The sequence below is a fragment of the Paraburkholderia sp. WS6 genome (assembly GCF_030464835.1).
Lineage (GTDB): Bacteria > Pseudomonadota > Gammaproteobacteria > Burkholderiales > Burkholderiaceae > Paraburkholderia > Paraburkholderia madseniana.
In genome coordinates this window covers 1-215926 of the sequence record NZ_JALQCK010000011.1, presented here as the reverse complement: position 1 = coordinate 215926, position 215926 = coordinate 1, and the positions used below count along the sequence as shown (strand labels likewise).

Genomic DNA, 215926 nt, shown 5'->3' with positions numbered 1-215926 from the left:
CCTGACCTCCAGCGTCAGACCGTAGCCCCTACCGCGCGAGCGGTTTAGTCCTTCGGCCATCAACAGCCGTTCGGCCAGCGACAGTGCCCGACATTCGAGCGTCCGCTTGACTCAGTTAAGAGACGCGCTGCCCACGATCTTGTTCGTCGCATCATCGGCCATTGCTGACGTTCAGGTGGCGATGTCGATGAGGCAGCTGTAGGTCAGTCTCCTGCCGTTCACACATTATCAGCAAACGCGTGCTGCTGACCCGCTTCGACCTTTGGATCGAGCTCGAACTCAACGGCAGTTAATGAAGGCAATGCAGCCACTCTATAGGCGCTTGGGATGCCGAGTAATCGGCCAAAGCCGCAGGTCGAACGCCGGAATTGGCAGGGGCTGCTATCCGCCTTCGGGTCTAATGTGGAGCTATCTCAGGGGTGAGATGCTGGTTGTGACGGATTAGCTGCTGCGGCGTGCGGCTCGCTCTCCGGCGTGACAATGTCAATGCGGTACACGTCATGTAAGAACAAGATAAGAAAGCCGCCGGAAATTACCAGAATGGCGATGCCAACAACGCTCGTTTGCAATCTAACGCTCTTCCTTGAAACCTCCAAGTTGACCGTTGTGGCATCTGTATGTGCGAGTTTTGCCGCAGTCCATAGTTGAAAACCGGCGAACACGACACCAGAAATCGATAAGAGCATTACCAATGCGAGGACGCAATTCGCGGCAAAAATTTGCCAAGCAGAAATGCGCAAATATGAATCGCGAAACCGACTTTCCTGATCGTAAAATGAGGCGAGATACTTCTCATAGGCAACGCTACCCGCGGTGGCTTGTGCCGACGACGCTGCCTGCTCAGCCTTGAGTCGAGATATTTCATCTGTCAGTTGAGCGACGCGCGCTTTGGCCAATTGCAGCTCCGCGTGATCCCTCTCCGCTGTTTGGGCGTCAACCGCAGCTAGTGCAGCCGACACGCTGAGTAGCGTGGCCAAAAGCATGGCAGTGAGTTTCTGCGCTATTTGCATAAAGATGATTTTACTTTGAATTTAGCATAGAAAGCTGCGCAACTTGCTTGGTACTCTTGTGCCTGCGTGCCCTGCGAAACCGCATCAGAGTCATTTGTATTATTGGAGCCGGGCGGCGGAAGGGGATTTCTTGGCAAAATGATTGCATCTATTCCCGAAACCTCTTGATGAGGTAGTTCGTGATCCTGACTGGGCACCGGAAATTCTTGGCCATATGCAGCTAGCGCCCAAAGCAGGATACCGATCAGCAGCGACTTGACAGTTTTTCGATGAATCATTGCGCCGCACCTAAGTCGACAATCGTAATAGCAAGCTGGATGGTGTAAGTCGTAGGGTGCCGGTCGTTTGCAAGTCGGTGCATCAATTGGAGCGTGACGCCTTCGTCGTCCGGTTTCAGCTCATATCGTATCGTTTGTGTCACCGAATGCTGTTTCTTAAGTGCATCACCCTCGCAATCTTCCAATTGTGCGGCGAGTTGTTTCAATTTCTCGGTTGCAGCGACATTGTCGTCTGGCAAATTTTGAATATCGCATTTGTACTCCATTACCTGTTCGTCGCCAGATGTTGTGCATTTATCAAAAGGCGAAATTGTAACTGCGCCATTGTACTCATCCACATAAAAGTCAAATGAGCCTCTAAGATTTTTAAATAAATGAGGCGCATCAGAAACAACTTTTTTGAAATCGGAGCATAGTGAATCGGCCGCACACAACGTCGGGCATGAGGAAAATAGTAGAAGCACGAGTGCCCCAGGGCGCAAGAAATCAATTGGAGTCGCCATCATCAATAGCATATTCAAGAGTTATAACCCATCTGCCGTCTGTGTACTCATATCTAACTTTGGCAGCGCGATAAGCTTTGGTTGGCATGTTCGGGTAAGGGTCGTCTATAGAAGCTGATTCGCCAGTTTCTCTATTTTGTTTTCTCTGTATCTGGGCGTCAGTCTTTGAGAGGCATGACGCGAGAGAAGTCACCAGTTTGGTGTAAGCGTCTTTTGCGCGATTCTCATTGTTCAGTCCTTTGTCCATATACCAGGTGCATTGAAGGCTCCCAGTAGTATTATGCTCATCGCCTTTAATTTCGCATTCGTTAGCCGCAGGCAATAGGAAAGTACTAGCCCAACGATCAGCATCAGGTTTATCTGACTTTGAACGGATATTCTTGAAGTAAGAGGCAGACTCGAGCTGAACCCGTTGTGTAGGCTTGCAATCATAAGCGAAAGTCGCCTTCGTGCCGCCAGCGATCATCAAGAAAATCACCAGAATCCACTTGTGATGGACGTGAGAAGAAGACATTTCATCACCTCACGATTGCGGATACCGCTCTATACCCTTCGTTAGCAGCATCCCAAATCAAAGGTTTGGTCGTGCCGCTTGCCGCAGTCTTGCCTGCCTTAAAGCCTGCCATCATGAAGGCAACCCGTTGTTCAGGGGAGCCATAGTTATTTGGATCAAAAAAACCAGTTCGATTGTCCCCGGGCTTTTGGTATAAAGACCGCGCAAAGCCATCTGGATTAACAATCCTATACTTCAAGCCCAAGTACCACCCAGCCATGTAGTCGGCGTGACATTCTTGAATAAATTTCAATTCCTCTAGCCCGCTATTGTATTGAAAGGCGTGCGCCCATTCGTGGGCCATTATGCCAATGACTGCGGTCTCCCAAAATTCGGGGTTCATTTGCCTTTCGTTTTGTGCGAGAGTTTCTCCAAAAAATATGCGTGCTCCATCATTCGTTTTTTCCGTAAACGCCTGTGGTGTTTGCTTGTCATCAATAAAAGCAAAGTCGGGGCTTACCTTGAAAACATTGTTCAGGACTTGGCGCTCAATTTGAACACCTTGGTCCAGTTCTGAAATGCCAGACGAGTCAACCACAGAGTATGAACCGCCGATAAAATCAGATATTCCACATCCAGTGATTTTTTTCTTAACTGTTAACTGGTCAGTATTTGGAAATATTTGGGCGACAGCTACACTGCTGGACGCGGCTAAGCATGTCGCAGCAATTTGGAGGAAAGATCGCCTGTCACACATAGTTATCCTCATCAATAGAACGCGAACGACGCCGGCGAGGCGACTATCGGAGCGAATTCCCCTAAGTCAAGGATGGTACGTTTTGAGCTCGAATTCAAGTTTGTTAGCAATCTAGGAGCAATGCTTACATTTTAATGACGGATAAAGCAGCCCGTGCAGCTGACCAGCGGTAAAACCATTGTGCTATTGTCTGATGAAAAATCTTTGCCGGAGTTAAACCGTAAGAATGTAATTGACATGAATTCCGTATGCGAATGCAGGTTCCACAACAATGCAGATCTTCGTTGAAGGTTTACTTTCCATAAAGCTCGCAGGCATATCGAGGCGCAAACGACCGATTGCTGGGGTGCGGGCGACTTTGAACATGTTGCGCACGAGCGGTGGCGCACGCGCGGTGCGGGCTGGTTCCTGTACTAGGCGATCCAGTAACTCGATTTCCGTTTGCCTGAATGCCCGTCCTCGTCGCTACGGTCGGTGACCGCCGGTATCCGGTTCCTCGAGTTTTCCCGTCAGCGATCCGCAATCCATACACACGTGGCGCTTATGCGCGCGGATGGCGACTTCATCGCTTGGTGCCGCGGCACCGGCATGCTGTCACTCACATCTGTCTAGCGTCGCGTCGCGTCGCTTTTTTTCCCGGGGACGCCAAACTGACATCTATTTGCACGGGTTGGGACGGGATGTGTCCTGGGTCGGGGCGGATTTGGCCAGCACCTGGGCAATGTTCACGACTGTCTGGAATACCTGGTCTGTCCGATTCGAGATGAGTCTGACGCCATACGTTTCTTCCTGGTTCGAATGAATCGCGGCCCAGTGCGCCGAATAGACGATGACAGGGATGCCGGGTTGAATGCCGTGGACCGCCTTGATCGTGCTGAGGCCGGCGTCTTCCACCTTGTCCCGGTTCATGTTGGTAATCACCACATTGAAGCCCTGTGCCAGGTTGAATGCATCCTGTATGGCGTCGTCTTTCTGGATCGTGACAACGACAAACCCGAGCTTCTGGAAAGCGACCTGCAGGTTGATGTTGTTTCCCGGATTCGGATCGACCCAGAGTATGCGCAAGGCCGTCGAGGCGGCTGCAATGCCGGAACTGTCCAAGGCCTTCACGGCTTCTGTGGCGAGGTTCTGGGCAGCCTCCGGGGTCACCGGGGCGAAGGTGCCTTCCGGCGATGAAGCGCCAGGCGCAGCGGGGCCATGCGTCTGCGGAGCGCCGGCCAGGGCATTGGCGATACTCTGCGTCGTCTGAAAAGACAACGAGAACGGGCCGGCATGAAACTCGCCAGTCTGGATGTACGGACTCACGCGTGCGATGTCACAGACGAGGCCCGTGTGATGCTGCGCCACGAACACTATGACCCATACGGCGAATACAGGCCATACTAGGGTCGAGATAAGCGAGTTGACAGCCGGCAGCACAGTTGCAAGCTGCAGGATCGACGACGGCTTTGGCGTTGCGGGCGGGTTTTGTGTTGGGGGCGGGTTTGGTGATGCGTCTGGCATCTCGTGCTCCGACCTGTGAGGGCAAAGTTAGACAGAGGGACCGCTCATCAGGCGGGTCGATCCGGAGGCGGAAATCGCCTGCCATGCACTCCCGCGAGAAACCCGGTAAGTCCGGTTTGCAGGCGGAAATCCGCACACGTGCTCCATGTACCGCTTTGCAGTGTCAGGAAAAGGGTCCGGCCTTTGGGCGGCCTTAGCACCAACAGAAGGATCTGCAGCGACAGCGACGTGATGAAAGCCATCTGGTAAACGCGCCGGTGACGTCCGACCTGCTTCTCCGCGAACGTCAGGCTGTCATGCACCAGCGTCGCGAGTGCTCCATCGCTCACTCCACCGAATGCGTAGCTATCCTGATCGACAGCGATGCGCACAAGTGCCGGCTTTGGTGGTTCGCCTTCTAATAGCACCGGAAACCACAGAGCGCTGAACTCAAGATGCTGCAGCGGCCTTGCCCGGATAGCAGCAGCGCTGGGCAGGATGAACAGGGGCACGGCGTGTTTCGCGCTGTCGGCCTCCGCAGCTGTCGTGAGCTGGTACCCGATGCCGCTCATGGAGGCAGTTAGGGCAACATTGGCACCGGGTGGATGTTTTGACCAGTTAGTCATAGAAGTTACTGTATGGTGATCATCTGGTCCCAGGTGCCGTCGGAATATCCAGCGCAGAACTGTCCAAATGACAGATCCAGCGCATTGCCGTCGTGCCCCAACGGATCCGCAACGCGGACCACCTGCGCGTCGATCGCGACGCCAATGATCACGATGTAGTGGTAGCCCGAGCCATCGTTGAGGTGGATGCGGCACGCCACTGGCTGTTGCCTTGTGCAGATCTCGTTGACGATGGTGGGAAAATCGCCGACCGCGGCCTGGGGGTTGGAGCAGTGCGGACCGAGCGCGGTCACCAGATCATATGGATTGTTACAGGCCTCGTTTCCAGGGTAGCCGGGATAGGGGCAAGGACAACAGCCATCAAAGAAGTCGCTCGCAATCTGGCATTGGGTACGCGGAGCCGAATCGAGGTAGGCACTGACCAGTTCGGTGACGGAGGCCCAGCACCAGTAATTCATGCATTGCTGCTTGATCACTACGGGTCTGGGCAATGTCTGCACTGGCGTGCCAGCGCCTGAAAACGCCAGGGGTGCCTGATAGGAGAGCATCGCAGCCTACTGGCACGTAGCGGGCGTGGCGATACACTTCGCCAGGCGGTTCTGCTGGGCAATCACATCAGCCTGCCCCTTCAGCGCGGCTGCACGATCGGCCGCACTTTCCGGCTTCGCGGCGTTCAGCGCCGACGTCCCAACCTCTATGGCGCTGGCCGTGCCGCTGGTGGTCTTGTAATCGATCGACTTGACTGCGCCGGAACTGGAGAGAGACAGGGAGAATGTGGATCCCCCAAACAGGGCCGGCTTCGGCAACAGGACCGTATAGTAGTCATTCGGCCCGCCCGGGCGCGGAATCGCGAGGGCGCTATCGTAGACCGGCTTGCCGGAATGGCTGTCCATGATCTTTAATTCGCCGTTGTAGACCTCGCGCAACTTCAACGGGATGTAGGCGCCGCTCTGAATGCTGGCATCGCCGAATTTGACCCGCGTGTCACCGGTTGTGGTTACTGAGGCCCGGAAGACCGGCATGCGCTCGAGCCCGGGCTGGTTGCGCAGTTCGGCGTCGAGCGGCCCGAAGTACGACCGGGCTTCCAGCGTGACGGGAGTCGGATCCGCCGGAATCGTGCTCGAAAAGTCGAGGTTGGCATCGTAGATGACCGCCATGGGCTGCTTGAGAAGCGTGTCGCAGACTGCAAGCGGTTTGAGGGTGCCCTTGCCGCCTCCCACCGCGGCGATATCGACGCCGAGCGAAACGAGATCCTTCAGGATCGTGCCACCCTCGCCCGTCGAGGTGCTGTTGATCGCGGTCAGCTGCCCGTCGTCGGTGAACTGCGGGCTGAAGTCAACGTCGGCCAACGCACTGTGCGGGAGGTCGACCGTCCACGTCACCCGCCTGTCGGCCGTATAGGTCGGCGTCACCACCGGGGCAATCTGGTAGACGGCGTCGGTCTTCCCTGCGTTGCATGACACGGTCACCGTGACAGAGATGGCAACTTGCAGGACCGGCGGGTGATAGCTGAATGTGGCATCAGGGGCCGAGGCACACCCGCTCAAGGCCATGAGGCCTGCCAGAATCGGTAGTATGGCTCTTTTCATTATTCCCTCCGTCCATCGCCCGGGGATGCAGCCGAAATCTCGATAACGGCTTGTCCAAATTTGGCAGGCCCTATTGTTATAGATGTCTTTTCGGGCTTTACAAACCGGATGATGTCGGGAGTGATACTAGTCGGACGGTCTGACGCTTGGGGGCATTAGACCGTGTGGAAGGACGGCGTCCTCCCGCCATGGCGCTCGTGCATCTAGTTCCTGAGCAATGACGCTTGTTTTCGACGTCGGCAAACCAGATCTGCTCAGTAAAATTCCTGGCGATTCGGTCGGGATTAGCTTGCTAACTCGGTCATGAACGGCCACTCGGCGTAACCGCTCACATCGTCGACCACTCATGCAGAGTCATCGCGAGGTCAACCACATCCGACAGTACATCATGAAGAATCTATACGCATTTTGCGCTGTCGTCTTTGCATCAACGTTATCGTGCGCGCAGCCGCACCACTCGTCTTTGCGGTATTTTCCGGGACCACGTCTTCTGTACCGTTGGAATGTGCCACATACCGATGACCCGAGCTTCTCGAAGCCATTTCCATAAATGAACCTTTCACTAGCATTTCAACGCTCGCCTCTAGGGCATTGACGACAGAAGACCAGTTATCGCCTATACACCCAACAGCCTTGACGTAGATCGGTTGGCATTAAAATTTGTATCTGCTCGTTTTTTACGGTCCGCCGACGTTCTCGCGAGTTCGTTTCACAGTTGGTCAGTCTGGGTCATATTGTACAGCCCCGGTCTTAACAGACCGTGCACCTCAACCGATTGCAATTGACCAATCGTTAAAGTCCCATTCGGCGCCTCTGGGCGTGAAGATAGTTGATCGTGTCAGAGTAGCTAAGCAGGGTTGCTCCGTCGCACGCAACCGAGTAAAACTTGTCCTCGATCGGGCAGTACAGAATGACCGTTCCACTCCGATACCTGCCCTTGGAAATGCACAGGCTCGACCGGCAGCAACGGGTCGATCGGCGACGCACGATGCGCGGAGGTTCACGGACGGGAGCCCAACAACCGGATCAATTCTTCGCGAACCGCGGAGACATCGAGCACGTGTTGCGCGCGGGTGGTGGCCACGTACAGAAGGCGCAATTCGTCGTCGTCCAGAACGAGTCGACCGTTTTCCAGCTTGAAGAGGAAATCGTTTGTGACCTTCACACGTTTCCATTGAAGGCCTTTCGCCCGGCGAACGGTCGAGATCACATAGTCCGCTTCAGTCTCTGCTGTGATTCGCTGGGCGAGCGAGCGCAGATAGTCGCTTCCGAGTTCATCCACGATTCGTACGACCGGTAGAAGATCGACGCCAGCGGCGCTGCGCGCAAAGGATTGTGCCTCCTTCCAGTTTTCGAACAGCGAAAATGCCGCTGGTCGGAATGCGCGACGTCCGGAGATTAGCGCATCAGCGCCGTCGGCGTACGCCACAATCTCAGCGGGACTCATGCGGATCGAGGGGCGATGCCCTGCCTCGATTCCGGCCGCGAGATGCCAGATCGCGGAGACGTTCTTTCGGCACAAGATGGCATCGACAGGCGGTGCAATGGCCGGGTCGTCAGAGATGATGGAGCCGATGCCGGGTTGCCCGCGCAATGGCGTGCGTTCGCCCAGTAGCTGGAGCAGCCTGCTGGCCAGTGTAGCGAACAGCGCGCCGAACCGGAACGACTCCGTCAGTGCAAGCTCCGGGGCGTCGATTTGCGACATCGCGTTGAGTGCACCGCGCCACTCGTAAATCTGCTGATAGGGGTCGCCCACATAGATGATCTGCGCGTGAGTTTGACGCGCCAGTATTTGCAGCATGACGCCGTCGCTGTCCTGCGCCTCGTCAAACAGTACGAAGTCCGAGTCAATGCGCGGATCCATCTGTGACCAGACCTTCAGGTATACGTCCGGCATGATCGCGCTGCGCCCGTTTCGTTCAGTGCTCTCCCTCCACATGCGAGAAACGGAGGGGAGCAGTCCGTCGCGAAGCCACTCTGCGGCGCCGGTGTCGATTTTTTCGTCGACGGGAATGTGAGCCGGCTCCGGTACAGGACTCGCGGAACGACAGAAGCGTCCAAGTCCGTCGGCGACCATACGCCCCAGGTCGAAGGGGGTCAACTCGAGAGCCTTGCCAGTGGCAGATGGCACCTCCACGGAGCTCAGGCCGTACCGCGCCGCAAGCTCATGCGGTGGCTCGGCGGGCAGGCTCACCCGCGAGGTCAAGGCGTGCGGTGTGGAGGCATACGCGAGCGAGTGGACAGTCCGCGCAACGACGTTATCCGGAAAGCCCCGCCGCGCATGCTCAGCGATTTCCCTGTTGAACGCGAGGTAGGTACCGCGCTGTGGAGCAAGCCGATGCGCGACGAGACGGAGCGTCGATGTTTTTCCCGCACCCGCGTAAGCCTTGATCTTGAGGTTGTCGCAGCTGCCGGCCGCATCTACGATGGCCTGTTGCTCTGGCGTGGGTCTGAACTGGGCAGGCATAGACTCGATTTGGGCCGAAAGACCATCAGTTTGCCCCGGTGCCCAGGAAATCGGTCGCCGGAAAGAAAAAAGCCTGCTGGCGTTGGTTGGCCGTGCGGCTCAGTGCGGCCAGAAGCTGTCATTGCGGCGTTCTTAGATAGGGACATTCGGACGTCGGCTCGATCAACGACACGGGACGCTCGCCGGACGGCCTGTGGCAATTTTCGCCTCATCGTCGAACAGGCGGGACCACTGAACCGCTCTCTGAGTGCCGACATCGCCAAGCGACACGGTGAGCGAATATCCCTTACCCAAAAGCGCCGACAACAATAACACTGACATCGTCCGTAACCGGTGCGGGCTGGTATCTTTGCGTCGCTACGCCGCCGCCAGACTATCGCGCTTCGCCCGTCGCGGAGAAGCGAGGCGTTGAATCCGGCGGAAAGGTTTGCGACAAGGAGTATGAGCTAGGCCGCAGGCTTTTTGCAGGTTACGACCATGGAGCGCTCATGGGTGTGTGCCCCAGAGAACCCCCCCGAACCTCCAGAGAATCCACCGCTGACCATTGACGCGTTTTCATCGCTTCGGTCGAGGACATCATAGCCGGTCGACTTGCAGAGATCGCCGGCCGCCTGAAGGCATTTGTCCCAGCCTCGTGCGAGCCCGCTGCAGTTGAGCGTGTAGGCCTTCCGGCCGTCAGAGGAATAACTCTCGTGCACGGTAGCGCACCCCGATATTGCGGCTACAACCATTAGGAATATAAAGGTACGTTTCATAGATGCGCCGTTCTTTGCATTCGTAGAGCAATTTCGCTGGACTCGCGGGATAACACAGCGGTGATTTTTCCGTTCGAGGTCTTTTTTCAGCTTCCCACATCCGCACGATATTTAATTCATGGAAAAGAGGCGTCTCTTCTGCCCAGTTCGCTTGAAGGCGTTCCGTCGCCGTAGTCGTGGCTTGCCTGCCGTAAGGCCGTCGGTCATTAGGTGACTCTGGGGTGTCCACTTAACCGGAGTTGAGCGGTTTCAACCGCCACCACTCACGTAGCCGAGTGAGGCTGTTCTACCGGATCGTGGAGCTTGCTGTCGCCCATGAACCGGTCCGTTACCAGGACCTTGTTATGCACCAGCGCCCAATGGCTGGTCCTCCAAAGCCGCCGCGGCAACGCGGACATCCACCCAGCTTGGAGCGACCTTCGCCGAGCCGCCCGTGGAGGCAAATCGCCAACTCCGGTTAAATGGACACCCCAGAGGCGACTTTACCAGTACCCCGAGCGGAGGCCGTTTGAGCGGCGGCTCCGCCTCTGCGAGCAGCCTCTGAGGCCACGACGCCCGAAAGGCAGTTCGGGGTCGGCTTGAGCCAGTCAGATCCGGGCGGCGGCGAACGACCTCGTCGCCTAATCATCGGACCGGAGCCGGCCATGACCGGACATTCATCCGGTGCGTCGATAAAACATTGAGAAGGCGGCTCCGCATTGACTAACGGCCATTCAAGCGCTACGCCGAGGGTTGCTTCATCGGTCTGATGTGGAGCTTTATATCGTCGGTCTTGCAGAATCGCTCGAAGCCATACCCGGCGTGGGGTTGGCGTAAAACAAAGGTTGCAGAACTGTACGAAGCGATGGGCACAAAGCGTGCCGGGCTTGTGCCAAGAGGCGAACTACCAAGTGGCCCCGGCGAGCTTTGCTTCGCTTGAATGCTTCGGACATCTAGTTGCTTGCCCTATCGACCACGGGCAACCTAAACTGGAACGATGCCCAATACCTGAAATGTGGGCTTACCAAGATGAGACCGGGAAATTGAGCACAAACGAACAGTCATCAGGGAATAATACAGGCGCGAATGGCCCTGGCGGCGAGCCGAACGAGAACGATCGCAACCCGTTGCCTGCCTTAGCCTCCGACGTCATTGTGCTCACAATAGCTTTTTTAATTATCTTTGGGGCAGGACTTTTTCTTGAAGGCGTTGTTCATCTGCTCGTGTATTTGGCATGGATTCCTGATGGGAATCTTGCAGAATTGCTGGACAGCCCTACCTGGAAAAGATTCGTGGTCTTGGTCTTCGGATCATTCATGTTTTGGATCATGAACTGTGCGGCCGGCGCGCTTCTTATCGCGGACGTGATACTTCTCGCAGTGATAGGATATAGATTGTTTAGGCGAGCACTTAGAAGGTTCTAACATGATCTCAAGTCACCAGTTTGGTGTTTCGGCTCTGTCAGGCGCATGGGATCTCGCCGCGCCTTGGAGCAACGCTGCTTCGCAGCGCAGGGCGTCAAAGTTGCGTCTTCATCCCCAAGCGGCGCATCCGCCTCGGGAGCGCGCCCGCGATATGGTATCAACGGGCGCAACGCTGGCCGTCTACGCTGGCCACTTGTTCGGTCTGGCCGTGACTTTCCCTGTGATGCTGGCGGCCGTGATCGGAGTCGATCAATTATTGATTTACGTAATCAGTCGACTTGCTCCAACCGGCATGTCTTCTTTTCTGGCGAACATCACGAATTGGGGCACGATTGTTTTTGCAGCACTTTATTTCTTCGTGTTCCTTGTACTGCTCGTCATGTACACAGTGGAAATGTTGCGCTCGTTGAAATTACCGTCGTAAAGTTCCCAAACAATTTGAGTGTCCGTGACCGGCCGCTCTGCATTCGACACAAGTCATTGCCGCCGCGCAAGCTCGAGCGGCAGCTGAGGGTCGGTAGCGGGCCGCTCGAGATGGAGCAGAATTGCCGGGACTACGCGCGGGACATCGCAGACAGCTTCCAGGGAAGGATGTAGACACTTCAGAGCCGCCACCACCGCGTGGGAACGTCGGATGAACAGGCCGCCCACGCCATGACCAAACCGAGCGTGCTGTGTCGCTCAGGCGGTCGAAGCGCCAAAGCAGCCGCCGCACGAACGCGCCCGGCCCAATCGCAAGCGCCCGGCGCTCACTGCCACCTCAGCACCGCAGTCGCACCGGCAAGTCCACAATCCATCGCCCTCGTACCGCTTCGTTGTCAATTGGCCGAAAACCTCGCCGCTCTTCAGCGCAGGTGAGCCCGGTCGCGACCGCCACACACGACGCTGCTCACGGCAGCCGCAATCATGCACTTCACTGCCCTCCACCTTCATCAGCGCGGCAGTCACATGGCGGCCGCACCGGCATCGCCAGAGCCACACCTCCGCGCCGCAATATTGAAGCGCGACGAGATCTCCGAAGGAGCGACCAGCGACATCGCGACTTGGCGGAAAGGGCCATTGAGGATGCAAAGGGCGGTGGATGCGTTTGTTCACGAGAGGTAAATGGGGTGCAGAGTCCTGCTCTCAAGTGTAACTGTGCCCTTGGTTTGGAGCGGCTCGGCAAGGCAATGACCGAGCCTCCCGGTGCCACAGGCTGTAGCCGGCCAACTACCGCCATTCGAGGGCGATTGTTGGCGGCCGCTCGAACGTCTCCTCTACCTTCGAATGCTGTCCATTGCCCTGTGACGAGCGAAGAGCGGTGAAGAGTCAAACGCAGTTCATACCAATGCAGTCCCGCGGGCGCCCGATAGTCTTCGCGATCAAGCGCGTTGTTGAAAACCACTCTGTATTTGGAACTTGCCATGGCGTGGCCGGACGGGTGCCCTCACTTAGGTATTAGTCATACCCGCGGGCGTACGGCTCGACCGCTTACCGCTATACGAGGGTGTCGTGCGACTCACTGCCGCCGACTCGCAGCGCCTGAGGCGTTAGCCGAAATAGGGATAACTCGCCCCATTCCCCCACTGCTAAAAGCGTCTGTTGCCAATCACGTCCAGACCACGCATTTCATGAGATGTCTTGGATATCTTGTTCCAGCTCTCTAGTAGCTCGCCTGATCCGGAAGGAAAACGTCGATCGCACTGTCGCGTCTGACAGCCCTTTCACGCTTTGTCCAAAATAGCTTTCCAAAATGCGTCGCATACTTGCCACAGACGTTGTATCGAAATTCGGTATGTATCCGCGCTCCGTCGGATCACGTCGTCGGCATTCAAAATAGACTCGGACGAAAGACCGCAGTTTTTTAGTTGTCGAAACGTTAAATCGCGCCATCAGGCTTTCAACTGTCTTGTCTAGTTTGTGAAGCTGCTCGACACTCGAATCATCAATCTGCGAAAAATAAAAGACCCATCCCTTCCTGGTGTTTTCGAAGATGCAACCAGTGATACGGAGATTGACTCGCCATAGCAATACGTTCTTCGCAAAAGTCAAATTTTGCCTCCTTAGTTTTTTGTTTTTTTGCTTTCGCTTGATCTCTTGACATCGGTATTTGTACGTTGTGAATGCGTCAGCCAGCGAACTTTCCAGTCTCTGGATAGACTGTTCTTTGACGCGCGCCTTACCATTTACAAAGAGGTAGCCGAGAAATGAAAACTCTTCCTCAATGGGACCGAAAACGGACTTCGAGCCAGGAAGCGAGATATCGTGAACTTTCAGGCTAAAATCGCCTTCTAGTGTGCGGCTCATCTCGGAAAACAAAGGTGCGGGATCGGATGCGCAAAGGGCAAATACGTCATCCACGTACCTGAAATATTTAACCTCTATCTTTTTTTCCATCCAAATATCGAACCGATGGAGAAAAATCTCCGCAAGAATGTTAGATATTGACAACCCTTGCGGCACACCCACTGGTTCGGCTCGTCTGCCTTTATCTGCTACAGCGACGGTAGGCGTCTCCAACGCACTGTCTAGCAGCGATATCACATTCGCACTTTTTATCCGCTTCTTTACAGTCTCCCGAAGAATCGCGTGTGAAATAGAAGGATAGAAATTTTGTACGTCGAGCTTGATGAAATAGTTATACTTTCCGGAAGCAACTTCACGCTTCAGATCATGAATTACAATTTGCGGTATTTTTAGTTCAAGCAGCCCTTCAAATCGAGCTTTCAAGATATCGCAGATAGCGCGAAGTGTAATTCTATCGCGAAACGTCGCAATAGAAATCACGCGGGGAAATCTGTTGGCTCCTTTTGATATTAGTTTTTCCTTGAATTGCGAGAAATGATAAGAACGATTCCCCGCCTTCCTTCTAATGAGAGCAATCTCCGCGTTTAAATTCTTCTCGAATGTTGACCGATTAATTCGGTCAATTCCGATTGCACTGGTCTTCGCTATATGCTCTTCATATATGTTTTTAAGATTCGAGCTTGCGAATATTGCTTTGTACGATTTTTCTGAAGGGCGCATATCACTTGAAAAAGATAGAATACGCGAAAAAGAACACAGGCGGCACAATGTACCCGCCAAGCCAGATAGCCCAACGCCTGGAAAAAAATAGAAACACGCTTGCGCACTCGCGTTTCGACAAAGGGCGACTTATGCCTCTCGCACCATATCGGCTCACTGCGTCATCTATCTCAAGGTGATTTTCGCTGCTTGCCAACGTCCGCGCGTACTCCCTCTCTACCACGTCATACGCAGCGTGTGCCTCTTGAACAGACGTCATCCACTCAATTCGATTTAAATCATCCAACAAAGTTTGAAGCTTCACGTAGACTGCCTTAAATTCCTCTGCACGACCCTTAAAATTTCGCGCACTGACGTATGGAGCAATTCCAAATAGCAAAACAGATATGACAATTAATGTCACATTAGCCGCATCGTCTGACAGACCGGCCGCATGAAATTTCAAGAGATAAATCGACAGTCCGATGCTATAAGCGGAAAAAAGTTGAAGCATTAGTTGCGCGTGAAGGTCATTCTGCAACAACCGTTTTTCAGATTGAATGCGAGCCTTTCGTGTAAACCAAATCCGGTTGTATAACGCTTCGCGCGCTTTTTGAAACGGGTCGACAGGGGGCGTGGGATTCGTTGTCATAGTTATTAGAGGTGAGGGTATGCGAAGATTTAAGGATAGTTTAACTCCCCCGCAGGGGACTGGCCGAAGCCCGCGACCCGAAGATCGCTCTTTAATAGGGTCACCTCAATGAGGTCCTAGACCGAAGCCTAGCGCATACCCTCGCGGCAAATATAAGGTATCTGAACACGCAAATCAATTTTCTGTCCCAGCGCCTCAAGCCGACTACGGCCTTTCGCGGGTGACCTCGTACACCAGCGAACGGCTATCGAAGCTGCCGGATTCATGCCCCGCGCAATTGATTTCGGTAGTGTGCTACGGGCGATGCCGGATTGCGCGCAGAGATTTAGCTGTTCATCATGTGTGCCTGCTCCTCGTCACCACGGAGATTGCGCGATGCCTTTTGTTCGTGTTCGCAAGCCGGATAACTTTGCACGTTGGGCGCAAATCGCCGCTGCTATATCCTCCGGGGGCGGCATACTCATTGCGGGCGTCAGTGTCGGTGTGGGCATCCACCAATTTTCGCAGACGCAACGTGAAGCAGAATTCGCTCGATTCGAGGAAGCGCAGAAGCTGCACGAGACGCAAGCAATCGAAGCACGACGCCCCTATCTCGAGCAAAAGCTCAAATGGTGTACTGAAGCCATTGAGAAAGCTGCTGCGATTGCCGCTGACGCCAACCAAGCTAAACCTGAAACGAAGACGCGTTTCTGGCAACTGTACTACGGCGTTATGGCAATGATCGAAAACAAAGAGCTTGAGAAGGCTATGGTCGCGTTCGGCAACGCGATGGACACAGGTCAAGTAAAGCAACTGCAAAAACTATCACTGCACATTTCCTACGCATGCCGTGATGAAATGGCGAAAGAGTGGTCACCGGCTTGGAGTCGGTAGCGCCGATGTCAGTGCACGGAATGTCAGAGTGGGTCGGTCCGCATTCGATCTTCGCAGAAGCTGGCGTTCCTGCTGCTCGGCCACGCCGATCTGCAAACGGCGGCTTAGGCCGGGATTTGACAATCTACTCGAACAAAGAAATGACCGTTGTACCTCGGAAGCGGCCATTCACGTAGGTCGATTCCAATGGCGTCTAAGGGTCGAACCCGGTCAGATGCCGCAGCCTTGGTTCGCCTGTCTACCTCTCCCTGATTCCAGATTTTTACGGCGATATATGACTGTCCTGAGCATAGCAGTCGCTATGGTTCCATCAGCCGGGTTCCCCGCTGATGCCCTTCCGTCTCAGGAGCCGTGATGCCCACCTACCCTTCCCCTTTTGAGTACCTGATCGTCTTCGCGGTTGTTTTCTCCGCCGGTGTTCTCACGTCCGTTGGCTTGCGCCAGTACATCAACAAGGTCCGACGAGAAGCGATCAGCCATGCATGACCCGCGCCTTTCCCACGAACCGTATGACCCGGACGAGCCGTACCTGGCCGGGCACGCAGATGAACCGTTCGAACAGTGCTTCGCGCCACCGCGCGACAGTTCAGCCGCGTCGTCCGGCCCTGTGCCACCCTGCCCGAAATGCCAGTCCACCCGTGTCGATGCGCGCAATCTGGCACGCAAGACGGGTGGCGCCATCGGCGCTATCGCCGGTACCACCAGCGGCATCGCGTTCGCCTTGTCCGGTGCAGAGACAGGCGCCACGGTCGGTCTGCTGGCCGGTCCTGCCGGCGCTGTCTGCGGCGCGATTGCGGGAGCCGTGATTGCCGGCCTGATCGGCGGTGCCGCAGGCTGCGCCACCGGCTCTGTCTTCGGCGAAATCGTTGATGAGAAGGTGCTCGACAATTTCCACTGTCACGCCTGCGACCACACCTTCAGCCGCAGCAAACCATCTGCCTGACCAGTAGTTCTTTCCTTCCGCAGTTCCCCCCTTCATTCATTTCATTCGCATCTGCCTGGCCGCGTGCCGGGCTTTATGCCGTTTACAGGAGATTCACATGCATCTCGTTCAATCGATGGCCTATGTCAATGAAGTTCCCTGGCACGGCCTTGGCAACCAGCTCGCCCCAAACCAACCGCTGGAAGTATGGGCCAGGGCTTCTGGCATGGACTGGAAGATTGAGGAATCCGAAGTCCGATTTGTTGCGGGCACTTCGGGCCTTGGCTCCATCCACGCTTTCCCCGAACAGAAGGTCTTATACCGCTCGGACACCAAAGCGCCGTTGTCGGTCGTCTCCAGCCGCTATCAGGTCGTTCAGCCTGCCGAGATCCTGGACTTTTACAAAGACCTCACAGAGGTGTCGGGGTTCGAACTCGAAACCGCCGGTGTGCTCAAGGACGGCAAGAAGCTGTGGGCGCTCGCCCGCACCGGTCAGAGCGCCACGCTCAGGGGAAAGGACCAGGTGAATGGCTATCTGCTGCTCGCCACCGCCTGCGACGGCAGCCTGGCGACCGTCGCGCAGTTTACGAGTGTACGGGTTGTCTGCCACAACACGCTCTCCATTGCACTCGCGAACGACAGTACCGGCGCAGTCAAGGTGCCGCATCGCAGTCAGTTCGACGCACAGGCAGTGAAGCGCCAGCTCGGCATCGCAGTTTCTTCCTGGGATGGTTTTATGGTTCGCATGAAGGCACTCGCGGAACGCAAGGTCAGTGACTCGTCGGCCGAAGCGTTCTTCCGGCGCGTCCTCACGTATCCGGCTGCCGGGCCGAACATGCCGACACCGGCCACCAACGACAGTGCGATCAAGGCTGTACAGGCGCTCTACGCCGGTCGTGGCAAGGGCGCCACCCTGCCCTCTGCATCTGGTACGGCCTGGGGTCTGGTGAATTCAATCACGGAGTTCGTCGATCACCAGCGCCGGGCACGCAGCGACGATCACCGGCGCGACGCAGCGTGGTTCGGCGCAGGCGCCACACTAAAGCAGAAAGCGTGGGACGAGGCAATGAAGCTCGTCGCATGAGTGTCCCACCGTTACGGCATACGTGCCCGGTTGAGCTTCGGCTCACCGGGCTTTTTCATTTCTGGAGGCGTTCATGTCTCAACCTGAAACCGCTGGACCTGGCAGGAACCGTCCGGCATTGCGGCTTGTTGAAACGAAGGATCTTGCGCGAGAGGACTGGCTGAAGCTCAGAAAAAATGGGATCGGTGGCTCCGATGCGGCCGCTGCGGTCGGGCTCAATCCGTATGTCAGCCAGTTGGAATTGTGGCTCGACAAGACCGGGCGTGACGCCGGGCTGGCGAAGCCAGACCCGCACGACACCACGGAGCCCGTCTACTGGGGCACGCTGCTTGAGCCGATCGTCGCTGCGGCCTACACGCAGCAGACGGGGCGTCGTGTGCGCAAGGTCAATGCGGTACTCCAGCATCCGACGATCCCCTTCCTGATCGCCAACGTCGATCGCGAAATCGTCGGTAATCGTGACGTGCAGTTACTCGAGTGCAAGACGGCGGGCGAATTCGGTGCGCGTCTGTGGCGTGACGGTGTGCCGGAGTACGTGCAGCTCCAAGTGCAGCACCAGCTCGCGGTTACGGGCAAGCAGGCAGCCGATGTCGCTGTGCTCCTGTGCGGGCAGAAGCTCGAAGTGCATCGCATTGAGCGTGACGAAGGACTCATTGCTCGGCTGATCCAGCTCGAAGCGCAGTTCTGGGAATACGTGACGAGTGACACCCCGCCACCTGCAGACGGAAGCGAATCTGCCGACCGGGCGTTACGGCACCTGTATCCGAGCAATGCCGGCACGGTGGATTTTACTGACGACCGTCGCCTGTCCACGACCTTCGCCGATCTGGTCGCCGTTCGGGCCGAAATCGAGATGCGCGAACAGCAGGAAGCGTTGCTTAAACAGACCATCCAGCAAGCGATGGGCGACGCGTCTCGCGCCGTGTTCGAGACCGGCGAAGTCTCCTTCAAACGCAGCAAGGACTCGGACGGCGTCGATCTGAAACGGCTGCTGGCCGATCACCCCGAACTCGAATCGCAGTACGGCGTCACGAAACCCGGCTCCCGGCGGTTTCTAATTTCTACCTGACTCACCGGCTGTTTCCTTTTCAAATCCCTCTACATCTACATTTACAGGAGCAAGATCATGCTGAGAGGCCTGGCGATTACCCCGCCCGTCATTGGGCGCATTTCCATTGGACGTGTAGTTGAAAAGAACGGTAAACGTCTGCCAGAGCGAGACGACCAGTTTACTCTGACGAGCCAGATTCAGAACCGAGACGGCTGGGTACTACACCCCCTCAACGAGGAATTGAGAAAAGCCAATACGGGCAAGCTGCGTGCGATCCCGATCAGGTTCATGTTCCGCGATCCCGATCTGAACCTGCGCGCCGAGTATTCGATGTTCGACCGCGACACCGGCAGACCGGTCTGCGTGGGCAACGGTGAAACGTGCAAACGGGCGGGTGACAACGGCATCGAAAGCCTGCCTTGTCCGTCGCCAGACGGCTGCGCGTTCGCTCAGGCAGGCGGCTGCAAGCCATACGGCCGGCTCAATGTCGTGATCGGGGATGAGGACGAACTGGGCAGTTTCATCCTGCGCACGACGTCCTACAACTCCATCCGCACACTCTCCGCGCGGCTGCAATACTTCAGTGCAGTGTCAGGTGGATTGCTCGCCTGTCTGCCACTCGAACTGAAGCTGCGCGGCAAGTCCACCACGCAGAGCTATCGAAGTCCCATTTTTTACGTTGACCTGGGCGTGCGGTCGGGCAGCACGCTGGAAGACGCGCTAACGCAGGCGCAGGAACTCGATGCGCGACGGCGGGCAGCCGGGTTCGATCAGACTGCGCTCGATGCGGCGGCGCGCGCAGGCTTCGCGAACGGTGCGTTCGAGGACAGTCCCGACGAGCGGGCGGCAGTCGCGGAAGAATTCTATCCCGATGCCGGGTCCGATCGTCAGGGTGCAACGGATGGCAGCGCGACCGATACATCCGCCCCAGCGCCCACGACGCTACGCGACAAGCTGGAGCGCAAGGCGGTGCTGCTCGGCGGAGCAGCGGCATGACGGTGCTGTCCCGCCCGGCGTTCGTGCTGGCAGTCGGCGCAACGTCCACCGCGCTCAGCCTGTCGGTTCTGGCAGGCTGGCAGCGTGGCGGCTCGCTGCCCGAACGGGTCGTGTGGGTCTCGGTCGGCGTCGTGCTGCTCATCAGCGCGCATCTGCTGCCCGCACTCATCCGGGAAGCGCCGTTCGTCGTGCGCAGCACGGGGAGCCTGCTTTGGGTCACGTGTCTGGCGACCGCCTGTTACGGGCATGCGCAGTTCTTCCTATTCGCCCAGCAGCATGCGGGAGAACGGCGGGCGTCGACCGTTACGGCTGTCGGCATCGCAGAGCCCGGTCGCAGTCTGACCGTGGTGATGTCGGAACGTGCGACGGTGACGCGTCAACTCGCCTTCGCGCGGGCGCAGCGTTGCGCGCGTGACTGTCCGGTACTGGAAGCGCGTCGCATGACGCTCGCGGCGAAACTCGATGCGCTCGATGGGGAGCGCGACGACATCCGGCGGAGTCAGGCGGAGAACGACTGGGTCACGGCGAAGCGTGACGCGTTACGGGCCGATCCGGTAACGCCGCGACTCGCGGCGTTACTCGGCACGACTACCGCACGGGTCGATCTCCTGTCGGGGCTCGCGTTCGCAGCGGTGCTGGAAGGCGTCGCCTGCCTGCTGTGGACGGTCGCGCTGCGGTCATCACCCCTGCCCGCTCAAGCGACCGTTGTGACTCCACCAGCCGTCGCGCCGCTGCCGGAACCAGTCGTTGACGTGCCTCGCGTGACCCAGCCAGCAGTAACGGCTGTCACACCCGATCATGCATTGCCGACCGTTAGTTGCGAAACCGTGAGTAACAGTCACGAGGCGCCGGACGATCCCCTCTCGCCGCTACCCGTCGCGGATGCTGCTGACGTTGACGTGACGCAGCTCGCCCGTGACATCGCGGCTGGTCGCGTGCGCGCGACGGTCGCCGATATTCGCCGCCATCTTGGTTGCTCGCAGGCGCGAGCCGTTGCGCTGCGCCGCCAGCTCGCCGAACGCAACGTGACGGCATAGGCGCCGGGCTTTCACCCGGCGTTCCGGCTTTTTCCGTTTCCCCTCACACGTCGCACGTCCAGTTCTGCCTGGAGGCACGCGCTCGTCCTTTATCTGGAGATATCCATGCACAAAACCTGTTTCATTTATCGCCCGCCGTGCCCTGGCCCCTTGCTGACAGGGATCGGTGTCGTGGCAGGCGTCACAGCGATCAGCATCGCCGCCACCCTGTGCTACGAGCAGTACCGCAAGCGCGAACTGGTGCGTTCGCTCGCATCGATGCCGGGTGCAGCGGACATCGTGCCGGCACTGCACGCCAACGCCGCAATGCTGCTCGCTGCGCTCGGACGACCCGTACGGCCGGCATTTCACGACAAGCCGTAACGCTTCACCCGCCTGCCTGCGCGCTGACGCTTGCCGTCGGCTCGCAGGCACTTCACCCGCATGCTTCCGGCTCGACCGGAGGCCGGTGTTCGCCCATATTCCGGAGATCATCATCATGAATCTGCCTTCAACTCACCACGCCGGCCCGCGCTTCAGGCCCGGCCGGATCTTCGCCACGCCCGCCGCGCTGGAAGCCATCGCCGACGCGCAGGTCCTGATCATCGATCTGCTGATTCGCCACATCCGGGGCGATTTTGGCGATCTCTCCGAGTCCGACCGCCAGCAGAACGAACTGTCGGTCGACGCAGGGCTGCGCATCCTGTCGAGCTACGTGCTGCCCAACCAGCAGACGGTCTGGGTCATTACTGAGTGGGACCGCTCCGCCACAACGTTTCTCTTGCCCGGCGACTACTGACATGCTGATCCAGAAATTTCATCCGGGGCTGCAACCCGGCCAGCAACTGGCGGTTGCCGGATCCGGCACGCCGCTCTTTAGCCGGCAGAGCCACTGGGACTGCTGCGGTGCCCTGCACTGCGTCGCGATGGCGCTTGCGCTGCTCGGCAGACTCGACGACCCGGTCGACATCCGTCGCAGCGATGCCGGTCCGGAAGCCAGCTTTTGGGATCGGGCATGGCCGCACTACCTGCACGGCCTCACGCTGACGGAACTGGCGAGCTTCGTCTGGGAACTGAACCTCGGCGTGCGGCCGGTTGCGGCAAGGGCTGGCCAGACGACCGTCCTACGGTTCTGCGAACAGGAGCTGTCCAGAGGCGCGCCGGTCATCGTCGGCTGGCGAAGCCTGCACCCGGTGCAGCGACGCGCCTCACTCGCGATCGGCGTCGAGGGACTGCGGCGCCAGCGCGCCTTTTCGCCGCACGCGCTGCTGATACTCGATCCGGCCGGAATGGAACCAGGGCTTGCTGCGTGCAACGCGCGGCTGGAATTTGGTAGGGACAGGCGTATTGCGTATGTCACCGCCACGGCAAAGCATCGGGTAGCGGTTGATGGCGCCGTGTCAATCCGCCTGCTGAAAGCCGGGTCGTAGCTACCGAAGCCGGCTGCGTTTGATTTCAGGCGGCGTCGCCGCGTTCGCGCGGCGCTCGCCGGTTGGCTTGAGCGACACGCCGCCCAGCGGCTCGAACAGCTCGGCCAGCGTCACGTTCAGCGAATAGCAGAGGTTGGCCAGCGTCTCGACGGACGGATTGGCGATGCCGCGTTCGATAGCAGAAATATAGGTCCGATCCACGTGCGCCTCGAAAGCCAGCGTTTCCTGCGATTTCTCGACTGCATGCCGGCATTGCTTGATGCGCTTGCCGAGCGCGATCGAGATCGGGGCTGGACGGGCGGAGGGGGAGCGCTGGGCAGTCATGCTGGGCAGGATGCCTGTCTGAAGACTGATTAACGACGCTGTAAACACTTCACGTGTTGTAGTGTTTACTATTCAGTTTTTGTATTCCAATCCGATATACAGGCAGGTGGCCATGTGGCTTGAGTCGGGCATTGCAGCCGGCCTTGTCGAGTAAACACTACAAATCGCAAATAGCCGGACGCCCGAAGCGGTGCGCCAGGACGGACCCACGGGTCTGCCCAGCCGGCCGCCAATGGCTCATCCGGCCTTCTCATCCAGAGGAAATGAATCCATGAAGACCAACCGCAACACGGGAATCGTACGCGTCGCCCTGGGCGTCGCCATAGCCGCCGCGCTTGCCGCATGTGGCCATAGTGCGCCATCCGCGAGCGACGCGAAGGCCGTTCTTGAGTCACGCATTGCCGGCTGTCCGTACCTCTCACTCACGGACTTCAGCAAGACCAACGGCATTCCGGGCGATGACCCGACCAGTTATCGCGTTGAAGTGTCGTACTCGATGAAGCTCGAGCCGACCGATGACCAGAAGGATCAGATCAGGCACATCGCTGAAGACAACCAGAAGATCCGCGCGCTGCAAGCTTCCTACAACGAAAAGCTGAGCGCTGTCCCCAACGATCCGGATGCCGGTCAGAAGATCCTGAACGACGAAGCAACGGAGATTGGCACCGTCCAGACCGACATGTCTCACTACCTGACGATCCCAGGCTTCTACCAGAAGGTCTTCCAGGAATGTCCGGATGTCCAGCGCCAGTTTGTCCGTTCTTTCGAGGATCAGAACGCGACGCTCCGGGAGTACACGGACACGGGCGCCACGCGCAGCTTCACCGAGACGATTTCGATGGCGAAGACCGACAACGGATGGCAGGCCGCGCGATAGCCGGCCGGCATCCCATCACATCGCCTGCTGCCTTCCCGCAGCAGGCGATCAACGAAGCCGTCCACGCGACGGCAATCACACGTAAAGGGAAACCAAGGAATGAAGAATAAATGCGATACGCGAATCGCAAGGCTCGTGCTGTGCGCTTCGATGGCCACCGTTTTGGCTGCCTGCGGCGGTGGGGGCAGCAGTGGACCGGCTCCAGGCTCGTCCAGCTCAAGCAGTAGCCCGACTACCACCGCTGCAAGCTCCATGAGCGGCACGGTAGCGATCGGCAATCCACTCACAGGGGCGCCGGTCACTGTGCTCGATGCCACGGGCAAGACCGCTAGTGCGACCTCCGGCACCAACGGCACCTACAACGTTTCGATCAGCGGTCTGACGGCGCCATTTGTGATTACCGCCACCGATCCGTCAGGCGCGTCCGGCACCCTGTATTCGGTCGTCGCTACTACGTCGACCAGCAACAGTGCGCCGGTGACGGCCAATGTGACGCCACTCACGACGGCGGTGGCGGCGCTGCTGACTGCCAGCGGCAACCCGCTCACGCTGACGCAAACCAGCGGGCTGTCTGCCGTCACGACATCGGCCGTGAAAGCGGCCGTGACTACTCTCGACACCGCGCTCGCGCCGATCCTGGCCGCGAACGGCCTGTCCGCTACATCGTTCGATCCACTCGGTGGAACCTTCACGCCGAACCAGACGGGTGCGGATGCCGTGATCGATTCCGTCGCCGTGACGCCCTCGACCAGCGGAACGGGTGTGCAGATCGCGAGCCTCGCTGATCCGAACACCGCGATCCAGTTGAACCAGAAAACCACGGTCTCGACTGCGCTCAGGAACCCGTCGCAACCGGCGAACTACCTGGCTAGCCTGCTCACGCAACTCGGCCAGTGCATGACAGCGATGCAGGCCAATGCGAATGCGACCAGCTCGGCCTGTTCGTCCGCCATCGACGCGAACTACCTGAACGACGGTAAAGGTACGGGTGTCGCGGGCTTTGCCAAACGCCATACGCTGTTCACGAAGGGCACGACGTTGCAGGGCGTGAAGACCGTTGCATTCCTGCCTGCGGGCACCCTCCCGGCCGTCAGTAATCCAGCCGCGCTCGTGTACTTCCTTGTCACCGACCCGAACGGCACACCGGACTTCGCGAGCGAAATCGTGCAGCAACTACCCAACGGTAGCTGGGACATCATCGGCAACCAGGAGCAATACAACATCTATATCGCGTCGTTCCTAGGCCGCATGCAATTCACCGATAGCACCGATGCCGGCAATGGACGCTATGAGTCGGGGCTGGACATACAGATTCCGACGAGCGTAACCGTCAACAGCACATCGACCAGCGTCGGCTCCGCTCTCGTGCAAGGTGCTGGCTTGCCGGCCAGCGGCATATACATGCTGGGCGGTAATGCGGGCTTCGGGCCGTATCTGATGTTCCCGCTGAAGTCTGTCGCCGTGCCGCCGGTCCTTCAGTCCACAAGTTCCCCGTCGTGGCCGGATGTCGGCATGAGCACGCAGTACAAGTGGTCCTGGGCATCGCTCGCCGGCGGAAGCAGTTCGTTCACGCCGACTACCCCGGATTACGCTTCGGCTACTGCGAACGTGTCGGGTATCCAGCAGTACGGCGCTTACACCGTTACCCTTTTCGACTACACAGGCAACCAGATCGGCACGCCGCAAACCGTGCTCAACATCGCGCCGAACCTTAATGCAGCAGCCGGCACGACCATCGCATGGCAGACGCTGGGCAGCGATGTAATCGCCAACCTGCTGACGCCGGGAGGATCGGGTACGACAACGGCCAGCTCAGGACAGGGTGCCTCAACGAAAGCGACGATCGACTGGACAGTGCCGTCAGTATCTGGAATCTATCCGAACTCGTGGGTTTCCCTCGATTCACAGGGTGCCGGCACGTACACGAGCGGTGTCGAAACATATCAGGCTCAGCCTTATGACGTCATGAATTGGGCGACACCGACGGTCAGCGGGACGACCTGGTCGTCTACCGTGTCCCGTTACGTCGATCAACTGACGGCAGCGCCCAATGCAGCAGTGGAATCGGCCGTTCAAGTGCAGCTCGGCTGGCAGGCTGACGGCGAGTATTACAGCAATACCTGGCAGTACAACAACTAACCGGTAGGCCGGACCGCGCCCTGTCCAGGCAGGTCGGTGATGGTCCCGTGAGTCAGGAAGCCCGTGATCGCTCACGGGCTTCTTTTTTTGTCTGCTCTGACGGTCCGCAGTTCAGGCAGGTCGCCTGGCGAAGCGTCCTCGTGACCCGCTGATAGAATCCAGCGCGGAGGGAATCGTTCCCTGGTCTGGGGTAGTTATGGATTACCGCGTTAGCTATGAACATAGCTTGAAGAACAAACCGGACGAGTTCATCGTCCACGTCCCGTCGCAGCTCGTCGACGACATACCGGCCAATGTACCGCGCGCATTGCTGTCCGAGTACATCACTGACCTGATCCTGAAGCGCTCCCCCCAGATCGGGAAGATCCGGCATCTACGGATTCTCTGAGGAGAGCAGGCCTGCTCAACGGACGCGGTTCGTCACTCAAACCAATACTTGCAGCATCGCCCAACAATCCTAGCTTACCGATGATCAACGTTCTGCCTCTCGCGCTCGCTATCTACTGGCTACTGGAATATGTGGTGAGACGCGCCAGCTACCCGGGTAAGATGGAGCCCGCTGGTTTTCGTCCAGAATGGATACCCGGAGGTGAATGGGCAATCATCGTAAGTCCTGGGTTCTGGCTCTCGCGCTGCCTAGCAAATCGCACCCGACCACTCCCCAAGCCGCAATCTACGTCAGCCCGGCGTATCCTGATCACGAAAAGCAATCTGTTGAATCTGGTGGTCAGCGCCCTGATCGCTAGCATAAGCCTGCTCGCTATGCTTTCAACACGCGGAGCATTGGCCTGGTCACTCATTGCTGATCTTGCCGCACTGCGTTACATCTCGCGGACGACCGAGATTGCCTACGCCTTTGGAAGAGATGTGCTTACGCCAACAGAGAACAAAAGCGGACTCGACAAACATGCACGGCTAGGACTGGCCCTTCGCAGCTACTGTGAACTGTTCCTGCTCGCGATTCCCGTCTACTTGCTCTGCTTTCCTAAGTATGCGACGCCCCTTAAGGCTTTGACGCTTTCACTGTGTGTCGGTACGCTGACCAACGTTGGTTACGGCTTGCCCGAAGATCACGGATTCCGTTCGCTGCTGATCTTTCCTCAAGTCATTGCAACACTCAGCCTGGTATTGCTAAGTCTCGCTTCCTACATTTCCCGGCCGGAGCCGGAGTCGGCTCCCGAAGCGGAAGCGGGACCAAAATGACCGTTTCGTTTTACGTCGATGAAAGCGGTCACAGTGGCGATCTCGTCAAGACCGGCAACACATACGATTTTCTTGACCAACCGTATTTCTCGCTGGCTTGCGTTGGCGTTGAAGACGAAGAACGTCTTGCCCTCCTGGTCAGCGAGCTAAAGGTCCGGCATCGGTTCGCACACACTCAGGCGTATGCAAATGCCCACCAGAATGCCCCCGGCGACAGTGTCAACAGTACTTCGACAAACTCAATGAAATCGAAGCCAGCGATCAGGACTACCAGGACGAGCACAAACAAACGATACCGCTGATCGTGGCGCTTAACCAGAGCCGCGCACCGGACGTCTTCCTGAACAAAGTGCAACACACCTGTCCCAACCTACCGAACAATGTGCTCAGCGACTTCTTCCGCCACAAGAGTGTTGTCAATCAGCTGACGGACGGCATGACCTAGGACTACACCGGTACCATCCCGATGACGAAGACAGACAACGGCTAGCAAATCGCTCGCTGACCCTGATCAACAGCGGGCATTGAAGGCTCAACCTGATAGGCGTCATGTAAGGCTCCGCCAACCACCGCGGAGCCTTCTTTTTTTCGTTGATGACAAGAGAACTTCGTAGCGCTACGAACAGACATCGTCGATGGCCGACGGCATGATAGATACTTGAAGCGAAACGGCAACTACGTCAACAAACACCGATAATCACCATGCTCACGATCAAAGGCGTAACTAGATACCTAGCTCTGCTGCAGCGGTAGTAACGATTTCACCGAGGCTATTAAGCCTGTGGCCGGTCGCGGTGCCGCCGCGCTCCTTTCCATCGACAAAGTGTCGCCGCCCGACCTATATCACGCTCGGAACCTATCGATCTCACTTTGCAATGAGGGATCAGGCCGAGGGAACTTAGACACCCACGAGAGCAGGTCGCTTTTCTCGGTTGCGGCGAGCACGCCAGAGTCGTTCAATCTGTTCATGGCACTCAGCATTGCTGCCTGCGTGATGCCCCTAGTCACGAGAGCAGTGTCCATGCTTAGGAGCACCTGCGCATCGCGTGATTCGGGATTGACCGCAATTGCCGCCGCAACGGCAACGTAGAATCCAGTTCGCCTGAAATCGGCTAGTGTTCGCTTATTGATTCTGCGATTGCGGAAGTAGCGCTCCATGTCCGAGAAAACTTCCCTTTTGGTCGACACGCGCGTTTCTTGGTCGGAAATCCATTCGCAGCACTCATACTTGGTCGCCATGTCTCGCAATAAATTGTGCTTTTCGCGAAATCGATACCAATGCTTGTGGATCTTTTCTTCCACTTCGGCGCAGAACGGATTCACCGCCGCCTTGATATTTTGGTCGCGCCGGTTCGCGTTGTAACGACCACCTGTCATCCCTAGGAGGTCGGTTGGCAGATGCATACTAACGTCTTCGGGGGTAAGGAAGAAACACCGGTCCGGCCCCAACGCGCCGCTGAACAGTCCCAACTCATAGACGACATTGTCCCGAGGCACATCGAGCAGCTTGCCGCGAATCTCAGCGGTGTCATCCTGGGAAAATACGAAGATCCCGAAGTCCGCGTTGCGGACCTGCTCCATTAGATCGTTGACTGTCGTTCCAGATAAGCCGAACACACCCCGTGTCCAGACCACCGGCTCGGCGACGCCTTGAAGGTTCGCATCTATCGCATTGGCTACCGCTTTACCCTCGGTTGATGAGCCGATAAACACCCTTGGTTTCATAATGCTCTCAAGTGAAGGAGACAAAAAGTCTTAGTCCACTTAGTATATTCGAACCGCAGTCGGCCAGACTTGCGTCTCGTTGCGGGACTGATCACTCCGCAGCCCGTCGACCTCTCGGCCTGTCGTCTAGCCTCTCAGGGGGTGACGGACGGCGGTGGGGCAAACTGAGATTTGTCCCACGAGGCACAACTGTAGGGCTATGGCGCTTTCGCTCGTTACCGCCTTTGCGTTCCCCAAAACCGGGACAGGACGATCGATCAAGATGTTTCTCGACGAGCGCCGAACACCGAATGAGGATTCCCATGCCAAAGCCACCCGTCGATGTCCGGAAATTGCTGCAGGCCACCGCATCGACCATGTGGGCCGCGTTTCAGCTCAGCGATGCGAGCGCGCGTCCCGACCATAAGGGCTTGCCGCGCGAGGCCGACGTTCGTGCATTCTTGCGCGACCGGCTGCCGCGCAAATTCGGTGTGGCCCGCGGGCATGTGATCCAGGCGGACCGTGCATCGCTCGAGTTCGACGTAATCGTCTATGACGCGCTGAACTGTCCCACCTGGGCCATGGACAGCTCCGGCGATCCTCGACTGCTGGTGCCGATCGAAGCCGTCGTCGGCGTTATCGAGGTGAAGTCCAAGCTGACCACGGATAAGCTCAGGCTTGCCTGCGCCAAACTCGCCGAGTTCGATGAACACCTGCAGGCAGCCGAAATTCAATTACCGCATCGGGCGTTCCGAGCTGTGTTTGCCTACAGTCTCGGTGGCGGCGACACGTTCAACGACTGGCGCTCGCCTGACATCTTCTTAACTCGCTACGCGGCAGAGGTCGCGTGCCAGCCTGATGCGCTGTTTGTGCTCGATTCTCACTTTTCACTGCTGATCAGCTCGCAGTCGGTGGGCAAAGCCTACGCGCTGCATTGGGGGGTATCGGTCGACGAGGTATGGGCGGGGGACAATCGAGAGCCCGAACTTGAGCAAGAGCGGCGAGACTTCTACCAAGATCAGCCCGAATACACACTCGACTACTTTGTATCACCCGCCACGAACGGACTGCTGCTGGCGTTTTTCACGTTCGTATTGGAGGAGGCGGAGCGCTACACGCCGCGTGCAGTCAGCTATGCCGATCGCTTTTACACCTGGGGCGGGCCGGGCCTTGGAGGACTGGTCACCTGGATCGAGCCCGGCGCCGATCTCGCGAAAGACTTACTCAAGTAGTAGCCGCGGTGGCGGACAGAGATCATAAGCGTGGTGGGCAGCCACAGTTTACAAGGGGCAATTTGATGGCGCTGTACGAGATGACCGGCGAAAGCCTCAAAGAAATCAGGCCTCAGACGTTCACGCAGCTCGGGATACTCGAGCGTCAGAACATCCAGAAAGCCATCCGTGCGCACATAGCCGCGATTACGCCAAACGTCAAAACGATGGTGCTTGCGGAAGAGTTCGGAGACTGGGTCGGGGCGAACAGGCGCATTGACCTGCTGTGCCTTGACGATCAGGCCCAGCTCGTAGTTGTAGAGCTCAAGCGTGACAACGATGGCCACATGGAGCTGCAGGCGCTGCGATACGCGGCAATGATCTCGACGATGCGATTCGAGCAAGCTGTTGCAGCGCACAGAAAATATCTCCAGTCGATCGGGTCGGACGAAGATGCGGAGCAGGTGATCCGAGAGTTCTTGGGTGTGGAAGAGGGCAACGTCGCCTTGTCAGATAAGGTGCGCATTATCCTAGCATCAGCCGACTTTTCGACCGAGCTGACGACTACCCGTCCTGTGGCTTAACAAACAACGGCTAGACATTCGCTGCGTGCAGATGCGACCGCACCAGGTTGCCGACCGAGTATTGCTCGACATACAGCAGGTCATACCTCTCCCGGAAGCAGAGCAGTATCAGGTTGCTGTTCGGGAAAAATCGCTCGAGCAGGAAGCCGCACGGGAGTCAGAACGAGATCTGACCCGCTACGATTTGACGATCGGCGATGACGCGTATCCAAATCTTCCAAAGCGCCGGCTCATTCATGCCATCGTCGGTGAGGCATTCAAGCAAGGCGTGCCGGTAAGCGCTATCGAGAGCTCTGTGCCGTGGAGGGGGAATCTCTTTCTGTCCGCCGATGGGGATCTCGACGAAACCGGCTTCGAGAACGCAATCGGAGGCGAACAAACACGCTACTTTACGGCCGATGACGAGCTGTTTCATGTAGACGGCAAGACTTATGCGCTCTCGAACCAGTGGGGGCCGCGTACCTTGCTCGCCGTTGACGCCATCCTCAGTCACATGCCGCGCGCCGACATGATTCAGTACGACGCCACCAGTGGCGTGGCTGATGAAGTGACTTATGGTACGCATGTCATCCGTCGCCGCGATACCGGCACGATCGAGGTAGAGCAAGATGGCGTGCTCCAGTTGCCGGCCAAGCCCGCCCTGCGAGAACTTGCCGCGAAACTGGGCGTTTCGTTACAGAACGGCAGCGGGAAACCTCTCAACTCGCGTGCGCTCGGCGCAGGCGTGATCAATGCGATTCGCGCCCTCTAATAGTTTCCGGGTCTCATGCGGATACGGCATGAGAACCAATCGGGGCGAACAATGCGGATGCGTCACCGGCACGACCAGTCCGGTAACGCATACATTCGCCCGCGCCACGAGCTGCAAACTCAAGCCCGTGAAAGCGTGCGATTCCGACAAGAAGTTGATGCAAGCGTTCGACGCTCGCAATCATTGACACGTCTTGCGCAAGCGAGAAGAGCCGGGTGTTTGGCTCTTTTTTTGCCATCGCACCCGATTTCAAGCTGCTGACAGGCTTGCTTCAATCGGGAAGGGATAGGGCACGCCCGACTTACGCAAGCAGCTTGCAGAGACTCCTGCAGCGCTTACAGGGCTGCGCTACGGCATCTCCATCATCTGCTTGCTCTACGCCAAGAGACTGATCAACGCCATCGCTTTTCACATCATCAACACCAACGTCACGAGGACGCCCAGCCTGCATCTATCCAGGGATGTCGTTGTTTGAAAGGCTGACCGTCCTCGTGGGTCGGCATGTGTCGTCCCGCGTGGAGCAGCAAACGGCCGATTCTGTTTGAAAAAGTCGTTGTAGATGCGGAATGTTGAGTATCCTGGAAGGCATCAACCGACGGGAGCGAATCGTCATGATGGGGCAACTGGATAAGTGGCCACTACTACCCGGCTATGTGTGGTAGGCAACGCTCACGTTAAAAGTGCTTGGCAGCGCCATTCTTCGATCCCGATTTCAGGGTGCCCATCGCCTATGATTGAATCGTCGATCCTCGCGCGAGGCTACAAATGACTAACGCTTACGAAAAGCCTGCCGCTGTCTCGACATCGCGCAACGCGCCCGCTCGCATCAAGCGACGCGTATGTTACGTTGTGCTTGCGGATGTTGTCGCAAGCGGCTGCATGCTTTTCACCGCTGGATGTAAGTTTGACGTCTCGGCCCCGCCGCAGAAGGTCTCATCAACGCCGCCGACGCCTGTCCTGACGTCAACGGTGACGGTCCCACTCATCCTGAACGTCGGCGCCTTGCGCGATAAATTTGTGGCGAACCTTGAGGCCACGCCGCTCGTGCAGGGGACGTCGCCAGATCTGAACGCTAGGCTCTTGGCCGACGACAAAACAATCTTTCAGCAGCCAAACAAGGTCGTCGACGTTGCAGCGAAGGAGGCCTCGTGTGCCGTGGTAGATGTCGCAAAGCCGATTACGGTGTCGGTCAAAGTGGGCACAGAGACAGTCAGCTGCGCGCTCAGCCCTTGGAAGTGGGGAAACTGCGTTCGCGATGTATTCCAGAACCAGACGAAGATGATCATCGAACAGGTCAAACAATGCACGGCCGCGCAGGCAGAAGTCAGCCACATTGCTTATACAACGATCGAGCAGCTCACGCCCAAGGTCTTTGATACAACCGTACGCCTTAACTACTCCGTAAACCTTAATTCGCTCACCATGGAGGTCAACGGATCCCAACTAAAGGCCACAGCAAGCCTGAGCGCGCCCGTGTCCGTGGATATCCAACAGAACCTGCTGGTCGGGAGCATAACCGTCAAAGGTGCGCTAACCTGCACGTCCAACATCGACGCTGCCACCGTAATCAACGTATCGATGGTGCAAACGGACGGCGTGATCGGAGCCCAGGCAGACGCATCGGCGCTCGACCTGGACGTCAAAAAGCTGTGCATTCCAGACGCCGTGCAGCTCGTCGACGCGTGGAGCTTCACCAGTCTGGACTCTGCCGCTGCAACGCGGCTCGTGAAGGTCGCCGTGCAAAAGGCGCTCCTGTCTGCATTGAACGACGCCGTCACAAAAAAGGCGTCCGGCTTTCCACTCAACGATAACCTGTCGAAGGAGGTGGCGAAGGTACAGGGTGTCTATCCGATCGTCACCGACGCCTGGCTCGCAGTTGAGCCTAAACACGTGGCACTCTCCCAGATACAAGGTCAGGTGATCAACGGGTCGCAATCGCTTTCGCTGACCGCATCAATGGACGCGAACCTGAGCGTCGACTACGGCGCGAAACCCACCTTGCCGGCCGCAGGCACGATTCCGGTCACGCTCGGTACACCTGCAACGGCCGTTCACCTGCGACCTCGCGGCGTGCTGTCGCTGTCTAAAATGGCAAGTCTCGCCTTGAGCGCTGCGCGCCAGGAGGCGGGTGACAAGCTTGCCAAGGCGGGCTTCGAGATTGCCAACATCAACGTGTATCAAAGCAACGATCTGCTCGTGTTCGCCGTCGGCATCAACAGCAAGAGCGTTTTCGACCCGTCCGGGACGCTGTACCTGAGCGGCAAGCCTGTCTACGATCCGGCGGCAGGCTCCATCGTCATCGAGAACTTCGATTTCACGGTCGAGAGCCGCAACTGGCTCGCGGACCATGCCGCTGCGGTACTCCAGTCGAAGGCGACGGAGGCCATCGCAAAGAAACTGGTGTTCAAAGTCGACGACCGGCTGAACAAGGTAGCGAAGCAGTTCGCCTCCTTTACGTTTCCGGTGGGCAACGGACAGCTGAGCGGAACCACCACGGCGGCCAGACTCGGAAATGTCTGGGTGCAGGGGGACGCCCTGAACTTTGACCTCATCGTCGACGGACAGGCTCGACTCACTCTCTCGCTTTAACGGAGCGCGGCCATGAAGCAGGGCACCGCCAGCACGGTCTGGCTGACCGTTGGCTTGGCGCTTTTCTACTTTCTCTTCAATGCAGTCGCCGGCGCGCAAGGGTGGCCGTTCAATCTGCCCGGCATCAAATTCGAGGGCTTCGACCACTACGCGATCGCACTCGTTGCAACGCCTATCGGACTCGCGGTATTGAGCGTGCTTCTCTGGATAGGCGCTGGATACGCCCGCCGGTCGGACAGCAAATCCCTCAAACAGCGGCTACCCGTTCCTTTCAAGCTGGGCGATCCGGACAGCGCCTTTCTGCACGCAGCGCAACTCGGCGCATTTGTAGCGTTCCCGGCGATCGCGCTGGTCAGCCTGTACATCAAGTATCTCGGTGGGCAGTTCTGCCGTCATGCGCAGACAGGCGGCACGGGATGCGGCGCTGCAGGCTATATCACGGCGGGAGTGAACTGGCAGCACTTCGCATACGTACCGTTTGGCATGGCGTCCAAGGCAGACGAGTTCATCTATCAAGGCAAGGCGACTTACTGGCCTTTCTGGGAGGCGATCGGGATTACCGCGATGTGGCTGCTGTTCGTTGTCGCGTTAGCGTGGTTCCTGATTGCCGTCTTTCGGTCCCCGGCAACCAGATGAACCGCACTTTGGGCGGACCGATGCAAAGAGAGCAACGCTCAAACAACACCGAAGGAGCCGGGACATGTGCCATTCTCCCAGCACGATATGTGTCGTCATTCGATAGCGGGTAGTTTGTGTGTTGGGGCTCCAGCCGATGCGCTCGACCTGAACCCCGGATTGGGACTCAACGCAGATGTAAAAGTCACCGCCGGACTGGACCCTGAAACCAAACAGCTGATCGAAGATATGCCGGCCGACATCCGCCAGCAGACAATCGCGTTACTGGAAGCTGCCTTGTCACTGGCCGACAAGAGCGTGACGCTCTATCTCGACAAGGTAGATGTTTTTGTCATGCGCAAAATTAAGGGGCATTGGGTGCGCAGCGACTCCGTCGAAGACATTGGGCCTACGGGAGGCCCCCCCTGGCCGGTCTTTGGGACAATCAACGTTCGGATTCGCTCCGCTCTCTCCTCGAAAGCCGCCGTTACTTCGAGCGATACCACTTTGCGAGTCGATATCCACCATAACCCAGCGCCGCAGCTACAACAACAGGAGCGGCAGCGGTGATCACAATACCTGCGGTCATACCGCCGCCAACCACACCACCGATTGCCGCGAGGCCTGAGGTAATTCCCGCAGCGCTCAAGCCCGCGGTACCTGCAGCGGACACGGCGGCAACTGCACCACCCACACCAGCGGCTGCGCCGCCGACGCCGCCAACCACCGCGCCCGCAGTTTCAACGACAGCGTCGTTTTCCTTTACCGACATTTCCCATCTCCCAGAAATTAAACCGTAACGCTTGATTGCGTTGACGTGGCCGGCATCGCCGAGCCACGGACCATCATCAGCAAACCCTTTGCTAATGACCGTATACGGCGGAATTCGAAGAAACTTGAGACAGGCACAGCAGGCAGCCGATAGAGGAATGTTTATGCGGGCAGCCTTTTCACCGCTTTTCGCGGCCGTCCCGGACCACCCAGGCGTTTCTTGCGGACGATACCCATCGTCAGCAGCCTTGACTTCACCTTAGGCTTCACCCGCACACGCTGACCGTCCTTGGTGAAGTACCACTCCGCGTAGCGTGCAAGTTTGCCGACCTGAGCACGATTGTTTCCGTTGATCTGCCCCACCGCCCATCGACCTTTCTGCTCAAGCTCGTCCTTCTTCGGATTGATGTGGCAATTGTGAACGTATCCGCAGTCCTGCGTGATTTTCTTCCAGTAGCGTTCGATACGCTTGACCCAATATTTGATGTTCTGCACCTTCTGGCCGTCAAAGAAAAACAGGCAATGAAAGTGGAGCGGACCGTCGTCGGAGCGCTCGAGCTTCAAAATGTAGCCGGTCATATGCTCGAATAGATCCTTGTCTACGCCGTAGGGATTTTTGAAGAATCGATTACGATCATCCAATGCGGCTTTCACGTCGATTCGCGCGCCGTTCTCCGACAGCTTTGCTCGCTCAAGTTCGGCATCTCTCAACGCTGACCATGCACTCGCATCGCCCGTCTCCCATGTCGTACGCTCGAGCATTGCGTTCTCATTCGGCGCGACCGTCAGGTAACCCATGTCCACGCGTACCGCCAATGTTTTCGAGTAAGCGTGACCTAATTGCGTGACGTATTCTCGAATCGACTTTGCCTCATCCTTCAATACGGCTTTCCAGTCAGCCATGCGTTTCTTGACGTTACCAGCGATTGCCTCACGTCTCATGTATTCGACAAAATCATTGAATACCTCAGCCTCACAGAGCCCCGTTTCCAGCTCCCATCTCGCCCCCTGAAAAACACAGTGTCCGATTTTCGGATGGCTGTTAAAGCATTCGAAGAAGAGCTCAATATCTGGGCTGTACGATTGACCTTTCCAGTACAGATCCATGTATTGATGAAAGTATTTATAGAAGCTCGCGAGATGCGATGCTTCCGTTATGCGCGTTCGCTTGCCATTTCTCTCAACATTGAAAGGCATCAGTTTTGAATACAGGACTGCATTGGTGAACTTGATCAACCGCTTGAAGAGCCAACCGTAGTCACCTGTTTTCCAGTTTCGGTCTACCCTGGTTCTGTGGCCGATACATACACCTTCGTTCTGGGCGATCTGCTCGAACGTCTGATCGAGCATGTCCAGCTTCGCTACTTGTTTAGCATTTTCCATAGCTAGTCTTCTTTCACGTTAATTGATGTCAACTTCTCCCTGAAGATGAATAAGGTACGATTTCGATAGGAATTCATGATTTCAGGTTTTTGTCACTTCATGATCGTATATTTGCCAATCACAACCATGACAACCGTGATCTCGAATTTCTTTAATCATAGACAAGAAACCATGATAACCATAGCAACCATGATAACCACCATAAAGCCGATGATCTCACTGATTACCTAAATTGATTACCCTGCAAATGCGATAATTCTGCATCTACCAGATCAATAAATCGACCATTATCCACCTCATACTAATTAAGAGTTATCCCGACATTTTTTACCTGAAGGCATAAAAATAATTCGTCGACCAGCCACTCAATTCAGTGCGATGCACCCATGATCCGGCACATGCCAGGACGCACGGTGTGCATGTGCAAATGAGCTGGAGAGATCCTGCTGGACGGCTCGAAGAGGCGATGCAGAAAAAGGTGCGATTCAGATCGAAGCTCGCCGCAACCGCGACGGCACGAATTGGGTTACGTTCGGCCCATGTCAATCCACGAACCACAAAGCAAAGGAACCATGCCCGCCCACCCCGGGTTCGAGGACGGGCATGCACCCATGCACGCCGCTCATGCCTAATTTCCGGAAATGCGGTTCGGAAGTTCTGCCATGAGCGCATTCCACAATTGCTGCTGTTCGGGCGGAGTCAATTCATCTTCGTGTCTTCGGACCACCGAGTCGACGACGTCGGCATAGTAAATCCCAGCCTCGTTGTTGCTAGCCTGGTCTCCGCTATGCACAGGCGGAGGGCAACGCTTAAGCTCGCGATCAACCTCTTCCAGCGCATACCCGAGAATTTCAGCAAGCATGCCGCCTTGCGGCTGCGACTCTTGCCGCACGCCGCGGCAATCACCTACGCTCAGCCCAGGTTGCTCAACTTGCTCAACTTGCTCAACTTGTTCAACTTGTTCAACTTGTTCACGTTGCTCAGAGCCGTGAATAACGAAATCGTCCACGCCCGGCGAAAACGGCGCAGGATAATCGCGCCGGTCGGCAAACGCGCCATTTCCGCGCTCATTGCCCGCCGCACCATAGATCGGCTGGCCAGCCATAGGCGACGAGAGCCAGCCCTTCGAAAAATAACCGGGTGCAATGGGCTGAATCGATACGCCCATGTCCGCAATGCTGCGTGCGCCAGCCATACCGTTGCCACCATTTTGCAGCGGCAGCGACCACTGGTTTGACATCGCCGAACTCGCAACGCGCTGCTTCTGTGATGCGATGCGGAGTTGTTCGCGCGCACGGCGAAGCGTCGCTTGCGAAATTCCGGCCGCAGCAGCCATCGCTTCGACTTCTGTACCCGGACGAGGACCGTTCTCGAGCGTAGCCGTCAGGAAGTCGCACGCCGCCTGGACCTTGCCGCCGCCTGCGCCCGCGTCCGCCCCTTCTGCGAGGTTCAGAATGTCCATTGCCGAGCCAGGCAGCTGCTCACCCCATTCGACTCGGGAACTTTCAATTAGTCCATGCGTAGTTGGAATTTGCTCGCCAGTCGTGCGATACAGAAAGCCGCCGTCCTCGCGGCAGATATTCGCCTTGGCCTTCACCAGCACGCTCCACTCCCGGACCGACCCGTAACCACCGCTGTCGTCCTTGGCGACGAGCATCGCGACGCGAACAACCGCGCCCAGACCAACGCCACCGATAATCCTTTCAAGCGGATGCTTTTTCTTCGATGCCTTCACCACATGGGTCAACCCCAAAACAGCGCAGTTGGTACGTTCGGCCAGCCCGACCAGCGGCAGCAGACTCTTTCGCACCTTGTTGTTATTGCCTGGACTACCCGGCATCAGATCGGCGATCGAATCCACAATCACCAAAACAACATCGCGCAGTTCCCGGATCTTATCTTCCAGAAGCCGCAGATCACGAACCGGATCAAACGGACGAGCCATCCAGCCCTCTTCCGTCCGGCGCACTACATCGATATTGGCCAGGTTAGCGCCGGCCGCGACGAGACGCGGAATGATCGTGTCTTCGATGCCGTCTTCGGACGACCAGATCACCACGCGTCCGCGCGGACTGTGCGAGCCATCCGGCCAGAAGCCGCCCGTTGAAATCGTTGCCGCCATGGCAATCGCCATCGTGGTTTTACCCGTCGACGGCGGACCTGCCAAGATGTGCACCTTGGCCCAATAGATCCAGTCCTTCCAGATCACTTGGGGCGAGTGCATAGGAATGTTCTGCGCCGATTCGAGAATGACGCCGGTACCGTTGCTATTAAATCGATTAGCGGACATGGCCGCCCCCCTTGCTCTGGCTGGCGGCCGCGAGCGGGCCTTGCAGCCCGCGCCGCAACTTGAGTGCAGTTGCCTGCGAGCATCCGAGGTACTTCCGGATGCCCGCGACAGTAGCGTGCACCTTGCCTTCTGAGACGTCGCGCGTTAGCTGCATGAGCTGGGAGTCGACCTCGTCAAGTGGGGAGTGGGACGTTATACCGCTGTCGGTATCCACGGCCTTATCCGCCTCAACGTACTTACGCTCGACGCCGCTACTGGTAGCGACAACAAGGGCGGTCACGGCATCACCATCGCGACGATACGCGGGCATCACCAGGTACCAGCCAAAGACACCAATGCCGTCGAGCACGCACGCGTACACGAGGCCGAGGAGCAGGCTCACGCTCGTCTTGCCCAGTCCAGTCAGGTCTGCGAGTCGCACGATTACCGGATCGTCACGCATCGCGTCACGCAGCCGCAGCGTCCGATCGACCAGTACCACCTGACGATCTTCGGCCGCTTCGCGCCGTCGTGCCTCGTCAGCCTCGATCGCGAGCGCTTCGAGCGTCGCAGTAAGCGTGGTGCGGCGCAAATGCTCGCTGGTGCAATTGCCATCGCAGTGATGGCTGTCAATGAGAGCCAGTGTTTTGCGCGCGCTCGCCTGATCGTGGGCGATGGCCGTCAGGCTGCGCCCAGGCGTGCCAGCCACCGGTACACGCGCAGTGTCCAGCACGCTTTCAGCCCGCCGGGTGCCCGCATGCTGCTGCGCCAATTGGAAAAACGAAATCTGACTACTGAGCGTAACCACCAGACCCGCCGTGCACAGGACAGCCACCAGACCACGCACCGCGAACGACTGTCCACGGCTCAGCGCAGGCAACAGATGCAGGCCAGCGACCGTCACGACCGGAACAGCCGTGCAAGCCAAGCGTTCCGCCAGAGTGGCACCACGCTCCAGACCTGAAAGCGCCGCGATGTAGAGCGACGTCGCCGTTGCCGTGCCCGCCAAGGTAACCTTCGCGGCTTGCAGCAAATTGCGTTTCATCGGAGAGAACGACGCATGGCTGTCGCCTGCATCGCTGCCACGATCATCGGCGACTGATGCGCGATTGAAAATCGGTAGGATGCGCGCAGCCATTTAGATTGCCTCCCCGGGCAGGAACTTCTCGACGGCCTCTGCGTCCCACTCGTCGCCGTCGAAATACTGCTTCATACCGACATCATCGAGACTAACAGCGTCGCTTACTTCCACGCTGACGCCACGAACCAGATCGACACCGCTCACGACTGTACCCGCGGTCGGAAACATCCCATTTTGCGGATAGATTGGATTAATGCAGTTCTTATTCATTGCCTCTCCCGCTCTATTAATCATCGTTGCGGCTAGCTGCAATACGAGCCTCAATGTATTCCTCGACCTCCGCCAATACCCAGCCAACGCAGCCTGGACTAAGACGAATTGGGCGCGGGAACGTTTTGTCGAAATATTTGCTTTTCGGGTTCAGTTTGTTATAGATGCTGCTCTCCGAAATCGAGAGCTTTTGCTTGAGCGCACGAATGCGCAGGATCTCATGCATGGATTGGCGATTTATTGTCATCGAAAAACCTCCTTGTGGTTGTTTGGTTTCGATGACCGAAATTTATAGGGTGATGGTGGGCCAGAATAGGCGCCTGACCAGATGACGGTGTACGTCAACGCGTAGACCGGTAAGATTGATTTTGCAGGCTAGGGGGCCGCAGGCATACGCGCCTGACCGGCCTGACAGAAGCAGGCGGTGGCGTTTTTTGGAGATGTCGTTTGGCGGGGAACGTCCACGTCGAGGCTCGGCGGGAGCGACGGAAGCACAAGAGCCGATGCCTGTGCCAGTCATACGCCGGTCAGCGATATGCTGATGTCGGGGCCCACAACGCGGATCAGATTGTGGCCCTTCGGGGCCTAACACGGTCTGTCCGACGGTGACGGGCCGTGCCCTATGACGATTTTTTCGGCTTTTTGGGGAACAGCTCAGCAGCGTCGGGCATATTGTCGAGCCAGCCATAAACCGTGTTCAGTACTTCATGTTCCGATAGCGGGGTTGTTGAATCTTTGTTTTCAATCGAAAAAGCCCGCACCTTGTCTTTAATGGTTTTCGCAGCATGTAGCCGGGATTTCCATCCCTTCTCCTTGGGGCGCATTTCCCGGGCCAGTCGGTAGGCTACATCGATGGATGCCTCATACTTCTTTTTTGCGCTTGCCTTGCCAGCGTTACTCGCGCCGTTAATGCGCGTTGCCTGGATGGTGTCCTCGCGCAGTTTATAGATGGTCTGAATTGGTTGTATGACACCCGCCCAGTAGCAGGCATCCGACATATACGACCACGCCAGACCCAAGTCGTTATCGCGAGACGCTTTCAAAGACTGCGCGTAGTAAGCGCATGCGACCAGCATTGCGGCATATTCCGGATCCCCTATCGGTTGCGAGGCAGATTGAGTCTTGATTTCGTTATACAACCCCTCACCGCTGATCGAATCGTCCTCCAACATGGGGATCAATATTTCAGCCTCAAAACTTTCAACCGTTTTTTCCGGAATCGTATTTACAAAATGGCTTTCGAGAATCGCTATAACGCGCACGGCCATATTGTGAAAAGTTCGCTGCGGTTTATTTTCACCAGCAAAAGTATTCATTTTCCAAATTTACCGCTTCGGCTAAGGTTGTTGTCAGATTGCAATTAACGGCAAGCTTTGCACGGCAAACCGCGAAGTTACATGCAAAGCGCGCGTGCCGGACCAATTCTAAGAGAAAAACGTGACCTTATGCCTCTTGGGTTTGGGAGACGTCGCTGATGCTCGTCTGCGTACCTGTCACAAAGTTTGCCCATGCTTCCATCATGGGGCGCCGTTGCTCCATTAGGTCCGTGCGATGATAAGCCGCCTCGACCTTGTTCTGAACCGAATGGGCGAGGGCACGCTCGGCCAGGTCACGCGGATAGCCGCGTTCGCTGCACCAGTCACGGAAACTTGAACGATAACCGTGGGCCGTGGCAAAGCGGCCGGGTGTATCGCTCGGGGCTTCGACCCGGCGAAGAAAAGAGGTGAGAACCATGTCGGACAGTTCGACGCCGTCCCGCAATGAAGGAAACGCGAGGTCTTCGTGGAGACCTTGTTGCCCCTTCAGAATCTCCACCGCGCGTTTCGCCAGCGGAACCCGATGCGGCAGTTTGGCTTTCATCCGCTCCGCGGGGATCGTCCAAACGCCGGCAGTGAGGTCGACCTCCTGCCACACCAAGCCCCTGACTTCGCCGGACCGGCACGCCGTCAGAATCAGGAACTCCAGCATGGGGCGGGTGACGTCGTAGCGGTGCGCACCACGCAAATGTTTGCCGACGAAAGCCGGTATCACCCGCCACGGCATTGCGGGTTGGTGCTGTGTGCGCACAGCCTTGCCGGGTTGTTGCGGCAGCAGGAGGTCGACGACATCAACCGGGTTCGCGTTGCAATATCCGTGCGCCCAGCCCCATGCCATGACGGCTTGCATACGCTGTTTCACGCGTCCAGCCGTCTCGGCCTTTTCTAACCATATCGGCCGCAGCACGTCAGCAATGTGTCGCGGCTGGATAGCGTCTAGAGGCATCGATCCGACGATCGGAAATGCGTACTGCGTTAGCGTGTTGATCCATTGCTGGCCGTGCTTCGCGTTCTTCCAACCCGGCAGCAGTTCGGCATGTAGCGTTTCGGCGGCCCCCTTGAAAGTCGGCATTTTAGGCTTGATCGCCTCCGCTGCCTTGGCTTCCAATGGGTCGATACCACTTGCAATCTGTTCGCGCATGGCTGCCGCGAGCTTGCCAGCATCTGCGATACCCACTTCGGGGTAGCTGCCCAGCCCGGCATTGCGACGTTTGCGGCTAACAGGACTAACAAAACGTAATACCCACTTGCCATGCCCTTTGCTGCTTGACGGGTGGAGCGTGAGACCCGTTACCCCTCCATGGGGAAGTGCCGCGTCATCGGGTTTTAAGTTGCGCGCTTTCAGGTCGGTCAGTGTCGCCATACGTACGGCCTCGTTTTCGGTATGCCATTCAGTATGCCACTGACGCGTGGATATGGTTGGTTGATGTTGGGCTGCATTGGTGAGAAAATAAACGCAATGCATTGATTGTTATGTTATTTTTGTTTTTTGTTGGTCTGAATTACAGAGATTTGTGGCGGTCACCGCCTCCGCCAGACAATCAATGAATACGGGCCGATCGGCCCGTTTTTCATTTCTGGCCATCAAAGAATCCGCCCATCGGCGAATGCGCAACGTGTCGAACGGGTAAGCAACTGTAAATAAAGCCCGATTGCACCGAGGCTGCGTAATTTGCTGTCACAAGCCAGGCCGAACGAATGCTGCGCCCGGCTCCTCCAACTCATGAAGAGGGAGGAACCATGCTCAAGTTACTGTTAACGATAGGTTTCGCAGTGGGCCTTACCGGGTGTGTGGTTGCACCACCCTATGGCTACGCACCGGCATACGGATATGCGCCCGGCTACTATGCCGTCCCGAGCGTCAGCGTGGGGGTTGGCGTCGGCGGTTATTACGGCGGCCGCGGGAGGTGGTAATTTCTGGCCAAGCTCGTTCCTGGCCAAGGTCGTATCAGTCAATCTCTCGGCAGCACCCGCATTAAGGGGAACCCCTCCCTCAACATCTTGCTCCCATGGTCGATATCAAGACTATCTGTGCGTCAGCACGCCAGGGAGTTGCTCATGAAAGTCAGTACTTTAGCCTGTGCACTAATTTGGGTTGCCGCGAGCGCGGGCGCATCGTCCGCGCTTGCAGGCACGTCAACGGCGCTGTCCGACGACGATAGCGCAGCGGTATTCGGCTCGGCCAGGCTGTCGAATCTGCAGGACGTTGGCGGCAGCGCGAAAGTGGGCGCCTCCGCCGCTACCCTGGGCGCCAATACGCTGAGAGGCGCAAGCGGCAATATCGGCGTGAACGCCTCAGCCGGTGCGCTGAATGCTCAGTCCAACCAGATCATCCTCATCACCACACCGCAAGCAACGATCACATCACAACAGAATGTGCGTGCCGTCGCGCAAGTGACGGGCAGCACCTCCGCCAAACTCGGCGCCGGCTCACTGGCAGCGGTGAGCGGCAATGTCGGCGTGAATATCGCGTCCGGTGTGGGCAATGCCCAGTTCAACGGCCTCATCATTCACTGAAACTGAGTCGCAACGCCTCGACACCACAACGACTTAAACCAGCGCGGTCGCCTCGACCTCGACCTTCAACCCGTAATGCAGGTGTGGAACCGGCACGACGGCCCGCGCCGGCCGTGCCTCACCTGCCCAACGCGCGTAGATCTGATTGAAGCTCGCCCAGTGTTCGATATCGGCGATATAGACGCGTACCTGCACCAGTTGTGCAATGCTGCTGCCGGCACCCTCAAGCGCAGCCTGAACATTCGCCAACACCTGCTCGGCCTGGACCTCGAACGAGGCGTCAGCAAGCTTCTCGCCCTGTGCGTTGATCGGCAACTGTCCCGAGACGAAAACAAAACCATTCGCAATCGCAACATGACTGTAATGGCCACCCGGCTTTGCCAAACCAGCGGGATTGTCCATGTGCGGCAGATGCGGGTCGTGCTGGCTAACAGCCATGAATGCAACTCCAAAGTGGATGGCGCCTTCGCAGCGCGTGGCTATGCACAGGACGCTGCATGCCGCTCACCGCCCACGTCAGACGCGTCACACGCTAAGCGCATCCAGCTTCTCACGCGCATCGGCGCAACGGCGATTCAGGTCGCGATGCATCAACTGGCTGTCGAGCAGCGCCGATACATCAGACAAACCGTAATCAAAGCGCAAGACGTATTCGATGTCTGTGTAATCGTGATAGGCGCCGCTGTCTGCCAGCTTCTGCGCTTCAGCGAAGGCAGCATGTTGCCGTTCGCCATTCATCAAATCTCTGATCGCCATGATTGCCGCTCCGAGGAACAGTGACGCCATCATAGCAATGCAAATTGAAACGCACGGTCGCGCGCACGCAACACCTGGTGTTTTCCGTAGACACATTGTTCGCGCCGGATGAAGAAGCAAGCAGGCCGCGCGTTTCGGCTAAGGAACAATGATCCGCGTTTAGCGAAGAATGCCTGCTCGCGATGCCGTCAAACAGCAGCGACAGGTACCTTCATCCCGTGCCATTTGACTACCAGAATCCGCCCGACGTAACACAGCACGCCCGCGACGCCCACGACGATGCCCATGCCCTTGGGCGAGCCGTCTTGCCAGAGTCCGACCGCGAGGCTCGCCAACGCGCCGAGCGCCAACTGCACCGCGCCGAACACGGCGGCCGCGGCGCCGGCATTCAACGGATACCGATGCATAAGATCGGTCGTGCAGTTAGCGGACAACAACCCCACCACGCCGACCACGAAGAACAAACCGAAAACGATCGACCACAACCCGCCCCACCCCGTCAGCGAGACGAGACAAACGAACAGGGACGCGATGCAACTCACAGTCGCGGCGAACGAAATGATCGGCAGTGAACCGAGCCGGCCGACGAGACGCGTATTCATCAAGTTGCCGAACATGATGCCGACGATATTCAGCGCGAACAGAAAGCCATAGTGCTGCGCCGATACATGGAAATATTCGATGTACACGAACGGCGTCGCGGTGATGTACGCAAACATCGACGCGAACGCCATCCCGCCGCACAGCATGTGCCCCCACGCGACCGGATCGCGCAGCAATTTGCCATAGGCGCCGAACGATTTCAGCAGCGCTGAATGCGCACGCTTTTCGGGCGGCCACGTTTCCGGCACCTTGAGGAAAGCGGTCACCGCGCACACCGTACCGAACAGCGTCAGCACGATAAAGACGACGCGCCAGCCGCCGAGCAACAGCAACTGTCCGCCGATCAGCGGCGCGAGCAACGGCCCGATCGACGTGACGATGGCGAGCATCGACAGCACCCGCGCGGCATCGGTCGGACCGTGCGCGTCGCGAGCGATCGCGCGGGCCAGCACCGAGGCCGCGCCCGCGCCGAGCGCCTGCACGAAGCGGAATATCACCAGCGATCCGATCGAAAACGACAGCGCACAGGCCACGCTTGCCAGCGCATACATGATGATGCCGCCGAGCAGCACGGGCCGGCGGCCATAGGTATCCGACAACGGACCATAGAGCAGCATGCCGATCGAAAAGCCGAACATGAAGCTGGTGAGCGTGGTTTGCGCGGCGCCGTTGCTGATGGCGAATGCCTGCGAGATAGTCGGCAGGCTCGGCAAATACATATCGATCGAAATCGGCCCGCACGCGGCAAGCGCACCGAGCAACAGAATCAGCCGGCCATCGGGCCGGCTTCGGGTGACGTGAGACATGGGAATCCAGATGAAGCGCAGCGCCCTCATCGGCAGCGACACGCGGTGAAACAGGGAAAGCAGCAGCTTGACGACCTCGATTGTACGCGACGGCTAAACCGTCCGAGGCGTCCGGGCCCGGATGGCCACGAGCCCTCCATGCCCCGCGACAAGCGCGCCGTCGATCGGTTAAGCTGCCGCCAGAACGCTTCGGGGCGTGACACAAACCTGTCCGCTACGCCTTCCACACTGCCCTGTTCCGACCTTGTCATGACTGCCTTCCTGTTGATCTGGAGCCCCAAGAAATGGCCGTGGCCCGAGTTGCCCGACGTGGCGAAACGGGTCGCCGCAGGCGTAGCGGTGGCTGATGTATGGGGTTGCGGATTTGCCCGCAGCATCCTGCCGGGCGACCGCGTGTTCCTGCACCGTGTCGCGCAGGAACCCAAGGGCATTTTCGGCTCGGGCTACGTGACGCGCGCGCCGTACGAAGTCCCCGACCCGGCGACGAAGCGCGGCTACCGCTTGTGCATCGACTTCGTCTACGACTGGGTGGTCGACGCACACGAGGGTGTCGTGATTCCACGCGAGATGTTGCGCACGCATCCGTTTTCGGTGCAAACGTGGGACGCGCAGAGTTCGGGCACCGTGATCAAGCCCATGGCGGAAGGCGCGCTGGAGAAGCGCTGGGCCGAGCTCACGGGCAAGCGCAAGCCGCCAAAGCTAAACACATCCGCCAGCTTGGGCATACCCAAAACCTCTTCACGCTGACTCCGGTACAATTTCTGTACTCATCCCAGCGCCGCGCCAGCCGCCTCCAGGCTACCCGCGCCGCTGCGCAACCCAATTTCCAGCCATCGCCATGTCCAATAATCAGACCCTCTTCGAACGCGCGCAGCGCACCATCCCCGGCGGCGTGAACTCGCCGGTCCGCGCCTTCCGTTCGGTAGGCGGCACGCCGCGCTTCATCGAACGCGCCGAAGGAGCGTACTTCTGGGACGCGGACGGCCAACGCTATATCGACTACATCGGCTCATGGGGCCCGATGATCCTCGGCCACGTCCATCCGGAAGTGCTGGAAGCCGTCCAGCGCGTGCTGGCTAACGGCTTCTCGTTCGGCGCGCCGACGGAATCCGAAATCGAAATCGCCGAAGAAATCTGCAAGCTGGTCCCGTCGATCGAACAGGTCCGCATGGTCTCGAGCGGCACTGAAGCGACCATGAGCGCGCTGCGTCTCGCGCGCGGCTTCACGAACCGCAGCCGCATCGTCAAGTTCGAAGGCTGCTATCACGGTCACGCGGACAGCCTGCTGGTCAAAGCCGGCTCGGGCCTGCTCACGTTCGGCAATCCGACTTCGGCGGGCGTGCCGGCCGATATCGCCAAGCACACCACGGTGCTCGAGTACAACAACGTCGCGGAACTCGAAGAAGCGTTCAAGGCGTTCGGCAACGAGATCGCCTCGGTGATCGTCGAGCCGGTGGCGGGCAACATGAACCTCGTGCGCGCCACGCCTGAATTCCTGCAAGCCTTGCGGCGCCTGTGCACCGAGTACGGTTCGGTACTGATTTTCGACGAAGTGATGTGCGGTTTCCGCGTCGCCCTGGGTGGCGCTCAAGAGGTCTACGGCATTACGCCGGACCTGACGTGCCTGGGGAAGGTGATTGGTGGCGGCATGCCGGCCGCGGCCTTCGGCGGCCGCCGCGACATCATGGCTCACCTCGCGCCGCTCGGCGGCGTCTACCAGGCGGGCACCTTGTCGGGCAATCCGATCGCAGTCGCCGCGGGCCTGAAGACGCTGCAACTAATTCAGGCGCCGGGTTTCTACGACACGCTCGCCGCCCGCACCACGCGTCTTGCGGAAGGTCTCGCGAATGTCGCGCGCGAAGCGAAGGTGCCGTTCGCGGCCGATTCGCTTGGCGGCATGTTCGGCCTCTACTTCACCGAGTCGATTCCGACCAGCTTTGCCGAAGTCACGAAGAGCGACGTGCCGCGCTTCAATGCGTTCTTCCACAAGATGCTCGACGCGGGCGTGTACTTCGCGCCGTCGGCCTATGAAGCGGGCTTCGTTTCGATCGCGCACGACGACGCGATCATCGACGCCACGATCGACGCCGCGCGCGGCGCGTTCACCTCGCTCGCGGCTTGAGGCCGGCGAGACACAGACCGAGACGCAGAAACCGCCGAAACCCAGGCCCAACACTACCTAGCCACCGCACCCGACCGGACACCGATGTTTTCGCAAACCGACTTCGTCCATATGGAACGCGCGCTCGCACTAGCCAGGCGCGGCATGTACACGACTGACCCGAATCCGCGCGTCGGTTGCGTGCTCGTCAAGAACGGCGAGGTGATCGGCGAAGGCTTCACGCAACCGGCCGGCCAGGATCATGCCGAAGTTCGCGCGTTGAAGGACGCGCGTTCGCGCGGCCATGATCTGCGCGGCGCCACGGCCTACGTGACGCTCGAACCGTGCAGCCATTTCGGCCGTACGCCGCCGTGCGCGAACGCGCTGATCGAAGCACAAGTCGAGCGCGTGGTCGCGGCCATGGAAGACCCGAATCCGCAAGTCTCCGGGCGTGGCCTCAAGATGCTGCGCGACGCCGGCATTGAAGTACGTTGCGGGCTGCTCGCCAACGAAGCGCACGAACTGAACATCGGCTTCGTGTCGCGCATGACGCGTGGCCGCCCATGGGTGCGCATGAAAGTGGCCGCCTCGCTGGATGGCCGCACCGGCTTGCCGTCGGGTGTCAGTCAATGGATTACCGGCGAAGCGGCGCGCGCCGATGGTCACGCGTGGCGCGCCCGCGCGTCGGCGATTCTGACGGGTATCGGCACCGTCCGGGAAGACGACCCCCGCATGACCGTGCGTGCCGTCGACACGCCGCGCCAGCCGCAACGCGTGCTGATCGACAGCCAGCTCGACGTGCCGCCTGACGCGCAGATTCTGGCCGGCGCACCCACGCTGATTTTCTGCGGCAATCTCGACGAGCGTCACACCGAGCGAGCCGCCGCACTGCGCGATCGCGGCGCGGAGATCGTGCAACTGGCGAACGCGTCCGGCAAGGTCGATTTGCCCGCCATGCTGAAAATACTCGGCGAGCGTAACGTCAACGAACTGCACGTCGAGGCGGGCTACAAGCTGAACGGTTCGTTGCTGCGCGAAGGCTGCGTCGACGAACTGCTGGTCTATCTTGCGCCCAGCCTGCTTGGCGTAGACTCGATGAGCATGTTCAATCTGAACGCGCCGGAGACGCTCGACGGCCGCACGCATCTGAACTTCCACGCAGTCGACCGGATCGGCGACGATCTGCGGATTCTTGCGCGCTTTGTGCCCCGCGCCGTGCCGGATCCGGCACCCGAAGCCGGGACCGAGCCCGCACCCCAACCAACTTCGAATTGATCAAGGACTAACACGATGTTTACAGGAATCGTCGCGGCGGTGGGCCGCATCGAATCAGTCAAACCCCTCGGCACAGATGGTGACGCGGGCGTGCGCCTGAACGTCGAAGCCGGCGGCCTCGAACTCGAAGACGTCCAGCTCGGCGACAGCATCACGATCCAGGGCGCCTGCATGACGGTCGTGGCAAAGACCGCGCATTCGTTCGAAGTCGACGTGTCGCGCGAAAGCCTGAACTGCACGGCGGGCCTGGGCGAGACCGGCGAGGTCAATCTCGAGAAGGCGCTGCGCGCGCATGACCGGCTCGGCGGCCATATCGTCTCAGGCCACGTGGACGGCCTCGGCACGGTCACGTATTTTGCGCCGGTCGGCGAATCGCACGAACTGCGCGTGCTGGCGCCGCGCGAGATCGGCCGCTATCTGGCTTATAAAGGCTCGATCACCGTCAACGGCGTGAGCCTGACCGTCAACTCGATTAAAGATCGCGACGATGGCTGTGAGTTTTCGATCAATCTGATTCCGCACACGGTTCAGGTGACGTCGCTCAAGAATTTGCGCGAGGGTTCGCCGGTCAATCTGGAGATCGATCTGATTGCGCGGTACGTGGAGCGGATGCTCAGCACGTCTGATAACGGCCATACCCCATTGAAGTAACTGGATTTTTCGCCAAACAACTGTCTGCCGTCGTCTCGTCAAATCCAGCCAGATCTACAGCATTGTGACGGTACATCGGTCAACGATCCATTGGCGGCGCGTGGTTGTCTGCGCGCTGCGCGCTGCGATTTACCAGATTGCTGGTCTGAGGCCGGTGGAGTAGGCGCGACGGGCACGGGTGATCACGGAGTCCAACGATAAACAACGATGCTGGTGCCGTTGTAGTTGTCCTTCGTGACCGCGTACTCCCCGCTCGATCGAAGGTACGATCTAAGACCGTACATCGAATCCATGTCATTGCCGACGTACACATTGCTTGGGTTGCTGTTGATGAACGTATTGTCCAAACTGCCCGTCGTCAGGTTGAAGGCATCGATATTGGGCACGGTGTGGACGTAGCCAACGAACAGGTAGTTGCCAGCAGCAGTGAGGGACTTCGGATTGGCGCTGGTGAGCGTGATAACCGGGTTCGGGTTGGTTGTGTTGCCGGCGAGCCACCCGTGGTAGACCTCTACGCGGGTTCCGATGCCGGTCCAGTCAGTGCTGCCCGTGATCCGCTGCCCGAGAATCATCGTGTCGCTTTCGGGCAGGTAGATGATGCGGCTCAGGTCACCGATCGATGCAGGAACCGGCACGGTTACGGGCGCTCCCCATGACGGCTTGCCGTTCGCATCGAACCCGGTCAGCGGCCAGTGCCAGATCCGGTTCGTCTTGTCGAGCCCGGCCCACACGTCGCCCCTGCTGTCGAGGCAGAAGCCGTTGCGAACCAGCGCAGTGGCATTGAATAGCGTGCCCGGCAATACGCCATCCGGGACGGCAGTGTAGCCCTGGGCAGGGTCAAAGTGAAAGAAGTAGAAGCCGTCGGGGTTCTGGTCAGTGGCGACCAGCACCCTGTTCGTTCCTGCGCTCGCAATCATGCCGAAGTGCAGGCCGCGACCCCGGTAAGTCACGTCGAGGCGGGGGTCGGACGGATACGTGAACGGGTCAACGGTGTTGGCGACAAACTTCCAGTCCGCACTACCTGTGCCTGAATAGATGTTCACGCCGGAATAGAACAGGGTTGCGTCAGTCGCCGGATCGGGGGCGGCTATCGCCTCGAAATTCAGTGCACGCAGGTTGTAGAGGAGCTTACCTGTCGGGCTGTATGCGTAGAGGTCTGTGCCTCCTGTGCGGCCATGGTCCCATGAGCCTCCCCACGGCTGGGAAAGGATGTAGAGGTTGCCGGCCGAGTCTTTGCCGATGCCGTCGATGCGCGCGAAGCGCAGGCTCCCCACCTGCCCTTTCGTACCAGTCGTTGTATCCAGATAGCCACCCGCCACCCCGAACGTGCTTTTCAGTGTCCACGTGCGCGTGTCGTAGATCTTCGCGTTCTGGTCCGGTCCCGCGTCGCCGATCCAAAGATACTGCGTGGTTGAGTCGAAGTAGAGCGCATGCGGGACTTCGCCGGTGGGCAGGGTGAGCGTATGCAGGATCGTGCCTGTCTGGCTGACCTGAAGGACGGTGCCCTCTGCCTCCTGGGCGACGAGGATGTTGCCATTGCCGTCGAACGCTAGTGCACCGGGGTCAGTCACGGCAATGTCACGCAGCCAGGTGCCATTGATGTCGTAAAGTCGCATGCGCGCGCACGGGTTGTCGCTCGCCGTCCAGAAGTGGGACCAGGTGGCGATACCGGTGATCACATCGGCGCGCCGCTCGGTGGTGTCGCACGAGACCTGGATGCTCTGGTCAAACGCTCCCGTCACCCGGTCGTATCTGATCACGAGGCCGCTCGAGTAGACCCCGTTCACGCGTCCCCACTGGCGCGGTGCCCAGAGCTTGGTGGCATTGCCGGTGATGGCACTGCCTTGTGGTTCGCCATGCGCGCCAAGGCTGCCGGCGTTCAAACCACTCTTGTAGATCGCAATGCCACCCTCGTTCTCGTCCCACATGGAAGCGGTGTAAATGGTGCCTTCTGGCGCAACCCACATCGAACGCGCGGCGTTACCTACGTGAGTGGCGTTAGTCCCATACGTATTCGCTATCCAGTCAGTCGTGTACTGGCCCTGACATTCTGACGCGATCGTAGCGCTCAGCATTGCCGCAAGGAATGCGGCACAGATTCGTTTCATGACGTACCCCCAATTTGCAACACGTGCAACGGCCGCCATCAGGAGACCGGATGGCTGCAATGAGGTGGCTGGCAAGTAAGGATGCGGTCCGGCGCAATCAAATCGGCGTGCCGTACAGGCCGGCACGTTCCGCGCCGGTTTTGTCAGTCGAGGGACGTGCTTCTGAAAAATAGTGCTCTGGGCGCGAAGCCCGAAGACCAATCCGAGCAGAAGTGTGCGATTGCGTACGTTGGCATTTTCATGGCACCGTCACATTAGCCGGCTGCCGCACCTGGCCATGCGGGTCAACGAACGACCGATCCATCTTTGGACGCCGCCGTTGAGATCGGCTGGGCTCACGGGCCGAAGTGGGTCGACGGCGGGCGGAGTGATAGTGGGTGCAGGCATAGCTCGGATGTAAAGTTGCTTTGGCGCACGAGTTTATCGGTGCGTTGTTTCATTGGTCGGCTCGATCTTCCGCTCGACCCTGACCTGCCTGTCGGCACAAGTTATCGACAGGCAGCTCTGGCGCCAATATCACACATCCACCCCATGCGCTGCGACTGCTGCAATCACGTTTTGTGAGTTCGCGAGCCGGGGACAACTGTCGACACCTTATGGTTTAAGCAATGGGGAAATTGCTGCGCCCCTGGGTAGGTACCCCACAGAGTTTGAATTCTCTATCTCATGAACACCTACCTAAACAACCCATCGCCTTTGCGACGATGATTGCTGCTATCAGAAGATCTGCGGCTCCCGATAGCGAGCAACAACGAAGTCGACAAAACTTCGCACGCGCTGCGTTATGTAACGACGCCCCGAATAGAGCATCCACATAGTGCGCTCGTCGCCTTCGAGATCGAAACAGTCAAGCAGCAGCTTGAGCGCGCCCGCACGCAGTTGCGACTCGATCAGCGGCCGCGGCAGGCGCGCAACGCCGGGGCCCGCCAATGCTGCCCGTTTTACCGCCATCAGATTGGGCGAAGTGAAGATCGGATGCACGGCGACTCGACGGGGACCGTGAGCATCGCGGAATTCCCAGTGGCGAGTCGCTACGTTCGACGCGAGCAGAACGTTATGGTCGGGAAGGTTCTGCGGCACCTCTGGCGGACCGCGCCGCGCAAGGTACGTTGGCGACGCAACGATCACGTCGCGACACTGCGTGAGCGGGCGGCAGATCAGCGACGAATCTCGCAGCCGGCGTTCGGCACTGAACCACACGTCATGATCGTTGCCGTCAAGATCCTGCGTGCTTGCGAAGACCGTCATTTCGAATCTCACGCCCGGTTCTGCAGCGTGATATGCGGTCAGTAAATCGCTGAGGTAGGTGGCAGCAAAGAACTCCGAAGCCGCTATCTTCAGCGAGCCGACCGACTCCTGCGTCGCGGACGAGACGCTCGCATCCAACATGTTGAGTTGCGTTATCAGTTCCGTGCATCCTTGCAAGTAGGCTTGACCCGCCTCGGTAAGCGATATACGCCGCTTCGTCCGGTTGAGCAGGCGTGTGTTGAGGTGCGCCTCTAGCGTCGCAATGCCTCGTGTGACAACGGCACTGGATACGCCGAGTTGCTTCGCCGCAGCCGCAAAGCTCAGCGATTCGGCGACTTTTGCAAACATACGCATGGCGTCAAGCTGGTTCACGGCGACTACGCATAGGATAGGGGCTCACTTCACTAACTTACCTCCGACAAGCTGACGCAAAGCGAACCGTGCGATTACAGTTTTGATAACTCCGATGTAAAACTGACCCACTCTTCCTCCTGGTGTGAAGGAAAAGTGATTCAGCACACGCGCGCGAAGCAGTTGAAAGCCGGCACGTCCAGAAATCTGGCGCTTCAGAACTTTTCCGGCGATTGACGTGGCCTTCGACCATGCCATTGACGTAGGGCGTCTGCAGTGCAGCGCGAATGGCATCGTAGTCGTGGCCGATCCCTTCCGCGGATCTTCGCATCACGGGTACACCGCTCGCCAGCCTCTTTTTTGTCAATCCTTGATTGCGCCTTTTCGAATAAAGTCCGCTCGGCTTGAACCGATAAACATGCACCTAGATTCGTTTTCGGCTCAATGCCGGCATCCTGAGCCGACGTATGCATGAAGTTTACCTCGCATGCATAGCCGCCTTGGCGGCACAAGATCTCAGTTTCACGTCAAAGAATAAATGGCTAGTACTGACTGCTTGCCGCAGCAGCGTCCAAGCCTCTATACGGGCGGCAATTTTGCCTGCTCGTGACATGTTCAACGCAAGGGTTGCATAGATATGAAACTGTCTTTTGTCCAGAAGCTTTGGCTGCCACTCATCCTGAGTTTGCTGTGTCTCGCTGGAATATCGATCTATAACGCTTACCAGACGAGAGAAATGCGGCTGGAGGAGCGGAAGGCCGACCTGATACACGCGTCGGAGATCGCCCTGAGTGTTGTCACGACCTCTGGCAAAGACGCGGCCGCTGGCGCCATGCCCGTGGCGGAAGCCCAGAAGCGGGCCATGGACCGCATCCGGAACATGCGGTACGGCGAGGACGGCTATTTCATGATCGTCAATTCGCAGCCGAGGGTCCTGATGCACCCGACGCGAGCGGAGATGAATGACAAGGACGTCGGCGACTACAAGGATCCGAACGGCGTTCACCAATACAGAGATATGGTCGCTGTCATCAAGCGCGACGGCAAGGGCTTTACCGCATATAGCGCTCCGAAGCCGGGAGCCACCGAGGCCTCTCCGAAAATTGCCTACAACGTGACCTACCAGCCGTGGGACTGGATTCTCACGACGGGTCTATATGTCGACGACATCGATGCGGCATTCCGCTCGTCGATGTATCAGAGCCTCGGGATTCTGGTGGTCCTTGCCGGGGCCTTGTCGGCTGTGGTGGTACTGCTCAACCGCGGCATCCTACGCTCACTGGGGGGCGAGCCGTCCTACGCCGCCGAAATTGCCGACCAGATCGCCAGGAGCGATCTGACTGCCGTGGTGAAGACGGCACCGGATGACCGCTCGAGCCTGCTGTTTTCGATGAAGCGCATGCAGGAGCAACTTACGCAAACGATCGGCACGATCAAGATTTCGGCCGACTCGATTGCCACCGCTACTCACCAGATTGCGGCGGGCAACCAGGACCTGTCGCAACGCACCGAAGAGCAGGCCGCCTCGCTCGAGGAAACGGCGTCCAGCATGGAGCAACTGACCTCGACCGTCACCCAGAATGCCGACAATGCCGGTCAGGCCAACCAGCTTGCTGCGCAGGCCGCCCAGGTGGCGGAACAGGGCGGCGCCGTGGTGTCGCGGGTGGTGGAAACCATGGAGGGCATCAACACCAGCTCGGACAAGATTGCCGACATTGTCGGCATCATCGAGGGTATCGCCTTCCAGACCAATATCCTTGCGCTGAATGCTGCTGTCGAAGCAGCGCGGGCGGGTGAGCAGGGACGGGGCTTTGCGGTGGTGGCCTCCGAAGTGCGGTCGCTGGCGCAGCGCTCCTCGGCGGCAGCCAAGGAAATCAAGGAGCTGATCCACGATTCCGTCGAGCGGGTGCGGACAGGCGCCAGCCATGTACAGGAAGCCGGAACGAAGATGCACGAGATCACCCGCGAGATCAGGCGCGTGACCGACATCATGGGTGAAATCACCGCTGCATCACAGGAACAGAGCAAGGGCATTGGCCAGGTCAACCAGGCCGTCACGCAGATGGACGAAGTCACACAGCAGAACGCGGCCCTGGTCGAACAGGCGGCCGCCGCCGCCGGTGCGCTCGAGTCGCAGGCGAGCGATCTGAAAGCCGCTGTTTCGATGTTCAGGCTGGACGTTTCGCACGACCCCGGCAGGGGGGCTGGCGCGCAGATGCACACGGCGGCTCCGGCGCGCGCCAGAGCGCCGGCCAAGCCAGCCGTGAAGCGGTCCGCTCCGCAGCCCGTTCTGGTGGCGCAAACCGCCAAGGCTGACGAATGGAACAGTTTTTAGGCAGCCCCTATCACGGCTGACTGGCCGGCAAAGCAAACTGCATCCTTCGGTGCCGGCACCGAAGGATCGCACGCCCCTTTGTCCAACGTTGAAGCCAGAGACGACTCCAGTCATTAGCGCAAGGAACACCATGTTGCGACGGATACCCGAAGATGCGCCCTTCGCAGTGCACGCAACATACTCGCTCGGCGAACTGGTCGATGTACCGGCTCGCAACCCACAGTGGCCGTGCTCGCTATCAACGAATTCTCCAATGGAAAGACCCTTCCGAGTCCGTAGATTCGCACGAGCGCTCGCCCACACGCTGACGAAAAAAAGCCGACAGGTCGTGTCGGCTGAAGGATTCTGGCTGTTCCGAAGGCCATGCCAGAACCTGTGCAGCGCAGATTATTGCACTGTCTGGCTCCCATGCGGATGGCATGCTGACACAGGGTTTACCCCGCTCAAAATATAAGAATGGATGCCGTTATACACGTTGACTTCATTCAAACCCTTGCGGCGGGTCGAACATGAAACGGCAAACGTTTGCCCAAAAACTGTGGCTGCCATTGCTCCCAAACCTCGTCTGTTTGACCGCCATCAAGGGATTCGACGTATGGCTGTTGCACCAGGCGCATCGAACGAACAGAGCGTCGATACCCGGGCGCGATCACGCGCTTCAAGGCGGCCAAGACACACACTTCAAGATGCTTCGGGCTGACACCCTTATCTGCCCGCTGAGGAAAGTTCAACATGTTCGACGCCGAAATTGCCGCGACGCTCCTGAACCGATGGGACCGTAAACGCGCAAACCCAGGAGATCAGTCATCGCTGGACCTCTTGCAGGAAGGCAAGCTGCATTTCAGGCATGAAAGCGGCGATGTCCACATACATGGTACTGACGCAGACCGGCGTCTTCGCGTTGAATGCCTGACGTTCACCGACGGCTCCCGCGCCTTGCGCGTCACCGGCGTAGATGGACAAAGCGGCTGGACGCGTTGGACTGCTGCTGAGCCGGTGTGAAAGCGCGAAATGAGCACACGTACTCACCACCCGGTATCGATGGAGAAAGCCGATGTCGACATGGCCTAATCGCACCCTGGGTTGGCTCTTCGTCCTCACCTACGTCCTGATGGCGATATGGCTGAATTACCTGTAGCGGATGTTGTGTCACGTGTAGCGTGTGCCGCGTCCCAGCGGATGCCTGAGCGCCGTCGACGGTCGATCAGGATGATGGAAACAGCCACTGATCTCTTACGAATGAGGTGTCTGCTGCGACCCACGACAGCCCGTATGACATTCCGGATTTCAGAAGATCGAGGAAGGAGATAAACGTGAACATGGTGAAGACCGAGATTGGACAACTGGAGAAGGCACTGAATGCCCTGGTTTGTCGCCCACGACTTATCCGTCGCGACTACTGGATATCGCAGATCGAGTGCCTGCTGGCACGCCCCGGACTGTCGGTGCAGGACCGGCAACGACTCCGCGCGCTGCTCAACCTGCTCGGCACGCCCGTCGCGGGCTGTAGTGTCTCACTACAGCAGTGACCGGCGTCGTCATGTACGGCGAACGCGTCTATTGAGCTTTCGGAAATCATCATGTTTAACGAGTCGAAATACGTATCGCTAATGTACGAACAGGGCCTGGACCAGTGGACGCGTGCCTGGTACGGCGAAGCCATTGAAGCGGGATTTATCCGCCCGCACTATCATCCCGACCCCGCGACCATGCGGCGTCTTCGCGGCTATTTCGGCGCGGGCCTGTCGCCCTTCGAAGCCGCCCAGGCGTGCTTTGGCCGCAAGCACTAACGTAAGCCGACTATTGCCCCCCATCCGGTAGCCACATCTGCACGAAAGGCAGAAAGCGACCTGAACAGTCCAGCGAATTTCTCATCCACAACACTTGTCACGCCCGCATGAGCGCCACCTCGACCGGCATCTCACAAACACCACTACCCAGTCCAGACTTACACCGGCTGGCTAACATCTCACATCCCGCCCGTTCCTCAAGAGGTTGCACGGCTTCGTCGACAACGGATTTCGCGGCCACACCCCTGGCGGACCTGTCGAGGACATGCTGATGACGCGCACGCAGCCGGGCTGCAGCGAAGGCTGCGTTGTGTTGCCACCAGAAGTCATCACGGCGCTCAAAAACCTCTACATTGTTTCGAGCGCGCTCGCGCAGCGCGGCACTCACGCTCAGGAAATCCGGGATTCCCAATGGCGGGCAATGTTTCAACGGGCTCACGAGGCGAAGACGGCGCTCGACCAGCACGAGGGGAGAGCCGAAACGCATGCGATTGTGCTGCTTCGACAGATGACAAAGGCATGCCAGGGTCTCGTTGATCGGCACGCGGCCCGACAGGAGATTCCCTTCGCCGTGTGGCGCGAAGTGGGCAGGCTTGGGCACGATGCTTACGAGTGGGTCAACCTGAACGTACCCCGCCGCCGAGGCACCGACGCATGAATCCCGCACCGTTCAGGTCAGCGTACCGTGCCGGACTTAAAGCGGACCGGCTCACGTGAGGTGCAGAAGGTCAGCATCGCGATGACGATGACCTTGGCCATCGTTCTGAAATGACGAGTGTCGATCGGTGAACGAATACGACCCTGCGCGGCAAACCGGACGGGGTCGTGTTCCTGCAGGGGTCGGCGCTCACTCAGTGCGAATTCGGCAAGCCGCTGTCCAACTGGCGCTGCAGTTCTCGCACTTCGCGCTGCTGGGCGCGTAGCTGGTCTTGTGCGGCCGCTTTCTGCTGCGCGAGCACGGTCGCCTCGGCACGCGTCTGCTGCTGCTGACTGTTGACGATGCTCTGCTGCTGATGCGCCACATCGAGGTCGGCCTGCAGGCGGTTCGCCCGGTCTTGCGACAGCGCGATCATCCGCTCGGTGAACACCTTTTGCGCCTCGAGCCGCGTGCGGCGAATCTCGACATCCGATAGCTGCAACGTCTGGCGCACAAAATCCTTGTAGATCACGTCAGCACGCGTTGCGTCCTGCGTCTTGATGACGCGCCAGAAATTCTTCTGCTGGAACAGCGCGACGTAGTACGTCATCTCCTTGCCGTAAAACAGCAGGCTCGCGCCATAGCCGCCGTTGTACGTCGTGCGCAACTCGCTCAGGTCCGAACCACGGATCATCTGTTGCAGCTCGGCGACGTTGCCGGCGGCGGATTGCTTCGCCTCGTCGGCTGTCAACACACCGGCCTGCCCCTGCTGTTCCTGCGTCGTGGCCGGCAGTGCCGTCGCCGTGCCTGGTTGGGCAATGACGGCAGCGCGCGCGCCACTGTCCGGCAAAGTCTGCGCATCCACACCCTGCGCGGCCCCCACCGCGACGAGTGCGGTCATGGCGAGCTTCTGGGCAAAAGACAGTTTCATATGTTTGCCAACCTCTCATATCGATAGCAACGAGCAGGCAAAATCGCCAACCCCATCTGGTAAAGCGAACACCTGGTTACCTGTTAACGGCGATTGCTCGGGAACGTTGAGGTGACAAACGGGAGATTGACGGGAAAAACAGAAGTGTGTCGGGTTCGACTGGCGAGCGTTCGGGGAGCGTCAATCTCCCACAGTACTTCGCTATCACAACCCAGTTCGCGCCCGCCGTCGACGTCCTGGATGAACGCCTCCTCAAGAATGCGGCCCTCGGGCCGATAAGAACAAGGGAAGAGTCTCCTTTCGCAAGAGTGTTGAGTAAAAAGTTCCAATATGTATTGTTTGCGTGACCGTTCGTGCGTTGTCCTGCGTGTTCTGCACCTTGCGATGCTAGCCAGTGCCTGTGTGGCAGGATGGCCAGCCGACGCACGGCCTGCAACCGAACCCGTTCAGGATGGCAACCCTACGCAGCGTGCAGATGCGGATTTAGCAGCACTCCCGCTCGAAGACCTGATGCAGGTAACGGTCAGCACGGCCAGCCGGCTCGATCAGCCCATCTCCGATGCGCCTGCTGCTGTCGTCGTCTTGACGGCAAAGGACATCCGGGATTTTGGCTGGAGAACGCTCGCCGATGCCTTGGCCTCGCTGCCAGGGCTCTATGTCAGCTATGACCGCGACTACGCCTATCTCGGGGCGCGCGGCTTCCAGCGTCCAGGCGACTACAACAGCCGGTTCCTGCTTCTGGTTGACGGCGTGCGGATAAACGACGCCGTGTACGACCAGGCCCCGATCGGTACGGATTTCCCGGTCGACATGGACATGGTCGAGCGTATTGAATACGTGCCAGGCCCGGGGTCAGCGGTATATGGTTCAAACGCGCTGTTTGGCATCGTCAACGTGATTACCAAAACTGGGAAGACCCTTCAGGGGCCTCAGGTGGCGGTTGCCGCAGGCAGCTTCGGCGAGAAACGGGCGCGGGCAAGCTATGGCTGGCATGGCAGTAACGACGCAGACGTTGTGCTTTCGGCGAGCTCCTACGTCCGGAGCGGACAGGACCTCTACTACCCGGAATTCGACACAGCAGATCAGAATCATGGTGTCGCGCAAGGTTTGGACTACGACCGGGCCCAGGACTTCCTTGCAAAGTTTGCGTACGGGGATTTCGGGTTGAGCATGGCCTACGGGAACCGGACGAAGGGCGTGCCGAACGCCCCGTACGGAGCGATTTTCGACACGCCTTATAGCACCACCGATACCCACAGCTTTATCAACGGCTCGTTCCACCACGCTGTGAACGATGGGTTACAGGTTGCGGCCGAAGTCTACTGGGGGCGTTACGACTACCGTAGCCCGAGCCTTTACGCACCCGGGCCGGTGGAGAACGTCGACGGTGATCACGCGCTTTGGTACGGTGGCGACGTGCACGCGACCCTTACATCGATTCCGAAGAACAAAATGGTCTTTGGGGTGGACTACACACGCGACGCTCAGCGTGACCAGTACAACTACAACGTAGACCCGTATTCGCTACTTCTGAACGACCAGCGCAGCAGCAATCGGGAGGGCGTCTATGCCGAAGATGAATTGCAGTTACCGGCGAATTTTTCGCTGAATGCGGGGCTTCGCTATGACCAGGAAACCGTCTCGGGCCGGAATGTCAGCCCGCGACTGGCTCTTGAGTACAAGGCCTCCCCGAGAGACACGTTCAAGCTTGTCTATGGGCAAGCCTACCGGGCGCCCAACGCCTACGAGCTTTACTACGCGGTTCCGGGCGTCGGCGGACAGATGGCGAATCCCTCGCTAAAGGCTGAGCACATCACAACCAATGAATTCATATACGAACGACAGATCGGAAAATCCGGCCGCGCAACCCTTTCGTTGTTCCACTATGACATTCGCGACCTGATTTCAGAGACGACCGCGCCATCCGGGCTCTACATCTTCGAAAACGTGAATCGCGCGAACGCGAACGGCGCAGAACTGACCTATGAACAAAGATTCGCTGGTGATGCGAGGATACGCGCCAGTTACTCATGGCAGATCGCTCGCGACAGCAACTCCGGTGCAGTCCTGCAGAACTCACCCAGAAACCTGGCGAAGCTGAACCTCGTGCTGCCCGTCTTCGAAAACATTGCGCGGATTGGCACGGAGATTCGGTGCGTATCGAGTCGACTCGCGGAACAGAGGCATGCGGCTGGCTATTGCCTGGGAAATGTGACCGTCGGAAGCTCGCGTCTGATCACCCATGCAGACGTCTCTTTCTCTGTCTACAACGTCGCCAACGCGCGATATGCGGACCCCGCCGGCCCAGGCTTCACGCAGGACGTCATAGCGCAGCAAAGCCGGGAATTCCTGGTCAAGCTGGTGTACGGGTTCTGAAATGTCGTTCGCCCGCACCTTTTTCTATGCAAGCGCATGCACCTTCGTTATCTGGGTGCTTATAGCGGGATCGGTTCACGCGCAGGTGGATGAGTCGGCATTGAAGGCAGCTTATATATTCAACTTTACCCAGTTCACCACATGGCCCGTAGGAAGTCTGTCTGACACCACTCTCTTTGTCTGTGCGAACAGGGACAGCGATCTTGGCACCGCGCTCTCGAAACTCGACGGGCGACCTGTTGGCGGCCATGCGTGGTCCGTAATTCCCATGCCGTCCAGGAGCGGCCAGGACAGATGCAATGTCATCGTGCTCGAAGGCGAGGAGCAAATGTCTCATGCGGTGAAAGACGTTGTCTCGTCGGATCAGCCGATTTTGGTCATCAGCAACTTTGACACCGGCGACCACACTGCGGTCATCCGTCTGTTCACTGAGGAAAATCATCTCCGTTTCGACATAGAGAATCAGCAGGCGCTGCGCCGACATCTGTCGCTCAGTTCCAAGCTGCTCCGCCTTGCAAGGAATGTCTTATGACGTCTCATGAGGAACAGACACCAAGTCTGACGCGCGCCCTGGGGCGCGTGAATATCGTTGGTATCGCAATCGCCCTGCTGATTTCCAGCGCAGGGCTGCTGGCCTACCAGGCGCTGTCGTTACGCGCCGCTCTCCTGGCGGACGCACGTTTGCAGGCAGCTATGGTCTCAGCAAATATCACCGCGTCGCTGATGTTTCACGACGATCAGACAACCCGCGAGATACTTCGACCACTTAGCAACGTGCCGTATGTGAAGAGCGTCGCGGTGTTTAACGCGCAAGGCAGTGTCCACGCGCGGTACGCCAGAGCGGGAATCTCGGCACCCGAGGCGAACGAAGCGGCGCTCGCAAGCAATTTCGCGCCGGAACACTTTTCCCTGAAAGATATTTTTGTCGCCTATCCGGTCATCCAGGGCGGGGAAGTCCTTGGTACCGTCGTGCTTGTCGCGAGCACTGAAGGCATGGTTCGAGAGCTTTGGCAATATGCCGGCTTTCTCCTGGCAGCTTGCATCTGCGCGCTCTGCGTATCGTCCATCGTCACGTCGCGCATGAAAGCGCGCGTCGTAAAGGCAGAGAGGGAACTCGAATACCTCGCGCGTACAGACCCTCTCACGGACTTGCCAAACCGCCGGGCATTCTACGACGAACTGGCGGCCCGCCTGCTACCGTGGGGCGGTGGCTGGACGCACGTGACGCTGGTGTTGGTTGACCTCGATAACTTCAAGACTGTTAACGACACCCTGGGGCATGGCGCGGGAGACGAACTGCTGCGTTCCGTCGCTTCCGCTCTACGCGACGCCGTGCGCCCGACAGACGTTGTCAGCCGCATTGGAGGTGACGAATTTGCAGTGCTTGCTGTCGACGACGCCGACCGCGCCGGTAGCCGTAGCACGGCCGAGCGCATAACCAACGTCCTGGCTCGGCCGTTCGAGCTGCATGGCGGCAGCGTTCCGGTGACGGCAAGTGTCGGATTCAGCCGGTTCCCCGACGATGCGACCGACGTTGCATCACTCGTCAGCAGCGCAGACCTTGCTTTGTACGCTGCAAAAAGCGGGGGGAAGAACGTCGCTGTCGAGTTCAGGCCGCAGATGACGAAGGAGGCTCAGCGTCGCGCCTGGCTTGAGCGCGAACTGCGGGGAGCGATTGAATGCGAGGCGCTTGAGTTGGCCTACCAACCTCAATTCGATTGCCAGACAGGACAACTTGTTGGCGTAGAGGCGCTTGCGCGATGGACCCACTCATCGGAAGGCAGCATTTCGCCGGCAGAATTTATCCCGATCGCGGAGAACAGTGATCTCATCGTTACACTGGGGAGATGGGTTATGCGGCGCGCCTGTCACGATGCCGCACAATGGAATGCCAACGCGAGCAATGCCGCAAGTGTCTCGGTGAACGTATCTGCAAGGCAACTTCGACAGCCTGGATTTCAGCACGATGTTCTTGAGGCGCTAAAAGATAGTGGTCTACCCCCCGGCATGCTGGAACTTGAGCTTACCGAAAGCCTGCTCATGGCCAACATGTCAGTCGCGGTGAACGTGATGAGGCAACTGCGCGCCCATGGTATCCGCCTGTCCATCGACGATTTTGGGACCGGTTATTCTTCCCTGTCCTATCTGCAGTCATTTCCGCTCAACCAGATCAAGATAGACCGCGGCTTCGTCAAGGCACTGCCACACGCAGGACAGCCGATCGTTACCGCCATTATCTCGATGGCACACAGCTTTGGCCTCACGGTCGTCGCTGAAGGAGTTGAATACCCTGCGCAGCTCGCCTGGTTGTCAGAGGCGGGATGTGACGTTGTTCAGGGCTTTCTGACTGGCCGTCCGATGTCGTTCGCGGGAATAGCGGAGGCCATGCGCGAAAGTGATGGGGCCGCCGTCGTTTCCGAAAGCGGCTGACATTTCTCCTGACTAAGCGGGGTGATCCAGGCGCGCTCCCGGCAAGAGACTATTGCGTCCTCAATACGACTCACCGAACGGTGACCGGCCTCGCGCCCCCTGCATCAGCCAGCCGGTCAGTTAAGCGTCAACTACGCCTCACTTGCGCTTCAATTGCGAGAGGTCCCGCACGGCGCCACGGTCCGCAGAGGTCGCCAGCGCCGCATAGGCCTGCAACGCTTGCGACACCACGCGTTCACGATCCACCGGCATCCACGCCTTGTCACCACGAGCCTCCATAGCCTCGCGGCGGCGCGCCAATTCCTCGCCTGACACCACCAGGTGCATCTTGCGCCTGGGAATGTCGATCTCGATCACATCGCCATCTTCCACCAGACCGATCGTGCCGCCTTCGGCTGCTTCCGGCGACGCATGCCCGATCACGAGCCCTGACGAACCGCCGGAGAAACGGCCATCGGTGAACAGCGCACAGGTCTTGCCCAGGCCTTTGGACTTCAGATACGAGGTGGGGTACAGCATTTCCTGCATGCCCGGACCGCCTTTCGGACCTTCGTAACGGATCACGACCACGTCGCCCGCCACCACCTTATCGCCCAGAATGGCGTCGACAGCGTCGTCCTGGCTCTCGAAGACGCGCGCACGCCCGGAGAAGATCCACTGCGATTCGTCGACACCCGCAGTCTTGACGATGCAGCCCTTCCCCGCGAGGTTGCCGTAGAGCACGGCGAGGCCGCCGTCTTTCGAATACGCGTCCTGCTTGCTGCGGATACAGCCGGTCTTGCGGTCGGTATCCAGCGACGCGAACGTGGCTTCCTGGCTGAACGCGACAGTGGTCGGAATGCCGCCCGGGGCCGCACGGAAGAACTTCTGCGCTTCTTCACCAGCGCCTCCGGCGACGTCCCATTTGGCGATGGCATTGCCCAGCGTGCCGCTATGCACGTTGCCGCACGACAGGTCCAGCAGATCCGCACGGGCCAGTTCACCGAGAATGCCGAGGATGCCGCCGGCACGGTGCACGTCTTCGATATGATATTTGTCGGTGGCGGGCGCCGCTTTGCACAGGCAGGGCACTTTGCGCGAGATACGGTCGATGTCGGACATCGTGAAATCGACGCCGGCTTCCTGCGCCGCCGCCAGCAGGTGCAGCACAGTATTGGTCGAACCGCCCATGGCCACGTCGAGCGCCATGGCGTTCTCGAATGCCTGCTTGCTGGCGATGCTGCGCGGCAGGACCGACACGTCTTCTTCCTGATAGTAGCGGCGGCACAGGTCCACCACGAGGCGCCCGGCCTGTTCGAACAGGCCCTTGCGCCATGCATGCGTGGCGACGATCGTGCCGTTGCCCGGCAACGCCAGACCGATCGCCTCGGTCAGGCAATTCATCGAGTTCGCGGTGAACATGCCCGAGCAGGAACCGCACGTCGGGCAGGCGCTGCGCTCGACTTCGGCCACTTCAGCGTCGCTGATCTTGGGGTCCGCCGCCTTGATCATCGCGTCGATCAGATCGATCTTGGCGATCACCTGGCCGTCCGTCGGCGATTTGACCTTGCCCGCTTCCATCGGACCGCCGGACACGAATACGACCGGAATGTTCAGGCGCATGGCGGCCATCAGCATGCCCGGGGTGATCTTGTCGCAATTGGAGATGCAGACCATGGCGTCGGCGCAGTGCGCGTTGACCATGTATTCCACCGAGTCGGCGATCAGCTCGCGCGAAGGCAGCGAATACAGCATGCCGCCGTGGCCCATGGCAATGCCGTCGTCCACCGCGATGGTGTTGAATTCCTTGGCCACACCGCCAGCCGCTTCGATTTCCTTCGCGACCAGCGCGCCCAGGTCGCGAAGATGCACATGACCCGGCACGAACTGGGTGAACGAGTTCACCACCGCGATGATCGGCTTGCCGAAATCGTCGTCTTTCATTCCGGTGGCGCGCCACAGGGCGCGGGCGCCGGCCATATTGCGGCCATGAGTCGATGTGCGTGAGCGATAGTGCGGCATGATCTTTCTCGAACGGGTTTAGCGGGGAGGTTGTTTTCTGGAGGCGGCCTTCGCGGGCGCGACGAATTATAGCAACGCCGCCCTGTCAAACCGCCGCCAGACAGCCCTAAGTGCCTCGCCAAACGGCCTATGCCATCCGGCCCAGGCGACGTGGGCGCGCGCGTGGCGTAAAATACGCGCTTTCTTCGAAAAATTCCGCCAACATGACGCTCGCCTCCACTCAAGAGATCATTGCCGAACTGAAAGCAGGCCGGATGGTGATCCTCGTCGACGAAGAAGACCGCGAAAACGAGGGCGACCTCGTGATCGCCGCCGAATTCGTCACGCCGGAAGCGATCAACTTCATGGCACGCTACGGCCGCGGCCTGATTTGTCTGACACTCACGCAGGAACGCTGCAAGCTGCTGAACCTGCCGCTCATGACCTATCGCAACGGCACGCAGTACGGCACGGCGTTCACCGTCAGCATCGAAGCAGCCGAAGGCGTGACCACAGGCATCTCGGCGGCCGACCGCGCCCGCACGATCGCCGTGGCGGTCGCACCGGACACCAAGGCCGAACACATTGTGCAGCCGGGACACGTGTTCCCGATCATGGCGCAGCCCGGCGGCGTGCTGGTGCGCGCCGGCCATACCGAGGCCGGCTGCGACTTCACGGCGCTGGCAGGCCTCACGCCGGCCGCGGTGATCTGCGAAGTCATCAAGGACGACGGCACGATGGCGCGCCTGCCGGACCTGATGGAATTCGCCAAAGAGCACGATCTGAAGATCGGCACGATCGCGGATCTGATTCACTACCGCAGCCGCACGGAATCGATCGTCGAGCGCATTTGCGAACGCACCATGCAAACCGCGCACGGCGCGTTTCGCGCGGTGATGTATCTCGACCAGCCGAGCGGCCAGCCGCATATCGCGCTGGTGCGCGGCACGCCGAACCCGGAACACGACACCCCGGTGCGCGTGCACGAGCCGCTGTCCATGCTGGATCTGCTCGAAGTCGGCAAATCGACTCACTCATGGACGCTGGATGCGGCGATGAAAGAGATCGCCCAGCGCGACCTCGGTGTGATCGTGCTCCTGAACTGCGGCGATTCGAAGGAACATCTGGTCGACGTTTTCAAGGCGTTCGACTCGAAGGAAAAAGCCGAGGCGCTCAAACGCCGGCCGGTCGACTTCAAGACATACGGCATCGGTGCGCAGATCCTGCGTGAGCTGGGTGTCGGCAAGATGCAGGTGCTGTCGAACCCGCGCAAGCTGGGCAGCATGTCGGGCTACGGCCTCGAAGTCACCGGCTTCGTACCCATGCCGGGCAGCACCGCACAGGCTCCGCAACAAGGCTGATCCGACCATTCACGCGCTTTAGCGCCAACTCAAAACACTACGGAATTCACATGGAAATCGGACAATACCAACCGAATCTCGACGGCGACGGACTGCGTATCGGCATCGTCCAGGCGCGTTTTAACGAACCCGTCTGCAACGGTCTCGCGGATTCGTGCATCGAAGAACTCGAACGCCTCGGCGTGACCGGCGAAGACGTGCTGCTGGTCACCGTGCCGGGCGCGCTGGAAATCCCGCTGGCGCTGCAAAAGCTTGCCGAAAGCGCGCAATTCGACGCACTGATCGCGCTGGGCGCGGTGATTCGCGGCGAGACGTACCACTTCGAACTGGTGTCGAACGAAAGCGGCGCGGGCATCACCCGCATCGGCCTCGACTTCGGCATCCCGGTCGCGAACGCTGTGCTGACCACCGAAAACGACGAACAAGCCGTCGCGCGCATGACCGAGAAGGGTCGTGACGCAGCGCGCGTGGCCGTCGAAATGGCGAACCTCTCGGTCGCGCTCGAACAGCTCGGCGGTGACGACGAGGAAGAAGACGAAGAAGAGGAAGAGGCATGAAGAGCGCACGCCGACGCTCCCGCGAACTGGCCACGCAGGGGCTTTACCAGTGGCTGCTGTCGGGTTCGCCCGGCGGTGAAATCGACGCGCAGTTGCGCGGCGCGCAGGGCTTCGACAAGGCCGACCACGAACATCTGGACGCCATCCTGCACGGCGTGATCCGCGATTCGGAAGCGCTCTCCGCGGACATCGCACCGTGCCTCGACCGCCCGATCGACCAGCTTTCGCCGGTCGAACGCGCCGTGCTGCTGGTCGCCGCGTTCGAGTTGAAGAATCACGTCGATATCCCCTATCGCGTGGTCATCAATGAAGCGGTCGAACTCGCCAAGACGTTTGGCGGCGCGGACGGCTACAAGTACGTGAACGGCGTGCTGGATAAGCTGTCGGCGCAATTGCGCGCGGCCGAAACGCAGGCGGCTCGCAAGCATTGAGCGTGAGGTGGGGCGAGCGCGCCATGCGCCGTCCCGCTTTTGCTTCTGAACTGGATTTGATCGTATGAACTCCGTGACCGAACCCTTGGTGCGGCTTGCTGCCCGCGTCGACGCCATCCAGCCTTTCTATGTGATGGAACTGGCCAAGGAAGCCGCGCTGCTCGAGCGCGAAGGGCGCGACATCATCCACATGGGAATCGGCGAACCCGATTTCACCGCGCCCGAGCCGGTCATCGAAGCGGCCGCGAGCGCCCTGCGCCGCGGCGTCACGCAATACACGAACGCACTTGGCCTGCACGCGCTGCGCGAAGCGATCTCGGCGCATTACGCTGAGTTCTACGGCGTCAGCGTCGATCCTGCGCGGATCGTCGTCACCGCCGGCGCGTCTGCCGCGCTGCTGCTGGCTTGCGCGGCGCTAGTCGATCGCGACGATGAAGTACTGATGCCCGACCCGTGCTACCCGTGCAACCGCCACTTCGTGATCGCAGCGGAAGGCAAACCGGTGATGGTGCCGAGCGGGCCGGCCGAACGCTTCCAGCTAACCGCCGCCGACGTCGAGCGCCTGTGGAACGAGCACACCCGCGGCGTGCTGCTGGCGTCGCCGTCTAACCCGACGGGCACGTCGATCGAACCGGCTGAGCTCGAACGCATCGTCAAGACCGTGCGGGCGCGTGGCGGCTTTACGATCGTCGACGAGATCTACCAGGGCCTGAGCTACGACGCGAAGCCCGTCTCGGCGCTCTCGTTCGGTGACGACGTCATCACCGTCAACAGCTTCTCGAAGTACTTCAACATGACTGGCTGGCGTTTGGGCTGGCTGGTAGTGCCGCCTGGCATGGTCGGTGCGTTCGAAAAGCTCGCGCAAAACCTGTTCATCTGCGCGTCGGCGCTCGCGCAGCATGCGGCGCTGGCCTGCTTCGAACCGGAAACGATCGCCATCTATGAAGCGCGCCGCCTCGAATTCAAGCGCCGCCGCGACTTCATTGTGCCGGCGCTCGAATCGCTGGGGTTCTCAGTGCCGGTGATGCCGGACGGCGCGTTCTACGTGTACGCCGATTGCCGCACGGTCGCGCATCCGGCGGCCGGAGACAGCGCGGCGCTCACCAAAGCGATGCTGCACGACGCGGGCGTGGTGTTGGTGCCGGGCATGGACTTCGGCACGCACGCGCCGAAAGACTACATCCGGCTATCGTATGCCACCGCCCTGCCGAAGCTGGAAGAAGCGGTCGAGCGGCTGGCGAAGCTTTTCGGACGGCACTGACTGGATAGAGGCGCCACTGAACCGCTCTGCGGCTTTGCGTGCCTGAAGGGCTGCTCGGCGAGGCCGGGTTGCACAATGCCTGTGACACACGCCTCACGGCCGCGCACGTCACTACAGACGAAAGCCGCAAAAGAAAAAGGACACTCTCGGGTGTCCTTTTTTGTATCGGCCGCTCCCGGGCCAGGCGAACCGGGTTAAGTCAACCTCAAGCGCCCAACTCCGAAGCCGATGCCACATGCTTGGTCGCATTGGAACTAGCGTCGTCCTGCTCGGACACCGGCGTCTTCACCGGCGCCGCCGAGCTCAGCGGATGACCAGCATCGAGCGTCATCTGCACGCGCTTGCCGCTAGTCGATGCCGCCGCAGCCGTAGTCGTGTTCGACGCCGTCAAAACCGGCGCCTGCGGTGCGTTGATCGGCACCTTGCGGCCGCGCGCCACATCGCGCAGGCGGCCACGCTCGGCCATAACCTTGGCGCCGTAGCCGCCGTCGTCCTGCGAAGTGGAGCCGACGTAGAGACGCAGACCGCCCGGCAGCGAACCGCCGCGTGCGATGCAATCCTTCAGCACCAGCGCCCCCACCTTGATGTTCGCAACCGGTTCAAGCGCCGCGCTCTGGCCGCCGAAATACTGGAACTTGTCCGAGTGAACCTTGGACATCACCTGCATCAGGCCTTGCGCGCCCACGCCGCTCTCGGCGTACGGGTTGAAGCCCGATTCGATTGCCATCACGGACAGCAGGAGAAGCGGGTCGAGATCGACTTCGCGGCCGGTGTCGAACGCGGCCTTCACGAGCTCGCTAACGGGTCCCTGAGCGACGCGATAACGCCGAGCCAGGTACGACGAGACCAGATCCTGCTCGCGGGTCGAAACCAGCACACGATCGTCGCGTGCATCGGCCGTGACGCGCTGCGCCGGGATCAGCCGTGCCAGCGCGGAGACGCTCTGCATGGTGCGCGGGTCGAGGCCGTTCAGTGCAGCCACGCCCATACCGGACGTGCCGGTGCCGTCGAAGGCGCCGTCGTAGCTGGTATTGCTGGCGGTGACGCCATTGTTGCCGTTGTTCGCACCGCTCGCGGCGTCGCTACCGGTCGAATTCGCGGACAGCGAATCGTCAGAGGACGCGCCAGGGGGCCCGAAAGCCGGCAGCGGGTGGCCCTGCAGCAGACGGGCGGGACCGGCTTGCACAGCGGCGGAAATGACCGGCATCAGCTTGGCGGCAAGGGTGCCGCGCAAAGCTGGCATCAGCCACAGCGTAACGGCCAGCACGACGGCGATACCACCGACGATGCTGAACAGGTGATGACTCATTCGCGTCCCGCGACGCAACGCACCACGCACAACTTGCGCGATACGCTCATCGGGACGCCACGATAACCAGGCGTTCATTCAGATCTCCCATGTTGCATGATCCGCGAACTCCGCCAGTTGAACAGGCGGTAACACACATTCGCAGAGTCAAGACATCGCGCGCTCTGTCTGGTTAGGGCAGCAGCGACGTCGGGAAAACGGTACATACCGTTTGTGGGGAGCCCTCTTGAAAAGAGGTCCGCGGCATGCCAAAAAGCATGCGGGCGGTGGCTCCCACGCGAAAAACCAGCGTCAGTTGGCGCTGGCGAGGACTTCAGTAAGGCCGTCAGATACCGTGCAGGGGGTCGGTAAACGGTGACGCGTTGCGTCAAAAGGGACCGGGGGCAGTGGTAAAAAGGTTCACGCCCTGCAACCAATGTGGACGGATTCTATGCAGGGTTTTATAGATCGTCAACACTATAGATAGGCAAATGTATAACTAATTGTAATAATGAACAGTGTTCAGTCCGTTAAGAACCGCGCGGTGCGCGCTTCTTGAGCTATCTCAATTAGTCCTTCCGAAGTCGGCCGTTTGGCCAATCTACGTGCGCCTGCCAACACAGGTAAAATCGACAATCGTTCTGGCACCGTGAAGCTCTGCGGCGCCCTACCTTTTTGCCGCTTGCGCGGCTCTCTACCGCACCAGATGAAATACAAAGACCTGCGCGATTTCGTCGGCCGTCTCGAAACGATCGGTGAACTGCGCCGTATCTCGCAAAACGTCTCGCCTGTCCTGGAAATGACCGAACTGTGCGACCGCGTACTGCGCGCCAGCGGTCCGGCGATACTGTTTGAGAGCCAGCAGCAGCACGCGTTTCCGGTCCTCGGTAACCTGTTCGGCACGCCGCGCCGCGTCGCGCTTGGCATGGGTATCGACGCGCAAGCAGGTGAAGGCGATAGCGCCGCGCTGGAGTCGCTGCGCGACGTCGGCCGCCTGCTCTCCGCACTGAAGGAACCGGAGCCGCCGAAGGGGCTCAAGGACGCCGGCAAACTGTTCTCGCTCGCGAAGGCGGTGTGGGACATGGCGCCCAAAACGGTGAGCGCGCCGCCTTGCCAGGAAATCGTCTGGGAAGGCAACGACGTCGACCTCGGAAAGCTGCCGATTCAGACCTGCTGGCCGGGCGATGCGGGGCCGCTGATCACATGGGGCCTGACTGTCACAAAAGGCCCGAATAAGAGCCGACAAAATTTAGGCATATATCGCCAGCAACTGATCGGGCGTAACAAACTCATCATGCGCTGGCTCGCGCATCGCGGCGGCGCACTCGATTTCCGCGAGTTCGCGCTGCAGAATCCGGGCAAGCCGTATCCCGTGGCCGTAGTGCTGGGCGCCGATCCGGCGACCATCATCGGTGCGGTTACGCCGGTGCCCGACACGCTCTCCGAATACCAGTTCGCCGGGCTGCTGCGCGGCGGCCGCACCGAACTCGCGAAGTGCATCACGCCGGGCGTCGACGGTTTGCAGGTGCCCGCGCGCGCGGAAATCGTTCTGGAAGGCTTCATCTATCCGCAGGAGGGCACGCCCTCACCTGCTCCCGCGGGCGCGCCGCCGCGTCCGGCCAAGGGCGCGTCCGCCGCTTACGAACACGCGCTGGAAGGCCCCTACGGCGACCACACCGGCTACTACAACGAGCAGGAGTGGTTTCCCGTCTTCACGGTCGAGCGCATCACCATGCGGCGCGACGCGATCTATCACTCCACCTATACCGGCAAACCGCCCGATGAGCCCGCCGTGCTCGGCGTCGCGCTCAACGAGGTGTTCGTGCCGCTGTTGCAGAAGCAGTTCACCGAGATTACCGATTTCTATCTGCCGCCCGAAGGATGCAGCTACCGAATGGCGATCGTGCAGATGAAGAAGAGCTACCCGGGTCACGCCAAGCGCGTGATGTTCGGCGTGTGGAGTTTCCTGCGGCAATTCATGTATACGAAGTTCATCGTCGTGGTCGACGAGGACGTGAATATCCGCGACTGGAAGGAAGTGATCTGGGCGATCACCACGCGTATCGATCCGGCGCGCGACACTGTACTTGTCGATCGCACGCCGATCGACTATCTGGATTTCGCCTCGCCGGTGGCGGGTCTCGGATCGAAGATGGGACTCGACGCGACCAACAAATGGCCCGGCGAAACCGATCGCGAATGGGGCCGCCCGATCGAGATGGACCGTGCGGTCAAACAGCGCATCGACACCTTGTGGAATGAGTTGGGACTGTAAAAACAGGCCTCGAATCACACCACTGAATATCGGAATTCTGTCGGCATCGAAGCGATCCGTTCACCGGCCGGATCGCTCGCGCCTGAACAAGTCTGAAGAACAAAACTGATGGAGCAGTTGCGCGGATGCATGCCTTTTCAATGATGTCGGATGGTTTTTTTCTGTCGTTGTCGTTGTGTCTGGATATCGGTCTCGTCAACGTCGCGATGATTTCGCTGGCGCTGTCGCATGGCTTCAAACCCGGCTTCTGGCTGGGCCTGGGTTCCTGTTTCGGCGATCTCGTTTACGCGGCGCTCGCGCTCGCGGGAATGGCTGCGCTGCTGCAGTTCGAATCGGTACGCTGGGTAGTGTGGATCGGCGGCGCGGCGGTCCTGCTGTTTCTCACATGGAAGATGGCACGTGAAGCGCTGTTCCCGGCGTCGGCGCCTGCAGTTGCGGGCGAAGCGGATGCCAAAGCGCCGCATCTTTCCCCGTGGCGCGGTTTCTTGCGCGGCGCGTTGCTGGCGATGTCATCGCCGTCGGCGATTCTGTGGTTCGCCGCGGTCGGCGGTGCGTTGATTGCGAAAGCCGGCGCCACCAGCGCGACGACTGCACCGGTATTCCTCGGCGGCTTCTTCCTGGGCGGCTTGTGCTGGACGATCTTTATCTGCGGACTCGGCAGCCATGGACGCAAACGCGCCGGCACCGGTTTGCTGCGCGCGTGCCATGTGTTGTCGGCGCTGCTGTTCGCCTACTTCTCGTATAGCGTGATCGTGAACGGGTATCGCGATCTGATCGTGCAGACCGCACAGGTGGCAAGCTAGAAAAAACGGCTCGCCAAGGCGAGCCGTCCCCCTCAATTTCAACGTGCGTAGCCGGACGCAAGAACGATCACGCAGCCTATCAGGCGAGATACTGCGCCAGCTTCGCCAGATCGACGTTGCCACCGCTCACCACCACTCCCACACGCTTGCCCTTCACCGGCACGACGCCGTTGAGCACGGCAGCCGCGGCGAGGCAACCCGTCGGCTCGACCACGATCTTCATGCGCTGCGCGAAGAAACGCATGGTCTCGATCAACTGTTCGTCGCTGACCGTTTCGATCTGCGCGACCAGCTTCCGGATGATGGCGAACGTGTAGTCGCCGAGATGCGTGGAAGCAGCACCGTCTGCAATCGTGCGCGGCGCGTCGATATGCACGATCTCGCCGCGTGCGAGCGACTGCTGACCGTCGTTGCCCGCTTCCGGTTCGATACCGATGACGGTGCACGCCGGGCTCAATGCCGCAGCCGACAATGCGCTGCCGCCGATCAGTCCACCGCCGCCGAGACAAACGAACAGCATGTCGAGCGGGCCGGTTTCGTCGATCAACTCCTTCACCGCCGTGCCCTGCCCGGCGATCACGTGCGGATGGTCGTACGGCGGAATCAGTGTCATACCGCGCTCTTCGGCGAGCCGCCGGCCGATCTCTTCGCGATTCTCGGTGTAGCGGTCGTAGCTGATCACTTCGCCACCATAGCCCTTGGTCGCCGCGACTTTGGCGGCGGGCGCGTCGTGCGGCATGATGATCGTGGCGTGAATCCCGGCAAGACGCGCCGATAGCGCGATCGCTTGCGCGTGATTGCCCGACGAGTACGTCAACACACCCGCTTTACGTTGCTCCGCGTCGAAATGCGAAATCGCGTTGTAGGCGCCGCGAAACTTGAAAGCGCCCATGCGCTGAAAATTTTCGCACTTGAAGAACACCGACGCGCCCGTACGCTCGTTGAACGTGCTCGAGGTTAGAACGGGGGTGCGATGGGCGACGCCTTCGAGACGCGCAGCGGCGTCGAGTACGTCGTCGAAAGTGGGAGCGGGAAGCGCTTGCATTGACGAAACTCTCCAGAGCATTGGCGAAACAGCCATTCTCCCAGCTTCGACAGTGCTTTGGTATGTCGCTTGGTATGCCGCAGCAGAAACACAAACGGCGCAACCCGGCGATCAAGCCGGCGTTACGCCGTCAATACATCTCTGCGCGCTTCTTGCGATTAGCGGCGATAGTAGCCGTGGCCGTAGTAGCCGCGGCCGTAGTAGCCATGGTGATAATAAGGACGGCCATAGCCACCGTAATAGCCACCGACTACGACCGGCGCTCCGTAATAGACCGGCGGCGGCGCGTAATAGACTGGCGGCGGTGCGTAGTAGACCGGCGGCGGCGCGGCATAAACCGGGTACGCCGGCGCGATCGGAATGCCAATACCGATACCGACGGAAACGTGCGCCTCAGCAGCAGTCGCGAACCCCACGCCGAGTGCGGCGGCAACGACAAACGGAACGATCTTTTTCACTTTTGTTCTCCTGGCGCGGCCCACTAAGGTCGCCGACTTCGCATGCTTTGCATGCTATGAAATCAATGTATCGAAAAAGACCACGCATAGATGTTCGCATTTGTTGCAAATTGCAATTGGCGGCAATGGTTCGGAATGTGCGCCGGCGCGCCGCCGCCGGGACACGCTGTGTAACGGACTGAGAACTAAGGGTTTGCCAGCGGTGGAGCGAGCGCGAACCCACTGCTTTGCGGGTCTTGCGGCTTCAGGCTCTCGCTTGCCAGTAATCTTTGATTACAAATTAGCTTCAATCCTGACGGCCCAAATGAAAAATGCCCGATGCAATCGCACCGGGCATTTCTTACCCATCAGCAGACGGTATTTTCAGCCTACCTTTACATAGGCGAATTCTCGGGAGACGTTGGGCGGGACATACGCGCCACTGATGCGCACGCGTGGCGTCAGGCGCTTTTTCTGATCCCACCAGCGACGGCGCTGCGAGTGCGTCAAGAACCGCAAGTGCTTTCGGTAAGAAAAAATATTCATCGTTACCTCCCGAATCTGACTGCGAGACGAAAAACCCAGAACAGCAACTGCCAAACCAGCTCATGAAGGAAATTGTGAGCAGTTTTCGGACCCGCGGGGCGTCTGTGGCCGGATGACCGACCGGACACGCCATATCGCGCGCGAACTGATCAGAGGAATACCCACACCGGGACACACTACTGCCGGACGGATGCGCGATACTGCTGCATTCCCGTTCAAGTATCCCGTCTGGAGCAGGCAACCATGTCCCAGCCCTCTCTGCCGCGCCTCGGTTTCATCGGTGCGGGGCGGCTCGCGCGCTGTCTCGCGCTGAGCTTTTCACGCGCCGGCTATCCCGTCACGGCGGTAGCGAGCCGCTCGGCGGCCTCGGCCGGCCGGCTCGCCAGTCAAATCGAACATTGCGCGGCATTCGACGATCCACAACAGGTTGTCGACGCCGCCGATATCGTCTTTTTAGCCGTTCCCGATGACAGCATCGGTACGACAGCGCACACACTGCGGTTCGCGGCCGACGCGGCAAGCGCCCCATACGGCAAGGCGCTCGTGCATTGCAGCGGCGCCTCCCCGGTGGAGTTGCTGACTCCGGCGCGCGACCAGGGTGCCTCGATCGGCGGCTTTCACCCACTGTACCTCTTTAGCGGCGATCTCGCCGACCTCGACCGGATCGCCGGCTGCTCGGTGACGATCGAGGCCGACGGCGCCCTCATGGACGCGCTGACGGCGCTGGCCGTCGCCCTGCGCTGCCATCCGCTGTCGATTCCAGCAGGCGGCCGCATGCTGTATCACGCTGCCGCGCATTACGCCGCCAGCTTCGCGCTGTGCAGCCTCGCTGAATGCGTCGCGTTGTGGCGCACGCTGGGCTTTGCCGAAGACGACGCGCTGCGCGCGCTGCTGCCGATGCTCTCCGGCACGATCGAAACCGCCCGCGACAAGGGTCTGCCCAACGCCCTCGCCGGCCCCGTGTCGCGCGGTGACACGGGCGTCGTGGAAAAGCAGTTGGCGTTGCTCGAAGGCCTTGGCGGCGATCATGCCGCGCTGTACGGTTTGTTGACGCGGCGCGCGGTCGGACTGGCCGAACGCCGTGCGAAACCGCCCGCCGCGATCGAGACGATTGCCGAGGCGGTGGAAGAATCGCTCAACCGGTCGCTGAATCAGGCCGCAGCAGGTGCAAGCGTCAAGTAAGCCGTGATAATGTGACGTCCGGCGCCGCGCGCAATCCGCCAGCGCCGCGCTTCGGGACCAACAGACGAGAACGCACAATGATCAAGGTCAGCATCCTTTATCCGTATCGGGAAAACGGCCACTTCGACGTGGACTATTACTGCGTCACGCACATGCCGCTCGCGGCCAGGCTGTTCGGGCCGTCGCTGAGAGGCTGGTCGGTCGACGTCGGCATCAATGCCGGGCCGCCGGGAACGCCGCCCCCGTATGTCGCCGCGGGCCACTTCCTGTTTGATAGCGCGGACGACTTCTACAAAGTCTTCAAGTCGGCCTCGGAGCAGTTGGTTGCCGACATTCCGAATTACACCGACGGCGGCAACGGCACGATTCTGATCAGCGAAATCAAGATTTCTGTGTGATATCCCGTGGTAGGTGTGGCCTGGCGGCATGCAGTTCGCCGATTGGCCTGACTCGAACATCTGGAAATTGAACCACCGCGTCCCCATTTGTGACGCGTAACGCGCCCTCTCCCGGGAACGGTGCAGGCAATCCAAATGAACCCGCCGGCGCACCGATCGGTCAGCGCCGGCACCCTGCGGCCGATCGACGGCCGCTTTGCGAAGGATAAGGACACGAGATGTTTGGCGATATCGCCCGTTTTCTGCTCAATACCGTCTTTACGCTGTTCGGCGCCGCGTTGCTGCTGCGCGCATGGCTGCAGGTCGTGCGCATGCCGCCGTACAACCCCGTCACGAACGCCGTCATGCAAGCCACCAACTGGATCGTGCTGCCTTTGCGGCACATTCTGCACAGCACCCGCAACATCGACTGGGCGAGTCTCGCCGCAGCCCTGATTGCGGCGATCGTTTATGTGGTGCTGATGGTGGTGCTCACGGGCGCCGATCCGCTCACGCTCGTGCCGACGCTGCTGATCGTTGCCGTGCTGACCGTCATCAAGTGGGCGCTGAACCTGATCATCTGGATGACGATCCTGATGGCGCTGCTGTCGTGGCTCAATCCGCGCTCGCCGGCCATGCCGATTCTGTACCAACTGACCGCGCCGTTCCTGAATCCGCTGCGCCGCGTGGTGCCGCAACTCGGCGGCATCGACCTCTCGCCGATCCTGCTGTTCGTGATCGTGCAGGTGCTGCTGATGGTGGTCACGCGTGCGGCCGTTCAGTTGACCTACTTCGTGATCTGAACGGCGCTTCGTGCGCCTTGTGGACAAGGGTGGCGGCAGCGCGATTTGCGCTAACCGCCTCTTCCCGAGTAGAATCATGCGCTCTGCGGGCGTCGTATAATGGTAATACCCTAGCTTCCCAAGCTAGAGCCGTGGGTTCGATTCCCATCGCCCGCTCCAGATTCTTTTCAGCCCGCCTGGCGATTGACCAGGCGGCTTCACGAAAGGATCTGAATCTGCAGCACATTGCCGCATTTCCCACCCGCTACGCCTTCCCCGTCTGTCATTCGAGAAGTCGCACACGCAAGATGAGCCCGCGTCGTGTCAACGCGCCATTGCGCGAGCCGCCGTTAGTTCTTCGCCGCCTTCTCGACCGCCTTGACCAGCTTGAATTCGTCTTTGTCCAACGCGTAGTAGTACGTCCCGCTACCCTGTTCATTCCTGCTGCCGTGAACCACCAACAGGCGGCTGTCGCGCCGGAACTCGATCGGCTCCTGCACATCCACGTCCCAGCAGCACACCGTAAAAGGCAGCCACGTGACGCGGCCGGTCTTCGCGTCGATCGCCACAGTGGACACGCACGACGCCCCACAGCCCCAGCTTGCCAGCACGTAGTGCCCGGCGAAGTTCGGCTTCTGCCGGCTGGCTTCGCGGATACGCGTCGCATATTCCTTGTCGTCCGCGGATACGAGCCGCACTTTCGCCGCTTTGCCCGCAAAGGTGTCGCTCACCGCGAAATCTTCAAAGCGCGGCACGCCGACATCAGCAGCTTGCGCCACGCTCATCCAGCACATGACCGAAACGAAGCCCATCAATAGAAACTTTTTCATTGCTCAATACCAGTGGTGTTTTTCCCAGAACAGCCGCGCTGATGCCGCAGTGTGATATCGCCCGAGAATATAGCGAATCCCGCCCTGGCATTCTTCAACTGCATTACCGAAAGATTTTTCGCCATTCGGATTCAATTCATATTGAGGCCGCAGCAACTGATAAAGCCCACGTGCGGACGACTTCCCATTGCGCACGTCAACCACACCGCTCGATTCCTGCGCCATGAGCCACAGCAAATCGTTGAATTGCGTGAGCGGCACGCCTTCAATGGCCATTGCCTTGCGAAGCGCATTCTGGGAAGTAGTCGGAACCGCAGTTGGATCGATAGCGACCCAACCCGTTTTGGCGGCTTTTGCCTGACGATGATTGTGTGCGTGTTTGCCCATGTTGGATTTTCGCTTTGATAATCGTTGCAACGAGATAGCTGACGAGCGCGATTAAATCATACGAATGGCTGTCACGGTTATGAAACCGTAATCTTCATGCCGATCTCCGCGCCCCTTCAACCCTGCCACCGTCTGGACGCACCCGTTTCGGGTGTGCTACCTTACGCGCACTTGCAACGTCCGCTCCACCTTCCTGCTGAAGCCTTCAGCAGAATCCAGCACGAGCCGCCTCCCATGAAGGCGGCTTTTTTGTAGTGGCGGTGGCCCGGCATAGCGATTCGAGCGAACCGCGCCTGCGAACTGCGGCCCATGCCGCGCGAGCGCAAACGGCGCCTCGCAACGCGCCATGCAAGCCGCCATGCAAGCCGCAAAGCCCTCACCCTAGTAGCAGTATCGATAATGATCCACGATCCAAACGACGCCGGCCTGCCCGACGAACTCCCGCCGCCTTCCACCGAAGCCGAAGGCCAACCGGCTGATGCCGACGCCGACGCGACTGCCGACACCCCGCACGAAGAAGCCCTGCATCGACGCCGCATCCGCAGCTTTGTCACGCGCGCTGGCCGCGTCTCGACCGGCCAGCGCCGCGCAATGGACGAACTCGGTCCGCGTTTCGTCGTGTCCTTCACACCGCAACAACCCGACTGGAACAGCGTGTTCGGCCGCGCGGCGCCACGCGTGCTGGAAATCGGCTTCGGAATGGGCGCGACCACCGCGGAGATCGCCTCGCACCGTCCCAACGACGACTTCCTCGGCGTCGAAGTGCACGAACCCGGCGTCGGCGCGCTGCTGAAGCTGATGGGCGAGCAGACGCTGTCGAACATCCGCATCATTCAGCACGACGCGGTCGAAGTGCTCGAACAGATGATCGCGCCCGACAGCCTCGACGGCGTGCACATCTTCTTTCCCGACCCTTGGCACAAGGCGCGCCACCACAAGCGCCGGCTGATCCAGCCGAAGTTCGTCGCGTTGCTGGTTTCGCGTCTGAAGCCGGGCGCCTATCTGCATTGCGCGACCGACTGGCAGAACTACGCCGAGCAGATGCTCGAGGTGCTGGGCGCCGATCCTGCGCTGGAAAATACCGCCAACGGCTACGCGCCGCGTCCCGAGTATCGTCCGGTGACGAAGTTCGAGCGCCGTGGGCTACGGCTCGGGCATGGCGTGTGGGATCTGGTGTTCAGGAAGCGCGGCGCGGTATAAAGCCGCGCTGCAGTTGTGCTCGCCATACGCAAAAAGGTCCGCAAACGCGGACCTTTTTTCATGACGCGGAAGACAAGCGGAGACTCAGTCCGCCCAGCTCAACGCGCCGCTGTAACCCACCAGCAGGATCAACAGTCCAAAGCCGATCCGGTACCACGCGAACACGGTGAAATCGTGTGTGGCGATGTAGCGCAACAACCAGCGCACGCAGGCGAAGGCGCTGATGAAGGCCGCCACGAAGCCGAGCGCGAAACTGCCGAGCGCGTCGATGGACAGCAGATGCCAGTCTTTATAGAGCTCGTAAGCCGTTGCGCCGAAGATGATCGGAATCGCGAGGAAGAATGAAAACTCCGTAGCGACGCGCCGATCGAGGCCGAACAACATCCCGCCGATGATCGTCGAACCCGAGCGCGACATGCCCGGGATCAGCGCAAAACATTGAGCGAGGCCGACTTTCAACGCATCCAGCGGGCTCAGATCGTCGACGTTCTGAACACGTGCCGCCACGTCGCCTCGCGCGCGCTGACGCGCTTCAGCCCACAGGATCACCACCCCACCCGCCACTAACGCGAACGCAACCGGCACGGGCGAAAACAGCGCCGCCTTGATGGCCTTCTCGAACAGCAGGCCGAGCACGACCGCCGGAATCGTCGCGATGATCACGTTCAGCGTAAAGCGCCTCGCGTCGGGCCGGCTGGGTAAGCCGGCCACCACGCTGCCGATGCGGCGGCGAAACTCCCAGCACACAGCCAGAATCGCGCCGAGCTGGATCACGACATCGAAGGTTTTCGCGTGATCATCCGTGAAATTGAGCAGACTGCCCGCGACGATCAAATGGCCGGTACTCGACACCGGCAAAAATTCCGTCAGCCCTTCGACGACGCCCAGAATCAGCGCCTTGCAAGCCATTAGCCAGTCCATCCGTGACCCTCATCGCTGTAGATAGTCGAAACGAACAGGGTCGGCACGGTGCGCGCGCGGCCCTGCCGGCCGCGCGCAGCGTCATTTCTCGACGATTTGCACGCGTATGCCGTTTGTAAGGATGGTGATTGTACCGGGTTCGTAATTCACCCCGGCAAATTGCAGTTGTTCGGGTTTGAAGGTGTAGATCGGGTAGTTGGTCAGCAACTGCGTAGCGAGCAGGGCCGCCGCGGCATTGATCTGCTGCGTATAGGCCTGCGCCTGCCCGCTCACGCTGACGTTGTCGACGTTCGGCGACTTCAGCACGACCGACTTGCTGGCGGCGTCGTAGGCCAGTTCGCTCGACAGCGTAAATACGCCGTCAACCGGTTGCGGCATGAATGGGCTCGCGAGCCGGGCGTCGAGCTTCACCGAGACGCGGTTCGCGTCCGGCAGGAAGCCGACCACCGGATTGGTCAGCGCGACGTCGAACACTTGCGAAACCGTGCGCTGATAGGGGAATTTGCGCTGCACCGCGTCCTGCACCTGCTGCTGCGAGAACGTGTAATGCGACGGGATGAACGGGAAAGTCGATGTCGCGCAGGCCGCCAGCGAGGCGGTGATGCCAAGCGCGGTGCAGCCTGTCAGCGCGGCAAGCAGGAAGCGGCGCCGGGTCGGCGCAGCGGGTCGAGTCATGCGAAATCTCCTGTGGAAGCCTTCTCGAGCATGCGGTTGCGTTGGGTTGTTTGTCCGGGTGAATGACATGGCGGAATCGTTCACGCGTTATCCGCGCACCGCCGGTTGCGGTTGAGTCTGCGTTTCAAGCTGGGTGAGCCACGCGAGCGCTTCACCGCGGCTCGTGCCGCACATGTCCATCTGCGGTTGCAGACCGGAACAGCACGCCGGCCGCTCCGGCTGACCAAAGATCGCGCAGCGCAGATCATCGCCGAGTTGCACGCAGCGCACGCCCGCCGGTTTGCCATTCGGCATGCCGGGGATCGGGCTCGAAATCGACGGCGCGATACAGCACGCGCCGCAATCGGGGCGGCACGCATGACCGGCCACATGGAACGGGGACTCGCGCTTCACAACGCTGTTCGGCACATCACTCACGACATTTTTCCTGAACTCGAAAACAGGCAACGCAACATACAACGCCATACCAGACCCGCATTGTGCCATCGCATCCCGTGCGACCTTTTTACACAATTCGGCGAAGGGTCGCTCACGTAAACTTGTTGGATACGAAAGGCCACGCTCAAGAGGCGTCTGCGCTGTTCGAACCGGTCCCGAGAATCCGCCGGTTCGTGCCTCTTCAAGGGTGGCTGTCAAACCCGAGCGCCCCATGACCACCGCCAACACGCTATTCCGCCCTGACCTGCTCGCCAAATACAGCGCGAACGGTCCACGGTATACGTCCTATCCGACCGCCTTGCAGTTCCGCGACGATTTCGATCCCGCCGACTATCTGCGCGCCGCCGCAGACCCAGGTGCTTCCACCACCGACCTCTCGCTGTACTTCCACATCCCCTTTTGCGACACCGTGTGCTTCTACTGCGGTTGCAACAAGGTCGCCACAAAGAACCGCGCGCACGCGCGTCCCTATGTCGAGCATCTGAAGCGCGAAATGGCTTTACAAGCGGCGTGTTTCGACACGCGGCGCCCCGTGTCGCAATTGCATTGGGGCGGCGGCACGCCCACGTTCCTGTCGCACGACGAAATGGCGGAACTGATGGCCGCAGCGAGCGAACACTTCACATTGCTGCCCGATACTGAAGGCGAATATTCGATCGAAGTCGATCCGCGCGAAGCGTCGCCCGAGACCATTGCACATCTGCGTATGCTCGGCTTCAACCGGCTCAGTCTCGGCGTGCAGGATTTCGATCCGGTGGTGCAGCAGGCGATCAATCGCGTTCAGCCGCTCGAGATGACTGCGTCTGTGATGCAAGCCGCGCGTGATACTGGCTTCCACTCGATCGGCGTCGATCTGATTTACGGGCTGCCGCACCAAACGGTCGATAGCTTCAGCCGCACGCTCGACACGATGATCGAACTCGCGCCCGATCGTCTTTCGGTGTTCGCGTATGCGCACATGCCGCAGCTCTTCAAGATGCAACGGCAGATGGATGCGGCCACGCTGCCCTCTCCCGCCGTGCGCCTCGCGATCCTCCAACGGGTAGTCGAGCGCTTGACCGACGCGGGCTACGTCTACATCGGCATGGATCACTTCGCGCTGCCCACCGACGAACTCGCGCGCGCACAAGCGCAGCGCACGTTGCATCGGAATTTCCAGGGGTACAGCACGCGGGCGGAATGCGATCTGATCGGCTTCGGCGCGTCGTCGATCGGCAAAGTCGGCGACGTGTACGCGCAGAACATCAAGGACCTGCCAGACTACGCCGCGGCAATCGATGCGGGCAAGCTCGCGATCACGCGCGGCGCGCGCCTCACTGCGGACGACCGTCTGCGTCGCGATGTGATCACTCAATTGATGTGCAATCTGGAACTACGCTTCGATGAATTCGAAGCGGCCTACGGCATCCGCTTCGTCGATACGTTCGAACCGGAACTGGAGCGCTTGCGCGGCTTCGAGCAGGACGGGCTGGTGTCGGTGAGCGACAGCAAGCTGGAAGTGCAGATGGCCGGACGCATGCTCGTGCGCAACATCGCGATGGTGTTCGACCGCTACCTCGGTCAGCAGACGCTCGAACGTTTTTCACGCACGGTTTGAGGGCTGAGCAGGCGAAGAAGGCGACCGGCTTGCCCGTCGTCGAATTTTCCGCCATAATCTGCGTCTTCGCCGCGAGCCATACTCTGGCGCGTGCGCTGCAAGACCTGCCCAGGTGGTGAAATTGGTAGACGCAGGGGACTCAAAATCCCCCGCCGCAAGGCGTGCCGGTTCGATTCCGGCCCTGGGCACCAAAAGTTGTTCCGGCATAAGCCGCATGCATTCCTAGAAACCCCGTAAAGTCAACGACTTACGGGGGTTTTTCTTTCCTGGATGATCCGGCTCGACCCGAGTACCGCTGGTGGTATCGGCAACCTCCTCGCAGACGGTGGTCGCATGTATTTCCAGCTCGATAAGTCCGGCGCGAAATACTGGCGGATGAACTACCGGTATCAGACATGCCGGGCGATCATCGGCCGGCATGTCAATAGTCGGCCACGATAAAGCGGCGCAATTGACGCACGAACTCCGCGCGGGCGGCGGCAGGCAGTTGCCGTCCGACGGGAATACGCTGCCAGCCGTCGCAAAGGTAGACGACGCCATCGCTGTCGTCGAGAGACACGGCCAAGCGGCCAGCATTCATCCGATGCATCGTGCGGCGTCCGCGCTCGTGTACTTCGACGATCACGAACGGGGGCGCGAACGTCAGCACCTCGCCGTCCGTCGCGTGCCTGGAGTAGGCGATAAAGGCGATGCCGACGGCCACGGTGCAAAGCATCGAGAAAAACAGCGTGAGCCACGCGCCGAATGCGAATGCCGTTACCACGCCGATCGCGAGGTCGAGCGCCATGAGGAACGCGGTCGCGGCGAGCGACTGCCGCGGCGTGAGGGAGCAGTTGCGCTTGATGCGCCACTCGCGGCTCGGCACACCTCCCTCGCCGTCGAAAGAGCCAGGCCCGTACGACCGCCTGAAGTATGCGTACATGATCGAAAGTCCCGCGTCGTGGAGCCATTCGTGACGCCCAATGGGCGTGCCGCGGTTCTCCAGCGTCGCCTGTTGCGTCAAGGTAGCGCGGGCGGGCTGCCCCGATTGCAGCGTCCACGCCGCTTGCAATGTCACCGTTCCGCTCGCATCGGTCTCGGCATCGAGCACCGTGACGACGAGCATCCGAGTGTCGGGCGGCTCCGGCGCGTCCGGGAAGATGAACACGCCTGGAGGCAGCCGGCTCGTCAGGTCCTGCACAAGCGTGCGCCGCATCAGTTGAGCCAGTGGCGCGCCCCACCGGTCGCTTTCGTCGGTCGAAAGCCGGTTCGGCAAAATCTGCGTGACGACTTCAGGCCGATCTTCCGGCTTGGCTTTTCTTTCGTCTCGTCTGGCCGACCATGACTATCTCGACGAGGTGCTCATGTTGTTGCGCGGCGAGCCTTTTCTGCTCTGGAGACCGGTCGATCAACATGGCACCGGACTACGATGGGCCGCCCGCGTCCGCCTTGAGCCCGCGGGATGTGTTGCGCTCCAGTCTCATGTACATGTTCGCCGCCACGATACCGAAGACGATGTGAGCGAACAGGCTGGCCCCGTTGCGTGCTTCTGCGAACCACGGAAAAAACCGTGTCATGCCGTAGAAATTAATCAGGTAAACGGCTGCAGCGAAAGCGCCACCCGCCAGTGAAGCCATCCCCATGCTCGAGTCAAGGTTGAATGACGTCATGATCAGACCGAGGATAAGCGCGAATACGATGGCAAGGGCAAAATGCATCACAAAGGCCCCGAGCACGATGCCAATTGAGAATGCTTGCTGCGATTGCAATGCGCCTCGTCCCAGCATGATCGCGGCGACCATGCGTGGGGGCTCCAGCAGACTTGCGCCCGTCATCAGTGCCATCAGGATAACCCCTAACGCCAGGAACACAGCGCCTGCGATGACGCCTGCGAGCACGGCTGCCCGCCAGTCAGGCTGGCCGTGTGTGAAATGATGGGAATCCATGCGAAGTTCCACAATTTCTCTCCCGATTGATTCGGATAATTCATTCTAGTCCTACAGCTCGCGAGACTGATAGCGCCGCATGGCTATCGCCACCCCGACGGACGATCCTCGTTCTGGCGACGACGTGGCGTGATGAACTGCACGTGCAAGAGACCCTTGAGGCACGTCAGTTGTTGGGAGGTAGGAGAGTTGTTCGCAGCAGACCTGTCAGCGGATCGATAATTAATCTTTTAGCTCACAGTGGAGGATCAAATGTCTGCGAAGTCGAAAGCACAACAGATGGCTGCGCAATTACCGCCGAGGCGCTGGAAGATCATTTCGGCGCCCATTGCGCGCTGGAATCCGCCTTAATGGCTGCCTTCGACAACGGCCGCAATCCTTTCCGTTCGGTTTACGCGGAAGCGATCGACCAGAACGGCGGCAAAGGAGTAGTGTTACATAGCGGACTGTTCAGAGTGGACGGCACGCAACCCGATCGCGGCACCACGGCATAGTCCCGGCGCGTGCCACCGCATGCACCTCTGTCTCGGCGCGGGTAAGGTGGGGCGGCATAGTCTGCAACCGCTAGTCAACGATGGAAGGAGGACACATGTCACTCATCGTCGCAGCACGCTTTACGACATTCCCCGCCGCTGAAGACGCGGCGCAACGGCTCTTCAATGCCGGTTTCGTCGAGGAGGACGTCACACTGTTTTTCGTCAATCCGATCGGCCAGCACGCACGTTTTCGGCCCGGCGGCGATATCAGCGCCGACACAAACGCGAGGGAGGCGCCGAAGGGTGCCGAGATAGGCATCACGATTGGCGCAGCGGTTGGCGCCGTGGTCGGCGTCGGGATCTTCGCGGCGTTTTCGGCGCCGCTTATCATGTCGCTGGTCGCGGCCGGGGTGAGTGCGTATGTCGGTTCATTGGTCGGCGCGATGATGCGCACGCGTGACGCCTGCGACGAAGAAACCCGTGAATGCGGCGTGCTGGTGGCCGTACACGTGTCGCAGGACAGCCAGTTGGACGCCGCACGGGTGCTGCGCGATGCCGGAGGCGCGGCGATCGAACGCGCGACCGGCCGCTGGCAACAAGGGCGGTGGGCCGACTTCGATCCGCTCAGCCAGCCTGTGCCGCTCAACGAATTCAGTGAGAAGCACGCCTGATTTGAAGGTGTTTTTCGCCGAGATTTTCAGCGAGCCAGGAAACAAAAACGGCCCGGCATTTGTCGGGTCGTTTTGTATTCGGAGCGGTGCGTTCCAGGCACTCGCCTGAGAAACGGTCGGCGAAGCGGTCAGTGGAAGAAGAGTTCCCGCATGCCGAAGGTGTGATCCGCTTCGGCAGCCATCAGCACCATCAGCACCAGCAGGCACAGGGGCGGTATCAGAATGGCGTACACCAGCGCCAGCCGCTCCCACATCATGTGCATGAAAATCGACACGATCAGCCCGGCCTTGGCGATCATCAACACGACGATCAGCGTCCAACGCAGCAGGCCTTGCACGTGGAAGTAATCCACCATGTACGACATCGTGCTCAGGACGAACAGCAGGGCCCAGATCTTCAGGTAGATGCCGATCGGATGCTGCTGGCCGTGCGCGGCGTCGGGTCGATGGGCGGGATCGGTGTGGTCCATGGTCTGCCTCACCACAAATAGAACAGCGCAAAGATGAACACCCACACGAGGTCGACGAAGTGCCAGTACAAGCCGGCAATCTCGACGATCTGGAAGTTGCCGTGCTCGGTGAACGCCGGTTGCAGGATCTTGCGTGCGATCAGCAGCAGGTAGATCACGCCGCAGGTCACGTGAAAGCCGTGGAACCCGGTGATCATGAAGAAGCACGCGCCAAACTGCGCCGCGCCCATCGGGTTGCCCCAGGGGCGGATACCTTCATGGACGATCAGCTTGGTCCATTCGAAGGCCTGCATCGACACGAAGGTCGCGCCCAGCAGCGCGGTCGCCAGCAACAGTGCGGCGGCGCGCTTTGCGTTGCGGCGGTAGCCAAAGTTGACAGCCATCGCCATGGTGCCGCTGCTGGTGATCAGGGTGAACGTCATGATGGCGATCAGCAGCAAGGGCACATCCACGCCGCCCACAGTGAGCCCGAACACCTTGGAAGGGTCGGGCCACGGCACCGTGGTCGACATGCGCACCGTCATGTAGCCGATCAGGAAGCTGCTGAAGATGAAGGTGTCCGACAGCAGGAAGATCCACATCATCGCCTTGCCCCACGGCACCTTGAAGGCTTCGCGGTCGCCCGACCAGTCCGTGACGATGCCGCGCCAGCCGTCAGGCCCGGCGTCGGTGGGCGTGGTGGCAGCGGATTCGGTGGGGAGCGTGGGCGTGGTCATGGCGCGGCTCCATACAGCGGCCCGCAGATGGCGGCGACGAACTCAGGGGTGATCCACCACATCGCCGCCAGCAGCACGAGCCAGACAGCCAGCAGGAAATGCCAGTAGATGGCGCACAGCACGATGGCGCGCTGGGCCCGGAAGGGGTCCCCGCGCTGGAGACGCGCGATCGTCACCGCCCAGGCCACCAGCCCGCCCAGCACATGCAACCCGTGCAGGCCGGTGAGCAGGTAGAGGAAGCTATTGGAAGGATTGACGGTGACGGTCTGCCCGGCCGCCGACAGCATGCGCCAGGCGGTCAGTTGTCCGATCACGAAAACGGCCGCTAGCACACCGCCGGACACCAGCCACGCCGCGCGGTGCAAGGTCATCTGCCGGGCACGCTGCATGGCAATGCTTGCCAGCACCAGCGCGCCGGTGTTCCACCACAGTAGCAACGGATGCGGGATCGGCTGCCAGTCGGGCTCGCGCATGCGCATTGCATAGGCGAACAGCAGCAGTGAAAACAATGTCGTTGCCACCGCCATGAAGACGATCAGGCCGATGCGGCTCGCATTCGGCAAGACAGGTGGCGCGTCAGGAACGAAGGGGCGGGGCAGTGTGGTCATTCGCGTGCCTCGCCGGGTTGAAGCGTCGGGTGGGCCGGTTCAGGCGCAGTCGCAGGCGCAGGCGGCTGGTTTTGCGGGACGAAGTCTTCCTCGTGCCCCGGCGGGCTGTATTCGTACGCCCAGCGGTAGACGACGGGCGGCGCGGCGCCCCAGTTGCCGTGCACTGGCGGCGTTTGCGGCGTCTGCCATTCCAGCGTGGTGGCCCGCCAGGGGTTGCTGTCGGCACGCTTGCCGCGCACCAGGCTCCACGCCAGGTTGTACAAGAACAGCAACTGCGCCGCCCCAACGATCAGCGCAACGACGGTGATGAAGGTGTTGAGCGTCTGCGCCGAAGACGGAATGAAGCTGTAGCCCTCATACGCGTAATACCGCCGCGGCATGCCCAGGATGCCGAGATAGTGCATCGGGAAGTAGATCGCATAGGTGCCGAGGAAGGTAACCCAGAAGTGCACGCGCCCGAGCGTGTCGTTGAGCATGCGGCCCGTCACCTTCGGATACCAGTGGTACATACCGCCAAACACCACAAGGATCGGCGACACGGCCATCACCATATGGAAGTGCGCCACCACGAAGTACGTGTTCGACAGCGGAATGTCCACGCTCACGTTGCCGAGGTAGAGCCCGGTCAGCCCACCCAGGACGAAGGTGCTAATGAAGCCGATGGCAAACAGCATGGGCACGGTCAGGTGGATATCGCCGCGCCACAGCGTCAGCACCCAGTTGTAGACCTTGAGGGCGGTCGGGATGGCGATGATGAGCGTGGTGGTGGCAAAGAAGAAGCCGAAGTACGGATTCATGCCGGCGATGAACATGTGGTGCGCCCAGACCACGAAGCTCAACGCACCGATGATGATGATGGCCCACACCATCATCTTGTGGCCAAAGAGGCTCTTGCGCGCGTGCGTGCTGATGAGGTCCGACACGATGCCAAAGGCCGGCAGCGCGACGATGTAGACCTCCGGATGCCCGAAGAACCAGAACAGGTGCTGGAACAGCAGCGGGCTGCCGCCGGCATGCTTGAGCGTCTGCCCCATCGACACCACGGCCGGTATGAAGAAGCTGGTGCCGAGTGTCTTGTCGAGCAGCATCATCACCGCCGACACGAACAGCGCCGGAAACGCCAACAGCGCCATGATGGTCGCCACGAAGATGCCCCATACCGTGAGCGGCATGCGCATGAGCGTCATGCCGCGCGTGCGCGCCTGCAGCGTGGTGGTGACGTAATTCAAGCCGCCCATCGTTGTCGCGACGATGAAGATCGCCAGCGACACCAGCATCAACACGATGCCCCATTCCACGCCCGGCGTGCCCGGCAGGATGGCCTGGGGTGGATACAGCGTCCAGCCCGCGCCGGTCGGCCCGCCTGGCACGAAGAAGCTCGCCATCAGCACCAGCACGGCCAGCAGGTAGACCCAGTAGCTCAGCATGTTGAGAAACGGGAACACCATGTCGCGCGCGCCCAGCATCAGCGGGATCAGGTAGTTGCCAAAGCCGCCCAGAAACAGCGCCGTCAGCAGGTAGATCACCATGATCATCCCGTGCATGGTGACGAACTGGTAGTAGTGGTTGGCGTCGATGAAACTGAACTTGCCCGGAAAACCGAGCTGCAACCGCATCAGGTCCGACAACACAAGGCCGACCAGGCCGACGGCGATGGCCGTCAGCGAATACTGCACGGCGATGACCTTGTGGTCCTGGCTCCAGACATAGCGGGTCCAGAAGCTTTGCTGGGCGTGGTTGGTGTGCGCGTAGGGCATTGCGTCTGCTCCGCTAGGGTTTGGCTGCGCTGATGGCGGCCGGGCCGCCTTGCGATTCGATGTAGGTCACCAGCGCGGTCAGCTCCTGCTCGGTCAGGTCGAAGTTCGGCATGATGGGTGCGAAGCCCTTCACGACGCGGGCCTTCGGATCGCGGATGAAGGCGCGCAGATAGGCTTCGTCCACCTTCGCGGTGCTGCCGTCGGCCATCGTTTCGGTCTTGCCGTACAGGCCCTTCCATGTGGGGCCCACGCGCGGACTGCCGTCCACGGTATGGCAGGCGAAGCAGCCCTTGGCCTCTGCGAGCGTCTTGCCCTGATCAGCGAGCGCCTGGGCGCTGCCGCCTGCAGCGGCGGGTGCGGCCTGCACCCTGGCCTGCTGCCGCTGCGCGAACGTGCTCTGCTGCGCCAGCCAGCGCGAGAACGATGCTTCGTCTTCCACCACCACCACGCCGCGCATGTTGGAGTGCCCGATACCGCAAAGCTGCGCGCACAGGATGTCGTAACGCCCTGCCTTGGTCGGCGTAAACCAGAAGGTGGTCACCATGCCGGGCACTATGTTCATGCGCGCACGGAACGGCGGTACGTAGAAGTCGTGCAGCACGTCGCGCGACCGTGTCAGGACCTGGATCGGCCGGTTGAGCGGCAGGTGCACCTCGGGCGTCTCGATCAGGTAGTTGTCACGGCCGTTGGGGTCGCCGGGGTTCAGGCCGAAGGGGTTGTCGTTGCTGATGTAGCGCACGTCCGTCGTGCCCAGCTTGCCACCGGGGCCGGCAAAGCGGAAGCGCCATTGCCATTGCTGGGCGAGCACTTCCATCTGCAGCACGTTGCGCGGCGGCCGTACGAAGTCTGCGTAGACGAAGAGCCCCGGTGCCAGCAACGCTGCCACGCCGACAGTGGTCAGGCCGATCAGCCACCATTCCAGCCGCTTGTTGTGCGGCTCGTAAGCAGCGCGATGACCCCTGCGGTGGCGGTAGCGCACCAGTGCGATCACGATGAACAGGTTGATCGCGATGAAGAGCGCGCCGGTAATGACGAGCGTGATCGTCAGCATGTCGTCCATGCGCACCCAGTTCGAGGCGATCGGCGTGATCCACCAGGGACTGGCAAAGTGAAACCCCACCGCCAATACGATGATCAGGATCAGGGCAATCGCAAGCGACATAGGCCACCTCGCTGCGTGTCACTCGTTGGAGCCGCTAACAAAAAAGGCTCCTGGCGTCGTTGTGCCGCCTTGCCGTACTTCGTACTGCCTGCGCCGGCACTTCTGCCAGGACCGCTTCGCTGAGCGTTGTAAGCGGCCCTAAAACAAAGGTAGTCCTCTCCTCTGCATCGTGCAAGACAGCGTCAGGGGGAAGCGCGCCCCATATACGGATCGCGCGAATGGAGGAGTCACTTGCCGCGATGCAATACAAAACGGCCGCCTCCAGCATTGGTTGCCGAAGCAGCAGTTTCCCAAGGGCGCCGGGTGTTTAGGGTCTGTTCACGTATGCGACGTGCGTACGACGACTTGCTGCCGGCGCGGATCACATCGCGACATATCCATGTCCTCGCGAATCACAGTGTCGCACTCGAACAGTTACCCGAGACATCCTTGCTGCAAAGCAGCGACGTCGTGCACTCGCTCGAACGCGGCGTGGCGCTCGGCGGTGCGACCGGCGCGCTTCTCGGCCTCGTGGCACTGGTGTATCTAGACGAGGCCATCGGCGCCCCCTTTGGGTCGAATACGGCCCAATACATGTCAAGCGGAGTCTCGACATGGCACATATGCAAAAGACAGAATGGCCAGCCAAAAGCACGTGAATGACCTAGTACCCACGCCCGGTGGTATTTTTGGTGGTATCCGTACCGGCAAAATTCCACGAACCCGCTCCAGCAAAGCGATAGCCGGAATTTTTCCATTCCGGCCCTGGCACCAAAAGTTGTTCCGGCATGAGCCGCATGCATTCCGAGAAGCCCCGTAAAGTCAACGCCTTGCGGGGTTTTTTCTTTCCTGGATGATCCGGCTCGAAGCAGGCGCACGGTGACAACCGTGAGCGTTGTGTACACACACGGAGCTAGTGCCGCCTATCCTTGGAGATAGGCGAACCGCAGGGCTCCGTTCATGATCAATTTGCACGAACTCCGGTATGTTCGGCTCGGTACCCGCGACATTGACGCCGCGACGAAGTATGCCGCCAATATCCTCGGATTACAGCTGGTGCGCCGCGAGGGCGGGTGGGCCTACCTGCGCTCAGATCAGCGCGATCACACGCTGGTCTACTTCGAGGGTGATCCAAACGACAATACCATCGCATTCGACGTCGTCACGAATGAGGCGCTCGAGCATGCGGGCGCGGTGTTGGAGCAGAACAGTTTCCGCATACACGTCGGCGGTCGCGACGAGTGCGACCAACGTCGGGTACGCGCCTTCATCAGTTTCAGGGACCCGTCGGGCAATCAGGTCGAATTGGTGTTCGGCGCCCTGCATAGCGGCCGCCGTTATTTTCCATCACGCGACGCCGGAATTACTGGCTTCAGCCATGTGGGGCTGCGCACCACCGATCCCCGACGCGACGAGATGTTCTGGACGAAACTGTGCAATGCGCGTGTTAGCGACTGGATCGGACCTGCTCCACTATTGAGGATCGACGAGGTGCATCACAGGATCGCCCTCTTTCCGTCCTCGTTTGCCGGTATTCAACATATCAATCACCAGGTTGAAAACATCGACGACCTCATGCGCGCCTGGTACACCCTGCGTGAACAGGGGATACCCATTCGGTTCGGACCCGGGCGGCACCCGACCTCGGGCGCCGTCTTTCTCTACTTCGAGGGACCTGACGGAATGACTTATGAATATTCGACTGGCGTTCGTCTGATCGGGCCGGATGAGGAGGCGACCTGGTGCCCCCGCCAGTTCCCGTTCGACTCCACCGGCTTTTGCATGTGGGGCGCCAAACCCGACATTCCGGAGTTTCAAACCTGACACGTGACCAGATTCATGGTTGATCGCGCCAGAACATAAAGGCCACCGGAGACGGCGTGCTGATAGCGCGCGGGCGCAGGCTTCCTGCCGGCACCCTACTCGAAGAGACAAACGGGATTCCGCGGCTGCAGGGAGAACGCCATGGCGACGATCAGAACTGTCGATGTCCAGGACTTCATCAACTCGCACAAGTTGTCGAGGTATCAGCTTCTGATCGTCGCGCTGTGTTTCCTGACGGTCGCGCTCGATGGTTTCGATACCGCGAGCGTCGGGTTTATCGCGCCTGCCATCAGGAAGCAATGGGCACTGAGTGCGCTTCAGTTGGCGCCTGTGTTCGGCGGCGGCCTGTTTGGTCTGATGATAGGGGCACTCCTGTTCGGTCCGCTCGCCGACAGGTTTGGGCGCAAACCCGTACTCTGCCTTTCAGTGGCGTTTTTCGGCGCAATGTGCCTGTGGTCCGCCTATGCGACTTCTCTGCGCGAACTCATACTTCTGCGGTTCCTGACTGGGCTGGGCCTTGGCGGGGCCATGCCGACGGCCATTGCGATGACATCCGAATTCGGTCCCGCGAAACAGCGCTCGCTATTGGTGACGAGCATGTTCTGCGGCTTCACGTTAGGCGGGGCATCGGGGGGCGTAGTCGCCTCACTGATCATTCCCCTGCATGGCTGGCAGGGCGTGCTGCTAGTCGGTGGGGCAATGCCGTTGATGCTGGTGCCGGTTCTAATATGGCTGCTGCCCGAGTCGGTCCGGTACCTGGCGCTGTCCGGCCGAATGCAGGAGCAACTGGCTCGCACGCTCCGCCGCATCGCGCCGCAGGAGCCGCTCGACCATGCGACGTTCACTGTCCCCGAGAACAAGATCAAGGGATCTCCGGTCCGCAACCTTTTCAGCAAGAGCTTGATCGTTGGCACCGTCTGTCTCTGGCTGACCTTCTTCATGAGTCTGTTGGTGTATTACCTGCTCACCAGTTGGCTGCCGACAGTCATTAGCAACACAGGCATTCCTTTGGGTATGACTGCGCTGATCGCCGCAGCGCTGCCCCTGGGCAGCACGGTCGGCGCCGTACTGATCGGCCGACTGATGGACAGGCACAGTCCCTGTCTGGTGCTCACGGGTTCCTATCTTATTGCCGCCATGTTTATCCTGCTCATCGGCGTCGCCTCGTCGTTGCCGATGCTGGTGTTCGCAGTCTTTGGGGCTGGTCTTGGAACCGGAGGCTCGCAGACCGGCGTCAATGCACTGGCGGCGGCCTACTATCCCACCGCCAGCCGCGTTTCCGGTGTGAGTTGGGCTCTTGGCATTGGCCGGGTGGGTTCGATCGTGGGTTCGATGGTCGGCGGCGTGCTGCTAGCCATGCATCTGGGCCTGTCCTTCATGTTCGTGCTGGTTGCGATTCCCGCTATAGTTGCTGCACTCAGCATGTTTGGCATGGGGCGCTACGAGGCCACGCACAAATCGTCTGAAGTTGTTCAAGCGATCCCTGGTTCCGTCAAGCTTTAGGGGCCGTCAGTGCCTGATTCTCCCTGAGGAGCGCGGCGACCCACAGGTGTCCACGTTCTATCGATATGTCCAGCGACGGTGTGTGACAAACGTGAGTGGCGTCACCGCGCAAATAACCATCGCAATCCCTATCCATGGGCCAGCCCCCGTCATCTGCGCGAAGTAGGACACCAGTCCGGTCAAGGTCGCACCGGCAAGCGAAACAGTGATGAATCGCCAGACGTTCCGCACACGCAGCGACGACGAAAAACTCCAGAGCGTGTTCACAAGATACGACCAGCAGGTCGCGCATGCGAACGCGACCGTGTTCGCGAGAAACTGCGACGTACCGGCGTGTGATATCAACGCGACGGCCACGCCGACATGCAGGCCAGTCGCCGACAGTCCGCAAACACCGAAGCGGATCAGTCTTGTCAACTCGGTGCTGTTTTTCATGCCGGTGTCACTTCGCTGTCAGCACAGCGAGCAGCGACACGCCGCACGGCAACGCGCCATGTGACACCCAGTGACGCTCGGCACTGAAGATCCGATAGAGGAGCATGTTCAGAGCACCGGTCGGCGTGGCATCGCCGCTCGACCGGTCGTGCTTGAGCAGACGATCGATAAAACGCACGGCAATCGCCAGCGGAAGCAGCAGCGTGTTGAAGTAAGTCATGCGTTCGATCTGATACCCTGCCTCATCGGCGCACGCCGCGAGCGCCGTTCGACCATAGCGTCTGTGATGGTGAAGATAAACGTCGTGCGCGCTCCACAGCCATTGGTACGCCGGCACTGTTACGACGATTTTCCCGCCGGGGGCCAGTACTTCCCGCATGCGCGCAAGCGAGCCAACGTCGTCGGCAATGTGCTCGAGGCAATCGAAAAAACAGATCAGGTCGAAGCGTTCGGAGTCGAAAGGCAGATCATCCGGGCAGCGTCCTGCGCGGATATCGAAACGCTCTCCGGTGCTTTTTGCGGTCAGCATCCGCGCTGTCTCGTCCATCTCCATTCCGCTCACACTGCCGAACTCGGCGAGCATTTCCAGGTTGCCGCCGGTGCCGGAGCCCACTTCGAGCACACGCGCGCCGGAGGGCAACATAAGGCGGCGCAGCACCGAACTCAACACATCGCGCCGGCCGCGAAACCACCAATGTTCGGCCTCGGTTTCGGCCATCTGAAGATAAGCATCGGGGGACATGATTCACACCTCCACGATTCAGCGGCCAGCGAACCGCACGCGTTTGCGCGACGGTTCGAACCGCAGGGTGTTCGACACGCGTGCGCTGTTGCGCCCGACCGGCAGCGTGCTGATCTTGCTACTTTCCTGATAGCGGCGGCGCACGAGATAGACCGGCCGTCCCTTCGTCTCGTAGTAGATTCGGCCGATGTATTCGCCGACCACGCCGATCCCAATCAACTCGATACCCCCCATGAACAGCATCACGGAAAGCAGTGACGCGTAGCCCGGCACCGGGTTGCCGAGCCATAGCGTGCGGCCGATGATGAAGCCGCCATACACAAAAGCGACCGTGGCGATCGCAAGGCCAATATAGGTCCAGCTCCGCAGCGGCACGGTACTGAAGCTCGTGATGCCTTCGAGCGCAAAATTCCACAACCGCCATCCGGAGAATTTCGAATGACCGGCGCTGCGCGGCTCGCGCTGGTATTCGACAATCACGGTCCGATATCCGACCCACGCAAACAGCCCTTTCATGAAGCGCCGACGCTCCGGCAAGCTTCGCAGTGCGTTGACGACCTGGCGGTCCATCAGTCTGAAGTCGCCGACGTTCTCCGGCAGCTTCACTTCAGACAGCGCATTGTGAACGCGATAGTAGATCGCGGCGGCGGTGCGTTTCGCGAAGGTGTCGCACGCGCGGTTAGACCGTTTGGCGGCAACCACTTCTGCTCCGCTGCGCCAATGTTCGATCATCACCGGGATCAGGCTCGGCGGGTCCTGAAGATCCGCGTCAATAGGAATCACCGCGTCGCCGAATGCTTCGTCGATACCGGCCGTCAACGCCGCCTCCTTGCCGAAGTTTCGCGTCAGGTCGATGACACGTATGCGCGCGTCGCGCACGCTGGCGGCGATCAGCTTATCGAGCGTGCCATCGCTGCTGCCGTCGTTGACGCAGACTATTTCGAAACGCGTCGATGCAATCCCCTCGAGAACCGGAACGATCTCGCTGAAGAAATGATCTACCGCCTCGCCTTCGTTGTAGAACGGCACTACCAGTGAAATCAATGGAATATTATTTTGTTCAAACATGATTACCTCCCCGTAATTCTGATTTGATGCTATGAGCCGGTGGGAATGTGGGGCGCACATTGCGCACGTTTGTCTCCGGCATTTCCTTCTTTTGTGTAGTGGCCCTCACTCGTCGGCATAACGTTGGAAGACCGGGGCCGCGCGCCTTTCCAGCGCGATGCGCCGCAGCAGCATCCCGAGCGTTGTCAGCGAGATCAACGGCAAGAACTGGAGTGGCCCGCAGGCAATGACCAACATGCCCCCAAGCGGCGCGATCCAGAGCACGGCCAGCCATTCCCGTTCGCCGCGCTCCCAACCAGCAACCAGCGCATACCGGCAATACCATGCGATCAGCACACCGAACCAGGCGAGATCGTAGTCGTAGAGATATGGGCTCACGAGCAGGCTCGCGCAGATCAACGTTGCCGCACGCAGGGCATACGAGCATTCACGGCTCCACCCGTAACAGACGGCAGCCGCGGCGATCAGCGCACACGCGCCCTGCGCCGCGTAAGCGAGCCCAGCCGGCGCATGAACCAACGTAGCGAGCGCGAATACAGTTGGCACTCGTGCCAGCGTGGCGTGTGCGGACTCGATGCTGTAAGTGGCAATCCCGGTGTTATGCAGGAATGCAGTTAGCGTTTGAGCGCCGAACACGAGCACCGCAAGCGCGAGTGTGGCCCCGGCCGTCAACACGAAGGCAGCCAGCGCGCGCCAGGACCGGGAGCACAGCAGCGCCAGCGGAAACAGCAGGACCAGTTGCGGCTTCATGCACAACAGGCCCAGACAGACCCCTGCAGCAACCGGCCGGCGGCGCAACCATACAAGTCCGCACCCTGCAAGCGCGGCTGTCAACAAGCCGTTTTGCCCGGTGCTGATGACGAAAAGCGCACCAGGAAAGAACAGCACGGGCAGGATAGCGTGCCGGTCCGGCACGATGACCCTGATCACCTTGACGAAGAACGCGTATGCGCCACCGAGCCATAGCACCGCAGCCGCCTTGTAGGGAAGCAGCGCGAGCGGAACGACCAGCAACAGCGTGTTTGGCGGATACAGCCACGGCAGGACGCCGTTGACGGTGCCGAGGTACGGCACCGTGCCGATCTCGGTCACGGACAGCGCCTTGACGTTATAGGCGTCGACTGCGTGCCCATGCAGGGCAAGAACTGCAGCACTCCAGAACGGCAGGAAATCGACCATGAATGGACTCGTGCCGCTCAGCCCGTTCTGCCTGCTCATCCGGACCAGCAAGATTGCGATGAATAATGTGTAGCACCCAAATACGATAATCGGGTATAGCCGCAGACGATCCGCGTTGAGCCAATGCGGACGCCTCGCCGGACCCGCTGCGTGCAATACCGGCAGCGGCCGGCATTTCGGCGAGGCATGGCGAAACGTGTGCAGGTTCATGCCGCCTCCTGCGCATCGAGCCGCGTGCGCCGCACGATAACGAGCAGAGCGAGAAGCAGGACCACCGGTCCGATTTGCGGCAACAGGGCCAGGCGATTGAGGTACTCGTATAGCGGCAGCAGCCACGCCACCACCAGAATGACCTGCTCGCCGCGCCGCCAGCCCTTTTCCAGACCACACACCGCCATACAGGCAAGCGCCACGCCAAGCCAGGTCAGTTCGTAGAACCACAGATAGGGGTTGGCGAGCAGCGTCGCCACTGCCAGTACCGCAGCCCGCATACGCAGATCGTCTGTGCGTTTCCACACATAACACGCGGCCACAGCCGCGATTATTGCAACGCCGCCTTGCGCGATATAAGCCATGGCAATCGATACGTCGGCGAGGCGCAACGCGGCGAACGGGGTCGGAGACACAAACCAGTACAGCATGCGGCTCTCGAGCACCAACTCTCGCACGAGGCTCGTGCTGGCCGCGAACGCGTGGAGCGATTGAGTGCCGCACACCAGCACACTGAGCGCCGCAAACACCGCTGCGCTGATCGCTGCCACCCACATGGTTTTCCATGCACGCGCCGCGATCAATACCACCGGAAACAGCACCGCCAATTGCGGTTTGGTCGCCAGCAAGCCGATGCAAATGCCGGCTAGTACGGGTTTTTTCTCAGTCCAGCGAACGGCGAAGGTCATCAGCGCGGCGGTCAATAAAGCATTCTGTCCAATGACAGCTGCGACATAGACACCCGGGTACGCCAGCACGACGAGCCCCGCAATCTGCGGTCGGCGAAAGTGCGCGGCGAAACCGCTGACACCTAACGTGCCCGTTGCAAACAACCAGGTGCCGACGCACACGAACAGTAAATAGCAGAGGGCGTAAGGCAGAAGAGCAAGTGGTGTGACGAGCAGCAGCAGCGTCGGCGGATAAAGCCACGGCAAAAAGCCATGCCCGACATACGCACCGAAAAGCGCCGATTCTGCCCGTGCAAACGTAGGATAGTCGTAGACCGCCGCCGGCGAGCCGTTCAACATCATGTGCGATGCAGTCCAGAACACCGAGAAATCGATGCCTGGCCGGGTGGCGTCCGTTGCCATAAAGCCGCGGCTGGTCCAACCCCACGCCGCCAGGACGATGACGTTCAGCACGAGCATCACACAGCTATACAGCAGCACGCGTTCGCGTGTCAGCCAGCTATGGATGCGGCGTTCGGCGCCGAGCGCTCCCCGATCTGAAAAGTACATGATCCCCGCCTCGTACGAGAGCCGGATATTTTTTCGCATCCGGTCTATCTGATTTTTTGGTTTCCATTCCTAAGCGAACGAATGGTTCATCGCGCGCTTGTGGTCGCTTCATTGTTGTAGGAAACACTTGGACTTTCAAGACATCGTTTTCCTCACCGATCGTGGTACCTGTCAAAGTCACGCGTCACAGCGCAAATTCGACGCGTTTTCTGGCGTCCCGGATGAGTCGCGTGTCAAATTTGAGACGGTTCGGACTGGCAGGCCCATGGAAATGCCGTCGATCTCATCGACGCCGGCGTTCAGACCGACCCAGGGTAAATCGCGAGATATTTTCCGCAGGGCAACGACCGGCGGGCCTCTCCGGGATTCTGCCTCCGGCGGGTTGGCGCCCGAAATCGTCGCAGATTAGAGACAACCTGTGCGCCGGAGGTGGGATTGAACAACACGCAAACCGGTGTCACCTCCGTATTTCCTGGCATTTGGGGAAGCTGGCCCAGAGCTTGCGAAGGAAAGGGCGCGGAAGTCGACGACGTGACGACCGGCGCGATTCAGGTAGCAGGTACGAGAAAGAACCTGAAAACGCGACTGGAGTCAGCCACGGGGAAGTTTCTTCACATACGCAGCTGCAATCATCAAAGACAGCGCGGATGGAAAGAGAACAGATGGTGGTCGCCGACTGACTAGCGTGCTCCGGCTTAGGCCGGAAGCCAATAACGAGCAACAGAAGGCAAGGACCACAACATGAACATCGATCAAACAAAACGACGGGCCCACCGTCGCCACAGCGACACCAGCTTCACGTTCCCGGCAGCAACCACGTCGATCATTCGCCGCGTGCATCGTCGCGCCGACAATGATCTCCACGGCCCCACCCCCTGGCAATTCGCCAGGCACTTGCTCCGTGGTCTGTTTCCTCGCATCGAATCTTCCGGCCAGATCGGTTTACATGCATCCACGTGTATGTCGACGCGGCCGGCCTAGACTCGGCACCCTTTTTTCCGCAGTGCCCGTAGTACCTTCCCTCAGCCAATTCAGGTCAAGGGTTTCTAATTAGTTATCCAAAGGAGTTCGCCATGCAACATTTCATCGCCCAAGCCAAGCGTTTCGTTCGTGACGAAGATGGTGTAACCGCCATTGAATACGGACTGATCGCTGCCCTGATCGCCGTCGTCATCATCGGTTCCGTAGGGATCGTTGGTACAAAGCTGAACGCGGTCTTTACGACGATCGGTACCGAACTATAAGCCGCGCGCCGACGGACGATGTCGATCCGTTGATTCGTCCGTCTCCGCCGGGCCTTCCATTCTGACAGCAATCCATAACCTACACAGGAGATAGCAATGAATGCGATGAGAGAGGCGGCACGACGCGTCACGCTGCTGCGGTCCTTCCGGACTGACGCAGCCCGCATCAAACGTTTCGTGTCAGACGAACTAGGTGTGACGGCCATCGAGTATGGCCTTATCGCCTCACTAATTGCGGTGGTCATCATCGGCGCCGTAGCGCTAGTCGGGACAGATCTGAACGCGGTATTCACCACCATCGGAAGCGAGCTGTAGAGACGGGATTTGACGGGTGAGCGACCCTCTGTCTCTCCCGTCTTCCCCAAGATCATTGCGTGTTCCACCGTCGGGCGAAACCGACGACGAACCAATTCGGGAGACAGCCATGCACGCATGGAGCGACATTGCGAAGCAATTGCTGCGGGACGACAGCGGCGTCACTTCGATCGAGTACGCGCTGATCGGGTCACTCATTGCAGTGACGATCCTCGGCGCGGTCGCAACGCTTGGCAGCTCCGTGAGCAATCTCTATCAGCGCATCGCGACCAAGGTTGCGGCGGCGCTTTCATAAACGCAGAAAAAACCATCGAGACCCGACATGTTTCTGCCCCCACAGCCCATTCCTGCATGCGTGATTGCGCTGGCCATCGTGACAGCCAGCACAGACCTCACTTGCCGGCGGATTCCGAACCGGATCATCGCGATCGGGCTCGCCGCCGCGCTTATCGTGCAGATCCGGCTGAATGGCCCGCTTGCCGGAAGTGCGGACTGGCTCACGGGCGCCCTGACCGGGTTCGCGGTGCTGCTGCCCTTCTATCTGTTGCGGGGCATGGCCGCCGGCGACGTGAAACTGCTTCTGACGATCGGCGCCTGGGTCGGACCGGCGATGACCGTCCGTATCGCCCTGGCAACGTTCGTCGCGGGCGGGATCTGGTCGCTGTGTGTCACCTTGCGGCGCGGGCGCACGAGGCAATTGCTCGTGAATCTCTGGTGCCTCGTAAGCAGCGCATGGAACCCCGGACGACAGATGGCCGGGACTCCTCAGTACCAGCAGATCGAATCGGTTGGATCACTGCCCTATGGCGTTGCCATTGCCGCAGGGACGTTAGGAGTGTTGTTCGCATCGGCTGCATAGCCGAAGAATCCGGGGTTGCCGCCAGCATGGACAGCCAGAACCGTACAGCCTGTGATGCCGGTCGCAAACCGGTGCAGGAGAAAAGAGCGATGAACCAGCAGAACATTGAAAACGGGAGTGTCGCACAGGTTACGCACCTTCCGGAGCCTGATCCGTCGTACGGCCGTCATGCGGAGGAATCCACCGTGTCGTTGCGTGCTCCGCGCACGCTCGCCGAAACCGGACTGCCGCAGGAGTTCGTGACACGGCTCGTACTCAAGTCCGTCCTGCTGCACGGCAAGTCGAGTTACGCGGATCTCGCCGAGCGGCACAAGCTGTCGGTGGGCGTACTCGACGACTTGCTGGCATTTCTCGTGCGCGAGCACCTTGTCGAGATCACCCACCGCGGCGCGAATGACATCGACGTGCAGCTTCGTCTCACGGACAGCGGCCGCAATCTCGCACAAGACGAAATGACGCGCTGCAGATATTGTGGCCCCGCCCCCGTCACGTTCGACAGCTATGCAGCAAGTGTGCGCGAGCACTCGATTCGTTGGGTCCGCATCACGCAAGGCGACGTAACTTCGGCATTCCGCAACGTGGTAATCGATCACGCGCTGCTCGATGCAGCTGCAGCCTCGCTCAATGCCGGACGGCCGTTGATGCTGCACGGTCTCGCAGGCAGTGGCAAGACGTTTCTTGCCGAACGGCTTGGACTGCTGCTGCGCGGCAACGTACCGATTCCCTATGCGTTCTACGTCGGCGGCGAAATCGTGCAGCTTTACGACCCACTCTTGCATCGTGATGCGCCCGAACAGAGTCAGACGCAGGTGAGCGACCGGCGCTGGCGCATGTGCTGCCGCCCGATGGTGATCTCCGGCGGCGAACTGACGCTCGAAGCGCTCGACCTGCGCTATGACGCCACGGCCGGCTTCTATCAGGCGCCGCCGCACATGAAAGCGAACATGGGTCTGTATATCGTCGACGATCTCGGGCGCCAGCGCATCGCGCCTCACGATCTGCTCAACCGCTGGTTGATGCCGCTCGATCGGGGTGTCGATCAGTTCACTCTGCAATCCGGTGCGCGCTTCATTGCACCTTTCGACGTATGGCCGGTGTTCTCGTCCAATCTAGCTCCGGCCCAATTCGACGACGCATTCCTGCGGCGGCTCGGCTCGAAGCTGTACGTCGGACCCTTATCGGTCGACGACTATCGCGCGGTCTTCAACGCGCGTTGTGCTGCGCTCAAGCTCACTGCTGTGCAAACCTCATTCGACTACCTGCTCCACAACCTGCATCTCCCGACCGGCAAACCGTTCCTGGCCTGCTATCCAGGCGATCTGCTCAATCTGGTCTCCGCCACGGCGCACTACCGCGGCACGGCGCGCGAAGTGACGGGGGATGGACTGCGCGAAGCATGGCACAGCTATTTCGGCACCGCGATGGACCACGACAGTACTTACCCACCTACGGCCGACCGGCCGGGCCAACAGTTAGCCGCCGGTTGACCGGCAAGTGTCCAACGACCTACGCAGGAGTATCACCATGAAAAACAGTCGCGCTTTAGTCATGCTGGCCGTCGCCATGCTGGCCGGTCTGGCCGCCGTGGTCTTCGCTTCTCGATGGCTGATACAAACCTCGTCGAACGCGGTTACGCCTATTGCGGTCGCGGCGGGCGACGTCAGCCTCGGCGAGCCGCTCAACGCCAACCTGATCCGCACCGTCAACTGGCCGACAGGAAGTGTGCCGCCGGGTGCATTCACCGATCCGAAATCGCTCGAGGGCCGTGTGGTGCGTACGAGTCTCGGGCGCGGCGAGCCCGTGATCGAGGCGAAGCTCGCACCGATCGGCACCAAAGGCGGCCTCTCCGCCGTCATCGGCGAAGGCAGCCGCGCCATCACGGTCCGCGTCAACGACGTAGTCGGCGTAGCGGGCTTCGCGCTGCCGGGCAACTACGTCGACGTCATCGTGAACACTCAGGAACCGGGCAAGAGCGACGCTCAGCAAAGCATCTCGAAGATCGTGCTGGAAAAGATCCTGGTGCTCGCGGTGGCCCAGCAGGTCAATCGCGACGACACGGCGCCGAAGGTCGTCAACGCGGTCACGCTCGAAGTCACGCCTGACCAGGCGGAAAAACTCGACCTTGCGCGCAGCGTCGGCACGTTGTCGCTGGTGTTGCGCAACCAGGTTGATAAGGCGATGCAGCCGACCGGCGGCGCCACGAAGTTCACGCTGCTCGGCACACCTGCAGCGGTACCGGCCTCGGCACCTGCCGCTTTGCCCGCGCGTCCGGCGCGCGTGCACTACGCCGCACGACCAGCGGCGAAGCGAGATTGCGTGGGCGTGCTCTCGGGTGCGTTGGGCAGTGTCGAATGTTTCTAGGGCGGATGCGGCGGCATCTGCGAAGACGGGCCGCTGCAACTGGCACCACTAAGGCAAATAACGGAAGTCTCGATCGACCGATGTCGAGAAACGGGGGCAGGAAAATGAAAACGAAACTGAGGTTCTCAACCGGTGGTGCGATGCGTAACCGCTCGCTGAGCGGCGTCGTACTCGCCTCGGCGTTGTGCACCGGATTGCTTGTCGCACAAAACGGCTCAGCGCAGGAAGCGCTCGAGAGCCCAGTGCTCGCGAAGGCCCGGCCGAATGCGCCGTTGCCGGTGGGCCGCGCGCCAACGCCGATGATGGTCAGCATGGCGCCAATGCCGGCTGGCGGGGCAGCCGGCGCATCCGTGCCAATGCGCGGCCCGAACTGCACTGGAGATATCCACGAAGAAACCAGCGTCGTCGTGCCGGTCGGCAAGTCGACACTCTTGCCGCTCGCCGAACCGGCACGCAATCGCACGCTCGGCAATCCGACGATCGTGCAAGCCACGCTGGTGTCGCCGCGCACGCTTTACCTCGTCGGCATGGCGGTCGGCACGACCAACATGATCGTTCAGGGACGCAGCGGCGGATGCCAGATTATCGATGTGATCGTCAACATCGACGCCAACGGCTTGCAGCAATCGCTCGGACAACTGTTGCCCGGCGAGCGTGGCATCCGCGTATCGACCGCTGCGGGCAACCTGGTGCTCGGGGGAAGCGTGTCGAGCTCGCCGGCTGCCCAGCAGGCGCTGGAGATCGCGAAGGCCTTTGCGAGCGCACAGCCCACCCAGCAATCGCAGAGCGGAACCGGTGTCCTCGGCAACGGGACTCCCGTGAATCAGCAGAGTTCGAGCACCAGCAAGCCGGCCGAAGTGATCAACATGATGACGGTCGACTCGCCGCAGCAGGTGATGCTCGAAGTCAAAGTCGCCGAGGTGTCGAAGACGCTCATCAACCAGATGGGCGCGGCGCTCAACATTCAGGGTGGCTTCGGCTCATGGAGCGGCGTGCTCGCGAGCAACCTGCTGGCCGGTGTAACGAGCCTCATCTCGGGCAGCAAGGCGAACAACCGCCCGTTAAGCTTCGCCATCGACGCGCAGAAGACGGACGACCTCGTCAAGATCCTCGCCGAACCGAACCTCGTCGCCATCAGCGGCCAGGAGGCTACTTTCCTCGCCGGTGGCAAGATCTTCATTCCAGTGCCGCAGAGCAGCAGCACGGGGGCGACGACCATCACCCTGCAGGAAGAGGAGTTCGGTGTCGGCCTGAAGTTCACGCCGACCGTGCTCGCCAACGGCCGCATCAGCCTGAAGGTCGCACCTGAAGTGTCCGAGCTGTCGCCAACCGGCATCACGCTCAGCGCGACTAACGTGAGCGGTGTGTCGATTCTGCCGCTCATCACGACGCGTCGTGCATCCACGATGGTCCAGATGAACGACGGCGAGTCGTTTGCGATCGGCGGCCTGATGAAGAGCAACGTGACCGGCGCGCTGAAAGCCATTCCCGGCATCGGCGAAGTGCCGGTGCTCGGAGCGCTGGCACGCAGCACGTCATTCCAGCAGGACCTCACGGAACTGGTGTTCATCATCACGCCGCATCTCGTCAAGCCGCTGCAGACCGCCGACCTGCCGCTGCCGACGGACAGCTTCTCGCAACCGAACGAAGCCGACGTCTACGCAACCGGCAACATGGAAGGCCGTCACCCGAAAATGCGTGCCGCGCCTGCCGGCACTGCCCCGGCTGCCTCGCCCATGCCAGCCCCGGCTTCGGTGAGCCCGGCGGCACCGCTGCCCTCGCCCGCACCGGCGCCGCAACCGCCCACCGGGCCCGTTGCGACGGCGTTGCCGCAGCCCGGCCCGCAGGCCGCGACGCCCAGCGCCGACCGGTCGCGCCCCATGCCGGATACGGCGGCGGGCACGGCGGCGCCGCTAACGGACACGCCACGATCCGCGGACGCCGAACAGGCGGCCCGCGCCGCCCGTATCGAAAGCGCCGCGGCACGGATCGCCTCCCGCAAGGTTCCGCAAGAAGTCGCGAACGCGGACGCTTCCACCCACGCGATCGAACATTGATGTGATGCCAAGGGGAATCTCATGAAACAAGAACACTTTGCTTTCGCACGCTGGGCCGCGCTCATCGTGCCGGTCTGTGCAGCGCTCGGCGGTTGCATGTCGAGCACGCCGATCTGGGACGCGCATTTTGGCGAGGCGCTCAAAACCGTCACTCAGGCGCAGATCATCGATCCGCACGCGGCAGAACACGCTCAGGCGGCTCAGAGCATGGACGGCAAGTCCGCCGCTTCGGCGATGGACACCTACGACAGATCATTTCAACAACCCCCACCGTCGCCGAACGCGTTTGTCATCGGCATCGGAAGCGGGGGCGGCGGGGCCAGCGGTCAGTAAGAACAATATGCTCGGGGGGCGTCATGCGTAGCGTCAATCAGTCAGGCAGGTGTGGTGCGGCTCGTCGAGGCGAGCGCGGCGCAGTGTCCATCATCGTCGCGTTGTCGCTCGTGGCGCTGATCGGCTTCGTCGGCCTCGCGCTCGATCTCGGCAAGCTGTACGTGACCCGAAGCGAGTTGCAGAACAGCGCCGATGCCTGTGCGCTGGCCGCCGCACGCGATCTCACCGGTGCAACAGTCAATCTGTCTGTCTCCGAGGCGGCCGGCATCACTGCCGGCCACCTCAACTACGCGCTGTTCCAGAGCGGCGCCGTGCAGATGACAACAGACAGCAGCGTGCTGTTCAGCGATTCGCTGAGCAACCCGTTCCTGCCGAAGAGTTCCGTCGCCACCCCGGTGAACATCAAGTACGCAAAATGCACAACGTCCAAGGCGAACATTGCAAACTGGTTCATCCAGGTGCTTGGCGCGTTCAGCGGCACGAGCGTAGCCAATGCAACCGTTTCCGCTACGGCCGTTGCAACCGTCGGTGCCGCGCAAACCACCTGTGCGATTCCGGCGTTCATCTGCAAGGCCGGAACGGAGACTACGCCGCCGACCGCAGGCGAGACGTATACGGTCGGGCAGTGGATCGCGTCGAAAACCGGCGCCTCTCCAGCATACGGACCAGGCAACTTCGGCTGGGCCGCCCTCGACGGCAGCAACAGTGCCAATTCGATCAAGAATGAATTGACTGGAAATTTTTGCTCCTTGCCCGCCACCGGCGCGAACATCGGCTCGACAGGCAACATGGTCGCCGACTCAGGCGCCTGGAATACACGCTTTGGTATCTACGGCACATCGTTCAAGGGACCTGCCGACGGCCAGCCCGATTTCACCGGATACGCTTACACCGCAAAGACGTGGAGCGCGCAGAGCAACGCCTATAGCGACTTCGTCAACGAGCGCAAAACGTTTCAACCCTATCAGGGCGACAACGTCACCCTCGCCAACACCAAAGGCACGTACAGCGCCAGCAACTACCCGCTCGGCGCCGACCGGCGTCTCGCACTCGCCCCCGAACTGGATTGCGGCGTGCTGGCGAGCAGCCACCAGGCTCCGGTCATTTCCTGGGATTGCGTGCTGATGCTCGACCCGATGGACTCCGGCGGGACGGCCGGCCCGGTCCATCTGGAGTACCGCGGTTCGTCGTCGGCGCCGGGAAGCCCGTGTGCAACGCAGGGTGTGCCTGGTTCCGGCAGTTCGGTCGGGCCGCAAGTACCAGTATTGCTGCAATAGGGGACTGTCATGAACAAACGCTCTACCCGTCCAGCACGCATGCGCGGTGTCGCCGCGGTGGAATTCGCCATCGTGCTGATTCCGCTCGTGATGCTCGTCGCCGGCGTGGCCGAATTTGGCCACGCAATTTACCAGTACGAAGCGCTCACGAAAGCCACGCGCGATGCCGCTCGCTATCTGTCCACCTACCTGCCGAGCGATAGCGCCTACCCGCTCGCGCAGGCCCAGTGTCTCGCCGTCTATGGCAGTACGACCTGCGCGGCGCCGGGCAGCGGTACGGAGCTCGTAACCGGTTTGACGACCTCGATGGTGATCGTGTGCGACAGCGCGCACACGACCAGTTGCGCCGATGCCTCCGACCCGGCGCAGTTCGCCAACGTCCCGACCTATGACAACAACAACGGAGCCGGCCCTTCGAACGCAGCCGGCAGCATCAACCTCGTCGAAGTCAAGATCAAGGGGTATCCGTACTCCGCGATCCTGAACTACTTCAATCTGTCTACGCTGAAGTTCGGCAACATCGTCACCGTGATGAGGCAAGTGTCATGAACCCGAGCCCTGTTTCCCGGTCACCGCGGCTGCGCGCACAACGCGGGGCGGCCGCCGTGGAGTTCGCGCTGGTCGCAGGCATCTTGTGCACCTTGCTGATCGGCGTTTGCGAACTGAGCCGCGTGCTCTTTTACTGGAACACCGCGAGTGAAGCCGTGCGCCTCGGCGCACGTACCGCCACGGTCTGCGATGCCGATGCCGCGGTGATCAAAAGCAGGATCACAAACCTGCTGCCGTTGCTCGCCACGTCCAACGTGAACGTCACGTACACACCCTCTGGTTGCGACTCCGACGCCGCCACTGCTCGCAGCACGTGCACGTTAGTCACCGTCAGCGTGACCAACGTCAGCGTGAAAACCATGATTCCGTTCGTGCCCCTCACGCTCAAGATGCCACCGCTCACCACCACCCTGCCGCGCGAAAGTCTCGCGACGTCGACAGGCGGCACCGTCTGTCAATAACACAACATATCCAGGCAGCCACGACCATGATCAACATTCTCATCACTTCGGAAAACACCGCACGGTTGTCCCAGATCGTGAGTCTGATCGGCGAATGCGGCAACTACCGCACCACCCGCGTGGCCGGCAGACCGTCGTCGCTAGTAGAGCGCGGCGATAGCCTCGACGCCTTCGACGTGCTGATCGTCGACGCATCGTCGCTCGAAACTGCCGAGCTTCCGGTTGTCGGCAAGCTGTGCCAACGGCGCCCGCAGGTCACATCGATCCTGCTGATGCCCGATGCGTCGCCACAGACGCTGATCGAAGCCATGCGCGCCGGCTTTCGCGACGTGCTCGGCTGGCCGCTCAACAAGGCTTCGCTCTGTGAAGCGCTGTCGCGCATCGAGAGCCAGCTAGTGCAAAAAAATGGCGCGCACGAAACGCAGATCGTTTCGTTCCTGTCCTGCAAGGGCGGAGCGGGAACCAGCTTCATCGCCAGCAACGTGGCTCATGCGATCTCGGATAGCCAGCAAAAACGTGTGCTGCTGATCGACCTCAGTCAGCTTTTCGGGGACGCTGCCTTTCTCGTCACCGACGAAAAACCACCCTCGACCTTGCCGCAGATGTGTGCACAGGTAGAGCGGATGGACGCAGCCTTTTTCGACGCGTGCCTCGTGCACGCGAGCGACACGTTCCACATACTCGCCGGCGCCGGCGACCCTATCAAAGCGTCGGAGATCAAGGAGGAAAGGCTCGAATGGATTCTGGGCGTCGCCGTTCCGCGTTACGACGTGGTGATCTTCGATCTCGGCCAGTCCATCAATCCGCTCTCCATCCTGGCGCTCGATCGCAGCAACCAGATCCATCTCGTCTTGCAGGCGAGCATGCCGCATGTGCGCGCGGGCCGGCGTCTGCAGGAGATTCTGGCATCGCTCGCTTATCCGCCCGACCGTACCCGGCTGCTTCTGAACCGGTACACGCGCCATGGGGAACGCGCACGGGCCGCGCTGGAGGAAGTTCTCGGCATGCATCCCTATCAGGTTATCCCGGAAGACACCGAGACCGTGTCGGAATCCGTGAACCACGGTGTGCCGATCACGAAGATGAGCCGCAATAACACCGTGTCGCGCAGTCTGCTTGCGCTCGCAAACAACATCGTCAGCCTGTCGGCGGGACCCGAGGGGGCGCGCGTGAAGGGCGAGCCGCTGCTCACCCGCTTCTTCGGACGCAGCCCGGCGCCGAAGCTCAAGGCAATGTAATACACCCCAGGAGACCATCATGTCGCTGCGTGAACAGATTTCCGCTCAACGCGTGCAGCCGTTCGGCGAACGCGAAAACGCACAGTACTCGCCGAACCAAATGGCGCGGAGTGCTTACCAGAAGCTGAAACGGGAAATACATCAGTGCGTGCTCGAGCGAGTCGAACTGGAACGTCTGGCGCGGATGCCGACTGAACAGGTCCGCCACGAAATCGGTGCGCTCGTTACGCGCATTCTCGAAGAGGAGAAAGCGCCGGCCAACGATCTCGAACGCCGGCAACTGGTGATCGACGTCTACGACGAGATGTTCGGGTTCGGTCCTCTGGAAAGCCTGCTGCGCGATCCGACGATATCCGACATTCTCGTCAACACGTACAAGCACACCTACGTCGAACGCAAAGGGCGGCTTGAACTGACCGACGTGACGTTCTACGACGACACGCACCTCATGAAGGTGATCGAAAAAATCGTGTCGCGCGTCGGACGCCGGATTGATGAATCGAGCCCGATGGTCGACGCCCGTCTTCCCGATGGCTCACGGGTCAATGCAATCATTCCGCCATCCGCGGTCGACGGACCGCTGCTCTCGATCCGGCGCTTCGCGGTCAATCCGCTGCAAGTCTCCGACCTGGTCCAGTTGCAGAGCCTCACGCCGCCGATGGCGGAAGTACTCGAAGCGCTGGCGCGCGCGAAGGTGAACATCCTGGTGTCGGGAGGGACCGGCAGCGGCAAGACGACGCTGCTCAATGTCCTGTCCGGCTTCATACCGGACGATGAGCGCATTGTGACGATCGAAGACGCGGCGGAACTGCAAATGCGGCAGCAGCATGTGCTGCGGCTCGAAACGCGCCCGCCGAACATCGAAGGGCGCGGCGAGATCACGCAGCGCACGCTGGTGCGCAATGCCCTGCGGATGCGGCCTGATCGCATCATCCTCGGTGAGGTGCGCGGCGCCGAGGCGCTCGACATGCTCAACGCGATGAACACCGGTCACGAAGGATCGCTCGCCACCATCCACGCGAATACCCCGCGCGATGCGCTGACTCGCCTCGAAAACATGATCAACCTCGGGGGCCTGTCGCTGCCGACGAAAACCATGCGCCAGCAAGTTTCATCGGCCATCTCGGTCGTGATCCAGGCTGCCCGGCTGACTGACGGCAAACGCAAGATCGTTAGCATTCAGGAGATCACCGGCATGGAAGACGACATCATCAACATGCAGGAAATCTTCACGTTCAAGCGAACCGGCATGGACGAGAACGGCAACGTGCGCGGGCGGTTTTGCGCGACCGGCGTGCGGCCAAAATTCGCCGAGCGCTTGCAGGCGTTCGGCATCGCATTGCCTGACTCTATCTACGATCCCGGACGGCATTTCGAAACCAAGTGATCCAGCCGACCCGATCCGCTCATTGACTCTCTGCGGTCTCAGGAGACACGCATGACCCCGATCTTTTATGCATTCGCCATCCTGCTGTTCCTCGCTGTCGTGCTCGCGCTCGAGGGTGGTTACCAGTGGTGGAACAATCGTCACGGCCCTGCCGCCCGCCGGATCGAATCGCGTATCCGCGCATTGTCCGCCGGCGGCCAGGTTCATAAGGAACGCTTGACGATCCTGAAGCAGCGCATGTTGAGCGAGTCGGCACTGCTCGACAAGCTGCTGATGCAACTGCCTCGCGTCCAGACGCTCGACTTGTGGATCCAGCAATCCGGGCTCAAGTGGTCGATTGCGCGGTTGATCGGTACGACTTTCGTTCTGCCTGCCACCGTGCTCGCTCTCGCCACGCTCACGCCCGTACCGACGACGATCGCCGCGCTCGGTGCCTTGTCCGCATCAGTGCTGCCGTTCCTCCATGTGAGCCGGCGGCGTAGCAAGCGGCTGCGCCAACTTGAACGCCAGTTGCCTGACGTCGCCGACATGATTAGCCGCGCGCTACGCGCAGGACATGCGTTCTCTAGCGCAATCGGCATGGTCGGCACTGAATTCGCCGAGCCGATGGGGGGTGAATTCCGCATCACCTTCGACGAAATCAACTACGGCGTCTCACTGAACGAGGCCTTGATGAATCTCGCGACGCGCGTGCCGATCCGCGATCTGCGCTACTTCGTGATCGCCGTCCTCATTCAGCGGGAGACGGGCGGCAATCTCGCGGAGATACTGGACAGCATAGCAACGCTCATCCGCGAACGCATGAAGCTGTTCGACAAGATCCGCGTGCTGTCTGCCGAGGGCAAGTTGTCGGCGTGGATACTTGGCCTGCTGCCCTTTGTCACCGCGGGGTTCATGATGGTCCTTAACCCCACGTTCCTCGAAGTGCTGTGGCAGGACCCGGCCGGCATCAAGGTCGTCGAGACAGTGGTGTTCTCCATGTTATGCGGCGTGCTGTGGATGCGGCGCATCGTGAAAATTCGCGTCTGATTGCACTTTTCGCACACGCGCCGCAGATCAGGAAATTAAGGAGCTGTCATGCAAACGCTCGACTCAATGCATATGCTGTTGCTGGTCGGCCTTTTCGCCGTGGTGTTCGGCGCGGTATTCGCCGCAATGCTGCTATTCTCGCCGCGCGATATGCGTCGGCGTATCGAACAGGCAGGCGGGACCAGCCTCCCCATGTCCGACCCCGGCAGCATGCCGTCAGGCTCGGCATGGCTCGAAAAGCTCGCCGAGATTTCGCAGCCGATTTCGAAACTGTCGATCCCGACTGAAGGCTGGGAAAACTCGGCACTGCGCGTGCAAATGATGAACGCGGGTTGGCGCACGCAGGGAGCCGCCGCACTCTATTTCGCCGCGAAAACCCTGCTCGCGCTCGCGCTGCCGCTGATTGCACTTACGTGGCTGGCCAATACCTCGCTCGCGACACAGCAGTATGTCTTGATGTCCCTGCTCGCCCTGCTCGCCGCGATCGGCTACTACCTGCCGAATTTCGTGCTGACGCGCCGCATTGCATGGCGCAAGCGTGCAATTTTCGAAGATTTTCCCGACGCGCTCGACCTGCTGACCGTGTGTGTCGAAGCGGGCCTCAGCCTCGACGCGGCGTTGATGAAAGTGGCGGGAGAAATCGAACTGCGCAGCCCGGTGGTCGCCAGCGAGTTCCAACTGATGCTGCTCGAAATGCGCTCCGGGTTCGCCAAGGAGAAAGCGTTACGCAATCTTGCTTTGCGCACCGGTGTCGAGGATGTCGATTCCTTTTGCGCAATGCTGGTTCAGGCCGAACGTTTCGGCACCAGCATCGGCGCCTCGTTGCGCGTGCTTTCGGACACGCTGCGCTCACGCCGCCGGACGCGCGCTGAAGAACAGGCATCGAAAATCGCGCTGAAACTACTATTTCCGCTCATTTTCTGCATCTTTCCTGCCCTTCTCACCGTCCTGCTGGGGCCGGCGTTTATCCACATCTACCGGGTTCTCCTTCCCACTTTGAGTGGCGGCTAGCCAGGTGGTCGAACGAGTTGGACTGCCAGGGAAACACGAGACGGCATTGCGCGCGTCGGTCATCGGCGATGCCTTTTGGATCTTATTTCCTCGGTATAAATGCGCATTTGTCCACCGGCGAGTCGGGACGTTATTCCTGTATAGAAGTTTTGCGTACCGCGCTGTGCACGCAGCATCAAGATTCTTTGTTTGCGGCGTCCGCAGCGAGTAGCATCGAAGCGACGGACGTCGTTGCGCTGCCGATTTTTGGGCTGGCAATGAAATAAGAAGGAAGGCAAGGGGGAACATCATGCCAAAATCACCTGACCATTTCCAAACGAGTGCCCGCGTGACGGCCGACTCAACGCAGTCCGCGCCCCCGCCCCAGTCGGACACCCTGCGGCGTGTGATCTGCGTTGCCCGCGCACCTAACAACGCGCTCCTCGCGGAGATGCGCTCAGCCGGCTGGGAAGTCGTCGTGGCGAAAACCGCCGCCGGCGCCGAGGCTGCGACGAAGAAATCAGGCGTCGCCGCCGGTCTCATCGATTTCGACGGTTTCACGCCGCGCGACTTTCCTACCCTCAAGGCATGTCTGAGCCAGACTGCGATCGGCTGGGTGGCAATCGCTGCTGAGGGCCAAACGGCAAGCAAGGCGGTTCGCGAACTGATTCGCAATTTTTGTTTCGACTACGTCACGCTGCCGCTGCCTCCCGAGTGGATTTCGCATGCGCTCGGGCACGCGCGAGGCATGGCGGCATTGGATTACGTCGATACGGCCGCCGATACCCTGCTCACGGATGACAGTACGATGGTAGGCACCTGCGAAGCCATGCAGCAGCTTTACAGCACCATCCGCAAGTTCGCCAATACGAACGCCAGCGTGTTCATCTCCGGCCAATCAGGTACCGGAAAAGAACTCACCGCCCTCGCGATTCACAGGTGCTCGCCGCGCCGCAAAGCGCCTTTCGTTGCGATCAATTGCGGCGCGATTCCGCATCATCTTTTGCAGTCTGAACTGTTCGGCTATGAGCGTGGCGCGTTCACAGGCGCGGACGGGCGCAGGATTGGCCGCATCGAGTCGGCGAACGGGGGCACCCTGTTTCTCGATGAAATCGGCGACATGCCGTTCGAAGCCCAGGCGGGCCTGCTGCGCTTTCTGCAGGAAGGCAAAATTGAACGGCTCGGTGGCAACGAATCGATTCCCGTCGACATACGCATCATCTCAGCGACCCACGTCGACCTCGAAGCCGCGATACTCGCTGGCCGCTTCCGCACCGACCTGTTCCATCGCCTGTGCGTGCTGCGCATCAACGAACCGCCGCTGAGCGCACGCGGCAAGGACATCGAAATCCTCGCGCACTACGTCCTGCAGAAGTACAAGACCGATAGCACCCACAAGATTCACGGCTTCACGCCATCGGCCATCGACGCCATGTGCAGCTATCACTGGCCGGGGAACGTGCGCGAGTTGATCAATCGCGTGCGCCATGCGCTGGTCATGGCCGAAGGCAGGCTGCTGACACCCCGTGATCTCGACCTCGAATCGCAGCCGGCCGGAGAAAGGATGACGCTCGACCGTATACGCGAACAAGCCGAGCGCAGTGCGATCGAAACCGCTTTGCTAAGCCACGATCACCGGCCGGGAGAAACGGCGACGGCTCTCGGAATTTCGCGCGCCACGCTATATCGGCGAATGGTCGCGTACGGAATATACGTCGCGGAAGATACGGCTTTGGACGATACGGATGAGGAACTGAATGGGGATGTATCCAACTGATTTGCGACTTTATTCCTTGGAGATCCTCATGAAAAAAGTCTTCTGTCTGCTGACGAGAAGAGAGATGAAACACAGAGGGCGCCCGCGGGCGCCCTCTGTGTTTCATCAAGTCGAACGGCTGATTGTGTCGTGCTGGCTGTGGTGGAGCTTCGTGCTCACCCGCGCATGCGCGTGTGAACGCGCGTGATCTGTTTGAGTCGCATGAAGACTCTTACGGCTCGTTTGCGCGTCGGCACGGTCTGCCTGCGTGTCCGATCGATCCGCCGCGCGGGCAAGGCCGGCATCGCGGTCGGCTGAACTAAAGCCGTTGGTATTGCTGACGCCCTTGCTGCTCATGTGGCCGGCGGACATGCCGCCCGCATTGCCGCCTAAACCACCGTGTCCAGCCCCGCCGCTGCCTCCCGCTCCGCCGCCTCCGCCGTTTCCGCCTCCATTGCCACCCGCTGCCGCAAGGGCCGACACGGACGCAAGTGCCAGGAGGCTGGCAGCAATCCATTGCATTGTTTTCATTTTCGCCTTCCCAAAGTCCACCTGAATGCCTCGATTGTACGAACGGTGCGCGCCGGTAACCCCAAACACTTGTAATCGACTGTAAGTAGCGTGGTATCGTCGACGCGGCTGGTCAGCTTAGGTAATAATTGCCGAAACAAAATGTGATGTTCCACCGCATATTGAAGCTCTTCTCGACATTGCGCGGTCCGACGCCAACGGCGCCGGCGCCGGCGCCGGCGCCCAATATCTGCCTTACCGCCCTGCCACCTGCGCGCCGCCATGCATTGCTGCACGCCGGCGCTTGAACACGTAGCCGAGCCACATCACGACCAGCCACGCGGGCACGAGCCATACCGAAACCGACAGGCCCGGCGTCATCGCCAGAATCACGAGGATCAGTGCCATGAAAGCGAGGCAGATCCAGTTACTGACCGGGAACCAGAACGACTTGAACACGAGCGTCTCGCCCGCCGCCACCATCGCCTTGCGCGACTTCAGATGCGTCAGGCTGATCAGCGCCCAGTTCAGCACCAGCGCGGCCACCACCAACGCCATCAGCAGGCCGAGCGCTTCGGCCGGAATCAGATAGTTGACGATCACGCAGGTGAACGTGGCGAGCGCCGACAAACCAATCGCCATATAGGGCACGCCGCGCCGGTCGACCTTCATCAGCGCACGCGGCGCATTGCCCTGTTCCGCGAGACCGTAGAGCATGCGGCTATTCGCATACACGCCGCTGTTGTACACCGACAGCGCCGCGGTCAGCACCACCACGTTGAGGATGTTCGCGGTCAGCGTCGAGCCGATCTGCGAGAAGATCATCACGAACGGGCTGCCGCCGGCCGCGACCTGATTCCACGGATACAACGAAAGCAGCACCGCCAGCGAGCAGATGTAGAAAATCAGAATCCGGTAGATCACCTGATTCACGGCTTTCGGAATGCTCTTTTGCGGATCGGCCGCTTCAGCGGCCGTAATGCCGATCAGCTCGAGCCCGCCGAACGAAAACATGATGACCGCGAGCATCATGAACAGGCCATGAAAACCGTGCGGGAAAAAGCCGCCGTCGGCCCAGAGATTGGTGATCGACGCTTGCGGACCGCCATGGCCGCTGATCAGCAGATAGCCGCCGAACAGGATCATGCCGATCACCGCCACCACCTTGATGATCGCAAACCAGAATTCGGTTTCGCCGTACGCTTTGACGTTGGCAAGATTGATCGCGTTGATGACGGCGAAGCACACCAGCGCCGATACCCACGTGGGCACGCCCGGCCACCAGTAATGCACGTAGGTGCCGACCGCGGTCAGCTCGGCCATGCTCACGAGCACGTACAGCACCCAGTAGTTCCAGCCGGACAGAAAGCCGGGAAAATCACCCCAATACTTGTACGCGAAGTGGCTGAACGAACCGGCAACCGGTTCCTGCGCGACCATTTCGCCGAGCTGGCGCATGATCATGAAGGCGATGATGCCGCCGATCGCGTAGCCGAGAATCATCGACGGGCCGGCAGCCTTCAACACGCTGGCGGAGCCGAGAAACAGGCCCGTACCGATCGCCCCGCCCAGCGCGATCAGCTGGATGTGACGATTCTTAAGCCCGCGCTTCAGGCCATCTTGCTGCTGTGCACTATTCAAAATTGCGCCCCAGTGTATGGATATCGATCGCCCGATCAGACTTATGGTCTGCCCGGGCAGAACCTGAAATTTTACCGCGGCCGATATTCCCTAAATACTGGGAGCAACCCGTGCTTGGTTCTGCGCCGCACTTAACGGCGAGGATAGTGATTGTCACTGGCGTGGGGCTTCTGTATGTTGCCCTAGTCGAGGTTTCTGCCTTCGGAGATTCAATATGTTGCCCAAACGTCTGCTTTGCGCCGCTGCTTTGTGTCTCTGCTTCGCTGCGGCGAGTGCCCTCGCGCAAACCGCGGCGCCCACGGCAGAACCCGCCGCCGAACCGGCCGACATGCCTGGCATGGAGTCGAGCGCACCGGAAGCACCGGAGCCGCCACCGCCGCCCGCCGCACCGGCCGTAGTACCCGCGACGCCTGCCGCCACCGCCCCCACGCCCGCAGCACCCGCTGCGCCAACGGCGAGTGCCGCCAAACCTCGCGCAGCGCCGATGACCGGCCCCGTACGCAACGTCGTGCTGGTTCATGGCGCGTTCGTCGACGGGTCGAGCTGGAACGGTGTGGTCGCGAAATTGCAGCAGAAGGGTTATCACGTGAGTTCGGTGCAGAATCCGCTCACGTCGCTCGCCGACGATGTCGCCGCCACCCGTCGTGTTCTCGCGCGCCAGAATGGTCCGACCATCCTCGTAGGACATTCGTGGGGCGGTGTCGTAATCACCGAGGCGGGCGCGAACGCGCCGAACGTCGCCGGTCTCGTCTATGTGGCGGCGATCGCACCGGACCTGCACGAATCTACGATGGACCTGATGAAGCGCGCGGCGCCGGCGCCGGCGGGTCAAGCCATCACCGCGGATTCCACAGGCTTTCTTTGGCTCGACCGCAGCAAATATCACGCCGACTTCGCCGCCGACGTGCCCGAGAATCTGACGCGCGTGCTCTCCGCCGCGCAACAGCCAATCTCGGCCAGGGCCTTCAGCGAAACGGTCAGTCAGGTCGCGTGGCGCGAAAAGCCTTCGTGGTACATCGTGACGACGAGAGACCGTGCGATATCGCCCGAAGTCGAACAGTTCATGGCCAACCGGATGGGCGCGAAGATCGTGCCGATCTCATCGAGCCATCTCGTGCCGGTGTCGCATGCGGGCGCGGTTGCGGATGTGATCGATCGCGCAGCGCGGGAGTTGAGCCGGCAGCAGTAGGTGGTGGCCAGGCTGTCGCCGGTCACACCCTCCGTCACACGGCTCAGCGCAGCATGAACGACATCGCCGACAGACAGTTCAGCATGCGCACCGCGTGTTCCGCCGACTCCGCTCTAAAGCGCAACGTAACGGCGTCGACACGCGTGAGCGTCGGCCATTGGCAGAACAGATCGGCAAGTGCGGTGGTTTGCACGCGCAACTCGCATTCGACTGGCTTCGCAACAGCGCGCGTAGCTTGCGGCGCGTGACCCTTGTCGATGAAATGCCGCACCACTTCGCGCGCGGCAGTTTCGATCGCGTCGCGAGCGCTTGCCGGTGTTTGCGTGACGCCGCTCGCATGCCCCGTCGCGCTCTTGGTGACGACAAAACGCGCGCCGGGAAAACGCGGCGCGGTTTCCTCGGCGAATACATCGTCGCCGGATAAAAGCGCTACCTGTGCGCCATATTCTTCCGCCAGCGCGCCGTACAATCCCGCCTCGCCGACTTCGACGCCGTTCAGCGAAACACGCGCGAACGCAAAGCTGTTGATCGTATGCGAGAGAATGCCGTGCGTTTGCGACCGGGCGTGATAGCCGATCATGAACACCAACGCGGCGCCGTACTCAAGGCCGGCCATCATGCCAAGCGTGCGTGGTTTGCCGAGCACGACCTGGGCGCGTGCGCCGAGCAGATCGGGCAGCAGATTGCGAAAACCGCCATGCGAATCGTTGACCCACACATGCGTGGCGCCACCTGCGAACGCGCCTTCGATCGCGGCGTTGGCTTCGAGGGTCATCCAGCGGCGCGCGGCTTCGTATTCGCCGTTGCCCGCGCGCGTTTGTTCAGGATGGAACACGCCGGCCACGCCTTCGATGTCGACGGAAATCAGGACTTTCATCAGGAAGATTGCTTGAGAAGTTGAGCGAGGTCGGATGCGGTGTCGTGCAGCGACAGGCGATGATGACCGTCGCGGCCCGTCACAGACGTGGCACTCCATAGTGCATCGATGATCGCTTGCTCGACGCTGTCCGCGCAGGCACGGAATAGCGGATCGAGGCGTGCGTCGGCGAGCACGGGCGGCAAAGCGACAAAGTCGGATTCGTGCGGCACAGTGTAGGCCGTTGAAAACGCCAACGCGATGTCTCCGCTGCCGTGGCCATACACCGAACCGGTTCGAGCGAGACCGGCCGCGGCGCGCAATGACAGACGCTTGAGTTGACGAGCGTCGAGCGGCGCGTCGGTGGCAACGATCATGATGATCGAGCCTTGTTCGGGTTTCGAGGCGGTTGCTGATGTCGCCGCGCTAGCGGCGACAGCTTTGGCCGCGCGTTCGGCCAGCACGCGGCCAAGCGGCGCACCGTCGATCGTCAGCATCGGCAGGCGGCCGAAGTTCGCCAGCACCAATGCGCCAACCGTATAGCTGCGCCCTGCTACGTCAATGATACGCGACGCATTGCCGATCCCGCCTTTCAGATCGAAGCAAGACATGCCGCGGCCTGCGCCAACCGAACCGCTCACGACGTCAAGGCTTGCCGCTTCACATGCATCGTTGTAATGCCGTTCGCTTACCGCCAATGCCTGAATATCGTTCAGGTATCCGTCATTACATTCGAACACCAACGGATTGACCGTCGACCATTCGCGTCCGATTTGCGGATTGCCTTGAATAGCCGCGCGAATCTGCGCTTGTGCGACGGCAGCGACGCCAAAGGTATTGGTCAACGCAATAGGAGTCTCCAGCACGCCGAGTTCCTCAACCTGCACGAGCCCGATGCTTTTCCCAAACCCGTTGATCACCGAAGCCGCAGCAGGCACCTTGCTCACAAAAAGATCGCCACGATGCGGACGAATCACGGTCACGCCGGTTTGCACTGCGCCTTCATCCAGCGTGCAATGTCCGACCGTCACGCCTCCTACGTCGGCAACCGTTCCACGTGGACCGCTCGGTAGCACACCGATATGCGGTGCGCTTTCACCTGCCGTTTCAGTCAAACTCATGGCCGGTCGAGCTTCGGATCGAGTGCATCGCGCAAACCGTCGCCGAGCAGATTGAATGCCAGCACGGTGAGGAAAATCGCCAGACTCGGAAACAGCGCGATATGCGGCGCGGTGACCATATCCGCGCGTGCTTCGTTGAGCATCGCGCCCCACTCCGGCATCGGCGGTTGCGCGCCGAGTCCGAGAAACGACAGGCTCGCCGCCGTGATGATCGACGTACCGATCCGCATCGTGAAGTACACCACGATCGACGAAATCGTCCCCGGCAGAATATGCCGCACGATGATGGTCCAGTCCGATGCGCCGATGCTGCGCGCCGCTTCGATATAGGTGAGTTGTTTGAGCATCAGCGTATTGCCGCGCACGAGCCGCGCAAACGCCGGGATGCTGAAAATCGCCACCGCGCAGATCACATTGATCATGCCGTTGCCGAGGATTGCGACCACACCGATCGCCAGCAGAATGCCGGGAAAGGCAAACAGCACATCGGCAACGCGCATCGTGATGCGGTCCCACCAGCCTTCGTAGTAACCGGCCAGCAAACCGAAGAACGTACCGATCACCGCGCCGATCGCCACCGACAGAAAACCGGCCTCGAGCGAAATACGCGAACCGGCCAGAATGCGACTGAAAATATCGCGGCCCAGCGAATCGACGCCGAACCAGTGCGCGGCCGAAGGGCCCGCGTTCAACGCATCGTAGTCGAAGAAATTCTCCGGATCGTACGGCACGATGTGCGGCGCGAGAATCGCAACCGCAACCAGCAGCAGCACGAAAATGCCGGCGCCGAGCGCCACATGCTGCTTGCGGAATTTGCGCCAGAATTCGCTCCAGGGCGTGCGGATCGCGTTTTCTACGAGGGCGGCCTTGGCCGCATTCGCCTCGGTGACTGAGATGCTCATGCGGGCCTCACTTGAAACGGATGGTCGGGTTGATGACGGCGTACAGCACGTCCACCACCAGGTTGATGATGATGAACTCAAGCGAGAACAACAGCACTTCTGCCTGAATCACCGGATAGTCACGCATCGCCACGGCATCCACCAGCAGGCGTCCGAGCCCCGGCCAGTTGAACACCACTTCGACCACGATCGAGCCGCCCAGAAGAAAGCCGAATTGCAGCCCCATCATCGTGATGACAGGAATCATCGCGTTGCGCAGGCAGTGTTTGACGATCACGAGCCATTCGGGCACACCCTTGGCGCGTGCGGTACGCACGAAATCTTCATTCATCACTTCGACGAACGAAGCACGCGTGAAGCGCGCCATCACCGCCGCCACGGCTGCGCCAAGCGTGAGCGACGGCAGCACGTAGCTCTTCCAGGAACCGTCGCCGACAATCGGCAGCCAGCCGAGCTTCACCGAAAAGATTTCCATCAGCAGCATGCCGAGAGCGAATGCGGGAAACGAAATACCCGACACCGCCAGCGTCATGCCAAGCCGGTCCGGCCAGCGATTGCGCCACACCGCCGAGACGATGCCGATCCCCATGCCGAGCACCACCGCCCACGCCATGCTCGCGAGCGTAAGTAGCAGCGTCGGCATGAAGCGCTCGCCGATTTCCTGGCTGACCGGCCGCTTGCTGCGCGTGGACGTGCCGAAGTCGCCGTGCGCGATCTTCACAAAGAAGTTGGCGAATTGCTGCGGCATCGGCTTATCGAGGCCGAGATCGGCACGCACCAGTGCAACGGTCGCCTCATCCGCTTCGGGACCGGCCGCGAGACGCGCCGGATCGCCAGGCAACAGATGCACGAACAGGAACACCAGCACGGCGACGATGAAGAGCGTCGGCAGCAGGCCAAAGATACGTTTGACGAGGAAGTTCAGCATGAAACCCAATCCGGCAATGATGCGGGTAACGAAAGATCTTTCAGCGCAGTACGCGACCGTCCGGCCCGTGCGTTCGCGAAGAACACACGGCGCCGAACGGTCGGCTCATCACTTGATCGCGATCTCGTCGAAGTTGAACGAACCGTCCGGCGCGACATAGGCGCCCGACAAACGCTTGCTGCGCGCGTACACAACCTTCTCCTTGACGAGGAAGATCCACGGCGCGTCGGCCCAGATGCGTTTTTGCGCGTCGGTGTAGAGCGTGGCCTTCTGCGTGCGGTCGGTGGTTTCGAGCGCCTGCTTCAGATCGGTATCGACCGTGTCGTTCTTGTAGTACGCGGTGTTGACCATCTTCGGCGGGAACGAGACCGACCCGAGCAGCGGCGTGATCGCCCAGTCCGCTTCGCCCGTCGACGACGACCAGCCCGCGTAGTACATCCGCACCGGGGCGGTCGCCGGATCCTGGGCGCTTTCCACCTTGGCGACGCGTTGACCCGCTTCGAGCGCTTCAACCTGTGCCTTGATGCCGACTTGCGCCAGTTGCTGCTGCACGAACTGAATCACCTTCTGCGCGGTCGAGTAGTTATACGCGGACCACAGTGTCGTTTCGAAACCGTTCGGATAACCCGCGTCCTTCAGCAACTCACGCGCCTTCGCCGGATCGTACGGCCAGGGGCCGAGCTTCGTCGCGTACTCGACGCCTTGCGGCACCACGCCCTCAGCCGGCGTCGCGTACCCGGCAAACGCGACCTTGATCAGCGCATCCTTATTGACCGCGTAGTTCAGCGCTTCACGCACCTTCGGATTGTCGAACGGCTTCTGGTTGACGTTCATGCTGATATAGCGCTGGATGATCGACGGCGAAGCAATCAGATCGACCTTCGGGCTCGACTGCAATTGCGCCGCCTGTTCGAACGGCACCTGGAACGCGAAGTCCGCTTCACCGGTGCGCATCAACGCAGCACGCGTGTTGTTGTCGACCACCGGTTTCCAGTCGAGCGCATCGACCTTCGGGTAACCCTTCTTCCAGTAGCCCGCGAACTTCTTCACGGTCAGGTCGCCGGCCGGGTCCCACTTCACCAGTTCGAACGGACCTGTGCCGACCGGATGGAACGCGATGTCCTTGCCGTACTTCTTCAGCGCGTCAGGCGAAATCATCACCGCCGACGGATGCGCCAGCACGTTGACGAACGCCGAGAACGGCGCCTTCAGGGTGATCTTCACCGTGTACGGATCGACCACTTCGGTCTTCTCGATACGGTTGAACATGTTGTAGCGCTTGAGCTTGTTCGCCGGATCAGTCACGCGGTCGAAGTTCGCTTTCACTGCCGCGGCGTTGAAGTCGGTACCGTCCTGGAACTTCACGCCGTGACGCAGCTTGAACGTGTAGACCTTGGCATCCGGACTCGCTTCGTAGCTGTCTGCCAGCACGTTGACCAGCTTCATGTCCTTGTCGAAACCGAACAGGCCTTGATAGAACGACTTGGCGACGGCTTGCGACAGCGTGTCGTTCGCATCGTACGGATCGAGCGTCGTGAAGGTCGACGCAACGGCCATCACGGCCGTCGTATCGGCGTGCGCCACACTGCCCGCGAGCATCGCGAACACCACCGCGCCGCCGCTGATCAGCGCGCGCAAACGAAACGGAGAAGACGGGACCAGCAGGTTCATGAGGTTGGCTCCAGGCTGCGAATTGAAACAGGGTTATGTGCTGCGAGAGAAAATTGTTTTGCTTCAGGTTTAGCGCGTGGTTCAGGTCTGCGCGCGGGTATGCGGCGTCTATCCCGTCTAGTAAGCCCCGCCGACCCGATGCTGAGCCACGAAATGGTCTGGTCCGACCGCAATCAGCGGCGCCACGCTCGGTTCGTCGTTCAGCGCGCGGATCGGGCTTGGAATCTCATCGGCGGCGAGCATGCGTTTCGCGTGACGGCGCGCCGGATCGGCGACCGGCACCGCCCCCATCAGCTTCTTCGTGTACGGGTGCTGCGGCGCTTCGAACACCGCGCGCCGCGGACCGATCTCGACGATCTGGCCGAGATACATCACCGCTACGCGATGGCTAACGCGCTCCACCACCGCCATGTCATGCGAAATGAACAGATACGCAACGCCCAGTTCGCGCTGCAGATCGAGCATCAGGTTGACGATCTGCGCCTGCACGGAGACGTCCAGCGCGGAGACGGATTCGTCGGCGATGACGACTTTCGGATTCAATGCCAGCGCACGCGCAATCGCGATGCGTTGCCGTTGGCCGCCTGAAAATTCGTGCGGATAGCGGCCTGCGGCCTCGCGCGGCAAACCGACCTTTTCGAGCAGCCACGCAACGCGTGCCTGTGCTTCCGCGCCTTGAGCAACGCCGTGCACGAGCAGCGGCTCCATGATCGAGAAGCCGACCGTCAAGCGCGGATTCAGCGAAGCAAACGGGTCCTGGAAAATAAACTGGATATTGCGGCGCAACGCTTGCAACGCAGGGCCTGTAAGCGAGCTGATTTCCTTGCCGTCGAATTCGATCGAGCCGCTCTGGCTTTCGACGAGGCGCAGCAATGAACGGCCGGTCGTCGATTTACCGCAACCTGATTCGCCGACCAACGCGAGCGTTTCACCCGGGCGCAGATCGAAGCTGACTTTCTCGACCGCATGCACACGACCCGTCAAACGCCCGAACACACCGCTCTTGACCGGAAAACGCGTGACCAGATCGCGCACGCGCAGAATCGGCAGCGTGCTGTCGTGCACCAGCGGTTGGGTTTCTTGTGCGACGGCGGCTGCGGGACGAACGGCTTCGTCGGTGCCGGTGAGCGCCGCCTGCTCGACGGTCAGAATCGGAAACTTGGCGGGTTGATCGGTGCCCTGCATCGCGCCAAGGCGCGGGACCGCCGCAAGCAATGCCTTCGTATAAGGATGCGACGGCGCGGCGAACAGCGTCTCCGACGCCCCCTCCTCCACTTTCTCGCCGCGATACATCACCAGCACGCGATCGGCCACCTCGGCCACCACACCCATGTCGTGCGTGATGAAGATCACGCCCATGTTCATCTCGTCCTGCAGGCCGCGAATCAATTGCAGGATCTGCGCCTGGATCGTGACGTCGAGCGCGGTGGTCGGTTCGTCGGCGATCAATAGTGCGGGCTTACACGACAGCGCCATCGCGATCATCACGCGTTGGCGCATACCGCCGGATAGCTGATGCGGAAAACGTGCGGCCACCCGGCGCGCTTCCGGAATGCGCACGAGTTCGAGCAGACGCAGCGTTTCGGCATGCGCGGCAGAACGGCTCTTCCCTTGATGCAAGGCAATCGCTTCGCTGATCTGATCACCCACCGTGAACACCGGATTCAGCGAGGTCATCGGTTCCTGGAAGATCATCGCGATGTCGGCGCCGCGAATCGAACGCATCGTGCCGGACGACGCTTTCGCGAGGTCGAGCACGCTGCCGTCGCGGCGCCGGAAGGCGATGCTGCCGCCGGCAAGGCGCCCACCGCCATGCTCGATCAGCCGCATCAGGGCGAGCGATGTCACCGATTTGCCCGAGCCCGATTCGCCGACGATCGCCAGCGTCTCGCCACGCTCGACCGTCAGCGAGAGATTGCGCACCGCGTTGACGGTCTTGTCGCCGCTGCGGAATGCGACCGACAGATCGTCGACCGCAAGCACGCGTTGCGGCGGCAAGGTTTCGATAAGCGGACGAGCGGTGTGCGATGAAGTCGGCACGATGGTTCCTTTGGATTCGGACGCGGCTAACGGTGGTTCAAACGAAAACTTAAGCGGCAACTCAAGCGACGACGCAACAAGACCGCACTAGCGATAGATCGCCGTCACCGGCGTCTCGCCGATTCGTGCGAAACCGCGATACATGCCCTCGGTGTTGAACGGCAGCGTGACGTTGCCGCGTGCATCGACGGCGATCAGACCGCCGCGTCCGTCGATCTTCGGCAAGCGGTTCATCACCACGTCGCGCGCTGCTTCTTCGAGCGAGACGTTGCGGTACGCCATCTGCGCCGCGACGTCGTAGGCGGCCACCATGCGCATGAACATCTCGCCGGAACCGGTGGTCGAGACCGCGCAGGTTGCGTCGTCCGCGTAGCAGCCTGCGCCGATCAACGGCGTATCGCCGACCCGGCCCACCTGCTTGTTGGTGACACCGCCTGTCGATGTCGCGGCCGCCACGTGGCCATGCTGGTCGAGCGCGACCGCGCCGACGGTGCCGAACTTGCGATTCGGATCAATCGGCTCGTGCGGCGTGGGATCGTCGTCGCTCGACGATGGCGCGGAGGCCAGCGTCGCGCCGTCGTGATCGAGCATTGCGCGCTGCTGACCGCGTGCGAGTTGCCATTGGCGATAGCGCGCTTCGGTGTGGAAATACTCGGGCTCGACGAATTCGAGTCCTTGCGCGGCCGCGAAGGCTTCAGCGCCTTCACCGGTAAACAACACGTGTTCGCTGCGTTCGAGTACGCGGCGTGCCACCAGAATCGGATTGCGTACACGCGTCACGCAGCAGATCGCACCGGCGTCGAGCGTGCTGCCGTCCATGATGGCCGCGTCGAGTTCATGCGTGCCGGCCGCTGTGTAGACCGCGCCGCGGCCTGCGTTGAAGAGCGGACAGTCTTCGAGCAGACGGACGGCTTCGCTGACGGCGTCGAGCGCGCTGCCGCCGTCGGCGAGCACGCGCTGTCCGGCGCTCAGCACAGCGTGCAAGGCAGCGTGATAGTCGGCTTCGGCGCTGGCCGACATCGACGCGCGCAGGATCGTGCCTGCCCCGCCGTGAATGGCAATGACTGCGTTGGAGTTCATTTTTTGGCTTTGGTAGTGCGGGTGGTGCGGATAGAAACGCGCGCGGGTTGCTCGCTCGTGCCGGTGACTGCAGCTTGCGGATCGGTGAGCCACGGCAGCACGAATTCGGTGACTTCGGCGGCAGCCTTCACCGAGCGTTTCGCCCGGTAGGCGACCGCATCGCACAGCGCTTCGATGACTGCCAGCACGGCTGAATCGGCATTGGCCGCGAGCCGCCGTTCGGAGCGGATATAGAGCGAGAGGTCGGCGAATTGCGCGAGCGGCGAGCGCGGGCTGTCGGTCAGCGCAAGCACACGCGCCCCTCGGCTTGCCGCGCGCCGCGCGAGTTCGATTGTGTCTTCGACGTAGCGCGGAAACGCGATCCCGATCACCAGATCGTCTTCATTCGAAGCAAACAGACGCCGCGCGGCATGTGACGGTCCACCAACGAACGCGAGCGACTGCACGTTGTCGTGATACGGCATCAGGCCGTGCTCCATCAGGCCCGCGAGGAACGCACTTGAACCGGCGCCGAGCACGAAGACGCGACGCGCGGAAATGATCGCTTCTACAGCGGCCTTGGCGGCGGCGCTGTCGATCGCAGAACGAGTGGATTGCAGATTGCTAGCAGCCTGTTCGAGCGACGCGTCAATCAGATCGTCGCCGGAAGTGAGCGACTCCTGCGCGCTACGCAACCGCTCGACCGGCGCGAGCGTCGCTTCGAAACCGCGTACGAGCGCTTCGCGAAACTGCGGATAGCCGTCGAAGCCGAGCGCGCGAGCGAAGCGATTCGCCGTCGCCACCGACGCACCGACCACGCTCGCCAGTTCGTCGATCCGCATGGTCGCCGCGCGGAACAGATTCGCCAGCACGTATTCGCCCATGCGTCGATGGATCGGCGTGAGAGTTGGCATCGCCGCGGCGATGCGCGCGGCGATGGCCTGCTCGGCGGGGGTCGAAGCGACGGACGAGTGATGGATCATGCGAGCAAGGCGGCCTGGTAACTGTCCTCAAAGAGGACTTCCTTCGGGATGTAAGCAAAATGCATGAAAGTATATTTACATAGAAATCGCGCCGAAAAAAATTCATTTTCATTTTCGAGGGTTTTCACGGACGCCCGCAGCCGCCTTGGCACGCAACGCATGCCATCCGATGAAAACCAGTTTTCATTGAACGACCGCTGCGCCCTCAGGAATCTGCGCGAGCCGCGCCGCTGGCGACATGACGATGATCAACGCCTGAACAAGGAAAGCCACTGCGGCCGCAACCAGACACGCGTCCATCCCCCAGCGCGCGCTGATCGCCGCACCGAGCAACGCGCCCAGCGGTCGCGCACCATAGGTCGCGGTGCTGTTGAGCGCCGAGACGCGGCCCATCATCCGCTCAGGCGTGATCGCCTGACGCAGCGTGGTCGAGCCGACCACCCACAGAATCGGTCCGGCGCCGAGCAGGAAGAAGCTCAGCATCGCGAGCCAGAACGACGGCGTGACGATCGTCGCTACCATCACGAGCGAGGCGAGCAAACCGCACGACGGCCCGATGATCAGCATGCGGCCGAATGCGAGGCGCCGCGCAATGGCCGGTGCGGCGAGCGCGCCGCACACCATGCCGACGCCGTACGCGCCGAGCGTCACGCCGACCATCGAAGCGCTCAAGCCCAACCGATGCACGGCATACGGCACATATACCGCCTGCAGCACGAAAAAACCGAGGTTGAAGAAGATCGCGGTGGCCAGCATCGGACGCAGTAGCGCGTCGCGCAGCACGAAGCGCGTACCGTCACGCAGTTCCAGCAGGAAGTGACGCTGGGGAGCAGCCGCTCGCGGCGGTTCGCGCAGCCCCGCGAGCAATGCGACGGCCAGCGCCGATAGCCCGGCCGCGCAGCCATACGCCCATCCCGCGCCGACCCAGCCGACCAGCAGTCCGCCGAGCGCCGGTCCCGCCGAATACGCGACGCTGCGCGCCAGTTCGAGCCGGCCGTTGGCCTGGGCGTACGCCTCGCGCGGCACGATCGAGGGCACCAGCGAAGGCGCCGCAACGTTATAGGCAACCGTGCCGGTCGCGGCAATGAAGCCGAGCGCGGCAAGCAGCGGCAAGCTCAGCGCATGTGTCATCAAGAGCAACAGCACGCACAACATCGCGATCACGCGCACGCTTTCGGCGAGTGTCATCAACGTGCGGCGCGAACGGCGGTCGGCCCATACGCCGAGCGGAATCGACAACAACAGGAACGGCAACGTCTGTGCGGTTTGCAGTAGACCGGTCTCGCGTGCGCCGGCGCCAAGCGCGAACACGGCGACGAGCGGCGCGGCGGCAAGGCTGATCTGCTCAGCCGATTGCGCGACCAGATTCGACCATGCGAGCCGCTGGAATGCGGCCGGCAGACGAAGCGCGGATGAAGACGACGAAGAGGAAGCGGCGTGCATCGATGAACTCCTGCGACGGGATGTGGGAGACCATCGTGGTCGCTATGGCGCAGCGCGGCGCTCCGCTTCTTGCGGTGTTATTCTTCGCTCGCCATGAATCTCGAAAGCATCCTCTTCACACAAGGTTTCGGCTCGCGCCGCCAATGCCGGGCGCTGATCGGCGACGGCCGCGTGAGCATCGGCGGCTCCGTCTGCGCCGATGCCGACGCCGATTTCCCAACCGATGACAGCACGTTCAGCTTCAGCGTGGACGGGGTCGTCTGGCCGTATCGCGAGCACGCCTATCTGTTGCTGAACAAACCTGCCGGCTATGAATGTTCGCGCGATCCGCAGCATCATCTGAGCGTGTTCAGCCTGCTGCCGCCGCAGTTCGCCGAACGCGGCGTGCAGTGCGTGGGCCGCCTCGATCAGGACACGACCGGCCTCCTCTTGCTCTCCGACGACGGCAAGTTCGTGCACATGTTCACGTCGCCGAAACGCAAAGTGCCGAAGCTGTATATCGCGACCACGCGCCATCCGATCGACGATGCCCAATTGCGTGCCTTGCGCGACGGCGTCTTGCTGCACGGCGAGCCCAAGCCGATCATCGCCGTCGACGTAGAGGCGCGCGGTGAGCACGCGCTGGCCCTCACCGTGATGGAAGGCAAATATCACCAGGTCAAGCGGATGATCGCGGCTGCGGGCAACCGTTGCGAAGCGCTGCATCGCGAGCGGATCGGCGGACTCGCATTGCCCGCGACGCTCGCGGAAGGCGCGTGGCAATGGCTCGACGAAACCGACCTCGGATCTTTACGGAGCGGGTAAACAGGTAGGTCCCCTTTAGAGCCTTGATGCGTCAGGAGAATGGTGTGCGCCCCCGCACACAAGCCCCGGCGGACACCTGATTGCACGCTGCATCGCAGCATGCTCTTGCTTACAACTCGCCCTATACTCGTTTAAACAAAGACTACAAAGAGTTCAAGGAGGGGCGCCATGGTCATCCACGACACCATCGCGATTTCGTATGTGATGATCGCTTTCGTGTGCCTCGGCCTGGTTCTGATTGGCGGACTGCTGGTCATGATGCGGCTGCGGCATAAATATCATCCGAACCTGATCGGCGCGCTGATCGGCGCAATGCTGTGTTTCCTGTTGCTGGAGGCATTGCCGGCGCTGACGTAAACCAACGGGGGTGCGCGCGGCTGGCGCAGAGGCCGGCGCGCGCGGAGTATCGCCGGGAGATGCACGGCCCGGCGGTTTGTTGTTCGCGGCTGAACGCGTTGAGACCCATCGCCTGATCGCGTGTTTTCTCAGCCGCGCGCTTTTGCTTCGGCATGTGGCACAGTGGCGCTCCGTTCGGGCCGCATGCGCAGAAAATCCTCGACGCTTGGATACTGCAAGCGCACACGCAACTCCTCTTTGAGGCGCCGGTTCACGAGCCGCCTCGATTCGCGCATGAAGGACAGCAAGGTCGGCTCGATCTGCTGCTCCGCCTCCGCGCGCGTGATGCGAGGCGCGCGCTCGAGACCGAACGCATCGGCCACTGCATCGAAGTACTCTCCCATTTTCAGCGACGTATCGTCGGACGCGTGAATCACGCGCCCCGGCCGCCCGCGTGTGGCGAGACGCACGAGGATCGCGGCCAGATCGTCGGCATGGATATGGTTGGTGTAGACGTCGTCTGCGTCGACCAAGGCGGGCGTGCGCTTTTCCAGCCGCGCGAGCGGCAGACGGTTGCTCGCATAGATGCCCGGAATCCGCGCGATGCTGGCAGCGACCACGCCTCGCGCGGTGGCGCGCCGCAATTGCCGCTCGGCCGACACGCGGCGTTTGGCACGCGCATTGGCCGGCTGCGACGCGCGCGTCTCGTCGATCCACGCGCCGCCGCAATCGCCGTAGACGCCTGTCGTGCTCGCGTACACCAGCCTCACAGGCACGTGCGGCGCGGCGGTCCAGCGCACCCTGTCGGGTACAATATTGGCTGCTTCAGATTCCGCCCATGAGGCACTCATGTTGCGCAACCCGCGGCGCAGCCGCCCGACCGGCGCCACCGTGCCGCGCGCGGCACGCATCGCCCGATCACGGCGCGCGCTCAGCGTAGCGAGCAAGGCCCGGGTGCGGCGGTCGTCATCGCCGGTCTTTTGCGGTGGCGCGAGATGCAGCACCGTCGGCGCGAGGCCGGCGAGCCGTTTCAGGCTGCGCCGTGCGTCGAGGTCGCCGACCAGCGGCGTGACGCCGGCGGCGCGCAATTCGGCGCTGCGTTCAGTGTGGCTGGTGAGCGCGAAGACATGTGTGCGTGGCCGCAACAGGGGCACGCAGCGCATGCCGACATCACCGCAGCCAACAATCAACACGCGCGGCCGGCGTAAATTTCGTGTCGCTTTCATGGTGGACGAATTGTAGCCGTCAAGCGCGGCAGGTACCGCACAGTTGTACAGCGGGTCCGATAACGATTACCGACTTTTCGATTTCGAACACTCTATGGCATTTAACGTCACGCTCCGGCAAAGCGGCCGGCAGTTTCAGGTGGAACAGGACGAACCGGTCCTGATCGCGGCCTTGCGCCAGGGCATTGGTCTGCCGTACGGCTGCAAGAACGGCGCCTGCGGCTCATGCAAAGGCACCGTGGTCAGCGGTCAGATCGAACAGCGTCAGCATTCGTCATCGGCTTTGTCGAACGACGAAAAGACGCGCGGCATGGCCCTCTTCTGCTGCGCGACGGCATGCTCCGATCTCGACGTGGATATCCGCGAAGTGGCCGGCGTGGGCGACGTGCAGGTCAAGAAACTGCCGTGCCGCGTGAACGCGATAGAGCGCAAGGCCGACGACGTCGTCGTGCTGAAGCTGCAATTGCCCGCTAACGAGCGTCTGCAATATCTGGCCGGCCAGTACCTTGAATTCATCCTGAAAGACGGCAAACGCCGCAGCTATTCGATGGCGAACGCGCCGCACACCGAAGGCCCGATCGAATTGCACATCCGTCATATGCCGGGCGGCGCATTCACGGACCACGTATTCAACACGATAAAGGAGCGCGACATCCTGCGCTTCGAAGCCCCGCTCGGCACCTTCTTCCTGCGTGAAGACTCGGAGAAGCCGATCGTGCTGCTGGCCTCGGGCACGGGCTTCGCGCCGCTGAAGGCGATCGTCGAACATGCGGTGTTCAAAAACCTGAACCGGCCCATGACGCTTTATTGGGGCGCGCGCCGCAAGAAGGACCTGTACCTGCTCGAGATCGCCGAGCAATGGGCTCGCGAGATTCCGAACTTCAAGTTCGTGCCGGTGCTGTCGGAACCGGACGCGGGCGACGCGTGGACGGGTCGCGTCGGCTTCGTGCATCGCGCGGTGATCGAGGACCTGCCGGACCTGTCGCCGTACCAGGTGTACGCGTGCGGCGCGCCGGTGATGGTGGAGTCGGCACAGCGCGATTTCACCCAGCATCATGGGCTGCCGGAAGACGAGTTCTACGCGGATTCCTTCACGAGCGCGGCGGATCTGGCGAACGCGGTTTGAGGCGATGAACGGGTTGATCGTCATCAGATCAACCCGTTCATCAAAACGAAACTGGCACGCTGGCAGACTTGCATAAATCCGCGTTGACGCGAATTTGTGCAAATTCATGGTTTACACCAGCGCTTTCCTTGTCGTATTCTTTCGCGCATGAACCGCATCCAGTCCGAACTCCGACGTCGCCGCTCGCCGCTCCCTTAGGGGCGCCGCTGGCTTCGTCACGGATTCGCGCCGCACAAAGGCGCAAGCAGTTCGAATCATGAAAGCCACGGCATGCCGTGGCTTTTTTGTTTGCTTTTTTTGTTTTCACCGGCCGCTACTTCATTTGAGGCCAACCGCTCACTCACCCTTCACCCCGCTGTCTGGAGCTTGCCGTCATGAATTTCAATGAGTACCCGATCGAGTCGCTGATGTACATCACGAACCGGCCCGAAATCGTTTTCACGCACGGCAAGGGCTCGTGGCTCTACGACAATAACGGCAAGCGATATCTGGACTTCATCCAGGGCTGGGCGGTCAACAGCCTCGGTCATTGCAACGACGGCATGATCGAAGCGCTGAACACGCAATCGAAGCTGCTGCTGAATCCGTCGCCGGCCTTCTACAACGAGCCGATGGCGAAGCTCGCCGGATTGCTCACCCAGCATAGCTGTTTCGACAAGGTGTTCTTCGCGAACAGCGGCGCCGAAGCGAACGAAGGCGCAATCAAGCTCGCGCGCAAGTGGGGTAAGAAGTTCAAGGACGGCGCGTTCGAAATCATCACCTTCGATCACAGCTTCCACGGCCGCACGCTCGCCACCATGTCGGCAAGCGGCAAGCCGGGTTGGGACACGATCTACGCACCGCAAGTGCCGGGCTTCCCGAAGGCGGATCTGAACGACATCGCGTCGGTTGAAAAGCTGATCAATGCGAAGACCGTCGCGGTGATGCTGGAACCGATTCAGGGCGAAGGCGGCGTGATTCCCGCCACACGCGAATTTATGCAGCAACTGCGCGCGCTGACTAAGAAGCACAACCTGCTCCTGATCGTCGACGAAGTGCAAAGCGGTTGTGGCCGTGCCGGCACCCTATTCGCCTACGAGTTGTCGGGCATCGAGCCGGACATCATGACGCTCGGCAAGGGCATCGGCGGCGGTGTGCCGCTCGCGGCGCTGCTGGCGAAGGCTGACATTGCTGTGTTCGAAGCCGGCGATCAGGGCGGTACATACAACGGCAATCCGCTGATGACCGCGGTCGGTTACTCGGTGATCTCGCAACTGACGGCGCCGGGTTTCCTCGAAGACGTGCGTGCGCGCGGCGAATATCTGCGCGCGGAGCTGCTCGAACTGTCGGAAGAACGCGGTTTCGAAGGCGAACGCGGTGAAGGTCTGCTGCGCGCCCTGCTGCTCGGCAAGGACATCGGCAACCAGATCGTCGAGATGGCGCGCGTGATGCAACCCGACGGCCTGCTGCTGAACGCGGCGCGTCCGAACCTGCTGCGTTTCATGCCGGCGCTGAACGTCACGAACGAAGAAATCGACCAGATGATGGCGATGCTGCGTTCGATTCTCGACACGCTGTAATCACACAGGAAAGCGCGTATGACGACGAGCGCAACGCTATCGATCCGCCGCTTCGACGCGAGCGACACCGATGCCGTGGTCGCGCTGTGGCAGGAAGCGTTCCCCGAGTATCGGGACGTGACAAGGCCGCAACGCAATCCGCATCTGTCGATCGCCAACAAGCTGGCGACGCAACCGGAACTGTTCTTTGTCGCGGTGTTCGGCGAGCGTATCGTCGGCACGGTGATGGGCGGCTACGACGGGCACCGAGGCTGGCTGTATTCGCTTGCGGTAGATGAATCGTTGCGTCGTCACGGCATCGGTACGCGGCTGGTCGCACATGTCGAAAACGCGTTGACCGAACGTGGATGCCCGAAGCTGAATTTGCAGGTGCTGTCCGCGAAGGCCGATGTGCGCGCGTTCTATGAAGCGCTCGGTTATCGCGCGGATGCCGTGATCAGTCTCGGCAAACGGTTGGGCGAACTGGCGGAAACGCCAGCGGCTTAAGCGCAGGCAATCGCCTGAATTGAGAAAGGCCGCATGCGCGATTGAAGCGCATGCGGCCTTTTTTACGGCTGAGGCAAACTTAGTCCGGGTTATTCACCCAGCTCATTCACCCAGATAAGCCGCCCGCACCTTCGGATCATCCAGCATCTGCTTCGCGTCGCCGGACATCGTCACCAGCCCCGAGTCCATCACGTAGCCGCGGTTCGCCGCCTGCAACGCGAGACGCGCGTTCTGCTCAACCAGCAGCACCGTCATGCCTTCAGCCGAGATCGCCCGCACCACTTCGAAGATCTTCTCGACCATGATCGGCGACAGACCCATCGAAGGCTCATCCAGCAACAACAGCTTCGGTTTGCTGATGATCGCACGTGCCATCGCCAGCATCTGCTGTTCGCCGCCCGAGAGCGTGCCTGCGTATTGCGTCGCCCGTTCCTTCAGGCGCGGGAAAAAGCCGAACATGCGATCGACGTCTGCCTTGATGGCGTCGGTATCGTTGCGCAGATACGCACCCATCTGCATGTTCTCGACGATCGACATGCGCGAAAAAATGCCGCGGCCTTCCGGCACCATCGCGAGACCGCGCTTGAGCAGCTCGTGCGCCGGGATGCCCTTGATCGACTCACCCATGTACTCGATGTCGCCTGCCGAGTACGGCTTCAGACCCGTGATCGCCTTCATCGTCGTGGTCTTGCCCGCGCCGTTCGCGCCGATCAGCGTGACCAGTTCACCCTGCGCAACTTCGAGATCGATACCCTTGACTGCCTGGATGCCGCCGTAATTGACCTGCAGGCCCTTGATTTTCAACATTGCCGTTGCCATTAGTGGACCCCCGCACCCAGATAAGCTTCGATCACCTTCGGATCCTTCTGCACGTCTGAAGGCAGACCTTGCGCAATCACCTTGCCGTAGTCGAGCACCGTCATCTGGTTGCACAGACCCATCACCAGTTTCACGTCGTGCTCGATCAGCAGAATCGTCTTGCCGTCGCTGCGGATCTTGTCGAGCAGCTTGGTCAGCTCGACCTTTTCCGTTGCATTCATGCCGGCAGCCGGTTCATCCAGTGCGAGCAGCTTCGGATCCGTTGCCAGTGCGCGGGCGATTTCCAGACGGCGCTGGTGACCGTATGACAGATTGCGCGACGTGTAGTCCGCATACTGCGCAATGCCGACGTATTCCAGCAGTTCGACTGCGCGTTCCTTGATCTCGCGCTCTTCCTTGCGCTCGGCCGGCGTCTGGAACACCGCGCCGATCAGGCCATGCTTCGTGCGCACGTGGCGGCCGACCATCACGTTTTCCAGCGCGGTCATGCCGCCGAACAAACGGATGTTCTGGAACGTACGCGCAATACCCGCCTTCGCCACCTGATAGACGGCGGTCGGCGTGTATTCCGTGCCGTTGAGCTTGAACTCGCCCGAATCCGGCGTGTACAGACCCGTGATCACGTTGAAGAAGGTCGTTTTGCCGGCACCGTTCGGGCCGATCAGGCCATAAATCTGGCCCGCCTTGATTTGCAGGCCAACGTCGGACAGTGCCTGCAGGCCGCCGAAGCGCTTGTTGACGCCCTTAACCGACAGGCGGATCTGATCGCTGCCGACGCCGTTGTTTACGTTATCGCTCATATGATTTCTCCCTGCGGGCCTCAGGCGCGCACCGGCTTCTTGCCAGCGCGCTTCGCCAGTTTCGCAATCTTGTCTTCGTGCTTCGGCGACGGCCACAGGCCTTCCGAGCGGTACAGCATGATCACGACCATCGCGAGGCCGTACAGCAACTGACGGATCACTTCGGTATCGACGATTTCATGGCCGAAGATCATGTTCTGCAACGGACCCATGGTCGAGCGCAGGAATTCCGGGAACACGGCGAGCAGCACCGCACCGAGAATCACGCCAGGGATGTGGCCCATACCGCCCAGCACCACGCACGCCAGCACCACGACCGATTCCCAGAACGTGAACGATTCCGGCGACACGAAGCCCTGGAACGAACCGAACATCGCGCCCGACAGGCCGCCGAACGACGCGCCCATTGCAAAGGCCAGCAGCTTCACGTTACGGGTGTTGATGCCCATTGCCTTGGCGGCGATTTCGTCTTCGCGGATCGCGGCCCATGCACGGCCGATACGCGAGTGCTGCAAACGCGTACAGGTCCAGATCACGAACAGCGCGCACAGCACGAACAGGTAGTAATACATGTACACCGACGGGAACGAGAACCCGAGGAACGTGTGTGTCTGCGCGAGGCTGAAGCCGCCTGCCGACACCGGAGCGATGCCGGTGATCCCCTTCGGCCCGTTCGTGATGTTGACCGGACGGTCGAGGTTGTTAATGAAGATCCGCACAATCTCCCCGAAGCCCAGTGTCACGATCGCGAGGTAGTCGCCACGCAGACGCAAGGTCGGCGCGCCGAGCAGGACGCCGAAGGTCGCGGCGAGCCCCATCGCAATCGGCACGATGATCCAGATCGGCGTATGCAGGCCGCCCGGGAACAGGTGCGCGATCCACTCGAACTGCGAGGTCAGGTGGGGCGAACTCAGCAGCGCCGCGGTGTACGCGCCGATGGCGTAGAACGCGATGTAGCCCAAATCCAGCAGGCCGGCGAAGCCGACCACCACATTGAGACCCAGCGCCAGCATCACGTACAGCATCGCGAAGTCGAGCACGCGGACCCAGTAGTTGCCGCCAGCGGCACCGATGATCATCGGCGCCGCGATCACGAAGATCGCGGTGATGATGCCGACGGTCAGCGTCTTTGTCAGGTTCTTTTCAGGGATGAGCGTCGTGGACGGCTCGATCGGTTGAATTGATGTCATGTCTGTCTACTCCTTATGCTCGATCCGCAACACGTTCGCCCAGCAGGCCCGACGGACGGAACACCAGCACGATGATCAGCACGATGAATGCGAACACGTCCTGGTAGTTACTGCCGAACACACCGCCCGTAAGGTTGCCGATGTAGCCGGCGCCCAACTGTTCGATCAGGCCGAGCAGCACGCCGCCCACCATGGCCCCGCCGAGATTGCCGATCCCGCCCAGCACCGCCGCGGTAAAGGCCTTCAGACCCGGGATGAAGCCCATATAGAAGTGTGCGTTGCCGTATTCGGACGCGATCATCACGCCGGCCAGAGCGGCCAGCGCCGAGCCGATCATGAAGGTCGCCGAAATCACGAAATTCGGGTTCACGCCCATCAGGCTGGCGACACCCGGGTTCTCAGCGATCGCACGCATCGCGCGGCCCAGCTTGGTCTTGTGAACCAGCAACAGCAGACCGCCCATCACGAGGAACGCCACGACCATGATCACGATTTCGGTCATCGAGATCACGGCGCCAGGCGTCGTGTCGGTGGCCTTGATCACGTTGATCGGGTCGGTGGGCAACAGCTGCGGGAACGGCAGCGGGTTGCGCGACCAGATCATCATCGCGAGGGTTTGCAGCAGGATCGACACGCCGATCGCGGTGATCAGCGGGGCGAGACGCGGTGCTTTACGCAACGGCCGGTAGGCCACGCGCTCGATCGTGTAGCCGACCAGCGAGCAAACCACTGCCGCGATGATCAACGCGATGATGAGCGTCGGCACGTTGCCGAGGCCGGGGAAGTGGTTCTGAAGCACGCCTATGGCCGAGAGCGCAACCATCGCGCCCACCATCAACACATCGCCATGCGCGAAGTTGATGATGCCCAAGATGCCGTAAACCATCGTATAGCCCAGTGCGATGATGGCGTAAACGCTGCCAAGCACCAGCCCGTTGAGGACCTGCTGGATGAAGATATCCATTTAATGCTCCTTAGCCCGTGCGACTGGATTCGCGTTCTTCATCAGCCGGTGGGCGGTGATGCGGTACGCCAATCTCAACGGCACTGCGGGTACTGATGTAAAAGACCGGTAAGGGTTATCCGCTATCCGGTTCGTCTTACGACTGGGATGCAGTCGGGGACTCGCCGATGGCGGATGCAAAAACGGCACCGTTGGGTGGTTTCGGTGCCGTCAGGCTACATCCCGTCATCACTTCTTCACGACGTCGAGAACCGCTTTCTTGCCGTCCTTGAAGTCGTAAAGCGTAATGGCGCCCTCTTTCAAATCACCCTTGTCGTCGAACGCGATGTGACCGATTACCCCGTTGTAATCGGTGGACGGCATCGCAGCCAGCACCTTGGGCGCCTCGATCGAATTAGCGCGCTTCATTGCATCGACAATCACGTACACAGCGTCATACGTGAACGGTGCGTAAATCTGCACCGGCGTGTGGAAGCGGTCGACGTACTTCTTTTCGAAGTCCGCTCCCTTGTCCATTTTCGAAAGCGCGAGTCCTGCCTCCGAACAGACCAGGTTTTGCACGGCGGTTCCCGCCAGCTCACCCACCTTGTCGGTACACACGCCGTCGCCGCCAAGGATTTTTGCCCTGATACCGAGCGCCGCCGCCTGTTTGGTAAACGGCCCGCCCGTTGCGTCCATTCCGCCGAACATGATCACGTCCGGCTGAACACTCTTGATCTTTCTAAGGACGGCCTGAAACTCCGTAGCCCTGTCATTCGTGGCTTCACGCGCGACGATCTTCGCCCCGCTCGCCTGTACTGTCTTCGCGAACTCGTCGGCCAGTCCTTTACCGTATACGGTCGAGTCGTCGACGATCGCGATGCGTTTCGCGCCGAGCACTTTCGTCGCGTAGTTGGCAAGCGCCGGGCCCTGCTGGGCATCGGTCGCGACCACCCGATACGTCGTCTTGAAACCTTGCTGCGTGTACCCCGGATTTGTCGACGACGGGGAGATCTGCACGATCCCGGCATCGCTATAGATCTTCGACGCGGGAATCGAGACGCCTGAATTCAGGTGCCCGACCACGGCGACAACATGATCGTCGACAAATTTTTCAGCGACCGCCGTACCCGTTTTCGGGTCCGCGGCATCATCTTGTGCGTCGAGTTCCAACTGGATCTTGTGACCGTCGATGGTCAAGCCTTGCTTATTGATTTCCTCGACCGCCAGACGCGCGCCGTTTTCATTGTCCCTGCCAAGATGCGCAATACCCCCCGTTAATGGGGCCGCATGACCGATTTTCACGACAGTCGTTTCACTCGCCGGTGCCGCTGCCGACGTGGCAGCCGATGCACCTGCTCCCGCCTCGCTATCCTGCTTCTTGCCGCACGCGGTCAACATCGCAACCGCGGTCACGATGGACACGGCGTAAGCAAACTTGACTCGCATTAAGTTGGTCTCCTGCGCCTTGCAAAATCTATTGTTCGGGACCCGGAGGCCTTGAGAACGCGCGCATTGTAACTCCAATTATGCGACGGGCAATATTGTTGAAACGGTGGGGTTTTCCTGCATTGCAACCTTATTTTGAGAGAGGAATTCCGAAAAAGGCGCAACCGGGTTGCGACTATTTTTCGTGCATCAGTTGCACCATCGCCGCGCCCAATGGCATCAAGTGTTGCAGCGATCTGGCCCGATCCCTGATTGCACCGTGGTTCGCGTTAAGTATTACGTTTCCATTGATATCAGGACGCGCGCACTATTTTAGTGCGCCAAAAATCAGGGCAACGCGTTTGATACGATTTAAACGGGGCCATATCATCGAAAAATTGATTAAAAGCCAAATCACAATTCAAAGGAATTTGTGTGGGAGGACACTTAAAACGGCTCGATACGCTGATCTGGCACTTTATTTTCGGCGGGCTCACGATTTTGCGGGCGTAAAAAAAGCGCGCCCTTGGGCGCGCTTTCCTTTCAGAAACGTCGGCTGATTGTCAGGCAGGCAGACCCAGCCCGCGCGGCAACGGAAACGCGATGTTTTCCTCGATGCCTTCGAGCGCACGCACGTTGCGCACGCCGAGCTCACGCAACCGGCCGATCACCGCTTGCGCCAGCGCTTCCGGCGCCGAGGCGCCCGCCGTCACGCCGATCCGGCGCTTGCCTTCAACCCACACCGGATCGATCTGGTCCGGCGAGTCCACCATATAAGAAGGCACGCCAAGCTTTTCGGCCAGCTCGCGCAACCGGTTCGAATTCGAACTATTCGGGCTGCCAACCACGATCACGACGTCGCATTGCGGCGCCATGAACTTGACCGCGTCCTGGCGGTTTTGCGTGGCGTAGCAGATGTCCTGCTTCTTCGGCTCGCGGATCGCGGGATATTTCGCCTTCAGGGCGCCGATGATCTCGGCTGCGTCGTCGACCGACAGGGTGGTTTGCGTCACGAACGCGATCCGCTCGGGATCGGCCAACTGCAAGGCCAGCACGTCTTTGATGTCTTCCACCAGATGCATGCCTTCGCCCGCCTGCCCCATCGTGCCCTCGACTTCAGGGTGGCCCTTGTGGCCGATCATCACGATGTCGAAGCCGTCCTGGCGCATCTTCGCGACTTCGATATGCACCTTGGTCACGAGCGGACAGGTGGCGTCGTACACCCGCAGGCCACGCGACTCGGCCTCCGAACGCACCGCTTTCGACACGCCATGCGCGCTGAAGATGACCGTATTGCCAGCCGGCACTTCTTCCAGTTGCTCAATGAAGATTGCGCCCTTCTTGCGCAAATCCTCGACGACATAGGCGTTATGGACGATTTCGTGGCGCACGTAAATCGGCGAGCCGTGCAGCTTGATGGCCCGCTCTACGATTTCAATGGCCCGATCGACGCCGGCACAGAACCCACGCGGCTGCGCCAGCAGGATCTCGGTTTCGGCAAGAGTCGTATCCGTGATGCTCATGTTTACAGAATCCCGATGATTTTCACTTCAAACGCCAGCGCCTGGCCGGCAAGCGGATGGTTGAAATCGAACAACGCCGACGTCTCGCCAACTTCCTTGAGGACGCCCGCGTAGCGGCCGCCACCCGGCGCGTTGAATTCGACCAGGTCACCCGGCGAAAAATCCTCGCCGATCATGCTGTTTTCGCGCAGCGTGGCCAGCGAAACCCGCTGGATCAGCTCCGGATTGCGCGGACCGAACGCCTGACCCGGCGTTAGCTGAAAGGTCGAATGGTGGCCCACCTTCAAACCCAGCAGAATATCTTCCAGCGGCGGCGCCAGTTGACCCGCGCCGAGCAACAGCGTGGCCGGCTTGTCGGTAAACGTATTGATGACTTCGGCGCCATCGGCAAGGGAAAGCCGGTAATGAAGCGTGACGTGTGAACCGGGCTTCACTTCGGAAATGTCGATGATGCTCATGCAATGCTCGCTCAGTCGAAGCGCGCTGCACGCGTGCGCCGCGGGCGCAGTTGGCGCCGCAGTTGACGCGCGTGGCAAACCCTCGGGGTGCCGTGCGCAAAGCGTCTATTGTAAGCCACATAGCGGGCGGCGGCTTGGCTCCGTCGCGCGCATCGCGGCTCGGCCGCGCACCGCGCGCCGCCACAAACCCCAACTGGAGGATGCATATCTATATGGCCGACTATGCCTGCACGATAGACGAAGCCGCACTTGAAACGGCCTTGCCGGAGCCCATCGCGCCCGTCGTCGCGCCCGCCATCGCCGCACCCGGTGCAGCCGCCCCGGCGTCGCCAGGCGCTGGCGCCACAACGGGTCATACCGCGGCCGAAGCCGGCGTCAGCTCCGCCGACGCCACCGCGAACGGCGGCGCCCACCCTGCCCGCTCGCTTGTACGCGGCAAATGGCACAAAAACGACATGCCGCGCGAGCGGCTGATCGAGGAAGGGCCGGGCGTCCTGTCCGACACCGAAATGATCGTACTGGTGCTTGGCGCGGGGTTGCCGGGCCACGACGTGTTCGACGTGGCGCGCACACTGCTCGACCGCTTCGGCTCGCTACGCGCCATGCTCGACGCAACTTACTCGGACTTCGACGGCCTGCGCGGCATCGGGCCGGCGAAAAAGGCCCAGTTGATTGCCATCATGGAAATGGCGCGGCGTTCGCTGGTCGATAAAATGCGTGACCGCTCGCTGATGAACTCGCCCGAAGCCGTGCAAGACTATCTGCGCCTGCGCATCGGCGGAAGTCCCCACGAAGTCTTCGTGTCGCTCTTTCTCGACGCCCGCCACCGGCTGATCCGCTGCGAGGAGAGCGCCCGGGGCACGCTCACGCGCATGGCCGTCTATCCGCGCGAAATCGTGCGGCGGGCGTTGAGCCTGAATGCGGCCAGCCTGATCGTCGCGCATAATCACCCTTCCGGCGCCGTCCAGCCGAGCGCGAGCGACTGCCGGCTGACGCATACGCTGCGCGAAGCCCTTGCGCTGATCGACGTCCAATTGATCGATCATCTGGTGATCGGCGCGGATCGCACATACTCCTTTGCCCGCGCCGGCTGGCCGTGACACGGTGCGAACCAGGGTCGCGGCAACGTCGTGCCGAGTTCGGCATCGCAAATAAGGTTTGATTTTGCGGCTTTTTTTCTGCTAGAATTCCGGTTTGCCTATTTCCAACCCCCTGTTCCGAAGCCACCAAGGCGTTCCGGAAAGGAAACGTGCCTCGAGTTTCAATAAACTCTCAGCGCGGCTCTTTTCGGGAAACTTTCACGGCGTTCGAACTCAGAATTAGCGTATTAGGAGTGCTCTCATGGCACGCGTATGCCAAGTAACTGGGAAAGCGCCGATGAGCGGCAACAACGTTTCCCACGCGAACAACAAAACCAAGCGCCGGTTCCTGCCGAACCTGCAAAACCGCCGTATTTGGGTGGAAAGCGAAAACCGTTGGGTGCGTCTGCGCGTTTCGAACGCCGGCCTGCGCCTGATCGACAAGAACGGTATCGACGCTGTGCTCGCAGATCTGCGCGCACGCGGTGAAGCCTAAGGAGTAAATCATGGCGAAAGGCGCACGCGACAAGATCAAGTTGGAATCGACCGCAGGCACGGGTCACTTCTATACGACGACGAAGAACAAACGCAACATGCCGGAAAAGATGCTGATCAAGAAATTTGATCCGGTCGTCCGTAAGCACGTTGACTACAAGGAAACCAAGATTAAATAAATCTTGGCTCCTGCCTGACGAAGGCAAAAAGATTTGCAAAAAAGCCTCGCATTCGTGTGAGGCTTTTTTGTTTTCAACGTCCCAATATCGCGCTGATTAGCTGTCCTTTAGCTGCCCTTTCGCCGCCAGGACAGTCTTATCCCGTTCGGCCAGCTTTCCCTCATTCGTTGCGACGCGTATCCTTTCTCGTTTTAGCGGCATGCACACAGCATGGCGTCACGGCGAAACGAAAGACGGAGATGCAGGCGATGGAATTCGATGTAGCGATTGTCGGTAGCGGTCTGGCGGGCTTGAGCGTCGCGCTCAACCTCGCGGAGACCCGGCGGGTTGCGGTGGTCGCCAAGCGATCGATGACCGAAGGCGCGAGCGATTGGGCGCAAGGCGGGATCGCCGCCGTTCTGGATTCGGCAGACAGCGTCGAAAACCACGTGCGCGACACGCTGATCGCCGGTGGCGGCCTGTGCGACGAGACGGCGACGCGTTTTATCGTTGAGCATGGGCGCGCTGCGATCGAATGGCTAATCGAGCAAGGCGTGCCGTTCACCAAAGACGACGCCGCCGAACTCGGCTTCCATCTGACGCGCGAAGGCGGCCACAGCCATCGCCGGATCATTCATGCTGCGGATGCAACGGGCCATGCAGTGGTCACCACGCTCAGCGAACGTGTACGCCGCCATCCGAACATCACCCTGCTCGAGGACCACTACGCGATCGACCTGATCACGTCCGACCGTCTCGGTCTGCCGGGGCGTCGCTGCCACGGTTTGTATGCACTCGATCTGCAAAGCGGCCGCACCGTGACAATCGAAGCGCCGCATACCGTGCTCGCCACCGGCGGCGCCGGCAAGGTCTATCTGTACACCACCAACCCCGACACCGCGACCGGCGACGGCATCGCAATGGCCTGGCGCGCCGGTTGCCGCGTGTCGAACATGGAATTCATCCAGTTCCATCCCACCTGCCTGTTCCATCCTTATGCGAAGTCGTTCCTGATCTCAGAGGCCGTGCGCGGCGAGGGCGGCATTCTGAAGCTGCCGGATGGCACGCGCTTCATGCCGAACCACGACGAACGCGCCGAACTCGCGCCGCGCGACATCGTCGCGCGTGCGATCGACTTCGAGATCAAGAAACGCGGCATCGATTGCGTCTATCTCGACATCAGCCATCAGCCGCCCGAATTCCTGCGCGAGCACTTCCCGACGATTCTGGCCCGCTGCCTGGAATTCGGCATCGACATCACCAAAGAGCCGATTCCGGTTGTGCCCGCCGCGCACTACACGTGCGGCGGTGTCGTGACTGACCTGGCCGGCAGGACTGACCTCGCGGGCCTCTATGCGGTCGGTGAAACGTCATGCACAGGCCTGCACGGTGCGAACCGGCTTGCCAGCAATTCCTTGCTCGAGTGTCTCGTGATCGGACGCTCCGCCGCGCAAGCCATCGAGGAAGAAGGCTTCAGCGCCGCCGTCCACGCGCCGCTGCCTGACTGGGACGAAAGCCGTGTGTCAGATCCGGACGAAGAAGTGGTGGTCGCGCACAACTGGGATGAACTGCGCCGTTTGATGTGGAACTACGTCGGCATTGTGCGGACGGACAAGCGGCTCGCCCGGGCCAAGCATCGGCTTGCCTTGCTCCGTGACGAGATTCACGAGTATTACGCGAACTTCAAGGTGAGCCGCGATTTGCTTGAATTGCGCAATCTGGTCGACGTGGCGTCGTTGATTGTCGAAGGTGCTCGCTCACGGCGTGAAAGCCGAGGCTTGCATTTCAGCCGAGATTGGCCGGCCACGTTGCCTAAAGCGCTGCCGACGGTGCTGTCGCCGGAGCATGTGCGTAACCGCAACGTGTAATTTCTGAAGCTGAAGTGAAAAAGCCATCGCCGGTTTCCCAGCGATGGCTTTTTCATGGATGGCGAACGCTTAGGCGCGCGGCTTACACGATCCGCATCGAGTAATCCGTTGCACGCACATCTTTGGTCAGCGCACCGATCGACACGCGGTCGACACCCGTTTCGGCGATGGTCCTCACCGTCTCGAAGTTCACACCGCCAGACACTTCCAGCACCGCCCGCCCTGCCGTGATACGCACTGCTTCATGCATCGCGTCGAACGAAAAGTTGTCCAGCAGAATGGATTGCGCGCGATGCGCCAACGCGGTTTCCAATTGCGCAAGCGTTTCGACTTCGATCTGGATCGACACGCCTGCATTCAGCGCGAGCGCCGCATCCATTGCGGCACCGACGCCGCCCGCTGCGGCGATGTGGTTTTCCTTGATCAGAATGCCGTCGTACAAAGCGAGCCGCTGATTCGCCCCGCCACCCACGCGCACCGCGTATTTCTGCGCGAGCCGCAAGCCTGGCAAGGTCTTACGCGTATCGAGGATGCGCGTTTGGGTGTGGGCGATTGCGTCGACATAACGGCGCGTTGCGCTCGCCACGCCCGACAGCAGTTGCAGGAAATTCAACGCATTACGTTCCGCAGTCAACAGCGCACGGACAGGGCCGCGCAGCTCGCAGACCGGCGTATCCGCCGTCATCCGATCGCCCTCGCGATAACGCCACCGCACATCGATACGCGGATCGACCTGGCGCATCACCGCGTTGAACCAGAGCACGCCGCAAAGCATGGCATCTTCGCGCACGATGATGCGCGCATCACGCACGTCGTCTGCAGGGACAAGACGGCCGGTCTGATCGCCTGCGCCAACATCTTCGGCCAGCGCGTCGGCGACGTTGCGCGCCAGCGCAGCATCGAATGCCGCGCCATACTGCGCATGAATCTCCGCAAACAGCGGCGACACCGCCTCGACCTGATTGCGCTCAACTGCCCCTTCAACCGCCCCCATTACGCCGCTCCCACGTTCGAATACAGTTGCGCGTCTCGTGCAAGATCGCCGCTGGCTTGCACGCGTTTCTTGTGACGCGCCGCGAAGTCGAGCATCCGGTCGATCGGCAGACGCGCCCGTTCGCCGATCGCTCGATCGACGAAGATTTCGTTGTGGCCGCGTTCGAGCACCTCGGCCAGATTGGCGAGGCCGTTCATCGCCATCCACGGGCAATGCGCGCAGCTCTTGCAGGTCGCGCTGTTGCCGGCCGTCGGCGCGGCGATCAACGTCTTGCCCGGCGCGGCGAGCTGCATCTTGTGCAGAATGCCGAGATCGGTCGCCACGATGAAATGCGTCGCGTCAAGTTTTTGCGCGGCGTCGATCAACTGCGTGGTCGAGCCGACCACGTCCGCTTGCGCGACCACGTTAGCCGGCGACTCCGGATGCACCAAAACTTTCGCGTCCGGATACTCGGCGCGCAGCAGATCGAGTTCAATGCCCTTGAATTCGTCGTGCACGAGACACGAGCCCTGCCACAGCAGCATGTCCGCGCCCGTCTTGCTCTGGATATAGCTACCGAGATGCCGATCTGGCGCCCAGATGATCTTTTCGCCGCGTGCGTGCAGATCGGCAACGATTTCCAGCCCGATCGACGACGTCACCATCCAGTCCGCCCGAGCCTTGACGGCCGCACTGGTGTTCGCGTACACGACCACCGTGCGATCCGGGTGCGCGTCGCAGAACGCCGAGAATTCATCGACCGGACAGCCGAGGTCGAGCGAACAGGTCGCGTCGAGATCCGGCATCAGAATGCGCTTGTCCGGACTCAGGATTTTCGCGGTCTCACCCATGAAGCGCACGCCCGCCACCACCAGCGTTTGCGCCTCGTGATCGCGGCCGAAGCGCGCCATTTCCAGTGAGTCGGCCACGCAACCGCCGGTTTCGTCGGCGAGTTCCTGCAGTTCCGCGTCGACGTAGTAGTGCGCAACGAGCACGGCTTTCTCGCGCTTAAGCAATGCGCGGATGCGTTCCTTCAACTCCACCTTCTGTTCCGCCGACGGCACGTCGGGCACCTTCGCCCAGGCCTGCCCGATCCCGCAGGTCGTGCCCTGCGCCTGTGGCCGGTCGTATTCGACGGTCCTGATCGTCTGCTGATCCATGATCTCCTCTGCCTTCGCTCTGCCGCCGCGGACTGTCAATCGCGTGTCGTTGAAATTGCCGCGGCCCAAAAAGCAAAACCCCGCCAACGCGGGGTTTTGTGACGTAACGAAATTTTAATAGATTTCGCGCTCAGGCATACGATCAGGCATAACGGCGCAGGCGCATCGCAAAGTCTTGCAGTGCTTTGATACCGCTCTGTTCCGCCCGATGACACCAGTCTTGCAACTGAATCAGCAGTTGATCACGCGACGCATTCGAGCGCTCCCACATCGCCGCCAGTTCATTGCGCATGTCGATGTAGGTCTTGAGCTTCTGGCTGTTCGCGAAGATCTGCGGCAACTGGCGCTTCTGCGGTTCATCGAGACCCGCTTCTTCCTTGTGGAACCAGCTACGCGCACCGCGCATCACCTGATACTTCTCGCGCGCGCCCACTTCCTTGAGATGCGCCAGTTCCTGGCGATATGCGCGCTTGAGCGCCTTGCCGTAACGCGCCATCACTTCGTAGCGGTTTGCCAGCACGGCTTGCAACGTGTCCTGATCGAGCACCAGCTTGCCAGTGGTCAGACGCGGCGTAGGCGCGATCTTCTTCACCTTGGCCAGACGGAACGCCGACATGATGCGGATGTACATCCAGCCGATGTCGAACTCGTACCACTTGTTCGACAGCTTGGCCGACGTCGCATACGTGTGGTGGTTGTTATGCAGCTCTTCACCGCCAATGATGATGCCCCACGGGAAGATGTTGGTGCTGGCATCCGACGAGTTGAAGTTGCGGTAGCCCCACCAGTGCGCGAGGCCGTTCACCACGCCAGCCGCCCAGAACGGGATCCACACCATCTGCACGGCCCAGATCGTCAGGCCGACGACGCCGAACAGCGCGACGTTCAGCACCATCATCAGGCTCACGCCCAAGATCGGGTACTTGGTGTAGACGTTGCGTTCCATCCAGTCATTCGGCGTGCCGTGACTGAACTTGCGCATCGTTTCTTCATTCTTGGCTTCGGAACGGTACAGTTCCGCGCCTTCGAGCAGCACCTTCCAGATGCCGCGCGTTTGCGGGCTGTGCGGATCTTCTTCGGTCTCGCACTTGGCGTGGTGCTTACGGTGAATCGCGGCCCATTGGCCGGTCAGCATGCCGGTGGTCATCCACAGCCAGAAACGGAAAAAATGACTGACGATCGGATGCAGCTCCAGCGCACGGTGCGCCTGGCAGCGATGCAGATAGACCGTTACGCCAATGATCGTGATGTGCGTCGCGACCAGCGTGTACAGCACAAGTTGCCACCACGAGAAGTGCAGCAAACCGTGAGCAAGGAAATCGAGCAAGGAATTCAACAAGGCAATTTACCTGTGGAACAAGAGACGCCAGACACACGCGAAATGCGCGTGTCAAGAAAGTGAAAGCATACAGCGGGATTGGACGATATTCTACTTGAAGCGTTCCAAGTGTTTGTAACAAATAGGGATTTTTTGTGCGGTATCAACCAGATGGAACGCGCCGGCGGTCTTTTTTGGACCCGCCGGCGGGTTCGAAGTGCCCGTCAGTGGGCGCTGTCGGCCTGATTGGCCACGGGAGCAGTCATTGTTACCGCTTGCGGCATGGCGTCGCTGACGTTGCCGACGATTCGCACTTCGCGTTGCGAGAAAGGAATTGCGATGTCGTGTTCGGAGAACAGACGCCAGATGTTGCGATTGACGGCCGAGCGCACGCCTGACGTGCCTGTTGCCGCGTCTTCGATCCAGAAACCCAGTTCGAGGTTGATGCCGTCGGGGCCGAAACCAACCAGATAAGGCGTAGGCGCCGGTTCCTGCAGCACCCGCGCGACGCCCTGTGCGGCCTCGGCGAGCAACGCCATCGCCTGCTCGACGTCGGTGGAGTAGGCGACCTGCACGGCCGCCTTGGCGTAGCCGCGCGTCAAATAGGACGACTGGTTCTGCACCACGTCCGTAATCAGCTTTTCGTTCGGAATCAGCGTTTCGATGCCGTCGAGGCCGCGCACCACCGTATAACGCGTGCGGATCTGCGTGACCATGCCCTGCAAGCCGCTGACATTGATGGTGTCGCCGATGCGCAGCGAGCGGTCGATCAGGATGATGAAGCCCGAGACGTAGTTGCTGGCGATCTTCTGCAAGCCGAACCCGAGCCCGACACCCAGCGCGCCGCCGAACACGCCCAGCACCGTGATGTCGATTCCGACCAGCGACAGGCTGATCAACACCGCCGCCAGCACGAACGCAGCGCGCCCGACTCGCGCCACCACCACCTTGAGGTTGGCATCGAGCGTCTTCGAACGCATCAGACGATCTTCGAACGTGGCCCCGAGCCACATCGCGACGATCATCGTCACACACACCCACAGAAGCCCCGTGGTAAGCGAAAGCAGCGTCATGTGCGCATTCGCGACCCGGAAGCGCACGCTGCCCATCCAGGTGATCACGTCGTCCTGGATGCCCATCACGGTGAGCACCATGCCGATCCAGACGACCAGCGAAACGATCTTCTCGACGAGGAACAGCCACGGATGGTTCGCGCCGTCCTGACTGAAAACCCGCCGCGCGAAGAAAAACACGATGTAAATCAGACCGATACCGAACAGCGGCACCAGCGCCAGATCGAGCAGCGCGGTGTGCATGAACGGGCCGGTGATCGCCTGCGCAAGCCACACGAACGCCGCACCAATCAGCGGAAAGAACGCGCGGTTCAGGCTTTCCGCGCCGAAACGCAAGGTCTGGTAACGCGTCTGGCGCCGCAGATCGAGGGTGCGGCGCAACAGGCGCGCGAGCAGCCAGGCAATGCCGAGCGTCACGAGCAGGACGCCGACCTGCCACAGCATCACCGGCTGGCCGAAGTCGCGCGCGAGGTCGCCGAACATATGAGGGAAAATGCGGTTTTGCATGATGTCGCCGAAATCGCCGGCGCAGCGGGATTCAGAAAAGGAACCCGGTTGCGCGGGCAGACAGCCGGTTGCGTTTAGCTCTGGCGTTCCAGCACGGCTGCGAAGAAGCCGTCGGTAGCGTGGCGGTGCGGCCACAGCGACAGGTAATCGCCCATTTCCAGGTCGATGCGCTGCTCGGCGAGCACGTCGCGCGCCGGCACCAATGCGAAGTCCGGATGGTCGGCGAGGAACTGCTGCACGACGGCTTCGTTTTCCGCTTCCAGAATCGAGCAGGTTGCGTAGACGAGACGGCCGCCCTTCTTCACCAGACGCGAGGCACTGGCCAGAATCGACGCCTGCTTCGGCGCCAGTTCGGCGACCGATTCCGGCGACTGGCGCCACTTCAGGTCCGGGTTACGACGCAGCGTACCCAGGCCGCTGCACGGTGCGTCGACCAGCACGCGGTCGATCTTGCCGGCCAGACGCTTGATCTTGGCGTCGTGTTCACTGTCGATCAGCACCGGATTCACGTTCGACAGCCCGCTGCGCGCGAGGCGCGGCTTGAGCTTGGCCAAACGCCGCTCGGAGACGTCGAAGGCGTACAGACGCCCGGTGGAACGCATCGCCGCGCCCAGTGCCAGCGTCTTGCCGCCGGCGCCCGCGCAGAAGTCCACGATCATTTCGCCGCGCTTGGGGGCGACCAGCGAACACAGTAACTGGCTGCCCTCGTCCTGAACTTCGACCCAGCCGTGCTGGAACGCGTCGAGCTTGGTCAGCGGCGGCTTGCCGACCACCCGCACGCCGAACGGTGCGAAAGGCGTCGCGCCACCTTCGATGCCTGCCTTCGACAGCGCGTTCAGCACGTCGTCGCGGCTTGCCTTGATCGGGTTCGCGCGCAGGTCCAGCGGCGCCGGATAATTCAGCGCGGCGGCCAGCTGCGCAAGTTCCGCAGGTTCGAAGCGCTTCGCGAGCGCCTGATAGATCCAGTCGGGCAGATTCAGGCGAATCCGCAGCGGCAGGCTTTCAGGGTCGATCTTCGCGACGTGTTCGAGCCAGTGCGATTCGGTGTCCGACAAGAACGGCTTGAGGGCCGTGCGGCCGGCCGTTTGCATCAGTCCCAGCAAGGCCATGCGGCGCGCCGGGCTGCCCGCGCCGCCTTCGGCCAGATGGGCGAATTCCATCCGGCGGCGCAGCACGGCGAAGATCGCCTCGGCGATCACGCCGCGCTCGCCGTGCCCGAGCTTCGGATGCGCGCGGAAAAAGCGGCTCGTCGTGGCGTCGGCCGGACCGTTCAGCTTCAGGACTTCAGCCAGCAAAGTCTCGGTTTGTCCAATCAAAAAACCATGTAATCTCATGCGCCCTCTCCGGCGGTGTGACCGGCAAAGAGCCATTGCGGCTCCGGCGGCGTAAGCGTGACACGCAAGCCGTCGAGAGCAAGACGCCCTTCGACGAACCAGCGCACCGCGCGTGGATAGATAATGTGTTCGGTTGCCAGCACGCGTTCTGCGAGCGTGGCGGGGGTGTCGCCAGCTTCGACGGGGACGGCAGCCTGCGCGACGATCGGCCCGTGATCCAGCTGCGACGTGACAAAATGCACCGACGCGCCGTGCAGCCGCACGCCGGCGTCAAGTGCCTGTTGATGGGTTTTCAGGCCCGGAAAGCTCGGCAGCAGCGACGGATGCACGTTCAGCATGCGCCCGGTGTAATGGTCGACGAAACCGGCCGTGAGCACCCGCATGAAGCCGGCGAGCACGACGAGATCAGGCGCGAAGCTGTCGATTTCTTGCGCCAGCGCGGCGTCGAAGCTGTCGCGATCGGGAAACTGGCGGTGGTCGACCACCGCCGTGGCAATGCCGTGCGACGCAGCGAACGCAAGGCCCGCGGCGTCAGGACGGTTGGCAATCACAGCGGCGACTTGCGCCGCCCAGCCTTCGTCCGCGCAGGCGCGAATGATAGCTTCCATGTTGCTTCCCCGTCCGGAAATCAGGATGACGAGTTTTTTCATCCGCGGATTTTATCATTCGGGGGACACTGAAACGGCGACGCGCCGCCGTCTCGTGCGCTGAGCGTTTATAATCGTTTGTTTTGCGGCATCTCGGCCGCCCTACCTCAAACCCGCTATCGTGAGAGTCTTCCGCGGTCTTCCCAATGCCGAAAGCCGTGCGCCCTGCGCACTGACCATCGGCAACTTCGACGGTGTCCACCGCGGCCATCAGGCTTTGCTCGCCCACGTCCGGGCCGCCGCCGATGCTCGCGGCCTGCCCGTCTGCGTGATGACCTTCGAGCCGCACCCGCGCGAGTTCTTCAACCCCGCTGGCGCGCCGCCGCGAATCGCCATGCTGCGCGACAAGCTTGAAGCGCTGCGCACCAACGGCGTCGACCGGGTCGTGGTCGAGCATTTCAACCACACCTTCGCGAGCCAGTCGCCGGATGCGTTTGTCGAACGGATCATCGTCAACGGGTTGCATGCGCGCTGGGTGATGATCGGCGACGACTTCCGCTACGGCGCCAAGCGCGCGGGCGATTTCGCCTCGCTCAAGGCCGCGGGTCAACAGCACGGTTTCGAAGTCGAGCAGATGGCAACCGTGGCGGATCCGTCCGGCGCGCGCATTTCCAGTTCGGGCGTGCGCACGGCACTGGTAGCGGGCGATCTCGATTCGGCGCGTGCCGCGCTGGGCCGCGATTACCTGATCAGCGGCCACGTCGTGCATGGCATGAAGCTCGGCCGCGACCTCGGTTTCCCCACGCTCAATCTGCCGATCGCGCACAAGCGCCCGGCACTGGCCGGCATTTTCGTGGTGCGCGTGCATGGCGTGGCGGACGAACCGTTGCCGGGCGTCGCCAGCCTCGGCCTGCGCCCCACCGTCGACGATTCCGGCCGCGTGCTGCTCGAAGTACACCTGCTCGACTGGCACGGCGATGCGTATGGCAAACTCGTGCGCGTCGAATTCCTGAAAAAGCTGCGTGACGAGGAAAAGTACGTCGACCTCGAAACGCTGACCGCCGCCATCGCGCGCGACGTCGCCAATGCGCGCGCGTGGTTCGCGGCCGTCGGCGCCGGCACGCCGGGCAGCCGTTCCACCGGTTTCGCCACCTCGGCCACCGACCGAATTAGATAGCCGCCGCGGTACATGCGAGCGCGCTGAAGCGCTGCATGTACCCACTGCTGCGCGCATCGAAGGGCGTCCGTGGATCACGCGACATGCCTGCCGGGCGCGCCTAACGCCCTGCGCATCTTGCGCATACCGCAGCCTCGCTGCGCTTAGAAAGAATTCACCGCGACCTCATCATGAGCAACAAGAAAGCCGATTCGAAACCGCAGTCACGCTACCCGGTCAACCTGCTCGACACGCCGTTCCCGATGCGTGGCGACCTGCCCAAACGCGAGCCGCAATGGGTCAAGGAATGGCAGGAACGCAAGGTCTACGAGACGATCCGCGCGGCCAGCAAAGGCCGTAAGAAGTTCATCCTGCACGACGGCCCGCCGTATGCGAACGGCGACATCCACCTCGGCCACGCGGTCAACAAGATCCTCAAGGACATGATCGTCAAGGCACGCAATCTGGCGGGCTTCGACGCGGTCTACGTGCCGGGCTGGGATTGCCACGGCATGCCGATCGAAATCCAGATCGAAAAGCAGTTCGGCAAGTCGCTGCCGGCCGCCGAAGTGATGCAGAAGGCGCGCGCCTACGCGACCGAACAGATCGAGAAGCAGAAGGTCGGCTTCCGCCGTCTGGGCGTGCTCGGCGACTGGGACAACCCGTACAAGACGATGAACTTCACGAACGAAGCCGGAGAAATCCGCGCGCTCGCGAAGATCATGGAAAAGGGTTACGTCTTCCGCGGCCTAAAGCCGGTCAACTGGTGTTTCGACTGCGGCTCGGCGTTGGCCGAAGCGGAAGTCGAGTACAAGGACAAGACCGATCCGACCATCGACGTGCTGTTCAGCTTCGCCGAGCCGGAGAAGACCGCGCAGGCGTTCGGCCTGAATGCGCTACCGCGCAACGAAGGTGGCATCGTGATCTGGACCACCACGCCGTGGACCATCCCCGCCAACCAGGCATTGAACCTGCATCCGGAAATCGTCTACGCGCTGGTCGATACGCCGCGCGGCTTGCTGATCCTGGCCGAAGAGCGCGTTGAAGCTTGCCTGAAACTGTACGGAGTGGAAGGCACGGTCATCGCGACCACGCCGGGCGCGAAGCTCGTCAACCTGCGCTTCAATCATCCGCTCGCCTCCGCGCATCCGGCCTACAAGCGCACGGCGCCGGTTTATCTCGGCGACTATGTGACGACCGAAACGGGTACGGGTGTGGTGCACTCATCGCCGGCGTATGGCGTGGAAGACTTTGTGTCCTGCAAGTCGCACGGCATGGCCGATTCGGACATCATCAACCCGGTGATGGGCGACGGCCGTTATATCGAATCGCTCGCGCTGTTCGGCGGTCTGTCGATCTGGGCGGCCAATCCGCAGATCGTCGAAGCCCTGCAAGCAGCCGGCTCGCTGCTGCGCACCGAGAAGTACACGCACAGCTACATGCACTGCTGGCGCCACAAGACGCCGATCATCTACCGCGCGACCTCGCAATGGTTCGCCGGCATGGACGTGAAGCCGAACGACACCGACAAGACGCTGCGCGAGACCGCGCTCGAAGGCATCGAGAACACCGCCTTCTACCCGTCGTGGGGCAAGCAACGCCTGTTCAGCATGATCGCCAACCGCCCGGACTGGACGCTGTCGCGTCAGCGCCAATGGGGCGTGCCGATGGCGTTCTTCGTGCACAAGGAAACCGGCGAACTGCATCCGCGCACGCTGGAATTGCTCGAAGAAGTCGCGCAACGCGTCGAGAAGGCCGGCATCGAAGCGTGGCAAACGCTCGACCCACGCGAACTGCTCGGCGACGACGCCAACATGTACGAAAAGAACCGCGACACGCTCGACGTCTGGTTCGATTCGGGCACCACGCACTGGCACGTGCTGCGCGGCTCGCACAAAGACGAACTGCAATTCCCGGCCGACCTGTATCTGGAAGGCTCGGACCAGCATCGCGGCTGGTTCCATTCGTCGTTGCTGACCGCTTCGATGCTCGACGGCCGTCCGCCGTACAACGCGCTGCTCACGCACGGCTTCACCGTCGACGGCGAAGGCCGCAAGATGAGCAAGTCGCTCGGCAACGGTATCGACCCGCATGAAGTGGCGAACCGCCTTGGCGCGGAAATCATCCGTCTGTGGATCGCCTCGACCGATTACTCGGGTGAACTGGCGATCTCCGAAGAGATCCTGAAGCGCGTGACGGAAGGCTATCGCCGCATCCGCAACACGCTGCGCTTCCTGCTCGCGAACCTGTCGGACTTCGACTTCGCCCAACACGCGCGTCCGGTCGAAGACTGGCTCGAGATCGATCGTTACGCGGTGGCGCTGTCGGCGAATCTGCAGAACGACATCCTCTCGCACTACGACAAATACGAGTTCCACCCGGTGGTCGCCAAGCTGCAGACGTTCTGCTCGGAAGACCTGGGCGGCTTCTATCTGGACGTGCTGAAAGACCGTCTGTACACCACGGCGGCCGACTCCGTCGCACGCCGCTCGGCTCAGACCGCGCTGTATCACATCGCACACGGTCTGCTGCGCCTAATGGCGCCGTTCCTGTCGTTCACCGCCGAAGAAGCGTGGAAGATCTTCTCACCGAACAGCGAAACGATCTTCACCGAGACCTATCACGCGTTCCCGGCGGTGCCGCAAGCCGGCGAGCTGCTCGACAAATGGACACTGCTGCGCGCCGCGCGTAGCGACGTGACCAAGGCGTTGGAAGAAGCACGCGTTGCGAACCTGATCGGTTCGTCGCTGCAAGCGGAAGTCGAAATCCGAGCGAGCGGCGCGCGTTACGACGCGCTCACGAGCCTCGCCGACGACCTGAAGTTCGTGCTGATCACGTCGGCGGCGACCGTCGTCAAGGTCGACAGCGAAGTGGAAGAAGGCGTCGAAGTGATCGCCTCGAAGTATCTGAAGTGCGAACGCTGCTGGCACTACCGCGCGGACGTCGGCGCCAATGCCGAGCACCCCACCCTGTGCGGCCGCTGCTTCAGCAATCTGTTCGGCAACGGTGAAGCGAGGAGCGCGGCATAATGGCGAAAACCATGTCGAAATCGTCAGCCGCCGGTGGTTCGCTGGCGCCGTGGCTCGGTGTCGCGCTGATCGTGATCCTGTTCGATCAGCTCACCAAAATCGCGGTCCAGAAGGTGTTCGCCTACGGTGTTCCGCATGAGGTCGCGCCGTTTTTCAACCTGATCCTCGTGTACAACCGTGGCGCCGCCTTCAGCTTCCTGGCGATGGCGGGCGGCTGGCAGCGCTGGGCGTTCACCGCGCTCGGCGTAGTCGCGGCGCTGGTGATCTGCTATCTGCTCAAGCGCCACGGCGGGCAGAAGATGTTCTGCACGGCGCTCGCGCTGATTCTGGGCGGCGCGCTCGGCAATGTGATCGACCGGCTGGCGTACGGCCATGTGATCGACTTTCTCGATTTTCACGTGCGCACGTGGCACTGGCCGGCGTTCAATCTCGCCGACAGCGCGATCACGATCGGTGCGATCCTGCTCGTGCTCGACGAGTTGCGGCGCGTGCGCGGCTCGCGCTAACGAGTATAGGTAGACCACGCTTTGTCGGAGGCTTTCGTTGGCAACCGCAGAACTCGCAGGAAAACACCTCGTCCTCGGCATGACGGGCGGCATTGCCTGCTACAAGATCGCCGAACTCACGCGTCTGTTGACCAAGGCCGGCGCGACCGTGCAGGTCGTCATGACCGAAGCGGCCACGCAGTTCATCACCCCCGTTACGATGCAGGCGCTGTCCGGCCGGCCGGTCTACACGAGCCAGTGGGACGCTCGTGTGCCGAACAACATGGCGCACATCGATCTCTCGCGTGAAGCCGACGCGATCGTCATTGCACCCGCCTCTACCGACTTCCTCGCCAAACTCGCGCACGGCATGGCCGACGACCTGCTGTCGACGCTGTGTGTAGCACGCGATTGTCCGCTGCTCGTCGTGCCGGCGATGAACCGGCAGATGTGGCAGAACCCGGCCACCCAACGCAACGTCACGCAACTGCGCGCGGACGGCATTGAAGTGCTCGGTCCCGATTCGGGTCCGCAAGCGTGCGGCGAAGTCGGCGACGGGCGCATGCTCGAAGCGGCCGCGACTTACGAAGCGATCGCGTCATTCTTCTCGCCGAAGATCCTCTCCGGCCGCCGCGTGTTGCTGACCGCCGGCCCGACTTTCGAACCGCTCGATCCGGTGCGCGGCATCACCAATCGTTCGAGCGGCAAGATGGGCTTTGCGCTGGCGCGCGCCGCGCAACAAGCCGGCGCCGAGGTACATCTGGTCGCTGGTCCGGTGGCGCTGGAAACGCCGTGGGGCGTGTTCCGCGAAGACGTGCAAACCGCGCAGCAAATGCACGATGCGGTGATGCGCTCGGTCGCCGACGCCGACATCTTCATCGGCGTGGCCGCGGTGGCCGACTGGCGCGTCGATCACGCCAGCGAACACAAGATCAAGAAGACTGCCGAGCGCGCGCTGCCCACCTTCACGTTCGTCGAGAATCCGGACATTCTGGCAGCGATTGCCAAGCTGCCGCATCCGCCGTTCACAGTCGGTTTCGCGGCCGAGAGCGGCGACCTCGAAGTGCACGGCGAAGAAAAGCGCATGCGCAAGAACGTGCCTTTATTGATCGGCAATCTCGGTCCACTGACCTTCGGCATGGACGATAACGAAGTCATCCTGTTCGAAGCGGCAGGTGCCACCAAGCTGCCGCGCGCCGACAAGCAGACGCTCGCGCGCGCATTGATCGTAGAAATTGCCAGGCGTCTGCCCGACACAAGTCTGATTCGCTAAAGCCGCGCGCGGCGGCGCATGTTGCATTCGCCGCGAGCGCCTCTAGCGCACCGATTCATCTGGAGCAGTACTGACATGACGCTACTTTCCGTGCTCGATCAAACGCCCGTGATCGACGGGCACTCAGTGGCGGACGCAATCGCCGCCACCGTCGAACTCGCGCAACTGGCTGACGACCTCGGCTACACGCGCTATTGGTGCGCCGAGCATCACGGCTTGCGCGGCGTGTCGAATCCCTGCCCTGAGGTGATGCTGGCGCGCCTCGGCAGCGTAACCAAACGCATTCGACTCGGCTCAGGTGGCGTGATGCTGCCGTACTACAGCCCTTTCAAGGTCGCCGAGCAATTCATGATGCTCGAGGCGTTGTTTCCGAACCGTATCGATCTGGGGGTGGGACGCGCCCCAGGAGGCGACATGCGCACGGCGCAGGCGGTCGCGGCCGGTGCCTACAATCGCGGCGAGATTTTTCCGCAGCAGGTCGCCGATCTGGTCGGCCTGATGCACGGCGCTCTGCCCGAGGATCACCTTGGGCACGGCGTGCTGCTTCAACCGCAAATCGCTACGCGTCCCCAATTGTGGGTACTCGGGTCGAGTGAATTCGGCGGCCTGCTGGCGGCGCAACTCGGCATCCGCTTTGCGTTCGCGCATTTCATCAACGCGCATTTCGGGCATCAGGTGGCGCTGGCTTATCGTGAACGCTTCAAGGCTAGCCTGGAAACAGAACAGCCCTATCTGGCCGCCTCGGTATTTGTGATTTGCGCCGACACCGAACAGGAAGCCGCCGACCTGGAAAAAGCGGTCGACCTGCGCCGCGTGCAGATGGCCCTTGGCCTGAATGCGCCGATTCCGACGGTCGAGCAAGGCGCTGCGCAGGAATACGGCGTGCGTGAGCAACTGGTGATCGACCGCGAGAAGCCGCGCAGCATCATCGGCACGCCGGAAACCGTCACTGAGCGGCTGCATGCCTTGCAGGAGCAGTTCCAGGCCGATGAATTGATCGTGCTCACCGTAGCGGGCAGCTATCGCGCCCGGCTGCGCTCCTATGAACTTCTCGCCGACGCGTTCCAACTCGGACGCCCGGCCTCCACTCCTTAACCCTTCGAACCTGCATGAAACTCGACCTGAAGATTCTCGATGCGCGCATGCGCGAACAACTCCCGGCCTACGCAACCACCGGCAGCGCGGGCCTCGACCTACGCGCCTGCCTCGACGAACCGCTGACCCTCAAACCCGGCGAAACCGCACTGGTGCCGACGGGTCTGGCGATTCACGTCGCCGATCCGGGTTACGCGGCGCTGATCCTGCCGCGTTCGGGTCTGGGTCATAAACACGGCATCGTGCTGGGCAACCTGGTCGGGCTGATCGATTCAGATTATCAAGGGCAACTGATGATTTCGACCTGGAATCGCGGCACAACCACGTTCGTATTGAATCCGATGGAGCGCCTTGCCCAACTGGTGATCGTGCCGGTCGTGCAAGCTGAATTCAACATCGTCGACGATTTCGAGACCAGCGAGCGTGGCGCAGGCGGGTTCGGAAGCACCGGCAAGCACTAAGCCCTATCGATCGATAAGCGTTGAAGCCTCGCTTGCTTCCAACAAGCGCTTCGCGCAACGCAAAAAGCAGAACGGCGCGGGGTTCAACCCGCGCCGTTCTGCTTTCAGATGAGACTGAAACGCTTACTCGACCGACTTACTCAACCTCAACCGCTTCCGGATTCGGATTACGCGGCGCCGGATGCTCGTCGAAGGTCAACTGCACCTTGTCTTCCGCATCCACGTCGACCGTCACGCGGCCGCCGTTCATCAGCTTGCCGAACAGCAACTCGTCGGCCAGCGCACGACGGATCGTGTCCTGGATCAGACGCTGCATCGGCCGCGCACCCATCAACGGATCGAAACCGTGTTTCGCGAGGTGAGCACGCAGCGCGTCGGTGAAGAGCGCATCGACCTTCTTCTCGTGCAGCTGATCTTCCAGTTGCATCAGGAACTTGTCGACCACGCGCATGATGATTTCTTCATCGAGCGAGCGGAAGCTGATCGTTGCGTCCAGACGGTTACGGAACTCCGGCGTGAACATGCGCTTGATGTCGACCATTTCGTCGCCGGTTTCCCGACGATTCGTGAAGCCGATCACCGCCTTGCCCATTGCCTCGGCGCCCGCGTTCGTCGTCATGATGATGATGACGTTGCGGAAATCCGCCTTGCGGCCGTTGTTGTCCGTCAGCGTGCCGTGGTCCATCACCTGCAGCAGCACATTGTAGATGTCCGGATGCGCCTTCTCGATTTCGTCGAGCAGCAGCACGCAGTGCGGCTTCTTCGTGACGGCTTCGGTCAACAGACCGCCCTGGTCGAAACCGACATAGCCCGGCGGCGCGCCGATCAAACGGCTCACCGCATGACGCTCCATGTATTCCGACATGTCGAAGCGGATCAATTCGATCCCCAGCGTGAAAGCCAGTTGCTTCGCCACTTCCGTCTTGCCGACGCCCGTGGGGCCGGAGAACAGGAACGCGCCGATCGGCTTATCCAGCTTGCCGAGACCCGCACGCGCCATCTTGATCGCGGCCGACAGTGCGTCGATGGCCGGGTCTTGCCCGAACACCACGCTCTTCAGATCGCGATCCAGCGTTTGCAGCTTGCTGCGATCGTCTTGCGACACGCTTTGCGGTGGGACACGAGCAATCTTCGAGATGATTTCTTCGATCTCGTTCTTGCCGATGGTTTTCTTCTGCTTCGACTTCGGCAGGATGCGTTGCGCCGCGCCCGCTTCGTCGATCACGTCGATCGCCTTGTCCGGCAGATGACGATCCGTGATGAAGCGTGCCGACAACTCAGCCGCCGCCGACAGCGCGCCCGACGAATACTTCACGCCGTGGTGCTCTTCGAAGCGCGACTTCAGGCCGCGCAAGATCGCCACCGTCTGCTCGACGGTCGGCTCAGTCACGTCGACCTTCTGGAAGCGGCGCGACAATGCCGCGTCTTTTTCGAAGATGCCGCGATATTCCGTGAACGTGGTCGCGCCGATGCACTTCAAAGTGCCCGACGACAACGCCGGCTTCAGCAGATTCGACGCGTCCAGCGTGCCGCCCGACGCAGCGCCGGCGCCGATCAGCGTATGAATTTCGTCAATGAACAGAATTGCGTGCGGACGTTCCTTCAATTCCTTGAGGACCGTCTTCAGGCGTTGTTCGAAGTCGCCGCGATACTTGGTGCCGGCGAGCAGCGCGCCCATGTCGAGCGAATACACCTGCGCATCGGCCAGAATATCCGGCACTTCGCCGCGCGTAATGCGCCAGGCGAGCCCTTCGGCGATCGCGGTCTTGCCGACACCGGCCTCACCGACCAGCAGCGGATTGTTCTTGCGGCGGCGGCATAGCACCTGGACCACGCGCTCGACTTCCGACTCGCGTCCGATCAGCGGATCGATGCGGCCGTCTTTCGCCATCTGGTTCAGGTTCTGCGTGAACTGGGCGAGCGGCGTTTCCTTCTGCGCGGCGGCTTCGTCGGACTCGGCATTCGCGTCGCTCGCTTTCGCGGCGTCCGTGCTGCTGGTCTTGGCAATGCCATGCGAGATGAAATTCACCACATCCAGACGCGTCACGCCCTGCTGCTGCAGGTAGTACACCGCATGCGAATCCTTCTCGCCGAAGATCGCCACCAGCACATTCGCGCCGGTCACTTCCTTCTTGCCATTCGAGGTGGATTGCACATGCATGATCGCGCGCTGGATCACACGCTGGAAACCCAGCGTGGGCTGCGTGTCGACGTCGTCCGTGCCAGGCACGGTCGGCGTGTTGTCATGAATGAAGTTGCGCAGGTTCTGGCGCAGATCCTCGATATTGGCCGCGCATGCACGCAACACCTCCGCCGCTGTTGGATTGTCCAACAGTGCCAGCAAAAGATGTTCGACCGTTATGAACTCGTGCCGCGCCTGGCGTGCTTCCATGAACGCCATGTGCAGGCTGACTTCCAGTTCCTGGGCAATCATGCTTCCTCCATCACACACTGCAGCGGATGCCCGGCCTGCCGTGCGTGGGTAACGACTTGCTCGACTTTGGTCGACGCGATGTCCCGCGTATAGACCCCACAAACTCCCCTGCCCTCGCGATGCACCTTCAACATCACCTGCGTTGCGGTTTCACGATCTTTATTGAAATATTCCTGCACGATCATCACGACAAATTCCATTGGCGTGAAGTCGTCATTCAGCAGCACTACCTTGTACATGGAAGGCGGCTTCAGCTTCTTTTCCTGCCGCTCCAGTACGGTGCCGTCCTGCTTGTCCGGGATAATCGCCATACACCCATTCTAAACAACTAGGACAGGCCCGCAATCCTGTCAAAACCCGGCCGACCGGCCGGTGAGCCCGTTCGCTCCCGCCTGATGGGTAAATACCCCCAAGCGGTGCGTCGTTCGACGAGCCGATTGCGGAGCCGGCCCCTATCCTGTGATGCGTCGCGGCCGTGCTGCGCCGCAGTCGGATCGAGTATCGCACAACCTGCCCATACTGGCTGACGGCACGCGCCCGGCCAGCGGACGGCGTGCGACCCGCAGAACAGCATGTGAGTCGATTATGCGACTTTTCAAGACAGCACGCTTGGGCAACCGCACATAAGAAAACAAAAGCGGGAAAAACCCTGGAAAACGCCTGTTTGCAACGCGACAACGACGTCTCAAAATTTTCTTGACACTCGAATAAAGAGCCTCAACAATCAAGCTGGCACTTTTTTCACTGCGCCATAAATCGAAAAAATGCCGATGGTGAGCTTGTGAGGAGGGAGCGGCTGCATCGCGCGGCCGTCGAGCTTTTCGAGGGCTCGTGGTAGTGACATGAGTTACAGGGGAAGTTGGAATGGCAACTGGTACGGTCAAATGGTTCAATGACGCAAAAGGTTTCGGATTCATCACGCCTGACGAAGGTGGTGAGGATCTGTTTGCACACTTCTCGGCCATCCAGATGAATGGGTTCAAGACCCTCAAGGAAGGTCAAAAAGTAACCTTCGAGGTCGTGCAAGGCCCGAAAGGCAAACAGGCATCGAACATCCAGGCACCTGCCTGAACCTGTTCGTTACCCGTCCTTTGAAACCCGGCTCCGTGCCGGGTTTCTTTTTTTGGGCGGCGCGTTCTAATTTGAGGCGGATTGCCACTGCGGCTACCGTGGCTTGAAACGTCGACAAAGCAAATGTCTCAAATACTGGACACCCGCTTTCCTTTCCGAACGCTTTCGATAGTCACCCGTTGGCGGCCGCACGACTGCCCGCCGTCGCACGTTGTAGCGCCAGACTGCGAGCGAGATCGCCTTCGTACACTGCAATGCCCTGGTGCCGCAGATTCGACCGCGCATCGACCGCTGGCGTGATACCGATGCTTGCGATGAGGCGGCAAAATGCATAGTCCTCGGACAGATACAACCGCGACTCCGGATCGATCATGGTGTCGAAGAACGCGTAGAGGAATGCCGCCGGCTCACCCGTATCCAGTTCCGGACGGCCTGCGAGCCTCGAACGGCAATGAAGCTCAGGAAAGCGTTGCATCAGCGCCAGAAAGACTTCTCGCTTGATCAGCATGAAGCCGGTGGGCGCATAGAGAACGTCGAGAAAGCCGTCAGCGTCGGCTTCCAGTACATCGCCCCGCACTATTGCGGGGTACATGGCGTGGCGGGCGCGAAAATCGGCCTTCGTCGAACCGGCCGGGACCGCCTGCTCCAGACCGGCGGCCGGCCACCCATCGTTCTTCAGCGGATAGACGCCGGCCACCACCGGCCGATCGGCCTGCAACAGGCGAACCACATCCGCGCCTTTGAAGCCGATATCACCGTCGATCCACATCAGATGCGTGAAGCGGGCATCGGCGAGAAATTCCGCCACCATGGTGTTGCGCGCGCGTGTGATCAGACTGTCGAAGCTGTTGAAGTTGACCCGCAAGCCAAAGCCTTGTTGAGCCGCCTCGTCGTAGAGGTCGAGAAGTCCAAGCGCGTAGTCGGTCGTCACGACCGCGCCATAGCTGGGGGTGGCGACGTACACATTGGCAACGGAATCTTTGTGGGTCATCGTTTTGTCACTCTCACGCAGGGAAGTTGGTTGGGTTCGCCGGCAGGTGGGCGCGCCTCGCTAACAAGCGGGCGCGATTTCCAGCCGGGCGTACCGTACCCGACGGGGTGCGGGGAGTTCTCGATATTGGTCGGATGCGACCTCTTGAAACGTCGTAACGTGACGTGGCGTTTTGAGCAAACGCTGTAGGAATGCATGAATCGCATGCAGATGCGCTTCATGCGCTGTAAAAGCAAAAAACCCCGGCCGCCTCACAGCGCCGGGGTTTTGACTCAGGCTGGAAAAACCAGCGCGATTCGCTCACTCGATCATTCTATGTAACTCGCCTGCAAAGCCTTGTCACGCATAGCGCACCCAATTACACACTTCGAATTCCCCTCAAAATCCCCCTCACTATCGCCCGGGTATCACACCCATCCATAGTGCGGACCGGCATCTACAGGATTCAGCCTAGACATCAGGCGACTGGTTATTTTCGCAACCATCCGCATCCTGGCGGCGCGCTTCGGCTCGCCGTGCCTCTTGGACGGCTGCTTCTCGGCTTCATATTGCGGCTGGCCGACGCGCCACGCGCGCAGCGGTAAGCCGATCGCCGCCGTCGCAAACAGCGTCGCGGCCCTAGCGGCGTATTGGATTGCAAGCACGGCCACCACGTTCTACATCACACCGGGCAGCGAGTTCGGGTCGATTGGCGTGTTCGCCGCGCATCAGAATCACTCGACAGCGCTGAAAGACGAAGGCGTGAAGACCTTGCTCATCGGTGCGGGCCGTTACAAGACGGAAGGCAGTCCCTTTGCGCCGCTGTCGCCCACCGCGCGTCAACGACGACATGACTGTTTCTCGCACGCCGTGTCGCGTAATCGGGGCGTAGATGTCGTGAGGGTGCGCAGCGACATAGATCAACGTCGCACCCTCGGGTCTCAGGTCGCAACAAACGAATTGATGATGGACGGCGTTGCTACGCTCGATGAAGTCGTTGGCAAACTCGCGCGGCGCATCGTCCCGCACGCCCGAAACTGCTGACGATCGGTCCTCGTTAGCGCCCCGACGCCAAGGCTCGATTCTCGGCGACGGTGAGGGTCCGCGACGACGCACAACCCGAACTGTCGACTACTGCCTTCGGAGTTTTACTCGTGTGACGCGTTCTGCTTAACATCAATGCCTTACACAATTCGCAAACTGCAAAACCAAGGCTAATCAAGCTCATCCAAGGCCATCCGAGCCTACCCAAACTGTATTTTCACTGTATTGCCTTCGCGGCACGCTTCACCCATTTCCCGCGCGGCCCCATATACGCCCGATTGATCGCAGCGGAACGGGCCGACGTGAAGAAGAAACAGGAACGGCGCGCGCTTGCCGGGCTCGAATTCCTTGCCAAGCTGTTGACCCCGGCGGCGCGTCGCTAAACATGGTTACTGCCTAATCAGGGCAGTCCACGTCCCGCGCGGCAACGCTCGAAGCCACCGTGGGACGTCTGACGGACTAAGCCGCTTGCAGTTATAGAGGTGCGTGCACCTTGACCAGCAAGCTCTTACCGTTTTCTGTTAGCGTCCAGCGGATTTTCCGGTCATCGCTCGTCAAATTCACAACCCCAAAACCGGCGAGCTTCATCTTCAGTTCCTGAAAGGAAGATTCGAGCATTTTAATGCTGTCGAAATGTGGCATACGTTCTCTAAGCAACTTGCCAAGGTACGCATGCACACTGGCTTCGAACGGCTCGCTGAGAAGACTGGGCCCAATCATCGTTAAGATTTCGCGATATGTTGTAACCCACTGGTGACGCGCACCAATCATGCCCTGCGCCAGTATGTCTACCTCCAAATGAAGCTTAACCTCGGCGTCCAGACTCTTCTCAGAAAAGTCGCCGGTGAATCGCGACAGCATGGTTGCTTCTGCTTTCGGCTTATTCAACTCATCCGCTAGCCGCGCGTTCTCAGCGCGGAGCGATGCCAGTTGGTCCATCAGAGGCGCCAGGCTTTCAACATTCGACGCCCGCATCCAGCCTTCCAACTTGTTCGCAGCAGCTAAATCGCGAATTGAATTAGGAACGTTTATTTTGATGTCTTTAACATCCTCGACTTCTGCACAAAGTCTATTCTTGACTTGGTCACGGAAGGCTATGTATGCCTTGGTATCGTCCCGCTCGGTGGCCTTCAAACCAAGTTCACCAGCCGCTTTCTTCGCGATGGCGGCTTCGGTCAAGTACAAGGCAAAGAACGGTTTGCCCCGTGCCACCGCGTATTCGTATTCTTGTTGAATGTAGCTTTTTCCCGACTCCGGATCAACACTGCCATATCGACCGCCGAGGATCAGCATGAAGATATCGCTTCGGTCGATCCACCCCTTGATGACTTCGATTTGCTTCTTGTCCGATGCCGAAAACAACTCCATTCCGGCAGGAATATGACCGGCGTTCAAAATCGCTTCCACCGCTGCCTGACGTTCCGCTTTCATGTCCGTAAAGGTGGACGATATAAACACCTGGTATTTCTTATCCATTTTCCGCACCGACCCCGAGTCGCGATTAGGTGACACGAAGTCTAGCACCGGAAAACACCAGTCCCGAGCAGGTGAAAAAGACCGGGCCCTTGCCGTTACCCGACATGCGCAATTGCCTAGCTTGGGCGGTCCGCGTCTCGCGCAGCAAGGCCCAGAGTTCTCGCGGGACGCGTGCGGGACTCGTCCACTTGTTGCGGCGTGCAAATACGCCTATAAACTCATCTTGTTCGAGGGTCAACTACATCTTACAAATAGGTTCGAGAGAGTATGTTTGATGATTTTTCGGCGTATTTTTACGAGAATGTAGTGCGGTCATTTAACGAGTACCAGCGCACGAAGGCATCCGGAGTCGCGGGCGCTAGTGACGACATTCGAACCGCGATGGCTGCGGCCTCTGCCCTTTTCCATCTGCGGGAACACCTCCCACGAAGTTTCGCCATGTCGCGCTCCAAGGCAGAGCGACTTTGCACCGATTACGGCGTGCTGGCCGACATCGCAAACACGGCGAAACATCGTGCGCTTGACACCGCAACGCCTCATGGCGCGCCGTTGTTGAGGTCCGCTGCAGATTTGAAGGAGGAGATCGTTATAACCGAGTATTGCGATCAAGAAGGCGCATACAAACATGTCGAGAAAAGGGTCACTGCAGGGCTAATCGACGGAACTACGCGGGACGTACTCGAAGTACTCACAAACGTGATGAACTTTTGGCAGACGTACCTGCACGACAAGGGCGTGATCGCGAAGCCACGCATCTATGCCGTCGAGTCTGCCCAACAGCCTAGGCCTCGCGCGGAAGCCAACGACGGGCAGTTGGGTTTGCTAATCACCCCGGGACTACGCTTTAAGGGTTCGGCGCGGCTTCAAAAATATAACTACGTCACTGGCAAGCTGGAGCCGATCGATCTGACCGGCAGTGAAGCAAAATTGACTGTCTATGCGCCACAGCAGTACCAATTTGATATGTCGATAACCCACGAACCGAGCGGAACGACGCTAAAGAGGACGATCAAGCTGACGGAAGAGGAAAGTCGCGTTTTTGCGGGCTTACGGACAGACGCGGAGCGCCAAGCCTATGTTAGTGGCCTACCGAGTACGCACGCGACGTTCAAGGAGTTGCATGCCGAGGCAGAGTCGCTTCAAACAAAAACGGCGGGTAACGAAGAAAGCTGATGCTGAGCCCGGATGTTATGGAAATCGCTGCCTTGACCGGGCAGTTGAAGCCTCGCCGCGCATGGGCGGAATGATCGACGGGACGCGTCAAGGGCGCGGCTTCATTGAGACGGTCTGAGAGCCCTTGCGCCGCGCCACCCTTCCCTCCCCCTTCCACTATCACTCAACGCCTCGGCCGGCCTCAACTACTTAGCCAAAAAAGCGGCAATTGCTGGCACATTACTGAAACCAAATCCAAAATGGGAATCGGTGATGGCAGACCTGCCTGGCTATATAGGAATATTGACGGGGCTAATCGGCACCTTCATTGGCATCGCAGCGTACGTGCGAAGCAATCAGATCAAGAAGCTAGACCTGCGGCTCGAACTCCGGAAGGGACTAGGCGACGCGCACGAAGCGCTTTCTACTCTTCGAGCCGTGATGGAAGCTGCGGCCAACTCTAGACCTCGCGTGCTGGCTATGCGAGGTCTTGGAAGGTCGGGCAATATGGTAGCGTGGGAACAGAGCATAGCGGCTGACCGCGTCAGACTGGAGGAGATAGCAGTAACCCTCCGAAGCGAAGGCGGTGACTTCACCACCCTTTCCCCAGAACAGTTGGAGTCGGAGATAGTGTCCGCTCACAGAATAAAGGCCAGCCTGTCAACGCTTGTCGACAAATATCGTGGGGAGCTTGCGGCAGACGACGAAGCGCGACGCCAAAGGCATCACGAGGTAGTAACGATGACAGCCGCGCAGATGGCCCCGGGCAATAGGCCGGATCGGATTTAGGGCCGTTCGAGCGCATCGCGTGATGATTGTATGAAATTAATGCGCTTTACGGCAAGCTTCCACAAGGCAAAAGGGATGCGATCACAGCGCGAGACGCCCGAACACCACTTAAGCCATGATCAGCCTCGCCCCTGCTGCAATTCTGATTTGCGGGCAGACAAAGCCGTATGCTCGTCGCTTACGGCCAGTTGTCGTTTCACATTGATAAAACTCATTGCCTAGCGCTCAAGCCTGCAAGCAACAAAAAACTGGTGGTGAGTTTCCGACGCTCGCCGCGCTGAGACAACAAATTTTCACTACGGGTAAAATAATGCAATTCGGAACAGTAAGTTTGCGCAACTACAGATGCTTCGACTGGAATAATCCCGCAATTCTTGAGTTTGGCTCGGGTTTTGTGGCATACATTGGAACGAACAACGCTGGAAAATCGTCTGCGCTAAGATCGATCTATGAGTTGCGCAGTTTTTGGGTGGTTTTTTTTCAGATGTTTACCCCATCAGGTGGCTTTCAAGCCCTCGTCCAGCCTCAGGGCGTCGCGGATGTTGCTGAGTTAGCAAACAACAACAATCCTGAACGTTTTGAGATAAAAATAACGCTGCACGATATTAAGCTCCCAGATGACCCGCAACTATATTTCGTAAATGAAGTAATTGTCGAATACGACACCACCAAGAGTCTGCTAACGCCAAAGTCAGTAACAGCTATATCTGCTGGCGGGTCAATCCATTCATTCGACGGATTGAGCATCAAAAATGTTCAAAGCCACACAGGGACTACGGTTCAATATCCCAATGGCTATAAATTAAATTACGACAATTTAATTGAATTTCTTGCGGACCTACAGAATTCTCGATTCTTCCCGTCTTTTAGAAATGCCATCAATGAAGGCGCCGCCAGTTACTACGACATGCCGGTCGGTACGGCTTTGGTCTCCACATGGGACAGCTGGAAAGCAGGAAATTCGCGCAAAAGCAAAAAAGCAATAGCGCAAGTCGAGCAAAAGATAGCGGAGCTGTTGGGATTCACCTCCCTTCAGATAAATGCCGACAGCGCTGGAAAAACGCTTGACGTATATATCGACGGGCATCCTCATAAACTGTATGAGGTCGGTTCGGGTGTGGCACAGTTAATCATTACGCTTGCGGCGGCTCTTGTTATGGAGCCGACATACATCTTGATCGATGAACCAGAGTTAAGCCTTCACCCCTCACTGCAACTTAGCTTTCTTTCAGCTTTGGGGTCTTATTGCAAGAAAGGATTATTGTTCGCCACTCATTCGTACGGCCTAGCCCGAACATCCGCAGAGCGGATTTTCATCGTACAACGGGATAAGACAACCAAAATGGAACCCCTGAATAGCGATAAAATTAATCTAGCTGAACTACTTGGCGAATTGGGATACACAGCGAGGTCGGAGCTCGGTTACGAAGGAATTTTACTCGTCGAAGGGCCAACCGACGTATTGTTCTTTCAAGAATTCATGCGCAAGCTGGGTCGCGACCAGAAATATGTAATTATGCAACTCGGCGGCTCATCCTTAATCAACGGAAAAATAGCGCCCCATCTTGCCGAAATCGCCAGACTTACCGACCCGAAAAATATTCGAATCTTTATCGACAGCGAAAGAACATCCGCCGACGAATCGTTATCCTCTGACAGGGCAGATTTCGTTTCCTCCTGCGAAAAAGTCGGGGTTAGCGTTTCCGTATCAGAGCGGCGCGCGACTGAGAACTACTTCGAAACGAACGGCATCCGACGTGCATTGGGTCCCGGATTCGAGCCGCTTCAACCATACGAATTGCTTAAGCAAAGCAAAAAGCCCTGGCACAAGTCGAGTAACTGGAAAATTGCCAGAGACACAGAAGTTAAAGACATAGAACATACGGACTTGGGCAAGTTCCTGAACTCCCTGTGATCCTACGTCGATCGCGAATGTCTACGCCCATGTCTTGTTTTGCTCGACAAACGAGCCTATGCCAAACGAGCATCAAATTGCATCAATTACGCGCCACGCTTATGCCCCGTCAATCCGCGTGACGAAAGGCTTCGGATTCGAACGCCTGAGCGCATCAAAAGAACGCCATCAAGGCGCCACGCAGGCGGGGAGTGAGTGCGAAAAACACCAGGGCGGATTTTTCCTGCATTGCCTAAGGCATCACCATTCAATAGCGAGAGGACCTATGTTAATCGGGCACGCGGTAGATTTCTCACCAGAAGTGATCAGGTCCGCTTTGCCGATCGCCCGACGCTTATTCGATGAACAATGGCTGGTCGAACAAGCAGGTAAGAACTCAGCTGACCCGCTCCTCTACACGGAAATGCCGATGACTTCCGCTCGTGGGACGGCTCGTGCGCTTCGTGAGGGAATACCGCAAAAGGACGAAATGCACCCTCTCGCGGAAGCTGTTCTAGGCACCGAGCGAATACTCAAATATCACGACGAGCATGGGGAGTTTCTATGCGGCGTTTTTGCCTACCGCCTTCTGTCGCTTCGAGACGTTGCCCTCAACTTGGACAATGTGAAAAACATGAAAGACCGGCTCCCGCGATTGGCGGGCGATCAATGGCGGTCCGCCCTATACGAATTGTTGGTAGCAAGCGCACAGGCGAATTCGGGAAAAGTCGAACTTCTTGATGAAACGGGGCAGGCCGTACCCGATATGGCGATAGACGGTACGATATTTATCGAATGCAAAGCCAAAACGCAGTACGAGGAAAAAGTATCTGACTTCGTTGGCAGATTCAGACGGCTGGCGCTTGACAAGATTTTTGAGGAAGCCGCGAAAATAGGCAACGGACTTTTGATCAAAATCGACGTGCATGATGAGGCCGGCATAACGGACATTCCCCATCTGCTGCGCTCAATGTTCGCCGGTAAACTAACCAGGAGATCGACGCACCGCGTCAAGATCAACGTCACTCCTCATCCGTCCGGCCCCTTTGAACTACCGCACCCGATGAAGGCCCATTCCGTGGAACTCTGGCGGTGGATCATGAACTTCGACGAACGGCGCGAGTGGCACTTTGTTCAGCCGTTTGGTGAATTTATTGTACAGAACGCATCGAACGTTATGGTAACGAGCGTTCGTCGCCCTATCCTAGTTTGCGCAAGGTCCACCGCTCTCTCAAAAAGCGTGCAGAATATTCGCGCGACCGTTGCGAACGCTTGCCGGCGCCAGCTACGTGACCATCAACCCGGAATGGTGCGCGTCCTTGTGAACTCCGATCTCTATGGAATTGGTCAGAATTCCAACGCAGCCACGATAAAAGTCGCTCTCGACGAGCTGTCGATGGAATTGTTACGAACATATACGCGGCTTGTGGGTGTCCGGTTTGACATTGTGACTCCTCCTGATCCAGGGGATTTGGCCGTTCACTACACCTCCGCAGGAGCGGTGAGACAAACTGTCGAGAAAACTTTCGAATCGATCATAAGTACACCAGGAGTCCTTCTGCTCTAGATGAGCGTTGGCGCAGGCATTTGCCTTCAGTCGCACAGTCCCTAGAACGAATCCCCCGTTGCTTATGACGTGACCGTCGGCGTCTTGATCGAATACGGGTTAAACCGCACAACCCCCTCACCGATCCAATCGTTGAGCTGCGCGAATCGAAGTTGCAACGGCTCGATTTCGTTGCACTCGAACACCTTGGCGGCCGTGTCGGCCGCACCAAACCCGCCCGTATTGCTTAGCACGATCCCCGTGAGCTGCGGCGAGCGCAATGCGTGCGTAACGCACAGAACGCCCGGCAGCGCACGCTCGAACTCCTATGCCTCTATGCGAACGAGAAGAATCACCTTGTATCAAACTGGGTGTCCATCGCGACCGGCTCAGTTCGGCCACAATCGGCCGTTCGGCATCGCCGTCCAGATTGTTGACAGTTAGGCACGTATCGCGACTAAATGCGGATCAAATACGAAAGCCTTGCAATAACGATCGGACCACAGGTTAATCATGCCGCTTGAAATTGTTCACATTGATCGGGTTTTTGGAATCACGCATACCTCGCAGAACCGTAAGCGCGTCACTCTATTTGGATTCGAAAGCGAGAACCGGAAGGAATACTCGGTCGCAGCACCCGGGAAGCCTCGCATCGAATCAGGGATGACGATTACCGCTTATCTTTCGGAAGCCGGCAACTGGCAGACGCTCGTGGGCTGGCGTGACCACGAGAGCGGCGAGATTGTGTGCGAGTCCGAAGGGGAATCAATCTTCCTCTGTGTCTGGTGTGTCCTGGGTCTCTGCATGATGGCGCGCGGGGTCTGGCAGCACTCGGTTGTTCTTTCTGCAATCTCGGTCGGGTTGGTTGCCACGTTCTTCTGGGGCGTTCGCAACGTTCGATATCTGCGGAGGGTCCGCCGCGAACTGGACGCCTCGGCGACGATGACATGAAGAATCGCGCTCAACAGGCAACGACAGCAAGAACTTCAGTTGGCAAGGTTCGGCCAGGAACAGTCATCCAGTGCCGTCGTCTAATTCGTGGACAATTTTCGCTATCATCGGCCGTGTGTATTTCTCGACGGGGTCCTCACCGGTTCGGCCAACCTCGCCCGCGTCGAAGGCTAAATAGACTTCGTTAAAGAATGTGGGCCAAGCGTCTTCTCCGTGCGAGGCAAAATCGTCATACACGAACCCGACTACAGCGATCGCTACCGCGTCACAAAACCAGAAGGAGAGTCGGCCCTCGTGAAACCCAACTGCGAGCTGGCGAGCTATCGCGTTGTATGCCTCGCGCCTCGTCGATCCTACAATCTCGGTCCAGCGTTCGAAGTCGTGTGTTGGAAGCACCCCCCCTGGACCTGTCTGGTCGTAGCGCGACTGCAAGTGCCTTATAAAGTCTGCTTGCGGATCTTGTGGAACCGGGCTCATGCGGGCGGCTTTCGCTTGTAGTGGAGAACAGAGTATAAGCGACCATACGACAGCATTTTGAATGGCCGCTTAGGGCAATTTCGTAGGTCCCTTCAGGGTCGGCTTAGGCCGGTCGTGACAGGCAATTGCGGCCTAAGGGCACCGCTGGACGGCGTATGAGCACAGCCAGTGCGACGGTGTCGTTATATTTACGTCTTTTTCACGAACTGTGCATAGGGACTCGTATCGTCCGGCTTCGTTGCCGTCACCCGCGACCGGCTCGAAGGCGTCATGCCGAATTCGACCAGCATGCGGGTCAACTGCTCGTATGCCGTGTTCGCAATCGTCACGAATGGGGATTTGACGGAATAACCCGCTGCGCCCTCGACCACCGGGCCAAGCTTGACGATTTGCTCGTTCGCATATTGCCAGCGCGCGAACGCCTCGCAATACAAGCCGAGTGCTGTCGTGTCAAGCGCCGTCAGCAAACCCGCGGCGCGCAGCGGGTCGGCGATAGTCGGCCAGTGTTTTCGCGCGGCCGGCGAGAGCCAATCGGGGACCAGCACGGCAAGCTCCGGACGCGGCTCGGTCTTCGGGAGCGGCCGCTTGCCGGGATTACCCCGCACCAGCTTCAACGCGGTCGGAATCGGTTTTCTGCCACGCATGTCATCCTCGATTGTCCCCCGCCGCATCCCGCAGTCAGCGCAGAAGCCGCCCGCGATTCGGGATGAGTGAGGTTCCATCAAAAAGGTTAATTTCGCGGCCGTAAAAAAATACGTATCGCCACGGTCACAAGCGGTTCGACTCTAGGGATTGACACCCCCTAGGGGGGCGTGCAGCACCGTACGAGGCACCGCCACGCCGCTCGCCGATGCCGGTTGATGTCGTGGCATACCCGCGCGCGCCGACCGCCCCAATTACCTCGATTGGGGCGGCGGGGCATGACGGCAAACCATAGCCGTCGTGCGCCACCAAACTGCGGTTTATTGCATATAGCCCCTGACTTCGGCCACGATGTCAGAGGCGGGCTTGTCGCGGCGAAGGTCCCACAGCTTGCGCGGAATGAACGCGAACGCGGGCTCCATCGCGGCATCCACAATTTCCGCACAGCGCGTCACCATCGCATCGCTAGGCATCAGGCCATCGCGTGCCAGTTCGCGGATTGCCCCTTGCGCTTCGGCAAGCTTCGCGCGGGCCGCGCCGATAGCGTCGATGTTTGACGTTACGACCTTTACCCGCGCGCCTGTCCAACTGCGGTTCGCCGTTTCATCAGTGCGAACGGCGTTTCGCAGCAGGTCATCGGCGAAACTCAGGTCGTCCAGCGCGTCCGCGAGTTCGGGCGGCGCGCTACGCTCCAGTTTTGTCAGAATTGCCCGGCGCGCGCCCTCATCCGCCAACGCCGCCATGACAGCACGCGCCGTTGCCTCTTTGTCGCGGCGTTCGGCTTCGCGATATTCGGTCGCAGCCTTTTCGAGAGCGGCGTGCTCGTAAGCGGCATTTTTTGTGAGAGCGGCCAGTTCGCGCTCGCGGTTCGGCAACGCCTTCAATTCGGCGGCAAGCGCGGCGCGGCGCTTGTCGGTTTCCGCGCGCTGACGCGCTTTGAGTTCGTCCACGAGACCCGCGTCGTTTGCGAGCAGTTCAAGCGCCGCCAGGCGTTCGGGAAGAGGTTGGTTCAGGTGTTGCATGATTCACTCCTATTCAGGATGAGAGTAGTTACTGCGGGATCAACACTGTGTAACCTTCCGGGCGAATCTCTACGCGATATCGGGCAAGATTCAGCTTCGACACGCCGCCACACAACCGAATCGTTTGAGAGATCGGTATCAAGTAAAAATACTCACCTTTGGACTCGTCCCACTGAATCAGTTCGAGCAAAGCCTTCGGCATTTTCAATTGTTTCATGATTAAGACTCCTTAATTGTATTCAAACAATACAACCTTTTTGCTGTCACCACCTACTTAGACGGGAAGGACTCCCGATAAAATCCGCGCCTCCATAGCGCAACCGGCATTTCGGGAAAGTCGCCGCTGGGTTTGCTCTGCCCAATCAATTGCGCAGCTTCCCGCAGCGCTTCTCTGTCCCTAAGCACGAGCCGTCGCAGCTGTCGCAGTAGTGCCGACCAGCGAGATCTTCGAGACGCCACGAGCGCATTTCGAGTGCAGCGCGCGCCGCCGCCTCCGCATGTGCTGCTTCGAGTCGTTCGCGGAAGTAGGAAATATTCGGCAAGAGATCGGCCAGCGGCCCGCGTATTGCCCGTGTAAGCACGCCCTCGCGATATGCGCTCGCCCAGCACTCAAGCGCCGAAAGCGCTTCGATGATGGTAATCAACTCGGCGCGCACCTTGCGCACGTCGTCGGGTGAGAGGTGCGCCCCCCAAGGCAAGAAAAGCCCGCCTTCCGGATCGTGGAGCGCGTCGACACAATCGGCGGGGATGCTCGCCGGATCGTGCGCGGCAGCGCGCATTTTCGAAAAGCGGTCACCCTGTGGCACCGCAAAACCCGCAAAACCCTCGTTTTTGGGTTTTGCGGGTTTTGCGGTGTACCCGGACGGGCCTTTTCCCGATTTCAGCATGTCCAGATACTTGTTCATTTAAGCGCCTCGGGATTGATGAGGTAACGCGGCTCACGCGGTCTGCCGACCCTGTCGGTATTGCTCGATTCATTGACCTCGGACATGTAACCGTGTTCGATCAGGATCGCGATCGCCTCGGCGGTTTCTTCCCGGTTCGTGAGCAGCGACCACCCGGCGTCGTAAATCTTCTTGAGCGCGAATGGCTCGACCGGCAACTTGCCGTCATGAATCTTCTTGAGAAGCACTCGCGCCCGGTCAAGCGGCGTTGTCATACTGGCACCATACGCACGCAGGGCGTGAGATTTCAGATATTCGGACCACGCGAGCGCGCGAACCATCGCCTCCGCACTGACCGGCCCGCGCCCGCCATCGGCGAGATGACAGATAAGCGCGAGGCTCGGGACCAGCTTACGGTATTTGGCGAAATGCGATTCAACCGCCGGGAGCAGCTCACCGGAACGCAACCATGCTTCCCAGTCGCCGCGCCATTCCCTGAAGAGGGCGAGCGCCGCATCATCCAGCCGCACGAACGGCGGCACGCCTTCTTCGGGTTGCCCCATATGATCGAGAACAATCTCAGCACCCCAATCCGTTACGGGGTCTGCAGCATCGAGACGACGAAACACCTCAAAGACCGCATGCGCCAGGTCGGCATCCGGCAACTTGTCGACATCCACCCACTCGCTACTAATATCCGGCCAAATCAGCAAACCGAAGCGTTGGATCAGGCCGTCGTTAGCAGCCCCGTCCGCGATGGCCTCGCGCAAGTATTCCGAAATGCGCCCCGGCTGCGTGCTGCCGATCAGCGAGAGACAGACAGCCTCGGCGCGGTTGTTACGGCCGCGTCCAATGCGGTCGACCGTGTATGACTCGTTACCGTTCCAGCCGGTCAGGTAGAACCCGCGCGCCGCCTCCTGGCCTTCGCGGTCCATACTCTTCAGAAGGCTCACGAGTTCGTCGCGATACACGCCGACGCCTTGCGGATTCTCGACGCAAATATCCAATAACGCCTCGGCGGTCGCATCGTTCACGAGATGCCGCCGCAGCAATGGCAACAGCGGTTCCTTCAGCTCGATACGCTCGACGGACGCGTGCGGGTTCTTCCTCAACGCGTCCTTGATCTTCTTCTGTGCGGCTTCAGCGCGCATGTCGTGAAGTTGCTTCTCCTCGCCGTAACCATCCATCTCAAATTCGTGTTGCTTGGTCGCTTCCGCTTGCAGGCGCTTCAGCGGGGCGAGCGCCGCCGCCATCGAAGGCGATTTCATGACCGAAGGCCGACCGACGTTACACAGCCATTGATTCGCGTATTCGGTCCAGTCATCGTGCGCTTTCGGGCGAACGCCAACGCGCCGCCCGATGACGATTCCGAGTGCCGCCATGATCGTGGCGGCCACAAAGTCGGGCGGGCATTGCATGCGCTCGGTAATGTCGGCGGCCCACGGGCGCAAGGCTTCGGGCAGCAGCGCCATATCGAACGCTTGAACCTTCGGCAATTCCTGTTTCGGGAGCGGCTGCGGCTCGGGCCATACTGACGGTTCCCTCGCTACCGCTGCGCCCGACATCGACGACGCAAAGACGTCATCAGCAACCGGCGCGTGATAACGAGCGGGCTGAAGTTGCTTCTGTTCGGCGGCGAGATCGTCGAGCACGGTCAATTCCACCTTTTGGCTAGGGTTAATCATGAGTCGAGCCCTCCGCCGCCATGAAACGCGAAACGGATTGCAGTAGCCGCTCGCGTTCAGTTCTTGTGACAGAGCCGCGCCGGGCGATTGCGCCGACGATCAGCGTGACTTCGATCAACTCAAGCGCCACCGCCTGCAATACCTGCTCGGCGGAAAAGCGACGCTTCACGGGCTTCACGCCGTGAACGCCGGATTGTCGTGCTGGAAACAGGTCGGAGAGGTCGAGGCTGAGCGCGCCCACCAGGTCGCCGACTTCGCAACCGGCAAAGCAGTGCAGTAGCACCGAGCCGTTCGCTTTTTCGGTGATTGCAAGCGACGGGTGGCTGTCGTCATGTGCCGGGCAGCGTGCGACCCAGCGGTTATGACCGATCGCCCGCACACCTTCCAGGCGGTCGAGCAGCAACGACAAGGGTGAGAGGTGGTGGCTCATTATTTAGCCCTCCACCGTAAACGCATCGAAAAGGTCGAGCTGGCGCGGATCGGCGCGCAGCAGGTTACGCTTCGCCGCGCGCGACTTGGCGTGACTGGCAGACTTGCGGCGCTTGTTTGCGGCCGACGTGGCTTTCTGAATCCATGCGCGCGCACCCGCCTTGAACGCAGCCTCGCGCACATGAATAGTCATCCAGTACGCTGTCACCCACACAACGCGCCCATCGTTCACCGCCGTTGCGATGTCGCGGCGCTCGATGTTCCACGCGTAGCGCGCCTCAAGGCAATGAATCACCGTTGCCGCGCGGTTCGCGTACTGCTTGAAAACCGCATCCATACTGGTCAACGTGTGGCCTTCGAGCAGTTCGGCCAGCACGCCAGCAAGAACGGTATTGCGGCGCGTGGGAAGGATGCCTGCAGTAGAATGGAACGTGTCTTTGGCGCTCGTCTCTACTTGTTGGGGGCGGGCGTTTTTCATTATTTACCGCCCGCCAGTTGTTCGAGCGCATCGGCGGGTTCGAGATGGGCGTACAGCGCGCTCATACCGACTCCGCGCGGTAGCCAGCCGGATTAACCAGAAACGCATCAATGTCGCCAGCACGCCAGCCAACAGCGCGCGGCCCGAGTTGGATCGCGGGCGGAAACGTCTTGTCTTTGATGCGCTGGTAGATGGTCGAGCGCGAAAGCCCCGTAGCGGATTCAACCTGCTTGCGGCGCAGGATGGTAAATGCGGTTTTGATTTGTTCGGGCATGTTTCACCTGTAATGGCTGGCCCCGGAACGTTCCGGAACGTGGCTCATTACAGGTGATTCCGACGACTCGAAACAGTCGGCGGATTTCGGAAAACCCGCCCGCCTATTTTGGCGTAAAGGGTGGGTGGATTCGCGCGGCAATCAGTCGACAGATCACCTAAACCCTAATACCAGCAAGGCATGGAATGGGTGGGCGGATTATTCGCCAGGGGTCTTGGGTGCGCCGCCCGTCGGTTGCCAGTTCGCCACCTTGGCAGCTTCCTCGATCCCGGTTTCGTTCGGTTTCCCCTCATCGTCCGTCAGGTCAAACTCCGCCGCATGTTCGCGCAGCCATTTCGTCAGGGCCTGTTTCGGATGTTTCCCCCCGGGTTCGGTAACTGCCTGCCACGCACGTATAGCCGCAGCCATTTTGGGCGCATAGCGCGGATTGCTTTTGTCTAGATAGTCAGGCGCATCAACCGCATCAGGGAAAAAGAACCCGGACTTGATGCCCCGCGATACGAGCCAGCCCCTCAAGTCCTCAACATCGACGACCGTTTCCGATGGGTCCAGCTTTTCCGACGGCTGCAAGCCCGCGCCCGAGGGCATGTCTTCCGCTTCCCACGGGCCGTCACCGTCTTCAAAGTGCATGTACTCGGCGAAGAATCTCTTTTTTGCCTTGAGCGTCCCGCGCTCGACCGCACGCACGAGTGCGTGCAGCACAGCGCCGAATTTTTCCGGCGATTCGTCCTCCAGACCGTTAGAGGCCGAGTTAGCTCGACGCGGGAGTTGCCAGCCATTGACGCCGGGGTCGTCCAGGGCAGCGATGCGGCTTGGTTTTTCACCACAAATCAGCGCCGCCGCCCACGTCAACGATAACGTATCCGCAATCCGGCACAAATCCAGCTCGTTCATTTGCATCCGTGCATCCTCACGCAAAGCCCCTCGACGAATGAAGGCGCCGCGCCAGCAGGGGGCCGATCTAGGCGCGGCCCGTAAAGTGTCAGGCCGTTTTCGTCTTTATGTTCATCACGTTCCCAGCGGCAGAGATAGCGGCCTGCCGGTCGATTTCATCAGCCAGGTATTGAAGCGCGCGCCGCCGCTCTGCTTCCAGTTCGTGATGGTGATAGCTCGCCGCCGTCTGGCTACGCTCCGTGTGCGCCAGCAGTAGTTCAACCACGTCACGGCTGAATCCATGCTCACGCAACAATGTTGCCGCCGTGCCTCGCGTGCCGTGCGGGGAGAACTCCGCTACGCCGAAGTCCATCCGCTTGAACAGGTGATTGAGCGTTGCATCGGCCATCGGCACATTGGCGCGGAATGCGGACGGGAACACATACTCCAGATCGCCAGTTAGTGCGCGTTGCACCTCAAGCACTTCGAGCGCCTGCTTCGACAGGTACACGCGATGCGGTCGGCGCGACTTCATGCGCTCGGGTGGAATGTCCCACAGCGCTTTATCAGTGTCGATCTCGGACCACTTCGCGCGCAGCACTTCGGCCTTGCGGCACATGCTGTACATCAGCAGCTTCACCGCCGCAATGGTGGACGGGTGCGCACCCTGTTTCCCTACTGCCCGCCAGAAGGCTCCAAGCTCCGATTCGCTCAGGTGGCGATGATGCTCTGCCTTCGGAACCTCGATGACGCCACGCAGTGCCAATGCCGGATTCGATTCGACCAACAGCTTCTGGATCGCATAGTTGTAGACCTGCTGAATCAGCACTCGCACGTTCTCCGCAGTATTTGGCGTCTCGCGCCGCTTCTCGATGATTGCCAGCACGTGGGCGGGCTTTACATCGTCCAGCGCCTTGCTGCCAATGTCCGGCCACACGAACCGCTCCAGCAACGAGCGCATCTGTTTACTGTAGCCTTCAGATTTGCTGCCCAGCCGCTCGTCCAGCCACTTTAGGGAAAACGCCTTGAACTGCCCTTCGTCGGTCTTCAGTTCGGCCCGCGCCTTACGCTCGGCATCATCCGCCCGCTTGTGTGAAGCCGGGTCGTTGCCCTGCTCCACCATCGCCCGGTACTCGCTGTGCCGGTCGCGCGCGTCAGCAACTCCGATTTCCGGGTATCGGCCAATCGTCACCTCGCGCCGCTTGCCGTCGAGCGAATACTGGTAAATCCACGTCTTCGCTCCGCGTGGCATCACCAATACGTACAGCCCGCCGCCGTCCGTCACCTTGTACGGCTTTTCCTTCGGCTTCGCATTGTTCAGGCGCGTAGGCGTCAGGGTGTAATTGAAATGTCGCCTTCGGGTCATTTTATTTCCCCTCACTAGTGAGGAATTCGAGGCTAATTCCTCACAATTCCCCTCAGATTTCCCCTCACTAACACCCGGAATTCCTCACATCTTATCGAACGTTAAAAAACAAAAAACCCCGACCACACTTAGTGTACATCGGGGCTCGCCGGATTTCTCCGGAACACGCTGGATGCGCTTACATGTTTTCGATCAACACCTGACCAAAACCTGAACAGGACACCTGCGTCGCGCCTTCCATCAAGCGCGCGAAGTCATACGTAACCCGTTTTTGCAGAATCGACTTTTCCATCGACTTGATGATCAGATCGGCCGCTTCAGTCCAACCCATGTGACGCAGCATCATTTCAGCCGAGAGAATTTCCGAACCCGGATTGACGTAGTCTTTGCCGGCGTACTTCGGCGCCGTGCCGTGCGTGGCTTCGAACATCGCGACCGAATCCGACATGTTCGCACCCGGCGCAATCCCGATACCGCCGACTTGTGCGGCCAGCGCGTCTGAAATGTAGTCGCCGTTCAGGTTCAGCGTGGCGATCACGTCGTATTCCGCCGGACGCAGCAGGATCTGCTGCAGGAACGCGTCCGCGATCACGTCTTTCACCACGATGTCGCCGCCCGTTTTCGGGTTCTTGATCTTCATCCACGGACCGCCGTCGATCAGCTCCGCGGCGAATTCCTTCTGCGCCAGCTCGTAACCGTAATCGCGGAACGCGCCTTCGGTGAACTTCATGATATTGCCCTTGTGCACCAGCGTGAGCGAGCGGCGCTCGTTGTCGATCGCGTACTGGATCGCCTTGCGCACCAGGCGCTCCGTGCCTTCGCGCGACACCGGCTTGACACCGATCCCCGAGGTTTCCGGGAAGCGGATCTTCTTCACACCCATTTCTTCGCGCAGGAACTTGATGACCTTCTTCGCGTCTTCCGACCCGGCGGGCCATTCGATGCCGGCATAGATGTCTTCCGAGTTCTCGCGGAAGATCACCATGTCGATCTTCTCCGGCTCACGCACCGGTGAAGGCACGCCCTTGAAGTACTGCACCGGGCGCAGGCAGACATACAGATCGAGGTCCTGACGCAGCGCGACGTTCAGCGAACGGATACCACCGCCGACCGGCGTGGTGAGCGGACCCTTGATCGAGACGACGTATTCCTTCAGCACCTGCAGCGTTTCTTCCGGCAGCCACACGTCCGGGCCGTACACCTTGGTCGACTTCTCGCCGGCGTAGATTTCCATCCAGTGGATTTTCTTCTTGCCCGCGTAGGCTTTTTCTACCGCGGCATCCACCACCTTCAACATCACCGGCGTGATGTCGAGGCCCGTACCGTCGCCTTCGATATACGGAATGATTGGCTGGTCGGAAACGTTGAGCGAGAAATCTGCGTTGACGGTGATCTTGTCACCGCCGGTCGGAACCTTGATGTGCTGATACGGCATGATCGGACTCCAGTGAAGGCTGTGCTGAAAGCTGATGGGAGACTGCGAAAACCGGGTGCTCCTCGCTACGCGCAATGCCGGACGCCCGCGAGCGGCCTGGTCGTCTATTCTAGCCCACGCCGACGCAGCCACGAGCCGGTATGCCGCTCGGGGTTTTCCAACATTGTCGAAAATCAAAATCAGTCGCTCGTTTAGTCTTATGTCTTATATAAGACAGAGGACTTGCAGCAGATCATTATGCATTATTATTCCGCCATTTACTACCGAGCCAGCGCCCCTCCTGGCCTGCGCGGCACGCTCCCGCCGCCGCTCGACCTTCATCGATTCCTCTATGCGACTCCTCGCCCTGAACAAACCGTTCGGCACCATCTGTCAGTTTTCGCCGCATGAAACGCGGGCGTCGCTGGCCGACTGGGTGAAAGTGCCCGGCATCTATCCTGCGGGCCGGCTCGACTCCGATAGCGAAGGGCTGCTTCTCCTCACCGACGACGGCGCGCTGCAAGCGCGCATCGCCGAGCCGCGTCACAAACTTGTCAAACGTTATTGGGCACAGGTGGAAGGCGCAGTCGATGATGCCACGTTGAAGAAGCTCGCACGCGGTGTCGATCTCGGCGATTACGTGACACGGCCCTGCCGCGCCGAATACGTCGAACCGACCGACTCGCTATGGACCCGCACGCCGCCGATCCGCTATCGTGCCGCGATTCCGACCACGTGGATCGAGTTGTCGATCACCGAAGGCAAGAACCGCCAGGTACGACGCATGACCGCCGCGGTGGGTTTCCCGACATTGCGTCTCGTGCGTGCCGGTATCGGCGCACTCGATATTTTTTCGCTTGGGCTGCAGCCGGGAGAGAGTGTCGAGTTGCCGCTGAAGGCCCCATGGGAAGGCATCGCCTGAACGCATTTGCATGCGCGCCATGTCTGCACCGAACCCACACTGAACCCGCATCGAACCGCTATTTTGACCCCCGGCGAGAAAGCTAACTCGTTGTATCCGCAAACAAAATAGCGCGTGAAACCAATATGAAAAACGCGTGAAACAATTGCGTTCACGATCGCTCTGCGGCCATTCATTTGCTTCAGCACGTCGGCATATAAATTTTCCACGAAATTCACGTCAACCGGTGCGCGAGCTCACGCGTTATTCGACGCAGATGCCGCCCGAAGCTATCCGGCATTCAGCCTTAAGGGCCTTTGCACACGCCGCTCTCGCGGTGAGTACGGGGAGTCTGAGCGCTAAGCAGACGCGTCGAAAAAATGTTCGATGCGGCTGTCAACCGAAAGGTGGATGGCACGTTTACCGACATGACTCTACATATAACCGGGTCATTTGGTTAATCAACTAAAGCTGAGGATTCACAAAATGAACAAACTGATCGCCGCTCTGGTCGCTGGTCTCTTCGCAACGGCAGCATTCGCACAAGCTTCGGCACCGGCAGCAGCTTCGGCAGCTCCGATGGCAGCAGCTTCGTCGGCAAAGAAGACCACGAAGCACGCTCACAAGAAGTCGCACAAGAAGGCAGCAGCAGCAGCAGCTGCAGCTTCGGGCGCTTCGGAGTAAGTTTGTTGTAAAAACGCAGTCAAGAACTAGCTTCATTGCCGTTCTTACGGCGTTGAAAGGCAGATCACCGCAAGGCGATCTGCCTTTTTGTTTTTGACGCGCTCGCGTAATATTCGCGAGTTAAATTTCAGCAAGGAGTCATGCCGTGCGATTTCCCATGCGCTCGTTGATTGCGCGTTTCGCTGTTGCCGTTGCACTGCCGCTCGCCGCGATGTCGTTCGCCGCGACCACCGCTGCCCCCGCTCATGCGCAACAGATGCCGGCGGGCGCTAAGCAGCCCGGCGACTTTCCGCGCGCAAAGCTGACCGCGGGCATGTTCGTGATCGACGCAGCCGTCGCCGCTAACGACGCCGATCGCGAACAGGGTCTGATGTATCGCACGACCCTCGCGCCGAATGAAGGCATGCTGTTCGTCTTCAATGAAAACGCCGTGCATTGCTTCTGGATGAAGAACACGTTGATCCCGCTGTCGATCGCTTTCATGCGCGCCGACGGCACGGTCACCGACATCGACGAGATGCAGGCCGAGACCACCAACAATCACTGCCCGAAGAACAATGGCGTGTATGCGTTAGAAATGAGCAAGGGCTGGTTCTCGTCGAAAGGCATCAAACCGGGCATGAAGATCCAGGGCTTGCCGGCCGCGCAATAAAAGCGCGTCGACCACGCCGACACCCTGCCGATTCTTCAGCGGCCGCTTTTCAGAAAAAGCCGGCGCCTTTTGCGAGGCACCGGCTTTTTTGCGTTCAACGCCGGGCGGGCCATGCCCGGCACCACCCGGCGGAGGCCGGCGCCGTCGCGCGAGCCCATACCAGCAGGCCTTCACACGCGGCTGGCAAGATTCCTGCAAAAGACAGGCCGACGCGCTATCCTAGTATTCTTGGTAAAGCAGCATCCAAGGCTCCCCGGGCAGCACAGACTGCCGCCCGGCAAGCGTTTCAGGCGCGCCATTTCAAGGAGGTTCACGTGCCCCGCAAGACTCCCATCGAGCGCTACCGGAATATCGGCATTAGCGCTCACATCGACGCCGGCAAAACCACCACCACTGAACGCATCCTGTTCTACACAGGCGTGACCCACAAGATCGGCGAGGTTCACGACGGTGCTGCGACGATGGACTGGATGGAACAGGAGCAGGAGCGCGGCATCACGATCACATCGGCTGCCACGACTGCTTTCTGGAAGGGTATGGCCGGCAACTATCCGGAACACCGGATCAACATCATCGACACCCCGGGTCACGTCGACTTCACAATTGAAGTTGAGCGCTCGATGCGCGTGCTCGACGGCGCCTGCATGGTGTACGACTCGGTCGGCGGCGTGCAGCCGCAGTCCGAAACCGTGTGGCGTCAGGCGAACAAGTACAAGGTGCCGCGCATTGCGTTCGTCAACAAGATGGACCGCGTCGGCGCGGACTTCTTCCGCGTGCAGCGGCAGATCGGCGATCGCCTGAAGGGCGTCGCGGTGCCGATCCAGATTCCGGTCGGTGCGGAAGATCATTTCCAGGGCGTGGTCGACCTCGTCAAGATGAAGGCGATCTACTGGGACGAAGAGAACCAGGGGATCAAGTTCGAGTATCGTGACATCCCGCCGGAACTCGCGGCTACCGCGAAAGAATGGCACGACAAGATGGTCGAGGCCGCCGCTGAAGCGAGCGAGGAATTGCTCGACAAATACCTGCATGGCGGGACGCTGACCGAAGAGGAAATCAAGCACGGTATTCGTGTGCGTACGATCGCCAACGAGATCGTGCCGATGCTGTGCGGCAGCGCGTTCAAGAACAAGGGCGTGCAGGCCATGCTCGACGCGGTGATCGACTATCTGCCGTCGCCGCTCGACATCCCCGCGATTACCGGTCACGACGAGCACGACAACGAAATCGAGCGGCATCCGAAAGACGACGATCCGTTCTCCGCGCTCGCCTTCAAGATCATGACCGACCCGTTTGTGGGCCAGCTGATTTTCTTCCGCGTGTATTCGGGCGTGGTGAATTCGGGCGATACCGTCTACAACGCGACCAAGGAAAAGAAGGAACGCCTTGGCCGGATCCTGCAGATGCATGCGAACGAGCGCAAGGAAATCAAGGAAGTCTACTGCGGCGACATTGCCGCGGCAGTCGGCCTGAAAGAAGCGACCACGGGCGACACGCTGTGCGATCCGCAACACGTGATCATTCTTGAAAAGATGATCTTCCCGGAACCGGTGATTTCGCAGGCCGTCGAGCCGAAGACCAAGGTCGACCAGGAAAAGATGGGCATCGCGCTCAATCGTCTGGCGCAGGAAGACCCGTCGTTCCGCGTGCAGACGGATGAAGAATCCGGCCAAACCATCATCTCCGGGATGGGCGAGTTGCACCTGGAAATTCTGGTCGACCGGATGAAACGCGAGTTCGGCGTCGAAGCGACCGTCGGCAAGCCGCAGGTGGCTTACCGCGAAACGGTGCGCAACAAGGTCGAAGACGTCGAAGGCAAGTTCGTCAAGCAGTCGGGCGGCCGCGGCCAGTACGGCCACGCGGTGATCACGCTCGAACCGTCGGCGCAAGGCAAGGGCTACGAATTCGTCGACGCGATCAAGGGCGGCGTGATTCCGCGTGAATACATTCCGGCGGTCGACAAGGGCATTCAGGAAACACTGAAGGCCGGCGTGCTGGCGGGCTATCCGGTGGTCGACGTGAAAGTGACGCTGACCTTCGGTTCGTACCACGACGTCGACTCGAACGAAAACGCGTTCCGCATGGCCGGTTCGATGGCGTTCAAGGACGCGATGCGTAAGGCCAAGCCGGTACTGCTCGAACCGATGATGGCCGTCGAAGTGGAAACGCCGGAAGACTTCATGGGCAACGTGATGGGCGATCTGTCGAGCCGTCGCGGCATGGTGCAAGGCATGGAAGACATCGCCGGCGGTGGCGGCAAGCTGGTGCGCGCCGAAGTGCCGCTCGCGGAGATGTTCGGCTATTCGACGTCGCTGCGTTCGGCAACGCAAGGCCGCGCGACGTACACGATGGAGTTCAAGCACTACGCTGAAACGCCGAACAACGTCGCGGAAGCCGTGATCAACGCAAAGCAGAAGTAAGCGCCGAGGGTTGCAACACGCCATGTGCTGCGACCCGCGATGCAATGAAGGCTGACAGCAAAAGGCCCGTCCCCTGTGGATGGGCTTTTTTTCGTCCGCGACGCCGCCTGGGGCAGCCGGCAACACACACGTTTTTGAACGTGCAAAAATGCCAAACGGCGCCGTGCCGACCGCCCGGACTAACGCCCTCAAGGAGACACACCATGAGCCAGGATCACGAACACCCGCACTATAAGGATGAACAACCGGCGGCGCCGATCGACTGGCGCGAGCACGGCGTCAAGGTCATCAAGGGCGACCAGCTCGACAGCAATACCGCGCAAACGCCGGGCATGAATCGCGCGGCAGCGATCAACGCGGCACGCGTCGGTGCGCAGAAAATCTGGGCCGGCACCGTGACGATCCATCCGAATGCAAAGACCGGCGCGCATCATCACGGCGCGCTCGAAAGCGTGATCTACGTGGTGCGAGGCCAGGCACGCATGCGCTGGGGCGAGCATCTCGAGTTCACGGCCGAAGCGGGCCCGGGTGACTTCATCTTCGTGCCGCCCTATGTGCCGCATCAGGAGATCAACGCGAGCACCGACGATCCGCTCGAATGCGTGCTGGTGCGCAGCGACAATGAAGCGGTGGTGGTAAATCTGAACATCGACGCGGTGGAAGCGCCGGAAACGGTCTTCTGGGTCGATCCGATTCACAAGCATCCGCACGATCACTAAACTTCTATCACGCAACTCATGACGCCGACTGCTTCGCTGCGCCCTCGCCTCATCACGCTGTATGCCGTCCTGATCGCCGCCAACCTCGGCGCGTGGGCGTGGGCGCTGATCGCGTTTCGCCACTATCCGCTGCTGCTCGGCACCGCGCTGCTCGCGTATGGCTTCGGTCTGCGCCACGCAGTGGATGCGGACCACATCGCGGCGATCGATGCCGTTACGCGCAAGCTGATGCAGGCGGGCAAGCAACCGCTCGGCGTGGGCCTGGCGTTTTCGCTGGGCCATTCGACAATCGTGATCGCGGCGACGATCGGCATTGCGTGGACTGCGCATTCGCTGCACGGCCGCTTCGACACCTTCAAGGCGGTCGGCGGCACGATCGGCACCGTCGTCTCGGCAGTGTTTTTGCTGGTGCTGGCGTGCGTGAACCTCGTGATTCTGCGCGACGTGTGGCGCCGCTATCGCCACGTCCAACGCGGCGGCGAACTCGCTGCTGAAACGACGGCAGGCGTCGCGCCCGCCGGTCTGCTGTCGCGCGCATTGCGGCCGATGTTCCGGCTCGTGACGAAAAGCTGGCACATGTACCCGGTCGGCGTGCTGTTCGGTCTCGGCTTCGACACCGCGACCGAGATCGGCCTGCTGGCGATTGCCGCGTCCGAAGCCGGCAAAGGTCTGCCGCTGTATTCGATCCTCGTGTTCCCGGCGCTTTTCACCGCGGGCATGACGCTGGTCGATTCGACCGACAACGTGCTGATGGTCCACGCCTACGGCTGGGCCATGGACGATCCGAAACGCAAGCTCTACTACAACGCGAGCATCACGTTCGTTTCGGCGGTGGTGGCAATCGTCATTGGCGGCGTTGAAGCGCTGGGCCTGCTGTCGGACAAACTCGGTTTGAGCGGCGGCGTATGGGATGCGGTGGCGGGTCTCAACGAACGCTTCGGCGTACTGGGTTACGGCATCGTCGCAACCTTCATGGCGTGCTGGATCGGCTCGGTGCTGTTCCATCGCTGGCGCCGCGACGGCATCGTTGCACGGTAAATCAAACGTGCCTTCGCAGAAGACCGGTAAGGTTTCCACGGCGGCGACGACACAACGGCAGTTTCCGCGCTGCGGCATCCTGCGCTTTTGCGCAACCGTGCGAGACAGCCCGCCGAGCGTTGTCGTGACGACACACGCCGGCCCTTTTATACGCCAAACGGCGACCGGACCGCGCAGCAAGCGCGCCGAACCGATGGGCAATCGCTTACACTGAAACCGCTTTTCAGCACTGCAGCGCGCTGCAGCTTTTCGTCATTGCAATGAAGTCGCCTGTCGCGTGCATCCGGCGCGGCCCTTCAGAACCGACAGCAGAACGGACTGGATACTCCATCGATGAAGACTCCCGCGGACCGATTTCTCGAACTCGACCTAGCTCGCCACACCGCCGACGCCTACGGCAACCACGCCATCGACGAATTCATCGCCGGCCGCATCACGCGCCGCGATCTGCTGCGCTATGCGAGCGTGATCGGTTTGTCGCTGGCCGGCGGCGGCGTGCTGAATGCGCCGCGAGCCCGCGCGCAAGGCGCACCGAGCCCGTCCAACCAGACGATCCGCGTGGCCCACCTGACGCCGGCCGGCGCCGTCGATCCGCTCACCGTGAACGATGCCGCGAGCCTCGCGCTGCTGAATCAGACCGGCGAATTCCTGATCGACGACGACGGCGAAAAACTCGTGCTGAAGCCGGCGCTTGCCTTGTCGTGGAAGGCGAACGACAAGGGCGACGAGTGGACCTTCACGCTGCGCCAGAACGTCAAATTCCACGACGGCCAGGCGTTCACCGCCAAAGACGTCGTCGCCACCTTCGATCGCCTCGCCGATCCGGCGAGCGGTTCGGCGGCGCTCTCGGTGCTCAAGGGCGTGCTGTCGAAAGGCGGTGCGAAGGTCGTCGACGAGCACACGGTCGCCTTCCATCTCGATGCACCGAACGGCAACTTCCCGTACTACGTTTCCTCGGACAATTACAACGCCGTGATCCTGCCCGCGAACTATGCGGGTGGTTATGAAAAGAGCTTCATCGGCACCGGTCCGTTCAAGCTCGAAAAGTATCAGGCGAAGGTCGGCGCCTCGTTCGTGCGCAATCCGGACTACTGGGGCGACAAAGCGTTACCGCAACGCGTACAGTTCTCGTTCTACGCCGACGAACAGGCACAAATGCTCGCGTTGCAAGGCCACCAGGCCGACGTGATGGGCACCTTCACCGTGCAGGGCGGCGCCGGCATTCTGAACAATCCGGATTACAAGGCAATCGGCGTGAAGTCGAGCGCGCATCGCCAGATTCATATGCGCAACGACAATCCGTTGTTCAAGGACAAGCGCGTGCGCCAGGCGCTGGCATTGTCGCTCGACCGCGACGTGCTGGTGCGCGGTCTGTTTAAGGGCCGTGCGCAAATCGGCAACGACAGCCCGTTCGCGCCGGTATTTCCGTCTTCCGATGCAGGCGTCGCGCAACGCAGGATCGACATCGCGAAGGCGAAGCAACTGCTTGCGCAAGCGGGCGTGCCGAATGGCTTCGACGTCACGCTGACCACCGAGAAGTACATGGAGATTCCCGATCTCGCGGTGGTCGTGCAGAACGCGGCGAAGGCGATCGGCGTGCGCATCAATCTGAAGGTGGAGAGTCAGTCGCTGTACTACGGCGCGGGCACACCTGGCAAATCGGATTGGCTCGACTCGCCGCTCGGCATCACCGATTACGGTCATCGCGGCGTGCCAAACGTGTTTCTGAACGCGCCGCTCACCAGCACCGGCACGTGGAACGCCGCGCACTTCAAGAACCCGCAATACGATCAACTGGTCGCGCAGTTCGTCGCGGCAGTCGACTTGGGCACGCAGAAGAAAATCTCCGGACAGATCCAGACGCTGCTGCTCGACGAAACGCCCGTGATCATTCCGTTCTTCTACGATCAGTTGATCGCCATGCGCAAGGGTGTGAACGGCGTGCGCTTCACCGCGCTCGCGCAACTCTATTTCGACCGCGCGGTGTTGAGCGCGTGATGTGGATGCAAAAGCGGTTTGAACGTAAAAGCGGTTTGACGCGAAGGCGTTGAAAGCATGAGCGCACGGCACTTCTTCGGCAGGAGATCACAATGTCGACCACGGTGACCCCTTCCGCCTCTCCGGTCCCCAACGGCAACGCCGGCCGCGTCGCGCGGTTTCTGGCGACGCGGGTCGGTTTGTCGTTGATTACGCTGTGGCTGCTGTCCGTGATTGTGTTCGCGGGCGGCCAGTTGCTGCCTGGCGATATCGGCCGCGCGGTGCTCGGGCCGCTCGCCGATGCGCGCGCGGTCGCCGCGCTCAATCATCAGCTCGGCGCGGACCGGCCGCTCATGACGCAATACGTCGAGTGGATCTCGCATTTCGTACGCGGCGACATGGGACTTTCCTATGCGTACCGCGAACCGGTCGCACCGTTTATCGCCGACGCCCTGGCGCATTCGGCCAAGCTTGGCTTGCTGGCGTTTATCGTCGTCGTGCCACTCGGCATCGCGGGCGGGGTGTGGTCGGCCATGCACGCAGGACGCTGGCTCGATCGCACCATCAGCATCGCCGGTTTGTCGGCGACCGTGGTGCCGGAGTTCGTCTCGTCGATCGTGCTGATTCTGGTGTTCGGCGTGTGGCTGCGTTGGTTGCCGATCGAAGCGTCGTATCCGCCCGAAGCGAGCGCGCTCGAACAATTGCGGTATCTGATTCTGCCGGTGCTGCCACTGGTGTTGGTGTTCTTCGGCTACATCGCGAGAATGGCGCGCGCGGGCACCGTCGAAGCGCTCGATGCGGACTACACCCGCACGGCAATCCTCAAAGGCTTGCCGCGCCGTACCGTGATCTGGCGGCACGTGTTGCGCAATGCGCTGCTGCCGACCATCACCGTCGCCGCCACGCAGCTCGGCTACATGATCGGCGGCCTCGTGGTGGTCGAGACGCTGTTCCACTATCAAGGTATCGGCTCGCTGATCTACAACGCCGCCAAGGCCAAGGATTTTCCGATGCTCGAAGCGGGCGTGCTGACGATCGGCGTGATCTACACCGTCGCCAACCTCGTCGCCGATGCACTGCATATCCTGCTCAATCCGCGACTACGAGTGAGGAGCGCCGAATGAGCACCATCGTTCCGCCGGCCGCGCCGCCCGCTCCACGCCCGGCTACTGAACCGCGCTTCGACCAGTTGCGCGTCCTGCTGCGCTCGCCCACGTTTGTGGTCGGCGTGTTGATCGTTGGATGGTGGGTGGTCTGCGCGATCGCCGGGCAATGGATCGTGCGGATCGACCCGTACGCATCCGATCCGCTCAACTCGCTCACACCGCCCGATGGCACGCATTGGTTCGGCACCGATCAGCTCGGTCGTGACGTGTTCTCCCGAGTCATTGTTGGCGCGCGCGACATTCTGACCATTGCGCCTTTGGCGACCCTGCTCGGCACGGTCGCGGGAACAGCCCTCGGCTTGATCGTCGGCTATTTCGAGGGCTGGGTGGACAACGTCGTGGGCCGCGCGATCGACGCTGTGCTCGCGCTGCCGCTCGTGATCGTCGCGTTGCTCGCGCTGGCCGCGGTCGGCGCATCGAACTTCACCGTGATTCTCGTCATTGGCATTACCTTCACGCCGATCACCGCGCGCACCGTACGCGCCGCCGTGTTCGCCGAACGGCATCTGGACTACGTGGCCGCAGCGCAACTGCGGGGCGAACGCGCGCCGTACATCATGTTCGCGGAGATTCTGCCGAACGTGCTGCCACCGATCATCGTCGAGGCGACCGTGCGGCTCGGGTATGCCATTTTCGCGGTCGCGACGCTGTCGTTTCTCGGCTTCGGCATTCAGCCGCCTTCCGCCGACTGGGGGCTCGCGCTGTCCGAGTCGTACACGCTGATGGCGGGTGGCGCATGGTGGACCGTGGTGTTCGCGGCCGGCGCCATCGCCTCGCTCGTGGTCGGCGTGAATCTGATCGCCGATAGCGTGCAAGGAGTGCTCGACCGATGAACGGCCCGCCGCCCGCCTCGTTCCCCGCCTTCGATGTGTCGAAGAGCGATCGCACGGATGCGCTGACTGTCGTCGGCCTGACAGTCACGTACCGGATGCGCGGACGTGATCGTGAAGTGCTGCAGGACGTATCGTTTCGCGTACGGCGCGGCGAAGCATACGGCCTCGTCGGCGAATCGGGCTGCGGTAAATCGACGGTCGCAATGGCGGCGCTGCGCTATCTGCCACGAAACGGCAAGGTGAAGGCGGGCAAGATCATCATCGCCGGCCAGGACGTGCAGAAGCTCGACGCGGACGCTTTACGCACGATGCGCGCGAACGCGATTTCGATGGTCTATCAGGATCCCGGGCGCGCATTAAATCCGTCACTGACGATCGCACGGCAAGTCACGGAAGCCTTCGAAGCGGCCGGTGTCTCGCGTAACGAAGCAGTGCAGCGCACGGTCGAGATACTGAAGCGGGTGCGCATAGCTTCACCCGAACGCGTGATGGACAGCTATCCGCATCAGTTGTCGGGCGGCATGCAGCAGCGTGTCGTGATCGCCATGGCGCTCGCGTCGAACCCCGCCTTGCTGATTCTCGACGAACCGACCACAGGCCTCGACGCCACCGTCGAAGCCGAAGTGCTCGACCTCGTGGCGCAACTGCGCGAAGAACTCGGCACCGCGGTGCTGTTCATCAGCCACAACCTCGCGGTGATCGGGCGGATGTGCGAACGCGTCGGCGTGCTGTACGCAGGCAAGCTGGTCGAGGAAGGCGCCACCCAGGACGTGTTCGCGCGGCCACGTCATCCCTATACCGTTGGACTGCTGCGCTGTTTGCCGACCGCGGGACGCAGCAAGGACACCGAGCGGCTCGACACCATCGCGGGTAATTTGCCCTTGCCCGGCTCGGTCACGCAAGGCTGTATTTACGCGGACCGTTGCCGACTCGCCGACGACCGCTGCCGCCGTGAAGCACCGCCGCCGTATCGCGTGAGTGCCGCACACGGCGATCAGATGTCGCGCTGCCATTACCACGAACGCGCAATCGAACTGCCGCGTGCGTCCGCGGAAGGACTGCCCCTGCAAGACGATGCGTTGCGTGACGGCGAGCGCCCTGCTCTCGTGCTGCGCGCGGAAAAACTCTCGAAAACATTCCACGTATCCGGCGCTCCGCTGCGCGCGGTCGACAACGTTTCGATCGATCTCGCCAGTGGCGAAACGCTCGGCCTCGTCGGCGAATCCGGCAGCGGCAAGACGACGCTCGCGAAATTGATGCTTGGCCTGCTGACACCCGATGCGGGCAGCGTGCTCGAACTCGACGGCACACCGCTCGCCGCGCGCGTCACACGACGCAACGACGAGCAGGTCAAGTCGCTGCAGATCGTGTTCCAGAATCCGGACTCGGCGCTCAATCGCGCGCATTCGGTGAAGCGGCTGATCGGTCGTGCGTTGTCGCGCCTCGCCGCGCTGCGCGGCGCTGCAATCGACGAACGGCTCGCCACCTTGACGGCGGCGGTGCGTTTGCCCGAACGCTATCTTGGCTCGCGCACGCGTCAGTTGTCCGGCGGACTCAAGCAACGCGTGGCGATCGCGCGCGCGTTTGCCGGTGAGCCACGCGTGGTGGTTTGCGACGAACCCACGTCCGCGCTCGACGTCTCCGTGCAGGCCGCGATCCTCAACCTGCTCGCCGATCTGCAACGCGAGCGTGGCGTGAGCTACGTGTTCATCTCGCATGATCTGCACGTGGTGCGCTATCTGTCGGATCGCATCGCGGTGCTGTACCTCGGCCGGCTTCTGGAGATCGGACCGGCAGCCGCGGTCTTCGGCGGACCACACCATCCCTACACCGAAGCGCTTCTGTCTTCGGTGCCGACACTCGACGCCCGCGGCAACACCGCCCGCATACGGCTGTCCGGCGATCTGCCGAGCGCCGCATCGCCGCCGTCCGGTTGCGTATTCCATACGCGCTGCCCGCGCAAACTCGGGGCGATCTGCGAGCAGCAAGACCCGCCCTTCCTCGAAGCCGGCAGCGGTGACGCTGGCCAGCCGTCCGCGCATCGCATCCGCTGCCATATCCCCGTCGACGACCTGCGTGTGCTGCAATCCGCCGCGCGCGACAACACCGGCAAGGTCTCCGGCAGCGGCTCGGAAAACGCACCGGAAAACACCGCGCGCAACGAATAACGCGCAATAAGGCGGCCTTCCGGCCACGCGTTTCATCATCGAAACATTTTCCTGCGTTTTTTCCTCGCGGGCATCGCGCACCCCTATTCGACGCCCGTCGCCGCAAGGCTTTGCGGGCAGTGGCATGGATATCGCTAAGAACCGTCCATACATTCGAAGCCAAAGAGATCGGAAAAGAGTCGGAAGCGCCGCTTGTGCGAATCGCCGTGGCAAGAAGCGATACGCGACGCAGCGCACCCGGACGGTACCGGCTGACGTGCATGCAAGCGCTTGTCGGCGCACCGGCTACGGTGCCGGGAAGACATTGATGGTGTTTGACTTGCATCCGCAAAACAGACTCGGGGGGCGACGAGGCCTGCGTTCAGACAGGCCCGCCGTCGAAGTATCAGCGTGGGGGATGGCGGCAGCGAGGTGCCGGCGTCCCCTCGGGAGAGACGTGATGAAAACCAGAAAATTCAATCAGTACTACTTCGGGGTTATACGGAGTACGGCAATCGCGGCAGGGGTGGCCTTATTGATAACCCAGGTCGCGTACTCCGCGTCGACGGATGCGGTCCCCAAGTTGATGACGGTTGCCGATGCGCCAATGCCTGCGAGCGGCGCGCACGCAGCGACGCAAATCGCGCAGGACGAGGGTTCAGCGGCGGGCGCAGCGGCCACCGGCACCGCGCCCGATGAACCGACCGCTGCCGACGACGCGGCCCTGGTGTTCAGTCCGCGCGACTGCACAAGGACCAGTGTCGGGGGGTGCGTGCAGCATCGCGGCGGCAACGGCGCGGCGAGCGCAGGCGGCGGTGGCGCGGGTGCGAGCGGCAATGGTGCCGGCGGCGCGGCGGGCTCGGGCAGTGGCGGCGGCAAGGGTAATGGCGGCGGCAGCGGCGGTGGTGGAAGTAGCGGCGGTGGCAGCGGCGGTGGCAGCAGCGGCGGCGGCAGCAGCGGCGGCGGCAGCAGCGGCGGCGGCAGCAGCGGCGGCGGTAGCAGCGGCGGCGGTAGCAGCGGCGGCGGCAGCAGCGGTGGCGGCAGCAGCGGTGGTGGAAGCAGCGGTGGTGGAAGCAGCGGTGGTGGAAGCAGCGGCGGCGGAAGCAGCGGCGGCGGTAGCAGCGGCGGCGGTAGCAGCGGTGGCGGCAGTAGCGGCGGCGGCAGTAGCGGCGGCGGCAGTAGCGGCGGTGGAAGCAGCGGTGGTGGAAGCAGCGGTGGTGGAAGCAGCGGTGGTGGAAGCAGCGGTGGCGGCAGCAGCGGCGGCGGCAGCAGCGGTGGCGGAAGCAGCGGCGGCAGCAGCGGTGGCGGAAGCAGCGGCGGTAGCAGCGGCGGCGGCTGCGGTTGCGGTGGCGGCCCCGGCGGCGGGTTCGGCGGTGGAAAAGGCGGCCCCGGTGGTGGTTTTGGCGGAGGCTTCGGTGGCGGGTTCGGCGGCGGCTTTGGCGGAGGCTTCGGCGGCGGTCACGGAGGCAAGGGTAGCGGCGGTAACGGTGGTGGCAATGGCGGAGGAAGCGGGCACTAGCAGTCGCCTGTTTCCCGGGTAGGGGGCCCCCGCGCCCTACCCGTCGCTAACGACATGCGTATGCCGTTCGCAGTCCCCCGGCAGCGGCGGTGATGTCTCGATCCCCCGGTCGAGCGTCACCGCCCGAGGCCGGTCGGTATCGGCAGCACCCGCAGGCGGCCCGGCAAAACAGCACGCACCGCCGCAAAGCGCTGACAAGCAGTTCCTGTTCTTGCACGCGTTTAAAACCAAAACAATCGATCGCGTCGTGCGTGACCGGAACCAAACCGAAACGATTGCCTCATATCAGATTCAACGTTCGATATGAGGGCATCACAACATGCAACGAAACGTCCCCCACTCCATGGCGCGCACGGCCACCGGACTGCTGATGGTCGCCGCTCTGGGCCTCGCATCGCTCGCTCATGCGCAAACACCGGCTACGCCTGCCCAGCCGCAGCCGCAAACCTTGTCGCAAGCCGCCCCGCCGGTCGATCCCACCTTCTCCGCCTATTCGCTCGCGCAAACCTGCAAGCAGAAAAACGATAACGTCGCACAAGGTCAATGCGTCGGCGCGATCCGCGGCATCATCCACGGCTATCAGTACGGCGTGCTGTTCCTCGGTCAGCGCGCGTCACTGCCGCCCAACGAAACGCAGCGGGTGTCGCTGTGTTTGCGCAATACGCAGGTGTCGTCAATCGTTGACGAATTCGTTGCCGACGCCGCCCAGGTCAACGAAGATTCGCTCAAGCACACGCCCGCTGAAGTCGCCGTTCTAGGTTCCGTGCACATGCACCACGGTTGCAATTAATGACGCCGGCGCAGCGAGCCGCAGCGCCATAAGCGCCGGCTCCACGGCCCGCCGCAATTCGCTAGCGGCAGCTAATGCGCTCACAGCATTTCGAGTGGCCGCTTGCTGCGTGGCGGTTTGAAATAAGTGTCGATAGCAGCGAGTTCATGCGTGTCGAGTTGCAGTTGCGACGCCCGATGGTTGTCGCGCACATGCTCGACGCGGCCCGCTTTCGGAATTGCAAACACGCCGGGTTTTTGCAAGACCCACGCTAGCGCCACCTGAAACACCGAGACGCCTCGTGCGTCGGCGATATCGTCGAGCGGCGAGCGTTTCGGCAGGCGCGCGTGATCGACCGGACTGTATGCCATCGCCGGCATGTTGCGCGCGGCGAGCCACGGCAACAGGTCGAATTCCGGCCCACGGCGCGCGACGTTGTAGAGAATCTGATTGGTCGCGCACGCCTCGCCGCCCGGCGTGGCGACGAGTTCTTCCATATCGTCGGTATCGAAGTTGCTGACGCCCCAGTGGCGAATCTTGCCCGCGCTGCGTAATGCCTCGAATGCCTGGACGGTTTCCGCGAGCGGCACCGAACCGCGCCAGTGCAGCAGATACAGATCGAGCCGATCGGTTTTCAGGCGCTTGAGGCTCTGCTCGCAGGCCGCGATCACGCCGCGCCGGCTGGCGTTATGCGGATACACCTTGCTGACGAGAAAGACCTGATCGCGCAGCCCCGCGAGCGCTTCTCCGAGAAGCGATTCGGTGGCGCCGTCGCCGTACATTTCCGCCGTGTCGATCAGCGTCATGCCCAGTTCGATGCCGCAGCGCAGCGCGGCGAGCTCCGAGGTGCGGCGCGCCGGCTGTTCACCCATCTCCCAGGTGCCCTGCCCCAGTTTCGGAATACGCTCGCCGTCGGGCAGGCTCACGCTTGCGATATCGGTCGTCATGCTTTCTCCTCGAAATGACTAAACATAGGGCAACGCGTCCATGTCGATGCGGCGGCGCAGGCGAATCCGCGGCGCCTGATACGGAAATCGTAGGGACGAGTTTAGCGGTTGCACGAGCATCGGATCGAGCACCAGGCAAAAGCCCGCTATAACGGAGCGCGCCGATGTCTTAGAATTGCCGCTTGCCCTTCTTGCGTGAGCCCCATGACCTCTGCCTCGGAAGACCGCTGGCGCGATCTGCGCCCGGACCCGGAAAACGACACGCCGCTGTACCTGCAACTCGCTCGCAAGCTCGGCAGTGCGATTCACGAAAACCGTTGGAACGCGGGCGAGGCGCTGCCCTCCGAGCGCGTGCTGTCCGAAGCGCTCGGCGTATCGCGGATCACCTCGCGCAAAGCCATTGCCTTACTGGTCGAACAGGGATTGATCCGCCGCACTCAAGGCGCGGGCAGCTTTATCACGCCGCGCTATGAAGATCCGCTTTCGCGTCTGTCGAGTTTCAGCGAAATGCTGCGCCGACGCGGCTTTACGCCGAGTTCGAAGTGGTTGTCGCGAGAAATTTCGCCGGCTAACCGCGATGAGGTGATTCAACTGGGCTTGTCGCCGGCGGCGGCTGTGACCCGGCTGCGCCGCTTGCGGCTCGCCGACGGCATCGTGATGGCGGTGGAGAATTCCACCTTCCCTGCCGCGGTGATTCCCGATCCCCAGGCGATTGGCGATTCGTTGTACACGTACCTGGAAAATCGCGGACTGACGATTGTCCGCGCGCTGCAGCATTTTCGCGCGGTGAACGCGAATGAGGAGATCGCGCAGCAGATGAGCATTGCGCCTAACGAGGCGCTGTTGCTGATCACGCGCGTCGGGTACACGGCGGATCAACGGGCGATCGAGCTGACCGATACCTACTGCCGCAACGATTACTATGATTTCGTGGCGGAGCTGAGGAAGTAAGCACGGTCTTTGCTCGTCGCGGCCATCACAGTACCTTCACTCCCATTTCGCCTCGTGCGCGCCTATCCGAGCCGGTGGCAGCGCAAAATACGCGGGCGTCTCCTCCAGACGCTCAGCCGGCAGAACGCCCAGGACCCGCCCGAACTCCGACTGCACGGTTCCCAGACAATCCCGCACATCGTCGATCGAAACGTCGGGCGCCTTCCAGCCGTCGGGAAGCAATCCGAAGGATTGCAACCACCGTCCGGTCTGCGCGAGCGACACCCTCACGTGCCAGCTCCCGCCTTCGGTGGCTCGCCGCGTCAATGCGGCCATCGCGCCGAACGCAGCCAGATATCCCGTCGCGTGATCCAACGCCTGACAAGGCAGATGCTTCGGCTCATCCCATCCCGCCGCCTCGCGCTCGGTAAACGCAATCCCGCTCGCGGACTGCACCAGGCTATCGAAGCCGCGCCGCCCGGCCCAAGGGCCCTTGTGCCCATAAGCGCAAACCGAGACATAGACGATCCCCGGCCGCACTCGCGCCAGCTCCTCGGGACCGAACCCGCGTGCCGTGAGCGCCCCCGGTCGATACGCCTGCAAAAACACATCGGCGTCGCTAACGAGGCCATTTAACGTTTCCCGGCCAGTTGCATCGCGTAAATCGATCACAGCCGAGCGCTTGCCGCGCCCGTTGTCGATCACCAGCGGCGCAATGTTCGGCAAGTGCGGACCGTTGACCATCAACACCTCGGCGCCATGCTGCGCGAGCGCGCGCCCCGCCACCGGCCCGGCAATGATGCGCGACACATCCAGCACCCGCACGCCCGCCAGCGGCCGCTCCGCGCCGGCCCCGCGCGGCGGCTCGACCGGCGCGTCGCCGATGCGCTCGATCTCGAACAACGGCAGCCCCGCAATCGCTTTCGACTGATCGAGCGCGGCCCACTCGTCGGGCGTGCGAATCAATGCCGCGCACAAACCGGCGTCGGCGAGCGTCTGGTCAAGCATCGCGCCATCCCAGCCGCGAATCGCCTCGGCCACCGCCGCGCGATCGTTCGCGCAGCCGAGCACCTTCAGCACGCCCTCAAGATGATGCGGAAAGTTGGTGTGCAGTTGAATCCAGCGGCCGTCGCGCGTCGCGTAGAAACCCATCACCGGATCGCGCAAAGCGGGCGGCGGACCCTCGTCGATGCGCAGATAGCGCTCGCTGCGAAACGACGCCAGTGCACGCCGCATCTCCACGGTGACGTGTTGCCGGCGCCCCGTGCGCAAGCGATGGTATTCGGCAGCCGCAAGGCCGCTCGCGGCGATGGTCGCCGAGGCCAACGCGCCGACCCGATAGACCGATGGCAAACCCGGATCGGTGCCGGGAAGCGAAACGGACCGCAGCGCAGTCGGGTCGCATTGCGCGGTCGTCCAGATATGTTTGAGTGCGAGTTCAGGCGTCATGGTGCTCATGTCGTTCATCTCGTTCGAGTTGGAACAGGAAGAAAGTGAACCGAGTCTAGAATTTCGCCTTGCCGCAATCAATCTTGATTATGATAATCAATATATATTGATTTCTTCGGTTTCTACGCGTTTCCATGCCACCGTCCCATTCCCTGACTGCCGCGGAAGCCGCCGCCGCGCTCGGCATCAGCCTACCTACGCTGTATGCGTATGTCAGCCGCGGCATGCTGAGCTCATCACCGGATGCGCAAGGCAAGCACCGGCTCTACGATGCCGGCGAAGTGCGGCGGCTCGCCCGGCGCAAGGAAGACGGCAAGCGCGCCGGCAAGGTCGCGCAAAAGGTGTTGGACTGGGGCGTGCCGGTGCTCGAATCGTCGATCACGCTGGTGGCCGACGGCCGCGTGCTGTATCGCGGGCACGACGCCATGGAACTGGCGCGCACGGCATCTCTGGAGGATGTCGCGGCGTTGTTGTGGGAATGCAGTGCGAGGCGTATCGCCGATGCACCGGCCGTCCCGTTCGCCGCCGCGCAGTGGGCCGCGTGGCTCAAGCTCTGGAGCGACAGCACGCCGCTCGACCGCGCGCTCGTGCTGCTGCCGGCCGCCGCCGCGCAAATGCCGCGGGTATGGGCGCTCGGCCGCGACGCGCAACTCGATACCGCCTGCGCGGTCATGCGTTTGCTGGCCGCCGCGATGGTCTCGGCGGCGCCATCGAACGAACCGCTGCACAAGCAGGTGGCTTCAGCGTGGAACATACGCAACCGTCAGCAAGCGGGGCTGCTGCGCGCGGCGTTGGTGGCCTGCGCGGATCATGAACTGAATGCATCGACCTTCACGGTTCGCTGCATCACGTCGACCGGGACGCATCTGTTCGGCGCCGTGGCCGGCGGTCTGGCCGCATTGGCCGGCCCGCGACATGGTGGCGAAACGGTACGGATTGCCGCGCTGCTCGATGAAGCGTCACGCGCACCCGATCTCGACCGCTATCTGGCGAACCGTCTCGCCCGCCACGAGCACGGCGCGCATGGGCCGGTGCTGTCGGGCTTCGGTCATCCGCTTTATCCGGACGGCGATCCGCGCGCGCGTCTGCTGCTCGGGATGCTCGCCGACTGCGCGCCGGCCCGTTCGCCGTTAGACGAAGTGCAGGCGATCGCGCGCACGGTGCGCGACACGACCGGCGCGGAGCCGACCGTCGACTTTGCGCTCGTGGGCATCGAACGGGTACTCGGCCTGCCGGCCGGCGCCGCATTCACGCTGTTCGCGGTCGGCCGGGTAGTTGGCTGGATCGCTCACGCAATGGAACAGACGCGCGACGGCCGGTTGATACGGCCACGCGCGCGCTATATCGGGGAGGTTGAGGTGGCCGGATGAGGCGTGGCGCACGCCGGCAGCAAAGCAAATGCGGCACGTATTGCCTGCGCCGGGCACAAGCAAATGCATCCGGCACCACGCACGCCAGCGACACGAGCCGCTGCCATCTTAGCGGCCATGGCCACCACAGTTGCCCATCACGCCACACCTAACCAGCGCGGCAGCCAGTTCAACATCGGCGAACCGCTCAGCGGCCGCGTTACAGTGCGCTCTGACCCGCTAGCCAGCGCGAAACGCGCACCGGCCCGCCCCGCGCTGACCCACGCCAGCGCACCGCGCGGCAACTCGATCGATTGCCCCGTTGCCAGCCAGTGATCGCCGTTTTCGCCTTCGACAGTCAGCCAGATCTCGCCCGAGATCACCTTGAAGACTGACGGACGCGCGACACGCCAGGCCGCCGCGGGCTCGTCATGTTCCATTTCGAAAATTCGGACTTCACGCATCGCTTTTCTCCTTCAAAGAAACTTCCTGTTGTACTGATTATTGACGTGCGATCATCGAATACCCATGCACAGTTCCGAACACTTTCATCGGAACTGTTCAGTCGAAAAAACGGACAGTTGGCGGCAACCGCGCTTCATCAGCGCGTGCTGTGCGCGCCGCACCGACGGTTCGGCGCTCCGGCGCCCTGGCTGCCCGGCGAAGGAAAAGCACCGCATGAAACTCGAAATCCAACTCGATCGGGAGAGCGGCGTACCGCTCACCGAACAGATCGTCACAGGCATCACCGCCTGGATTCGCTCGCGCACCGCTCACCCCGGCTCAAAGCTGCCGTCGATCCGTCAGTTCGCCGCCGACTACGGCGTGAGCCGATTTCCCGTGATCGAGGCTTACGACCGGCTGGTGTCGCTCGGCTATGTCGACTCGCGTCATGGCTCGGGCTTCTATGTCGCCGACCGCCAGCCGCCAAGCCCGCATTGCCAGGGCACCTCGGACCCGCGCCTCGCCGAGGACGAATCGGGGCACATCCTCCAGCAGTTCAACTACCAAACCGAGACGCTCAAGCTCGGCAGCGGCTTCATTCCCGATGCGTGGCGCGACACGGAGAGCCTCGCGCAGGCGATCCGCCATGTGTCGCGCACCGACATCGCGAGCATGGTCGATTACGCGACCCCGCTCGGCAATCTGACCTTGCGTGAACATCTGCAAGGCCGGATTGGTCAACTGGGGATTCAGGCGGATGCCTCGCAGATTCTGATCACCAATGGCGCGAGCCAGGCGCTCGATCTGCTGATGCGTTACATGCTCAAAGCCGGCGACACGATGTTCGTCGAGGACCCCGGCTACTACAACCTGTACGGTCTGCTGAAACTGCACGGCGTGAAGCTGATCGGCATTCCGCGCACCCGCAGCGGCCCCGATCTCGATGTGCTGCAGGCACAGTTGCAAGTGCATCGGCCGAAGCTGATGTTCATCAACACGGTGTTCCACAACCCGACCGGCACCACGGTCGCGCCGCCGGTGGCGTTCCGGCTGCTGCAACTGGCGCGCGAACACGGTTTCACGATCATCGAAGACGACATCTACGCCGACTTCCAGGCCGACGTCACCGACCGTCTCGCGACGCTCGACCAGCTCGAACATGTGATTTACGTGGGCGGTTTGTCGAAGACGCTGTCGTCGTCGTTGCGGATCGGCTGCGTGGTGGCGAGCCACGCGATCATCAAGGATCTGGTCGACATCAAGATGCTGACGAGCATCGGCGGTTCGCGCTTTGCCGAGGCGGTCGCCGTGTCATTGCTGGAGCGCGGCGCGTACCGCAAGTATCTGGAACGACTGCGCCGCCGCATGCGCGACGCGCTCGGCTCGACCATTCAGACACTCGAAGACGCCGGCTGGGATCTGTTCGAAAAGCCTGTCGGCGGCAAGTTCGTGTGGGCGCGTGTGCCGCACGTCGACAACGCCGAACGGCTGGTGGCATGCGGCGCACCGCTCGGCGTGACAGTGGCGCCCGGCAGCTATTTCCGGCCGAACATGGAAGTGAGCCCGTGGACCAGGATTCACGCCGCGTTCGGCAATGACCCGCGTGCGCAGGCATTTTTCCGTGCTGCTGTGGCGTTGCCTCCCTCGGACTGACTTCGTCATCTTGCCTTCGCACTGAACGCATAGCCGCTGCGCCGGGCCACGCTTTTCCCTAGAATAGCGAGTCCCAGCCCGTCCCTGCGCGCCTAGCCGCCCTCCATGTCCACGCCGCCGATCCTGCCCGCCTCCGTCCCCGCCGCCCCCGCCGCCACTTCGGGCCCCTCGGCCCGCTCGCTCACCGTGATGCTGTGGCTCGTCGCCACCGGCTTCTTCATGCAGACGCTCGACTCCACGATCGTCAACACCGCGCTCCCCGCGATGGCGACGAGCCTCGGCGAGTTGCCGTTGCGCATGCAATCGGTGGTGATCGCGTACTCGCTGACGATGGCGGTGATGATCCCGGTGTCCGGCTGGCTCGCCGACAAACTCGGTACGCGGCGTGTGTTCTTCAGCGCGATCCTCGTGTTCACGGTCGGCTCACTGCTGTGCGCCAACGCGCATACCCTGAATCAACTGGTGATCTATCGCATCGTGCAAGGCGTGGGCGGGGCGATGCTGTTGCCCGTTGGGCGGCTCGCGGTGCTGCGTACCTTTCCGGCGGAACGCTATTTGCCGGCCTTGTCGTTCGTGGCGATTCCCGGACTGATCGGACCGCTGATCGGCCCGACGCTCGGCGGCTGGCTCGTAAAAATCGCTTCGTGGCACTGGATCTTTCTGATCAATGTACCGGTGGGGATCGTGGGTTGCATCGCCACATTCATCTTCATGCCGGATAGCCGCAACGAGCACACCGGCAAGTTCGATCTGAAGGGCTATCTGCTGCTGATTTTCGGCATGGTGGCGATTTCATTCGCGCTCGACGGCCGCACGGAGTTTGGCATCCAGCACGCCACCGTGTTGGTGCTGCTGATCCTCAGCCTCGCCTGCTTCGTCGCCTACGGTTTGCACGCCGTACGCGAACCCGCGCCGATCTTCCCGCTCGATCTGTTCAAGATCCACACCTTCAGCGTCGGCCTGCTCGGCAATCTGTTCGCGCGGATCGGCAGCGGCGCGATGCCGTATCTGATTCCTCTGCTCCTGCAGGTGAGTCTCGGCTATAGCGCCTTCGAAGCCGGCATGATGATGCTGCCGGTGGCGGCTGCGGGCATGGCGGCCAAGCGCCTTGTCACGACGCTGATCGTCAAATACAGCTACCGGCGCGTGCTGATCGTCAACACGGTGCTGGTTGGCCTAACCATGGCGAGCTTCGCGCTCACCAGCGCCGGCCAGCCGCTATGGCTGCGGCTCGTGCAACTGGCGTTCTTCGGCGCGGTCAACTCGATGCAGTTCACCGGGATGAACACGCTCACGCTCAAGGATCTCGGCACCGGCGGTGCGAGCAGCGGCAACAGCCTGTTTTCGCTGGTGCAGATGCTGTCGATGAGCCTCGGCGTGACGGTCGCCGGCGCGTTGCTTGCGACCTTCACCGGCCTCCTGCCGCGCGTGACGGCCGCCAACTCCCTGCCCGCGTTCCATGCGACGTTCCTGTGTGTCGGCATCATCACCGCCGGCTCGTCGTGGATCTTCGCGCAACTGTCGCCGGACATCCGTACACCTTCGAAAAAGACCGATCCTTCGGAGCGGACCTGAGTTTTGCGCCAGGTTGCGGTGGCGTTGCCCCTACCCGCCGCGCCCCGTCGCCGACCCGCAACGGGGCGCGGATCGCACCACCGAAGTGCGAATCATCGCCTGCGCGCACGCGCTTGCGCACAATCGCCGTACTGACAGCGGTAAGCGGGCGCGCACAGAGTGTTTCCGCACGCGCATAGTTCTTGCTCGCGTATCCTGTAAACTCACATTTTGCGCGTGCCCACTCGTGTCGAGCATGAGAAGCGCGCCGCCACTTCCACACGACTGACATGATGAGCATGATCGAACTCGATCCTCCCGGCTTCCAGCCGCCGCGCCCGATGGCCGGCGACGAAGGCTCCCGGCGCACCGTTCTGTACGGCGGCTACACGGTTTTCAGCGTGTTCCAGCCGGTTTTTTCGGTGTCGCACCGGCGTGCGATCGGCTATCACGCTTCGCTGCGCGCACACGACGAACATGCGCTGCAGGTGCCGTCGCACGAGGTTTTCACACAGGCGGCGCGGCGCGGCGACCTGCTGGAACTCGGGCGGCTCGCCGAATCACTGCATCTGGGCAACTTCAACGCATTCGACAGCCACGACGAATGGCTTTTCCTCAGCCTGCACCCGGCGGCGCTGATGGACACCAGTTACGGCGACGCACTGCTCGCCGGCCTCAAGGCGCTGGGCCTGCCGCCGCAACGGGTGGTGCTGGAAGTATCCGAACAGGCCGGCGGTGAAACCACGCGCTTCGCCGACATCATCGACGCGTTGCGCAAGTCCGGCTTCCTGATCGCGCTGGACGGCTTTGGCGCCAAGCATTCGAACATCGACCGCGTGTGGAATCTGCGTCCGGACATCGTCACGCTCGACCGCTGCATTCTCGCGCAAGCGAGCGAACACTCGCATATCGAACGCGTGCTGCCGGGCCTCGTTTCGCTGCTGCACGAATCCGGCCAACTGGTGCTGATGGGCGGCCTGAGCACCGAGCGCGATGCGCTGATCGCACTCGAATGCAACGTCGACTTCGTGCAGGGCGCGTACTTCGCGGGCCCGAGCGTCGAGCCGGTGAAACCGCAAGCGGCGGCCGGCCTGATGGACTCGCTCTCCGCGGCGCTACGCGAACGGGTTGCCGCGCGCGAACGCGCACAGTCCGCACGGCTCGCACCCTATGTCACGGCGCTGGAAACGGCGGCTGCCCAACTCGTGGCCGGGGAATCGGTGGCCCAGGCGACCGCGACGCTGCTCACGCTCGGCGAGACGGCACGCTGTTTCGTGCTCGACGGCTCGGGCCGGCAGATCGGCGACAACGTGCTACCGCCGGGGCGCGCTTCGCAACGCGCCAAGCGCTTCCGGCCGTTGCTGCATTCGCAAGGCGCGAGCTGGGAACGCCGGCCGTACTTCATTCAGGCCATGCGCGTGCCCGGGCAGGTGCACCTCACACCGCCCTACCTGTCGATCAACGAAGCGCACCTGTGCGTGACGGCCTCGATCGCCGCGCATACGCCGCACGGCACCCAGGTGCTATGCGTCGACATTAATTGGGAAGTCGCCGCGCATCGTAATTGAGGTAAGGGCGTGCCGCTGGATCCGCGCGAGCAGCTTCATGACGGCCGCGCGGCCCAGCAAGCGGTTGGCTGCCTGCAAACGCGCCGCGCTGGTGACGGCGCGCAACGCGACGATCTTCGTCGACCCGTCTGCCAGACTTTGCGTGGACACGTCGATTACCCCGACAACCTCGCCTTCGAACAGCAACGCAATACACATTGCGCCTTCGACCGACACCACCTCGGCATGGCTCGCCTGATGCGCGAGCGCTGTCACCGTCTCCATCCAGGCCACTGGCGCCAGTTCCTGCGTGCACACCGGCGCGTCGCTGACGACTTCCGGCGCATCGCTAAAGAGCCGTAACAAGCCCGCCCGATCCTGCGCCTCCAGCGCCGTGCGCAAGCGTTCCACGATCCGCGCATGCGCGGCGGGATCCGGCCGCTCCAGCGGCGCGCCCGCACGCTGCAAACGCCCCTTGGCCCGATGGACGATCTGCCGGCAACTGGCCGGCGTACGGTCGAGGATTTTCGCAATCTCCGCGTAGTCGCAATCGAAAGCTTCGTGCAGCACGAAGGCCGCCCGCTCATCCGGCTTCAGACGCTCGAGCAGAAGCATCACGCCATACGACATCTCCGCCGCGCGCAAGGCCAGTTCCTCCGCCGATGGTGCCACCTCGTCGAGCCGGGGCTCCGGCAGCCAGCCGGCGGTCTGTGACGCGCGTTCGCGCTGCACGTGACGCAGCCGGTCGATAGCCGCGCGCGTGGTGATCGTGGTGAGCCAGGCGGCCGGTGTCTGCACCTCTTGCGTATCGGCGAGATGCCACTTGAGCCAGACGTCCTGCACCACGTCTTCCGCTTCGGCGCGGCTGCCGAGCATGCGGTACGCCAGCGCGAGCAGGCGGGCACGCACGGCCTCGAAGCTGGATGCCTTGTCGATTCCTTGTTCCGTCATGCGTTGACCTCCAGATCTGCATCCTTTTTACCTTGACGCTCGGGCTCCCGCCGATGTGACAGCCCAACGAAAAAATATTCCTGTCACGTCGCTGCCCTTCTTCTCGTCATAAGGACAACAACCCGCGCAAAGGGTGCGCGGTTGTTCGAATCGGCCACCGCTACCGGCAACGCGCCACCTGAAACGAGGCAAACATGCATTCCAGCTATCCGTCCGTCACCGGCCTCGGCCTCGTGCCCACCGTGATCGAACAGTCCGGCCGCGGCGAGCGCGCCTACGACATCTATTCGCGCCTGCTGCGCGAGCGCATCGTTTTTCTGGTCGGTCCGGTGAACGAACAGTCGGCCAGTCTGATCGTCGCTCAATTGCTGTTTCTGGAATCAGAGAATCCCGACAAGGATATTTCTTTTTACATCAATTCGCCGGGCGGCTCGGTGTATGACGGCCTCGCCATCTACGACACGATGCAGTTCATCAAGCCGGAGGTGTCGACCTTGTGCACCGGCTTTGCCGCCAGCATGGGCACGTTTTTGCTGACCGCCGGCCAGCGCGGCAAACGGTACGCGCTGCCGAACGCGCGCATCATGATTCACCAGCCGTCGGGCGGCAGCCAGGGCACCGCTGCCGACGTCGAAATCCAGGCGAAAGAGGTGCTCTACCAACGCGAACGTCTCAACGCGATGATGGCCGAGCGCACCGGGCGCAGTATCGAAGAGATCGTCCGCGACACCGACCGCGACAACTTCATGTCTGCCCAAGGCGCGAAGGCGTACGGTCTCGTCGACGAGGTGCTCGAAACACGAGCGGCGCTAAGCAATCCAGGAGATCCGGCTCGTCACCGTGACATGTAGCGCGGCAAGGCCGCACCGCCAGAAACGTCCTCGCCCCCGGGCGGCTTTTTGCCGGCCCTATCGGTGCGCCGGAAACACAAAAGCTGATCACCTCCGCTGGAATCGCTATCATGGTCGCGATTCGTCGAATTCGACGATCGCTTCAATGGAGATATTCATGGCGTCATCCAACGAAACCGTCAGCATGGCGCTATTCTGCGACTTCGAAAACGTTGCGCTCGGCGTGCGCGACGCGAAGTACGACAAGTTCGACATCAAGCTGGTGCTCGAACGTCTGCTGCTCAAGGGCAGCATTGTCGTGAAGAAAGCGTATTGCGACTGGGACCGCTACAAGAGTTTCAAAGGCGCGATGCACGAGGCCAATTTCGAGTTGATCGAGATTCCGCACGTGCGCCAATCGGGCAAGAATTCCGCCGACATCCGGCTCGTGGTCGACGCGCTCGACCTCTGCTACACAAAATCGCACGTCAATACTTTCGTCATCATCAGTGGCGACTCGGACTTTTCACCGCTGGTGTCGAAGCTGCGCGAGAACAACAAGCAGGTGATCGGAGTCGGCGTGCAGCAATCCACCTCCGATCTGCTGATCGCGAACTGCGACGAGTTCTTCTTTTACGACGACCTCGTGCGCGAGAGTCAGCGCACGGTTGCCAAGCGCGAGTCGTCGCGCCCGCAACAGACCGCGCAGCAGACCGCCAAACGTACGCCCGACGAAGAAAAATCACGCAGCAAGGAAGACCTCGAAAAACGCCGCACCAAAGCGGTCGAGATCGCCGTGCAGACGTTCGACGCGCTCGCGTCCGAACGTGGCGACAGCGGGAAGATCTGGGCATCGGTACTGAAGAACGCGATCAAGCGCCGCAAGCCGGATTTCAACGAGACGTACTACGGCTTTCGCGCATTCGGCAATCTGCTGGAAGAAGCGCATGCGCGCGGGCTGCTCGAATTCGGCCGCGATGAGAAGTCGGGCGCGTACGTTTATCGGGGCGCGGCTGGAAATGCGGGTGCCGAAAACGTGAACGAGCCGGCCGAAGCGGGTGAGTCGGCAGAACAGATTGTTGAAGCACAGGTTGCCGAAACCGTGGTCGCCGAGTCGGGCGGCAAGCACGAGTCGCGCCGCCGAGGCCGCGGCAATCGCAAACCCGGTCGCGGCCAGCAGGAAGCAGTGCAGGAAGAGCGTGCGGCGGTTGAGCACAGCCGCCATGCACAGGCTCAAACTGACACGGGGCACACGCACGCGCCATTGGCCAGTGAAGCCGTTTTCGAACAGCCGGAAGCCGCCTGGATAGAACCGGAGGCCTTTGCGGCTGAACCGGTCGCGGTAGCCGAAGAAGCACAGGAAACGAGCGGCACCCAACCTGAGCGCCGCAAGGAACGCGCACCGCGCAAGACAGCCGCGAAGAAAGCGAAGAAGGCAACACCGCGAAAGATCGACGAGGTACCGGAAATCGCGGCGCCTGCTGAAGCACCGGTGGCGTCGGTCGCCGAAGAAAAAGCGCCCGTGGCCGCCAAGAAGGCAGCGCGCAAAACCGCCCCACGCAGTCGCCGTCCGCGTAAGACAGCGGCAACGAGCGAGGTGGAATAAGCGTCTCACTTTGCGTCACGTGCACGGATTTCTTCCGGTACGCCCATAGCAATGTGAGTGCCGCCGCGCAAACTCCGCTCCAAACAAAAAGCCCCTGCTCGCAATGAACAGGGGCTTTTCCATTTCCCGTTCGTAACACCTACAGCAAACCAAACACCGCCACCCCATTCGTCGCGCCCACAAACACTTTGCCGCGCGCGATCATCGGCGTGATGAACTTGTTGCCCGCGCCCCATTGATCGCGCGCGCCCGCCTGATTGCTGTTGTACAACTCATGCGCAAGGTTGCCTGCGTCGTACGCATGCAAGGCACCCGTCGTGCCGTTTTCCGCCACCCAGACGATGCCGTTGCTCGAGCCATTGGCCGACACGGCCGGCGTCGCGCCGGGATAGGCAAACGTGGTTGGACTCTTTGACGATGCGGTGGTCGCGAGAAACGCACCGGAGATCGGCAGCGCCTTCAGGTTATCGTTCCAGCCGCCGTAATAGACCACACCGTTGTAATAAGCCGGCGACCCCCAGATGCCGCCCGCGAGCGTGCCGGTCAACACCTGCCAGTTATTGTTCGCCGTGGGACTGAACTTACCCATCGAGTCGCGATCGACCACATAGATCAGATTGTCCTTGCCCGCCGCCACCGCCAGGTGTTTGACGACGCCGCCCGCGGTCGTCTGATCCGGCAACAGCATCACGCCGCCCGAACCGAAATCGTTGTCGGCATTTGCCTCGGCCACGACGTTATCCATGGCGAAGTAATCGGTGACCTGCAGGTTTCCTAAGGACAGCTTCATCAGCGAGTTGCCGAAGTCGCCGTCGACGGGAAAGCCCTGCGCATTCAGCGTGGTGCCGAACGTGCCGTTGCCGTCGACGACGTAAATCGAGGTGCCGTCCGACGCCATGCCTGAGCCGGCCATCCAGATCGATCCCTGGCTGCCGTTCGGTGCGACGTCGAACACGCTGGTCCGCTGCAACGTGTCGGCGCTATAGGCCATCAACCAGCCGGTGTAAGCACCCGACATGCAGTGCGCGGTCCAGCCCATATAGACGTTGCCGCCGACCAGCGTGAGCGCCGCGCGCACCGCGTGCAGCGACGGATTGAAGGTGATGGTGCCGTTGACGCTCCCCGCGCCGCTGCCGGGGAAGCTCGCCGCAATCTCCGTCGGCCCGCCAAGCACCTCTGCCCCAGTGGTCAGATCAAGCGCATGCAGCCGATGATGGTACGCACCGCTGCCGTCTTTGGTCATCGCCACGGCATACAGCACGCCATTCGCGCCGCGATTGCGGTCGATCACCGGCGTCGACGTAATGCCGATTTCCGGCGTGATGTCCTGGCAACCGCGGTCGTCGCTGGATGTCTCGCCGCTGCCGACCAACGAGACCTTCCACAATTGCGCGAAGGTGGTGGCGTCATACGCGTACACGCTATCGTGTTCGGTGGCGACGTAGACCACGTCGTGAGCGGTGCCGCCAATCGACAGACTCGTGACGAACAGCGGCTGCGCATCGACCTTGCCGTCCGCGGCGAGAAACGCCACTTTGCCGAAGCTCGCTGAATTCACGTTCGCGAGCGTCAGCGTCGTCTCGGCGAGCATCTGGCCCGTGCGGGCGAGATCGTTGTGATGCATCAGCACGTCGGTGGCGAAGGTCGCCGTTCCCATCGACGTGCCACCCGAACTGGTTGAGCCGGTGCCACCACTGCCGGTCGTCGAGCCGCCACCGGTGGTGCCGCTGCCGGCTGCCGAGCCCGTACCCGATGAGCCACCCGAGCCGCCGCCGCAAGAAAGGAAGCAGCCAGCGACGAATGCAATCGCCAGCCACTCGCACACACGGGACCACATACTCGGATTGAACGTGCCGGTTTGCGGTCGCTGCATGGTCGCCTCGTTGGCACGATGTCCGGCTCACTCCGTGCGTCGGGCTGCGTCAAACGGCGGAGTCAGAAACGGCGGATGCCGGCAGGGATGGAGTGGAGTTTGCGGGCTGTGCGGAACCGCCAGACAGGTGGCGTCTCTAGCCCTCCATCGAAACCTACGCCCTTTGCCGGGCGGCTTGCCGCCATCGTTTCGTGTCTTTCCGCCAGACATGACAAACGCTTTACAGCAACAAGCTTGCCTGCTCACTGGTGCAAACGATTTGTTTCTGCGCAGCGAGGTTTCCGATCGACCTCAGTAATACGGGTAAGGCGCGTACATCACCGGAGGCGGCGCGACATACCTCGGCGGCGGCGCATAGTAGTACGGCTGAGGTGCGTAATAGACCGGCTGCGGCGCATAGTAGGCCGGTTGCGGCGGCTGCGAGATGGTGTTGCCTTTCGAGGTCATGCACTGCGCGTAGGCGGCGTCATAGCGCGCTTGCAGGCCCGCCGCGGAATACTGCGCGCCATTCGCGCCGTTCGCGCCGCCGATCAGCAACCCGCTGCCCGCGCCGATCGCCGCGCCGGCGCCCGCATTGCCCGCCGCCGCACCGATCAGTGCGCCGACCGCCGCGCCGCCAAGCGTGCCCAGCGCGGCGCTGTTCACGCTGTTCGTGGTCGCCGCCTGGGCAGCCGCGTTCGGGTCCGTCGAGCGGTTTGCGTAGTCGCGGCATGCATAGTCGTCCTGCTGGAACTGCCCGAGCGGCTCGCCGCTACGCGGCAGCGCGACCACGCTTGGGCCGCTCGGCGGCAAGACCGCGCAACCGCCGAGCGCGAGCGCAACGACGGCGGCCGGTAGGGCGAGGCTTATCGACTTGGTGCTGGAGATCATGTTCGTGCGCTTCAAAGACATTGGAATTCAAACGTTATGCCAATCTGTATCGTCCTTGGTTACGAGATCGTTACAGATTTTTTTTCGCTTACATTCTCGCCCGCGTCCGCGCGGCACGGTCTCGCCCACCGGCGGAGGGCGCGGCCATCGGCATCGGCAGATGTCGACGGATTCCGATACGACTGGGGCCGCATCGACACAGCCTTGATCGAACGCGCGCAAGGTCTGATGCGCAACGCTGACGAAGCTTGCCGGCAGCAAGGAATATGCAGTAACCCTTAAGTAACAATGGATATGAATGACGAAAGATTTGACGCGCAAATGCGACGGCGTAGAAACGTGCAAACTTCATCTGTCGACCGCCGTGCACGAGCCGGCCTTCTGTTGAAGGCGCATGGCGTCGCCAAAATTGGCGACTAAAAAGCAGAAAGCCCTCACGAAGGAGGGCTTTCTGTTTTACTACCGTCTCCAGACTTCATTGCAGCGATCCGCTCAGATCTCCAGTTTCGTTGGATATCAGCAACTTCATCTAAAGCCTGGGCGTGCTTTGCAAGCTCCGATCCATGCGC

General features: G+C 60.8%; 205 protein-coding genes, 2 tRNA genes and 4 pseudogenes. 113 read left to right on the top strand and 98 right to left on the bottom strand.

Annotation, left to right across the window (positions count from 1 at the left end):
• Positions 1-413: 413 nt before the first annotated feature.
• The 10 genes from M0D64_RS16350 to M0D64_RS16305 all read right to left on the bottom strand — a co-directional run bounded on the left by M0D64_RS16350 (position 414) and on the right by M0D64_RS16305 (position 9205).
• Positions 414-983 (bottom strand): hypothetical protein, encoded by a 570-nt coding sequence (locus M0D64_RS16350; protein WP_266258484.1) that lies wholly within the window; start codon positions 981-983, stop codon positions 414-416.
• A gap of 17 nt (positions 984-1000) precedes the next feature.
• Complete coding sequence (locus M0D64_RS16345; protein WP_266258483.1) at positions 1001-1288, bottom strand: hypothetical protein; 288 nt, start codon at positions 1286-1288, stop codon at positions 1001-1003.
• The gene (locus M0D64_RS16340; protein WP_266258481.1) at positions 1285-1794 is read right to left on the bottom strand and encodes a hypothetical protein; all 510 of its coding nucleotides are present in this window, start codon (positions 1792-1794) and stop codon (positions 1285-1287) included. The genes M0D64_RS16345 and M0D64_RS16340 overlap by 4 nt, the downstream gene beginning before the upstream one ends.
• Entirely contained in the window at positions 1775-2305 is a 531-nt protein-coding gene (locus M0D64_RS16335; RefSeq protein ID WP_266258480.1) for a hypothetical protein, read from the bottom strand. Before M0D64_RS16335 ends, M0D64_RS16340 begins: the two co-directional genes overlap by 20 nt.
• Positions 2306-2309: 4 nt before the next feature.
• Complete coding sequence (locus M0D64_RS16330; protein ID WP_266258479.1) at positions 2310-3041, bottom strand: hypothetical protein; 732 nt, start codon at positions 3039-3041, stop codon at positions 2310-2312.
• A gap of 657 nt (positions 3042-3698) precedes the next feature.
• Positions 3699-4544 carry a response regulator gene (locus tag M0D64_RS16325; protein WP_266258478.1) on the bottom strand — a complete coding sequence of 282 codons (846 nt, stop codon included), beginning with the start codon at positions 4542-4544 and terminating at the stop codon, positions 3699-3701.
• Positions 4545-4591: 47 nt separating this feature from the next.
• The gene (locus tag M0D64_RS16320; protein ID WP_266258477.1) at positions 4592-5095 is read right to left on the bottom strand and encodes a hypothetical protein; all 504 of its coding nucleotides are present in this window, start codon (positions 5093-5095) and stop codon (positions 4592-4594) included.
• Between the two features lie 59 nt (positions 5096-5154).
• Positions 5155-5697, bottom strand: a complete 543-nt coding sequence (locus M0D64_RS16315) for a papain-like cysteine protease family protein (RefSeq protein WP_266258476.1) — start codon at positions 5695-5697, stop codon at positions 5155-5157.
• A gap of 6 nt (positions 5698-5703) precedes the next feature.
• The gene (locus tag M0D64_RS16310; RefSeq protein WP_266258475.1) at positions 5704-6702 is read right to left on the bottom strand and encodes a hypothetical protein; all 999 of its coding nucleotides are present in this window, start codon (positions 6700-6702) and stop codon (positions 5704-5706) included.
• A gap of 1036 nt (positions 6703-7738) precedes the next feature.
• Positions 7739-9205 carry a UvrD-helicase domain-containing protein gene (locus M0D64_RS16305; RefSeq protein ID WP_266258474.1) on the bottom strand — a complete coding sequence of 489 codons (1467 nt, stop codon included), beginning with the start codon at positions 9203-9205 and terminating at the stop codon, positions 7739-7741.
• 1777 nt (positions 9206-10982) lie between these two features.
• On the opposite strand from M0D64_RS16305, the gene M0D64_RS16300 reads away from it, so the two are divergent.
• Both M0D64_RS16300 and M0D64_RS16295 read left to right on the top strand, forming a co-directional pair.
• Positions 10983-11363 carry a hypothetical protein gene (locus tag M0D64_RS16300; RefSeq protein ID WP_266258473.1) on the top strand — a complete coding sequence of 127 codons (381 nt, stop codon included), beginning with the start codon at positions 10983-10985 and terminating at the stop codon, positions 11361-11363.
• A 1-nt stretch (position 11364) separates the two neighbouring features.
• Positions 11365-11787 carry a hypothetical protein gene (locus M0D64_RS16295; RefSeq protein WP_266258472.1) on the top strand — a complete coding sequence of 141 codons (423 nt, stop codon included), beginning with the start codon at positions 11365-11367 and terminating at the stop codon, positions 11785-11787.
• Between the two features lie 1184 nt (positions 11788-12971).
• On the opposite strand, the gene M0D64_RS16290 is transcribed toward M0D64_RS16295, so the two are convergent.
• Positions 12972-14369 carry a reverse transcriptase domain-containing protein gene (locus M0D64_RS16290; RefSeq protein WP_266258471.1) on the bottom strand — a complete coding sequence of 466 codons (1398 nt, stop codon included), beginning with the start codon at positions 14367-14369 and terminating at the stop codon, positions 12972-12974.
• A 1-nt stretch (position 14370) separates the two neighbouring features.
• Positions 14371-15000 carry an SLATT domain-containing protein gene (locus tag M0D64_RS16285; protein WP_266258470.1) on the bottom strand — a complete coding sequence of 210 codons (630 nt, stop codon included), beginning with the start codon at positions 14998-15000 and terminating at the stop codon, positions 14371-14373.
• A gap of 375 nt (positions 15001-15375) precedes the next feature.
• On the opposite strand from M0D64_RS16285, the gene M0D64_RS16280 reads away from it, so the two are divergent.
• The 10 genes from M0D64_RS16280 (at position 15376) to M0D64_RS16235 (ending at position 22372) form a co-directional block, all read left to right on the top strand.
• Positions 15376-15873 carry a hypothetical protein gene (locus M0D64_RS16280; RefSeq protein ID WP_266258469.1) on the top strand — a complete coding sequence of 166 codons (498 nt, stop codon included), beginning with the start codon at positions 15376-15378 and terminating at the stop codon, positions 15871-15873.
• Between the two features lie 354 nt (positions 15874-16227).
• Positions 16228-16359 carry a hypothetical protein gene (locus tag M0D64_RS16275; protein ID WP_266258468.1) on the top strand — a complete coding sequence of 44 codons (132 nt, stop codon included), beginning with the start codon at positions 16228-16230 and terminating at the stop codon, positions 16357-16359.
• Positions 16352-16816 carry a hypothetical protein gene (locus M0D64_RS16270; protein ID WP_266258467.1) on the top strand — a complete coding sequence of 155 codons (465 nt, stop codon included), beginning with the start codon at positions 16352-16354 and terminating at the stop codon, positions 16814-16816. Before M0D64_RS16275 ends, M0D64_RS16270 begins: the two co-directional genes overlap by 8 nt.
• A gap of 97 nt (positions 16817-16913) precedes the next feature.
• Complete coding sequence (locus M0D64_RS16265) at positions 16914-17879, top strand: DUF932 domain-containing protein (RefSeq protein ID WP_266258466.1); 966 nt, start codon at positions 16914-16916, stop codon at positions 17877-17879.
• 73 nt (positions 17880-17952) lie between these two features.
• Positions 17953-18948 carry a YqaJ viral recombinase family protein gene (locus M0D64_RS16260; RefSeq protein ID WP_266258464.1) on the top strand — a complete coding sequence of 332 codons (996 nt, stop codon included), beginning with the start codon at positions 17953-17955 and terminating at the stop codon, positions 18946-18948.
• Positions 18949-19005: 57 nt separating this feature from the next.
• The gene (locus M0D64_RS16255; protein ID WP_266258463.1) at positions 19006-19926 is read left to right on the top strand and encodes a phage capsid protein; all 921 of its coding nucleotides are present in this window, start codon (positions 19006-19008) and stop codon (positions 19924-19926) included.
• Entirely contained in the window at positions 19923-20963 is a 1041-nt protein-coding gene (locus tag M0D64_RS16250) for a hypothetical protein (protein ID WP_266258462.1), read from the top strand. Before M0D64_RS16255 ends, M0D64_RS16250 begins: the two co-directional genes overlap by 4 nt.
• 105 nt (positions 20964-21068) lie before the next feature.
• On the top strand, positions 21069-21326 hold the full coding sequence (locus M0D64_RS16245) for a hypothetical protein (RefSeq protein ID WP_266258461.1): 258 nt from the start codon (positions 21069-21071) through the stop codon (positions 21324-21326).
• A 115-nt stretch (positions 21327-21441) separates the two neighbouring features.
• Positions 21442-21741, top strand: a complete 300-nt coding sequence (locus M0D64_RS16240) for a hypothetical protein (protein ID WP_266258495.1) — start codon at positions 21442-21444, stop codon at positions 21739-21741.
• Position 21742: 1 nt separating this feature from the next.
• Positions 21743-22372 (top strand): hypothetical protein, encoded by a 630-nt coding sequence (locus M0D64_RS16235; protein ID WP_266258459.1) that lies wholly within the window; start codon positions 21743-21745, stop codon positions 22370-22372.
• Here the strand turns inward: M0D64_RS16235 and M0D64_RS16230 are convergent, their stop codons facing one another.
• Positions 22373-22696, bottom strand: a complete 324-nt coding sequence (locus tag M0D64_RS16230; RefSeq protein WP_266258494.1) for a helix-turn-helix domain-containing protein — start codon at positions 22694-22696, stop codon at positions 22373-22375.
• A 271-nt stretch (positions 22697-22967) separates the two neighbouring features.
• Here M0D64_RS16230 and M0D64_RS16225 point away from each other — a divergent pair, with 271 nt between their 5' ends.
• The 5 genes from M0D64_RS16225 (at position 22968) to M0D64_RS44890 (ending at position 27217) form a co-directional block, all read left to right on the top strand.
• Entirely contained in the window at positions 22968-23573 is a 606-nt protein-coding gene (locus M0D64_RS16225) for a hypothetical protein (protein ID WP_266258457.1), read from the top strand.
• Between the two features lie 252 nt (positions 23574-23825).
• Positions 23826-25712, top strand: coding sequence for a cell wall anchor protein (locus M0D64_RS16220; protein WP_266258456.1), 1887 nt, complete (start codon positions 23826-23828; stop codon positions 25710-25712).
• Between the two features lie 196 nt (positions 25713-25908).
• Positions 25909-26100 carry a hypothetical protein gene (locus M0D64_RS16215; protein WP_266258455.1) on the top strand — a complete coding sequence of 64 codons (192 nt, stop codon included), beginning with the start codon at positions 25909-25911 and terminating at the stop codon, positions 26098-26100.
• Between the two features lie 80 nt (positions 26101-26180).
• Positions 26181-26915: a hypothetical protein gene (locus M0D64_RS16210; RefSeq protein ID WP_266258454.1), complete on the top strand. Its 735-nt coding sequence runs from the start codon at positions 26181-26183 to the stop codon at positions 26913-26915.
• Positions 26912-27217, top strand: a complete 306-nt coding sequence (locus tag M0D64_RS44890) for a DUF3800 domain-containing protein (protein ID WP_367619656.1) — start codon at positions 26912-26914, stop codon at positions 27215-27217. The genes M0D64_RS16210 and M0D64_RS44890 overlap by 4 nt, the downstream gene beginning before the upstream one ends.
• Positions 27218-27758: 541 nt before the next feature.
• On the opposite strand, the gene M0D64_RS16205 is transcribed toward M0D64_RS44890, so the two are convergent.
• Positions 27759-28640, bottom strand: coding sequence for a nucleotide-binding protein (locus tag M0D64_RS16205; RefSeq protein WP_266258453.1), 882 nt, complete (start codon positions 28638-28640; stop codon positions 27759-27761).
• 302 nt (positions 28641-28942) lie between these two features.
• Between M0D64_RS16205 and M0D64_RS16200 the strand changes: the two genes are divergently transcribed.
• The 6 genes from M0D64_RS16200 (at position 28943) to M0D64_RS16175 (ending at position 34939) form a co-directional block, all read left to right on the top strand.
• Positions 28943-29851, top strand: a complete 909-nt coding sequence (locus M0D64_RS16200; RefSeq protein ID WP_266258452.1) for a DUF6602 domain-containing protein — start codon at positions 28943-28945, stop codon at positions 29849-29851.
• Positions 29852-29916: 65 nt separating this feature from the next.
• The gene (locus tag M0D64_RS16195; protein WP_266258451.1) at positions 29917-30414 is read left to right on the top strand and encodes a hypothetical protein; all 498 of its coding nucleotides are present in this window, start codon (positions 29917-29919) and stop codon (positions 30412-30414) included.
• A gap of 61 nt (positions 30415-30475) precedes the next feature.
• Entirely contained in the window at positions 30476-31165 is a 690-nt protein-coding gene (locus M0D64_RS16190) for a hypothetical protein (protein ID WP_266258450.1), read from the top strand.
• 765 nt (positions 31166-31930) lie between these two features.
• A complete protein-coding gene (locus M0D64_RS16185) occupies positions 31931-33754 on the top strand; it encodes a DUF4403 family protein (RefSeq protein ID WP_266258449.1) in 1824 nt (607 codons plus the stop codon).
• A 12-nt stretch (positions 33755-33766) separates the two neighbouring features.
• The gene (locus M0D64_RS16180; RefSeq protein WP_266258448.1) at positions 33767-34390 is read left to right on the top strand and encodes a hypothetical protein; all 624 of its coding nucleotides are present in this window, start codon (positions 33767-33769) and stop codon (positions 34388-34390) included.
• A gap of 66 nt (positions 34391-34456) precedes the next feature.
• The gene (locus tag M0D64_RS16175) at positions 34457-34939 is read left to right on the top strand and encodes a hypothetical protein (protein WP_266258447.1); all 483 of its coding nucleotides are present in this window, start codon (positions 34457-34459) and stop codon (positions 34937-34939) included.
• 363 nt (positions 34940-35302) lie between these two features.
• Here the strand turns inward: M0D64_RS16175 and M0D64_RS16170 are convergent, their stop codons facing one another.
• The 7 genes from M0D64_RS16170 to M0D64_RS16140 all read right to left on the bottom strand — a co-directional run bounded on the left by M0D64_RS16170 (position 35303) and on the right by M0D64_RS16140 (position 42822).
• On the bottom strand, positions 35303-36523 hold the full coding sequence (locus tag M0D64_RS16170) for an inovirus-type Gp2 protein (protein ID WP_266258446.1): 1221 nt from the start codon (positions 36521-36523) through the stop codon (positions 35303-35305).
• A 628-nt stretch (positions 36524-37151) separates the two neighbouring features.
• The gene (locus M0D64_RS16165) at positions 37152-38813 is read right to left on the bottom strand and encodes an AAA family ATPase (protein ID WP_266258445.1); all 1662 of its coding nucleotides are present in this window, start codon (positions 38811-38813) and stop codon (positions 37152-37154) included.
• The gene (locus M0D64_RS16160; RefSeq protein WP_266258444.1) at positions 38803-39930 is read right to left on the bottom strand and encodes a hypothetical protein; all 1128 of its coding nucleotides are present in this window, start codon (positions 39928-39930) and stop codon (positions 38803-38805) included. Before M0D64_RS16160 ends, M0D64_RS16165 begins: the two co-directional genes overlap by 11 nt.
• Positions 39931-40143: a hypothetical protein gene (locus M0D64_RS16155; RefSeq protein WP_266258443.1), complete on the bottom strand. Its 213-nt coding sequence runs from the start codon at positions 40141-40143 to the stop codon at positions 39931-39933.
• Between the two features lie 16 nt (positions 40144-40159).
• A complete protein-coding gene (locus M0D64_RS16150) occupies positions 40160-40390 on the bottom strand; it encodes an AlpA family transcriptional regulator (protein WP_266258442.1) in 231 nt (76 codons plus the stop codon).
• Positions 40391-40763: 373 nt separating this feature from the next.
• On the bottom strand, positions 40764-41459 hold the full coding sequence (locus M0D64_RS16145; protein WP_266258441.1) for a hypothetical protein: 696 nt from the start codon (positions 41457-41459) through the stop codon (positions 40764-40766).
• Between the two features lie 127 nt (positions 41460-41586).
• Positions 41587-42822, bottom strand: coding sequence for a tyrosine-type recombinase/integrase (locus tag M0D64_RS16140; RefSeq protein WP_266258440.1), 1236 nt, complete (start codon positions 42820-42822; stop codon positions 41587-41589).
• Positions 42823-43517: 695 nt separating this feature from the next.
• On the opposite strand from M0D64_RS16140, the gene M0D64_RS16135 reads away from it, so the two are divergent.
• Positions 43518-43976: a hypothetical protein gene (locus M0D64_RS16135; protein WP_266258439.1), complete on the top strand. Its 459-nt coding sequence runs from the start codon at positions 43518-43520 to the stop codon at positions 43974-43976.
• Between the two features lie 33 nt (positions 43977-44009).
• On the opposite strand, the gene M0D64_RS16130 is transcribed toward M0D64_RS16135, so the two are convergent.
• From M0D64_RS16130 to M0D64_RS16120, 3 genes are all read right to left on the bottom strand, one after another.
• Positions 44010-44414: a RidA family protein gene (locus tag M0D64_RS16130; protein ID WP_266258438.1), complete on the bottom strand. Its 405-nt coding sequence runs from the start codon at positions 44412-44414 to the stop codon at positions 44010-44012.
• Positions 44415-44501: 87 nt separating this feature from the next.
• The gene (locus tag M0D64_RS16125; RefSeq protein WP_054037416.1) at positions 44502-44732 is read right to left on the bottom strand and encodes a hypothetical protein; all 231 of its coding nucleotides are present in this window, start codon (positions 44730-44732) and stop codon (positions 44502-44504) included.
• Between the two features lie 188 nt (positions 44733-44920).
• Positions 44921-46141: a Bcr/CflA family multidrug efflux MFS transporter gene (locus M0D64_RS16120; protein ID WP_154559923.1), complete on the bottom strand. Its 1221-nt coding sequence runs from the start codon at positions 46139-46141 to the stop codon at positions 44921-44923.
• A gap of 249 nt (positions 46142-46390) precedes the next feature.
• Here M0D64_RS16120 and M0D64_RS16115 point away from each other — a divergent pair, with 249 nt between their 5' ends.
• The 4 genes from M0D64_RS16115 (at position 46391) to M0D64_RS16100 (ending at position 50168) form a co-directional block, all read left to right on the top strand.
• Entirely contained in the window at positions 46391-46888 is a 498-nt protein-coding gene (locus M0D64_RS16115; RefSeq protein ID WP_266258437.1) for a hypothetical protein, read from the top strand.
• A gap of 91 nt (positions 46889-46979) precedes the next feature.
• Positions 46980-48263: a glutamate-1-semialdehyde 2,1-aminomutase gene (hemL, locus tag M0D64_RS16110; protein WP_266258436.1), complete on the top strand. Its 1284-nt coding sequence runs from the start codon at positions 46980-46982 to the stop codon at positions 48261-48263.
• A gap of 84 nt (positions 48264-48347) precedes the next feature.
• Positions 48348-49517, top strand: a complete 1170-nt coding sequence (gene ribD / locus M0D64_RS16105) for a bifunctional diaminohydroxyphosphoribosylaminopyrimidine deaminase/5-amino-6-(5-phosphoribosylamino)uracil reductase RibD (protein WP_266258435.1) — start codon at positions 48348-48350, stop codon at positions 49515-49517.
• 15 nt (positions 49518-49532) lie between these two features.
• Positions 49533-50168 carry a riboflavin synthase gene (locus M0D64_RS16100; protein WP_266258434.1) on the top strand — a complete coding sequence of 212 codons (636 nt, stop codon included), beginning with the start codon at positions 49533-49535 and terminating at the stop codon, positions 50166-50168.
• 182 nt (positions 50169-50350) lie between these two features.
• On the opposite strand, the gene M0D64_RS16095 is transcribed toward M0D64_RS16100, so the two are convergent.
• From M0D64_RS16095 to M0D64_RS16085, 3 genes and pseudogenes are all read right to left on the bottom strand, one after another.
• Complete coding sequence (locus M0D64_RS16095; RefSeq protein WP_266258433.1) at positions 50351-52276, bottom strand: YncE family protein; 1926 nt, start codon at positions 52274-52276, stop codon at positions 50351-50353.
• A gap of 717 nt (positions 52277-52993) precedes the next feature.
• Positions 52994-53878, bottom strand: a complete 885-nt coding sequence (locus tag M0D64_RS16090) for a LysR family transcriptional regulator (protein WP_266258432.1) — start codon at positions 53876-53878, stop codon at positions 52994-52996.
• A 153-nt stretch (positions 53879-54031) separates the two neighbouring features.
• Positions 54032-54194 (bottom strand): annotated as a pseudogene (locus M0D64_RS16085) (ISL3 family transposase); the annotation flags it as partial.
• Positions 54195-54512: 318 nt separating this feature from the next.
• Between M0D64_RS16085 and M0D64_RS16080 the strand changes: the two are divergent.
• Positions 54513-56210: a methyl-accepting chemotaxis protein gene (locus M0D64_RS16080; protein ID WP_154566945.1), complete on the top strand. Its 1698-nt coding sequence runs from the start codon at positions 54513-54515 to the stop codon at positions 56208-56210.
• 485 nt (positions 56211-56695) lie between these two features.
• On the opposite strand, the gene M0D64_RS16075 is transcribed toward M0D64_RS16080, so the two are convergent.
• On the bottom strand, positions 56696-56944 hold the full coding sequence (locus M0D64_RS16075; RefSeq protein WP_266258431.1) for a hypothetical protein: 249 nt from the start codon (positions 56942-56944) through the stop codon (positions 56696-56698).
• On the opposite strand from M0D64_RS16075, the gene M0D64_RS16070 reads away from it, so the two are divergent.
• The 4 genes from M0D64_RS16070 (at position 56943) to M0D64_RS16055 (ending at position 58658) form a co-directional block, all read left to right on the top strand.
• A complete protein-coding gene (locus tag M0D64_RS16070) occupies positions 56943-57212 on the top strand; it encodes a hypothetical protein (RefSeq protein WP_266258430.1) in 270 nt (89 codons plus the stop codon). The genes M0D64_RS16075 and M0D64_RS16070 overlap by 2 nt on opposite strands.
• 317 nt (positions 57213-57529) lie before the next feature.
• Complete coding sequence (locus M0D64_RS16065) at positions 57530-57739, top strand: hypothetical protein (protein WP_154566951.1); 210 nt, start codon at positions 57530-57532, stop codon at positions 57737-57739.
• A gap of 51 nt (positions 57740-57790) precedes the next feature.
• Positions 57791-58000, top strand: a complete 210-nt coding sequence (locus M0D64_RS16060) for a hypothetical protein (protein WP_233465180.1) — start codon at positions 57791-57793, stop codon at positions 57998-58000.
• A gap of 265 nt (positions 58001-58265) precedes the next feature.
• The gene (locus tag M0D64_RS16055) at positions 58266-58658 is read left to right on the top strand and encodes a hypothetical protein (protein WP_266258429.1); all 393 of its coding nucleotides are present in this window, start codon (positions 58266-58268) and stop codon (positions 58656-58658) included.
• Positions 58659-58851: 193 nt separating this feature from the next.
• Here M0D64_RS16055 and M0D64_RS16050 read toward each other — a convergent pair whose 3' ends face one another.
• Positions 58852-59568, bottom strand: a complete 717-nt coding sequence (locus M0D64_RS16050) for a DUF2968 domain-containing protein (protein WP_266258428.1) — start codon at positions 59566-59568, stop codon at positions 58852-58854.
• Positions 59569-60078: 510 nt separating this feature from the next.
• Between M0D64_RS16050 and M0D64_RS16045 the strand changes: the two genes are divergently transcribed.
• From M0D64_RS16045 to M0D64_RS16035, 3 genes are read left to right on the top strand one after another with little or no spacing between them, the layout of a single operon-like run.
• On the top strand, positions 60079-61944 hold the full coding sequence (locus M0D64_RS16045) for a TonB-dependent siderophore receptor (RefSeq protein ID WP_266258427.1): 1866 nt from the start codon (positions 60079-60081) through the stop codon (positions 61942-61944).
• Position 61945: 1 nt separating this feature from the next.
• On the top strand, positions 61946-62476 hold the full coding sequence (locus tag M0D64_RS16040; protein WP_266258425.1) for a YfiR family protein: 531 nt from the start codon (positions 61946-61948) through the stop codon (positions 62474-62476).
• Complete coding sequence (locus M0D64_RS16035; protein WP_266258423.1) at positions 62473-64374, top strand: EAL domain-containing protein; 1902 nt, start codon at positions 62473-62475, stop codon at positions 64372-64374. Before M0D64_RS16040 ends, M0D64_RS16035 begins: the two co-directional genes overlap by 4 nt.
• Before the next feature lie 138 nt (positions 64375-64512).
• Here the strand turns inward: M0D64_RS16035 and ilvD are convergent, their stop codons facing one another.
• On the bottom strand, positions 64513-66375 hold the full coding sequence (gene ilvD, locus M0D64_RS16030; RefSeq protein WP_266258422.1) for a dihydroxy-acid dehydratase: 1863 nt from the start codon (positions 66373-66375) through the stop codon (positions 64513-64515).
• A gap of 203 nt (positions 66376-66578) precedes the next feature.
• Here ilvD and ribBA point away from each other — a divergent pair, with 203 nt between their 5' ends.
• The 4 genes from ribBA (at position 66579) to M0D64_RS16010 (ending at position 69964) form a co-directional block, all read left to right on the top strand.
• A complete protein-coding gene (gene ribBA, locus M0D64_RS16025) occupies positions 66579-67715 on the top strand; it encodes a bifunctional 3,4-dihydroxy-2-butanone-4-phosphate synthase/GTP cyclohydrolase II (RefSeq protein ID WP_154560908.1) in 1137 nt (378 codons plus the stop codon).
• Between the two features lie 50 nt (positions 67716-67765).
• A complete protein-coding gene (gene ribH, locus M0D64_RS16020) occupies positions 67766-68272 on the top strand; it encodes a 6,7-dimethyl-8-ribityllumazine synthase (protein ID WP_054037335.1) in 507 nt (168 codons plus the stop codon).
• Positions 68269-68703, top strand: coding sequence for a transcription antitermination factor NusB (nusB, locus tag M0D64_RS16015; protein ID WP_054037337.1), 435 nt, complete (start codon positions 68269-68271; stop codon positions 68701-68703). Before ribH ends, nusB begins: the two co-directional genes overlap by 4 nt.
• 64 nt (positions 68704-68767) lie before the next feature.
• Positions 68768-69964 (top strand): pyridoxal phosphate-dependent aminotransferase, encoded by a 1197-nt coding sequence (locus M0D64_RS16010; protein ID WP_266258421.1) that lies wholly within the window; start codon positions 68768-68770, stop codon positions 69962-69964.
• Between the two features lie 205 nt (positions 69965-70169).
• On the opposite strand, the gene M0D64_RS16005 is transcribed toward M0D64_RS16010, so the two are convergent.
• A complete protein-coding gene (locus M0D64_RS16005; protein WP_266258420.1) occupies positions 70170-71351 on the bottom strand; it encodes a lytic transglycosylase domain-containing protein in 1182 nt (393 codons plus the stop codon).
• A gap of 607 nt (positions 71352-71958) precedes the next feature.
• On the opposite strand from M0D64_RS16005, the gene M0D64_RS16000 reads away from it, so the two are divergent.
• Both M0D64_RS16000 and M0D64_RS15995 read left to right on the top strand, forming a co-directional pair.
• Positions 71959-73527, top strand: a complete 1569-nt coding sequence (locus M0D64_RS16000; protein WP_266258419.1) for a UbiD family decarboxylase — start codon at positions 71959-71961, stop codon at positions 73525-73527.
• A gap of 125 nt (positions 73528-73652) precedes the next feature.
• Complete coding sequence (locus tag M0D64_RS15995; protein WP_266258417.1) at positions 73653-74330, top strand: LysE family translocator; 678 nt, start codon at positions 73653-73655, stop codon at positions 74328-74330.
• Positions 74331-74409: 79 nt separating this feature from the next.
• Here the strand turns inward: M0D64_RS15995 and M0D64_RS15990 are convergent, their stop codons facing one another.
• Positions 74410-75375: a threo-3-hydroxy-L-aspartate ammonia-lyase gene (locus M0D64_RS15990; RefSeq protein ID WP_266258416.1), complete on the bottom strand. Its 966-nt coding sequence runs from the start codon at positions 75373-75375 to the stop codon at positions 74410-74412.
• Between the two features lie 158 nt (positions 75376-75533).
• Entirely contained in the window at positions 75534-75833 is a 300-nt protein-coding gene (locus M0D64_RS15985; protein ID WP_168435724.1) for a hypothetical protein, read from the bottom strand.
• Positions 75834-76601: 768 nt separating this feature from the next.
• On the opposite strand from M0D64_RS15985, the gene M0D64_RS15980 reads away from it, so the two are divergent.
• From M0D64_RS15980 to M0D64_RS15965, 4 genes are all read left to right on the top strand, one after another.
• Complete coding sequence (locus M0D64_RS15980; protein ID WP_266258415.1) at positions 76602-77540, top strand: Rossmann-like and DUF2520 domain-containing protein; 939 nt, start codon at positions 76602-76604, stop codon at positions 77538-77540.
• A 77-nt stretch (positions 77541-77617) separates the two neighbouring features.
• Positions 77618-77938, top strand: a complete 321-nt coding sequence (locus M0D64_RS15975) for an EthD family reductase (protein WP_154560896.1) — start codon at positions 77618-77620, stop codon at positions 77936-77938.
• 218 nt (positions 77939-78156) lie between these two features.
• Positions 78157-78720, top strand: a complete 564-nt coding sequence (locus tag M0D64_RS15970; RefSeq protein ID WP_266258414.1) for a YggT family protein — start codon at positions 78157-78159, stop codon at positions 78718-78720.
• Positions 78721-78805: 85 nt separating this feature from the next.
• A tRNA-Gly gene (locus M0D64_RS15965) sits at positions 78806-78879 on the top strand.
• Positions 78880-79049: 170 nt separating this feature from the next.
• Here M0D64_RS15965 and M0D64_RS15960 read toward each other — a convergent pair.
• Positions 79050-79529, bottom strand: coding sequence for a hypothetical protein (locus tag M0D64_RS15960; RefSeq protein ID WP_266258413.1), 480 nt, complete (start codon positions 79527-79529; stop codon positions 79050-79052).
• Positions 79530-79532: 3 nt separating this feature from the next.
• Positions 79533-79916: a hypothetical protein gene (locus M0D64_RS15955; protein WP_154560892.1), complete on the bottom strand. Its 384-nt coding sequence runs from the start codon at positions 79914-79916 to the stop codon at positions 79533-79535.
• A 399-nt stretch (positions 79917-80315) separates the two neighbouring features.
• On the opposite strand from M0D64_RS15955, the gene trmB reads away from it, so the two are divergent.
• Positions 80316-81116 (top strand): tRNA (guanosine(46)-N7)-methyltransferase TrmB, encoded by an 801-nt coding sequence (gene trmB / locus M0D64_RS15950; RefSeq protein ID WP_266258412.1) that lies wholly within the window; start codon positions 80316-80318, stop codon positions 81114-81116.
• An 84-nt stretch (positions 81117-81200) separates the two neighbouring features.
• Here the strand turns inward: trmB and M0D64_RS15945 are convergent, their stop codons facing one another.
• The 3 genes from M0D64_RS15945 to M0D64_RS15935 all read right to left on the bottom strand — a co-directional run bounded on the left by M0D64_RS15945 (position 81201) and on the right by M0D64_RS15935 (position 83129).
• The gene (locus tag M0D64_RS15945) at positions 81201-82037 is read right to left on the bottom strand and encodes an undecaprenyl-diphosphate phosphatase (RefSeq protein ID WP_266258411.1); all 837 of its coding nucleotides are present in this window, start codon (positions 82035-82037) and stop codon (positions 81201-81203) included.
• 81 nt (positions 82038-82118) lie between these two features.
• A complete protein-coding gene (locus M0D64_RS15940) occupies positions 82119-82712 on the bottom strand; it encodes a DUF1439 domain-containing protein (RefSeq protein WP_266258410.1) in 594 nt (197 codons plus the stop codon).
• Positions 82713-82799: 87 nt separating this feature from the next.
• The gene (locus tag M0D64_RS15935) at positions 82800-83129 is read right to left on the bottom strand and encodes a YkgJ family cysteine cluster protein (protein WP_168435723.1); all 330 of its coding nucleotides are present in this window, start codon (positions 83127-83129) and stop codon (positions 82800-82802) included.
• A gap of 232 nt (positions 83130-83361) precedes the next feature.
• Between M0D64_RS15935 and hemN the strand changes: the two genes are divergently transcribed.
• On the top strand, positions 83362-84747 hold the full coding sequence (gene hemN / locus M0D64_RS15930; RefSeq protein ID WP_266258408.1) for an oxygen-independent coproporphyrinogen III oxidase: 1386 nt from the start codon (positions 83362-83364) through the stop codon (positions 84745-84747).
• Positions 84748-84853: 106 nt separating this feature from the next.
• Positions 84854-84938 (top strand) — tRNA-Leu (locus M0D64_RS15925).
• A 230-nt stretch (positions 84939-85168) separates the two neighbouring features.
• Here the strand turns inward: M0D64_RS15925 and M0D64_RS15920 are convergent.
• The 3 genes and pseudogenes from M0D64_RS15920 to M0D64_RS15910 form a co-directional block, all read right to left on the bottom strand.
• Positions 85169-85750: a DUF2244 domain-containing protein gene (locus M0D64_RS15920; protein WP_367619657.1), complete on the bottom strand. Its 582-nt coding sequence runs from the start codon at positions 85748-85750 to the stop codon at positions 85169-85171.
• A pseudogene (locus M0D64_RS15915) lies at positions 85748-86017 on the bottom strand (ABC-type transport auxiliary lipoprotein family protein); the annotation flags it as partial. The pseudogene M0D64_RS15915 and the gene M0D64_RS15920, both read right to left, overlap by 3 nt.
• A gap of 133 nt (positions 86018-86150) precedes the next feature.
• Positions 86151-86672: a hypothetical protein gene (locus tag M0D64_RS15910; RefSeq protein WP_266258407.1), complete on the bottom strand. Its 522-nt coding sequence runs from the start codon at positions 86670-86672 to the stop codon at positions 86151-86153.
• Positions 86673-86815: 143 nt separating this feature from the next.
• Here M0D64_RS15910 and M0D64_RS15905 point away from each other — a divergent pair, with 143 nt between their 5' ends.
• Positions 86816-87166 (top strand): DUF1488 family protein, encoded by a 351-nt coding sequence (locus tag M0D64_RS15905; RefSeq protein ID WP_266258406.1) that lies wholly within the window; start codon positions 86816-86818, stop codon positions 87164-87166.
• Positions 87167-87261: 95 nt separating this feature from the next.
• Complete coding sequence (locus M0D64_RS15900) at positions 87262-87819, top strand: hypothetical protein (RefSeq protein ID WP_154560882.1); 558 nt, start codon at positions 87262-87264, stop codon at positions 87817-87819.
• A 128-nt stretch (positions 87820-87947) separates the two neighbouring features.
• Here M0D64_RS15900 and M0D64_RS15895 read toward each other — a convergent pair whose 3' ends face one another.
• The 5 genes from M0D64_RS15895 to M0D64_RS15875 are packed head-to-tail and all read right to left on the bottom strand — an operon-like array spanning position 87948 to position 92532.
• Entirely contained in the window at positions 87948-88289 is a 342-nt protein-coding gene (locus tag M0D64_RS15895) for a cytochrome C oxidase subunit IV family protein (protein WP_172312100.1), read from the bottom strand.
• Positions 88290-88297: 8 nt separating this feature from the next.
• Complete coding sequence (locus M0D64_RS15890) at positions 88298-89005, bottom strand: heme-copper oxidase subunit III family protein (RefSeq protein WP_154560880.1); 708 nt, start codon at positions 89003-89005, stop codon at positions 88298-88300.
• Positions 89002-89613, bottom strand: coding sequence for a cytochrome c oxidase subunit 3 (locus M0D64_RS15885; protein ID WP_171926128.1), 612 nt, complete (start codon positions 89611-89613; stop codon positions 89002-89004). Before M0D64_RS15885 ends, M0D64_RS15890 begins: the two co-directional genes overlap by 4 nt.
• Positions 89610-91370 carry a cytochrome c oxidase subunit I gene (gene ctaD, locus M0D64_RS15880; protein WP_154560878.1) on the bottom strand — a complete coding sequence of 587 codons (1761 nt, stop codon included), beginning with the start codon at positions 91368-91370 and terminating at the stop codon, positions 89610-89612. The genes M0D64_RS15885 and ctaD overlap by 4 nt, the downstream gene beginning before the upstream one ends.
• A 13-nt stretch (positions 91371-91383) precedes the next feature.
• Entirely contained in the window at positions 91384-92532 is a 1149-nt protein-coding gene (locus tag M0D64_RS15875) for a c-type cytochrome (RefSeq protein ID WP_266258404.1), read from the bottom strand.
• A 324-nt stretch (positions 92533-92856) separates the two neighbouring features.
• Here M0D64_RS15875 and M0D64_RS15870 point away from each other — a divergent pair.
• From M0D64_RS15870 to M0D64_RS15860, 3 genes and pseudogenes are all read left to right on the top strand, one after another.
• Positions 92857-93051: pseudogene (locus M0D64_RS15870) on the top strand (DUF1269 domain-containing protein); the annotation flags it as partial.
• 420 nt (positions 93052-93471) lie between these two features.
• Positions 93472-94335 (top strand): VOC family protein, encoded by an 864-nt coding sequence (locus M0D64_RS15865; protein WP_266258403.1) that lies wholly within the window; start codon positions 93472-93474, stop codon positions 94333-94335.
• Between the two features lie 141 nt (positions 94336-94476).
• Entirely contained in the window at positions 94477-95838 is a 1362-nt protein-coding gene (locus tag M0D64_RS15860; protein ID WP_266258402.1) for an MFS transporter, read from the top strand.
• Between the two features lie 57 nt (positions 95839-95895).
• On the opposite strand, the gene M0D64_RS15855 is transcribed toward M0D64_RS15860, so the two are convergent.
• From M0D64_RS15855 to M0D64_RS15835, 5 genes are all read right to left on the bottom strand, one after another.
• On the bottom strand, positions 95896-96273 hold the full coding sequence (locus tag M0D64_RS15855) for a GtrA family protein (protein ID WP_266258401.1): 378 nt from the start codon (positions 96271-96273) through the stop codon (positions 95896-95898).
• A gap of 7 nt (positions 96274-96280) precedes the next feature.
• On the bottom strand, positions 96281-97015 hold the full coding sequence (locus M0D64_RS15850) for a bifunctional 2-polyprenyl-6-hydroxyphenol methylase/3-demethylubiquinol 3-O-methyltransferase UbiG (protein ID WP_266258399.1): 735 nt from the start codon (positions 97013-97015) through the stop codon (positions 96281-96283).
• Between the two features lie 18 nt (positions 97016-97033).
• Positions 97034-98083: a glycosyltransferase gene (locus tag M0D64_RS15845; RefSeq protein WP_266258398.1), complete on the bottom strand. Its 1050-nt coding sequence runs from the start codon at positions 98081-98083 to the stop codon at positions 97034-97036.
• 105 nt (positions 98084-98188) lie between these two features.
• Positions 98189-99472, bottom strand: coding sequence for a glycosyltransferase family 87 protein (locus M0D64_RS15840; RefSeq protein ID WP_266258397.1), 1284 nt, complete (start codon positions 99470-99472; stop codon positions 98189-98191).
• Positions 99469-100710, bottom strand: a complete 1242-nt coding sequence (locus tag M0D64_RS15835; protein ID WP_266258396.1) for a glycosyltransferase family 87 protein — start codon at positions 100708-100710, stop codon at positions 99469-99471. The genes M0D64_RS15840 and M0D64_RS15835 overlap by 4 nt, the downstream gene beginning before the upstream one ends.
• Before the next feature lie 741 nt (positions 100711-101451).
• Here M0D64_RS15835 and M0D64_RS15830 point away from each other — a divergent pair.
• The 17 genes from M0D64_RS15830 (at position 101452) to M0D64_RS15750 (ending at position 116587) form a co-directional block, all read left to right on the top strand.
• Complete coding sequence (locus tag M0D64_RS15830) at positions 101452-101691, top strand: hypothetical protein (protein ID WP_266258395.1); 240 nt, start codon at positions 101452-101454, stop codon at positions 101689-101691.
• A gap of 92 nt (positions 101692-101783) precedes the next feature.
• Positions 101784-101954, top strand: a complete 171-nt coding sequence (locus tag M0D64_RS15825) for a Flp family type IVb pilin (RefSeq protein WP_266258394.1) — start codon at positions 101784-101786, stop codon at positions 101952-101954.
• 105 nt (positions 101955-102059) lie between these two features.
• On the top strand, positions 102060-102269 hold the full coding sequence (locus tag M0D64_RS15820; protein ID WP_266258491.1) for a Flp family type IVb pilin: 210 nt from the start codon (positions 102060-102062) through the stop codon (positions 102267-102269).
• Between the two features lie 109 nt (positions 102270-102378).
• Positions 102379-102564, top strand: coding sequence for a Flp family type IVb pilin (locus tag M0D64_RS15815; protein ID WP_266258393.1), 186 nt, complete (start codon positions 102379-102381; stop codon positions 102562-102564).
• A gap of 27 nt (positions 102565-102591) precedes the next feature.
• Entirely contained in the window at positions 102592-103128 is a 537-nt protein-coding gene (locus tag M0D64_RS15810; RefSeq protein ID WP_266258392.1) for a prepilin peptidase, read from the top strand.
• Between the two features lie 89 nt (positions 103129-103217).
• The gene (locus M0D64_RS15805; RefSeq protein ID WP_266258390.1) at positions 103218-104615 is read left to right on the top strand and encodes an ATP-binding protein; all 1398 of its coding nucleotides are present in this window, start codon (positions 103218-103220) and stop codon (positions 104613-104615) included.
• A gap of 37 nt (positions 104616-104652) precedes the next feature.
• The gene (gene cpaB, locus M0D64_RS15800) at positions 104653-105489 is read left to right on the top strand and encodes a Flp pilus assembly protein CpaB (RefSeq protein WP_266258389.1); all 837 of its coding nucleotides are present in this window, start codon (positions 104653-104655) and stop codon (positions 105487-105489) included.
• A 104-nt stretch (positions 105490-105593) separates the two neighbouring features.
• A complete protein-coding gene (locus M0D64_RS15795) occupies positions 105594-107546 on the top strand; it encodes a type II and III secretion system protein family protein (RefSeq protein WP_266258388.1) in 1953 nt (650 codons plus the stop codon).
• A 21-nt stretch (positions 107547-107567) separates the two neighbouring features.
• Positions 107568-107879 (top strand): hypothetical protein, encoded by a 312-nt coding sequence (locus M0D64_RS15790; RefSeq protein ID WP_154560850.1) that lies wholly within the window; start codon positions 107568-107570, stop codon positions 107877-107879.
• Positions 107880-107902: 23 nt separating this feature from the next.
• On the top strand, positions 107903-109156 hold the full coding sequence (locus tag M0D64_RS15785) for a TadE/TadG family type IV pilus assembly protein (protein WP_266258387.1): 1254 nt from the start codon (positions 107903-107905) through the stop codon (positions 109154-109156).
• Between the two features lie 39 nt (positions 109157-109195).
• Positions 109196-109705, top strand: a complete 510-nt coding sequence (locus tag M0D64_RS15780; protein ID WP_266258490.1) for a TadE/TadG family type IV pilus assembly protein — start codon at positions 109196-109198, stop codon at positions 109703-109705.
• Positions 109702-110166: a TadE/TadG family type IV pilus assembly protein gene (locus tag M0D64_RS15775; protein WP_266258386.1), complete on the top strand. Its 465-nt coding sequence runs from the start codon at positions 109702-109704 to the stop codon at positions 110164-110166. The genes M0D64_RS15780 and M0D64_RS15775 overlap by 4 nt, the downstream gene beginning before the upstream one ends.
• Positions 110167-110192: 26 nt before the next feature.
• Positions 110193-111404: an AAA family ATPase gene (locus tag M0D64_RS15770; protein WP_266258385.1), complete on the top strand. Its 1212-nt coding sequence runs from the start codon at positions 110193-110195 to the stop codon at positions 111402-111404.
• A 19-nt stretch (positions 111405-111423) separates the two neighbouring features.
• Positions 111424-112791, top strand: coding sequence for a CpaF family protein (locus tag M0D64_RS15765; protein ID WP_266258384.1), 1368 nt, complete (start codon positions 111424-111426; stop codon positions 112789-112791).
• Positions 112792-112842: 51 nt separating this feature from the next.
• Complete coding sequence (locus M0D64_RS15760) at positions 112843-113820, top strand: type II secretion system F family protein (protein ID WP_266258383.1); 978 nt, start codon at positions 112843-112845, stop codon at positions 113818-113820.
• Between the two features lie 48 nt (positions 113821-113868).
• Positions 113869-114831: a type II secretion system F family protein gene (locus M0D64_RS15755; RefSeq protein ID WP_266258382.1), complete on the top strand. Its 963-nt coding sequence runs from the start codon at positions 113869-113871 to the stop codon at positions 114829-114831.
• A gap of 328 nt (positions 114832-115159) precedes the next feature.
• Positions 115160-116587: a sigma-54 dependent transcriptional regulator gene (locus tag M0D64_RS15750; RefSeq protein WP_266258381.1), complete on the top strand. Its 1428-nt coding sequence runs from the start codon at positions 115160-115162 to the stop codon at positions 116585-116587.
• A 105-nt stretch (positions 116588-116692) separates the two neighbouring features.
• Here M0D64_RS15750 and M0D64_RS15745 read toward each other — a convergent pair whose 3' ends face one another.
• Entirely contained in the window at positions 116693-117097 is a 405-nt protein-coding gene (locus tag M0D64_RS15745; RefSeq protein ID WP_266258380.1) for a hypothetical protein, read from the bottom strand.
• Positions 117098-117331: 234 nt separating this feature from the next.
• Positions 117332-118717: an amino acid permease gene (locus M0D64_RS15740; protein WP_266258379.1), complete on the bottom strand. Its 1386-nt coding sequence runs from the start codon at positions 118715-118717 to the stop codon at positions 117332-117334.
• A gap of 214 nt (positions 118718-118931) precedes the next feature.
• Here M0D64_RS15740 and M0D64_RS15735 point away from each other — a divergent pair, with 214 nt between their 5' ends.
• Complete coding sequence (locus tag M0D64_RS15735; protein ID WP_266258378.1) at positions 118932-119906, top strand: alpha/beta fold hydrolase; 975 nt, start codon at positions 118932-118934, stop codon at positions 119904-119906.
• Between the two features lie 43 nt (positions 119907-119949).
• On the opposite strand, the gene M0D64_RS15730 is transcribed toward M0D64_RS15735, so the two are convergent.
• From M0D64_RS15730 to M0D64_RS15690, 9 genes are all read right to left on the bottom strand, one after another.
• Positions 119950-120783 carry a M55 family metallopeptidase gene (locus tag M0D64_RS15730; protein WP_266258377.1) on the bottom strand — a complete coding sequence of 278 codons (834 nt, stop codon included), beginning with the start codon at positions 120781-120783 and terminating at the stop codon, positions 119950-119952.
• A complete protein-coding gene (locus M0D64_RS15725; protein ID WP_266258376.1) occupies positions 120783-121883 on the bottom strand; it encodes a P1 family peptidase in 1101 nt (366 codons plus the stop codon). Before M0D64_RS15725 ends, M0D64_RS15730 begins: the two co-directional genes overlap by 1 nt.
• On the bottom strand, positions 121880-122785 hold the full coding sequence (gene gsiD / locus M0D64_RS15720) for a glutathione ABC transporter permease GsiD (protein WP_266258375.1): 906 nt from the start codon (positions 122783-122785) through the stop codon (positions 121880-121882). The genes M0D64_RS15725 and gsiD overlap by 4 nt, the downstream gene beginning before the upstream one ends.
• Before the next feature lie 7 nt (positions 122786-122792).
• Positions 122793-123713, bottom strand: coding sequence for a glutathione ABC transporter permease GsiC (gene gsiC / locus M0D64_RS15715; protein ID WP_266258374.1), 921 nt, complete (start codon positions 123711-123713; stop codon positions 122793-122795).
• A 108-nt stretch (positions 123714-123821) separates the two neighbouring features.
• Positions 123822-125384 carry a glutathione ABC transporter substrate-binding protein GsiB gene (gsiB, locus tag M0D64_RS15710; protein WP_266258373.1) on the bottom strand — a complete coding sequence of 521 codons (1563 nt, stop codon included), beginning with the start codon at positions 125382-125384 and terminating at the stop codon, positions 123822-123824.
• A gap of 117 nt (positions 125385-125501) precedes the next feature.
• Positions 125502-127424, bottom strand: a complete 1923-nt coding sequence (locus M0D64_RS15705; protein WP_266258372.1) for a dipeptide ABC transporter ATP-binding protein — start codon at positions 127422-127424, stop codon at positions 125502-125504.
• Between the two features lie 87 nt (positions 127425-127511).
• Positions 127512-128504: an isoaspartyl peptidase/L-asparaginase family protein gene (locus M0D64_RS15700; RefSeq protein ID WP_266258371.1), complete on the bottom strand. Its 993-nt coding sequence runs from the start codon at positions 128502-128504 to the stop codon at positions 127512-127514.
• Positions 128501-129466 carry a MurR/RpiR family transcriptional regulator gene (locus M0D64_RS15695; RefSeq protein WP_266258370.1) on the bottom strand — a complete coding sequence of 322 codons (966 nt, stop codon included), beginning with the start codon at positions 129464-129466 and terminating at the stop codon, positions 128501-128503. The genes M0D64_RS15700 and M0D64_RS15695 overlap by 4 nt, the downstream gene beginning before the upstream one ends.
• A 183-nt stretch (positions 129467-129649) precedes the next feature.
• Positions 129650-130909: an MFS transporter gene (locus M0D64_RS15690; protein WP_266258369.1), complete on the bottom strand. Its 1260-nt coding sequence runs from the start codon at positions 130907-130909 to the stop codon at positions 129650-129652.
• A gap of 93 nt (positions 130910-131002) precedes the next feature.
• Between M0D64_RS15690 and M0D64_RS15685 the strand changes: the two genes are divergently transcribed.
• Together M0D64_RS15685 and M0D64_RS15680 are read left to right on the top strand one after the other, a co-directional pair.
• On the top strand, positions 131003-131713 hold the full coding sequence (locus tag M0D64_RS15685) for a pseudouridine synthase (protein ID WP_266258368.1): 711 nt from the start codon (positions 131003-131005) through the stop codon (positions 131711-131713).
• Positions 131714-131881: 168 nt separating this feature from the next.
• The gene (locus M0D64_RS15680) at positions 131882-132070 is read left to right on the top strand and encodes a hypothetical protein (protein WP_154560830.1); all 189 of its coding nucleotides are present in this window, start codon (positions 131882-131884) and stop codon (positions 132068-132070) included.
• A 128-nt stretch (positions 132071-132198) separates the two neighbouring features.
• Here the strand turns inward: M0D64_RS15680 and M0D64_RS15675 are convergent, their stop codons facing one another.
• Positions 132199-133275 carry a sugar nucleotide-binding protein gene (locus tag M0D64_RS15675; protein ID WP_154560829.1) on the bottom strand — a complete coding sequence of 359 codons (1077 nt, stop codon included), beginning with the start codon at positions 133273-133275 and terminating at the stop codon, positions 132199-132201.
• 94 nt (positions 133276-133369) lie between these two features.
• Here M0D64_RS15675 and M0D64_RS15670 point away from each other — a divergent pair, with 94 nt between their 5' ends.
• From M0D64_RS15670 to M0D64_RS15660, 3 genes are all read left to right on the top strand, one after another.
• Positions 133370-134401, top strand: coding sequence for a CDP-6-deoxy-delta-3,4-glucoseen reductase (locus M0D64_RS15670; protein WP_266258367.1), 1032 nt, complete (start codon positions 133370-133372; stop codon positions 134399-134401).
• Positions 134402-134775: 374 nt separating this feature from the next.
• Entirely contained in the window at positions 134776-135960 is a 1185-nt protein-coding gene (locus M0D64_RS15665) for an acetylornithine transaminase (RefSeq protein WP_266258366.1), read from the top strand.
• 18 nt (positions 135961-135978) lie between these two features.
• Positions 135979-136446 (top strand): GNAT family acetyltransferase, encoded by a 468-nt coding sequence (locus tag M0D64_RS15660; RefSeq protein WP_154560825.1) that lies wholly within the window; start codon positions 135979-135981, stop codon positions 136444-136446.
• A 102-nt stretch (positions 136447-136548) separates the two neighbouring features.
• On the opposite strand, the gene M0D64_RS15655 is transcribed toward M0D64_RS15660, so the two are convergent.
• The 7 genes from M0D64_RS15655 to M0D64_RS15625 all read right to left on the bottom strand — a co-directional run bounded on the left by M0D64_RS15655 (position 136549) and on the right by M0D64_RS15625 (position 143607).
• On the bottom strand, positions 136549-137265 hold the full coding sequence (locus tag M0D64_RS15655) for an ABC transporter ATP-binding protein (protein WP_093638918.1): 717 nt from the start codon (positions 137263-137265) through the stop codon (positions 136549-136551).
• Positions 137265-138065 (bottom strand): ABC transporter ATP-binding protein, encoded by an 801-nt coding sequence (locus M0D64_RS15650; RefSeq protein ID WP_266237511.1) that lies wholly within the window; start codon positions 138063-138065, stop codon positions 137265-137267. Before M0D64_RS15650 ends, M0D64_RS15655 begins: the two co-directional genes overlap by 1 nt.
• Before the next feature lie 20 nt (positions 138066-138085).
• Positions 138086-139255: an ABC transporter ATP-binding protein gene (locus tag M0D64_RS15645; RefSeq protein WP_171926115.1), complete on the bottom strand. Its 1170-nt coding sequence runs from the start codon at positions 139253-139255 to the stop codon at positions 138086-138088.
• Between the two features lie 13 nt (positions 139256-139268).
• Positions 139269-140219 (bottom strand): branched-chain amino acid ABC transporter permease, encoded by a 951-nt coding sequence (locus tag M0D64_RS15640; RefSeq protein ID WP_266237509.1) that lies wholly within the window; start codon positions 140217-140219, stop codon positions 139269-139271.
• Between the two features lie 228 nt (positions 140220-140447).
• Complete coding sequence (locus tag M0D64_RS15635) at positions 140448-141647, bottom strand: branched-chain amino acid ABC transporter substrate-binding protein (RefSeq protein ID WP_266258365.1); 1200 nt, start codon at positions 141645-141647, stop codon at positions 140448-140450.
• Between the two features lie 542 nt (positions 141648-142189).
• Positions 142190-143149 (bottom strand): 4-hydroxy-3-methylbut-2-enyl diphosphate reductase, encoded by a 960-nt coding sequence (gene ispH, locus M0D64_RS15630; RefSeq protein WP_154565879.1) that lies wholly within the window; start codon positions 143147-143149, stop codon positions 142190-142192.
• Between the two features lie 2 nt (positions 143150-143151).
• Positions 143152-143607 (bottom strand): peptidylprolyl isomerase, encoded by a 456-nt coding sequence (locus M0D64_RS15625; RefSeq protein ID WP_042321518.1) that lies wholly within the window; start codon positions 143605-143607, stop codon positions 143152-143154.
• A 212-nt stretch (positions 143608-143819) separates the two neighbouring features.
• Between M0D64_RS15625 and radC the strand changes: the two genes are divergently transcribed.
• From radC to nadB, 4 genes are all read left to right on the top strand, one after another.
• Positions 143820-144707 (top strand): DNA repair protein RadC, encoded by an 888-nt coding sequence (radC, locus tag M0D64_RS15620; protein WP_308102486.1) that lies wholly within the window; start codon positions 143820-143822, stop codon positions 144705-144707.
• 241 nt (positions 144708-144948) lie between these two features.
• Positions 144949-145182, top strand: a complete 234-nt coding sequence (gene rpmB / locus M0D64_RS15615; protein WP_007180631.1) for a 50S ribosomal protein L28 — start codon at positions 144949-144951, stop codon at positions 145180-145182.
• A gap of 10 nt (positions 145183-145192) precedes the next feature.
• On the top strand, positions 145193-145360 hold the full coding sequence (gene rpmG, locus M0D64_RS15610) for a 50S ribosomal protein L33 (protein WP_006050116.1): 168 nt from the start codon (positions 145193-145195) through the stop codon (positions 145358-145360).
• Between the two features lie 248 nt (positions 145361-145608).
• On the top strand, positions 145609-147207 hold the full coding sequence (gene nadB, locus M0D64_RS15605; protein ID WP_154565878.1) for an L-aspartate oxidase: 1599 nt from the start codon (positions 145609-145611) through the stop codon (positions 147205-147207).
• An 82-nt stretch (positions 147208-147289) separates the two neighbouring features.
• Here nadB and nadC read toward each other — a convergent pair whose 3' ends face one another.
• The 6 genes from nadC to purN all read right to left on the bottom strand — a co-directional run bounded on the left by nadC (position 147290) and on the right by purN (position 154222).
• Positions 147290-148201, bottom strand: coding sequence for a carboxylating nicotinate-nucleotide diphosphorylase (gene nadC, locus M0D64_RS15600; protein ID WP_266258364.1), 912 nt, complete (start codon positions 148199-148201; stop codon positions 147290-147292).
• The gene (gene nadA, locus M0D64_RS15595) at positions 148201-149340 is read right to left on the bottom strand and encodes a quinolinate synthase NadA (RefSeq protein WP_154565876.1); all 1140 of its coding nucleotides are present in this window, start codon (positions 149338-149340) and stop codon (positions 148201-148203) included. The genes nadC and nadA overlap by 1 nt, the downstream gene beginning before the upstream one ends.
• Positions 149341-149482: 142 nt before the next feature.
• Positions 149483-150679 (bottom strand): fatty acid desaturase, encoded by a 1197-nt coding sequence (locus M0D64_RS15590; protein ID WP_154565875.1) that lies wholly within the window; start codon positions 150677-150679, stop codon positions 149483-149485.
• A 203-nt stretch (positions 150680-150882) separates the two neighbouring features.
• Positions 150883-152238: a mechanosensitive ion channel family protein gene (locus M0D64_RS15585; protein ID WP_266258363.1), complete on the bottom strand. Its 1356-nt coding sequence runs from the start codon at positions 152236-152238 to the stop codon at positions 150883-150885.
• A gap of 74 nt (positions 152239-152312) precedes the next feature.
• Entirely contained in the window at positions 152313-153572 is a 1260-nt protein-coding gene (locus tag M0D64_RS15580) for an RsmB/NOP family class I SAM-dependent RNA methyltransferase (protein ID WP_266258362.1), read from the bottom strand.
• A complete protein-coding gene (gene purN, locus M0D64_RS15575; RefSeq protein WP_266258361.1) occupies positions 153569-154222 on the bottom strand; it encodes a phosphoribosylglycinamide formyltransferase in 654 nt (217 codons plus the stop codon). Before purN ends, M0D64_RS15580 begins: the two co-directional genes overlap by 4 nt.
• Before the next feature lie 118 nt (positions 154223-154340).
• Here purN and M0D64_RS15570 point away from each other — a divergent pair, with 118 nt between their 5' ends.
• The 6 genes from M0D64_RS15570 (at position 154341) to dut (ending at position 161658) form a co-directional block, all read left to right on the top strand.
• Positions 154341-155336, top strand: coding sequence for a bifunctional riboflavin kinase/FAD synthetase (locus tag M0D64_RS15570; RefSeq protein WP_266258359.1), 996 nt, complete (start codon positions 154341-154343; stop codon positions 155334-155336).
• Positions 155337-155506: 170 nt separating this feature from the next.
• Positions 155507-158344 (top strand): isoleucine--tRNA ligase, encoded by a 2838-nt coding sequence (ileS, locus tag M0D64_RS15565; protein WP_266258357.1) that lies wholly within the window; start codon positions 155507-155509, stop codon positions 158342-158344.
• Positions 158344-158850: a signal peptidase II gene (lspA, locus tag M0D64_RS15560; protein ID WP_093638890.1), complete on the top strand. Its 507-nt coding sequence runs from the start codon at positions 158344-158346 to the stop codon at positions 158848-158850. Before ileS ends, lspA begins: the two co-directional genes overlap by 1 nt.
• Before the next feature lie 37 nt (positions 158851-158887).
• Complete coding sequence (coaBC, locus tag M0D64_RS15555; protein WP_266258356.1) at positions 158888-160102, top strand: bifunctional phosphopantothenoylcysteine decarboxylase/phosphopantothenate--cysteine ligase CoaBC; 1215 nt, start codon at positions 158888-158890, stop codon at positions 160100-160102.
• A 75-nt stretch (positions 160103-160177) separates the two neighbouring features.
• On the top strand, positions 160178-161197 hold the full coding sequence (locus M0D64_RS15550) for an LLM class flavin-dependent oxidoreductase (protein WP_266258355.1): 1020 nt from the start codon (positions 160178-160180) through the stop codon (positions 161195-161197).
• 14 nt (positions 161198-161211) lie between these two features.
• Entirely contained in the window at positions 161212-161658 is a 447-nt protein-coding gene (gene dut / locus M0D64_RS15545; protein WP_154565868.1) for a dUTP diphosphatase, read from the top strand.
• Positions 161659-161794: 136 nt separating this feature from the next.
• Here dut and clpA read toward each other — a convergent pair whose 3' ends face one another.
• Both clpA and clpS read right to left on the bottom strand, forming a co-directional pair.
• Positions 161795-164092, bottom strand: coding sequence for an ATP-dependent Clp protease ATP-binding subunit ClpA (clpA, locus tag M0D64_RS15540; RefSeq protein WP_074282414.1), 2298 nt, complete (start codon positions 164090-164092; stop codon positions 161795-161797).
• Entirely contained in the window at positions 164089-164403 is a 315-nt protein-coding gene (gene clpS, locus M0D64_RS15535; protein WP_006050100.1) for an ATP-dependent Clp protease adapter ClpS, read from the bottom strand. Before clpS ends, clpA begins: the two co-directional genes overlap by 4 nt.
• 553 nt (positions 164404-164956) lie before the next feature.
• Between clpS and M0D64_RS15530 the strand changes: the two genes are divergently transcribed.
• Positions 164957-165163: a cold-shock protein gene (locus M0D64_RS15530; protein WP_007180614.1), complete on the top strand. Its 207-nt coding sequence runs from the start codon at positions 164957-164959 to the stop codon at positions 165161-165163.
• 172 nt (positions 165164-165335) lie between these two features.
• Here M0D64_RS15530 and M0D64_RS15525 read toward each other — a convergent pair whose 3' ends face one another.
• Positions 165336-166154: a hypothetical protein gene (locus M0D64_RS15525; RefSeq protein WP_266258354.1), complete on the bottom strand. Its 819-nt coding sequence runs from the start codon at positions 166152-166154 to the stop codon at positions 165336-165338.
• Positions 166155-166676: 522 nt separating this feature from the next.
• Here M0D64_RS15525 and M0D64_RS15520 point away from each other — a divergent pair.
• A complete protein-coding gene (locus tag M0D64_RS15520) occupies positions 166677-167177 on the top strand; it encodes a S49 family peptidase (protein WP_266258352.1) in 501 nt (166 codons plus the stop codon).
• A 474-nt stretch (positions 167178-167651) separates the two neighbouring features.
• On the opposite strand, the gene M0D64_RS15515 is transcribed toward M0D64_RS15520, so the two are convergent.
• The gene (locus M0D64_RS15515) at positions 167652-168653 is read right to left on the bottom strand and encodes a DUF4062 domain-containing protein (RefSeq protein ID WP_266258351.1); all 1002 of its coding nucleotides are present in this window, start codon (positions 168651-168653) and stop codon (positions 167652-167654) included.
• 267 nt (positions 168654-168920) lie between these two features.
• On the opposite strand from M0D64_RS15515, the gene M0D64_RS15510 reads away from it, so the two are divergent.
• From M0D64_RS15510 to M0D64_RS15495, 4 genes are all read left to right on the top strand, one after another.
• Positions 168921-169826, top strand: coding sequence for a hypothetical protein (locus M0D64_RS15510; RefSeq protein WP_266258350.1), 906 nt, complete (start codon positions 168921-168923; stop codon positions 169824-169826).
• Between the two features lie 252 nt (positions 169827-170078).
• The gene (locus M0D64_RS15505) at positions 170079-170594 is read left to right on the top strand and encodes a hypothetical protein (RefSeq protein WP_266258349.1); all 516 of its coding nucleotides are present in this window, start codon (positions 170079-170081) and stop codon (positions 170592-170594) included.
• A 214-nt stretch (positions 170595-170808) separates the two neighbouring features.
• A complete protein-coding gene (locus M0D64_RS15500; RefSeq protein WP_266258347.1) occupies positions 170809-172509 on the top strand; it encodes an ATP-dependent endonuclease in 1701 nt (566 codons plus the stop codon).
• A gap of 58 nt (positions 172510-172567) precedes the next feature.
• A complete protein-coding gene (locus tag M0D64_RS15495) occupies positions 172568-174055 on the top strand; it encodes a hypothetical protein (protein ID WP_266258345.1) in 1488 nt (495 codons plus the stop codon).
• Positions 174056-174117: 62 nt separating this feature from the next.
• Here the strand turns inward: M0D64_RS15495 and M0D64_RS15490 are convergent.
• A pseudogene (locus M0D64_RS15490) lies at positions 174118-174306 on the bottom strand (capsid portal protein); the annotation flags it as partial.
• Between the two features lie 241 nt (positions 174307-174547).
• On the opposite strand from M0D64_RS15490, the gene M0D64_RS15485 reads away from it, so the two are divergent.
• Positions 174548-174985, top strand: a complete 438-nt coding sequence (locus M0D64_RS15485; RefSeq protein ID WP_266258343.1) for a hypothetical protein — start codon at positions 174548-174550, stop codon at positions 174983-174985.
• A 665-nt stretch (positions 174986-175650) separates the two neighbouring features.
• Here M0D64_RS15485 and M0D64_RS15480 read toward each other — a convergent pair.
• From M0D64_RS15480 to icd, 11 genes are all read right to left on the bottom strand, one after another.
• Positions 175651-176106, bottom strand: coding sequence for a phage terminase small subunit P27 family (locus M0D64_RS15480; protein ID WP_266258342.1), 456 nt, complete (start codon positions 176104-176106; stop codon positions 175651-175653).
• Between the two features lie 318 nt (positions 176107-176424).
• A complete protein-coding gene (locus M0D64_RS15475) occupies positions 176425-177126 on the bottom strand; it encodes a hypothetical protein (protein WP_266258341.1) in 702 nt (233 codons plus the stop codon).
• A gap of 28 nt (positions 177127-177154) precedes the next feature.
• Entirely contained in the window at positions 177155-177343 is a 189-nt protein-coding gene (locus M0D64_RS15470; RefSeq protein WP_266258340.1) for a hypothetical protein, read from the bottom strand.
• 145 nt (positions 177344-177488) lie between these two features.
• Complete coding sequence (locus tag M0D64_RS15465) at positions 177489-178031, bottom strand: hypothetical protein (protein ID WP_266258339.1); 543 nt, start codon at positions 178029-178031, stop codon at positions 177489-177491.
• On the bottom strand, positions 178028-179428 hold the full coding sequence (locus tag M0D64_RS15460) for a YfjI family protein (RefSeq protein ID WP_266258488.1): 1401 nt from the start codon (positions 179426-179428) through the stop codon (positions 178028-178030). The genes M0D64_RS15465 and M0D64_RS15460 overlap by 4 nt, the downstream gene beginning before the upstream one ends.
• 259 nt (positions 179429-179687) lie before the next feature.
• Positions 179688-180125, bottom strand: coding sequence for a hypothetical protein (locus M0D64_RS15455; RefSeq protein WP_266258338.1), 438 nt, complete (start codon positions 180123-180125; stop codon positions 179688-179690).
• A gap of 3 nt (positions 180126-180128) precedes the next feature.
• Positions 180129-180602, bottom strand: a complete 474-nt coding sequence (locus M0D64_RS15450) for a hypothetical protein (protein ID WP_266258337.1) — start codon at positions 180600-180602, stop codon at positions 180129-180131.
• Positions 180603-180663: 61 nt separating this feature from the next.
• A complete protein-coding gene (locus M0D64_RS15445; protein ID WP_266258336.1) occupies positions 180664-180876 on the bottom strand; it encodes an AlpA family transcriptional regulator in 213 nt (70 codons plus the stop codon).
• Between the two features lie 198 nt (positions 180877-181074).
• Positions 181075-181776 (bottom strand): hypothetical protein, encoded by a 702-nt coding sequence (locus M0D64_RS15440; RefSeq protein WP_266258334.1) that lies wholly within the window; start codon positions 181774-181776, stop codon positions 181075-181077.
• A gap of 82 nt (positions 181777-181858) precedes the next feature.
• The gene (locus M0D64_RS15435) at positions 181859-183115 is read right to left on the bottom strand and encodes an integrase arm-type DNA-binding domain-containing protein (protein WP_266258333.1); all 1257 of its coding nucleotides are present in this window, start codon (positions 183113-183115) and stop codon (positions 181859-181861) included.
• 178 nt (positions 183116-183293) lie between these two features.
• The gene (gene icd / locus M0D64_RS15430; protein ID WP_266258332.1) at positions 183294-184550 is read right to left on the bottom strand and encodes an NADP-dependent isocitrate dehydrogenase; all 1257 of its coding nucleotides are present in this window, start codon (positions 184548-184550) and stop codon (positions 183294-183296) included.
• 331 nt (positions 184551-184881) lie between these two features.
• Between icd and M0D64_RS15425 the strand changes: the two genes are divergently transcribed.
• The 12 genes from M0D64_RS15425 (at position 184882) to M0D64_RS15370 (ending at position 199375) form a co-directional block, all read left to right on the top strand.
• Entirely contained in the window at positions 184882-185451 is a 570-nt protein-coding gene (locus M0D64_RS15425) for a pseudouridine synthase (RefSeq protein ID WP_054042670.1), read from the top strand.
• A gap of 465 nt (positions 185452-185916) precedes the next feature.
• The gene (locus M0D64_RS15420; protein ID WP_266258330.1) at positions 185917-186114 is read left to right on the top strand and encodes a hypothetical protein; all 198 of its coding nucleotides are present in this window, start codon (positions 185917-185919) and stop codon (positions 186112-186114) included.
• 145 nt (positions 186115-186259) lie between these two features.
• A complete protein-coding gene (locus M0D64_RS15415) occupies positions 186260-186766 on the top strand; it encodes a DUF192 domain-containing protein (RefSeq protein WP_054042654.1) in 507 nt (168 codons plus the stop codon).
• 314 nt (positions 186767-187080) lie between these two features.
• Positions 187081-189186 carry an elongation factor G gene (fusA, locus tag M0D64_RS15410; RefSeq protein WP_266258329.1) on the top strand — a complete coding sequence of 702 codons (2106 nt, stop codon included), beginning with the start codon at positions 187081-187083 and terminating at the stop codon, positions 189184-189186.
• A gap of 203 nt (positions 189187-189389) precedes the next feature.
• Positions 189390-189905, top strand: a complete 516-nt coding sequence (locus tag M0D64_RS15405) for a cupin domain-containing protein (protein WP_093638871.1) — start codon at positions 189390-189392, stop codon at positions 189903-189905.
• Positions 189906-189923: 18 nt separating this feature from the next.
• A complete protein-coding gene (locus tag M0D64_RS15400; protein WP_266258327.1) occupies positions 189924-190943 on the top strand; it encodes a HoxN/HupN/NixA family nickel/cobalt transporter in 1020 nt (339 codons plus the stop codon).
• Positions 190944-191276: 333 nt separating this feature from the next.
• Entirely contained in the window at positions 191277-192941 is a 1665-nt protein-coding gene (locus tag M0D64_RS15395; protein ID WP_266258325.1) for an ABC transporter substrate-binding protein, read from the top strand.
• Between the two features lie 92 nt (positions 192942-193033).
• Positions 193034-194044, top strand: a complete 1011-nt coding sequence (locus M0D64_RS15390) for an ABC transporter permease (protein WP_266258323.1) — start codon at positions 193034-193036, stop codon at positions 194042-194044.
• On the top strand, positions 194041-194919 hold the full coding sequence (locus M0D64_RS15385; RefSeq protein WP_154565861.1) for an ABC transporter permease: 879 nt from the start codon (positions 194041-194043) through the stop codon (positions 194917-194919). Before M0D64_RS15390 ends, M0D64_RS15385 begins: the two co-directional genes overlap by 4 nt.
• Positions 194916-197087, top strand: coding sequence for an ABC transporter ATP-binding protein (locus M0D64_RS15380; RefSeq protein ID WP_266258321.1), 2172 nt, complete (start codon positions 194916-194918; stop codon positions 197085-197087). Before M0D64_RS15385 ends, M0D64_RS15380 begins: the two co-directional genes overlap by 4 nt.
• Before the next feature lie 674 nt (positions 197088-197761).
• On the top strand, positions 197762-198607 hold the full coding sequence (locus tag M0D64_RS15375) for a hypothetical protein (RefSeq protein ID WP_266258319.1): 846 nt from the start codon (positions 197762-197764) through the stop codon (positions 198605-198607).
• 297 nt (positions 198608-198904) lie between these two features.
• Positions 198905-199375 (top strand): hypothetical protein, encoded by a 471-nt coding sequence (locus tag M0D64_RS15370; RefSeq protein WP_266258317.1) that lies wholly within the window; start codon positions 198905-198907, stop codon positions 199373-199375.
• An 80-nt stretch (positions 199376-199455) separates the two neighbouring features.
• Here M0D64_RS15370 and M0D64_RS15365 read toward each other — a convergent pair whose 3' ends face one another.
• Positions 199456-200301 (bottom strand): aldo/keto reductase, encoded by an 846-nt coding sequence (locus M0D64_RS15365; protein WP_266258316.1) that lies wholly within the window; start codon positions 200299-200301, stop codon positions 199456-199458.
• 204 nt (positions 200302-200505) lie between these two features.
• On the opposite strand from M0D64_RS15365, the gene M0D64_RS15360 reads away from it, so the two are divergent.
• Entirely contained in the window at positions 200506-201252 is a 747-nt protein-coding gene (locus tag M0D64_RS15360) for a GntR family transcriptional regulator (protein ID WP_115780853.1), read from the top strand.
• Positions 201253-201288: 36 nt separating this feature from the next.
• Here the strand turns inward: M0D64_RS15360 and M0D64_RS15355 are convergent, their stop codons facing one another.
• Positions 201289-202680, bottom strand: a complete 1392-nt coding sequence (locus tag M0D64_RS15355; RefSeq protein ID WP_266258487.1) for a CoA transferase — start codon at positions 202678-202680, stop codon at positions 201289-201291.
• 134 nt (positions 202681-202814) lie between these two features.
• Between M0D64_RS15355 and M0D64_RS15350 the strand changes: the two genes are divergently transcribed.
• Complete coding sequence (locus M0D64_RS15350) at positions 202815-204050, top strand: citrate/2-methylcitrate synthase (RefSeq protein ID WP_266258314.1); 1236 nt, start codon at positions 202815-202817, stop codon at positions 204048-204050.
• Between the two features lie 137 nt (positions 204051-204187).
• On the opposite strand, the gene M0D64_RS15345 is transcribed toward M0D64_RS15350, so the two are convergent.
• Entirely contained in the window at positions 204188-204493 is a 306-nt protein-coding gene (locus M0D64_RS15345) for a DUF2917 domain-containing protein (protein WP_266237473.1), read from the bottom strand.
• A 214-nt stretch (positions 204494-204707) separates the two neighbouring features.
• On the opposite strand from M0D64_RS15345, the gene M0D64_RS15340 reads away from it, so the two are divergent.
• The 3 genes from M0D64_RS15340 to M0D64_RS15330 all read left to right on the top strand — a co-directional run bounded on the left by M0D64_RS15340 (position 204708) and on the right by M0D64_RS15330 (position 209248).
• Positions 204708-206126 (top strand): PLP-dependent aminotransferase family protein, encoded by a 1419-nt coding sequence (locus M0D64_RS15340; protein WP_266258313.1) that lies wholly within the window; start codon positions 204708-204710, stop codon positions 206124-206126.
• Positions 206127-206315: 189 nt separating this feature from the next.
• A complete protein-coding gene (gene mdtD, locus M0D64_RS15335; RefSeq protein WP_266258486.1) occupies positions 206316-207701 on the top strand; it encodes a multidrug transporter subunit MdtD in 1386 nt (461 codons plus the stop codon).
• 272 nt (positions 207702-207973) lie between these two features.
• Positions 207974-209248 (top strand): EAL domain-containing protein, encoded by a 1275-nt coding sequence (locus tag M0D64_RS15330; protein ID WP_154558596.1) that lies wholly within the window; start codon positions 207974-207976, stop codon positions 209246-209248.
• Here the strand turns inward: M0D64_RS15330 and M0D64_RS15325 are convergent.
• Entirely contained in the window at positions 209204-210178 is a 975-nt protein-coding gene (locus M0D64_RS15325; RefSeq protein WP_266258312.1) for a sigma-70 family RNA polymerase sigma factor, read from the bottom strand. The two genes, M0D64_RS15330 and M0D64_RS15325, sit on opposite strands and share 45 nt — an antisense overlap.
• A 194-nt stretch (positions 210179-210372) precedes the next feature.
• Here M0D64_RS15325 and clpP point away from each other — a divergent pair, with 194 nt between their 5' ends.
• Together clpP and M0D64_RS15315 are read left to right on the top strand one after the other, a co-directional pair.
• The gene (clpP, locus tag M0D64_RS15320) at positions 210373-211029 is read left to right on the top strand and encodes an ATP-dependent Clp endopeptidase proteolytic subunit ClpP (RefSeq protein WP_154558598.1); all 657 of its coding nucleotides are present in this window, start codon (positions 210373-210375) and stop codon (positions 211027-211029) included.
• Between the two features lie 157 nt (positions 211030-211186).
• On the top strand, positions 211187-212614 hold the full coding sequence (locus tag M0D64_RS15315) for an NYN domain-containing protein (protein WP_266258311.1): 1428 nt from the start codon (positions 211187-211189) through the stop codon (positions 212612-212614).
• Positions 212615-212753: 139 nt separating this feature from the next.
• On the opposite strand, the gene M0D64_RS15310 is transcribed toward M0D64_RS15315, so the two are convergent.
• Positions 212754-214451 (bottom strand): PQQ-binding-like beta-propeller repeat protein, encoded by a 1698-nt coding sequence (locus M0D64_RS15310; protein WP_266258485.1) that lies wholly within the window; start codon positions 214449-214451, stop codon positions 212754-212756.
• Between the two features lie 327 nt (positions 214452-214778).
• The gene (locus tag M0D64_RS15305; protein WP_171926098.1) at positions 214779-215357 is read right to left on the bottom strand and encodes a glycine zipper family protein; all 579 of its coding nucleotides are present in this window, start codon (positions 215355-215357) and stop codon (positions 214779-214781) included.
• Between the last annotated feature and the right edge of the window lie 569 nt (positions 215358-215926).

Coding starts and splice junctions, on each gene's coding strand:
- M0D64_RS15465 (WP_266258339.1), bottom strand. CDS start 178,031: ATGAACAAGTATCTGGACATGCTGAAATCGGGAAAAGGCCCGTCCGGG.
- M0D64_RS15780 (WP_266258490.1), top strand. CDS start 109,196: ATGCGCGGTGTCGCCGCGGTGGAATTCGCCATCGTGCTGATTCCGCTC.
- M0D64_RS15455 (WP_266258338.1), bottom strand. CDS start 180,125: ATGAGCCACCACCTCTCACCCTTGTCGTTGCTGCTCGACCGCCTGGAA.
- M0D64_RS15695 (WP_266258370.1), bottom strand. CDS start 129,466: ATGATCCATCACTCGTCCGTCGCTTCGACCCCCGCCGAGCAGGCCATC.
- ctaD (WP_154560878.1), bottom strand. CDS start 91,370: ATGCCCTACGCGCACACCAACCACGCCCAGCAAAGCTTCTGGACCCGC.
- M0D64_RS15445 (WP_266258336.1), bottom strand. CDS start 180,876: ATGCCCGAACAAATCAAAACCGCATTTACCATCCTGCGCCGCAAGCAG.
- M0D64_RS15830 (WP_266258395.1), top strand. CDS start 101,452: ATGAACATCGATCAAACAAAACGACGGGCCCACCGTCGCCACAGCGAC.
- clpP (WP_154558598.1), top strand. CDS start 210,373: ATGCATTCCAGCTATCCGTCCGTCACCGGCCTCGGCCTCGTGCCCACC.
- M0D64_RS16215 (WP_266258455.1), top strand. CDS start 25,909: ATGGATTACCGCGTTAGCTATGAACATAGCTTGAAGAACAAACCGGAC.
- M0D64_RS15650 (WP_266237511.1), bottom strand. CDS start 138,065: ATGAGCGATAACGTAAACAACGGCGTCGGCAGCGATCAGATCCGCCTG.
- M0D64_RS15355 (WP_266258487.1), bottom strand. CDS start 202,680: ATGACGCCTGAACTCGCACTCAAACATATCTGGACGACCGCGCAATGC.
- M0D64_RS16005 (WP_266258420.1), bottom strand. CDS start 71,351: ATGAACGCCTGGTTATCGTGGCGTCCCGATGAGCGTATCGCGCAAGTT.
- ispH (WP_154565879.1), bottom strand. CDS start 143,149: ATGAGCATCACGGATACGACTCTTGCCGAAACCGAGATCCTGCTGGCG.
- M0D64_RS16135 (WP_266258439.1), top strand. CDS start 43,518: ATGAAAGTCAGTACTTTAGCCTGTGCACTAATTTGGGTTGCCGCGAGC.
- M0D64_RS15665 (WP_266258366.1), top strand. CDS start 134,776: ATGAATTTCAATGAGTACCCGATCGAGTCGCTGATGTACATCACGAAC.
- M0D64_RS15525 (WP_266258354.1), bottom strand. CDS start 166,154: ATGACCCACAAAGATTCCGTTGCCAATGTGTACGTCGCCACCCCCAGC.
- M0D64_RS15510 (WP_266258350.1), top strand. CDS start 168,921: ATGTTTGATGATTTTTCGGCGTATTTTTACGAGAATGTAGTGCGGTCA.
- M0D64_RS16100 (WP_266258434.1), top strand. CDS start 49,533: ATGTTTACAGGAATCGTCGCGGCGGTGGGCCGCATCGAATCAGTCAAA.
- M0D64_RS15475 (WP_266258341.1), bottom strand. CDS start 177,126: ATGCAACACCTGAACCAACCTCTTCCCGAACGCCTGGCGGCGCTTGAA.
- M0D64_RS15790 (WP_154560850.1), top strand. CDS start 107,568: ATGAAACAAGAACACTTTGCTTTCGCACGCTGGGCCGCGCTCATCGTG.
- M0D64_RS15450 (WP_266258337.1), bottom strand. CDS start 180,602: ATGAAAAACGCCCGCCCCCAACAAGTAGAGACGAGCGCCAAAGACACG.
- M0D64_RS16210 (WP_266258454.1), top strand. CDS start 26,181: ATGATCAACGTTCTGCCTCTCGCGCTCGCTATCTACTGGCTACTGGAA.
- dut (WP_154565868.1), top strand. CDS start 161,212: ATGAAACTCGACCTGAAGATTCTCGATGCGCGCATGCGCGAACAACTC.
- M0D64_RS15770 (WP_266258385.1), top strand. CDS start 110,193: ATGATCAACATTCTCATCACTTCGGAAAACACCGCACGGTTGTCCCAG.
- M0D64_RS16130 (WP_266258438.1), bottom strand. CDS start 44,414: ATGGCTGTTAGCCAGCACGACCCGCATCTGCCGCACATGGACAATCCC.
- M0D64_RS15585 (WP_266258363.1), bottom strand. CDS start 152,238: ATGCAAAACCGCATTTTCCCTCATATGTTCGGCGACCTCGCGCGCGAC.
- M0D64_RS16280 (WP_266258469.1), top strand. CDS start 15,376: ATGCCTTTTGTTCGTGTTCGCAAGCCGGATAACTTTGCACGTTGGGCG.
- M0D64_RS15515 (WP_266258351.1), bottom strand. CDS start 168,653: ATGGATAAGAAATACCAGGTGTTTATATCGTCCACCTTTACGGACATG.
- M0D64_RS15425 (WP_054042670.1), top strand. CDS start 184,882: ATGCGACTCCTCGCCCTGAACAAACCGTTCGGCACCATCTGTCAGTTT.
- M0D64_RS16275 (WP_266258468.1), top strand. CDS start 16,228: ATGCCCACCTACCCTTCCCCTTTTGAGTACCTGATCGTCTTCGCGGTT.
- rpmB (WP_007180631.1), top strand. CDS start 144,949: ATGGCACGCGTATGCCAAGTAACTGGGAAAGCGCCGATGAGCGGCAAC.
- M0D64_RS15580 (WP_266258362.1), bottom strand. CDS start 153,572: ATGAGATTACATGGTTTTTTGATTGGACAAACCGAGACTTTGCTGGCT.
- M0D64_RS15370 (WP_266258317.1), top strand. CDS start 198,905: ATGCAACGAAACGTCCCCCACTCCATGGCGCGCACGGCCACCGGACTG.
- M0D64_RS15400 (WP_266258327.1), top strand. CDS start 189,924: ATGACGCCGACTGCTTCGCTGCGCCCTCGCCTCATCACGCTGTATGCC.
- M0D64_RS16010 (WP_266258421.1), top strand. CDS start 68,768: ATGAACTCCGTGACCGAACCCTTGGTGCGGCTTGCTGCCCGCGTCGAC.
- M0D64_RS15875 (WP_266258404.1), bottom strand. CDS start 92,532: ATGTCGCTTGCGATTGCCCTGATCCTGATCATCGTATTGGCGGTGGGG.
- M0D64_RS15850 (WP_266258399.1), bottom strand. CDS start 97,015: ATGTCCCCCGATGCTTATCTTCAGATGGCCGAAACCGAGGCCGAACAT.
- M0D64_RS15835 (WP_266258396.1), bottom strand. CDS start 100,710: ATGTACTTTTCAGATCGGGGAGCGCTCGGCGCCGAACGCCGCATCCAT.
- M0D64_RS15375 (WP_266258319.1), top strand. CDS start 197,762: ATGAACCGACCGCTGCCGACGACGCGGCCCTGGTGTTCAGTCCGCGCG.
- M0D64_RS16290 (WP_266258471.1), bottom strand. CDS start 14,369: ATGCGCCCTTCAGAAAAATCGTACAAAGCAATATTCGCAAGCTCGAAT.
- M0D64_RS15380 (WP_266258321.1), top strand. CDS start 194,916: ATGAACGGCCCGCCGCCCGCCTCGTTCCCCGCCTTCGATGTGTCGAAG.
- M0D64_RS16185 (WP_266258449.1), top strand. CDS start 31,931: ATGACTAACGCTTACGAAAAGCCTGCCGCTGTCTCGACATCGCGCAAC.
- M0D64_RS15310 (WP_266258485.1), bottom strand. CDS start 214,451: ATGTGGTCCCGTGTGTGCGAGTGGCTGGCGATTGCATTCGTCGCTGGC.
- M0D64_RS16335 (WP_266258480.1), bottom strand. CDS start 2,305: ATGTCTTCTTCTCACGTCCATCACAAGTGGATTCTGGTGATTTTCTTG.
- M0D64_RS16270 (WP_266258467.1), top strand. CDS start 16,352: ATGCATGACCCGCGCCTTTCCCACGAACCGTATGACCCGGACGAGCCG.
- mdtD (WP_266258486.1), top strand. CDS start 206,316: ATGCTGTGGCTCGTCGCCACCGGCTTCTTCATGCAGACGCTCGACTCC.
- M0D64_RS15470 (WP_266258340.1), bottom strand. CDS start 177,343: ATGAAACAATTGAAAATGCCGAAGGCTTTGCTCGAACTGATTCAGTGG.
- M0D64_RS16000 (WP_266258419.1), top strand. CDS start 71,959: ATGAAATACAAAGACCTGCGCGATTTCGTCGGCCGTCTCGAAACGATC.
- M0D64_RS16095 (WP_266258433.1), bottom strand. CDS start 52,276: ATGAAACGAATCTGTGCCGCATTCCTTGCGGCAATGCTGAGCGCTACG.
- M0D64_RS16230 (WP_266258494.1), bottom strand. CDS start 22,696: ATGACTGCCCAGCGCTCCCCCTCCGCCCGTCCAGCCCCGATCTCGATC.
- M0D64_RS16165 (WP_266258445.1), bottom strand. CDS start 38,813: ATGTCCGCTAATCGATTTAATAGCAACGGTACCGGCGTCATTCTCGAA.
- M0D64_RS16240 (WP_266258495.1), top strand. CDS start 21,442: ATGAATCTGCCTTCAACTCACCACGCCGGCCCGCGCTTCAGGCCCGGC.
- M0D64_RS15990 (WP_266258416.1), bottom strand. CDS start 75,375: ATGCAAGCGCTTCCCGCTCCCACTTTCGACGACGTACTCGACGCCGCT.
- M0D64_RS16090 (WP_266258432.1), bottom strand. CDS start 53,878: ATGCGTATGTTTGCAAAAGTCGCCGAATCGCTGAGCTTTGCGGCTGCG.
- M0D64_RS15685 (WP_266258368.1), top strand. CDS start 131,003: ATGAATCTCGAAAGCATCCTCTTCACACAAGGTTTCGGCTCGCGCCGC.
- M0D64_RS15825 (WP_266258394.1), top strand. CDS start 101,784: ATGCAACATTTCATCGCCCAAGCCAAGCGTTTCGTTCGTGACGAAGAT.
- radC (WP_308102486.1), top strand. CDS start 143,820: ATGGCCGACTATGCCTGCACGATAGACGAAGCCGCACTTGAAACGGCC.
- M0D64_RS15910 (WP_266258407.1), bottom strand. CDS start 86,672: ATGGATTCCCATCATTTCACACACGGCCAGCCTGACTGGCGGGCAGCC.
- M0D64_RS16320 (WP_266258477.1), bottom strand. CDS start 5,095: ATGAGCGGCATCGGGTACCAGCTCACGACAGCTGCGGAGGCCGACAGC.
- M0D64_RS16315 (WP_266258476.1), bottom strand. CDS start 5,697: ATGCTCTCCTATCAGGCACCCCTGGCGTTTTCAGGCGCTGGCACGCCA.
- M0D64_RS15765 (WP_266258384.1), top strand. CDS start 111,424: ATGTCGCTGCGTGAACAGATTTCCGCTCAACGCGTGCAGCCGTTCGGC.
- M0D64_RS16295 (WP_266258472.1), top strand. CDS start 11,365: ATGATCTCAAGTCACCAGTTTGGTGTTTCGGCTCTGTCAGGCGCATGG.
- M0D64_RS15815 (WP_266258393.1), top strand. CDS start 102,379: ATGCACGCATGGAGCGACATTGCGAAGCAATTGCTGCGGGACGACAGC.
- ribD (WP_266258435.1), top strand. CDS start 48,348: ATGTTTTCGCAAACCGACTTCGTCCATATGGAACGCGCGCTCGCACTA.
- M0D64_RS16265 (WP_266258466.1), top strand. CDS start 16,914: ATGCATCTCGTTCAATCGATGGCCTATGTCAATGAAGTTCCCTGGCAC.
- M0D64_RS15670 (WP_266258367.1), top strand. CDS start 133,370: ATGGCATTTAACGTCACGCTCCGGCAAAGCGGCCGGCAGTTTCAGGTG.
- M0D64_RS16070 (WP_266258430.1), top strand. CDS start 56,943: ATGTTCGACGCCGAAATTGCCGCGACGCTCCTGAACCGATGGGACCGT.
- M0D64_RS15700 (WP_266258371.1), bottom strand. CDS start 128,504: ATGAACTCCAACGCAGTCATTGCCATTCACGGCGGGGCAGGCACGATC.
- M0D64_RS15330 (WP_154558596.1), top strand. CDS start 207,974: ATGAGCATGATCGAACTCGATCCTCCCGGCTTCCAGCCGCCGCGCCCG.
- M0D64_RS16200 (WP_266258452.1), top strand. CDS start 28,943: ATGCCAAAGCCACCCGTCGATGTCCGGAAATTGCTGCAGGCCACCGCA.
- M0D64_RS15395 (WP_266258325.1), top strand. CDS start 191,277: ATGAAGACTCCCGCGGACCGATTTCTCGAACTCGACCTAGCTCGCCAC.
- M0D64_RS16310 (WP_266258475.1), bottom strand. CDS start 6,702: ATGGCCTTGAGCGGGTGTGCCTCGGCCCCTGATGCCACATTCAGCTAT.
- M0D64_RS15970 (WP_266258414.1), top strand. CDS start 78,157: ATGTTTGGCGATATCGCCCGTTTTCTGCTCAATACCGTCTTTACGCTG.
- hemL (WP_266258436.1), top strand. CDS start 46,980: ATGTCCAATAATCAGACCCTCTTCGAACGCGCGCAGCGCACCATCCCC.
- M0D64_RS16340 (WP_266258481.1), bottom strand. CDS start 1,794: ATGATGGCGACTCCAATTGATTTCTTGCGCCCTGGGGCACTCGTGCTT.
- M0D64_RS16155 (WP_266258443.1), bottom strand. CDS start 40,143: ATGAATAAGAACTGCATTAATCCAATCTATCCGCAAAATGGGATGTTT.
- M0D64_RS16065 (WP_154566951.1), top strand. CDS start 57,530: ATGGTGAAGACCGAGATTGGACAACTGGAGAAGGCACTGAATGCCCTG.
- nadA (WP_154565876.1), bottom strand. CDS start 149,340: ATGGATCAGCAGACGATCAGGACCGTCGAATACGACCGGCCACAGGCG.
- M0D64_RS15840 (WP_266258397.1), bottom strand. CDS start 99,472: ATGAACCTGCACACGTTTCGCCATGCCTCGCCGAAATGCCGGCCGCTG.
- gsiC (WP_266258374.1), bottom strand. CDS start 123,713: ATGCTGAACTTCCTCGTCAAACGTATCTTTGGCCTGCTGCCGACGCTC.
- M0D64_RS16075 (WP_266258431.1), bottom strand. CDS start 56,944: ATGTTGAACTTTCCTCAGCGGGCAGATAAGGGTGTCAGCCCGAAGCAT.
- M0D64_RS15480 (WP_266258342.1), bottom strand. CDS start 176,106: ATGCGTGGCAGAAAACCGATTCCGACCGCGTTGAAGCTGGTGCGGGGT.
- M0D64_RS15550 (WP_266258355.1), top strand. CDS start 160,178: ATGACGCTACTTTCCGTGCTCGATCAAACGCCCGTGATCGACGGGCAC.
- ribBA (WP_154560908.1), top strand. CDS start 66,579: ATGACGCTCGCCTCCACTCAAGAGATCATTGCCGAACTGAAAGCAGGC.
- M0D64_RS15360 (WP_115780853.1), top strand. CDS start 200,506: ATGACCTCTGCCTCGGAAGACCGCTGGCGCGATCTGCGCCCGGACCCG.
- M0D64_RS16195 (WP_266258451.1), top strand. CDS start 29,917: ATGGCGCTGTACGAGATGACCGGCGAAAGCCTCAAAGAAATCAGGCCT.
- M0D64_RS16225 (WP_266258457.1), top strand. CDS start 22,968: ATGAAGACCAACCGCAACACGGGAATCGTACGCGTCGCCCTGGGCGTC.
- M0D64_RS15885 (WP_171926128.1), bottom strand. CDS start 89,613: ATGACCACACTGCCCCGCCCCTTCGTTCCTGACGCGCCACCTGTCTTG.
- M0D64_RS15460 (WP_266258488.1), bottom strand. CDS start 179,428: ATGCAATGCCCGCCCGACTTTGTGGCCGCCACGATCATGGCGGCACTC.
- gsiB (WP_266258373.1), bottom strand. CDS start 125,384: ATGAACCTGCTGGTCCCGTCTTCTCCGTTTCGTTTGCGCGCGCTGATC.
- M0D64_RS15635 (WP_266258365.1), bottom strand. CDS start 141,647: ATGCGAGTCAAGTTTGCTTACGCCGTGTCCATCGTGACCGCGGTTGCG.
- M0D64_RS16325 (WP_266258478.1), bottom strand. CDS start 4,544: ATGCCAGACGCATCACCAAACCCGCCCCCAACACAAAACCCGCCCGCA.
- M0D64_RS16150 (WP_266258442.1), bottom strand. CDS start 40,390: ATGACAATAAATCGCCAATCCATGCATGAGATCCTGCGCATTCGTGCG.
- M0D64_RS16235 (WP_266258459.1), top strand. CDS start 21,743: ATGCTGATCCAGAAATTTCATCCGGGGCTGCAACCCGGCCAGCAACTG.
- trmB (WP_266258412.1), top strand. CDS start 80,316: ATGATCCACGATCCAAACGACGCCGGCCTGCCCGACGAACTCCCGCCG.
- M0D64_RS15980 (WP_266258415.1), top strand. CDS start 76,602: ATGTCCCAGCCCTCTCTGCCGCGCCTCGGTTTCATCGGTGCGGGGCGG.
- M0D64_RS15305 (WP_171926098.1), bottom strand. CDS start 215,357: ATGATCTCCAGCACCAAGTCGATAAGCCTCGCCCTACCGGCCGCCGTC.
- M0D64_RS15365 (WP_266258316.1), bottom strand. CDS start 200,301: ATGACGACCGATATCGCAAGCGTGAGCCTGCCCGACGGCGAGCGTATT.
- M0D64_RS15530 (WP_007180614.1), top strand. CDS start 164,957: ATGGCAACTGGTACGGTCAAATGGTTCAATGACGCAAAAGGTTTCGGA.
- M0D64_RS15660 (WP_154560825.1), top strand. CDS start 135,979: ATGACGACGAGCGCAACGCTATCGATCCGCCGCTTCGACGCGAGCGAC.
- M0D64_RS15860 (WP_266258402.1), top strand. CDS start 94,477: ATGGCGACGATCAGAACTGTCGATGTCCAGGACTTCATCAACTCGCAC.
- lspA (WP_093638890.1), top strand. CDS start 158,344: ATGGCGAAAACCATGTCGAAATCGTCAGCCGCCGGTGGTTCGCTGGCG.
- M0D64_RS15340 (WP_266258313.1), top strand. CDS start 204,708: ATGAAACTCGAAATCCAACTCGATCGGGAGAGCGGCGTACCGCTCACC.
- M0D64_RS15725 (WP_266258376.1), bottom strand. CDS start 121,883: ATGAGTTTGACTGAAACGGCAGGTGAAAGCGCACCGCATATCGGTGTG.
- M0D64_RS15760 (WP_266258383.1), top strand. CDS start 112,843: ATGACCCCGATCTTTTATGCATTCGCCATCCTGCTGTTCCTCGCTGTC.
- M0D64_RS15640 (WP_266237509.1), bottom strand. CDS start 140,219: ATGGATATCTTCATCCAGCAGGTCCTCAACGGGCTGGTGCTTGGCAGC.
- M0D64_RS16180 (WP_266258448.1), top strand. CDS start 33,767: ATGAAGCAGGGCACCGCCAGCACGGTCTGGCTGACCGTTGGCTTGGCG.
- M0D64_RS44890 (WP_367619656.1), top strand. CDS start 26,912: ATGACCGTTTCGTTTTACGTCGATGAAAGCGGTCACAGTGGCGATCTC.
- M0D64_RS15420 (WP_266258330.1), top strand. CDS start 185,917: ATGAACAAACTGATCGCCGCTCTGGTCGCTGGTCTCTTCGCAACGGCA.
- M0D64_RS15805 (WP_266258390.1), top strand. CDS start 103,218: ATGAACCAGCAGAACATTGAAAACGGGAGTGTCGCACAGGTTACGCAC.
- M0D64_RS15895 (WP_172312100.1), bottom strand. CDS start 88,289: ATGGACCACACCGATCCCGCCCATCGACCCGACGCCGCGCACGGCCAG.
- M0D64_RS15390 (WP_266258323.1), top strand. CDS start 193,034: ATGTCGACCACGGTGACCCCTTCCGCCTCTCCGGTCCCCAACGGCAAC.
- M0D64_RS16305 (WP_266258474.1), bottom strand. CDS start 9,205: ATGCCTGCCCAGTTCAGACCCACGCCAGAGCAACAGGCCATCGTAGAT.
- M0D64_RS15505 (WP_266258349.1), top strand. CDS start 170,079: ATGGCAGACCTGCCTGGCTATATAGGAATATTGACGGGGCTAATCGGC.
- hemN (WP_266258408.1), top strand. CDS start 83,362: ATGACCACCGCCAACACGCTATTCCGCCCTGACCTGCTCGCCAAATAC.
- M0D64_RS15440 (WP_266258334.1), bottom strand. CDS start 181,776: ATGCAAATGAACGAGCTGGATTTGTGCCGGATTGCGGATACGTTATCG.
- M0D64_RS16285 (WP_266258470.1), bottom strand. CDS start 15,000: ATGACAACGAATCCCACGCCCCCTGTCGACCCGTTTCAAAAAGCGCGC.
- M0D64_RS15625 (WP_042321518.1), bottom strand. CDS start 143,607: ATGAGCATCATCGACATTTCCGAAGTGAAGCCCGGTTCACACGTCACG.
- M0D64_RS15675 (WP_154560829.1), bottom strand. CDS start 133,275: ATGAAAGCGACACGAAATTTACGCCGGCCGCGCGTGTTGATTGTTGGC.
- M0D64_RS15755 (WP_266258382.1), top strand. CDS start 113,869: ATGCAAACGCTCGACTCAATGCATATGCTGTTGCTGGTCGGCCTTTTC.
- M0D64_RS16080 (WP_154566945.1), top strand. CDS start 54,513: ATGAAACTGTCTTTTGTCCAGAAGCTTTGGCTGCCACTCATCCTGAGT.
- M0D64_RS15785 (WP_266258387.1), top strand. CDS start 107,903: ATGCGTAGCGTCAATCAGTCAGGCAGGTGTGGTGCGGCTCGTCGAGGC.
- rpmG (WP_006050116.1), top strand. CDS start 145,193: ATGGCGAAAGGCGCACGCGACAAGATCAAGTTGGAATCGACCGCAGGC.
- M0D64_RS15735 (WP_266258378.1), top strand. CDS start 118,932: ATGTTGCCCAAACGTCTGCTTTGCGCCGCTGCTTTGTGTCTCTGCTTC.
- M0D64_RS15350 (WP_266258314.1), top strand. CDS start 202,815: ATGCCACCGTCCCATTCCCTGACTGCCGCGGAAGCCGCCGCCGCGCTC.
- M0D64_RS15405 (WP_093638871.1), top strand. CDS start 189,390: ATGAGCCAGGATCACGAACACCCGCACTATAAGGATGAACAACCGGCG.
- M0D64_RS15745 (WP_266258380.1), bottom strand. CDS start 117,097: ATGAAAACAATGCAATGGATTGCTGCCAGCCTCCTGGCACTTGCGTCC.
- icd (WP_266258332.1), bottom strand. CDS start 184,550: ATGCCGTATCAGCACATCAAGGTTCCGACCGGCGGTGACAAGATCACC.
- M0D64_RS15775 (WP_266258386.1), top strand. CDS start 109,702: ATGAACCCGAGCCCTGTTTCCCGGTCACCGCGGCTGCGCGCACAACGC.
- M0D64_RS16055 (WP_266258429.1), top strand. CDS start 58,266: ATGCTGATGACGCGCACGCAGCCGGGCTGCAGCGAAGGCTGCGTTGTG.
- M0D64_RS15995 (WP_266258417.1), top strand. CDS start 73,653: ATGCATGCCTTTTCAATGATGTCGGATGGTTTTTTTCTGTCGTTGTCG.
- M0D64_RS16350 (WP_266258484.1), bottom strand. CDS start 983: ATGCTTTTGGCCACGCTACTCAGCGTGTCGGCTGCACTAGCTGCGGTT.
- M0D64_RS16160 (WP_266258444.1), bottom strand. CDS start 39,930: ATGGCTGCGCGCATCCTACCGATTTTCAATCGCGCATCAGTCGCCGAT.
- M0D64_RS16170 (WP_266258446.1), bottom strand. CDS start 36,523: ATGGAAAATGCTAAACAAGTAGCGAAGCTGGACATGCTCGATCAGACG.
- gsiD (WP_266258375.1), bottom strand. CDS start 122,785: ATGAGCATCTCAGTCACCGAGGCGAATGCGGCCAAGGCCGCCCTCGTA.
- M0D64_RS16040 (WP_266258425.1), top strand. CDS start 61,946: ATGTCGTTCGCCCGCACCTTTTTCTATGCAAGCGCATGCACCTTCGTT.
- M0D64_RS16050 (WP_266258428.1), bottom strand. CDS start 59,568: ATGAAACTGTCTTTTGCCCAGAAGCTCGCCATGACCGCACTCGTCGCG.
- nadB (WP_154565878.1), top strand. CDS start 145,609: ATGGAATTCGATGTAGCGATTGTCGGTAGCGGTCTGGCGGGCTTGAGC.
- M0D64_RS15690 (WP_266258369.1), bottom strand. CDS start 130,909: ATGCACGCCGCTTCCTCTTCGTCGTCTTCATCCGCGCTTCGTCTGCCG.
- M0D64_RS15655 (WP_093638918.1), bottom strand. CDS start 137,265: ATGGCAACGGCAATGTTGAAAATCAAGGGCCTGCAGGTCAATTACGGC.
- M0D64_RS16120 (WP_154559923.1), bottom strand. CDS start 46,141: ATGTCTCACGTCACCCGAAGCCGGCCCGATGGCCGGCTGATTCTGTTG.
- cpaB (WP_266258389.1), top strand. CDS start 104,653: ATGAAAAACAGTCGCGCTTTAGTCATGCTGGCCGTCGCCATGCTGGCC.
- M0D64_RS15645 (WP_171926115.1), bottom strand. CDS start 139,255: ATGACATCAATTCAACCGATCGAGCCGTCCACGACGCTCATCCCTGAA.
- M0D64_RS15315 (WP_266258311.1), top strand. CDS start 211,187: ATGGCGTCATCCAACGAAACCGTCAGCATGGCGCTATTCTGCGACTTC.
- M0D64_RS16250 (WP_266258462.1), top strand. CDS start 19,923: ATGACGGTGCTGTCCCGCCCGGCGTTCGTGCTGGCAGTCGGCGCAACG.
- M0D64_RS16045 (WP_266258427.1), top strand. CDS start 60,079: ATGCAGGTAACGGTCAGCACGGCCAGCCGGCTCGATCAGCCCATCTCC.
- M0D64_RS16140 (WP_266258440.1), bottom strand. CDS start 42,822: ATGGCGACACTGACCGACCTGAAAGCGCGCAACTTAAAACCCGATGAC.
- M0D64_RS15485 (WP_266258343.1), top strand. CDS start 174,548: ATGCCGCTTGAAATTGTTCACATTGATCGGGTTTTTGGAATCACGCAT.
- M0D64_RS15435 (WP_266258333.1), bottom strand. CDS start 183,115: ATGACCCGAAGGCGACATTTCAATTACACCCTGACGCCTACGCGCCTG.
- M0D64_RS15325 (WP_266258312.1), bottom strand. CDS start 210,178: ATGACGGAACAAGGAATCGACAAGGCATCCAGCTTCGAGGCCGTGCGT.
- M0D64_RS16330 (WP_266258479.1), bottom strand. CDS start 3,041: ATGTGTGACAGGCGATCTTTCCTCCAAATTGCTGCGACATGCTTAGCC.
- clpA (WP_074282414.1), bottom strand. CDS start 164,092: ATGATTGCCCAGGAACTGGAAGTCAGCCTGCACATGGCGTTCATGGAA.
- M0D64_RS16205 (WP_266258453.1), bottom strand. CDS start 28,640: ATGAAACCAAGGGTGTTTATCGGCTCATCAACCGAGGGTAAAGCGGTA.
- M0D64_RS15890 (WP_154560880.1), bottom strand. CDS start 89,005: ATGACCACGCCCACGCTCCCCACCGAATCCGCTGCCACCACGCCCACC.
- M0D64_RS15495 (WP_266258345.1), top strand. CDS start 172,568: ATGCCAAACGAGCATCAAATTGCATCAATTACGCGCCACGCTTATGCC.
- M0D64_RS16125 (WP_054037416.1), bottom strand. CDS start 44,732: ATGGCGATCAGAGATTTGATGAATGGCGAACGGCAACATGCTGCCTTC.
- M0D64_RS15940 (WP_266258410.1), bottom strand. CDS start 82,712: ATGACTCGACCCGCTGCGCCGACCCGGCGCCGCTTCCTGCTTGCCGCG.
- nadC (WP_266258364.1), bottom strand. CDS start 148,201: ATGGGGGCGGTTGAAGGGGCAGTTGAGCGCAATCAGGTCGAGGCGGTG.
- M0D64_RS15810 (WP_266258392.1), top strand. CDS start 102,592: ATGTTTCTGCCCCCACAGCCCATTCCTGCATGCGTGATTGCGCTGGCC.
- purN (WP_266258361.1), bottom strand. CDS start 154,222: ATGAAAAAACTCGTCATCCTGATTTCCGGACGGGGAAGCAACATGGAA.
- ileS (WP_266258357.1), top strand. CDS start 155,507: ATGAGCAACAAGAAAGCCGATTCGAAACCGCAGTCACGCTACCCGGTC.
- ribH (WP_054037335.1), top strand. CDS start 67,766: ATGGAAATCGGACAATACCAACCGAATCTCGACGGCGACGGACTGCGT.
- M0D64_RS16255 (WP_266258463.1), top strand. CDS start 19,006: ATGCTGAGAGGCCTGGCGATTACCCCGCCCGTCATTGGGCGCATTTCC.
- M0D64_RS16145 (WP_266258441.1), bottom strand. CDS start 41,459: ATGAATACTTTTGCTGGTGAAAATAAACCGCAGCGAACTTTTCACAAT.
- M0D64_RS15975 (WP_154560896.1), top strand. CDS start 77,618: ATGATCAAGGTCAGCATCCTTTATCCGTATCGGGAAAACGGCCACTTC.
- M0D64_RS15795 (WP_266258388.1), top strand. CDS start 105,594: ATGAAAACGAAACTGAGGTTCTCAACCGGTGGTGCGATGCGTAACCGC.
- ilvD (WP_266258422.1), bottom strand. CDS start 66,375: ATGCCGCACTATCGCTCACGCACATCGACTCATGGCCGCAATATGGCC.
- M0D64_RS15855 (WP_266258401.1), bottom strand. CDS start 96,273: ATGAAAAACAGCACCGAGTTGACAAGACTGATCCGCTTCGGTGTTTGC.
- M0D64_RS15955 (WP_154560892.1), bottom strand. CDS start 79,916: ATGGGCAAACACGCACACAATCATCGTCAGGCAAAAGCCGCCAAAACG.
- M0D64_RS15820 (WP_266258491.1), top strand. CDS start 102,060: ATGAGAGAGGCGGCACGACGCGTCACGCTGCTGCGGTCCTTCCGGACT.
- M0D64_RS15345 (WP_266237473.1), bottom strand. CDS start 204,493: ATGCGTGAAGTCCGAATTTTCGAAATGGAACATGACGAGCCCGCGGCG.
- M0D64_RS15900 (WP_154560882.1), top strand. CDS start 87,262: ATGTCACTCATCGTCGCAGCACGCTTTACGACATTCCCCGCCGCTGAA.
- nusB (WP_054037337.1), top strand. CDS start 68,269: ATGAAGAGCGCACGCCGACGCTCCCGCGAACTGGCCACGCAGGGGCTT.
- clpS (WP_006050100.1), bottom strand. CDS start 164,403: ATGGCGATTATCCCGGACAAGCAGGACGGCACCGTACTGGAGCGGCAG.
- M0D64_RS16245 (WP_266258461.1), top strand. CDS start 21,069: ATGCACAAAACCTGTTTCATTTATCGCCCGCCGTGCCCTGGCCCCTTG.
- M0D64_RS16035 (WP_266258423.1), top strand. CDS start 62,473: ATGACGTCTCATGAGGAACAGACACCAAGTCTGACGCGCGCCCTGGGG.
- M0D64_RS15730 (WP_266258377.1), bottom strand. CDS start 120,783: ATGAAAGTCCTGATTTCCGTCGACATCGAAGGCGTGGCCGGCGTGTTC.
- M0D64_RS16220 (WP_266258456.1), top strand. CDS start 23,826: ATGAGCGGCACGGTAGCGATCGGCAATCCACTCACAGGGGCGCCGGTC.
- M0D64_RS15945 (WP_266258411.1), bottom strand. CDS start 82,037: ATGGACTGGCTAATGGCTTGCAAGGCGCTGATTCTGGGCGTCGTCGAA.
- M0D64_RS15680 (WP_154560830.1), top strand. CDS start 131,882: ATGGTCATCCACGACACCATCGCGATTTCGTATGTGATGATCGCTTTC.
- M0D64_RS15845 (WP_266258398.1), bottom strand. CDS start 98,083: ATGTTTGAACAAAATAATATTCCATTGATTTCACTGGTAGTGCCGTTC.
- M0D64_RS15960 (WP_266258413.1), bottom strand. CDS start 79,529: ATGAAAAAGTTTCTATTGATGGGCTTCGTTTCGGTCATGTGCTGGATG.
- M0D64_RS16115 (WP_266258437.1), top strand. CDS start 46,391: ATGACTGCCTTCCTGTTGATCTGGAGCCCCAAGAAATGGCCGTGGCCC.
- M0D64_RS16060 (WP_233465180.1), top strand. CDS start 57,791: ATGTTTAACGAGTCGAAATACGTATCGCTAATGTACGAACAGGGCCTG.
- M0D64_RS15865 (WP_266258403.1), top strand. CDS start 93,472: ATGATCAATTTGCACGAACTCCGGTATGTTCGGCTCGGTACCCGCGAC.
- M0D64_RS16260 (WP_266258464.1), top strand. CDS start 17,953: ATGTCTCAACCTGAAACCGCTGGACCTGGCAGGAACCGTCCGGCATTG.
- M0D64_RS15385 (WP_154565861.1), top strand. CDS start 194,041: ATGAGCACCATCGTTCCGCCGGCCGCGCCGCCCGCTCCACGCCCGGCT.
- M0D64_RS16345 (WP_266258483.1), bottom strand. CDS start 1,288: ATGATTCATCGAAAAACTGTCAAGTCGCTGCTGATCGGTATCCTGCTT.